The following is a 230,686-nucleotide window of genomic DNA, read 5'->3' as shown; positions in this document are numbered from 1 at the left end:
TGATGATGGCAATCCTTCTTTGGATAAGATCTCCTTTGTCAGTGAATTATGTCTAGTGCTATTCATGCTGTATATGGGTGAGCCGATTGGGTATGCTGATGAAAAAAATGGACAGCTCATTCATGATATTTGTCCGATTAAGGGGAAAGAAAGCGGTTTGGAAAACTCTGGATCGAAAGTCTTTTTTACTTATCATACTGAAGACGCTATACATCCTTACAGACCTGATCACCTTGCTTTATATTGCTTACGATCAGACCATAAAAACGAAGCACAAACAGAAACTGCTTCTATAGTTAATGCTTTAGAATTACTGCCAAGTTCAGTAGTATTAACATTAAGAGAGCCTCTGTATAAATTAAGCCCGCCTGCTTCATTTAATTCGGATGACTTATCAAAGATCATACCCGTGCTTTCAGGCAGCATTCAAGCACCAGAAATGGTTATACATTGTTCCTTAATGGAAGGAATAACTGAAGAAGCAAAATGGGCATTGGAATTATTAAAAGAAGCATTAAGTAAGGTTTCTATAAAAGTACCTCTCTGTCCTGGGGATCTTATTATTATCGACAACCGATTAGCAGCGCACGCTCGCTCATCTTTTACCCCACAATACGATGGGAAAGATCGTTGGCTTCAAAGAATGTTTACAGTGAATGATTTAGGCCGATCTAGTTTTAGCAGAAGCCCTGGCAGTCATGTTTGCATACCTCTAAAATATGAACTTAAACTAAAGTAAATTATAGTCGTTTTATGCAGTTAGCTTAATATAAATTTCTTAAATCATACACTTAGAATAAATTTTATCGTTTAACTAAGTGTATGGTTTATTTTAATTGTTAACCTCTAAGATATTAACAAGGAGAGAACCAGAATGAATAATAGTGAGGTTTATAAAATTGGAATTCTTGCAGGGATGGGACCAAGATCAACAGGTCCATTTTTAGAATCTGTTCTGGACTGCTGTGAAAATTTATATGGAGCAAAGTTCGATGATGATTTTCCCCACATGATAATATATTCGCTGCCAACACCTTTTCATCCTAAAAAAGCGATTGATGACAGCGAGATGTTAAAGGCATTAAAAGTCGGAATTGACTCACTAAACAATTCTAATTGTTCGATTATAGCAATACCTTGTAACGTGGTTCATTCATATTATAAAGAATTGTGCCAAATGACACGTATACCTATATTAAATATAATTGATGAAACAGTAAACGAATTAGAAAATGAAGGAAATGCAGTCGGCTTACTTGCTACAAGAGGGACTGTGGAAAGCAATTTATATCAAGAAAAACTAAAGTTAAAAGGTAAAAATGTATTTTGGAACGATGAGTATCAAACAAGAGTTGATGAATTAATTTTAAAAACTAAAACATTAGGAGTTTGTTCAAAAGTAACGGATGAATGGAAAACGATAGAAGATATTCTTTTAACAGAAGGGATAAATGAAGTAGTTTGTGCTTGTACTGATTTATTTTTTTGTACGAATCATACTAAACTCAAGATATATGATTCTTCTCAGATACTAGCGAGAAGACTAGTAGAAAGATATATAAAAGAGGGCTTGGAGAGTGGGAAGAATGAATAGTACCTTGAAAGTGGGGGTTTCGGCTATTTCTAAAAATATCTCTCCTTTTAATATTTATTCATGTGATTATGAAATATGCAGAGCTCTTTTTCCTCCATTATTTAAGATGTCCAAAGAAGGGCATTTATTGCCTAACATTATTGAACAATGGGAAATTAATGATTGTGATAATGAATACCTCCTTGTACTTAGAAAAGATATTTACTTTCACAATGGCAGAAAGGCTTTAGCTCGAGATATTGAGTTTTCTTTATGCAGAGGAATGATGAAGGGGGCAAGATCCACCTTTTCAGAATTACTATCCGATATAGAAGGTTATGAAGAGGTTAGTCAGACAAATAGATATGTTCCGAATATGTGTTCCGGCATAAAGGTTTTTGATGATTACAGACTAAAAATAAAATTGAAACATCTAAATTTGCTTTTTTTAAAATACTTTACTCGAAGTGCCTTAAGTATTGTTCCGCGAGAAGAGTTTTTAGAAAATGATCTCTGGGTGTGGAAAGACAACCCTATAGGAGTAGGGGCTTACTGCTATGAAAGCCTAAGTGAAGACTCTAAGGTTTTGACTTTAAAAAAGAATGAGGATTACTTTGAGGAAAGAATCGATTCTTTTGATAAATTACAGTTTGTGGTATATACAGACGTAAGTCAAGTTGATTTATTATCCGAAGCAGAAAATCAAACAGAAAACGAGTTTGAAATTTTGAAAAGCCCTATAAGCGTCACAATAGCTCTAGAATATTTTGTGTTACATGATGAAGATAAAATGTGGAAGGAATTAAGAGGTTTAATTAACTTAGCAATAAACAAAGAAGATCTATTATCCAGCATACCGAAATCAGAGAGATCAATATATTCGCCTGCTCATAGTTTTTTACCTGAAACTATATTAGATATGCCTGATAATGAGGAAGAATTAACAAATTTTAATTTTCAAGCTGCTAAGGAAAATTATCTTTTGAAATGGGGGTATATTCCTCAATTAAGTATCATTGTTTACAATAACTATAGTGAACACTCTCATTTGCGAGAAATGCAGAACAAGCTATATCAATTATTGAGTGCCAAAGGCTTCGACGTAGTTAAAACAGAACTTTCTTCCTTAAATGAAAGCCTTTTAGATACTCAGCAGCATATATTAGTCAGTTCCTCAAGTTTTAACTATAATGATCCGGAAGATTTATCTTTATTTTTCAGCAGTGATAAAGAAATCTATCGTGCGAATACTGAAACTCTTATTCATATTAGAGGTCTCCTCAAAGATGCGAAAAAAGAAATTAATATTAATAAGAGAAATAACATGTATAGAAAAGTAGAAGAATTAGTTATAGAAAACAGCTTAGTGTTTCCTATAGCTTTAACCTATGAATCTTATCTATTTCGTAAATCCAAAATGGATGGAAAAAGTTTTTTTGATCAATTTTATCAGCCTGCATATGAATACATAAAACCATTAACATTGGAAACGATGTAATCCTAAGGTGAACTTAACCATTGAGTTGCAAATCTGCCTTGCTTGGATTGATACAGTCACGGCGTGTGATCGGTCTCCTTATTTGCAAAACGTCTTGGGGTATTTTGAAAAGAACCGGCGTCAGCCGTTTAAAAGGTATTAAAGCGGGATATCTTGGCAGCTGCGTTTATATTGATGTCGTCATTGAAGTGCCGTCTGATCTGAATATTAAAGAGAGCCATGATATCGCAAATGAGATAGAACGCAGGATGAAAGAGGAACACGCCATCGACCATTCACACGTTCATATGGAGCCTCTTCAGCTGAAATAAAGCTTCCTTTCTAAAGGGGGCTTTTTTGCCTTTTCGGACTGAACACAATTCGCTGAAACGTTTTTTTATACTAATTATATTTTGTGGTAAAGTTAGGTTACAATAATTGAAATTTGAGAGATGACTAGGGGGAGAAGAATGGCTTATAAAGAAGAGCTGCATCCGCTGCTGGAGAAAGCCGTTGAGCATATTGAAAACATCATCATAGGAAAACGGGACATCGCCATACTCAGCCTGGCCGCCATTCTCGCAAAAGGGCATGTACTGCTGGAAGACGTGCCGGGAGTCGGAAAAACGATGATGGTCCGCGCTTTGGCCAAGCTGATCGGAGCTGACTTTAAGAGGATTCAATTCACGCCGGATCTTCTGCCGTCAGATGTGACGGGTGTCTCTATTTATAATACGAAAACGATGGAATTTGAGTACCGCCCCGGACCGATTATGGGGAACATCGTGCTGGCCGATGAAATTAACAGAACCTCGCCGAAAACGCAGTCTTCTTTGCTTGAGGCGATGGAAGAGGGAAATGTCACGATTGACGGAAAGACAATGCGGCTGGCCGAGCCGTTTTTCGTCATGGCGACACAAAACCCGGTTGAATATGAAGGAACGTATCCGCTTCCTGAAGCGCAGCTTGACCGGTTTTTATTTAAGCTGCGCATGGGCTATCCGACTGCCGAGGAGGAGCTTCGGGTTCTGTCTTTGCAGGAAGGGCGCAATCCGCTCGAAACCCTCGAGCCCGTCATTTCTAAAGAACAGTTCATCACCCTCCAGCAACAACTGGAGCAGGTGCGGGTAGATGATGGAATTAAAGCGTATATCGTCGGCATCACTCAGCATACCCGCCGGCATTCGTCCGTACATTTGGGCGTAAGTCCGCGCGGTTCGATCTCATTAATGAAAGCCGCGCAGGCGTACGCGCTGCTTCATGACCGCGATTACGTCATTCCTGATGACGTCCAGTATTTGGCTCCGTATACGCTGCCGCACAGAATGATCTTGACTGCCGATGCGAAATTTAATGATGTCACGCCGGAAGCGGTTATCGAAGACATCATGCAAACGGAAAAAGTTCCCGTTCAAAGGATGTCGGTCCGCTAATGAGAAAGAAAGTGCATTGGCTGTTATACGGCTGGAAGCTGCTTATTTTGGCCGTGCTGACGGCGGCGGTCTTTTCTTATGCCATGTTTCAGGGCGGATTTGTGAGCTGGTTTTTATTTTATGCGTTTTTGCCGTTTATCGTTTACGCCGGGCTGGTCGCCGTGTATCCGCTGCGGGCGTTTCAGGCGGCGCGTGAGATTTCTTCCGCCCGGTTAACTTCTGGTGACAGACTGTCTGTCACCATCAGGCTGACGAGGCGCCTGCCGTTCCCGCTGACATATATGGTCATTGAAGACGTGATGCCGGAAACGCTTGGCGAGAGGCGCAGTGCAAAACAGCTCGTGTTTCCGTGGTTTCAAAAGAAGCTGACGTTACAATATGAGCTGCCGCAGGCGCCGCGCGGGGAGCATCATTTCCATACGATAAGAGTGCGGACGGGAGATGTTCTCGGGCTCTTGGACAAGACGGCTTCATTTTCCGTAACGGATACGGTCTTAGTATTCCCGGCGTACGGGTCTGTTCATGATAAGCAGCAGGCTGCATCAGGCGAAGAAGGTGCGGGTGCCGGCACGCCATTTCAGGTTCACCGCTCCGCAATAGCCGCGGGCGTCAGAAATTATCAGCCGGGCGACCGGTTTTCCGCTCTCGACTGGAAAACGTCCGCGCGGCGCAATGAACTGATGACGAAGGAATTTGACCCGCTGCAGAGCACGGATATGATTTTCCTTTTGGACTGCAGGCCGTCTCCTTCATTTGAAGCCGCGGTGTCAGCCTCAGCATCCCTGCTTTACACGGCGCTTGTGAAGGGCTCTCCCGCAGGATTTATTTCATTAGGGAGCGACCGGACTGTTTTTCCCGTCCGGGAGGGAGAAGAGCATTTCAGAAATGTGCTGCGTTACCTGGCATCAGCTTCTGAATCGGAAGAAGCTGGTGCAGGCGGGCGTTTAGGAAAAGAGCTGGCGGATCCGCGTGTCCGCAAAGCTTTTATTGCCGTCGTGACGGGCAGTCTTACAGAAGATCTCCTCAAACAGGCTGAGTCCGTCCGCACTGACATGACGGTGTTTTTGGCGAAAGAAACGAATGCCGTGCTTTCGGAAAAAGAACGGAATCTCGCTCTCATCTTCGCTCAAAAGAATATCAAGGTGCAAATGATCAGGGACAAACGGGTGTCCCATGTTGTTTAGAAAGAGAGGTGGCGCGCCATGCCGCATGACGAGAACCAGGGAAGCAGGCTGAGTCTGCTGCTGTTTTATTTTCTCGCTTTTTTATTGTTGTGGGAATGGCTCAGGCCGCTGCACAATTTTACGGATACAAAGCATACCGGTTTTTTCATCGTCTTTATCGGTTTGGCATTTCTGCTGTCATTCTTCCGGATGAGGTGGTACGTCACCGTGCCGTCCTGCATTCTGTTTACGTTGATCAGTATTCACATGCTGTTTTATAAAGGATCGGTTTTTCAGCCGGAATGGCTTGCTTCTTTTTTGCGGGACGTGATGCTGAATGTCCGGCACATCGGAACCGGAAGATGGAATGATATGAACCCGTCATTCCGCACACTGCTGTTTTTTGTGCTTTTATGGCTGCTTGTGTATTTGCTGCATTATTGGGTGATCTATCAGCGGAAAATCTTATTCTTTTTTATCATGACGGTGGCGTATATTACCGTACTTGATACATTTACTCCTTATGATGCCGCATACGCCGTCATCCGGATCGTTTTTATCGGCTTTTTGATGATGGGGCTTTTGTATATGGAGCGCATCCGCTTGACAGAACACATAGCATTTAAAAAAAGATTGATTTTCAAATGGTTTCTGCCGCTGGCGCTGTTTATCTGCGCTTCCGTCGTGTTCGGTCTGGCGGCTCCGAAATCAGATCCGAATTGGCCGGACCCCGTGCCGTTTCTGAAAAAAATAACAAATCACAAAGAAGTGCCCGCCGCTGAAAGCAAAATCGGCTACGGCAATCATGATGAAACATTGGGCGGCCCTTTTCAGCAGGACGATACGCCGGTTTTTACATGGAAGGGAAAAGAGCGGTCGTACTTCCGGGTGGAAACGAAAGATACATATACGGGAAAAGGCTGGGTGGAGACCGACCAGGGCATGTCCTATAAACTGAACGGCGGCAATGTGGAAGACATATGGTTTGACCGGAGTGTGCAGACGAGACGCTATACGGCACAGGTGTCCATTGATGAAAGTTATCTTTATAATCACGTCATGTATCCGATCGGCCTCTCCAATATTAAACCGAAGCACTCGATTCAGCTTGAAATGAACGGAAACACCGAGCAAATCACGCCGATCAGTGAACAAGTGGGCAACATCCGCAATATGGGACGGTACACGGTGACTTTTCACGCGCCCGTCTTTAAGCTGAATGATCTCAGAAAAGTGAAAGTGAAACGATACCGTGAGCAGAACCAATTCAATGATCGGTATTTACAGCTTCCGGACAGCGTTCCGGAAAGAGTGAGACAGCTTGCGGACAGGCTGACGCGGGATCATCATAATATGTTTGACAAAGCGAAGGCCGTCGAGGACTATCTGGGATCTTCCGCATTTTCGTATGATACGCAGGATGTCGCCATTCCGGAGCACAATCAGGATTATGTGGATCAATTTCTGTTTGAAACGAAAAGAGGTTATTGTGATAACTTTTCATCGGCTATGGCCGTGCTGCTCCGATCTGCGGGTATTCCCGCCCGCTGGGTGAAGGGTTATACATCCGGCGAGTATAAAGGCGCAGGCGACCATAACGGCCAGATTTATGAAGTCACAAACAACAACGCCCATTCGTGGGTTGAAGTGTATTTTCCCGATCAGGGCTGGGTGACGTTTGAGCCGACGAAAGGCTTCACCAATCCGACGGAGTTTACGTCAGAGCAGAATCAAGCAGCGGGAAAAGACAGCGGGGGCTCAGCGGGGAATTCGGATACACCGTCTGACAAGCAGCGTCAGGAAACAAAGCCTGAAAAAGAAGAAGCACCGAAAAAGCGGGAGCACAGTGCGGCACCGCATCCTGTGATCCGCAACAAAACCGCGGCACAGCTGTGGCCGTATGCAGCCGTCATCATCGTGATTTCAGCCGCGGCGGTGCTCGCCTGGCTGCTCCGCGCGCGCTGGATTCCGTACGCTGCAGCAGCCAGACTGAAGCGGCGCACGGATGAAGACGTCTTTTTCGACGCATATGCCGCGCTGCTCCGCCAGCTGAAACGAAAAGGATTCAGCAGAGGAGACGGAGAAACGCTGCGCGATTTTGCCGCGAGGATTGACGAGGCATACGGTACAAACGACATGTCCGAGCTGACGCTGCGCTATGAGCGGGCCTTATACCGCAGGGATAATGCCGCGGAGCTTTGGAATGAATCAGGACAGTTGTGGGAAAATATAATTAAAACAAGATAGTCTTGACCGCATATCGTCCTGTTGTTAGAATAAATGAATGTTAAATGGGAGCCCGGGAGCGTTAAAAAGCCGGGCTTCCGTACAAGTCTTGCGCGACAGAGGGCTGAACGTTTGTCCTCCGTTTTTTCTGTGTCAAAAACTTAGAGGAGATTAGGTGACAACCATGACGAAGTTAGTGAATGAAATGATTCTTGTTCTTGATTTCGGCAGTCAGTATAACCAGCTGATTACCCGCCGGATCCGTGAATTTGGCGTATATAGCGAGCTGCATCCCCATACGTTGACAGCTGAGGAAATCAAAGAAATGAATCCAAAAGGAATTATCCTTTCAGGCGGACCGAACAGTGTATATGATGAAGGATCTTTCCGCTGTGACGAAAAAATCTTTGAACTCGATATTCCTGTATTAGGCATCTGCTACGGCATGCAGCTGATGACTCATTATCTCGGAGGAAAAGTCGAGGCGGCAAGCCAGCGCGAATACGGAAAAGCGAACATTCAGATTCAAGGAACTCCTGACTTGTTCAAAGATCTTCCGGAAGAACAGGTTGTGTGGATGAGCCACGGCGATTTGGTTGTAGAAGTTCCTGAAGGCTTCACTGTTGACGCAACAAGCCATCACTGTCCGAATTCAGCGATGAGCAAAGCGGACAAGAATTGGTACGGCGTTCAGTTCCACCCGGAAGTGCGCCACTCTGAATACGGCAATGATCTTCTGAAAAACTTTGTCTTCGGCGTTTGTGATTGTGAAGGCAAATGGTCAATGGAAAACTTTATCGAAATCGAAATGCAAAAAATCCGCGAAACAGTCGGAGACAAGCAGGTTCTTTGCGCGCTAAGCGGCGGCGTTGATTCCTCTGTTGTGGCTGCTTTGATTCATAAAGCGATCGGCGACCAGCTGACTTGTATTTTCGTCGATCACGGCCTGCTTCGTAAAGGCGAAGCGGAAGGCGTCATGAAAACGTTCAGCGAAGGCTTTAATATGAATGTCATTAAAGTTGATGCGAAAGACAGATTCTTAAACAAGCTGAAAGGTGTTTCTGATCCTGAGCAAAAACGCAAAATCATCGGCAACGAATTCATTTACGTGTTTGATGATGAAGCGGACAAGCTTAAAGGCATCGATTACCTTGCGCAAGGAACGCTTTACACGGATATTATCGAGAGCGGTACTGCAACGGCGCAAACGATCAAATCTCACCACAATGTCGGCGGACTTCCTGAAGATATGCAGTTTGAACTGATCGAGCCGTTAAACACGCTCTTCAAAGATGAAGTGCGCGCGCTTGGCACAGAGCTCGGCCTTCCGGATGATATCGTATGGCGTCAGCCGTTCCCTGGCCCTGGCCTTGGCATCCGCGTACTTGGCGAAGTAACGGAAGAAAAACTTGAAATCGTTCGTGAATCAGACGCGATTCTGCGTGAAGAAGTGGCAAACCACGGCCTAGAGCGCGACATCTGGCAGTACTTCACGGTTCTTCCTGACATCCGCAGCGTCGGCGTCATGGGAGATGCGAGAACGTATGATTACACAATCGGTATCCGTGCCGTAACATCAATCGACGGCATGACATCTGACTGGGCGCGTATCCCTTGGGATGTGCTTGAAGTGATTTCAACACGGATCGTCAACGAAGTGAAACACATCAACCGCGTCGTGTATGACATTACGAGCAAGCCGCCTGCAACGATTGAGTGGGAATAGTCAAAAGAAGCTTAGAATCCTTGGTTTATAAGGGTTCTAAGCTCTTTTTTTCTTTTATAGCAACAATTGACCCAATATTATTAATTGAACCGTGAATTTTAAAAACTCTCTTGGAACAAGTATTCCTTAATGAGATAATAATTAATGTTGTTTTAGAATAAGGTTTGTTCAAATTAAGCAAATTAAAGGAACCTCCTTATTCAAATACAACCATTTCACCGACATCTGTAAATCCAAATCGCTTATAGATATTTTTTCCATCATCTGAAGCCTGTAATACCACTGGTTTTTGTTTATCCTTTGTTTGATTTAGAAGAAATTGAAACATTTCACTGCCAATTCCTTTACCTCTAAATGTTTCTTTTGTCATCACATCATAAATACCATAGCTATCTTTGGTTTCTATTAATAAACCAGTAGTTACAGGCATTTCATCTATGCATCCAATAAACATTTGAACTTCTGAACCTAATTTTACTTGTGAAAACCTATTAAAATAACTTTCTAATGCATCTTTTTCTGGTGTTCCCTCAAATAAGCTCATGAATACGTCTATATATTTTAAAAGTTCTTCATCATTTTTCACAGCAGTAATCATAAGCTGATGGGAAATTCTTTGCCCGGCATTAAGAGTATTTTCAAGTTTCATCATTACATTACGTTCCGCTTCTTTTAGATCATATTCTTGTATAAGTTTAGTCCAATCCTCAGTTAAATACTGAGCATCAATCCAAATACTAAAGGGATATTTTTTATATGAAAAATTATCGATTCCATGTCTGATCTTAACTGTATTTTTGATATTTGGAGATTTCGGCAATATTACATTGAATGTATCAGTAGGAATTTTTGTATTTGCTATGATGAAATCTTCTTCCTTTGTAAGCTCTCCGCTAACTGTATGAGTAAATGATTTTAATTTTTCTTCCAAATTGTTTATGACTAATTGTTGATTTGTAATCATGTTTTTGCACCTTTCAATTTGATTTAGTGCGCTTTTTTTATTATAAGGTCAACTAAAACACTAAAAATACAGTGTTCACAGTATTTCCCCCCTCCCATAATATTCAGAACACGGGGGGAGCAATATTTTTATGGTAACTTCTAAATGAAGGAACTGCAAACACCCCAAAAGGCTTGATATTCAATAAATTAATTCTTATAATGTTTAGAAAGCATTGAGTGGGAATAAATCAATAAAAAAACGCCTCTTTTTAAAAAAGAGGCGTTTTTTTTTATCTTTTTGAAACCGTTTTGCCCTGATTCATATCTAACAGCATAGGAGGTGGATAAGGTGAAGGAAGAACGATTGATCAAAAAGGCGAAAAAAGGTGATGCCTCAGCCTTTGAAAAACTGATCACAACCCATCAGGATACTTTATATAAAACAGCTTATCTCTATTTGCATCACAAAGAAGATACGCTGGATGCAGTACAGGAAACGGCTTACAAGGCTTTTCTTCATATCGCGCAGCTGAAGGAGCCGAAATATTTTAAAACGTGGCTGATCCGGATTTTGCTTCATACGATTTTTGCAATGAGGAAAAAGAACGGAGACGTTATCCCGTTTGAGCCGCAACATGATACACGCGCGGAGAATAAGAACATTGAAGAATACATAGATCTTCGGAATGCCCTGGAAACGCTTGACGAACATATACAGCTGACCATTCAGCTTTATTATTTTCAAGACTTCTCGATTGCCATGATCGCTGAACAGACCGGTATGGCGGAAGGCACTGTAAAAACGCATCTCCACAGGGCGAGAAAAGCATTGAAGCAGGAGCTGGAAAAGGAGGATAAACAAATATGGAAAAGCATCAAATGAAGCAATTGTATCAGGACATTGACGTGCCGAAAGCTGAATTGAAAAACGTGATACATAGCGCCGCTGTCCGTGCCGGAAAAGAAGGCGCCGTCAGACGGAGATGGGGACGAAAAGTGATAAACAGCCTCGCGGTTGCTGCTGCTTTGTTTATTCTGTATCTGTCCTCAGGCTTGTTCATGCCCTCCGTTAATACGGCTATGGGAAACATCCCTGTTGCCGGGCAGATTTACAGGGTATTTCAGGATAAGGCAGGTTCTGCGCTGTTTAAAAGCAATTTGGTGACAAAACTGAACGAGAAAGCGGAATCGCGCGGGATTACGGTTACAGTGAAAAGTGTGTATTACGACAGCGGACAGCTCGTTTACAATTTTACCGTTGACAATTTGAAATCTGATGAGGAGGATATTCCTTTTGAAGTCGATTATAAAGACAGCCGGAATATATTATCTTTGGATTATGACAGTCAGGGCATGAAAAAAATGAAAGACGGGCAGTACGGGGGGCAGCTTCGCTTGTTCACAGACGGTTCAAAGCTGAAAGACGGTGATAAGCTTCCGCTTGTCATTACAAAAATCAAGGACATCCCCGGAAACTGGCGCTTTACACTCCCGATTAAAAAACAAAAGTCCGTTTCTCTTGAAGGAACGAAAGCTGTGAATGTAAACGGGTTATACCGCTTTTTCGATATCCGGGCGGAAAACGGAACGATGGGATCGGCTCTCCTGTATTCAGTCGACTTTCAAGATGCAGCTAAAAATGATGCCATCTCGATTGACGAAGCAACGGATGATGCAGGAAACCATTATGAAATGACGTTGGCGGCTATTGAACTTGGCAGCAGGAAGAACCTTCCCGGCGGAGGGAAAAGAGTACGCGGCCAAACTCAATTCAGCAAACCGATAGACCCGAAAGCGAAAACACTTTTCATAACGGGTGATGTAAAATCAGAATCAGAGCCTGGAGAAATCGTCCCTCTGAAAACAAAACTGCCCGCCAGCTATGAAACGAAACATCATCATGTCGGTATCACCATCAAAAAGATTAAACAGCAAGTCAGACGGGTAATTGTCGATTATCAATTCAGCGGAATTAATCTAAGCAAGGCGGATGAAGATCAGCTGATGAATATCGGTGAGACTATCGGTCTCGGCAATACGAAAAAAATGAAAACATGGCCATCGATTAATGAGTATGAAAAAGGCTATTATCTGAAAGGGAATAAGGCGAAAGTCACGAATCTTAAAACGGGTGAAATGGAATCCGTTTTTGAATTAGATGATTCATCCGATAAAGAATATTCATTGCGCGATTTCTCATTCGAATCATACGCTTTGTATGTCAATCAAACGGCCATGAACATTTTAGCAGGTGACGGCAAGATTACATTCTCGGTGCCGGTGCGGACTGCGGATGGGAAATGATGTCAGGAAGGCGGCTTTTGCCGTCTTCCATTATTGGTCAATTGACGAATAAACTAATTTTTTTAAACAAGATTGTTCGTTTTTTTATTGAGTTTTCAAAATTGAATTGATACAATAGACTCAGAAATCAAATATGCAGATATCGTATAATGGCGGGGATATGGCCCGCAAGTTTCTACCAAGCTACCGTAAATGGCTTGACTACGGATCAATCTCAATCGTTTGATATAAATAATCCATTCTTATTTATTCAGACTGAACGTATGTAGTCAAGCGTCCCAAATGTATTTGGGGCGTTTTTTATTTGGCGGATAACGGGCAGAATAAATGGGAGAGAATGAAGGAGGCAATTGGCTTGAAGCAATTTTTTCAGTTTGATGAGCTGGGGACAAGCTATCGTAATGAAATCATCGGCGGTTTAACGACCTTTTTGTCAATGGCGTACATTCTGTTCGTCAATCCGCTCACATTGTCTTTAAACGGTGTGAAAGGATTTCCGGAAGCATTAAAAATTGATCAGGGCGCGGTGTTCACCGCTACAGCTCTTGCATCTGCGGCCGGGTGTATTTTAATGGGGCTCATTGCAAAGTATCCGATCGCGATTGCGCCGGGTATGGGATTAAACGCGTTTTTTGCTTTCTCTGTCGTCCTCGGCATGGGGATTTCATGGCAGGCTGCGCTTTCCGGTGTCTTGATTTCCGGAATTATCTTCGTAGCGCTTTCGCTGACGGGATTGCGGGAAAAAATCATTAATGCGATTCCGCCTGAGCTGAAATTGGCGGTCGGCGCGGGTATCGGTTTATTCATTACATTTGTCGGTTTGCAGGGTTCGGGCATTATTGAAGCGAACTCATCGACTTTGGTATCTATCGGCAATATTCACAGCGGGCCTGTGCTGCTGACGGTTTTCGGTGTTATTGTGACGGTCATTCTGATGGTGCTTCGCGTAAACGGCGGCGTATTTATCGGAATGCTTCTGACGGCGGTTGCCGGTATGATCTGCGGGCTGATTCCGGTTCCGACACACATTGTCGGCAGCGTGCCGAGTCTTGCGCCGACTTTCGGACAGGCGTGGATGCACCTTCCGGATATCTTTTCCGTACAAATGCTGATTGTCATTTTAACTTTCCTGTTCGTCGGATTTTTCGATACGGCAGGTACGCTGGTAGCTGTAGCGACACAGGCAGGACTGATGAAGGAAAACAAACTTCCGCGCGCGGGAAGAGCGCTTTTGGCAGATTCAACTTCAATCGTTATCGGAGCCGTGCTTGGTACGTCTACAACGACTTCTTATGTTGAATCAAGCTCAGGCGTTGCGGCGGGAGCGCGCTCCGGGTTCGCTGCTGTTGTCACGGGCATCCTCTTTTTGCTGGCGATGTTTTTCTCGCCGCTTCTGTCAGTTGTCACCACGAATGTGACGGCTCCGGCTTTAATTATCGTCGGCGCGCTGATGGTGGCGCCGCTCGGTAAGATCGCCTGGGATAAATTTGAGGTGGCTGTGCCGGCATTTTTAACGATGATTATGATGCCGCTGACGTACAGCATTGCGACGGGGATTGCGATCGGTTTTATTTTCTACCCGATTACAATGATCTGCAAAGGAAAAGGAAAAAGCGTCCACCCGATTATGTACGGGCTGTTCGTCATCTTTATCCTGTATTTCATCTTCTTGAAATAACGGAAAAACCGGCTGAGGACAGCCGGTTTTTTGTTTTTGTCCTATTCCGTAAAACCAATACATAATATAAAACGTCATGTGGGTGTCCGGGTGAAGAAAACCGCTTGACTGATGAAGGACGCTTCGGTACCTTATATAAGTGTTTTATTTTCTTGCTTAACAAATTCCGCCGTATTTTTTTGATAGGAGTTGCTGACATGACGGAAGAAAGAAAAGAAACGTTGGAAGAAGAAAAACAGCATCAGGGAACTGATGAAGAACCGCTCTCGAGAATGTCCAGAAAAGCGGGACGTTATCAAAAGCAAAAGAAGAAAGAAAAGGAACGGCGCCCGGCTCCGGCTTTTACGGAAAAACTCGCTTCTGTATGGGCCGCGGTCAAACGTTATTGCCGTTTCGCATTGCGCATTTTGACATCACCGGTGAAGGTCGTTGGAGAAGACGGCTTTTCCCGCTTTAAATATGCTCTTATTTCAATGCTTGTATTCAGTATTTTTTTCTCAATCGGAAATTGGTTTCAGCTGAGGGCGAGCCAGCAGAGACCGCTCGGATACGGGGAACGGCATCACACGTTTTTTGACGGCTTTACCGTCGTTCTCGTGTATTCGCTCGTCTTTTTTGCCGCTGCGGCCGGCGCGGTCTGGCTTGTATCACGCTATCTGCTGAAACAGAAAATTACGATGCGGGATGCGGCCGCGGGAGTCGGTTCACTTCTTGTTCCGGCTGTCGTCTGCTCTATCGTGTGGATGATTTTCGCGATATTGAATCTGCCGGTTATCACCGTGGTGTTTACGGCGCTGACCTTATTTCTGGCTGCATCGGCGATGGTTCAGTTTGTGCAGATTCTGTACAAATCGGCTGAGAATCCTGCCGTCGACGTGATGTACTGTATTTCTGCGGCGGTCATCATCATGCTCGTCTTTACGGCTGTGACATGGCCGCTTATTTCAGAGTACTTTACTGCCTCGCTGATCCCTTTATAAGTCGAAATTTGTCTTTCACAATGTTTACAAATATTTCTAATGAAGCGTGTTGTTTTGAAAAGCCGTCCGATATATGATGGGAGCAACAGAAATTGGAAAGCGGCATTAATCTTTATGATTCGGAAAGGATGATGAGGATGGCCCCGTTGTTGCGAGAAGCCATTAATCGGAAAAAACAGCATCTGAGGACCGAGCTGATCCGCTCAGGGTTATACCAAAACCACGTTCAGGAACTGTCCGGATACACGCTGAGCGAGCTTGAAAAGGAATATGAAGCGGTCAAACGATTGAAGAAAGCTGAGCTTCACTGAAAAGAGTTTGAAAGTCTGCCGTGGGGCGGGCTTTTTTTTCTTTTGAAAATGATCAAAAGAGGGTAAACTATCCTTAATTGAAAGATTGGCTTTTCAAAGTCAGAGGAGGGGGAATCAATGATGCAGACGATTTTATCCAACAGTATAGGTATGGTTCTCATTATTCTCATCATTAATATTATATATGTCTCTTTCTTTACGATCAGGATGATCCTTACATTAAAGGGGCAGCGCTATTTCGCAGCAGGCATCAGTACGGTTGAAATCCTTGTGTATGTGACCGGCTTGAGTCTCGTGCTCGGCAATCTGAATCAGATTCAAAACGTCATTGCCTACGCGCTCGGCTACGGCCTCGGCGTCATAGTGGGAATGAAAATTGAAGAAAAACTGGCGCTCGGCTACATAACAGTCAACGTCATTACGAAAGAGCTTGATCTGGACCTGCCGAAACAGCTTCGGGAAAAAGGATACGGAGTCACAAGCTGGGTCGCGGGCGGCCTTGAAGGGGACCGGACCGCCATGCAGATTCTGACGCCGCGCAAATATGAGCTTCAGCTGTATGATACGATTAAAACGCTCGATGAAAAAGCGTTTATCATCGCTTTTGAGCCGAAAGCGATCCACGGCGGATTCTGGGTGAAAGCAGTGAAGAAGAGGAGAATTAAGGAATGACAAAGCCAAAGAAGAAACGGTTTGAAGTAACGGGACATGAAACGATCGACACCATTCTTACTTTAATGAAGGAAGAGGGCTATATGCCCGTCCGGCGGATGGAAGAGCCGATCTTTACAGAAAAGAAAGAAAATGGATCAATTCAAGTTGTTCCTTGCGGGAAAAAAATCGTATTTGAAGGGAAATTGATCTAAACACGAACATTAAAAGAAAGAATTTTTATATCGTTCGATAATGTCGTTGACATTATCCAAGTCCGTTGTTAAGATAAACATGAAATCAAAACACGACCTCATATAATCTTGGGAATATGGCCCATAAGTTTCTACCCGGCTGCCGTAAACGGCCGGACTATGCAGGAAAGTGATAAACAGCTGACATGGATATCGCAGAAGCGAACGACTGACGATACGCGCGCCATGCCCGGTTTGTATTGCTTCCTCATAGTTGCAATATAAGCCGGGCTTTTTTTTTCTGAAAAACAAAGCATGAGAAGGTGGGAACAGAATGCAGCCGCTAGCAGGAATCATCATGGGAAGCACCTCCGATTGGGAGACAATGAAACATGCATGCGACATACTTGACGAACTTCACATTCCTTATGAAAAACAGGTAGTATCCGCGCATCGGACGCCTGATTTGATGTTTGAATATGCAGAAAGCGCAAGAGACAGAGGCTTAAAAGTCATTATTGCCGGAGCCGGGGGAGCGGCGCATCTGCCGGGAATGACGGCGGCCAAAACGACGCTGCCGGTGATCGGCGTACCGGTTCAGACGAAATCGCTTAACGGGCTTGATTCTCTTCTGTCTATCGTACAGATGCCCGGCGGCGTGCCGGTCGCGACGACGGCGATCGGGAAAGCGGGCGCAGTGAACGCGGGTCTGTTAGCCGCGCAAATTTTGTCGGCATTTGACGGTGATATTGCGGATAAACTAGAGGCGAGAAGAAATGCGACAAAACAAACGGTGCTGGAAAGCAGTGATCAGCTTGTCTGATAAAAAAACGATTTTTCCCGGCGCTGTCATCGGTATTATCGGAGGCGGACAGCTCGGAAAAATGATGGCTGTCGCCGCAAAACAGATGGGCTATAAAGTCGCAGTCGTCGATCCCGTGAAAGACTCGCCATGCGGACAGATCGCCGATATTGAGATTACCGCCCAGTATAATGACCGTGAAGCGATTCAAAAATTGGCCGGAGTCAGCGATATCATTACGTACGAATTTGAAAATATCGATTACGAGGCGCTCAACTGGCTCAAAGAACATGCATACCTTCCCCAAGGAAGCGAGCTGCTGCTTATCACCCAAAACAGGGAAACGGAAAAAAAGGCGATCCAGTCAGCCGGATGTCAGGTCGCCCCTTATCGGATCGTAAACAGCAGACGGGAGCTTGAGGAAGCCGTTCAGTCATTGGGGCTTCCGGCAGTGCTGAAAACATGCCGCGGCGGATATGACGGCAAAGGCCAATTTGTCATTAAGGAAGAAGGACAGACAGATGAAGCGGCCGCGCTGCTGGAAAACGGCACGTGCATACTGGAAAGCTGGGTGTCATTCCGGATGGAGCTTTCCGTTATCGTGACAAGATCGGTGCACGGAGAGATTTCAACCTTTCCGGCTGCTGAAAATATCCACAAAAATAATATTCTGTTCCAAAGCATCGTGCCCGCGAGAGCGGAGGAAACGATTCAAAAGCGGGCAGAGGCGCTTGCCGTTCAGCTCGCGGAGAAATTGGAGCTTGTCGGGCCGCTTGCGGTGGAAATGTTCGTCACAGAAGACGGAGACCTTTTGATCAATGAACTGGCGCCGCGTCCTCACAATTCGGGGCATTATACGCTCGACCTTTGTGAAACGAGCCAGTTCGAACAGCACATCAGAGCGGTCTGCGGACTTCCTCTCGGCCGAACCGATCTGCTCAAACCGGGAATGATGGTGAATCTTCTCGGTGATGAAGTGAAGCTGGCGGAGGAGCATACGGAGCTTTTAAAAGAAGCCAAACTGTATTTGTACGGAAAACATGAGATTAAAAAAGGCCGCAAAATGGGGCATATAACGTTTTTGCGGGAGCCTGATGAAAAATGGATTCAGGACATCACAAACATATGGATGAAAAGAGACGGGGGACGAGCATAATGATCGAACGTTATTCAAGACCTGAAATGTCCGCGATCTGGACGGACGAAAACAGATACCAGGCATGGCTGGAAGTCGAGATTTTAGCCTGTGAAGCCTGGGCTGAGCTTGGCGTCATTCCGAAAGAAGATGTTAAAGTCATGCGCGAAAACGCGTCTTTCGACATTAACCGCATTTTGGAAATCGAGCAGGATACCCGCCATGACGTCGTGGCATTCACCCGCGCGGTTTCAGAATCATTAGGCGAAGAAAGAAAATGGGTTCACTACGGCCTGACGTCAACAGATGTCGTGGATACCGCTCTTTCCTATCTATTAAAACAGGCGAATGAGATTTTGCTCAAGGACATTGAGAGATTTGTTGACATTATAAAAGAAAAAGCGAAAGAACATAAATACACGGTCATGATGGGCCGCACGCACGGCGTACACGCGGAACCGACGACATTCGGTCTGAAGCTCGCGCTTTGGCACGAAGAAATGAAACGCAACCTTGAACGTTTCAAGCAGGCAAAAGAAGGGATCGAAGTCGGGAAGCTTTCCGGCGCGGTCGGCACGTATGCAAATATTGATCCGTTCGTAGAGCAGTATGTCTGTGAAAAACTCGGCCTGAAAGCGGCGCCGATTTCCACTCAGACATTGCAGCGGGACCGTCATGCGGATTATATGGCGGCACTGGCTTTGATTGCGACGAGCATTGAAAAATTCGCAGTGGAAATCCGCGGTCTTCAAAAGAGTGAAACACGTGAAGTGGAAGAGTTTTTTGCAAAAGGACAAAAAGGTTCATCGGCTATGCCTCATAAACGGAATCCGATCGGGTCGGAAAATATGACGGGCATGGCGCGTGTGATCCGCGGGTACATGCTGACGGCATACGAAAATGTTCCGTTATGGCATGAGCGTGACATTTCTCATTCATCGGCTGAACGCATCATTCTTCCTGACGCGACAATCGCGCTGAATTACATGCTGAACCGTTTCAGCAATATCGTCAAAAACTTAACGGTATTCCCGGAAAATATGAAACGCAACATGGACCGTACACTCGGTTTAATCTATTCTCAGCGCGTGCTGCTCGCTTTAATCGACACGGGTCTGCCTCGTGAAGAAGCATATGACACGGTTCAGCCGAAGGCGATGGAAGCGTGGGAAAAACAAGTGCCGTTCCGCCAGCTTGTCGAAGCGGAGGAAAAAATCACCTCCCGTCTTACACCGGAACAGATTGCTGATTGCTTTGACTACAATTATCATTTGAAAAACGTCGACTTGATCTTTGAGCGTTTAGGTTTATAGAAGAAGCCAGCCGGAGGCGGCTTCTTTAGCCGCCATAGATTGAATATTCCCAAGATTCGGGTTAGGAGGCCTTCCGTGAATATTAAGAACAATAATCTTCTTTATGAAGGAAAAGCGAAACGAATTTATCAAACAGAAGACGAACAGATTCTCCGCGTGGTCTACAAGGATTCCGCAACAGCCTTTAACGGTGAGAAGAAAGCGGAGATCAGCGGAAAGGGCCGTCTGAACAATGAAATTTCAAGCCTGATTTTCAAACATCTGCATGCTAAAGGAATTGACAATCACTTTGTAGAGCGCCTTTCAGAATCAGAGCAGCTTATCAAAAAGGTAAGCATCATTCCAATTGAAGTCGTGGTCAGAAACTTTGCCGCCGGAAGCATGTCGAAACGCCTCGGCATCCCGGAAGGAACTAAGCTTCCGCAGCCGATTATCGAATTTTACTATAAAGACGACGCACTCGGTGATCCGCTCATTACCGAAGATCATATCTGGCTCTTAAAAGCGGCGGTTCCTGAGCAGGTCGAAACGATCAAATCAATTACAAATCAAGTGAATCCAGAACTTCAGCATATTTTTGAAGACTGCGGTGTCAGATTAATAGATTTTAAGCTGGAATTCGGCTTAGACGCAGAGGGACGGGTGCTTTTAGCAGATGAAATCTCTCCTGACACGTGCCGTCTGTGGGATAAAGACACGAACGAAAAGCTTGATAAAGATTTGTTCAGACAGAACCTGGGAAGCTTAACCGACGGATATGAAGAGATTTTCAAAAGACTGGGAGGCATTTCATAATGTATAAAGTGAAAGTTTATGTCAGCTTAAAAGAAAGTGTGCTCGATCCTCAAGGAAGCGCGGTGCAGCATGCATTGCACAGCATGACCTACAATGAAGTGCAGGATGTGCGAATCGGAAAATACATGGAGCTGACGATCGAAAAATCTGACCGTGATCTTGACGCGCTCGTGAAAGAAATGTGTGAGAAGCTCCTAGCCAATACAGTCATTGAAGACTACCGATATGAAGTTGAGGAGGTTGTCGCACAGTGAAATTTGCGGTGATTGTGTTACCCGGCTCCAACTGTGATATTGATATGTTCCACGCCGTGAAGGACGAACTCGGCGAAGAAGTCGAGTATGTCTGGCACGAGGAAACAAGCCTTGACGGATTTGACGGCGTGCTCATCCCCGGCGGCTTCTCTTACGGCGATTACCTGAGATGCGGCGCCATCGCCAGATTCGCAAACATCATGCCGGCGGTGAAAAAAGCGGCTGCTGAAGGCAAACCGGTTCTCGGCGTCTGCAACGGATTCCAGATTTTGCAGGAGCTCGGACTTCTGCCCGGCGCCATGAGACGCAACAAAGATTTAAAATTCATCTGCCGCCCGGTTGAATTAATCGTGCAGAACGGCGAAACAATGTTCACATCTTCTTATAAAGAGGGACAATCGATTACGATTCCGGTTGCCCACGGCGAAGGCAATTTCTACTGTGATGACGAAACGCTTGAAAGATTAAAAGAAAACAATCAAATCGCCTTCAAATATGGCAGCGATATTAACGGAAGCGTAAGCGGCATTGCCGGCGTCGTGAATGAGAAAGGCAACGTATTAGGCATGATGCCTCACCCGGAGCGTGCGGTCGATGAACTGCTCGGCAGCGCAGACGGTCTTGCATTGTTCCAGTCTATTGTGAAAAATTGGAGGGAAACTCATGTCGCTACTGCTTGAACCAAGTAAAGAACAAATAAAAGAAGAGAAACTCTATCAGCAAATGGGTGTCAGTGATGACGAGTTCGCACTCATTGAATCGATTATCGGAAGATTGCCGAACTATACGGAAATCGGGATTTTTTCCGTGATGTGGTCAGAGCACTGCAGCTATAAAAACTCAAAACCGGTTTTACGCAAATTCCCGACTAGCGGCGAACGCGTGCTGCAGGGTCCCGGAGAAGGCGCGGGAATCGTTGACATCGGTGACAATCAGGCGGTCGTGTTCAAAATTGAATCGCATAACCACCCGTCAGCGCTTGAGCCATACCAAGGTGCTGCGACGGGAGTGGGCGGCATCATCCGTGACGTTTTCTCAATGGGCGCCCGTCCGATAGCTGTATTAAACTCTCTTCGATTTGGTGAACTCACTTCACCTCGAGTGAAGTACTTGTTTGAAGAAGTAGTGGCGGGAATCGCGGGATACGGAAACTGTATCGGCATTCCGACCGTCGGAGGAGAAGTGCAGTTTGACGCAAGCTATGAGGGCAACCCGCTTGTCAATGCAATGTGCGTCGGCTTAATCGATCATAAGGATATTAAAAAAGGCCAGGCGAAAGGTGTCGGCAACACGGTCATGTACGTCGGCGCTAAGACGGGGCGCGACGGCATCCACGGCGCTACTTTCGCATCAGAAGAAATGTCTGATTCGTCTGAGGAAAAACGTTCCGCGGTGCAGGTCGGCGATCCTTTCATGGAAAAACTTCTCTTGGAAGCCTGCCTTGAAGTCATCCAATGCGACGCGTTAGTCGGCATTCAGGATATGGGGGCGGCCGGCCTGACAAGTTCAAGTGCGGAAATGGCAAGCAAAGCCGGCTCCGGCATTGAAATGAACCTTGATCTCATTCCGCAGCGGGAAACGGGTATGACCGCTTACGAAATGATGCTTTCCGAGTCTCAGGAACGCATGCTTCTCGTCATTGAACGCGGACGGGAACAGGAAATTGTCGATATTTTTAACAAATATGATCTTGAAGCGGTTTCTGTGGGTCATGTTACGGATGATAAAATGCTCCGCCTCCGACATAACGGAGAGGTTGTATGCGAACTTCCGGTCGACGCGCTGGCGGAAGAAGCGCCTGTGTACCACAAGCCGTCAGCGGAACCCGCGTACTACCGCGAGTTTCAGGAAACGGAAGTTCCCGCGCCTGAAGTGAAAGATGCGACAGAGACGCTTTTTGCCCTGCTGCAGCAGCCGACAATCGCCAGCAAAGAGTGGGTGTACGATCAATATGACTACATGGTGCGCACAAACACGGTGGTCGCTCCGGGATCTGATGCGGGAGTGCTCAGAATCCGCGGCACAAAAAAAGCGCTGGCGATGACGACGGATTGCAACGCCCGCTATTTATATCTTGATCCAGAAGAAGGCGGAAAAATCGCCGTTGCCGAAGCGGCGCGCAACATCATTTGCTCAGGTGCAGAACCGCTTGCGGTCACAGACAACCTTAACTTCGGAAATCCGGAGAAACCGGAAATCTTCTGGCAAATCGAAAAAGCGGCTGACGGCATCAGCGAGGCGTGCAATGTGCTTAGCACTCCGGTCATCGGCGGTAACGTATCACTTTATAATGAATCGAACGGAACAGCCATCTATCCGACGCCTGTTATCGGCATGGTCGGCTTAATTGAAGATACAGCTCATATTACGACACAGCATGTCAAAGCGGCCGGAGACTTGATTTACGTCATCGGTGAAACGAAGCCTGAGTATGCAGGCAGTGAACTTCAGAAAATGACCGAAGGAAAAATCTATGGCCGAGCGCCTGAAATTGATCTGGACGTTGAAAAAGCCCGCCAAACATCACTTCTTAACGCCATTAAACAAGGTCTGATCCAATCCGCGCATGACGTGTCAGAAGGCGGCTTGGGCGTGGCGATAGCTGAAATCGTCATGACGACGGAACACCTTGGCGCGAACGTGACTGTAGAAGGGGAAGCGGCGTTATTATTCTCTGAGTCTCAATCCCGCTTTGTCGTTTCCGTAAAGAAAGAAAACAAGGCGGCGTTTGAAGCGGCTGCGGCAGATGCCGTTCATATCGGTGAAGTTACAGGAGACGGACAGCTGACGATCCGAAGTCAAGAAGGACAACAATTGGTTCACGCGCAAACGAAAGAACTTGAGCGCGCGTGGAAAGGAGCTATTCCATGCTTGCTGAAATCAAAGGCCTGAATGAAGAATGCGGTGTGTTTGGCATCTGGGGTCACGAAGAGGCTCCGCAGATTACGTATTACGGTCTGCACAGTCTGCAGCACAGAGGACAGGAAGGCGCCGGCATCGTGGCGACCGACGGTGAAAAACTGACGGCGCATAAAGGGCAGGGGCTTATTACCGAGGTTTTTCAAAACGGCGAACTGAGCAAAGTGAAGGGAAAAGGCGCGATCGGCCACGTCCGCTATGCGACGGCCGGCGGAGGCGGATATGAAAATGTCCAGCCGCTTCTGTTCCATTCGCAAAACAACGGCAGCCTCGCCCTCGCCCATAACGGCAACTTGGTCAACGCTACACAATTGAAGCAGCAGCTTGAAAACCAAGGGAGCATTTTCCAAACCTCTTCGGACACAGAGGTTTTGGCTCACTTGATCAAAAGAAGCGGCCACTTCACGCTGAAGGATCAAATAAAAAACGCGCTTTCCATGCTGAAAGGCGCCTACGCCTTTTTAATCATGACAGAAACAGAGATGATTGTAGCGCTTGACCCGAACGGACTCAGACCGCTCTCGCTCGGCATGCTCGGCGACGCTTACGTCGTGGCATCAGAAACATGCGCATTCGATGTGGTCGGCGCGACATACCTCCGCGAGGTAGAGCCGGGCGAAATGCTGATCATCAATGATGAAGGCATGAAATCAGAGCGTTTCTCCATGAATATCAATCGTTCCATCTGCAGCATGGAGTACATTTATTTCTCAAGACCTGACAGCAATATCGACGGCATTAACGTGCACAGCGCCCGGAAAAACCTCGGGAAAATGCTTGCTCAGGAGTCCGCGGTTGAAGCGGATGTCGTCACAGGCGTGCCTGATTCCAGTATTTCTGCTGCCATCGGCTATGCCGAGGCAACGGGCATTCCGTACGAACTCGGTCTCATTAAAAACCGTTATGTCGGCAGAACGTTTATCCAGCCGTCACAGGCTCTCCGTGAGCAAGGCGTGAGAATGAAGCTGTCGGCCGTACGCGGTGTTGTTGAAGGAAAACGGGTCGTCATGGTTGATGATTCTATCGTGCGCGGAACGACAAGCCGCCGGATTGTTACAATGCTCAGAGAAGCGGGAGCGACAGAGGTGCACGTCAAGATCAGTTCACCGCCGATCGCCCATCCGTGCTTCTACGGCATTGACACATCAACCCATGAGGAGCTGATCGCTTCCTCCCATTCCGTGGAAGAAATCCGCCAGATCATCGGTGCCGACACGCTGTCTTTCTTAAGTGTAGACGGATTGTTAAAAGGAGTCGGCCGAAAATTTGAAGACACCAATTGCGGACAATGCCTCGCTTGTTTTACAGGCAAATATCCGACGGAAATTTATCAGGATACAGTGCTTCCTCACGTAAAAGAAGCGGTGCTGACAAAATAAAATTTGAAAATGATATAAAGGCAGCGCGAGTTCAGGCTGCCTTTCTCTTTCTGCCTTTAAGGAGAAACGAATTAACAAGGAGTGATAGGGATGTCTGATGCTTATAAAAATGCCGGAGTCGACATCGAAGCCGGATATGAAGCCGTCAAACGAATGAAAAAACACGTGGAGCGCACGAAAAGGCTCGGCGTTATGGGAAGCTTGGGCGGTTTTGGCGGAATGTTTGATCTGTCAGAGCTCCCGTATCAAAAGCCTGTTTTAATTTCAGGAACAGACGGTGTCGGCACCAAGCTGAAACTCGCATTTTCAATGGATAAGCATGATACGATCGGCGTCGATGCGGTCGCGATGTGTGTAAACGATGTGCTCGCCCAAGGAGCGGAGCCGCTGTTTTTCCTTGATTATTTGGCAGTCGGCAAGGCCGATCCGGTGAAAATTGAGCAGATCGTTCAAGGTGTGGCAGACGGCTGCGAGCAGTCAGGATCAGCGCTTATCGGCGGTGAGACGGCGGAAATGCCGGGGCTGTATACAGCTGATGAATACGATATTGCCGGATTTTCAGTCGGTGTCGCGGAAAAAGACAAAATCGTCACCGGTGAACATATCGAAGAAGGGCATCTCTTAATCGGACTTTCCTCAAGCGGCCTTCACAGCAACGGTTTTTCCCTTGTGAGAAAAGTGCTTCTTGATGATGGCGGGCTTGATTTGGATACTGTCTATGAACCATTTGCGCGGCCTCTCGGAGAAGAATTGCTGGAACCGACAAGAATATATGTGAAACCGGTGCTTGAGGCGGTGAAAAGCGGTAAGGTGGACGGCATGGCGCATGTGACAGGCGGAGGATTCATCGAGAACATCCCGCGGATGCTGCCGGACGGATTGAGCGCGGAAATTGATCACGGATCATGGCCGATCCCGCCGATTTTTCCGTTTTTACAGGAGCACGGCAAGCTGAAAGAAGAAGACATGTTCAATGTCTTTAACATGGGCATCGGTTTTGTCCTTGCCGTTAAAGAAGAGGACCTGACAGATGTTATCGAAACGCTTGAAGCTCAAGGAGAAAAGGCTTATTTGATCGGACGGGTTAAACGCGGCGAAGGCATTTCTTTCGGCGGTGCAGCTCTTTCATGAAAAAATTTGCGGTATTTGCTTCAGGAAACGGATCGAACTTTGAGGCCATTGCCAAACGTATGAAAGAAGAGAAGTGGGACGCGGAGCTCTCCCTTCTCGTGACGGATAAGCCCCAGGCAAAGGCTGCGGAAAGGGCGGAGGCTTTACATATCCCGTCATTCGCCTTTGAGCCGTCAGCTTTTGCAAACAAGGCTGCCTTTGAACGGGCCATTATTGAACAGCTTCGTCTGCACGGAGCGGAACTAATCGTTCTCGCCGGCTATATGAGACTGATCGGAAATACGCTTCTTGAAGCTTACGGGGGCCGCATTGTTAATATACATCCTTCGCTTCTGCCGGCATTTCCGGGAATTGACGCTGTCGGACAGGCGTATCGGGCCGGTGTGAAAGTGGCCGGCATTACCGTTCATTACGTCGACGAAGGCATGGACACCGGACCGATTATCGCGCAAAAAGCATTCGAGATACAGGAAAACGATACGCTTGAAGATATAGAACATACGATACACGAGCTTGAGCACAAATGGTATCCAAGCGTTGTGAAACAGCTGCTGGGACTAAATAACAGAGGTGAAAAGGCATGACAATCAAACGCGCACTAATCAGTGTTTCTGATAAAACAAATCTCGTACCTTTCGTAAAGGAACTGACAGAGCTCGGCGTCGAAGTCATTTCGACCGGAGGAACAAAAAAACTTCTCCAGGAAAACGGTGTGGATGTCATCGGCATTTCGGAAGTGACCGGATTTCCTGAAATCATGGACGGACGGTTAAAAACGCTCCATCCTAATATTCACGGCGGACTGCTTGCCGTAAGAGACAATGAAGAGCATATGGCGCAGATCAATGAGCACGGCATTGCCCCCATTGATCTTGTGGTCGTCAACCTTTATCCGTTTAAAGAAACGATTTCAAAAGAAGACGTAACATATGATGAAGCGATAGAAAACATTGATATCGGAGGCCCCGGCATGCTGCGCGCCGCATCGAAAAACCATCAGGATGTGACGGTCATCACAGATCCGGCCGATTACAGCTCCGTGCTCAATGAGATCAAAGAACACGGCGGCGTTTCGCTTAAAAGAAAACGCGAGCTTGCGGCCAAAGTATTCCGCCACACCGCGGCATACGACGCATTAATCGCTGATTACTTAACACGCGAGGCTGGTGAGAAAGACCCAGAGCAATTCACCGTTACATTTGAAAAAAAACAATCGCTCCGCTACGGCGAAAATCCTCACCAAGAGGCTGTTTTCTATCAAAGCGCACTGCCTGTCTCCGGTTCCATCGCGGCGGCAAAACAGCTTCACGGCAAAGAGCTTTCTTACAATAATATTAAGGACGCGGATGCGGCCGTTCAAATCGTCCGGGAGTTTGCAGAACCCGCGGCTGTTGCCGTTAAACATATGAACCCGTGCGGAGTCGGTACGGGAGCTTCAATTGAGGAAGCATTCAATAAAGCGTATGAAGCTGATAAAACGTCCATTTTCGGCGGCATCATCGCGCTGAACCGTGAAGTTGATCAGGCAACGGCTGAAGCTCTTCACGGCATCTTTTTAGAAATCATTATCGCCCCTTCTTTCAGTGAAGAAGCGCTGAACGTGCTGACGGTGAAGAAAAACCTTCGTCTGCTCACGCTTGATGTGAATGCATCAGGAAAGAAAGAAAAACAGCTGACTTCCGTACAGGGCGGCCTTTTGATTCAAGATTTAGACGTGCACGGATTTGATGACGCCGACATCAGCATTCCGACAAAAAGAGAGCCGAACGAGCAGGAGTGGGAAGATCTGAAGCTCGCCTGGAAAGTCGTTAAACATGTGAAATCCAACGCAATCGTTCTTGCAAAAGACCATATGACGGTCGGTGTGGGCGCAGGACAGATGAATCGCGTCGGTTCAGCCAAAATCGCCATTGAGCAGGCCGGAGAAAAAGCAAAAGGCAGCGCGCTCGGTTCAGACGCGTTTTTCCCGATGCCGGATACAGTCGAAGAAGCCGCAAAAGCGGGCGTCACAGCAATTATCCAGCCCGGCGGATCGGTCCGCGACGAAGATTCAATTAAAAAAGCGGATGAATACGGCATCGCCATGGTATTCACCGGCATCAGACATTTCAAACATTAAGGGGAGGAACGAAGCGTGAATGTATTGATTATCGGTAAAGGCGGCAGAGAGCACACACTGGCTTGGAAAGCGGCGCAAAGCCCGCTTGTTGACACGGTGTACGCCGCGCCCGGAAATGACGGTATGGCGGATTGCGCAACGCTGGTCAGCATCGAAGAAAGCGATCATGCCGCACTCATCGCCTTTGCGAAAGAACATCATGTCGGCCTGACGATTATCGGCCCCGAAGTTCCTCTGATCGAAGGGATAGCGGATGAGTTTGAAAAAGCCGGACTGCTTGTTTTCGGACCGTCCGAAAAAGCGGCAATCATTGAGGGAAGCAAACAGTTTGCCAAGGATTTAATGAAAAAATACAGCATTCCGACGGCGGAGTATGAGACATTTACTTCATTTGAAGAGGCGAAAGCTTATGTGCGGCAAAAAGGCGCGCCGATTGTCATTAAAGCTGACGGGCTTGCGGCCGGAAAAGGTGTAACGGTCGCGATGACGGAAGAAGAAGCGATTGAATGCCTGCACGATTTTCTTGAGGATGAGAAATTCGGCGAGGCGAGCGCATCTGTTGTCATTGAAGAGTTCCTCGCCGGCGAAGAATTTTCCTTAATGGCGTTTGTGAAGGGGGAGACCGTCTATCCGATGGTGATCGCCCAAGACCATAAGCGCGCCTTCGACGGAGACAAAGGGCCGAACACGGGCGGAATGGGCGCCTATTCACCGGTGCCGCACATTTCCGATGATATCGTCAAAAGCGCCGTCGAAACGATTGTGAAGCCGGCGGCAAAAGCAATGGTGAAGGAGGGACGCTCCTTCACGGGCGTGCTGTACGCGGGGCTGATTCTGACGGAAAACGGATCAAAAGTCATTGAATTCAACGCGCGCTTCGGAGATCCGGAAACACAGGTCGTCGTGCCGAGAATGGAATCAGACCTTATTCAGGTGCTTTTGGATCTGCTGCATGAGAAAGATGTTGACCTAAGATGGAAGGATACGGCCGCCGTCAGCGTTGTGCTGGCTTCTGAGGGCTATCCTGAAAGCTATGCGAAAGGCACACCGATCGGCGGTTTGACGGCCGCTGAAGACGGGATCGCCGTTTTTCATGCCGGAACGAAAAAAGCCGGCGGCCAATTTGTCACAAACGGCGGCCGGGTCGCCAATGTCACAGCATTTGCTGAAACATTTGAAGCGGCGAGGGATAAAGTGTACAGCGCCGTTTCAGGGCTGACAAAACCCGGACTGTTTTACAGAAGCGACATCGGCGCCCGTGCGCTGAAAGCTTCGCAGCGATAAAGAGGGAAACCCGCGTCATATAAGACGCGGGTTTTCTTCTGAAAGGACGACTAAGGTTGTCGATTTACTGTGAGAGATGATTCTTCTCGGAATAACAAGCCGTTGCGGCTTGTTATTTTTCTTGCTGATGGCTGTCATCCTGATTCATTCCGGCCTGGAACATATATGTCACCGGACAGAAGCGGAGGATGCCGGACGCCGCTTTCATCGCGCCCATCATCATACAGAAGAGATGCATCTTGCACCAAGGTTTCCTCGTATATTTCGCTGACGCAGCAGATAAAATGGTGAGGCCGCAAGTGATGCGCATAACGGCGTTCAATAAACTGATATTCGGTTTCATCATTTCAGCTCCCTTAGAAAAAGTTTTTTCATTCATCTTCAATAATTTGTAACGTTTCAGCCGTGCGATAATTGTGCGGATGTGATACGATGGGTCTAATATAAGCGAAGGAGAGTATGTGAATGTCCGAACGTACCTTTAACTGGAAAAATAAAGACATCAGATCACAGGCGGATGTTGTAGACTCAAAGCTGCTTCCAACGCTGCTTTTACGAGATGCTCTCGTATTAAATCCTTTTTTAAAACAATGGCTGAAAAAGAACGTCTGGATTTACGGAGACCGAATCGTATATGTTGGTGATGAGATTCCTGATGCAGCAGAGCACATTCATACCATAAATTGTGAAGGAAAATACATTGTGCCAGGTTACATTGAACCGCATACACATCCTTTTCAAATATATAATCCCCAAACGCTCGCCGAATATGTGTCTCAATTCGGAACAACGACGTTTGTTAATGATAACTTGTTTTTTCTTTTGAACAGCGGTAAAAAGAAAGCGCTTACTATATTAGAGGAACTGAAAAAACAGCCGGTGCAATATTTCTGGTGGTCCAGATACGACCTGCAGACAGAAGTGCTGAATGAGGATCAGCTGCTTTCTTATGATGTCCGTAAACAATGGATTGAGCACCCGGATGTCATTCAAGGCGGAGAATTGACCGGGTGGCCGCGCCTGATGGATGGCGATGACTTAATGCTTCATTGCATGCAGGCGACGAAAAAACTGCGCAAGCGGATTGAAGGGCATTTTCCCGGCGCTTCTGAGAAAACATTGACGAAGATGAAACTGTTCGGAGCTGATTCCGACCACGAGGCCATGAATGGTGACGAGGTGATGAGACGGCTTGAATTGGGCTACTATGTTTCACTCAGACATTCATCCATCCGCCCTGATTTGAGAACGATATTGCAGGATCTCCATCAAAAAGGCTTCCGGCATTATGATCATTTCTTTTACACGACGGATGGGGCGGCGCCGCATTTTTATAAAGGCGGCATGACGAATGAATTGATCAAAATCGCTTTGGAGGAAGGGGTTCCGGCGATTGACGCCTACAATATGGCGTCTTTTAATATCGCGAAGTATTATCAGATGGATGACTTTCTCGGTGTGGTCGGTCCGGGACGGCTTGCCTCATTGAACATTCTCGACGACCCGATGAATCCGGACCCGGTCACGGTGATCTCCAAAGGCATCCTGCTGAAAGAAGACGGCCGAAATATGAAGGCGTTTACAAAAACGGATTGGAAAAGAGGCGGTCTTGTCCCTCTTGAGCTTTCATATGATATGACGATGGATGATTTACAGTTTTCAATGCCGATGGGTGTGAAAATGCGCAACGCGGTCATTATGGAGCCGTATATGATTGCGATTGATAATTCTGTTGACCAGCTTTCTTTTGATCATGATGAAAGTTACCTCACGCTTCTCGATAAGCATGGAAAATGGCGGGTCAATACAATGCTGAAAGGTTTTTCCGAGCGGGTGCAGGGCTTTGTCAGTTCTTACACGACAACCGGAGATATTATCGCTGCCGGAAAGAATAAGGAAGATATCCTGCTTGCTTTCTCACGGATGAAAGAAATCGGCGGCGGAATCGTGCTTGCCGAAAACGGGAAGATTCTTCATGAAATTCCCCTTGCCTTGAACGGTTCTGCATCTGCGGAGAGTTTTGAAGACGTGCTTGAAAAAGAGCAAAAGCTGAGGACCTTGCTTGAGGAGCGGGGCTACCGATTCTGCGATCCGATCTATACGCTGCTCTTTTTGCAGAGCACACATCTGCCTTATATTCGCATTACGCCGAGAGGAATATTCGACGTGATGAAAAAAACTGTACTCTTTCCATCGATAATGCGTTAAAATATAAAAGCAGGGAGCCGACATATGAAAAGATGGAAAACCGTTTGTATGCTTTGTTTTGCGTTTTTGCTGCTTGCCGCCTGCCGGCAGAATGATGCCGATCAGGTGAAGCCGAAAGAGGCGGAAGCTCCTTTAACGGGGTTAAAAACTGAGCGGAAGCTTGCAGAACGCCGTCCGATTGCAGTTATAGTGAACAATCATCCGAAGGCGAGGCCCCAATCCGGGCTGTCAAAGGCGGATGTTGTCATCGAAGCGCTCGCGGAAGGCAGGATTACGCGGTTTCTCGCGATTTTTCAGAGTGAGATGCCGGAAACGGTCGGGCCTGTGCGGAGCGCGAGGGAATACTTTGTCACCCTCAGCAGCGGGTTTAACAGCATATTTATCCATCATGGCTGGAGTCCCGGCGCTAAAAAGCAGCTGGAGTCCGGTGCTTACGATTATATAAACGGTTTGGATTTTGACGGAAGCCTGTTTTGGCGGGCCGATTTCAGCAAGCCGCCCCACAATTCCTACACGTCTTATGACAATATCAGAAAGGCGGCGGAACAAAAAGGATACAAGCTGAACGGAAAAACAAAACCGCTTCCATTTCAGACATCAGAAGCAAAACCAGGAAACGAAACCTACAATATTCGGATAGATTATGGAACACAAAACGTTACAAATCTTGTCGAATACGATTATGATAAAAAAGCTGATACTTATACAAGAAGCTCTGATGGTGTGAAAGCGACAGACCGGGAGACCGGAAAGCCTTTAGCCATGCGCAACATTTTTATTGTTGAAGCCGGCCATCGCATGACAGACAAAGATGGAAGGCGGGCCATCGATATTCAATCAGGAGGGAAAGGCCTCCTGCTTCAGCACGGCGATGTTATTGAGTCAGACTGGGAATACAAAGACGGCCGTATTCTGCCCGTTAAAGGCGGTGAGATTCTTCCGTTTGTGCCGGGAAAGACATGGATTAATATCGTTCCTGATCTCGATGCAGCTTCCATTAGTAAAGGAGAAGGTGTTTGACGATGCAAATCGATAAATTACGCGGAAAAGAACTGGACCAGTTATTTTTATCTATTTTATCGCTGAAAGATCTGGAGGAATGCTATCGTTTCTTTGACGATCTTTGTACGATTAATGAAATTCAATCGCTGGCGCAGCGTTTGGAAGTGGCAAGAATGCTCCGCGAAGGAAATACGTATCACAAAATTGAAAGCGAAACGGGTGCTTCCACAGCGACGATTTCCCGAGTGAAGCGCTGCTTAAATTACGGAAATGACGCCTATGAAATGGCGCTTGACCGTGTAAACAAAGGGGAATCTTCCTCAGCAACGTAAAAAACCGACCTGCCGGTGACGGCAGGCGGTTTTTTTATGCGTGCTGATCCATAAGACCGGGAAGTTCTCTCAGGCTTCCGTCTTTCTCCCGGTATACGATGTGTTCAGCTGAGAAATGAATCGGCGAGCTGATGCCCGCCGCCGCGGCAAGGTGAAACAGCCCTTCACGCAAGGAAAGCACGTAGTTGCAGACGCGGTGCTGTTTGTCTTCGATACTGAGCGCGCGCTGAAGTTTTGGATCGGTTGTCGCCACTCCGACAGGACAATGATTGGTGTGGCATACTTGAGCACGGATACAGCCGACTGAAAACATCATTCCCCGGGCAATATTGACAAAATCCGCGCCTAGCGCGAGGGCGACGGCAATCTTATCCGGAGTGAGCAGCTTTCCGGATGCGAAAATTTTCAGCTTATCCCTTATACCGTATGTCTTCAAAAGGCCGTCAACAAGGGGGAGGCCGGTCAGAATCGGCAGGCCGACGGAATCCGCCAGCTCATGGAAAGAAGCCCCGGTCCCCCCTTCACTGCCGTCAATCGTAATAAAGTCGGGATGTTTGCCTGATGAACTCATGCAGGAAATAAGATCTTCAAGGTCTTTGCGGCTGCCGGGGACAATTTTAATGCCGACCGGTTTTTCACCTACAGTCCTTAATTTCTCAATGAAATCAAGCATGTCCGGTACATTTGAAAATTCGTTGAAGCGGTTGGGACTGTCAATGGATTGTCCGGGCTGCACATTCCTGATGGCGGCAATTTCTTCGGTCACCTTTGAGCCGTCAATATGCCCGCCTCTTGCTTTCGCCCCTTGCGCAAGCTTTAATTCAAAGGCTTTAATCTGCTCGAGACGGCTTTTTTTCTTAAATTCTTCCCAGGAAAATTCTCCTTCTTCGGTGCGGACGCCGAACAGCCCCGGGCCGATTTGGCAGATAATATCCGCGCCGCCTTTCAGGTGATACTCTGACAGGCCGCCTTCGCCTGTATTCATCCATGTGCCTCCGGCTTGGTGCAGCCCTTTTGACAGGGCGGTAATTGCCCGGTCGCCAAGTGAGCCGTAGCTCATCGCTGATTGTCCGATTAATCCTTTTACATAAAACGGCTTCTTGCATGTGTCACGGCCGATTACTTGCACATCGTCCGGATGCAGGTAATAAGGGTCTGCTTTCGCTTTTTCACGGTGCTCGCTGCGCTTCAGCAGATTGTCTTTGTCAATCTTGTATACCATCGTCTCGATCTTCGGCGTCTGATCTGTGCGCAGTTCCTCCCTTTGTTTCGGGAAGAGGGCGTTACGGATATAATAGCCCGGCTGATCGAAATCCCGTTCCGATCCGAAGCCCATCATTCTGCTTTTATACTTTCCCGACATGACTGTCTGTTCATATTCTCTCCGGGAAAACGGTTGTTCTTCGTTATCATTGCTGAACAAATACTGCCGCAGCTCAGGCCCGATTTTTTCAAATATATAACGCAGCTTTCCCGTTACGGGATAATTGCGCAGCACTGAATGCTCTTCCTGCTTTTCGTCTCTTATGTATATCCAAAGAAACAATGCGGCGGGAACTAAAATAATCAAAATCAATATACAAATCAGTACGATAATGGCTTGTTCCATTGAAATCAGACTCCTTGCCTTTTTTCTCTTTGACATTCCACATTTTGTCTTTTTTGAAACATAGGCGTATCCCAGCAGGCGGAGCGCAATCTTTTTTTGTGAATCAGGTGAATGACGTCTTTTTCCGTTTTTCCGGGCCAAATGAATTTGTTATAATGTTTAAATGGCAAGAAACGAATGGAGGAACGAAAACGCATGTACGATGTTAACGAGTGGAAGCACGTTTTTAAACTCGATCCGAATAAAGATTTACCGGATGAACAGCTGGAACGGCTTTGTGAATCAGGGACTGACGCCATTGTGATCGGAGGAAGCGACAATGTCACCGAGGACAATGTGCTGAGGCTGATGTCAAAGGTGCGGCGGTTTTTAGTGCCGTGCGTACTTGAGGTGTCAACGATTGATTCCATTGTGCCCGGGTTTGATCTTTATTTCATTCCGAGTGTGCTTAACAGCAAAAATGCGGACTGGATTGTCGGCATGCACCACCAGGCGATGAAAGAATACGGCGAGCTCATGTCAATGGAGGAAATCGTGACCGAGGGCTATTGCATCGTCAACCCTGATTGTAAGGCGGCCGCTTTGACGGAGGCGGATACACATATAGAAACAGAAGATATTCTCGCCTATGCGCGGGTCGCGGAGAATTTGCTTCATCTCCCGATTTTTTATCTGGAGTACAGCGGGATGCTGGCGGACATAGAAACAGTAGAGAAAACGAAGGCTGTGCTGGACAAGTCCGTCCTGTTTTACGGCGGCGGCATTAAAGACGCGGAAACGGCGGAACGGTTCAGCCGTCATGCCGATGTCATCGTTGTGGGAAATGCAGTATATGAGGATTTTGATCAGGCGCTCAAAACGGTGGCGGCTGTAAAGACAAAGTAGCCAAGCGGACGAATTTGATTTATGATAGAACATATGTTTGATAGGCGGTGAACGGATATGAATTACATTAGCAATCAATTATTAAGCGGATTAAATCCCGTTCAGCAGGAAGCGGTCAAGACGACGGACGGTCCGCTGCTTCTGATGGCAGGTGCGGGAAGCGGAAAAACACGGGTGCTGACGCACAGAATCGCGTACTTAATGGCGGAAAAACACGTGGCGCCGTGGAACATTCTGGCGATTACATTTACAAATAAAGCCGCCAGAGAAATGAAGGAGCGGGTGGAGAGCATTCTCGGCCCAGGCGCGGATGAAATCTGGATATCCACCTTCCACAGCATGTGCGTGCGGATTCTGCGCAGGGACATTGACAGAATCGGCATCAACCGAAACTTCTCCATTCTTGATACGGCTGATCAGCTTTCCGTTATTAAAGGGATTCTGAAAGAGCGGAATATTGACCCGAAAAAGTTTGATCCGAGAAGTATTTTAGGCTCGATCAGCAGCGCAAAAAACGAGCTGATCGAACCTGAGGAATTCGCAAAAACGGCCGGCGGCTACTACGATCAGGTCACGAGTGACGTGTATACCGATTATCAGAAAAAACTGCTGAAAAACCAATCGCTCGATTTTGATGATTTAATCATGACGACGATCAAGCTTTTCGAGCGTGTGCCGGAAGTGCTTGAGTTTTATCAGCGCAAATTCCAGTACATTCACGTAGACGAGTATCAGGATACGAACAGAGCGCAATACCTGCTTGTTAAGCAGCTTGCGGCCCGTCTTGAAAATATCTGCGTCGTCGGTGACTCCGACCAGTCCATTTACAGATGGCGCGGGGCGGATATCGCAAATATCCTTTCCTTTGAAAAAGATTATCCAAGCGCAAACGTGATTCTGCTCGAACAAAACTACCGCTCAACAAAGCGGATTCTGCAGGCGGCCAACGAAGTGATCAAAAACAACTCAAACCGCAAGCCGAAAAATCTTTGGACGGAGAATGACGAAGGCGTCAAGCTTGCTTATTACAGCGGCGACAATGAATTCGGCGAAGGCCAATTCGTCGCGGGCAAAATTTATGAGCTGAACAGCTCAGGCCGGCGGAAGCTTTCCGATATCGCGATTTTATACCGGACAAACGCCCAGTCGCGCGTTATCGAGGAAACCCTTTTAAAAGCCGGTCTGAACTACAATATCGTCGGCGGAACCAAGTTCTACGACAGAAAAGAAATTAAAGACATTCTCGCGTATCTGCGCCTTGTGTCAAACCCGGACGATGACATCAGTTTTACACGGATCGTCAATGTGCCGAAACGGGGCGTCGGCGCCACTTCGCTTGAAAAAATCGCTTCATACGCGGCGATGAACGGCATGTCAATGTTCCAGGCGATCAAACAGATTGATTTCATCGGCGTCAGCGCGAAAGCGGCAAACGCGCTTGACGGCTTTGGCGCGATGATTGAAAATCTGACCAATATGCAGGATTACCTGTCCATTACGGAACTCACGGAAGAAATTCTCGATAAAACGGAATACAGAGAAATGCTGAAGGCTGAAAAGTCTATTGAGGCCCAGAGCCGTCTTGAAAATATCGACGAGTTTCTTTCTGTCACGAAAAACTTCGAACAAAAAAGCGAAGATAAGTCTCTCGTCGCGTTTCTGACCGATCTGGCGCTGATTGCGGATATTGACCAGCTCGACCAGAAGGAAGAGGAAACGGGCGGAAAGGATGCCGTCACGTTAATGACGCTGCACGCCGCTAAGGGGCTTGAATTTCCTGTCGTGTTCTTAATGGGCATGGAGGAAGGCGTATTCCCGCACAGCCGCTCCCTGATGGAAGAAGCCGAGATGGAAGAAGAGCGCAGGCTCGCATATGTAGGCATTACGAGGGCGGAAGAAGAACTGTACTTAACGAATGCCAAAATGCGCACCTTGTTCGGGCGCACCAATATGAATCCGGAATCCCGCTTTATCAGGGAAATACCTGGCGATTTATTGGAGAACCTAAATGAGAAGAAAACCCCGCGCATGCAGCCGGGAAGAAAAATGCAGCCGAAACGCGGACCCGTATCCCGTCCTGTTTCCTACGCGAACAAAACAGGCGGCGACTCCCTCAGCTGGGCGGTCGGCGATAAAGCGGGCCATAAAAAATGGGGCACCGGAACGGTTGTCAGCGTAAAAGGAGAAGGCGAGAGCACCGAGCTTGATATCGCATTCCCGAGCCCAGTCGGCGTGAAGCGTCTGCTTGCCGCTTTTGCGCCGATTGAAAAGCAGTAACCTGAAGAGGAAAGGAAGAACATGATGGACAAAGAAACAGCGAAACACCGGGCAGAAGAATTGCGCCGCACCATCGATCAGTACAGTTATGAATACTACACCCTAGATGAACCGAGCGTGCCGGATTCCGAGTACGACAGACTGATGCAGGAGCTGATTGCCATAGAGGAAGAGCACCCGGAGCTCAGAACGCCTGATTCGCCCACACAGCGGGTCGGGGGAGCGGTGCTTGAATCTTTTCAAAAGGTGCAGCACGGCACGCCGATGCTCAGTCTCGGCAACGCATTTAACGATGACGATCTTCGCGATTTTGACCGCCGCGTCCGTCAGGCTGTCGGCGACGGCGTCGCTTACAATGTGGAGCTGAAAATAGACGGTCTTGCTGTTTCTCTCCGTTATGAAGACGGCTATTTCGTCAGAGGCGCGACAAGAGGAGACGGAACGACGGGCGAAGATATTACGGAAAACTTAAAAACGATCCGAAACATTCCGCTGAAAATGAAACGGAACCTCTCCATAGAAGTGCGCGGAGAGGCGTACATGCCGAAACAGTCATTCGAAGCACTCAACGAAGAACGGCTGAAACATGAAGAAGAGCCGTTTGCCAATCCCCGGAATGCGGCTGCGGGCTCACTCCGGCAGCTCGATCCGAAAATTGCAGCGAAACGAAATCTTGACATTTTCGTCTACAGTATAGCGGAGCTTGACGAAATGGGTGTGGAAACACAGAGTCAAGGCCTGGATTTTCTGGATGAGCTCGGTTTTAAAACAAACCAGGAACGGAAAAAATGCGCCACGATAGATGAAGTGATTGAAATGATCGAAGAGCTGCAGGCGAAGCGGGCCGATCTCCCGTATGAAATTGACGGAATCGTCATCAAGGTGGATTCGCTCGATCAGCAGGAAGAGCTCGGGTATACGGCAAAAAGCCCGCGCTGGGCGATTGCTTATAAATTCCCGGCAGAAGAAGTCGTGACAAAACTGCTCGATATCGAACTGAATGTCGGAAGAACGGGCGTCATTACGCCGACTGCCGTCCTGGAACCGGTAAAAGTAGCGGGGACGACGGTCTCAAGAGCATCCCTTCATAATGAAGATTTAATTAAAGAGAAGGATATCCGCATTCTCGATAAAGTGGTCGTCAAAAAAGCGGGCGATATCATCCCTGAGGTCGTCAATGTCTTAGTTGAACAGCGGACCGGAGAAGAAAAAGAATTCAATATGCCGACCAGCTGCCCTGAGTGCGGAAGCGAGCTTGTCCGCATTGAAGGGGAAGTCGCGCTGCGCTGCATCAATCCGGAATGTCCGGCGCAGATCAGAGAAGGCCTGATTCACTTTGTCTCACGCAACGCGATGAATATTGACGGACTCGGAGAACGTGTCATCACACAGCTTTTCCGTGAACATCTCGTCCGTAATGTCGCTGATTTGTATAAGCTGACAAAAGAACAGGTCATCCGGCTTGAGCGGATGGGGGAAAAATCAACTGACAATCTGATCAGCTCCATCCAAAAGTCGAAAGAGAATTCGCTGGAACGGCTGCTGTTCGGTCTCGGCATCCGTTTTATCGGCTCAAAAGCGGCCAAAACACTGGCCATGCATTTTGAAAGCCTGGAAAATCTGAAACAAGCCACAGAGGAAGAGCTGCTTGCAGTAGACGAAATCGGTGAAAAGATGGCTGATGCCGTCATCACCTACTTCCGAAAAGAAGAAATGCTTGAGCTTTTGAATGAACTGGAAGAGCTCGGTGTGAACACACTCTATAAAGGCCCGAAAAAAGTAAAAGCGGAGGACAGCGACTCTTATTTTGCCGGAAAAACCATCGTGTTAACCGGAAAGCTTGAAGAGCTGTCCAGAAATGAAGCCAAAGCGCAGATCGAAGCGCTCGGCGGAAAGCTGACGGGATCTGTCAGCAAAAAAACAGACTTGGTGATCGCCGGAGAAGCAGCCGGAAGCAAGCTGGAAAAAGCGCAGGAATTAAACATTGAAGTATGGAATGAAGCACAGCTATTGGGAGAGCTAAAGAAATAAGAGGAGTGTTTTCTATTGAAAAAGATGTTGGCATTGGCGGCGACGGCGACCGCGGCAGTATTGATGCTGTCAGCCTGTTCGCCGAGTTTCGGAGGAAAAAAAGAGGAAGAGATCACGCAGAAAACTGCAAAGTCTTCTGAAAAAGCGATCATACCGAAATATAATATCTCTGATTCCTACTATAAGATGGTGCTTCCGTTTAAGGCCGGAAAAGCGCGCGGCCTGACCGCGGACCGGCTGAATACGAGGCTGGACATCGATGAATTCGAGACGGGGCTGATGCGGCTCGCCCAAGACACGTTCCCGACGGATGATTATTTGTATCAGGAAGGCCAGTATTTAGATGAGGATACGGTACTCAGCTGGCTTGACCGCAAAAAAGAAGGCAGTGATCTGAAAAAGGCGAAAAAGGCAGACGCCAATTTCCAGAATCTCGGCTTAAACCCGGTGCTGCCAAGTTCGGGATCAGCAAAAGAGAAAAACGAAAACAGCCCGATTTACTTAGCGTCTATGCTTGAACAAGATTACTTAGTAAGAAAAGATAAAAACTCCATCCAGCTTGGCGGTGTCATGATCGGTCTCGCTCTCAACTCTGTTTACTATTACCGCGAAAAAACCGGTGATCCGCAGCAGGAAGTAGAGCTCAGCGACAAAACGATCCGCAGCCACGGGGAAGAAATCGCCCAGGAAGTCGTTAACCGTCTCCGGAAAATGGATAACCTGAAAAATGTGCCGATTACCGTCGCCCTTTATAAACAAGCACCGAAAACATCAATCGTACCGGGAAATTACATTGCAAAAACAGAAGTCAAAGCCGGCTCATCCACCATTTCAAACTGGGATGATGTCAAAGAAAAATACGTGTTCTATCCGGCGGATACAGATACGGCAAAGAAATACCCTGACGATTCCGAAGTGTTTAAACGCTTCAAAAACGCGATCGACAGCTACTTCCCGAACTACACCGGAGTAGTCGGAACGGCGATGTACGAAAATGATGAAATGAGAAAAATGAAAATAGAAATCCCGATGCAATTTTACGGAAAAAGCGAAGTCATCGCCTTTACCCAATACTTAACGGGTGAGCTTATGGATTATTATTCAAAAGGCTCAGTCGATGTTGAAATCAATATCACCTCGTCAGACGGCCAGGAAGCGCTGATCGTCCGAAATGCGGGTGACAAAGAACCGACCGTCCATATTTACGATTAATTAAGATGCCCTTGTTCATTTCTTTATGAGCAAGGGTTTTTCTTGTATATATCGTTGGTGAGAGCAGTGACGTATGTTAAGATATTTGTATAAATAAGGATTAACAGGAAAAACTTTTTTGTTTATAGGCGGATGTTACTAATCTGTTAGGAACAAAAAGAAGGGCGGGATGTTGATGAATGACTAATGCTGAGTACACATATCACTGCCAAAAGATATGAAGAGGGTGAATCAGCATGCATAAAGATATTAAAGCGGTTTTTGAGGAAGATAAGGTGCTCGCTAAAGCCGGTGAAATATACGGCTTTACCAAGTTTCAATTTATCGCAGACGCAGAGAACTACGTATATGAAATTGTGAAAGATAACGAACCTTATATTTTAAAAATTACGCATACGATCCGCAGAACACCGGAATATATTCTGGGAGAAATGGAATGGCTTCATCATCTCACAAAGGGAGGGCTTTCAGCAGCAAAACCGATTCCTTCATTAAATGGCAGAGATGTCGAAGAAGTGCCGGATGGAAAAGGCGGAGCGTTTTTATTAAGAGTCTACGAAAAAGCGCCGGGCCATAAAGTAGATGAATCAGACTGGAACGGAACTCTGTTTTATGAGCTTGGCAAGTATACGGGGAACATGCATCGGCTGACGAAAAGCTACCGTCCGAGCGACCCGAAATATAAAAGGCAGGAATGGGACGAAGAGGAGCAGCTGAAGCTGAGAAAATACGTGCCCGCAGATCAGCATCTTGTATTCGAGCGGGCGGATGCTTTAATGGAGGAACTGCGGAAATTGCCGAAGAACCCGGAAAGCTACGGTTTGGTGCACGCCGATTTGCATCATGGCAATTTCAACTGGGACAACGGAAAAATTACTGCCTTTGATTTTGATGATATCGGCTACAATTGGTTTGTGAATGATATCAGTATTTTACTGTACAACATGTTGTGGTATCCGGTCATCCCGTATGAAGACAAGGCCGCGTTTACTGGTGAATTCATGACACACTTTATGAAAGGCTACAGGGAAGAAAATGACCTTGATCCCGCCTGGCTTGAAAAAATCCCGGATTTCCTCCGGCTGCGCCATATGCTGATCTACGGATTATTGCATCAGGCGTTTGACCTAGACTCACTCGGAGATGAAGAGCTTGAGATGCTGAAAGGCTTCAGACGCGATATTGAAAACGAAACACCGATTACTGAATATCATTTTTCTGCATTCGTATAAATAGAAAAACGCCGGCTGACATCAGTCCGGCGTTTTTTTATAACGTATCGCATTTCACTCCGACGACACCCTGAATTTCTTTAATATCATAATACACGTCCGTGGTGTAGCGGTTTTTATGAACGCTGATTTTTACTTCCATAATCGGAAATTCCTTTTCATGCAGATCATCTATCCGGACGGAGTGAATGCGGAGCTGTTTGCTTTTCATTTCCTTTAAAATCTCGGTCATTTTGTCTTTGTCGGAAAGAGACATCCTCACGCGGATATCTTTCTCCTTCAAGCGGTTGGGGCCGACTTTTCTGATCAGCCACGGAAGAAACTCGACGCTGATCAGGATAAACAAGAGGCTTGCGAACGCCTCCTTATAAAAGCCGGCGCCTGTAGCCAGACCCAGTCCGGCTGCACCCCAGATGATAGCCGATGTCGTCAGGCCGGAAATGACGTCATTGCTTTTACGCAGAATCACGCCCGCACCGATAAAGCCGACGCCGGAAATGATTTGGGCGGGGAGACGGAGCGGATCCATCATGATACGGTAATATTTCGGAAAATGATAGGCCGCATTAATGCTGACGATCGTCAGCATACAGGAGCTGACGGCGATGACGATACAGGTTTTCAGTCCGAGCGGTTTATTTTTCAGCTCGCGCTCAAGACCGATGATCATCCCGATCAGCGTGGCAATGCCCAGTTTTAATAAAATGTCCGGATCGATAGGCCAGCTCAATTTGCACAGCACCTCCGCAGTTTTTCTTATAGTAAATTGATATGATTTTCTCACAGTATTTATAGCAGGACAAGTGCGGAAGAAAAAAGCCGTCAGGGATAAAATCTGACGGCTTTTTGTCTATTTCTTCTTTTTCAAAAGAGTTTCCATCCGGCTGAAAAGCTGATAAGAAGCATCGGCCGGTTTTTTGGTCAGCAGGCTGACGGCAATACCGGCAATCAGACTGAGGAAGAACCCCGGAATGATTTCGTATATGCCTGTTGAAGCGGCAAGCCCCGTCGTAATCCAGATTAGAACGGCCGCAGCTCCGGTAATCATCGCCGCAAGCGCTCCCCATTCATTCATCCGTTTCCAGTACAGACTGAGAAGGAGCGCCGGACCGATGGCCGAACCGAAGCCTGCCCACGCATATCCGACCAGATCAAGAATGGTGCTGTTCGGATTCATGGAAAGCAGGATGGCAATTACGGCCACGATTAATACTGACAGGCGTCCGGTCATGACCAATTCTTTATCGCTCGCTTCCCGTCTGAAAAAGGCGCGGTATAAATCTTCCGTAATGGCGCTTGCCGTTACGAGAAGCTGTGAGGAGATGGAACTCATAATCGCCGCTAAAATTGCAGACAGCAGGAAGCCCGTAATCAGCGGATGGAACAAGATTTTAGAAAAAATAATGAAAATCGTTTCCGGATCTTTTACGGAGACCCCGAAGTGATGAGAATACGCAACCCCGATAATCCCGGTAAGCAGTGAACCGACAACTGAAATAACCATCCAGCTCATCCCGATTCTGCGGGCGGGTTTTAAATCTTTCACTTCTTTAATCGCCATAAATCGTACGATGATATGAGGCTGGCCGTAATAGCCGAGTCCCCATGCCAAGTAAGAAATAATGCTAATGACGCTCGCGCCTTTAAAGATATCCAATAGTTTCGGGTTAACGGCGTTGATCGAATCAATCGTCGTTGAAACGCTCCCGAGCTGGGTAAAAGCAACGATCGGCACAAGCACTAATGCCGCAAACATGATCGCTCCCTGTACGAAGTCAGTCAGACTGACAGCAAGGAAACCGCCAAACAGCGTGTAAAGCACAACAACACCGGCCGTTAAAAACAAACCGAATTTGTAGTCGGCGCCGAATGCCGATTCAAATAACCTGCCTCCGGATACCATTCCGGACGATGTGTACAGTGTGAAAAAGATCATAATAATCACGGCGGAAACAATTTTCAGCAATGATGACGAATGGCGGAACCGTTTATCGAAGAAATCGGGAATCGTAATCGCATCATCCGCAACTTCCGTATAGGCGCGCAGCCTCGGAGCAAGCAGCAGATAATTTGAATATGCGCCGATCGTCAAACCGAGCGCCAGCCATAAGGTCGATAATCCCGTTGCGAACATTGCGCCGGGAACCCCCATCAGCATCCATGCGCTCATGTCCGCCGCACCTGCGGACAGCGCCGTTACGAACGGGCCGAGTCCTCTTCCGCCCAGCATGTAATCATTAATATTCGTTGTCTTTCTGAATGCGTACCAGCCGATTAACAGCATGGCAGCAAAGTAAATGCCAAGAGATATAATTAATTCAATACTCACGTTTCTGGACCCTCTCTTCTTTTAAGTAAATGTTGCATCACCTCTGCAGATTAGTAGTGCCGGACTTTTGCGCCGGCGGCAAGCCTTTTAGTCATCATGACATGCCGAGTGCATGATTTTGTGCAGGCTATGGTTACTAAACCTAACAAAGTATCCCCGATCAATCAACTCTCGAAACCTGGCCCATTCAAGGAAAAAATCCCCGGCAACATAGAACAGCTTAAAGATGAAAACGCTACCAATAAATTATAAAAGTAAAAATTTTCTGACATATAATTCGTTTCTCTTTCTCTCCGATTTAGGATAAAATAGAGAGGGTTTCATCATGCCTCAGGAGGCGGCGTTTTGTTGCTTTAGAGGGCTCGTTTTTGATATGATCTGTATTATATGACGAAACGGAGAATTATGCGGAGGTGGATCTTATGTCACGAATTTCTATAGAAGAAGTAAAACATGTCGCTCATTTGGCGAGACTTGCCATTACGGATGAAGAAGCTGAAATGTTCACAGAACAGCTTGACAGCATCATCTCGTTTGCCGAGGAGCTTAATGAAGTGGACACGGATAACGTGGAACCGACAACACACGTACTGAAAATGAAAAACGTAATGAGAGAAGATGAAGCGGGTAAAGGCCTTCCGGTCGAGGATGTCATGAAGAATGCTCCCGATCATAAAGACGGCTATGTCCGTGTGCCATCTATTCTGGATTAAAGGAGGGAGACAGTATGTCATTATTTGATCACAAAATCACAGAACTGAAACAAATGATACATAATAAAGACATCAAGATTTCCGATCTTGTTGACGAATCTTACAAACGGATCGCATCCGTGGATGATAAGGTGCAGGCATTTTTACAGCTTGATGAAGAAAGAGCCCGCGCTTACGCGAAAGAGCTTGACGAAGCGGTTGACGGCCGGTCTGAACACGGTCTTCTTTTCGGAATGCCGATCGGCGTCAAAGACAACATCGTGACAAAAGGGCTTCGCACAACATGCTCAAGCAAAATCCTCGAAAACTTCGATCCGATTTACGATGCGACGGTAGTGGAGCGCCTTCAGGCCGCTGAAGCCGTCACGATCGGAAAGCTGAATATGGACGAGTTCGCGATGGGTTCTTCTACTGAAAACTCTGCGTACAAAGCGACGAAAAACCCTTGGAATCTTGATACGGTTCCCGGCGGATCAAGCGGCGGTTCCGCAGCTGCGGTTGCAGCCGGCGAAGTGCCGTTTTCACTCGGATCTGATACGGGCGGCTCCATCCGTCAGCCGGCTTCTTTCTGCGGCGTCGTCGGATTAAAGCCTACATACGGACGCGTGTCGCGTTACGGTTTGGTCGCTTTTGCGTCTTCATTAGACCAGATCGGACCGATCACAAGAAACGTAGAAGATAACGCATTCCTGCTTCAGGCGATTTCAGGCGCGGACAAAATGGACTCTACGAGCGCCAATGTCGAAGTGCCGGACTTTCTTTCTTCATTAACGGGCGACATTAAAGGCTTAAAAATCGCCGTGCCGAAAGAATACCTCGGGGAAGGCGTCGGCAAAGAAGCGAAAGAATCGGTTTTAGCCGCTTTAAAAGTGCTTGAAGACCTTGGAGCGACATGGGAAGAAGTATCTCTGCCGCACAGCAAATACGCGCTTGCGACGTATTATCTGCTGTCATCTTCCGAAGCGTCTGCGAACCTTGCGCGCTTTGACGGCATCCGCTACGGATACCGCTCAGACAATGCGGACAACCTGATCGACCTTTATAAACAGACACGCTCAGAAGGCTTCGGCAACGAAGTGAAGCGCCGCATCATGCTCGGCACCTTCGCGCTCAGCTCAGGCTACTATGACGCGTATTACAAAAAAGCGCAAAAAGTGCGCACGCTCATTAAAAAAGATTTTGAAGACGTCTTTGAGAAATACGATGTCATCGTCGGACCGACAACGCCGACACCAGCTTTCAAAATCGGCGAAAAAACCAGCGATCCGCTCACAATGTACGCCAACGATATTTTAACGATTCCTGTCAACCTCGCGGGTGTGCCGGGAATCAGCGTGCCGTGCGGATTTGCGGACGGACTGCCGCTCGGACTGCAAATCATCGGAAAGCACTTCGATGAAGGCACTGTATACCGTGTCGCTCATGCTTTTGAGCAGGCAACAGATCATCATAAAGCGAAACCTGAACTGTAAGGGGTGAAATGAAGTGAACTTTGAAACGGTAATCGGACTTGAAGTCCATGTGGAATTAAAAACAAAATCTAAAATTTTCTCAAGCTCACCGACGCCATTCGGAGCGGAAGCGAATACCCAAACGAGCGTCATTGACCTTGGGTATCCCGGCGTGCTGCCCGTTTTAAACAAAGAAGCGGTCGAATTCGCGATGAAAGCCGCAATGGCTTTGAACTGCGAAATCGCAACGGATACGAAGTTTGACCGGAAAAACTATTTCTACCCGGACAACCCGAAGGCATATCAAATTTCTCAATTTGACAAGCCGATCGGCGAAAACGGCTGGATCGAAATCGAAGTCGGCGGAAAAACGAAAAAAATCGGTATTACCCGTCTTCACCTTGAAGAAGATGCGGGAAAACTGACGCATACGGGCGACGGCTATTCCCTCGTTGACTTCAACCGCCAGGGCACGCCGCTTGTCGAGATTGTATCTGAGCCGGATATCCGCACACCGGAGGAAGCTTACGCATATCTCGAAAAGCTGAAATCAATTATCCAATACACAGGCGTGTCTGACTGTAAAATGGAAGAAGGTTCACTGCGCTGTGACGCCAACATTTCCCTCCGTCCGATCGGCCAGGAGAAATTCGGCACAAAAACGGAGCTGAAAAACCTGAACTCCTTCGCATTCGTGCAAAAAGGCCTTGAGCATGAAGAAAAACGCCAGGAGCAGGTGCTTCTGTCAGGCGGCGTCATTCAGCAGGAGACGCGCCGCTACGATGAAGCGACGAAAAAAACCATTTTGATGCGTATCAAAGAAGGTTCGGATGACTATCGTTATTTCCCAGAGCCTGACCTTGTCGAGCTCTACATTGATGACGAATGGAAAGAACGCGTAAGAGCAACCATTCCTGAACTTCCGGATGAGCGCCGCAAACGTTATATCGAAGAGCTCGGCCTGCCGGCTTATGACGCAATGGTTCTGACGCTGACGAAAGAAATGGCTGATTTCTTCGAAGAAACGGTCAATAAAGGCGCAGAAGCCAAGCAGGCATCCAACTGGCTGATGGGTGAAGTGTCAGCTTACCTGAACGCCGAACAAAAAGAGCTTGAGGATGTCGCACTGACTCCTGAAGGCCTTGCCGGCATGATTAAGCTGATTGAAAAAGGGACTATTTCTTCTAAAATCGCGAAGAAAGTCTTCAAAGAATTAATTGAAAAAGGCGGAGACGCTGAAAAAATCGTCAAGGAAAAAGGCCTCGTGCAGATTTCTGACGAAAGCGTGCTTCTGAAGCTGGTGACAGATGCGCTTGACAGCAACCCGCAGTCAATTGAAGACTTCAAAAACGGAAAAGACCGCGCGATCGGCTTCCTTGTCGGGCAGATTATGAAAGCCTCAAAAGGACAGGCCAACCCGCCGATGGTCAACAAAATTTTACTTGAAGAAATCAAAAAACGATAAAAAAAGCAGCCGCCTGTAAGGGCGCTGCTGACACGGAGACCGGTATGCGCCGGTCTCTTTTTTTATAAGCTGAAATAGGTTTCAATGGAAGCACGCAGCGTTTCAATCTGTTTATTTCCGCTGCCTGCCAAATTGGACAGCATTCCTTTAATAATCGGTTTGCGCGGCTCTTCCTTTGCGCTTTCCTCTTCAATGACTTCCAGCGAAACGAGAACGTCCTCAGGCAGCCCCTGCTGAGCTTTTGCCATTTGAATATCCGCGAGCAGTCTCTTTCTGTCCGCCGCGGGCTGAGTGAAAATATCCTCAGGCAAAAGCGGATCGGGATTGTCTTTTATCAGTCCGGTAATCAGATCATCGATCCTGGCGATCAGAAAGGGGGCCACGTTTTCCGTCCGGAATGCGGTATTTTCATTGAAAATCAAGAAATGGATATAAGAACTCACAATCCCTTGGGCCATAACGGATGCGTCCGCTAAAAACGGTATGACGGCATCTCCGTAAACGGACAGCAAAGCATCCCGGTACAGCATGTTAAATTGAATATTCGCCTCATGAAAGTATTGTTTTACCTTTTGATTTTCTGGGATGACCTTTTCGCTCAGCAAGAGAATGATAAAGTCCTTATGCTCCATAAATTCCTGGAATTGATATGCGATTTGTTTTTGGAATACGTCCTTAGGCGGTTTATGCAGATGTTCTGTTTTGATCTTCTTTATTTCTTCCATAGACATGCCGATGTAATACTCACATGCGGACAGCAAAAGGTCTTCTTTTGATTTGAAATGGAGATAGAAGGCGCCTTTTGAAATTCCGCACTCGCCGGCGATTTCCTGAATCGTTGTTGAAGAAAATCCTTTTTTAGCAAATAAATGGATGCCTGTTTTTATGATTTTCTCTTTTTTTTCGTTCATGACGTGCTTCCCCTTAATCCTTGAAAAATTTAGAAAAATTTACTGCCTTATTGGTTGACGATGTTGAGTTATACCGTTTAGTATTATATAGAATGACCAGTCAGTCAATAAAAAATAACGGAGGACATGATGAACCACATTATTAACTTTGTACTGAAGAACAAATTCGCAGTTTGGCTGATGACGATTATCGTTACTGTAGCAGGGCTGTATGCCGGTCTGAATATGAAACAGGAATCCATACCGGACGTCAACATGCCTTATCTCTCAGTAAATACGACTTATCCCGGAGCTGCTCCGAGTCAAGTTGCGGATGACGTAACGAAACCAATTGAGCAGGCGGTGCAGAATTTAGAAGGAGTGAGCGTCGTATCGTCCACATCCTCTGAAAACGTCTCATCGGTTACGATTGAATATGATTACAGCAAGGATATGGACAAGGCGAAAACTGAAGTCGCTGAAGCGCTGGACAGTGTCAGCCTTCCTGACGACGCGAAAAAACCTGACATTTCCCGTTACAGTCTCAACTCTTTCCCGATTTTGACGCTCAGTGTGACAAGCGGCAAAAGCTCGCTTGAAGATCTGACCAAAAATGTGGAAAACACTCTCGTTCCTAAGCTCAAAGGCATCCAGGGCGTTGCGTCCGTGCAAGTTTCCGGACAGCAGGAAGAGCAGGTGGAATTCTCTTTCAAAGACAAAAAAATGAAAGAGTACGGACTTGATGAAGATACCGTCAAGAAAGTGATCCAAGGCTCTGACGTCAATACGCCGCTTGGATTGTACACGTTCGGCAACAAAGAAAAATCAGTTGTCGTTAACGGAAATATTACGTCAATTAAAGATCTGAAAGATATGAGAATCCCGGTCACATCTTCTTCTGCCGCTCAAGGTCAAGCGGGCGGAGCTGGTGCGGCATCTGCGGCGGACGCTCAGGCTACGCAGCAGGCACAGCAAAGCGCATCAGCAGGGGTGCCGACAGTCAAGCTTTCTGACATTGCCGACATTAAAGATGTGAAAAAAGCAGAATCCATTTCCCGCACGAACGGAAAGGACAGCATCGGAATTAATATCGTAAAGGCCAATGACGCCAACACGGTGGAAGTGGCCGATGCGATTAAAGATGAACTGAATCAATACAAAAAAGACCACAAAGGGTTCAAGTACAGCTCGACTCTTGATATGGCAAAGCCGATTACAGAGTCAGTGGAGACGATGTTAAGCAAAGCGATTTTCGGCGCGATTTTTGCGGTCGTGATTATTCTCTTATTCTTAAGAGATATTAAATCAACGATGATTTCTATCGTTTCCATCCCGCTGTCACTGCTGATTGCGCTTCTGGTGCTGAATCAGCTCGATGTCACATTGAACATTATGACACTCGGCGCGATGACGGTCGCTATCGGACGGGTAGTCGATGATTCCATTGTCGTTATCGAAAACATTTACCGCCGCATGAGGCTGAAAGATGAGCCTTTACGCGGGAAGCAATTGGTGCGTGAAGCGACAAAAGAAATGTTTAAACCGATCATGTCATCAACGATCGTAACCATTGCCGTATTCCTGCCGCTTGCCATGGTCGGCGGACAGATCGGCGAACTGTTTATGCCGTTTGCCTTAACAATCGTTTTCGCGCTTGCCGCATCATTGTTGATTTCCATCACACTGGTGCCGATGCTTGCGCACAGTTTGTTCAAAAAATCGCTCACAGGCGCGCCTGTTAAAGCGAAAGAGCATAAGCCGGGCAGATTGGCCAATTTCTATAAAAAAGTGCTGAATTGGTCATTAAGCCATAAATGGATTACATCTATTATCGCGGTTCTGATGCTTGCCGGCAGTTTGTTCCTCGTACCTCTGATCGGCGCGAGCTACCTGCCTGCGCAAGCGGACAAAACAATGCAGCTCACATACACGCCTGAACCGGGTGAAACGAAAAGCGAAGCTGAAAAAGCTGCGCAAAAAGCGGAAGACATGCTGCTTAAACGCAAACATGTCGATACCGTCCAGTATTCATTAGGCTCGCAAAGCCCGCTCGGCGGAAGCTCAAACGGGGCATTGTTCTACGTGAAATACGAGGATGACACGCCTGATTTTGACAAAGAAAAAGACAATGTCTTAAAAGAAGTCAAAAAAACATCCAGCCGCGGCGAATGGAAATCACAAAATTTCAGCTCGTCAGGCAACAACAACGAATTAACGTACTATGTGTACGGAGATTCAGAGTCTGATATTAAAGGCACGGTCAAAGACATCGAAGGCATCATGAAAAAGCAGAAGGATCTGAAAGACGTCAACTCAGGCCTTTCCAGCACATATGATGAGTACACGTTCACCGCTGACCAGGAGAAGCTCAGCAAGCTGGGCCTGACGGCTTCGCAAATCTCCCAAGCCTTGATGCCGCAAACGTCACAGTCTCCTTTGACAACGGTGAAAAAAGACGGCAAAGAGCTTGACGTAAACATCAAAACAGAAAAAGACCAGTATAAGAGTGTAAAAGAATTAGAGGATAAAACCATCACATCGCCTGCAGGCCAAGAAGTAAAAATCGGCGATGTGGCGAAAGTGAAAAACGGCACGACATCTGATACCATTTCCAGACGCGACGGCAAAGTGTACGCTGATGTAACGGCAACCGTCACTTCTGACAACATTACGAAGGTGTCATCAGCCGTTCAAAAGAAAGTAGACAAACTGGATAAGCCGGACAATGTATCCATTGATACCGGCGGTGTATCAGCCGATATTGCTGATTCCTTTACGAAACTCGGTTTAGCGATGCTTGCCGCAATCGCCATCGTATACCTCGTGCTTGTGATTACGTTCGGCGGAGCATTAGCGCCGTTTGCGATTCTGTTCTCGCTTCCGTTTACAATCATCGGCGCATTAGCCGGACTGTATGTATCCGGAGAGACGATCAGTCTGAACGCCATGATCGGTATGCTGATGCTGATCGGAATCGTCGTTACAAACGCGATTGTCTTAATTGACCGCGTCATTCATAAAGAAGCGGAAGGCTTATCGACGAGAGAAGCGCTCCTTGAAGCCGGCTCTACGAGATTGCGTCCGATTCTGATGACGGCGATCGCGACAATCGGCGCCCTGCTTCCATTGGCATTGGGCTTCGAAGGCGGAAGCCAGGTCATTTCTAAAGGACTCGGTGTCACCGTTATCGGCGGTTTAATCAGTTCGACTCTGCTTACCCTTCTGATTGTGCCGATCGTATATGAAGTATTGGCGAAATTCCGTAAGAAAAAACCAGGAACAGAAGAAGAGTAAGACAGCGGGCCTTGGCTCCTTAAAAGGAGCCGGGGCCTTTTTTCTGGCAATTCCTGTACATATTGTTGCGATTTTCTCAAGTCATAGTATAATTAAAGGTTGTTAGTGTTAATAATGGATCGGATACTCTTAAGTAGGATGATGAGATAATGAAACGTGCACGCATAATATACAATCCGACTTCAGGACGGGAGCTTTTTAAGAAAAATCTTGCCCAGGTCCTGCAAAAATTTGAACAAGCCGGTTATGAAACCTCCACCCATGCCACCACATGCGCGGGGGATGCCACTCACGCCGCAACAGAAGCCGCTTTGCGGGAGTTTGACCTGATTATCGCAGCCGGCGGAGACGGAACGATTAATGAAGTCGTCAATGGCCTTGCGCCGTTAGACAAACGCCCGACACTCGGCATCATTCCGGTCGGCACGACAAATGACTTCGCCAGAGCGCTGGGCATTCCGAGAGAGAGTATACTGAATGCCGCTGATACCGTCATTAACGGCGCAGCCCGCCCGATCGACATCGGTCAGGTGAACGGTCAGTACTTCATCAACATCGCCGGCGGAGGCCGTCTGACGGAGCTGACGTATGATGTGCCGAGCAAACTGAAAACGATGCTCGGCCAGCTTGCTTATTATTTAAAGGGAATGGAAATGCTGCCTTCACTTCGACCGACAGAAGTCGAGATTGAATATGACGGCAAGCTGTTTCAAGGCGAAATTATGCTGTTTTTAGTGACGCTGACCAACTCGGTCGGCGGATTCGAGAAGCTGGCCCCTGATTCCAGCCTGAATGACGGCATGTTTGATTTAATTATTTTGAAAAAAGCCAATCTCGCGGAGTTTATCAGAGTCGCGAGCATGGCGCTCAGAGGCGATCATATTAACGATCAGCACATTATTTACACAAAAGCGAACCGTGTAAAAGTCAATGTATCAGAAAAGATGCAGCTGAACCTGGACGGCGAATACGGCGGCATGCTGCCGGGAGAATTCGTGAATCTGTACCGGCATATTCACGTCATCATGCCGAAGGAGAAAGCGGAACAGCTGGATGATTAATACGCGGACAAAATCCTAAAACAGTATTCGTTTTAGGATTTTGTCATCTTTTCAGCGTGATCGGAAACCTTTGAAGGCCTGAATTTGAAGGTTTGCCAGCACGCTGAAACTAGGCTTTTGGCCGAGTTTTCTTTCGCTTAAAACTAGAGGTGATTATAGATGAAAATGAAACCCCCGATAGAAAAAAATGAATACTATGACGTGACATTTGAGGATTTGACGCACGAAGGAGCGGGCGTCGCAAAGGTTGAGGGCTTCCCGATCTTCGTGCCGAACGCCCTGCCTGAGGAAAAAGCGCAAATCAAAGTGACACGCGTCAAAAAAGGCTTCGCTTTCGGCCGCTTAATCGGGCTGAAGGAAGAAAGCCCGCACAGAACGGATGCCCCGTGCCCGATCTACAAGCAATGCGGCGGCTGCCAGCTCCAGCACATGACCTATGAAGGCCAGCTCTTGTTTAAACAGAAACAAGTCAAAGACGTCTTAGAACGGATCGGCAAGCTGGATCTCTCTAAAGTCACCGTGCACCCGACGCTCGGCATGGAAGACCCGTGGAACTACAGAAACAAAGCACAGGTGCCTGTCGGTGAAAGAGAAGGCGGACTCGTCGCCGGATTTTATCAGCAAAGAAGCCATGACATCATCGACATGAGCGCCTGCCTGATTCAGCAATCCAAAAACGACGAAGCCGTCCAAGCCGTCAAAGACATCTGCGCAGCATACGGCGTCAAAGCCTACAACGAAGAACGCCACAAAGGCTGGCTCCGCCATATCATGGTCAGATACGGCGTCGTCACGGGCGAAATGATGATCGTCTTCATCACAAGAACAAACGACTTCCCGCACAAAGCGAAGATCATCGAAGACATTACGGCGCAATTCCCGCACGTTAAATCAATCGTGCAAAACATCAACCCAAATAAAACAAACGTGATCTTTGGGGACGAAACCAACGTCATCTGGGGCGAAGAATACATCTACGACCTCATCGGAGACGTCAAATTCGCCATCTCCGCCAGATCGTTCTATCAGGTTAATCCAGAGCAAACGAAAGTGCTCTACGACAAAGCGCTTGAGTACGCGGAGCTGCAAGGGGAAGAAACCGTCATCGACGCCTACTGCGGCATCGGAACGATTTCTCTCTTCTTGGCGAAGCAGGCGAAAAAAGTGTACGGCGTCGAAATCGTGCCGGAAGCCATCGAGGATGCAAAACGCAACGCTGAGCTGAACGGCATCACAAACGCAGAATTCGCAGTCGGTGAAGCAGAAACCGTCATTCCGAAGTGGTACGAAGAAGGCATCACGGCAGATACGCTAGTCGTCGACCCGCCAAGAAAAGGCTGCGACGAAGCGCTGTTGCGCACAATCATCGACATGAAACCGAAGCAGGTGGTGTACGTGTCCTGCAATCCAGGAACGCTTGCAAGAGACCTGCGGGTGCTTGAGGATGGCGGATATCAGACGCTCGAAGTGCAGCCTGTGGATATGTTTCCCCATACGAATCATGTGGAGTGTGTGGCTGTGCTGGAATTAATTAAATAAGGAAGCAGGTGGGTTCGAGAATCGAATAAAAAAATTCTCGAACTTCATCTGCTTTTATTTCAAGAATTAACTCAAGAAAGCGATGAAGTATTTCTTGAGTTAATTCTTGAAATTCCATAAAAGCATCTAACTGTTGTTTAATTTCATTGATATTGGTTTCAAGAGAAGACTTCAATTGCTCGGTTTTAGAATTGATAATGTACGTGTGGTTATTGATATCGATGACACTCCATCATAATCTGCTTTGGATATTTTTTCGTCAATAAACAAATTGAGTGACTTCTTTTTCTGTTGAGTAGATTGTTTTCAAGGATATGCAAAATTTCCTGATTGTCCAAATTGATGCTAGATGTTTTAAGTCATTTAGAATGACTTGTAGTGATCACAACTGATTTCTAATATTAATATTTAAGAGTAGAAATAGGCACTATTTCGCTCAGGATTGATGATGTGTGTAGTAACACAATTTGAATACATAAATTTTTCTCTATTATTCTTTAATAATCTAAATAGTTAGTATAATAAGCGGATTTTTTCAAGAAGTCAGAATGTTTGTATCGTTTGACCTCTCATCAGATAAAGGGGTTTTGTGCCCCACCCCTTTACTTTATAGGGAGATTCCATAAAATTTGGATGCTTACTAAGAAAAAGAAACATATAGTAGCAAATGAGAGGGAGATTTCTATATGGTATTACTTTTTTTTGTGCAAACTCCTATAATAGTAGGTAATGATATCTATTTTGATGAATCAGTGAATAGTAGGTCGTCAATAGGTGATATGAGAGAAAAAATGCTCAGTTATTACAATGAGATAAGCATCCTAAAAACTTCTCAAATTATCTCAATCTAGCTATACATGAAAAGTAGATTCGAAAAAAATTATTAAATGAGGTATATAACATGATTAACTTCCAAGATAAAGTAAGCTTCATTTGGTCAATTGCTGAGATTTTACGTGGACCATATAAGCCGGAAGACTACGGTGAAATTATATTGCCATTAGCTGTATTACGTCGTTTTGACTGCGTATTAGAAAGTACAAAAGAAGAAGTGTTAGCGAAAGCAGAGCAGTATCCAAATATGACATATGAAGCACGTGAGCAGATTTTAAATCGTGTTTCTAAGCAAAACTTCCACAACATAAGTAAATATGACTTTAACAAGCTATTAACAGACGCTGATAATATCGCTGATAACTTACGTGACTATATAAATGGTTTCTCAAAAGTGGCTCGTGATATCATGGAGCACTTCGACTTCGATCGCCAAATCGATAAACTTGATCAAAATGACTTATTATACTTAACGATTAAACGCTTTAGTAAAATTGATTTACATCCAGAAACAGTTTCAAACATTGAGATGGGTTATGTATTTGAGGAACTAATTCGTCGGTTCAATGAGTATGCAGAAGCAGGGGACCATTACACGCCGCGTGAAGTTATTCGTTTAATGACACATTTATTATTCTTACATGATGATGCAAGCATATTAACGAAGCCAGGTTTAACACAAACATTGTATGACTGTGCAGCTGGTACAGGTGGTATGGGTTCAGTTGCGCAAGAATATTTACTTAATCAAAATCCAACAGCCCATTTAGAATTTTTTGGTCAGGAAATTAACCCTGAATCCTATGCCATTTGTAAGGCAGACTTACTTATTAAAGGTGAAGATGCACGTAATATCCGTTTAGGGAATACGTTATCAAACGATCAATTCCCACACGATACATTCGATTACTTAATTTCAAATCCACCGTACGGAGTGGACTGGAAATCATATGAAAAGGCGATTAAAAACGAACATGAGAAACAAGGTTTTGATGGCCGTTTCGGACCTGGTACGCCTCGTACAAGTGACGGGCAGCTATTATTCCTCATGCACTTAATATCAAAAATGAAGCCAGTCACAGCAGAAAATCCACAAGGCTCTCGTTTAGCCATTATTATGAATGGTTCGCCGTTATTTACAGGTGATGCAGGTTCTGGTGAAAGCGAAATTCGTAAGTATGTGCTTGAAAACGATTTAGTAGAAGGTATTGTGGCATTGCCGAACGATCTTTTCTACAACACAGGCATTGCAACGTACATTTGGATTTTAACGAACAATAAAGCACCTCTTTATAAAGGGAAAGTACGGTTAGTCAATGCTGTAGACTTTTCGAAAAAAATGAAAAAGTCGATGGGGAGCAAGCGTAACGAAATTACGGAAGAGCAAATTAATGAGATTGTTCGTTTATACGGTGATGCACAGTCAAATGAGTACGTGAAGGTTTTTGAGAATGAAGCCTTTGGCTATGCGAAAATTACAGTAGAACGTCCGTTACGTTTAAACTTCCAAGTAAATGAAGAGCGCTTGGCACGTGTAGTAGAGCAAAAAGGCTTTATGAACTTAGCAACATCTAAGAAAAAAGGTGATGCAGGTCACTTTGAAATTGAAGAGGGTAAGAAGCTGCAAACGCAAATTTTATATGTTCTACGCACGTTAGAAAGCGATACAGAATATAAAAATCGTGACGAGTTCACGAAAATAGTAAAAGACGCATTGAAGCAAGCGGGCATTACTATCGGAGCACCTGTATTAAAAGCAATTTTAGCTGGTCTATCTGAAAAAGATGAAACAGCCGATGTATGTATGAAAAATAAAACAGACATCGAACCGGATACGGATTTACGTGATACTGAAAATGTACCTTTAAAAGAGAACATTCATGACTACTTTGCACGTGAAGTGTTACCACATGTACCAGATGCATGGATTGATGAATCAAAAACAAAAATCGGCTATGAAATTCCATTTACCCGTCAGTTCTACAAATACACGGCATTACGCAGCTCAGCAGAAATTATGGACGAGATTCGTACATTAGAAGCGGAGATTGCTGAGCAGTTGAAGAGGGTGATGGAATGAAACCTTTATTTGAATTAGAGAAAACGCCAATTAATATTGATTGGAAGGTATTAAAAATAAAGCGAGTATTAGATACGCCTATTACTGATGGACCCCATGAAACACCAGAACTCTTGGATGAAGGTATCCCTTTCTTATCAGCAGAGTCTGTAAAAAATGGAAAGTTAGATTTTAATTTTAAGCGAGGATATATTTCTCAAGAAGACCATGAAAAATATATAAAGAAGTGTAAGCCACAACGAGATGATATTTTTATGATTAAGTCGGGTGCTACTACTGGTAACGTAGCTATGGTTGAAACTGAGGAAGAGTTTAGTATTTGGTCTCCACTTGCATTAATTAGAGCGGATAAAAAGAAAATACTCCCGAAATATTTATATTATTTCATTGGTTCAGTTGCATTTAGAGAACAAGTAGAAATTAGTTGGAGCTTTGGTACACAGCAAAATATAGGAATGAAGGTAATTGAGAATTTATTTATTTCAGTACCACCTATACATTTTCAAGAAAAGCTAGTTCAGTATATGGAAAGCAAAGTAGTGCAGATTGATAAACTAATTGAGATGAAGGAAAAAAAAATTAGTTTACTTGAACAACAACGCCAATCAATCATCACAGAAGCTGTTACAAAAGGTTTGAATCCGAATGTGAAAATGAAAGATTCAGGGGTTGAATGGGTTGGTGAGATTCCTGAGCATTGGGAAGTTACAAAAATTAAGTACACTACTTATGTAAAAGGACGAATAGGGTGGCAAGGTTTAAAGTCGGATGAATTTATTGATGAAGGTCCTTTTTTAGTAACAGGGACAGACTTTACACAGGGATTTGTAAATTGGGATACATGTTATCATATTAGTGAAGAACGATATAATGAAGCGCCTCCTATTCAATTACAGGAAAATGATTTATTGATAACCAAAGACGGTACTATTGGTAAATTGGCTATTGTGAAAGAAATGCCATATAAAGCAATCTTGAACAGCGGTGTGTTCGTTACAAGACCTTTCCATAATAAATATTTATCTAAATATATGTATTGGCTATTAAGTTCAACTATTTTTGATAAATATATTAAATTTATGGAAACTGGTTCAACAATTAAACATTTATACCAAGAAACATTTGTTAATTTTTCTTACCCAATACCATCAATAGTTGAACAAACCGAAATATTAAATTACTTAGATATTAAAATTGGTGAAATAGATAGTATTAAATCAAATCTAGTGAAGCAAATTGAAAAATTAAAAGAATACCGCCAATCCCTTATCTACGAAGCAGTAACAGGGAAAATCGACGTACGTGATATGGAACTTGATGAAGTGAGGTGAATGGTAATGGCGATCGATACTACAGAAACAGGTTTTGAGACAAATATTGAATTAGCGTTAATCACTAGTGGCTATAAAAAGCGTGTGCTAGAAGGAGAGGGAAGTGCATCTTTTAAGCAGCATGCGATTGATGTTGAGGAGCTATTTGCATTTTTAGAAGATACGCAGGAAAAGCGGATGCGTACGTTAGAGAAATCGTATGGTCCTTCTTATAAGGAAGAAGTTTTAAAACGTATTAAAGCCCAGTTGTATAAACAAGGTTTGGTCGAATGTTTGCGTAAAGGCATCAAAGACCGTGGTATAACATTGCAGCTTGCGTATAATAAGCCACCTACGGATATGAATAAAACATTAAATGAGCAGTATAGGAAAAACCGCTTTAATGTTGCTCGCCAAGTGTATTACAGTGATAAGCATAATAATAGCTTAGATATGGTCCTGTTTTTAAACGGTTTGCCGCTTGTTGTGATGGAGCTGAAAAATCCATTAACAAATCAAACAGTTGAAGATGCGATGAAGCAATTAAAGATGGACCGTGATCCACGTGAGCAGCTGTTCAAATTTAATGAGCGTGTAGCTGTCTACTTTGCAGTTGACTCAGATGAAGTATTTATGACAACAAAGCTTGATAAAGGCAAAACATACTTCCTACCCTTTAACAAAGGCAATAATGGTGGGAAAGGTAATCCGTTGACTTACGGAGATAATTATCGTACGCATTATTTATGGGAAGAAATTTTAGCCCCAGATAGCTTGCTTGACATTTTATACCGCTTCATCTTTATTAAGAAAGACGACATTAAAGATTCAAACGGTGAAACAATAGGCGAGCGTCAAATGCTCATTTTCCCCCGTTTCCATCAGCTTGATGTTGTACGTAAGTTAGAAGCAGATGCTGCACAAAAGCTTGTCGGTCATAATTATTTAATCCAGCACTCTGCGGGATCGGGTAAGACGAACTCGATTTCGTGGCTTGCACACCGTTTAGCGAAGCTACATAACGAGGACAATGAATCAATTTTTAGTAGTGTAATCGTAATTACCGATCGCCGAGTATTAGATAAGCAATTGCAAGATGCAGTATATCAGCTGGAGCATAAAGCAGGGATGGTAGAGCCGATTGATAAAGATTCAGAGCAATTAGCACGTGCCATAAATAATGAGACACGTATTATTATTACGACGCTTCAAAAGTTCCCATTCATTTTAGAGAAAGTAGCGGGCTTAGAGCGTAAAAAGTATGCGGTCATTATTGATGAGGCGCACTCATCCCAGGGTGGTAAAGCTTCAACTGCATTAACCAATGTGTTATCAGATAAAACGTTAGAAGCAGCTTATGAGGAAGATCGTATTGCGGAAGAAAACTTAGGTGATGTGGACGAAAAGATCGTTGAAGCCATCATGAAAAGTGGTAAACAAGATAACGTATCTTTCTTTGCGTTTACGGCGACACCAAAGCCAAAGACATTAGAGAAGTTCGGTACAATTGGCATAGATGGCAAGCCGGCTGCATTCCATCAATACACAATGCGCCAAGCGATTGAAGAAGGCTTTATTTTAGACGTACTTGAAAATTATACGACCTATAAAACGTTCTGGAAAATTGCAAAGACAGTTGAAGATGATCCAGAGGTATCAAAAAAACAAGCTACTAAAAAGCTAGCACAATACGTGTCACTACATCCACATAGCATCGCACAAAAAACAGAAATTATTATCGATCATTATCGCAATTTCGTACAGCGCAAAATTGGCGGCCGTGCAAAGGCAATGGTTGTTACAGCAAGCCGTTTACACGCAGTACGTTACAAAATGGCTTTCGATAAGTATATTAATGAAATGGGCTACGATGATTTAAAAACAGTAGTTGCTTTCTCCGGTACTGTGAAAGATGGTGAGATTCATTATACTGAGTCAGAAATGAATAAGTTCTCTGAAAAAGAGCTACCTGAAAAATTTAATTCTGATGAATACAAAGTGCTACTTGTTGCAGAGAAATATCAAACTGGATTTGATGAACCACTGTTGCACACAATGTATGTAGATAAGCCATTAAGCGGTATTAAGGCAGTGCAAACACTATCTCGTTTAAATCGCACATGCCCTGGTAAGGACGATACATTTGTTTTGGATTTTGTAAATGATCCAGAAGATATAAAAGCGTCTTTCCAGCCTTATTATGAATCGACAAGTCTAACAAAAATTTCTGATCCGAATATCCTTTATGATATGCAGGCCGAGCTAGAGCCATATCAAGTATTTACTGAGGAAGAGGTGCAAAAGGTAAATGAGCTTGAAGTAACGGGTGGTGTGAAGAAGTCTACGAAGGCGCAAGCCGAGTTAAATGCGCTTCTCGATAAAGGTGTGGAGCGTTTTAAAAAACTTTCGGGAGAAGAACAATTCGCATTTAAACAAGTGGCTACGAAATTTACACGTACTTATGGCTTTGTGCTACAAGTTGTAACATTTATTGATTTAGATCTACACAAGCAATATATTTACCTGACGTACTTGTTACGTAAATTGCCACGGGGTCGAGGAGATAAGGACGTTTACTTGGCGGATGATGTAGCACTTGAATACTACCGCAATCAAAAAGTATTTGAAGGCAGCATTGAGCTTGAGAAAACGGGCGGCTACGACCTAGATCCTCAGGAACATGGTGCTGGGGGGGCGGCTGAAGATGAGAAGGTTCGTTTATCGAGCGTGTTAGAAAAGTTAAATGACCGCTTTGGCACGCAATTCACAGAAACAGATTTCCTTTCTCGTGAGCAAGTTAAAGAGGATATGTTAAATGACGAAGACATTCGCCAAAAAGCAAAAAATAACACAAAAGAAAATTTTAAATTCGCCTTTGAAAAATCCTTTATGGATTTCGTTATTGACCGCATGAGCAGCAATCAAGAGTTCTTTATAAAGATTTTAGAGAACGACGAGTTTAAGGCTTATATTATGGAAGATATGATGAATGAAGTTTATGGAAAAGTGAATGGTTAGCTTTTTAGTTTGGACGGAGTTATGATTTTAATCTTTTAAGGTTAGTCTTGGCTCCGTTACTTATATTATTTACAAAAAGGAAGTTTTTTAATAACGCATTATTACGATCCTAATAAGGTAGATATTTCGTCTATTACTATTGATGATAGGCAAAATATTATACCAGGTGTAAATTTAAGATATAGCTTATCAATTCCTTTTAAAAATCGAATGGAAGGTATTACTGTAACAGTAATATTAATGAATCCATCGGAAGCTGATTCAAATATTCCAGATAGAACTGTAAATAAATTAATTGATTTTTTCTATTGTTATGCCCATGAGAAAATTCAAGTGAAAAAACTTTACGTAGGAAATGTTATACCTATCTATGCTCCAAATCCAGCAGACACCTCAACAAAATTGAAAAGTATTCACGGTGCAAATCTATTAAATCATGTTCAAAAGAATAATATTAATACAGTTAGATCAATGATAAATGTTTCAAATATAGTTGTCCTTGCATGGGGGAAACCAAATGTGGGAACTGTACACAACCTTTATTACTATTCTCAAGTATATAAAATCATAGAGGTAATTTCAAATACTGATAAAGATACTTTTGTATTTAATATGGGAAATACAAACACAATCTTAACAGAACATGGCGACCCGAGACATGCTGGACGGTCAGCAACTTTAATTGATTTAATCAAAATAGATATTAATGAATTATTGGGGTTAGTGTGAAGGAGGGGAATTCGTGGATACAATCGAAAAGATTTTAGTATCAAAAATAGCCCAGCAGAGAAGGGCTGAGCTATTAAATAGATTATACTTCTTCCGAATTGAGATAGCATTCCAAGAACTCCCTGTTTTTCTTACCGGTAGGAACCAAACCTAAGTGTTTATATTCCCAAACAACTTGACGTTGAGTACTGCTTAATTCTGATGCAATAACATCTTCATAATCATAGTCAATTCGAAATTTTCCAGTATGCTCTGCTTGAGTATAAGGTTAGTCCACACATCTGAGTTATTCGCTTTCCATTCATCCCTTAGTTCATAAAATAAATCTTGTAGCTCGATTAACAAGTCATCATAAATATTTTTTGCATTAAAGAAAAAGTATAATTTTCTAGAGTCAGCTAAAATCTCTGCGTATAGAGAAACTTTATTCCATTATGCAGGAATCAGTTCATAAATTTGTTCCGCTAGCTCTCGATATAATTTACTACTCTTTTATTTTTCAATCTCTTTTAATCTCGCGATTTTATCATCTCTATCCCATTTGAGAGTTGCTATATCAGTTTAATGGTTTGATAGACTACTCATCTTTATAGTTTAGAACAATTCTTGCGACTTGCTCCGCTGTGTAATTTTCATTGCTCCAGAATATTAAATCGCTTGGTGCCGGATGAGGTACATTTTTCTCTAATAAAGCAAGATATTCACTGACTTTCTCATCATCTAATGTTGGATTCATTACTTCCTTTACAAGAGAGATTAATTCTTCTTTTGTCAGATTATCCATTTTTATACTCCCTTTAGAGAATAATTCGTTTATGACATTTGGATATTTTCTTATTTAATACAGCATTATCATGTTCTTATAAAAATTAAATTGGATTTTCAGGATATTCATCTAAATATTTTTTTATTAATTTTTGTAATGATGGATCCTTAGGTTCTTCCCCTAAATATTTAAATTTCCAGATGATAAGCTGATCACTGAAACTATAATCTGTCTTAAACCAATCTGTATAATCAAAGTTGACAGTTAATTTTCCTGATCTTTCTAGGCTAAGAGTGAAAGAATAAAATAATTCTTGGTCATGATCTTTGAAAACATCTCTCATTTTGCTTAGTTTAAATAATTCCATCTCATACTGATTGAATTCATTTTCGTCAATATCAAATTCAAACGGAATTTCAAGACTGTACTTAAAATGATTAGGTTCATTTTGAGAATTGTAAAAAAAGTAAGTGCCTCCGCCTGTCTCTGAAATCTGAGCATAGAACAAAAATTTCTCCCATGGTTCTGGTATCATTTGGTTAACGGTTTCAGCTATGCTTCTATATAATGCATTTAATTAATTTTCCAACAAGAATCAGCCTCCAGCATTATAATTGGTAATTTATAAGGATCATTTATATCAAAAAACCCCCAAATAAAGGAGGGGGTTTTTAATTTTGAGAATTTAGGTACTGCTCTAAAAAGGATTTTAAAGGTTTACTCTTAGGATAAATTCCTACATTTTTATAAGTCCAGATTGTTTGTCTTTGAGAGAGGGTATATGGAGATTGAATAACGTCTTCATAATTATAATCTATCGAAAATTCTCCGCTTATCCCCAGATTAAGTGTTAGATTAGTCCATATATCTTGATTGTTTTCTTTAAATTCATCTCGTAATTCCTCGAATAAGTCATGCAAGTCAAATAGTAGCTCCTCATAAATCAACTCACTGACATGATAGTGTTCAGGGATATTATGAGAATATATAAAATCTTCACTATGTGGAGTATTGAAATAAAAGAAAACCTCAGATGAATCGTCGAGAATTTCAGCATAAAGAATAACTTTTTTCCATTCTGCTGGAATCATTTCATTAATTTGTTCTGCTATTTTTTGATATAATAAATCCATTTTTTGAGTCTCCATAAAATCATCTCCAGAAACAAAAATAGCCCAGTAGAGAAGAGCTATTTTTGTTTTGTAGATTCCAATACCAATAGACGGTGGGGGTACTGCCCATTGGTGTAAATTATATGAGAACTTTAAAATTTCACCCTTAGAGTCCTAATTGGACAAAACATCTTGATTGTTATTGAAGGTTACGGGCTATAGTGGGATTACTCTTCTTTATAGTTTAGAGCAATCTCCACAATTTGCTCAGCTGTGTATTCTTCATCGCTCCAAAAAATTAAATCACTTGGTGCAGGATGAGGGACATTTTCTTCTAATAAATCGATGTATTTACCAATTACCTCATCTTCTAATTCAGGATTCATAATTTTTTTCACCAATGAGACTAATTCTTCTTTTGACATTTTATTCAAGGATAATTCTTCCTTTCTACATTTAATTTTTACTTCCTTTTTTTCCGAAATGATAAGCCGGATCTAGTATCTCTTGATGCATTTTGGGAGAAGTAATAATTAGGTTATCTAAATTATACACATCCCCACCTTTATCAATAGGTTGTTTATGGTGTAAAATATATGACTTATGTTTACCGTAATGCTCTTTTTTAGGCGCGATAGGGGAATTCCCGTTTTTCATTCTTGCTATGTTATTTTTATTAAATTCATTTGCATATTCAGTGTTTGCTATTGATTTCCAGAATTCTTTTCTGAACTCATCAAATGATTTGAACTCCTTCCCAAGGAGCTGTTTACGTACTTCTTGAGGTATAACCCCTAATTTACCATTATTGTACATTAGTCTTTCTTGAAGCTGAAGCCCTCTGCTTGGAATTGCTTTACCAGTTGCAACACCTGGAATGTTTCTTTTGGTGAACAGAATGCTGGATTCTTTAGTTTCTTCTATAATTTTCTTTAACAAAGGAGTATTCTTCACATTGTGAGTATTTTCAATATCCTGTGCTATTCCGGCAAGCGCGGGTTCATACTTATTTTTCGAAACGGAATTGATATAATCCTTTCCTTTTTCAATCCCGGTTTTTACATGTTTTGCAGCCGCTTTTTCTCCGGCTTCCAAGACGTTATCCACTTTGGCGGCGCCTGTTTTCGCGAGCTTGCTTGTTACTTTTACAGCTGAGCCGGAACCTTTTAGTCCGACGATACTCCCGATGGCGTAGGTGATGTAGTGTGATCTTGAATACGCATCCCCGTTAACCATTTTATCATTCCATGAATCCGCCAGGTTTGTCCATATGATTTTTGCGTAGGAGGGTGTGTTCAATACAGCCGATATGGTTTTAGCGACTTTTTGTTCATCAGAGAGATGGTAAAAATCCCATGCGCCGACAGCCAGGTCTTTGACGCCTGTTATGGTGTCTTTCCCGACATCATAAATGCCGACGCCTATTCCTTTGACGATATCCCAAGCCGTTTCGCCGACTTCTTCCAGCTGTTTTGCTTGTTCAAGCTGCATCACATATTGCACCTGAGCGGGTTCAAGGTTTTCATAGCCGATTTTCTTCGCGATTTCCAAATGCTCATCCGGATCGGTGACACCATCTGCCAGCTTTTTCTTCAGATCCTTGATTTCCCGCTCTTTCGCCTCTTCCTTTTTAATCGTCAAATAAGTATCTGAATGTCTTGCAATCTCGCCTTTTTTCTTATGGATGTCGCTTTCTCGGTATGCCTTGGCGTTGTAGTGAAGCGGCGTGGCGCTTTTTCCTTTGCCTGTGGCGTTTTGGAGCTGCTGGAAGTCGGCTTGAATGAACTGTTCGTTCGCTTCGGTTTCTGCGTATTCTTTCGTTAGATCGTGATCAAGTTTGCCGAGTTTATGTATCGTTTCGCTTCTTTTTTTGTCAGTTGAAGAGAGCTTCTGATCCGTGTTTTCGGTTGAAAACAGATCAAGCGAGATGATGTCTTCGATCTCTCCGAGGATGGAGCGCATGTCTTTTTTCTGCTCCTTCATAATCGCCTTTGATTTACTGAGGGCGTGGGTGAGTTCGTGCTCCAGAAATGATTCTTCTACATGTGAATTGGAAAGTCCGGCATCTTCGACCTTGCCGGGAAGGCTTGTGAGAAATGCGATTTTCATATCGATCAGATCAAGCCAACTGTTTGTGACGCCGGCGTGGTCCTCGAAAAAAGCTTTAATGTTGTCTGCGCCCCGGCCGGAGAAATCATTGTCACCAAGATCAGCCATGCCTTGAAACGCTTTTTTCAGATTGACCATCTGACCGCGCAGTTTTTTATATTCACCCGCGCGCTGTTTGGCAGCGGCAAGCAGGCTGTTTGCTTCGAAAACTTTCATGACCATATCCTTTCTTTTGTTCGATATCAAAATTTTACCACGCGAATCGGGATATACAGTGTAGGAAATAGGTAATAAGAATAAAATGAATCTTTCGGCTTGCGACTTCCTTCCTGTATGAAGGGAGGCTTTTTATGTTCTGTACAATAACCCTCAAATTCGGCTTAGTGCGCCGCGGTGATTTTAAGCATGCCTGTTTTTTCTAATGTCTTACACTCGAAACAACCCAATCGCTGAGGTATAATAGAAACAGAGTATTTAATCATACAGATTCAATTCGTGAAAGAGAGTGGAACAAAATGGGCCGTAAGTGGAACAATATTAAAGAAAAGAAAGCATCAAAGGACGCAAATACGAGCCGGATTTACGCGAAGTTCGGCCGTGAGATTTATGTGGCGGCAAAACAGGGCGAGCCTGATCCGGAATCGAACCAGGCGTTAAAAGTGGTGCTTGAGCGCGCGAAGACGTACAGTGTGCCGAAAAACATTATTGAGCGTGCGATTGAAAAGGCGAAAGGCGGCGCGGAGGAGAACTTTGACGAGCTGCGTTACGAAGGTTTCGGGCCGAACGGTTCAATGATCATCGTGGATGCGTTAACGAATAATGTAAACCGCACGGCGCCTGAAGTTCGTGCCGCATTCGGGAAAAACGGAGGAAATATGGGTGTGAGCGGGTCTGTCGCTTACATGTTCGATGCGACTGCCGTTATCGGCGTTGAAGGCAAGACGGCGGATGAAGCGCTGGAATTGCTGATGGAAGCTGACGTGGACGTGCGCGATATCTTAGAAGAGGATGACAGTGTTATCGTGTATGCTGAGCCTGATCAATTCCATGCCGTACAAGAGGCATTCAAAAATGCCGGTGTTGAAGAGTTCACAGTTGCGGAGCTGACGATGCTTGCGCAAAATGAAATCGAGCTTCCCGAAGATGCGAAAGCTCAATTTGAAAAGCTGATCGATGTGCTGGAAGATTTGGAAGACGTACAGCAGGTTTATCACAATGTAGATTTAGGCGAATAAAGACAAAAAGGCCGGGGCGGCATAAGTTCCGGCCTTTTTATTTTGCTTATGCGGCCGGCCTGTATCGTATTTCTCCGTAAGCAATTATTGATTATTTCGCCAAAACTGGGCGGATGCCCATACGTTTCCTTCCGCATGTCATAAACTGGACTGTAACCTATGTGAAGGAGCGATAAATCATGGATGAAAGAAGACCGATTTACGGCGGCGGCTTTGGCGGCGGCTATGGAGGGTTTGGAGGCTACGGCGGCTACCCGGGATACGGTTTTGGCGGCTACGGAGGCTACGGCGGCTTCGGAGGATATCCGGGATACGGTTTCGGCGGAGGCTACGGCTACCCGGGATACGGTTTTGGCGGTTACGGCGGCTATGGCGGCTATGGAGGGTTTGGAGGCTACCCGGGATACGGTTTTGGCGGCTATGGCGGAGGCTACGGCGGCTACCCGTTCCATCATCATCATCATCGGGACAGTCAATATATCTGACCATTCGGGAAAAAGCACTCTTGGACAGCAAGAGTGTTTTTTTGTGACCGTTTCTAAGCGCCGGGCTTTTTTCATTTCTTGCGGGGCATAAATGCCGTTACGGGTTCATACCTATTAAGGTCATGTGTTTAGGAAAGGAGGATCGTAATGAAAGAAAATCAGCCGTTTACACCGGTTAAATCTTATAAGCCCTTCCACAGCCGGTTTGATCCCTGCCCGCCGATCGGGAGAAAATACTACAGAACGCCGCCGCATCTTTATATGCGGTTTCAGCCGTATCACTTGGAGCAGTTTTCTCCGATGGAGGCATTGAGAAAAGGGACCCTTTGGAAGGATCTTTACGATTTCTATGATAATCCTTATCGGGGGGGAATCGAATATGGCGAAAAAGATTGATGATGAATACTATCGGCTGCTGGAGCAAATCCAGGCGGCGGACTTTGTCTTGGTGGAGCTGACGCTTTATCTGGATACGCATCCCCATGACCGTCTCGCGCTTCAGCAGTTTCATGAATATTCCCGGTACTCAAGGCAGCTGAGAAAACGGTTTGAACCTGAGTACGGACCGCTTCTGCAATTTGGCGTGAGTCAGGTTGGCTCGCAGTGGGATTGGGGCCGCGGTCCTTGGCCGTGGCAAGTATAAGGAGGGATCTGTAAATGTGGGTATATGAAAAAAAGCTGCAGTATCCGGTTAAAGTGAGCACATGCAACCCGATGCTGGCTAAGTTTTTGATTGAACAATACGGCGGGGCTGACGGCGAATTAGCCGCCGCGCTCCGGTATTTAAACCAGCGCTACACGATTCCTGATAAGGTGATCGGCCTGCTGACAGATATCGGCACGGAGGAGTTTGCCCATTTGGAAATGATTGCGACGATGATTTATAAGCTGACAAAAGATGCGACCCCGCAGCAGCTGCGTGATGCAGGGCTCAGCGACCATTACGTCAACCATGACAGCGCGCTGTTTTATCATAATGCGGCCGGAGTTCCGTTCACGGCGTCTTACATACAGGCAAAGGGAGACCCGATCGCTGATTTATATGAAGATATCGCTGCTGAAGAGAAGGCGAGAGCGACGTATCAATGGATTATTGATATTTCCGATGATCCTGACCTGAATGATTCACTCCGTTTTCTGCGTGAGCGTGAAATCGTTCACTCCATGCGTTTCAGGGAAGCGGTTGAGATTTTAAAAGAAGAACGTGATAAGAAGAAAATTTTTTAAACGGCCCTCAAACATGACGGCTGTTTTTTTCCTTTCTGCGTTTGGTCTATAATGAAGGTGTCGAATATTCTGATTACGGGAGGATTTTATGACACCATTTACGATTACGGAAGAGACGGCGGGAGCCTTCCGGGTCACCCTTGCCCGGAAGGATGATACAAAAGAGGTTATGGAGCTGCTCGTGTCAGCGGCGGAATGGCTTCGGGATAAAGGGTCAAACCAGTGGAGCGGGCTTTTGCAAGGAGAAGATACCCACAATATGCGGGAGGCAATCGCCAAAGGACATGTTTTTCTATTCAGGCAGAAAGCTGAGCTGGCCGGTGTCGTCATGCTGCTCCCCGAAGCAAGCGAGTGGGACAGACGTCTATGGGGCAATGAGGGACATGGAGAATCCGTATATCTGCATCGGCTAGCGATTAACAGGCGGTATGCAGGCGCGGGACTCGGCCGGACGATCATGACTTGGGCGGAGACGGGGGTGTCTTGTCCGGGAAAAACAAAAATCCGGCTCGATTGCGTGTCTGATAACAAGGCGCTTCAGTCGTTTTACAGCGGGATGGGATACGAATCAAAAGGATTTGCATCAGGTTATCATTTGTTTGAAAAAGAGATGAGCAAATAAAAAGCTCCTCATGACGGAGGTGCAAGAGACATGGGATATTTTTATCTGATCTGTCTGGCCGCGTTTTGTCTTAATTTTGCCGTATCGGCTGTTCTCCGTAAAAAATGGCCGAAAAAGATGTGGCCTGAATGCCTTTTGGCGGTACTGGGCCTTGCTGCATTCGGTACGGTTGTTTACAGCATTTTCGGTATCGGCGGCTGGGAAGGGATGGGCCTGGGCCTTGCTGCGATGTTTGCAGGTTTCGGAGCGGCCGTCGGTTATGTCGCTGAGACGTGCGTTCGGGTCGTGAAATCGAATCAAAAACATTAAACTGAGAAACGCGGCTTCGGCTGCGTTTTTTGTGTTTTCGGCCGCTGTATAGAAAACAGGCGGATGTCCATAATGGTAATGACTTTTAAGAAGAAGGTGCAGATATGGGACATTTATTTACAGTGGCTTGGGAATTAGTATGCGGTTTGGGTATTTTATTTGTGATTTTAAAATTGCTCGGAAAAACTCAATTCTCACAGATTACGCCATTTGATTTTATTTCGGCGCTTATCCTCGGCGAATTGGTCGGAAATGCGGTGTATGATAAAGGCGTCAGGATCGTTGAAATCATTTTTGCTTCTCTGTTATGGGGGATTTTAATCTATTTCATCGAACTGATTACGCAGAAAGTGAAAAGCTCCAGAAAGCTGTTGGAAGGCGAGCCGAACATTATCATCCATAAAGGAAAACTGAAATATGATGTGCTGAAAAAGAATAAATTGGACATTAATCAGCTGCAGAGCCTTCTCAGACAGGCGAACTGCTTTTCCATACAGGAAGCGGAATATGCGATTTTAGAAACAAACGGGATGGTCAGCGTCCTGCCGAAATTTCCGTACGACACGACGAAAAACGGCGACATGCAAATAAAACCGAAGCAGGTCTCTTTACCGGTCACACTGATTATTGACGGTGAAGTGCTGTATGAAAATCTGAAAGAAGCCGGGGTGGAAGAAGAACAGCTGATGCAAGACCTGAAAAAGCAAAACATCAAAAAAACGGAGGACGTGTTGTATGCGGAATGGAAGCCCGATAAACCGCTGTTTGTCCTGCCGTATGAGGAGAAAAAATAAAAAGAGCTTTGCCCTGGGGCAAACGCTCTTTATTATTTTAGCTCAGTTAAATATTTAATACATATCCGGTATACGTTATAATAAGAACAAACATTCGCAGGGATTCAAAATGAGCAAAACGTTTAGCCATTTATTAAAACATATAGATTAAGAAAGAGTGTTTAATCGATAAAAAGCTATGTTGAACCTTCCTTAACTGCGGAATTGGCTACGCTTTTTTATTAGAGACACAACGGTATTATCAGTCCTTAAACAAATGGATTTTGAGCAATTTGACGGTATTTTCTGTTTATGCAAGAAGGCAATGGATTACGCAGTATGAAAAATAAGGAGTACAAAGCAGTGAATGAATTTTATAAGGCGTTATCATATGTAAATAAAATTTTTTATGAACCCAATCACCTAACTATAAACGCTATTCGAGAAGAAGCTCAAAATTCAGGCTATGGGGCTGGGGTGTTTCAACTAAATTCAAAATCAGTTCGATTTAGAGTCGCAAAAATAACACCTAACAAGATAGGACAGTTTGTTGCTTTTTGGGAAAAAGATGGAGAGAATAAAAACCAAGCCTTTTCATATGAAAAGGCTGCTGATTTATTGGTTATCAATACTTTTACCAGTAATAATCATTTTGGACAATTCGTTATTCCAAAGGAAGTCCTTGTAAAACGTAATATCCTTAAAACAGACACTGCAAAAGGAAAAATGGCAATTAGAGTTTACCCTAGTTGGGAAAATCCCACTAGCAAACAAGCTATCGAAACACAAAAATGGCAGTCTGCATATTTTGTGGGGATGAACAATAAAGATAGTTTTCCAGTACAAGAGCTGTTGAAGCTATATTCTAACTAAAGTTGGATAGCCCTGAGCCGGCTGGTTGTGAAGTTTAACACTTCAACTAATAGGTGTGTGAGTGGAAGAAGAACGGGGAACCTCAACAAATGAAGTTCCCCTAATTTTTATACAGAAATCAATCTTTAGTTTTTCCGTGTACGCCTGTTTTAACGGCTTTGACATGATACATACCGACGTCCGTCCCAAGCATGTAATCAGGTTTCGGCTTGCCTTGGTTTGCTTTGTGGGCCGCGATGTGATCTTCGCTTTTTTCCCATTGCTTCCAATGGTCTTCTGACTCCCAGCGGATTAACACGACGACTTCTTCATCGCCGCGGCGGACTTTTTTCTCCAGGACTGTTACATCAATCAAGCCTTCCTGCTTTTCGATCACGCCTTCTGAGCTGAAGCGTTCGATCACTTTATCGGCATGTCCTTCTTTTACGGTCATTTTTCTGATTTGCACGAACATTGGCATCTCTCCAATCATTTTCAAGCTTTATTTTAAATGAAAATGATTCTCAAAGTCAATTGGGATGACTGATTACGATTTGAGGAGAAAGACATGGCCTTCCTCGTCTTTAAATTGCACGAAGCTGCCCCACTCCATTTGTTTCGGTTCATCTATAAATGTGACGCCGTTTTTTTTCATCTGTTCGTACGCGGCAAAGACATCTTCGCATTCAAATACGATTGAAGCTTTCATATGCTCGGCCCCTTTCATCATCGCTTTCGGATAGATAACCAAATGAGTCTCGGCTCCTTTTGGCGCTACTTCAAGCCAGAAGGCATTCGGGCCCATCGGATGTTCGGCGACGGTTTCAAATCCCGCTTTTTCCGTCCAGAATGTTTTCGCTTTTTGCTGATCATCAGTGTATACGGCGACTGTCGCGATTTTTTTGATCATCTTACTGACCTCCTGTTTCATTTCTTTTATAGTGTGTCCTGCAGGCGAAAAAAGCAACCGAAAGCTTTAATGTGCCGGCTTTTTTTTATTTCTCTAGTACGATCGGCAATTCCGATTTATAATTTAGACAAAAGTACATATTCTTGAAAGAGGAGACGGCAGTGAACAAAGACCAATTACTTCATGATTATATTATTACACATTCGGCCGAGCTGACGGAAAAATGGCTCAAGCTGAGACGGAAGCTGAGAGGGCATTTTTATTCTGCGGATCAATTAAGTGAGGAAATGAAACAGCTGCTGATCGAGCAGCATACCTTTACGAACACGGCCGTCGCAAGCGCTTTTTTGGAAGACCCGGCTGTTTTTCAGCATAACAAAGAAAAATGGGCCGCACAGGTAGCGAAAAGCAGAGTGGAGCAGGACGCGCAGGTTCATGAGGTCGTTGAAGCGATCGGCAATTCAAGAACCGTCTTTTGGGATGCGGTCACCCGTTTTATAGATGAGCATCAGGATATCGTAACAAAAGAGGATGTCCGCCGCTGGAATCACCTTGTTAACAGCTCATTTGATCAGCTGATGACGGATTTTACTGAACAGTATCAGACATTAATGATCGCGAGGCTGTCATCTCAGCAGGAGCTTATTTCTGAATTGAGCTGTCCGGTTATTTTGATCGCGGATACGATCGGCACTCTGCCGCTCATCGGCGCGATTGATACGAGACGGGCGCGCGTGATATTGGAGACGGTGCCGGAAAACTGTGTCGCCAAACGGATCACAAACCTTGTGATTGATCTGTCCGGTGTGCCCATTGTCGATACGATGGTGGCGCAGCAATTGTACATGCTGTCGAAAACGTTATTTCTCCTCGGCATCAGAACCGTGTTTTCCGGCATTCGGCCTGATGTGGCACAGACTTCTATCCAATTGGGACTTGATTTTTCAGCGTATCAAACCTACGGCTCTCTGGAACAGGCGCTCGCCAGCATGGGTGTCACATGTACGATCGAGGAAACAAAAGCATAGAAAAAAAGTGCTCCGGCCAGAGGCGGGGCGCTTTTTTTGTCAGCGGGAAACAATTACGATTATCCGGTCAATTGAAGGCATATTATGTTCCTTTTTTAAAAAGGAGATCATATGCCTTTTTTTATGCAGAGAAAGAGAAAAGAAATCATATCCAAAAATCGTGTAAATGTTATTGATTTTTGGAGGGAAACATAATAGTATAATTATATATTTCTTATCAGAATAGTATGAATTAAAAATCATTGTCTTAAGATGAACGGCCAGACATAAAGGGGGAGCATGATGACGTCCAAAGGAAACGTAGATCCGCATGTGGTTGAAAAGATTATCAGTGCGCTGGAAACGATCGATTTCGGGACTGTTCAGATTACGGTTCATAATTCCCAAGTGACACAAATTGATAAGGTGGAGAAATATCGATTTTCCCTGAAGAGCAAAGAAGCAAAACAGCAATCTTAAAAAACGGCCAATGACAGGAGGCGGTACATATGAAGCATTCAACTGTTCCTTTCCGGGAGAGCCGGTATCTGCACCTGCCCGAAGTGCGCTTTCTGCATTGGTGCACGAAGCAATACGGCATAAATAAAGGTGTGCTGAATACAATTGACGGCTGGTTTTATGATGCGGGCATCATTCCCGTTCCCGTCAGGCGCCTTTATGTGCTGGCGTTTCTCGATTATGCGAAAACGCCGGGACAGAAGGGGAATATCCGATTCGGGCACGGCGGATTGACGAAAAAACTGTATGATTTCATGAATATGCAGGAGTGTGCAGCAAAACGCCAGGCCTGATATCCTTAAAATCTTCTTAAAATCATGCAAATTTCTCCCATTTTATTTATAATAGACCTATCACGATCATTTTTTGGGAGGACTTTTGACATGCAAACTGCTGCTTATGAGAGCAAACAATCTATTATGCAGCGCATTATAACGGTATTTGTGTTTACGCTGTTAGTTGCGACAATCGGTCTGTATACCGGCCAGTTCATTCCGCCGGCATTGATGCTGCCGCTTTCGATCTTAGAGGTCGTCATGATCTTCGCGGCGTTTTGGCTGCGCCGAAAAAAAGCCGTCGGATATGCGTTTGTGTTTTCATTCGCTTTTATTTCCGGAATGACGCTGTTTCCGATTATCAGCCATTATGCGTCCGCAGCGGGCGCCTATGTCGTATTGGAGGCATTCGGCTCTTCGTTTGTGATTTTTGCGGTGCTCGGCACGATCGGCGCTAAGACGAAAAAGGACTTGTCGTTTTTATGGTCCTTCTTGCTTGTCGCTGTTATCGCGCTTCTCGCGGTGGGGATCTTTAATATTTTCAGCCCGCTGAATTCCGCCGCTATGATGGCGTATTCCGTCATCGGAACGATTGTGTTTTCAATGTACATCTTATACGACCTGAACCAGATCAAACACCGTGACATCACGGCGGATCTGATTCCTTTGATGGCATTGACGCTTTATATCGACTTTATCAACCTGTTTATCAACCTGCTTCGGTTTTTCGGGATTTTAAACAGTGATGATTAACCGCGCGAAAAAGGCGCCCTGCTAAAGGGGCGCCTTTTATGTTCTGCCGCCGGAAAACAGCAGAATCTTATCAAATAATACTTCAAGCATTTTTGTGAAGGCCGCTTTTTCTTCAGCGGTGAAGTTTTCCATGACACCTGAAATTTTAGAAAAGTGGCTGGGGAGGAACAGCATCAGCTTTTCTTTTCCTTCCGTTGTGAGCTCGATGCTGATTTTTCGTCTGTCGCCGGTATGCCGGCTGCGGTTTACAAAGCCGTCCCGTGCGAGTCCGTCGATCAATCCGGTGATGGTCGCTTTGGTGACGTTGGATTTTTTTGCCAGCTCCGTCGGACTCAGGCTGCGGCCAGGTGCGTCAAACAGAAACATTAAAATTTTGAATTTGCCTTCTGACAATCCGTGACTTGAGAAATAATGCTCCATGACATGATTCATTTTTTTCGCCATATCAAATAAAGTCAAAAATGTTTTCAATGAGTCAGCATCCATATCGGCGTAAATCTCAGCGTGTCCGGCAATCTGCGAGTAATCCGGCAAATCTCTCAATTCCATTTTTGTAAGCCTCCGTACATTTTTGTGATTCAAAGTATAAGCTTGCCGGGTTCAAAAGGCAACTTATAAAGATTGACAGTTTTTCAGCCTATATAGTAAGGTGGCTAATAGTTAATGGGTGGTAAATATATAGAGAAGGCGGTATCGTGATGAACCATGAAGTGAAGAAGATCATCATAGCGGGCGGAGGGATCGGCGGCTTGTCCGCAGCGATTTCTCTCGGGAGAGCGGGTTTTGAAGTGACCCTTTGCGAGGCGGCGTCCGACATGCGAAAAAGCGGAGCGGGCATTCTCCAGCCTCAAAATGCGCTGCGGGTGCTGAGGGAAATCGGTGTGTATGAAGAATGCTGCCAACACGGCTTTCAAACGGAATGGCTGAAGCAGCATGATGAAAACGGAACGCTGCTGTTTAAAGTAAGTGAGGCGTTTTTAGATGATTCATTGCCTGGGAGGAATAATATACTTCGGCAAGCCTTAAATGATGTCCTCAGAAAGCATGCTGAAGCGGCGGGGGTTACGATTCTGCTGGGGAAAAGAGTCGTATCTTACGAAGAAACAGCAGATGAAATAACGGTGCATTTCGCAGACGGAACCGCGCTGACGGCTGACATTCTCGCCGGTTTTGACGGCATCCGCTCTGCTGTCCGTGATCAAATGCTGCAAAGGGAAGTGGAAACGGAGTATCTCGGCATGGGGGCGCACAGATTTTACATCTCTTTTCCCGAGCCGATATTTCATGATTCGACATTGATGTTTAAAAAAGGGCAGACGCAGGTCGGGGTCGTGCCGCTGTCCGAAAAAACAGGATACGTATTTATTATCCGTCCGTATGACGCTGACTTCAGGGATGACGAGGACACGCGTTTTGAACGGGTGAAAGACTTGCTGCGCGGATTTCCGGGAGTGAAGTTTGTGACAGAAAATATGTCAAAGGAATATCCCGTTTTGTTTCATAAGGTTGAGCAGATGGCGGTCAAAGAGCCGTGGCACAGAGGCCGCGTCGTTCTCGGCGGGGATGCCGTCCATGCAGGAGCGCCGACATTGGCGCAGGGCGCGGCGATGGCGATTGAAGACGCGATCGTGCTTAGTGAAGAACTGCAAAAGCACAAAAACCATGAAACTGCATGCCAAGCATACTTCGAACGACGGGCGGAGCGGGCTTTACGGGTGCAGAATCTCTCATCTGAAATCGTCCGCCGCGAGATAAAGGGAACGCCCGGCATCCAAGACATCATCGGTGAATGCTATCGGTTGCTCAAAGAGCCTTATTAAATAAAGAAAGTCCAGAACATGGCGTCTGGACTTTTGTCAGTCTTGTTCAGATTTATTCCGTATCCGCTCAATCACCTCATGCAGCCCCTCAGGCCTGTGAAACTCCACCGGCGAACTGCCTTTTTCAAACGAGATCGTCTCCGCCTCAATGAGCGCGACATAGCGCCCGTTTACTTTTGCGAGATGGATGGTTTCGCCGAAATCGGCCAGCAATCCTTTAATCTCTGTTTCTCCGACTTTCATTTTCAGCTCGGCTTCCGGCGTATGTTCAATGATCTGGGCAGATGCCTCGATGACTTGATGGGTGTCGAGGCGTTCCTGAATTTCCCGCTTTTCACTCGCTTCCCAAATTTCAATGTCATGCTCAAACTGCTGAAGCTCTTCGCTGTTTTCTTCAAAGGTTTCATACACGTGCTCCTGCACCATATTCATGACTTGGTTTTTCATGATTTCCGGCATCGATTCGCCGTATTCGACAAATTTGAGAAAGTCCTCAAAATAACGGGCATGCGAGGCTTGGTGGATTTTCAGCTCGTGCTCTTCCGTCATGCCTTCTTCCGGCATATACGGATATTGAATGCTTTTCATGTTTTTTGTCGTGATGGCCATTTCGACCTTTTTAATGAGAGATGAGGCGTCTGAAATCCGGGCGACCTTCGGCTCGAAATCGCATTTCATCATAAAGACGAACTTGTCCTCAAAATATTTACGCGGCACAGCCGATGCCACGATAAAAACACCGCCGCGAACGGCGCTCGTGTCCAGATAAGTGCGGACGAACTGCTCGCTTGCTTCGATAAATGCATCCTTCGTATCCGCAAGTCTGGCACGGTTGAAAAGGTTGTAATTCGGATTTGAATCAAGCTCATGACCCGGCTCCGTGATAAAATGGCCGATTTTTGTGGGGACCTGCTCGGATTGCGGATGCCGTTCGGCTTTCCGTTTGACGATTTTCTTCAATTCCCCGTCAAGGAAATCCTTCAGCTCGCTTTCTTCAAATTCTTCCGTATCAAGCGTCTGGAAATGTTTGAACTGTTTGTTTGCCTGTTCGTCTTTTCCTTCCACTTGAATGACATAAAACGATAAAAACTTGATTTCAAAATCCATATATGAACTCACCTTATTTCTGTATTTGACAAGCCTCTCCAGTATAGAAAAAACCGTTAATGATCGTCAATGAGGATTGCCCGCCCTGGCGGATAATCGGCGGGTGAAAAGGGCACTGTAGTTGGAAGAAACGCATTCCGTTTAAGAAAGGGTGTTATTCATGAAGGAAACAAGTCCGATTCCGCAGCCGAAGACGTTCGGCCCGCTCGGAAATCTTCCTTTGCTTGATAAAGACAAGCCCACCATGTCGCTTCTCAAACTGGCAAATGAGCAGGGGCCTATTTTTCAGCTGCATACGCCGGCGGGTACGATTATCGTCGTGTCCGGCCATGAACTGGTGAAAGAGGTTTGTGATGAAGAGCGGTTCGATAAAAGCATTGAAGGGGCTTTGGAGAAAGTCCGCGCGTTTGCCGGTGACGGGCTGTTTACAAGCTGGACGCATGAGCCCAACTGGCGAAAGGCACATAATATTCTGATGCCGACCTTCAGCCAGCGCGCGATGAAAGATTATCATGCGATGATGACGGATATCGCGGTGCAGCTGATTCAAAAATGGGCAAGGCTGAACCCGGATGAGGCCGTTGATGTGCCTGCCGATATGACCCGGCTGACGCTCGATACGATCGGGCTGTGCGGTTTTAACTATCGGTTTAACAGTTATTACAGGGAAACGCCTCACCCGTTTATCAACAGCATGGTGCGCGCCCTTGATGAAGCGATGCACCAAATGCAGCGCCTTGATGTTCAGGATAAGCTCATGATCAGGACGAAGCGCCAATTTCATCACGACATTCAGGCGATGTTTTCGTTAGTAGACAGTATTATCGCAGAGCGTAAGTCAGACGGCGGCCGGGATGAAAAGGATCTGCTGGCCAGAATGCTGAATGAGGAAGACCCGGAAACAGGCGAAAAACTAGACGATGAAAATATCCGCTTTCAAATCATCACGTTTTTAATTGCCGGCCATGAAACGACAAGCGGCCTGCTTTCCTTTGCCATCTACTTTCTGCTGAAGCATCCCCGTGTTTTGGAAAAAGCCTATGAGGAAGCCGATCGGGTATTGACCGATCCCGTTCCTTCATATAAACAAGTGCTGGATCTTACTTATATCCGGATGATTTTGCAGGAGTCATTGCGCCTATGGCCGACCGCGCCTGCGTTCAGTCTTTATGCGAAAGAGGATACGGTGATCGGCGGGAAATATCCGATCACGGCAAAAGACAGAATTTCCGTCTTAATTCCTCAGCTTCACCGTGATAAAGAGGCGTGGGGTGACAATGCGGAGGAATTTTATCCGGAGCGGTTTGAACATCCGGATCAAGTGCCCCACCATGCGTACAAGCCGTTCGGAAACGGTCAGAGGGCGTGTATCGGTATGCAGTTCGCCCTGCACGAAGCAACTCTTGTTCTGGGTATGATTCTTCAGCATTTTACCTTTACAGACCACACCGATTATGAGTTGGATATTAAACAAACATTAACGCTCAAGCCCGACGATTTTCATATTCGGGTGCGGCCGCGAAACAAAGAAGCCGTTTCGGCTGCTCTCCCGGCGGCTGAAAAAGCGGCAGAAGGCGTCAAAAAAGAAAAACAGGAGACAAAAGGCGCTTCCATTATCGGACTTGATAACCGTCCGCTTCTGATTCTGTACGGCTCAGATACGAGAACTGCAGAAGGCGTGGCGCGGGAGCTTGCCGATACTGCCGGGATGCACGGCGTCCGTACTGAAACAGCGCCCTTGAATGACCGGATCGGAAAACTGCCGAAAGAAGGAGCGCTCTTGATCATTACATCCTCTTATAACGGAAAGCCTCCGAGCAACGCGGGGCAATTCGTGCAATGGCTTGAAGAAGTCAAACCCGGGGAACTGAAAGGCGTCCGATATGCCGTCTTCGGCTGCGGTGACCATAACTGGGCGGCGACATATCAGGCCGTTCCGAGACTGATTGATGAAAAACTTGCCGAAAAAGGGGCGGAACGCTTTTCTGCCCGCGGCGAAGGAGATGTCAGCGGCGATTTTGAAGGACAGCTTGATGAATGGAAAAAAAGGATGTGGGCGGACGCCATGAAAGCGTTCGATCTCAAGCTGAATGAAAATGCCGAAAAAGAGCGAAGTACGCTGGGCCTTCAATTTGTGAGCGGGCTTGGCGGCTCCCCTTTGGCACAGACGTATGAAGCGGTTTACGCCTCCGTTGCGGAAAACAGGGAGCTTCAGGCGCCGGAAAGCGGCCGGAGCACAAGGCATATTGAAATCATTCTGCCGAAAGAGGCTGCTTACAATGAGGGGGATCATCTCGGCGTTCTGCCTGTAAACAGCAAAGAGCAGGTCGGCCGTGTTCTCCGCCGGTATAATCTGAACGGGAACGATCAAGTGCTGCTGACGGCCAGCGGACAGAGCGCGGCTCATCTCCCGCTCGATCGGCCGGTCAGGCTGCACGATCTTCTGAGCAGCTGTGTCGAATTGCAGGAAGCGGCATCAAGGGCGCAAATCCGGGAAATGGCTGCTTATACGGTCTGCCCGCCGCACAAACGGGAATTGGAAGATTTACTCGGAGAGGGCGTCTATCAGGAGCAAATCTTAACATTGCGCGTCTCAATGCTCGATCTCCTTGAAAAATATGAAGCGTGTGAACTGCCGTTTGAGCGATTTCTGGAGCTTTTGCGTCCGCTGAAGCCGCGTTATTATTCGATTTCCAGCTCACCGCGGAAACATCCCGGGCAGGCTTCAATTACCGTCGGCGTCGTTCGCGGCCCCGCCCGGAGCGGTTTGGGGGAGTATCGCGGAGTCGCTTCGAATTATTTGGCGGAACGCAGCCCTGAGGATGGTATCGTGATATTTGTCCGCACTCCGGAAACAAGGTTCCGGCTGCCCGAAGACCCGGGAAAACCGATTATTATGGTCGGTCCCGGCACAGGAGTCGCCCCCTTCCGCGGATTTCTGCAGGCACGCGCGGCGTTAAAAGGAGAAGGGAAAGAGCTGGGGGAAGCTCATCTGTATTTCGGATGCAGAAACGATTATGATTTTATTTACCGTGATGAGCTTGAAGGTTATGAAAAAGACGGAGTCGTGACGCTTCATACGGCGTTTTCACGCAAAGAAGGCGTGCCGAAAACGTATGTGCAGCACGTCATGACGGAAGATGCCGAAGCTTTAATTTCGATCCTTGACCGGGGAGGGCATCTATACGTATGCGGCGACGGAAGCAAAATGGCGCCTGATGTAGAGGCAGCACTGCAAAAAGCGTATCAGTCGGTTCACGAAACAGATGCACGGCAAGCGCAAGAATGGATTTTGGATCTCCAAGCAAAGGGCATTTACGCAAAAGATGTCTGGGCCGGCATTTGACCGATTTGATGAAAAGGACTGGATGACTCCAGTCTTTTTTCCTTCAAGATAATGAATTGCTTTCCAATCCTTTGTTGTGAGATCTTATAACAAGGTAAGGATGCCTCACAGTGATGGAAGGATATCAGCGCCAAGAGTCCCATCTACTGTTTAAAATTAAATAGTTGCGCCTATTTCGGGTGAAACACCTTTACAAATTTATGGAATTAGAATATACTCTGTTTCACAAAGTACTTTGTGAAAAGAGGAGCCTGTCTTATGTCAAATCAGAATTTTCGTGAATCAGAGATAGCTGAAAACTTATCTCATATCAAAGTCTTGACGAACTACAAGACTGAGTACTCAAGGCAAACCAGTCCATATTTCATTATTTGGGGCTGCATATGGATTATTGCGTATTCCGTTTCTTTATTTAAGGTACTTTCTGTAGTACTTGCTTGTGTCTGGTTAATACTGGCAGTATTAGGGTGGATACTGACTTTGAAGACATATCTTAAGCAGAAACAATTTGATCCCATGCCCACTTTCTTAAAGAATCAATTAAAATATGCATGGATTGGATTCATATTAGTGGTATGCATTTTTGTTTTTCTGATTTTAATGGGGTTATTGCCGCGAACAGGAGAATTTCTATCGTTTTTGATTGTTTTAATGGTGTCTATTATGTACATATTTTTAGGCATCGTGTTAACAAAAGAGATTTTTGTTATGGGATTTTGGCTGAGCATACTCGGTATGCTTACATTCTGCTTATTTCCTGATGCAATGAATATTGTTTTTGCATTTATTGGCGGAGGCAGCCTATTACTTACAGGAATGATTTTGAAAAGAAAAGGGCAAGGAAATGAGTAATGTTAACAATATCAATGATTTAATACATGCAAAAGTACGGTTGGGAATTATGAGTTTACTGATGACTTATGATAAATGTGATTTTACTTTCCTGAAAAAGTCATTAGACATCACAGATGGTAATTTAGGTTCGCATCTGAAAAAGTTAGAGGATGCAGCTTATATAGAACTAACCAAGAAGTTCGTATCCAAAAAGCCAAAGACTATTGTTCAGATTACAAAAGAAGGGAAAGCAGCCTACAAGGAGTACATTAATACAATTGAATCCATATTTAAAATAAATAACAGTGGGGGAATGGTGTAAATGCTGCAAGTTGAACATATAAGTAAGCGCTATGGCACGACTCTGGCTTTGGACAATGTGGCTTTAACAATTCCGAAAGGAGTCTGCTATGGACTTGTTGGACCGAACGGATCCGGTAAATCCACCTTAATTAAGATCATCTCGCGCATCATCCGGGAATATGACGGTAAGATTGAATTTGTCGGCAATGAAAATGGCAGACTGGGTTATGTTCCGCAGGATATCAGCCTTGAAGAAAAATTAACTGCAAAGACCAATATGGAGTTTTTCGGAAAGGTGCACGGGCTGAATGGCTTAAAACTAAAGCAAACAACAAAAAAACTGTTAGAAGATATCGGGTTGTTAGAAAGGGCAAATGACGTTGTGGAGAACTTTTCTGGAGGAATGAAGCGCCGTTTAAATATCGGGTGTGCATTAATGCACGATCCAGACTTAATTATTCTAGATGAGCCGACGGTAGGCGTGGATCCGCAATCACGCCGCTACATTTTTAAAATCGTAAATCGACTCAAAAAAGCCGGTAAAACCATTATTTATGTGAGTCATTACATGGAAGAGATTGAAACTCTTTGTGACTATGTAGCTTTTATTGACAGAGGGCAAATTATCGATGAAGGAGAAATAAATGAACTGCTTAAACGACATGAAGAATCATCTATTATGTTTAACTCCTCGTTGTCTCATGAATTAATAAAGAGCCATGGTTTTGAGTTTTCAGTCGTTAATTCAGGGCTGATAATAAAAACCAAAGAACCTTTAGAAACCATGGAGCGCTTAATTAGGATCAGTAAGGAAAACAATATTGTGCCTCATCAGTTGTTTTTATATAAGCCAAAATTAGAAGATGTATTCTTTAAACTTACCGGCACTGATTTGCGTGATGAAGAATAAAGGGGGAATTTATAATGTTACCGCTCGCTCAAATTGAAACGATAAAACAGTTAAAGGATAAGTCTCTGTTTTTTTGGACGATCATATTACCTATTGTGTCCATCATATTGCTGATTGAGCTATTTACGACAGACAGTACAAACAAAACTTTAGTAGCTTCACAATCTGTAACCGGTATGAGCGTATTCTTTTCTACATTCATTATTATCTCCATCGTTATAAGTTTTGTAAAGGATCGGGAAAAAGGAATTGTATCAAGACTAGCAAGCACTCCTTTAAAGCCTTATAACTTCTTCTTAGGAAAAAGTATCCCTTTTTTAGTCATAACTTTTATGCAAATTCTTCTCCTTTCTGTTCTAGGAATATTTCTGTATGGTATTGAAATTAATAATTTTCTGGCGTATCTGTGGGTTGTTGTGTTGATATCTTTACTGGTTACATCCTGGGGAGTTGCTATTTCGGTCTTTGCCAAGACTGAAAATACAGGTTTGGTCATGACTAATGTTATTGCATTAGGTACTGCTGTTGTTTGTGGTTTATGGACCCCTTACGAACAATTACCAAGCTACCTTCAAACCATTGGAATGCTCTTTCCGCAGTACTGGGCGCATCAGGGGTTAATTCAATCGGTCTCGACGATATCGGGAGGAGAAAGTCTAATATGGGTGACATTTGTTGTACTGGGCTATACAATACTAGGATTTATAGTTTCTCTAATTGGATACAGATATTACATTAAAATGGCGAGAAATTAGACCGCTGAAGAATTGGGACATTAAAACGCAGTTGGGACCAAAAGGAGAGTGGGAAATGATTAGTGAAACTCTAAAACTGTATGTCGAGACTCAATTTAAAAAGTACGAAAGAAATTCGTTACTGAGCAGAAAAAAAACGGAGCTTTTAACTAAGATTCATGATAGAAGTATTAGCCTAGAAGCAGAGGGTATGACAAGGCTGGATATTGAGAAGTTGCTTATACGCGAAATAGAATCCAAAAGCTTGGCGGTCGATACCAGTGACCTAAATATAGATAAATCCAATGTATTAAAACTCAAGAAAAAGGTGTTTATAAATAAGAATTTACAAAAAACAGAAGATTTTGAGCCAGTAAATGCCGAGTACTATCTTAGTGACTTTAAAAGTGCACTCCTTCAGAATATCAATGTTGAACACTCTGTCTTCAAAAACTGCTACTTCAAGAAATTCTCATGTAAAGACTCCGCCATCATAGAATCGACATTCAACAAAAGTGATCTTAGCCAGTCGAAATATGACACATGTAAACTTGAACATATTCTTTATACGGGTTGTCACCTGCCAAAAGTCAGTTTTACAGACACCTCCATCCTGCATACCTTCTTTAAGAGCTGTTACCTAAAGAAAGTAACCTTTACGAACTGTAATCTAATTAATATTCGATTTGAATCTTGTGATATTGCAAATGTTGAAATTACAGGAGGTAAAATGGATAAAACAACATACCGTGTACTGCAAGAAGAGGGGACTTCATTACATTCAGTAGAATTAATTTGAATTTCAATGATAAAGAAGCATAGACCAATAAGAATTATCTTATTGGTCTATTTGTCTTAGAGGTTAGAACGTAGATGAACTAGAGATGATTGTGGTACAAGTACAGCGTGCAGCCATTGGCTCGAATAGATGTTGACCTTCTCCGTGTACACTTGCGATAAGAGCGGTTGGCACTTTGATTTGAGTCATAATTTTTACCTCCTCCATATTTATCGACAAAGAATTCATCGATATGTACCATATTGTGATTTATATGGACAATATTGTCAACCTAAATATGGAATTTTTTTGTGACATAGATAATGAATTTATAATGAGCAGAATGGTTTAAGTTTAAGAAGCTTAATTAATATAAATTTAGTTAAAATTGTAAATTAATAATTCTGAATTTTATATTTGATCAGAAAGATAGTATGTGTTTTAATAGGGTTATGGGAATAAATACTATTTTATTTAAGTGGAACAACCCAACTTGTTAGGAAAAAGGAAATGTTGTTTGAAGTTAAAGCCCAGTCAGATCAGGCGAATTGCATAGGCTGATCAGGATTTTAGGGAGGAGTCTTTAATAGGGAATGTCAAAATTCGGAAGGGGATTGGAGCTTTGTCTGTTGGACAAAAGGGATTCTGTCCAGCTGCTTAGATTTACTCAGGGCTTTTTGAACCCTGTAATGATTCTGGTATTACCTATGCAATCTTCAGAAGCTTCTTCAGATAGTATTACAAAAATCAAAAATTGATTTAATAATATTTCTGTGTATTCGTAACTCGCTGTATTATTTTGTCATAGAGAGATGACCAGGCAGACTCTGGGGATCTAGTAGGAGGAAGTAATACGTATTATCTTATTTGTTTTTCTCAGGATACCATCCTTTGTTTATTTTTCAAGAAATCTCAAACTGTATTATTATGGTATTTAACTTCTGATCCTAACTAACTTAATCTTTTATGCTGATATTTTTATTTGTTGCTGCCTGTCTCAACTGCTATTGTTCAACCCACTTTTTGTTAAGGCATTTGTTTCATGGGAATTATCAAAACTTCAACTTCCATATTAAGGTTTAATTTGATTATGTTTACTTTTATGCTTATCTTTCTGATGACAAATTATGAAGTAAATCGAGTGGGATTATTGATTAGGAGGTATTGGACGTGAAAATTCACTACATGGGAGTCAGGGAACCCCTGAAAAAAATATTGGAGGATAAGGCGGCTGAGCTCTATGATTATCCATTGCAAATTATAGATTTAGGTGGATCAATAAAGTACGAAAGGGATTCTTTCATTAACTCTTTTGATTTGGATGCCGAAACAATCATACTTTCAAACCGGAGATATAATTTGAATGATGAATTAGGTTACGTGGAGACAGAGTTACTACAAAAATATAAAAAAAGTATTTTATACAGAACATCTCCTTTGGATATCGGAATCGAGTTGTATAGAGGATGGGCAGCAGCCACAGGAATACTGCTCACTGCTTTTTCACCGATAGGCGTAAATTGGATTTCCACTCAAGATGTTGCGTCTGCATGCTTAATCTCAAAAAAAGAGGTAAATGTTCGCGCAGGGAAAGCCTTTGACCTAACCGGAGCGGAAGTTATTAGTATGGAAAGACTCAAAGATATATTTGAACAAGATTTAGCGATGCAGATAGATTTACAATGTAAAAATAAAGAAGAAGCGATCAGTATGCTGATGCAAAACAACATGCCATTAGATTTAATAGAATGGTTGGTAGACTATCAGATACAATCTTCCGATGACCGACTAGAACCATCTACTAATATTCTGGAACAGATAATTGGGCATCCGCCAAATGCAGCTCAATTATTTGAACATAAACAAATTAATTAAGGAGGAATATACATGTCTCAACAAACTCAATCCATTCAAACGGCTGTAAGGTTCAAATTAGCTCCCCATATTACGTTGGGAGAATTGGAAGGAAGCCTGTTAAGCTTTAAAGCACAATCCATTACAAAAGTTGATGGAGAAGGAATTGTTGAATTCTTTGAGGCAATTTCAGAATATCTTGTATGTGAAAATGGAGTCTCAATTGAAGAGCTGCACCAAAGGTTCAATCTCGAGAAAGATCAGTTAAGAAACGTCTTCGATTTCCTGGTGACGAATGGATTGTGTATACAATCAACTTCTAATTTTGACATGACTGCTTTTCTGGCATTTGAGAGGGCAGGAGGACAAGTGGAAGTCAACCAGATCTTACATAGATTAAAGACAAGCATAGTGGAAGTAGTAGCAAGTAAGAAAAATAACCTAGCAAGAACCCTTGCTAATAGCTTGCAAGAAACGGGGTTAAATATAGCATGTAAAGAAAAATTAGATAATGAGAAGCCTTCGATACGTATTGCTGTAGCAGCTTCGCATTTGGACCCGCTGCTAGAGCAAGTAAATGATCAGTCATTAGAAGATCATGTCCCTTGGTTATGTGTTATTCCATACGATGGTCAGACAGCTTGGATTGGTCCATTTTTCATCCCGCACAAGTCTGCATGTCTCCATTGTTATAACCTGCGTAAGTCAGCAAACTTTTCAGATGAGGTATTTCGTTCAGAATTGTTGAAGGTCAAGCCAGTCAACGTTGCGAAACAACCGGTATATAATCATCCAGTTAATTTGGTACAGGCAGGAATAGCGAATAATCTTGTCACAGAGTGGATTACACTAAGAGATTATGCACCAAGCGCTGTTCCGGGTGGTTTTTTAACTGTCAATTTGGATGACAGAGGAGTTTCAGTTGATAATCATCGTGTATATAGAGTACCGAGATGCCAAAAGTGTTCTCCTGCCGCTGACACAGGGTTTCCTCAAGTATGGTATCACGGTGAGGTGGCCAGATAATTATGGTAAGTAAATGGACTACATTAGAAGATTCATGGAAAGTCCTTGATAGTTTGGCTGATCCATACGTAGGTATAGTGAGAAGAGAGTATCGGAAATTACGCGATGTGGATGACGTTTGGGGACACTCGTACGGTGCTCACGGTACGGACAGTGAAATTTTATTCGGAATCCCTTCTAATTCTTATAATGGAGGCGGATCGGATAATCCAGCTGCGGCAAGACTAGCTGCTATTGGGGAAACAGTGGAAAGATATAGTGCAGCATATCTGCCGTTGGATTCCGATGTTGTATGTTTTGGATCACAAAAGGAATTAGAGAGGGAGAATAAACGGTTAATTGGATATAAAGATTGGGAATTGTACGCTCCAACTCAATTCAATGATCCTATATTTCCTCATGAAGTTTGGAACGAAAATACCAAGTTGTGGTGGAGAAAAGGGACATATGCTAAAACAAATGAGGAAGTATGGACTCCGGGGCAACTAACCCATATCGCCAATCATACGGAATGGCCTGGGGACACTAATATAGGTCATGCTACGAGTAATGGTCTTGCTTGTGGAATTACCTTTGAAGAAGCAGCCATATCTGGTTTGTTTGAAACAGTTGAAAGGGATGCTTTTATGCTTACATGGTATAACAGGCTGAGCTTACCTCAGATTGATGTGAATTCTTCTCCGAGATTAAAACGTTTTTATGAAAGATATATTAAACCTACATCATTGCAACTGAATTTAGTTGATATGTCTGTATTTTCAGGCATTCCTTCTGTGCTGGCAGTTGTCAGAAACCCACATACAGATTTAGCCCCTTTTGCAATTGGAGCTGCCTCCTCTTATTCAATAGAAAGAGCTTGTGAAAAGGCAGCAATTGAAGGAATGTATACAAGAACTTGGGTCAAGACCGAACAACGTTTAGGCAACGCATTAGTGAATGCAGATTTTAATAAGGATATCAACAGTTTTGAGGATCATATCAAGCTTTACGCAGGAACTGATATCGTCAAGGAAGCCGATTTCCTTACAAGCAACAGTACTTTAGTTGATGTTAACCAATTTGAGTCATTCGATGATAGTTCACCTGATGTTCTTTGGAATAATTTAAATGATCACTTGTATGAAAAAGGTTTTAAAGTAGCTACATTTGACTTAACAAGTCCTGATATAAAAGCTGCCGGAGCTTATGTGGTAAAGTCCATCATTCCAGGGTTTAAACCTATAGATGTCCTTTACAGAGGAAGAATGTTGGGTGGAGAACGTATATTACGACATTCTTACGATTTAGGGTTAGTACCAGAGCCGTTTACAATCGAAACACTTAATCCAGTACCTCATCCATTCCCATAAATATTAAAGTGAAAGGGGTTGACGAAATGAAAGAGATTGAAAGGCATGCCACTAATTTGGTTGATGTAGTCTATGGCAATGAAAAACTAAGATTTGATGATCCTTCTGAGAACTGGTTTGAGGCTTCGAAAGTTTATCGAAACTCCATGGCGTGGGACGCGCCAGGGGTAGCAGGTCTAATGAGATCTGCAACATTACAGAAGATCGCTACTCATGCAGGTAAAAGGTTTGATGACTTGCCATTAATTACATTACCTTCCCCGTTGAAGACAAGTGTATCACTAGATGAAGTTATTCAAAGTAGGAGAAGTATCGAACAGTTTAACGGTAATGACATAACATTAGCACAGCTTTCTACCATTTTACAGGGTAGTTATGGATTAATTGAGCGTCCTGAGGGTCCTAGACGCCCTATTCCTTCTGGCGGAGCCCTTTATCCGTTGGATCTGTATGTTGTTAGCAATAAGGTGGCTTCTTTGGAGAAAGGTATATATCACTTTGATCCTTATAGAAAGGGTCTCGTTCATCTAGGGAAATATTCTGAAGAGGATTTTGGAAGAATAATGTTACAAGAAGATGCTGTAAAGGACTTTTCTTTCGCTGTAGTCATTTCGGCTAGCTTTTGGAGATCAAGATTTAAATATGGTCATCGTTCGTATCGATTTATATTTATTGAAGCAGGTCATCTGATGCAGAATATGATTTTATTGGCCACTGCCCAAAATATTCACAGCCGTCCATACGGAGGGTTTATAGATGATGAGCTCATGGACCTTATTGGTGGCCATAATGGAGTAGACGATGCTCCTATATATACTTTAGTTGCAGGAACATGATGGAGTTTAGGGCTTGCATCTTTATAGGGATCCTGATTCATTTGATGGGTCCCTATGTTTCAAAGCTAACAGTTATGTATCAAATCAGGCATAGAACTAAGGAAAATAAACTGACTCGTCTTATAACACCGCAGCGCAGTTATGATATTATCACCGTTTTTGGTGGAATTATGTGTTGCAGCATCTTCTTATTAGATGATAACTTTTTTTTAATACACAGCAATAATGCGTACTGTGTTTTATTATTTAGTGGCTTAGGTTTCTTTTTTCCTTATGTTATCTGGAAGGGGAAAAACAAATCTGTTGTATTTGTTAAAAGAAAAGTAAATAAACTTGATACATTGATTTTCCTGCCCTTATGCGCGGTTTCAGAGGAATTAATATGGAGAATTTGTATTCCTTTTCTATTTAAACTACACTTCTTTGATTCTGTATTATTGTGTACGTGTATTAGCTCGATAGGATTTTTACTGCTCCATATTCCCCTTGGTGGTGTAAAGTCAGCCCCCTATATGACTGTATTTACTGTAATAGCTGTAATAGCTGCACAATTTGATTTTTTATCAGCAGCTGCATTCCATATTGTGCATAATTTAACTATCCAGTGTTTTCGTCCTGTCAGCAAAAAGAAAATAAATACATCTTCGCCGACAATGTCTCAAGCAGAGTGGTAAACTCTTTGGAGGTGTCGCAGTTATATGGAAATTGAAACAATTATCAGAGAGTCAGAAGCCAACAGAATTCAAGCACAAACATGGTTTTCTCATCCTGAGAAAAGTAAAGTGAGCTTTCAGTATGATGAGAGGGAAACCTCATCCATTAGAAGTATTTCAATTGAGACATTTCTGTCGTTTTACTCCAGTAATTTTAATAGAGAGCCGTATTCTATATTAGATATTGGTTGCGGACAGGGGCAAGTAATTAAATATTTGAACAATCGGTTTCAAGAGATCGAACTGACAGGTATTGATTCCTCTGTCCAAGCAATTTCTTCAGCAAAAAACCTCGGTATTAATGCAGATTTTATATGTTCAAATGCAGAAAATATTATGCAATATGTGTCTAAGAAGTATGACATCATATTCATACATCTATGTTTTGGACTCTTTAAGAATCCTCTTGCTGTTGTAAATACACTCATCCATCTATTATCAGATCAATCATGTATTTATATTGTAGACTTGGATAGAAGGAGTTTGGGAGAGGGCCTTAACACAGCTCAGTCTCGTGAGGAAGAAGCCTATTTAAAAGATCAGTATCGCGCTTCTTTAACATTAGAAGAATTTAAACAGCTGCTGCGTGTTGTGACCAAAGAACAAAATGGGGTGTCATTTCATGTGGGTAATTCCTTTATTGGCGGGTTTGATGAAACCAGTTCGCAATTTTTTTCACTAATTAGAAACAAAAATTTGCAAGACGCGTTAAGGACCGGTGGTGGAGAACAGTTTAAGCAGTCACAAATGCCAGCTCTGCTGCATGGGTGGATTATAAAAAACAAAAGGTATACGTGAAGAAAGCATTTTTGTATAACGTCAGGATCTCGGGAATAATTTGACGGCGCAAGGACTGTAAACATTCAGTCCTTTTTTGCATCGGCGGAAAAAAATATTCAAGTTTTTCAATCCCTTTGCATACAATAACTTCAGCCCGCCTGTCGGGCGGCTGCCTTTGATATTCATTTTTCGTTTTTAAGTAGTTTGTGTTATTCTTATATTTGGTATCTCCTAGTTTCAGACCGGGTCTGAAACGGTGCCTTTTAATGCCAGAAAAAAATGTGAAACGAAGAACGGATATCCTGCGTCTAATGGCTGGCGGGATAAGATGTTCAATGGGCATGACACGAATGATAAATATATCGTTTATTAAAATGGTGTGTTTATGGGGCTGTGTGATGCTTTCGTTTTGCTCGGAAAGCAGGAATTGAAGCAAAAAGTAAGAATACAGATTTAAAGTGTTTAGGAAAGTAGAGGTTGCCATGAAGAAATTATTTTCTTACAGACTTAGTTTTTTTGTACTGGCTATTATTTTGTTTTGGGCCAAAACGTATTTAGCCTATCATGCTGAATTCAACCTTGGGGTGAAGGGGCCGACGCAGCAGTTTCTGCTAGTGATCAATCCGTTCTCAAGCGCCATTTTCTTTTTAGGACTGGCATTGTTTGCGAAAGGCCGCAAATCAGCGATTATCATGGTGATTATTGATTTCATCATGACGTTTATTTTGTATGCGAATATCCTATTCTATCGATTCTTCGATGATTTCTTGACATTCCCTAACTTAAAGCAATCCGGTAATGTCGGAAATATGGGAGACGGCATCTTCAGCATTATGTCCGGCCATGATATTTTGTACTTTGTTGACATTATTATTTTAATCGCACTTCTGGTGTGGAGACGTGAGCTGAAGGAATTCAAGCTGAAAAAACGGTATACGTCTTTAATTATCGTGACGGGTATTGTTTTGTTCTTTGTTAACTTGGCGATTGCCGAAGAGGACCGCCCGGAGCTGCTGACAAGAACGTTTGACCGCAATTACATTGTAAAATACTTAGGTCTTTATAATTACACGATTTATGACGGCGTGCAGACGGCGCAGACGGAAACGCAGCGGGCATATGCAAGCAGCGATGACCTGACGAGCGTTGAGAACTACACATCGTCGCATTATGCGAAGCCGAACGCCGAGTATTTCGGCAAGGCCAAAGGCAAAAATATCATTAAGATTCACTTGGAAAGTTTCCAATCGTTTTTAATCAACTACAAACTTGACGGAAAAGAAGTCACGCCGTTCCTGAATAAACTCGCCCGCGGCGGTGAGGACATGACGTACTTTGATAACTTTTTCCACCAAACAGGCCAAGGTAAAACATCTGACGCCGAGCTGATGATGGATAACAGCCTGTTCGGACTGCCTGAAGGGTCAGCCTTCGTGACAAAAGGGGAAAACACGTATCAATCGCTTCCTGCCATCCTTGACCAAAGTGAAGGCTATACAAGCGCCGTTTTACACGGTGACTACAAATCATTCTGGAACCGTGATCAGATTTACAAACATATCGGCTATGACAAATTCTTTGATGCCAGCACATACGATATGTCTGATGACAACCTTGTCAATATGGGACTGAAGGATAAACCGTTCTTCAAAGAATCCATTCCGAAGCTTAAATCGCTGAAACAGCCGTTCTATGCGCATTTGCTCACGCTGACGAACCATTATCCGTTTACGCTTGATGAAAAAGACGCAACGATCGAAAAAGCGAAAACGGGCGATGCGACTGTAGATGACTATTTCCAGACGGCGCGTTATCTTGACGAAGCGCTTGAACAGTTCTTTAAAGATCTGAAGTCATCCGGTTTATATGACAACTCGGTGATTATGATTTACGGAGACCACTACGGAATCTCTGAAAACCATAACCGCGCGATGAAAGAAATTCTCGGCAAAGAAATTACGCCTTATCAAAACGCGCAGAACCAGCGTGTGCCGCTTATGCTTCACATCCCTGGCAAAAAAGGCGGAGTGAACCATACATTCGGCGGTGAAATGGATGTTGTGCCGACGATCCTTCATTTGGAAGGCATCGATTCTAAGAAATATATTAATTTCGGTACCGATCTCTTCTCGAAAGACCATGATGATACGGTGACGTTCCGTAACGGAGACTACGTCACGCCGAAATATACTTCTATCTCCAATGTCGTATACGATACGAAGACAGGAAAAGAACTGAAAGGCAATCAGGAAACGAAAAACCTGAAAGCCAGAGTCACAGAGCAGCTGAAGCTGTCTGACAGCGTGATGTACAAAGACCTGCTCAGATTCCACAAATTGAGCGACTTTATGCCGGTTGATCCGTCTAAATATCATTACGGCAAAGAAAAGCTTAATGAGGATAATAAATAATAGAAAGAGCCTTACGGATGGTTTTCCGTGAGGCTCTTTTTTTGTGTGTATCTTCACCAATCTGAAAAAAGAGAGAGCTTTCGGTCACAAAGGGCGCCAATCTCTCATATCTTAGAGTAGATTTTGAAACCGGTGATAGAGAATCGGACAAATTATCCGGTTGGTTTCTCTTGTACGGGCGGTTTCGAATCCAATATTCACAGAGAAGAGGGGTAGAGATGAAAGCAGTCATTCTCTGCGGCGGAAAAGGAACGAGAATGAGCGAAATCACCAATGAACGTCCCAAACCGCTCGCCATGATAGGCGGAAAACCGATTCTATGGCATATTATGAAACTCTATCAATACTATGGCGTGAACGAATTTATCCTGCTTCTTGGTTTCAAAGGAGAGATGATTAAGGAATATTTCTTAGATTATGACTGGAAGAATCACAGTATGACGCTTGACAGCTCTACCGGAGAAGTGCGGATATTGGGAAAATCCGAGCCGTGGAAAATCACTTTTTTAGACACGGGGGAACACACGCAGACAGCGGGGCGGCTTTTACAGGCAAAGGACATCATCGGTGATGAAACCTTTCTCATGACATACGGAGACGGACTGGCCAACATCAACCTGTTTCATCTGATCAGCTATCATCAATCAAAAGGGGCTGCGGCAACCGTCACCGGTATTGAAAAGACCTCGCAATTCGGGACGCTGACGGTCGAAGACGGCATGGCGAAAAGCTTTTCTGAAAAAACCTCGAGTGACGGCATCATCAACGGCGGATTCTTCGTGCTCAGCCCGAAGGTATTTGATTATCTGCCGAAAGACAGCGATGTCATGTTTGAAGAAGAACCGCTGAAGGAGCTGGCGAAGGACGGCGAATTGGCGGTATATCGGCATTACGGTTTCTGGACGGCGATCGATACGTATAAAAACCTGTTGGAAATCAACAAGATGTGGGATCAAGGACAACATGTATGGAAGGTATGGTGATCAAGTTTGAGTTTCTGGAAAAATAAAAATGTGTTTGTGACGGGATGTACAGGTCTTTTAGGAAGCTGCTTGGTAAAGGAACTGATCGATCAGGGGGCCAATGTGACAGGACTTGTCCGTGACACTGTGCCCAAATCTAATCTGTATCAGGGAGAACAAGTGAAGCAAATGAATATCGTGCAGGGCGCTCTTGAAGATCTGGATGTGATTGAGCGGGCGCTGGGCGAATATGAAATCGACACGGTCTTTCATTTAGCAGCGCAGGCGATCGTCGGCGTCGCAAACCGCAATCCGATTTCCACATTTGAAGCCAATATTCTCGGCACATGGAACATCCTTGAAGCGTGCCGCCGGCATCCGCTCATCAAGCGGGTGATCGTCGCCTCCAGTGATAAAGCATACGGCGACCAGCCGGCACTGCCGTATGATGAAAACATGCCTCTTCAGGGCAAACATCCGTATGATGTGTCAAAAAGCTGTGCCGATCTGATAAGCCACACATATTTTAATACGTACGGCCTTCCGGTTTGTATTACGCGCTGCGGCAACTTGTACGGCGGCGGGGATTTGAATTTCAACCGGATTATCCCGCAGACGATTCAGCTCGTGCTGAACGGTGAAGCGCCGGAAATCCGCAGCGACGGCACATTTATCCGTGATTATTTTTACATTGAGGATGCGGTCGAGGCGTACCTTTTGCTGGCGGAAAAGATGGAGGAGCTCAATCTTGCGGGAGAAGCGTTCAACTTCAGCAATGAGATTCAGCTGACGGTGCTGGAACTTGTAGAAAAAATTCTTAAGGCCATGGACAGTGACTTGAAGCCGAAGGTGCTCAACCAGGGGAGCCACGAAATCAAGCATCAATATTTGTCGGCGGAAAAGGCGAGAAAGCTTCTGAACTGGACACCCGCGCATACCATTGATGAAGGGTTGGAAAAAACGATCGAATGGTATAAAGCCTTTTTTCAAAAGTAACAGAAACAGAGGTGATAAAGACGTGACAAGCGCATATTGCACAGTTTTATCAAAAGGAAGGCTGTATCAGGCCATCGCTTTATTCGGCTCATTGAAAGAGGTTCAGGCGGACGCCCCCATTTTTACTTTGTGTATGGATCAAGACACCTATGACGTGCTTCAGGCAATGCATCCGGATAATGTCACCCTGATTCCGGTGTCTGCACTGGAAAATGAGGAGCTCCTTGAATTGAAGCGGACGAGAGACCAGAGCGAATACTGCTGGACGGTGAAGCCGGTATTTCTCGAATTCGTGCTGGACGGACATCCGGACTTAGAGCGTGTCACGTACATTGATGCCGATTTGTTTTTTTTCGCTGATCCGCGCCCGATTTTTGAAAATCAGCCGGATTGTTCGGTGCTTCTGTCACGGGGCGATATCGTCATCCCCTCATTTAAAAAACAGGAAATTGACATGCTGCAGCGCCTTTTAGGCCGGTATAATTCCGGTTTTCTCAGCTTCAAAAACGACCGGGCCGGCACAGATTGTCTCAGATGGTGGAAAGAACGCTGCCTTGAAGAATGCAAAAATGCGCCGGGGGAAGGAAAATTCGGAGATCAGGGCTACTTGGATTACATGTCTGATCTATTCCCGAATGTGTGTGACATCACAACGCCCGGTGTGAATATCGGCCATTGGAATTACGGCCGGCACACATTTTCATGGAAGGACGGGCGTCTTGTGCTCGAAGACGGGAGTCCGCTGATTTTCTATCATTTCAGCGGATACCGGATCATCACAGCCGGCGACATTCGGCAGATTCACGAGAAGACCCGGACCGACCTGCCGTTTGTCCATCAGCTTTACAAAGACATTCTGAAGCAGGTGATCGGGACGGTCAGCGCCGTCTGCCCGGAGTTCAGCGGCTTCGCATCTGAGGATGATAACAAATAAATGATTATATACAGGAAGTGAACAAAAGTGAAGGCAAGCGTCATAGTTCCCGCATATAATTCCAGGGAGCGGCTTTATAACAGCCTGCTGTCCCTGAATGAACAGGAATGCACAGAGCCGTTCGAAGTGATTGTGGCTGACAATGGTTCGGAAGACGGAACCTTATCCATGCTCGAATCATTCAGCGCGAATTTTCCGCTGATTTTTGTGAGAATTAAAGAAAACAGAGGAATCGCTTACGGCCGGAATCAGGCGGTCCGCAATGCCAGAGGCGATATTTTGATTTTCCATGACAGTGACATGCTTGCCGAAAAGGATTTGGTGGCAAAGCATATCAAGGCTCATGAGAACCGGGACGATCTTGTCGTATGCGGTATGTTCTGGAAGCGACTGTACAGCTTTTATTATGACCGTTTTGAAAAAGAGCACAAGGAAAAGCTCGCCGAACTGTATGAAGAGCTGCCGGGCGATAAAGAGCCGCTTCTTGATGAAAGTGCCATCAGAGACGGAAGCTTTCTCGCCCAATGCTTTGACTTAGATACCGATTTTATCCGTGTGCTGAAAAGCATTTTGGAAAAATACGGAGACGACTTGAAAGGCTACCGTCTGCCGTGGCGATTTTTCATTACGAACAATTCATCAGTCAAACGGCAGCACGTGGCAGATCTCGGTCTGTTTGATGAGGGCATTGTCAGATACGGTTTTGAAGATTATGATCTCGGCATCAGGCTTCACCAGTCGGGCTTGTCGTTTCAGCTGCGGCGCGATATCATGAGCGTCCATCAGGAGCATCCGAGCAACTGTGCTTCCGTTGATGACATCAGGGCGAATATCGCGTACATGTGCGACAAGTACAATGACATCCATTCGCTTGACGTGCACCTCGCGTTTAACGGCCCGTTTGACGCGGAGTTAACCAACAGCATTATGGCAGACATTGAAGTGCTGCTTGATTATGAGAAATATGAAAGCCTGCTGTACATCTTTCTTGAGCTGATGCACGCAGTTAAAGACCGCAACCTCGATCCGGACTGGAGGACGAAAAGCCCGCGTATCACGGCGAACAGTTTTCATCTGCCGGAGGCCCAAAAGCTTTTGTCAAAAGCGGAAAAAAAGCTGGGCGTTACGCACTTTGCAAGAGCGTTCAAAGCGCTGTTTGCTGATTTACTGCATGTGGATCTTAAATAAATTGGATGTGATATGGTGAGTAAATATCATTTTTCAACCATTGTTTCAAGAACGCATATCTTTAAACTGATGCCGATGATTCATTCTCTCCATGAGCATTGCCGTGATTTTCATCTGTATGTGCTGTGTGTCGACAAGAAGGCGTATGAACTGCTTCAGCAGGTGCCGTGGGAGCATGTCACGGCGGTTCAGCTCCATGAAATGGAAGATCCGGAGCTGCTTGAAGCAAAGGGCGGGCGGACGTTTCATGAATATTGCTGGACGCTGAAGCCGGCATTTCTGTTTCATGTGATGACGGAGTATGATGAAGCCGAATATTTTGCCCATTTGGACACCGATCTCTTTTTCTTCTCAGATGCGGGCGAGCTGTTTGCGGAAAAGCCGGATGCTTCTCTTTTCCTGACGGATCACCGCAATTCAGAACGGTTTGCGTCTTATTACAAGCTGACCGGGCAGTACAACACCGGGTTTGTCGGCGCGCGGAATACCGAGGAGGCGTATCGGGCGGTCTGGCAGTGGAGACAGGATTGCATCTCCTATTGTACGGTGGAGATGAATGAAGAAAAAAAGACATACGGTGACCAAAGGTATGTTGAAAAGTGGCCCGCGCAGTTTGAGCACGTCCATGTCACGGAGTCGATCGGCGCGAATGCCGCGCTGTGGAATATTGAGCAATACGAAGTCAGCCAGCGTGACGGGGCTGTATATGTCAATGACACCCCGCTGATTTTTTATCATTTTTCAGGCTTTACGCTCGTCACGGAGAACGAATTCAATCTCTGCTGGTACTATCACATTGATGACGAGGCGACAGTCAATATGATTTACGTGCCGTACATCAAAAACATAAAAAAATGGATTGATGAAATTCAAAAGGCGTTTCCCGATTTCAGAGACGGGTTTATTCCGAGATATGCGGTTCCTGACACTCATTTTTATACGGTTGAAACATAAAATCCCTGCCGAAAAGGCAGGGATTTTTCTATGAATGCCATTCTTTTAATGTTTTGTCGCTCGGCAGGACAAACGCGAGCAGTCCTAAAACGGGCAGAAAGGCGACGGCTGTCATGGTCGGCGTCAATCCCGCGGAATCAATGAGGGCGCCGAGCGCAACGGCTCCGATCGCGCCCATTCCGAAGGCGAGCCCGACCGTAAGCCCTGACATCGTGCCGATTTTACCCGGGACGAGCTCCTGCGCGTAGACAACGGTCACAGAAAAGCTGGACATCAGGACAACGCCGATCAGCGCCAGTACGCCATAGGCGATGACAGGCCCCGCAAACGGAAGGAAAATCGTCAAGGGAGCAGATGCCATCATTGATACGATAATGACGTTCCGCTTTCCGAAACGGTCTGCCAGCGGCCCGCCGAGAAACGTTCCGACAGCCCCGAAGAATAAAAAGACGAAGATGTAGCTCTGTGCCTGCTGAATGCTGACATGATAGGCATTCATCGCATAGAACGTATAAAAGTTGCCGATCGCGCTCACATACCAGGAACGCGCGAAAATCAGGAAGATAATCATGATAAGGGCAAGAATAATCGGCTTTGTAATCACGGTCTCCACAGCGGCAGCCGGTGATTTTTTACTTGCGGCGCGCAAATGAATCAGGCGGCCTTTATACCATTTGGCGATATAAATGAGAAACAGCACAGCAATTGCGGCGACAAGCGTAAACCAGACAGAGCCGAATTGACCGAGCGGAACGAGAATCAGCGCGGTAATCAGGGGCGCCATCGCCTGGCCGGTATTTCCGCCGACTTGGTAAATCGATTGCGCCAAGCCGCGCTTTTCGCCGGCGGCCATGTAAGCGACACGCGATCCTTCAGGATGAAAGACGGCGGAGCCAAGGCCGATAAAAAATACGCAGCATAAAATCGTCAGAAAAGACGGGGCGAACGCGAGCCCTAAAATGCCGAGCATGCTTGCGGTGAGTCCGAGCGGCAGGGCATACGGCATCGGGCGTTTATCCGTATACCAGCCGATGACGGGCTGCATTACGGAAGACACCATATTCAGCGTAAAGGCGATCATTCCGAGCTGTGTAAAGGTAAGACTCATGGAACGTTCCAAAATAGGAAACATCGCCGGAATCACCGCTTGCAGTGAATCGTTCAGCAAATGACAAATCCCGATAATCAATAAAATGGAATACATGGTTGCATCGGGACGATGGACAGGTTTTTCTTTCATCGGTGCGGCAATTGCCAAAGTGATTCTCCTCCTTTTATGTAAGCAAAGCATACACCATATTATTCATAAGGTGAATGAATGATCAAGAGCAAAAAAGGCTCTTCTTTCTCAAATCGAAAAAAGAGCCTCCCTTTTTATTTGTTTAATAAACTGTGTTTTCGCGAATAAACCATATAAACGACGATCCCGGCGGCGATCCAGATGACAAAGGAAAGCCATGTCACGCCGGGCAGGCTGCTTGCGAGATAGAGGCATAAGCATGCGCTGATGATCGGCACAAAAGGAACGAAAGGAACACGGAAGGAAGATTTGATCTCCGGATGTTTCTTTCTTAAAACGATGACGGCGATCGCGATGACCGTAAAGGCCGCCAAGGTTCCCATGTTGACGAGATGCGCCAAGGTTCCCAGATCAATCAAACCGGCGATCCCGGCGGCAACGATCCCCGTCACCCAGGTGTTTTGAAACGGTGTTTTAAAACGCGGATGCACCTTGGAAAATACGCGGGGCAAAAGACCGTCTCTGCTCATCGCAAATGTGAGACGCACCTGAGCGTACAGCAGAGCAAGCATGACTGTTGTAATCCCGATAATCGCGCCGACGGAAATAATGCCCGCGATTTTGTTCTGGCCGACAAATTGGAGCGCGAATGATACCGGATCTCCGACATTTAATTTAGTGTACGAAAGCATTCCCGTCAGAACGAGCGACACGGTAATGTAAAGGATGGTGCAGATGGCGAGCGCGCCGATAATCCCGATCGGCATTGATTTCTGCGGGTTCTTCACTTCTTCCGATGCGTTTGACACGGCATCAAATCCGAGATACGCGAAGAAAACGGTCGCGGCGCTCGTGATGACGCCTTTCATTCCGAACGGCATAAACGGCGACCAGTTTTCCGGTTTCACGTAGCCGAATCCGACGACGATAAACAGCAAAATGATCGCAATTTTCATCAAAACAATGACATTATTAAAGCGGGTGCTTTCTTTCACGCCTCTTGAAACAATCGCGGTAATCACCAAAATAATAATAACGGCCGGCAGATTGAGCACAGCGCCCGCTTTGCTCCCGGGTGCGGCGGTCAGCGCCTCCGGAAGATGCATCCCGAAGCCCGCAAGAAGCGACTGGAAATACGATGACCAGCCGGTTGCGACGGCGGAGAGCGCAATGACATATTCAAGCATTAAGTCCCATCCGATTAAAAACGCGAGGCATTCTCCGAGAGTGACATAGGAGTACGTATATACGCTGCCTGAAATCGGAATGGATGAAGAAAATTCCGCATAACAAAACGCTGCGAGCGCGCAGGCAAGGCCCGCGAGCACAAACGACAGAATCAAAGCCGGTCCTGCCCCTGTTGCGGCCACGGTCCCGGTAATCACAAAAATCCCCGTGCCGACAACACAGCCGATTCCGAGTAAAACCAAGTCAAAAGCGCTTAACGAGCGGGCCAGACCGGCCTGTTTGCTCTGGGCCTTTAAGTCGGCGATCGGCTTTTTCCGAAATAATAAAGACATATGAGTCCTCCTGAAAATTCATAATATTCATATCATTATATACACTGACGTTTGTATTATATTGTCGAAATTTCGCACAGTCAATTAAAGAATTTTCCACTTTAAAAGGAAAAAGCTCAAAAGCGTCGATGTGCGGAAGGAACAGTAATTTTATTGTGAAATAGTTCAATTTTCTCACGTTAAGACCGATACAAAAAATGACTCATCAACTATTTTCAAGTTTCGGTGAAAGGGAGATGTTTACATGTTTCAATATGAAGAACTAAATAAGCAGTTTATCGGCGGCCGATGGAGGGATGGGAGCAGCCGGAACGTATTGGAAAACAGAAATCCTTATACTCAGAAAGTCATCACCTCATTCCGAAAAGCGACGCCTGATGACGTGGATGCGGCGTATCGCGCCGCAGCTCTTGCGAAACAAGAATGGGACAAAGTCAATCCTTTTAAAAAGCGGGCCATTTTGGAAAAAGCCGTATCTTTCATCGAAGAGCACGAAGAAGCGATCATTTACTTAATCATGGAGGAGCTTGGCGGAACAAGGCTGAAGGCTGAGTTTGAAATCGGACTTGTCAAAAATATGATAAAAGAAGCCGCAACATTTCCGGTGCGGATGGAAGGGAAAATTCTCCCGTCCACGATTGACGGAAAAGAAAACAGGCTGTACAGAATACCAGCCGGCGTCGTCGGTGTCATCAGCCCGTTTAATTTCCCGTTTTTCCTTTCGGTGAAATCAGTTGCGCCGGCACTCGGAGCGGGCAACGGCGTTGTGCTGAAGCCTCATGAAGAAACACCGATCTGCGGCGGAACACTGATTGCGAAGATTTTTGAAGCGGCCGGCGTACCGGACGGGCTGCTGAATGTCATCGTGACGGATATCGGGGAGATCGGCGACAGTTTTGTTGAGCATCCCGTGCCGCGGATTATCTCATTTACGGGTTCAACCGGAGTGGGCAGCTATATCGGACAGCTTGCGGTCAAGCACTTTAAAAAACCGCTCTTGGAGCTTGGCGGAAACAGCGCGCTGATCGTGCTTGAGGACGCTGATCTCGAATACGCCGTCAATGCCGCCGTATTCAGCCGGTTTACGCATCAGGGCCAGATCTGCATGTCGGCGAACCGCGTGCTCGTTCACACATCTGTATATGACAAATTCACAGAGCTTTACGAAGCGAAAGTGTCATCGCTGAAAGTCGGCGATCCGATGGACCCTGATACGGTGATCGGGCCTTTAATCAATGAGAAACAGGTGGAAGGTCTGAAACGGTCCGTTGAAAAAGCGATAGAAGAGGGAGCGGTTCCGGTGCTTTCCGGCCGATTCAGCAAAACGGTAGCTGAACCCGTCATCTTAAAAGATGTAAAGCCTGAGATGAGTATCGCAAAAGAGGAACTGTTCGGTCCGGCCGTCTGCATTATGCCGTTTGAAACGGAGGATGAAGCGGTAAGCATCGCAAACGCGACACCGTTCGGTTTAAGCGGAGCCGTGCATACGGCAAACGTTGAGCGCGGCGTTGAGTTTGCTAAGCGGATCGAAACCGGCATGATTCACGTCAACGATACGACCATTAATGATGAACCGAATGTCGCGTTCGGCGGCGAGAAGCAATCAGGTCTCGGCAGGCTGAACGGCGAATGGAGCCTGGAAGAATTCACTACGCTGAAATGGATTTCGGTTCAGCATGAAAAACGGCAATTCCCATATTAAGAAGGAGTGAAAGAAATGAGTATACAGACGGAACAGCAAACGCACAGCCTGCTTGACGCTTTTGTCAAAGTTGCGCCTTTTTTAAACAGCCTGATCCAAGATGACATCACCATCGGGATTTATGATACAGAAAAATTAATCGTGAATATTCCGGCTAAAACGTTTTCTCTTAACGTAAAGCCGGGAGACCCGCTCCAAAAAGGGGACATCATTACAGACGCGATACGCATGAATCAGAAGAAGACAAGCATGGTGCCGAAAGAGCTGTTCGGATTTCCGCTGATCGCCAGAGCGATTCCGCTTCACAATGAAAACGGAAAAGTCATCGGCGGCGTCGGTCTCGGCACGAGCCTTGAAAAATCAGCCAAGCTTCATGATGTCGCTGAAAGCCTGTCCGCCGTCGTGGAACAGACCGCTTCAGCCATCGCGGATATTTCAGAATCCATCAGCGGCTTTTCAGCACAGATGACCGGGATTTCCGCTCAGGCGAAACAAGTCAGTGAAAGCGCGGGAGAAATTGCCGACATTTCCGTCACTGTCAAGGGCATCTCAGATCAAAGCAATCTGCTCGGTTTGAATGCGGCCATTGAAGCCGCGAGAGCTGGAGAATCCGGCAAGGGCTTTTCCGTGGTGGCGGATGAGATCCGCAAACTTGCCACTCATTCAAAAGACAACGTCGGACAAATTGACCAGATTACGAAAAAAATCCACAGCCTGCTGAAAGGGCTGGAGGACTCTATTGAATCCATCAACCAGAACACAGACGGCCAAGCGGCGGCGGTTGAACAAATTTCTGCCACGATGCAGGAGATTTCAGGAAGCGCCCAGCATTTAGCGAAAATGGCTGAAAACGTGCTCGGGGATTCATAAAAAAGGGGAGCTTACGGGCTCCTTTTTTGTTTTCGTTTATCAATCGGAAACTGCACTTACACGTTTGATCCGTCATGCTCAGGGGTACACATACGAATACATCACCAATGATAAAGGAGAGTTTTGTATGTCTGATGCAAATCTGCACAACCCGCTGACGAAATATGATCATGATGAATTTCCAAAACAATATCAAGAACCGCCCGGTTTGCAGAAAGAGATGAAGCCTGTGCCGGACTGCGGCGAAACAAGCTATAAAGGAGCAGGCAAGCTGAAGGGAAGAAAAGCCCTCGTCACCGGCGGCGATTCGGGGATCGGACGGGCTGCTGCGATTGCTTATGCCCGGGAAGGGGCGGATGTGGCCATTAACTATCTGCCTGAGGAACAGCCGGATGCCGAAGAAGTGAAAGCATTAATTGAAAAAGAAGGAAGAAAAGCCGTTCTCCTCCCCGGAGATTTAAGCGATGAAGCGTTTTGCGGAGAATTGGCGGAAAAAGCGTATCAAGAGCTTGGCGGTCTTGACACGCTCGCTCTTGTCGCCGGCAAACAGCAGGCAGTGGATGATATCAGCGATCTTGCCACAGAACAAATCTATCAAACATTCGAAGTTAATGTTTTCTCACTGTATTGGCTCGTCAAAGCGGCGCTTCCGTATCTGCCGGAAGGCGCGTCTATTATCACCACAACTTCTGTCGAAGGGTACAATCCAAGTCCGATGCTGTTGGATTATGCCGCGACAAAACATGCCATTATCGGCTTTACCGTTGGCTTAGGAAAGCAGCTGGCGAATAAAGGAATCAGAGTCAACTCTGTAGCGCCGGGGCCGATCTGGACGCCGCTTCAGATTTCCGGAGGACAGCCCGGTGAAAACATTCCGAAATTCGGCAAGGAAACACCGGCCGTGCCATTACAGCGTGCCGGCCAGCCCGCGGAGCTTGCAGGGATTTATGTCTTTTTGGCATCAGAAGAATCGAGCTATGTGACATCCCAGATCTACAGTGTCAGCGGAGGTATTCCGACGGCGTAATGAATAAGGAGCTGCCCTCTTACAGGGGGCAGCTCTTTTTTCGATGTTATGTGCCGAGCACGTTTTGATTATACAGTACGCTCGGATGTGACGGGTGATAGGAGGCGGCTTTGTCGTTATGAATCTTCGCTTTTTCTCTGTCGCCGAGCTGCCAGTGGCAGACGCAGAGCTGCAGATGAGGATACCAGGTGGAATATTCGAGCTGGGTAAAGCCTGAATCGCTGTATGTGGCGGATAGGGCGAGCTCATACCAAAACACGCCCTGCCGGTATTGCCGTTTCTCCGTAAAATAGTCGCCGAGCCTGCAGCAAAACTCCGGCCGCGGACAATCAATCAAAAATGATTTTAAGAGCGACGTCATGGCGGCCTCTTCATGGCCGACCGCCCTGTAGCAATCGAATAGGTATTGGCACGTTCTGATCTCGTCTTCGATCCAGCACTGTTTAGTGGAAAGAAAATGGTGATAATACGTAATGGCGCGCTGATACTGGCCGTGATCCTTTAATTCATTCGCGAAATAAAATAAATCGCGCGGTGTCATCGTTTCACTGTTTTCCGCCATTTTCTCGTAAATCCTCAGGTTGCGGTCTGAGGGAGGCGAGTGCTTTTTCTCGGATTTGCGGTGTGTGACGGCGATATCGGTTTCTATAATGTTTCCGTATACTTCCAGATACTCATGCACGGCTCCGATCCAGCGGAACCCTTTTTCCCGCTTGACGAGACGGTTGCGGCGGTATCTGAAGCTGACCTCTCCCCGATCATCAAAGCCGACGTGATAATACATGGATACCGCGTCCACCTCTTTTGAAAGCGACGCCTTCAGTTCAATCAGCTTTTCACGATCCTTTTCCGTCAGCAAATCGTCGGCGTCCAGCCACAGAATATATTCCATTTCCGCTTTCGAAAACGCAAAATTACGGGCGGCCGCAAAGTGATCGATCCATTCAAAATCATAAATCTTATCCGTATAACGGGCCGCGATTTCTTTCGTCCGGTCGGTCGACCCCGTATCAGCAATCACAATTTCATCCGCAATGTCTTTGACGGAATCAAGACAGCCCGCAAGCACTTCCTCTTCATTTTTCACGATAACGCATAAACTGATGCTGATCATGTCATCACCTCTTCACCTCCAGTGTATAAAAGGAGAGGCGGAAACATTCTTCGGACAAAATGATCGCTTCCAAGAAATTTGTCTGCCCTTTTACTAGTTTTATTCCAACGCCTGATTTAAAATGAACACATGAACTTACGTGAGGATTGATAGGAACCATGAGCATCATAAAAGCGGAAAATCTTTATAAAACATACGGAGAAAAGACATTATTCGACCATATCTCCTTTCATATTGAAGAGAATGAAAGAATCGGTTTAATCGGCCCGAACGGAACGGGGAAGTCCACGCTTCTGAAAACCATTGCCGGCCTTGAATCAACGGAGGAAGGCGAGATGACGGCTTCAGGAAACGTGCATATTGAGTTTTTGCATCAGGATCCCGATCTTCCTGCCGGACAAACCGTCCTTGAGCATATTTATTCCGGTGACTCAGCCGTTATGAGAACGATGCGGGAGTACGAAAAAGCGCTTCAGGAGCTGAATGAAGAGCCGGAAAATGAACAGCGCCAAAAGCACCTGCTTGATGCGCAGGCGAGAATGGATGCGAATGATGCGTGGGAAGCGAATACATTAGCCAAAACGGTTTTAACCAAGCTCGGTGTCACCGACTTGATGAAGGATGTCAGCGAGCTGTCCGGCGGCCAGAAAAAGCGCGTCGCGATTGCGAAAAACGTCATCCAGCCGGCTGACCTGCTTATTTTGGATGAACCGACAAACCATTTGGACAATGAAACGATTGAATGGCTGGAAGGCTACTTATCGCAATATCCCGGCGCCGTCATGCTTGTCACGCACGACAGGTATTTTCTGAACAGGGTGACGAACAGAATTTACGAGCTTGAGAGAGGCAGCCTTTATACGTATAAGGGAAACTATGAAGTATTCCTGGAAAAACGGGCCGAACGGGAAGCGCTGGCAGAGCAGAAAGAAACGAAACGTCAAAACCTCCTGCGCCGCGAATTGGCGTGGCTCAGAAGAGGGGCGAAAGCACGCTCGACGAAACAAAAAGCGAGAGTGGACAGAGCGGAGGCGCTCAAGGAGCAAAAAGGGCCGGCAGTCTCCGGATCGCTCGATTTCGCGATCGGTTCCCACCGTCTCGGAAAACAGGTGATAGAAGCGGAAAACGTCACCCTCACCTACGGCGGCCAAGCGCTGATCAGCCAATTTAACGAGCTTGTTATCCCGGGTGAAAGAATCGGCATCATCGGGCCGAACGGAATCGGGAAAACGACACTTTTAAACAGCCTCGCCGGCAGAATTCAGCCAGACAGCGGCCGCATCACCATCGGGCAGACGGTCAGGATCGGGTACTACACCCAGGACCACAGCGAAATGAACGGCGATATGAAAGTCATTGACTATATAAAAGAGACGGCTGAAATCGTCAAGACGGCGGAAGGTGATGTCATCACCGCGGAACAAATGCTTGAGCGCTTTCTGTTCCCGCGCCCGATGCAGCAGACATATATCAGAAAGCTGTCAGGCGGGGAAAAGCGCCGTCTGTACTTGCTGAATGTACTGATGCAGGAGCCGAATGTGCTGTTTTTAGATGAGCCGACCAATGATCTGGACACAGAAACATTAAGCGTGCTCGAAGATTATATCGAACAGTTTCCGGGCGTTGTCATTACCGTATCCCATGACCGCTATTTCCTTGACCGTGTCGTGGACCGCCTGATCGTATTTGAAGGACAAGGCGTCATTTCGCGTTTCCAAGGTTCGTACAGTGAATACATGGAATACGCAAAAGCGAAGAAGATTGCGGTAAAACAGCCGGCCGAAGAGAAAAAGGCGGAAGAAGAGCCGAAGAAAAAGCGCAAAAAGCTTTCGTACAAGGATCAGATCGAATGGGACGGCATCGAAGATAAAATCGCCGGCCTTGAAGAAAAGCATCAGCGTCTGGAAGCGGAAATCGCTGAAGCGGGAAGTGATTTCGGAAAGATTCAAGAACTGATGGCCGAACAGGCAAAAACGGCTGAAGAGCTTGAAGCGGCGATGGAGCGCTGGACCGAATTGTCACTGATGATCGAAGAACTTGAGAATTAAAAAAAGCCGGTACGGCCCAAAGAAAATGGCGGGTCATACCGGCTTTTTTTGTCATGAACAGATGCCCATTATGCGGTATGGATGTTTATCCAGTGAAAATTTCTTTTCAAAACTTCACGTTTACGTTAAGGTTCAAAAGGTGTATAATAGAAACAGAAACGACAAGAGGGGGATTCACCTTGGAATGGATGAAGATTGATCAAGTTGCCAAACGAAGCGGATTGACAAAACGAACCATTCGTTTTTACGAGGAGATTGGTTTGATTCCTGCTCCTAAACGGACAGAAGGCGGCGTCCGGCTTTACTCTGAAGATGATATGGAGGAGCTTGAAAAAGTCATCAGCACTAAAGAAGTGCTCGGTTTTTCCCTTCAGGAGCTTCAGCAGTTTATGGAGATGAGCCGTCAGCTGGAATTAAACAAAGAGGGGTACTTGTTGTCACTGGATCCGAAGGAACGGAAAGCAAAGCTGGAAGAGCTTCAGCACGCATTGAACCACCAGCTTGAGATGATTGATGAGAAGATCAGCACATTTCTGCACTTTAAAGAGCGCCTTAACGGAATGAAAGAAAAAGCTGACCGCGCCATTCAATCAATCGAATGATTTTGCTGTAAACGCTATGAAGATAGCGTTTCTTTTAATGGATTAAATAGGAGGTCTGATCAAATGGATACATCATCACAACAGAAAACAGGTTTATTCAGCCAGCCGAAAGCCGTTTGGGCGGTTGCGTTTGCCTGTGTGATTTCCTTTATGGGAATCGGACTCGTCGACCCGATACTTCCGGCGATTGCCGCACAATTACATGCTTCACCTAGTGAAGTATCTCTGCTATTTACAAGTTATTTGCTCGTTACCGGTTTTATGATGTTTTTCTCCGGCGCGATTTCCAGCCGGATCGGCGCCAAATGGACGCTGCTTCTCGGACTTATTTTTATCATCGTGTTTGCCGCCCTTGGCGGAAGCTCAAGTTCAATCGCTCAGCTTGTCGGCTATCGCGGCGGCTGGGGGCTTGGGAATGCTCTCTTTATTTCAACCGCGCTTGCTGTCATTGTCGGGGTATCTGTCGGCGGCAGCGCCAAAGCCATTATTTTGTATGAGGCCGCGCTCGGCTTGGGGATTTCCGTCGGGCCGCTTGCAGGCGGAGAGCTTGGCAGCATTTCATGGCGCGCTCCGTTCTTCGGAGTGTCTGTCCTGATGTTTATAGCGCTTTGCGCGATTTCACTCATGCTGCCGAAGCTGCCGAAACCGGCAAAACGCGTCGGTGTGTTTGATGCGATGAAGGCGCTCAAATATAAAGGCCTTTTAACGATGGCCGTATCGGCATTCTTATACAACTTTGGATTTTTTATTTTGCTTGCTTATTCTCCGTTCGTTCTGGATTTAGATGAACACGGTCTTGGATACGTCTTCTTCGGCTGGGGGTTATTGCTGGCAATTACGTCAGTCTTTACGGCTCCGCTCGTGCACAAAGCGCTGGGAACAGTGCGTTCGCTCGTCGTTCTCTTTATCGCCTTTGCGGTCATTCTCATCGTCATGGGGATTTGGACTGACCATCAGACGTTGATCATTACATGTATCGTTGTCGCCGGTGCCGTGCTCGGTATGGTGAATACGATCATGACAACCGCTGTGATGGGTTCTGCGCCGGTTGAACGTTCAATCGCGTCTTCAGCCTACAGCTCAGTCCGCTTTATCGGCGGTGCGCTCGCTCCGTGGATTGCGGGAATGCTGTCAGAACACTTCACCGCAAGCACGCCATATACAGTTGGCGGGCTCGTCGTTTTTGTCGGCATGCTTGTCCTTCTCATGGGACGCAAACATCTCGCCGGAATAAAAGCCGGACATTAAGAAAAAAAGGAACTTCCGCACAGGCGGGAGTTCCTTTTTGTGTTTACAGCACTTTCGTCGTCCAAGACTCGCAGTTCCATGTTTCTGTCGCGATATCCATGTAGAACTCCGGTTCGTGGGAAATGAGCAGAATGGAGCCTTTGTATTCTTTCAGTGCGCGTTTCAGCTCTTCTTTCGCATCGACATCCAGGTGGTTTGTCGGCTCGTCAAGCACGAGCAGGTTTGTTTCTGAATTGATCAGCTTGCACAGTCTGACCTTTGCTTTTTCTCCTCCGCTTAATACGGAGACGCGGCTTTCAATGTGTTTAGTGGTCAGGCCGCATTTGGCGAGGGCGGCGCGGATTTCGTACTGGGTAAAGGAAGGAAATTCGCTCCACACTTCTTCGATGCACGTATTGTTATTGGTTTCTTTTACTTCCTGCTCGAAATAGCCCGTGTATTGATGTTCGCCGCGCTCCACCGTGCCTTCCAGCGGCTGAATTTCACCGAGCAGGCTTTTTAACAGCGTCGTTTTCCCGATGCCGTTCGCGCCGTACAGGGCGACTTTTTGTCCGCGTTCCATTCTGAGGTTGAGCGGACGTGACAGCGGGGTATCGTAGCCGATGACTAAGTCCTTCGTTTCAAAAATCAACTTGCCTGACGTTCTCGCCGGCTTGAAATGGAATTCCGGTTTCGGTTTTTCAGCCGCCAGTTCAATCATATCCATCTTATCGAGTTTCTTTTGGCGGGACATCGCCATATTTCTCGTGCTGACCCGCGCTTTGTTGCGGGCGACGAAATCTTTCAGCTCAGCGACTTCCTGCTGCTGCTTTTTGTAGGCCGCTTCGAGCTGCTGTTTTTTCACTTCGTATACTTCCATAAACTGATGGTAGTCGCCGACATAACGCGTTAGCTCTTGATTTTCCACATGATAAATCAAATTGATCACGCTGTTTAAAAACGGAATGTCGTGAGAAATTAAGATGAACGCATTTTCATATTCCTGCAAATAGCGTTTCAGCCATTCAATATGCTGCTCATCAAGGTAGTTCGTCGGTTCGTCCAACAGGAGGATTTCCGGTTTTTCCAAAAGCAGCTTGGCGAGCAGCACTTTCGTCCGCTGTCCGCCGCTTAAGTCAGTGACGTCGCGGTCAAGGCCGACATCCTGCAGGCCGAGGCCGCGGGCGATTTCTTCAACTTTGCTGTCAATCACGTAGAAATCATTATTTGTCAGGGCGTCCTGAATGACACCGACATTTTCAAGCAGCTGCTCAAGCTCATCAGGGTCCGCTTCGCCCATTTTATTGTAAATCTCATTCATTTCTTCTTCCATCGCAAATAAGTAATGGAACGCATCTTTCAGCACGTCGCGGATCGTTTTGCCTTTTTCAAGCACGGTATGCTGATCGAGATAGCCGACGCGCACGTTTTTCGCCCATTCAACCTTTCCCTCATCAGGCTCAAGCTTTCCGGTAATAATATTCATAAACGTTGATTTACCTTCGCCGTTAGCTCCGATTAAGCCGACGTGCTCCCCTTTTAAAAGACGGAACGATACATTGTTAAAAAGCGCACGGTCACCGAAGCCGTGGCTTAAATCTTTTACGGATAAAATACTCATCATTACACCTCTATCGTTATCAGACACGCTTTTTTATCATGTGTCTTTCTCATTAATGATTATAAAGGAGGAGACCGTTTGTTAAAAGGCTTGGAAGGAAAAAGAAAATTGCGTTTGCCGCGTGCATTTGAGATACTATGGAGTAGATTTTAAGAATTGAGGAGAACGACATGACCCAAACATGGCCATTTTTACAGCATACACAACCATTTATCGCCGAAAACTGGAGAGCGTCAGGCTTTCAGAAGCCGACCGACATTCAGGAAAAAGCCGCTCAGGTGATCATGGAAGGGAAGGACGTCATCGCCGAATCCCCGACGGGAACGGGAAAAACATTGGCGTATACGCTTCCGGTTCTGGAGCGGATCAATCCGGAGCAAAAACATCCGCAAGTGATTATTTTAGCGCCGTCCCGCGAGCTTGTGATGCAGATTTTTCAGGTGATTCAGGATTGGACAAAAGGCTCCGATCTTCGCGCCTTGTCTTTGATCGGCGGAGCAAACGTGAAAAAGCAGGTGGAAAAGCTCAAAAATAAACCGCATATCATTGCAGGCACACCGGGCAGGGTGCTCGAATTGATTCAGGCGAAAAAGCTGAAAATGCATGAAGTCAAGACGATCGTTCTTGATGAAGCGGATCAGCTTGTGACAAAGGAACACCGCGAAACAATGAAAAAAATCATTAAAACGACGCTGAAAGACCGCCAGCTTTTAAGCTTTTCTGCTACGCTGCAGCCGGAGACAGAAGAGGTGCTGAAGGGCATTGCACAAGAACCGGCCGTTTTGAAAGTGGAGCGGAATACGGCGGAAAAAGCGCGCGTCACGCATCAATATCTCGTCTGCGATCAGCGGGATAAAGTGAAGCTATTGCAAAAGCTGTCACGGCTGAACGGCATGCAGGCGCTCGTGTTCGTCAGAGATATCGGAAATTTAAGCGTCTATGCGGAAAAACTCGCCTATCATCACGTGGATCTCGGCATCCTGCACGGAGAAGCGAAAAAAATGGAGCGGGCAAAGATATTATCAGCGTTTGAACGGGGAGAATTTCCGCTGCTTCTGGCGACTGACATAGCAGCGCGCGGACTTGATATCGACGATCTTCCGTACGTCATTCACGCAGACATCCCAAATGCAGACGGGTACATTCACAGATCAGGCCGGACGGGGCGGGCCGGTAAAGAAGGAACGGTACTCAGCCTTGTCACGCCGATGGAAGAATCCAAACTGAAAAAAATGGCCAAATCACTCGGAATTGAGCTGAAAGAGGCCGTTTATTCAGGCGGAAAATTATCTGAGAAATAAGAAACGGAGGGCGGGAAGCCCTTCGTTTTTTGTTGTAAAATAATAGAAAAGGTTCGCGCGGGGGATGGGAAGATGGTTTCAATAGACAGATTTCAAATATTGAAGGAACGTGAGCTGAAAATACTTGAGCACTGGTTTAAAAACGATAATATCAGACGGAGAATGGATGCGATGCTGCCATTAGATGCGTGGTATGCACGATTGAATGAAGATGAAGACGATACTGTCTTTATGGCATATGACGGGCAGCTGCCGGCTGGCATAGTCTCTATAGAGTTTGTGGAGGAACGGGCGTATATCGGATTGATCGTCAATCCTTTGTACCAGCTTCAAGGGTACGGAAAACGGATATTGCAAAAACTCCTGACTGACCCTGGGTTTACCAGTGTGCGGGAATGGGCGGCAAGCATCGAAAAAGACAATCAAATGAGTTTAGCCTGCTTTCAAGCAGCGGGATTCACTTTGGAAGATACGGAGCCGGATGAAGACGGCTTCCTGACTTTGATTCTTCGCAGCTGATCCGAAAAAGCAGAAAAGGAGGGAACAAAGCCCTCCTTTTTTTCATCATCATGTTAACTTGGATCACTGACTTTGATGATCTGTTTGCCTTTGTTTTCTCCTTTAAACAAACCGAGGAACGCGTCAGGAATATGGCTGAATCCTTCCGTAATCGTTTCTTCATAATGAAGCTTCCCGTCTTTGAGCCATTCAGCCAATTGTTTCGCGCCTTCGGAAAAGCGGTCAGCATAATCACCGACGATGAACCCTTGCATCAGCGCTTTTGTTTTGATCAGTTTCGGCTGTACGCGGGGGCCCATGTCTTCCTCTTCACTTTCGGTATTGTATGAAGAGATCGCTCCGCATACCGGAATGCGGGCGAATTCATTCAGCAGGTTTATCACCGCATCTGAAATCGGTCCGCCGACATTGTCAAAATAGACATCGACGCCGTCAGGGCATGCCTGTTCAAGCGCTTTTTGAATATCATCCGCCGTTTTGTAATTAATGGCTTCATCAAATTGAAGCTCCTCTTTCAGATACGCGATTTTTTCGTCAGAACCGGCGATGCCGACAACCCGCGCGCCTTTGATTTTGGCAATCTGCCCGACCGTTGAGCCGACGGCGCCCGCAGCCCCTGAAACGACGACGGTTTCGCCTTTTTTCGGACGGCCGATATCAAGCAGCCCGAAGTAAGCGGTCAGTCCGGTCATCCCTAAAATGCCGAGATACGCCGAGGCGGGTGCGATATCCGTGTCCAGTTTGCGGAGGGCGGACTCATTCACTGCTGAGTATTCCTGCCATGAGAGATTCCCGATCACGATATCGCCTTTTTTCAGCTTATTGCCGTCTGTGAGAACCTCGGCAATCACTCCGCCTGTTATGGCTTCATCTAAAGCGAACGGCTCGACATATGATTTTGTATCCTGCATTCGTCCGCGCATGTACGGATCAACGGACACATAATTTGTTTTTACAAGCACTTCACCGTCTTGCGGCTCGGGAACGGCAATCGTTTCAAAGCGGAAATCGTCATGGACGGGAACGCCTTTAGGGCGTCTCGCTAATTGAATCTGCTGCTGATTTTTCGGCATGATGCATCCTCCTTCAACATGAGTGTTTGTTTCAAATGTAACACGAACCATTTCCCGAATACAAAATCAAACCGTCCGCCGGCAACAAAAAAAAGAAGGGCACGGGCCCCTCATTTAATAGAACAACCGGAACATCTCCGTGTTTTTCTCATGTTCCAAATATTCATAGGCATTTGTTTTAGAAGAATGAAGCATGTCGGCGGTAATGACGGGCTGAAGCGCGGTCAGATAAGTACCCAGCGTATTCTCAATTTCTTTCGGCAGAACGGATTCGATATCACCGATATTGATAATAATAGAGAAAACGTAATCGATATTAATATGAAAGGTATCTTCAGCAAAGGCCGTAAGCTCTTTTATTCCGTCCGGGCAGCGGGTATGCCGGCGGAATACCTGTTTCACTAAATCACTGACAACCCAAGCGTTAAATCGCTGTTCCGGTGAAAAATAATGAATAGGAACCACCTCCCTGCGTGATCGGCTCTTGAAAATTTTTATTTTTCTGATAAAAGTAGCTTCTCCTACTGTAACATGTCCCGGAAGAAAATATCCACCGACAATCTGCCCGATTTTTCACTGAACGCTCTTTCTTTTGTTTGGCACTTGGTGAAGCGGGTAAATACACAATATACAAAAACAAAAGGGAGGACTTATCAATGAAACCGGTAGTAAGAGAGTATACAAACGATCAAAAACTGATGCAGGACGTAAAAGAGCTTCAGCAAATGGGTGTCGCAAAAGAAGATGTATACGTGCTTTCTCATGATGACGACAGAACGGAACGACTGGCCGACAATACGGATGTCAATACCATCGGAGCAAAAGAAACGGGCATTAAACACGCGGTCGGCAATATGTTTAATAAAAAGGGCGACGAGCTCCGCAACAAAATTCACGAAATCGGCTTTTCAGAAGAGGAAGCATCACAATTTGAAAAGCGCTTAGATGAAGGAAAAGTTCTTCTGTTTGTCACGGATAACGAAAAAGTAAAATCATGGGCGTAAGCCGATCAGGTCCCAAGGGATTTCGGTCCCTTGGGATTTTTTTGCGGATTCCGCAATAAAACCGAAAGACACAATCAGTACATTTTCGGTGCTGTTTCTTAATTGATTTGATACAATTCGTTTGTAATAAATTGGAATATCAAATCAGGAGGAGCACCATTTATGAAAAAAATGTTACTGATGCTGGCGGTTTGTTTATGGATGATTCCTGCGGGTGTCCATGCCGCTGACCTTGGCCGGCAGACGTTAGGAGCAAATGACGGCTGGGGAGCCGCTTCCGGCGGGACAACCGGCGGCGCGAAAGCCTCTTCATCGAATGTATACACCGTATCAAACAGACAGCAGCTCGTTTCTGCATTAGGTGGAAGCGCCAACAGCACGCCGAAGATTATTTACATACAAGGCACAATCAATATGAATACCGACGACCGCAATAAAACGCTCGGCTTTCATGATTATAAAGATCCGGCATATGATCTCAACGCCTATTTGAAGGCGTACGACCCGGATAAATGGGGGAAAAAAGCACCGTCAGGCACCCAGGAAGACGCCAGACAGCGATCCCAAAAAAAACAGAAAGCGCGGATCGTGATTGATATCCCCTCAAACACAACGATCATCGGGTCAGGCTCAAACGCCAAAGTGACAGGCGGAAATTTTAATATCAAGAACGGCGTCGACAACGTCATCATCCGCAACATCGAATTTCAAGACGCTTACGACTATTTTCCGCAATGGGACCCGACTGACGGCAGCAGCGGCAACTGGAACTCGGAATATGACAATATCACCATTAACGGCGCGACGCACATCTGGATCGACCATTGCACCTTTAATGACGGATCGAATCCCGACAGCGGTTTTCCCTACTATTACGGGAGAAAATATCAGCACCATGACGGCCAGACGGATATAGCCAACGGGGCGAATTATATTACATTATCTTATAATAAATATCATGACCATGATAAAGGCTCCGTCATCGGAAACAGCGACAGCAAGACGTCGGATGAAGGAAAACTGAAGGTGACCCTTCACCATAACTATTACCAGAACATCGTCCAGCGCGCCCCGCGGGTCCGGTACGGGCAGGTTCATATTTATAATAATTTTTACGCAGGCTCGAAAAGCGCCGCGTACCCGTTCAGTTATGCATGGGGCGCAGGACATGCGTCAAAAATATATGCGCAGAATAATGTTTTTGAGGTGCCGGGCCTGGCTGCCGATAAGGTCATCAGCGTCTTCAGCGGCGGAAAAGCGCTTCATGAAGAGGGCACTCTTTTAAACGGCGCTGCCATTAACGCGTCAGCCGCCAACGGATTAAGTCAGTCTGTCGGCTGGACACCGGCATTGCACGGCTCTATCGGCTCATCCGCAAATGTAAAACCGGATGTTATATCTAAAGCCGGTTCGGGTACGTTAAAATAAGAAACACAAAGGAATATTTTCCTTTGTGTTTTTTAATTAACAAAAACGTTTATTAACTTAGTTAAGTAGTAAAATGGGATGGGGGATGGAAGACAACAAAATAGGAGGAGACCTGTAATGGCTTCAGAAAAAGACGCAAAAAAACAGCAGGCGGTAAAAATCATTCCTTTGCTTATTACTGTTGCTGTGGGATTAATCATTTGGTTTATTCCCGCGCCGTCCGGACTTGAACCTAAAGCATGGCATTTGTTCGCTATTTTTGTCGCAACAATTATCGGCTTTATCTCCAAGCCCTTGCCAATGGGCGCAATTGCAATTTTTGCATTGGCAGTCACCGCGTTAACGGGAACGCTTTCTATTGAAAATACGTTAAGCGGATTTGGAAACAAGACAATCTGGCTGATTGTCATCGCCTTTTTTATTTCCCGGGGATTTATCAAAACCGGGCTCGGCGCCAGGATTTCTTACGTATTCGTACAACGGTTCGGGAAGAAAACACTCGGCCTTTCTTATTCACTGCTTTTCAGTGATTTAATTTTATCACCTGCCATTCCGAGTAACACGGCACGGGCGGGCGGCATTATTTTTCCTATTATCAGATCATTATCCGAAACTTTCGGATCAACGCCGGCAGACGGAACAGAGCGGAAAATCGGCGCTTTCTTATTAAAGACCGGTTTCCAAGGAAACTTGATTACGTCTGCGATGTTTTTGACGGCAATGGCGGCGAACCCGCTGATCGCCAAGCTGGCCCATGATGTCGCAGGGGTGGACATCACATGGACAAGCTGGGCAATCGCGGCCATTGTCCCGGGATTGGCGAGCTTAATCATTACACCGCTCGTCATTTATAAACTGTATCCGCCGGAAATTAAAGAAACACCGGATGCGGCTAAAATCGCAACGGAAAAATTGAAAGAAATGGGTCCGTTTAAAAAATCCGAGCTCTCCATGGTCATCGTCTTTTTATTGGTGCTTGCGCTGTGGATTTTCGGAGGAAGCTTAAATATCGACGCAACGACGACGGCCCTGATCGGATTATCCGTTTTGCTTTTGTCACAGGTATTAACATGGGAGGACATCAAAAAGGAACAAGGTGCGTGGGATACACTGACTTGGTTCGCGGCGCTTGTGATGCTGGCGAATTTCCTGAATGAACTCGGCATGGTGTCTTGGTTCAGTAATATGATGAAATCCTCTGTTTCCGGTTTTTCATGGATTGTGGCATTTATGATTCTGATCGTTGTGTATTATTACACCCATTACTTCTTTGCGAGCGCAACCGCGCATATCAGCGCCATGTATGCGGCATTTCTCGCCGTCATTGTGGCGGCAGGCGCTCCGCCGCTATTGGCGGCGCTCAGCCTGGCGTTTTTCAGCAACCTTTTCGGTTCGACGACGCATTACGGCTCAGGAGCGGCTCCGGTCTTTTTTGGAGCGGGCTATATTTCGCAAAGCAAATGGTGGTCCATCGGTTTTATCCTGTCAATCGTCCATATTGTGACATGGCTTGTGATCGGCGGATTATGGTGGAAAGTATTAGGTTTATGGTAGAAGAAAAAAGGCAGACTCAGGTCTGCCTTTTTTTGTTTTGATAAGAGGCGGGAAGGCCCTGCACATGATGGCTTCAGCGTGAATACAATATAGCCGGGGTGATAATATGAGCAGCGGCCGTAATCAATACATGATATTGAAACAGAAACCTTACAAATATATGAGCAGACATATGAAACGCTGGTATGAACAATTACTATACGATCATGAAAAAACGGAAATAGTGACGGAAAAACAGTTTCCGTCTTTAGATGAAAATCGATCTGCCCTGTGCGTGCCCCAGATGCGGGGTCCCGAAGGCAAAAGAGGCCCCGCCGGCTCCCGCGGTCCGCAAGGGGAAGCAGGTCCGCCCGGTCCGCCTGGTCCCCCGGGGCCTGAGGGTCCGCCCGGTGCGGTTCCGGTTGTAGCTTTTCAAAATACAATAGAACAAATGACGATTCCGTTAGAAGGAACACCGATAAATGTATTAAGCACGGTGGTAGATGCGCCGACAGATCAATTGGTAAAAACGGATGCCGTCATACAAGTAAATGTGGAATTAGATCTGCTCGCTTCTAATTTTTCATTAGACTTAGCTGTCGATCTCCAAAGAAATGGGATATCTATTCAAACACTAAGACAAGAGCTGAACCTCTTTTCTTCAGGCGGGCAAATCTTGGGGATTCCTTTTACGTACATCGAGGAAATGACAGCGGGAGAAACAGCTGCGTATCAGCTCTTTTTATCTGTACTGTCTTCGAATCATGTCACGCAAGTCACAGCGGCAAACCGTTCCCTCATTGCAACGGGATTCCCCATTCAAGGATCGGACTAAGGTGATGAATAGAAATCACCTTTTTTATTTAGGTTGTCAAAAGACAGCCCGTATTAATATGCTGTCTTAAAATGTAAGGTTATCCGCAACAGAAAGGAGAGGGAAAAAGCTTGAATGAATAATCCGATTATAAATGGGAGCTTTGAAACCGGCACATTAGAGGGTTGGAGTTCGGCAAATACCCAGATTAACAGTTTGTTTGCACATTCAGGGAGATATTCTGCACAATTTATTGGAACTCAGCCATATGCTTACCTCAGTCAAATCATCCCCATCTCAGCTCAGTCACTGACTCTATTCGTATCACTGGCAACGCTCGGAAATGAGCCAAGTCCCCAGGTAACCCTCCAGATCATATATGTCAGCGCAGCAGGTGAACAAATCAGTTCCGTTCAAGAAAATATCACACCCGGAAATTTGCCGAACGTACTCTTTCATACATGGTCTGAAATCTATAAAACAAGTACTGTGCCTTCTGGCGCGGCCTCTGCTGTCATTGTATTAAGTAAAGTTTCTTCCGGCACGGTTTTAATAGACGATGTTTCATTGGCGCAAACCGGGGGTGACCCTGGCGTTACAGGCCCTACAGGAGCAACAGGGGTAACCGGATCAACCGGAGCGACTGGAATCACAGGGTCAACAGGAGCAACTGGAGTAACCGGAGTAACGGGAGCTACTGGAGCAACGGGTGCAACCGGATCAACCGGAGCGACTGGAATCACAGGGTCAACCGGTCCAACTGGAGTAACAGGAACAACAGGATCAACAGGTCCAACGGGTGCAAGAGGATCAACCGGAGCGACTGGGATCACAGGGTCAACCGGTCCAACTGGTATAACAGGAGCAACAGGATCAACAGGTCCAACGGGTGCAACCGGATCAACCGGATCGACTGGGATCACAGGGTCAACCGGTCCAACTGGAGTAACAGGAACAACCGGATCAACAGGTCCAACGGGTGCAACCGGATCAACCGGATCGACTGGAATCACCGGGTCAACAGGTCCAACTGGAGTAACCGGATCAACAGGATCAACAGGTCCAACGGGTGCAAGAGGATCAACCGGAGCGACTGGAATCACCGGGTCAACCGGTCCAACTGGAGTAACAGGAACAACAGGAGTAACAGGTCCAACGGGTGCAACCGGCTCAACCGGATCGACTGGGATCACAGGGTCAACCGGTCCAACTGGAGTAACAGGAGTAACGGGAGCGACAGGAGCAACGGGTGCAAGAGGATCAACCGGAGCGACTGGAATCACAGGGTCAACAGGAGCAACAGGAGTAACAGGAACAACAGGATCAACAGGATCAACAGGTCCAACGGGTGCAACCGGATCAACAGGAGCGACTGGAATCACCGGGTCAACCGGTCTAACTGGAGTAACCGGATCAACAGGAGCAACAGGTCCAACGGGTGCAACCGGTCCAACTGGCGTAACCGGATCAACAGGAACAACCGGAGCGACCGGCTCAACCGGGGCAACTGGCGTAACCGGCTCAACTGGCGTAACCGGCTCAACTGGAGAAACTGGCCCAACGGGTCCAACCGGGTCAACAGGCCCAACCGGGTCAACTGGAGCAACAGGAGCAACAGGAGTAACCGGAGCGACTGGAGAAACTGGCCCAACGGGTCCAATCGGAACAACAGGAGTAACTGGAGTAACTGGAGAAACCGGCCCAACGGGTCCAACAGGAGTAACTGGTGTAACCGGCTCAACTGGAGAAACTGGTTCAACCGGAGTGACTGGAGCAACAGGAGCAACAGGAGCAACAGGAGCAACAGGAGCGACCGGAGTAACTGGAGAAACCGGTCCAACAGGAGCAACAGGAGTAACTGGAGAAACGGGACCAACAGGAGCAACAGGAGCAACAGGAGTAACTGGTCCAACAGGAGCAACGGGAGTAACTGGTCCAACAGGAGCAACGGGAGTAACTGGTCCAACAGGAGCAACAGGAGTAACTGGTGTAACCGGCTCAACTGGAGAAACTGGTTCAACCGGAGTGACAGGAGAAACTGGCCCAACGGGTCCAACCGGGTCAACAGGCCCAACAGGAGCAACAGGAGCAACAGGAGTAACGGGCTCAACCGGAGCAACTGGTGTAACTGGTTCAACCGGGGCAACTGGAGCAACAGGAGTAACAGGATCAACCGGCTCAACTGGAGAAACTGGCCCAACGGGTGTAACCGGAGCGACTGGAGAAACGGGACCAACAGGACCAACAGGAGCAACAGGTGTAACCGGAGTGACTGGAGAAACCGGCCCAACGGGTGCAACCGGAGCAACGGGAGTAACTGGTCCAACTGGAGAAACAGGAGCAACAGGAGTAACTGGTGTAACCGGCTCAACTGGAGCAACGGGAGTAACAGGAGTAACAGGAGTAACCGGAGCGACAGGAGAAACGGGACCAACAGGAGTAACCGGAGCAACCGGGGCAACTGGAGAAACAGGATCAACAGGAGTAACCGGAGTAACTGGTGTAACCGGAGCGACTGGAGAAACGGGACCAACAGGACCAACCGGAGTGACTGGATCAACAGGAGTAACAGGTCCAACCGGAGCAACTGGTGTAACCGGCTCAACCGGATCAACCGGGGCAACTGGTGTAACCGGCCCAACCGGAGCAACCGGGGCAACTGGTGTAACCGGCCCAACCGGAGCAACAGGAGCAACAGGAGTAACCGGAGTAACAGGAGTAACTGGTGAAACGGGTTCAACTGGAGAAACCGGAGCGACCGGAGTAACTGGAGAAACCGGTCCAACCGGAGTAACTGGAGAAACGGGGACAACAGGAGCAACCGGCTCAACTGGAGAAACTGGTTCAACCGGAGTGACTGGAGAAACGGGCCCAACGGGTCCAACTGGAGAAACAGGTCCAACCGGAGCAACCGGAGCAACCGGAGCAACCGGAGCAACCGGAGCAACAGGAGTAACCGGAGCGACTGGAGAAACGGGCCCAACCGGAGCGACTGGAGAAACGGGCCCAACCGGAGCGACTGGAGAAACGGGAGCAACAGGAGCAACAGGAGCAACAGGCTCAACCGGGGCAACAGGAGCAACAGGAGTAACTGGTTCAACAGGAGCAACGGGAGTAACTGGTCCAACAGGAGCAACAGGAGTAACAGGTGTAACCGGCTCAACTGGAGAAACTGGTTCAACCGGAGTGACAGGAGAAACTGGCCCAACGGGAGCCACCGGCTCAACCGGCTCAACCGGGGCAACAGGAGCGACCGGAGCAACCGGGGCAACTGGCGTAACCGGCTCAACAGGAGCAACCGGCTCAACCGGAGTGACTGGAGAAGCCGGCCCAACGGGCGTAACCGGAGCAACAGGAGTAACTGGAGAAACGGGACCAACAGGAACAACAGGAACAACAGGCTCAACCGGAGTGACAGGAGTAACTGGTCCAACAGGAGCAACGGGAGTAACTGGTCCAACAGGAGCAACAGGAGCAACAGGAGTAACTGGAGAAACCGGCCCAACGGGTGTAACCGGAGCGACAGGAGAAACGGGATCAACAGGAGTAACTGGTATAACCGGAGCGACTGGAGAAACGGGACCAACAGGACCAACAGGAGTAACCGGAGTAACTGGAGCAACAGGAGAAACAGGATCAACCGGGGCAACAGGATCAACAGGAGTAACTGGTGTAACCGGAGCGACTGGAGAAACGGGTCCAACCGGATCAACAGGAGTAACCGGTTCAACAGGATCAACAGGAGTAACTGGTGTAACCGGAGTGACTGGAGAAACGGGATCAACAGGAGTAACTGGTGTAACCGGAGCGACTGGAGAAACGGGACCAACAGGAGCAACCGGAGTAACAGGAGTAACTGGAGAAACAGGAGCGACCGGAGTAACTGGAGAAACCGGACCAACGGGTGCAACCGGAGTAACAGGAGTAACTGGTGAAACGGGTCCAACCGGAGTAACAGGAGTAACAGGTCCAACCGGAGCAACTGGTGTAACCGGCTCAACAGGCTCAACCGGAGCAACCGGGGCAACTGGTGTAACCGGCCCAACCGGATCAACCGGGGCAACTGGTGTAACCGGCCCAACCGGATCAACAGGAGTAACCGGAGCAACAGGAGTAACCGGAGTAACAGGAGTAACTGGAGAAACGGGTTCAACTGGAGAAACCGGAGCGACCGGAGTAACTGGAGAAACCGGTCCAACCGGAGTAACTGGAGAAACGGGGACAACAGGAGCAACAGGAGTAACTGGAGCAACAGGAGTAACTGGAGCAACAGGAGTAACTGGAGCAACAGGAGTAACTGGAGCAACAGGAGTAACTGGAGCAACAGGAGTAACTGGAGCAACAGGAGCAACCGGGGAAACAGGAGCGACAGGAGAAACGGGATCAACCGGGGCAACAGGATCAACAGGAGCAACAGGAGCAACAGGATCAACAGGAGCAACAGGCTCAACCGGGGCAACAGGAGCAACAGGCTCAACCGGGGCAACAGGAGCAACAGGAGCAACAGGAGTAACTGGAGAAACGGGACCAACAGGAGCAACAGGAGCGACCGGAGTAACTGGAGAAACGGGACCAACAGGAGCAACCGGGGCAACAGGCTCAACAGGAGCAACAGGCTCAACCGGCTCAACTGGTCCAACAGGCTCAACTGGAGAAATTGGCCCAACGGGTCCAACCGGATCAACCGGGGCAACTGGCGTAACCGGATCAACGGGAGTAACAGGAGCAACAGGAGCAACAGGATCAACCGGATCAACCGGAGTAACAGGAGCGACAGGAGAAACTGGCCCAACCGGAGTGACTGGAGAAACTGGCCCAACGGGTCCAACCGGATCAACAGGAGTAACCGGAGTAACTGGAGCAACAGGAGCAACCGGATCAACAGGAGTAACTGGTGTAACCGGAGCGACTGGAGAAACGGGATCAACAGGAGTAACTGGTGTAACCGGAGCGACTGGAGAAACGGGAGCAACAGGATCAACAGGAGTAACTGGTCCAACTGGAGAAACAGGCTCAACCGGAGTGACTGGAGAAACCGGACCAACGGGTGCAACAGGAGCAACAGGAGTAACTGGAGAAACGGGACCAACAGGACCAACCGGGGTAACAGGAGTAACTGGAGCAACAGGAGTAACTGGTGAAACGGGTTCAACTGGAGAAACCGGATCAACCGGAGAAACTGGTTCAACCGGAGTGACTGGAGAAACTGGCCCAACGGGTCCAACCGGAACAACCGGCCTAACGGGTGCAACCGGAGCAACAGGAGTAACTGGTGTAACCGGAGCGACAGGAGAAACCGGACCAACGGGTGCAACAGGATCAACAGGAGTAACTGGTGAAACGGGTGCAACCGGAGTAACCGGAGCGACTGGAGAAACGGGACCAACAGGACCAACCGGAGTAACCGGTGTAACTGGAGCAACCGGCCCAACGGGTGCAACCGGAGTAGCTGGAGAAACAGGAGCAACCGGGGAAACAGGAGCAACAGGAGCGACCGGAGTAACAGGCCCAACCGGCTCAACAGGAGAAACCGGCCCAACCGGAGTAACTGGAGTGACAGGAGAAACCGGCCCAACCGGAGTAACTGGAGTAACTGGAGCAACCGGATCGACTGGAGAAACGGGACCAACAGGTCCAACCGGAGCAACAGGAGAAACGGGCCCAACCGGAGTAACTGGAGTGACAGGAGAAACCGGCCCAACAGGAGTAACTGGAGTGACTGGAGCAACCGGAGTAACAGGCTCAACCGGAGAAACGGGCCCAACAGGAGCAACTGGTGTAACAGGCTCAACCGGAGAAACCGGCCCGACAGGAGTAACTGGAGAAACCGGCCCGACAGGAGCAACCGGAGCAACCGGAGCAACCGGGGCAACTGGAGCAACCGGAGCGACCGGAGTAACAGGAGAAACCGGCCCAACCGGAGCAACCGGGGCGACAGGAGAAACCGGCCCAACAGGAGAAACAGGAGTAACCGGCCCAACGGGTGCAACCGGAGTAACAGGAGTAACTGGTCCAACCGGAGCAACCGGAGCAACCGGGGCAACTGGAGAAACAGGAGCGACCGGAGTAACAGGAGAAACCGGCCCAACCGGAGCAATCGGGGCAACCGGATCAACCGGGGCGACAGGAGAAACCGGCCCAACAGGAGAAACAGGAGTAACCGGATCGACTGGAGAAACGGGACCAACAGGTCCAACAGGAGCAACAGGAGCAACAGGAGCAACAGGAGCAACAGGAGTAACAGGAGTAACCGGAGTAACCGGAGCGACTGGAGAAACGGGAGCAACCGGATCAACCGGAGCAACAGGAGCAACAGGAGTAACTGGTGAAACAGGAGCAACAGGAGCAACCGGGGAAACAGGAGCGACAGGAGAAACGGGATCAACAGGAGTAACTGGTGTAACCGGATCAACAGGAGCAACAGGAGTAACCGGAGCAACAGGAGCGACTGGAGAAACGGGAGCAACCGGAGAAACAGGATCAACAGGAGTAACTGGTGTAACCGGAGCGACTGGAGAAACGGGATCAACAGGAGTAACTGGTGTAACCGGAGCGACTGGAGAAACGGGACCAACAGGACCAACAGGAGTAACCGGAGTAACAGGAGCAACCGGCCCAACTGGTCCAACCGGAGTAACTGGAGAAACAGGATCAACAGGAGTAACTGGTGTAACCGGAGCGACCGGAGTAACTGGAGCAACCGGCCCAACGGGTGCAACCGGAGTAACAGGAGTAACTGGTCCAACCGGAGCGACAGGAGTAACCGGATCAACCGGCTCAACTGGTCCAACCGGCTCAACCGGAGTGACTGGAGCAACCGGCCCAACGGGTGCAACCGGAGCGACAGGAGTAACCGGATCAACCGGCCCAACGGGTGCAACCGGATCAACAGGAGTAACTGGTCCAACCGGAGCGACAGGAGTAACCGGCTCAACCGGAGTGACTGGATCAACCGGCCCAACTGGTCCAACCGGAGCGACAGGAGTAACCGGCTCAACCGGCCCAACTGGTCCAACCGGATCAACAGGAGTAACTGGTGTAACTGGAGCAACCGGGTCAACCGGAGCCACAGGCAGTACACCAACCTTGCTCTTCACAAGAACTAATGGGCCGCTCACTGTTTTTCCGCCGTTAAATACTGAAGTTCCCGTTGCTACGCTGGCAATCCCAGTTAATGCTTTGCAGAATGTAAAGCTGGATTATGCACTCAGTGTCGCGTTAACAACTGCAGCAAATTCAAACTTTGTTTTTGAAGTGAGATTATATAGGGGAGCAGCGCAAATTCATACAAGAACTCTGTCGCGAACTAGTCCAACCGCAGCTACGGATAGTTTTTCGATTACTGACACAACAGTGGATACTGCGCCGACCGCAGGAACAAACACTTACCAGCTCAGGGTTATTTTCACAACTGCTAATAATTTAACGACAGCAACTGCTCTGAATATCGATTTTAACAGCATTGTTTTTCCGACATCATAATGAAAAGACCTGACTGATATTTTAAAGATGAAAGACCTGACTGATATACGGTTAGGTCCTTTTTTTCTGTAAATTAATCCTTTAAATGGGGTTTTGAAACACAGTTGTATTCTGAAAATATTGTAAGAAGAGATAGTGTAGTGAGAAAAGGAGATACATGGTATAACAGATACGAGTCTTGGGGTGGCTGCTGTGGGTATTGTTATGAGGCTGTCATTGCCAGAATAAATGAACGGGGTTGACTGAGCAACAGGGCTAACCGGAGCAGGCGCGATCAATTTTTGTTACATAAATCCTCAAAAGTGAAAATATGCCTATCATCCTTTTTGGAAATCGGCAAGAGAAAAATATCACGAAAATTCTTAAAAATAAAAAATAAGGATATAAAAAGTGGTATGATTTTAGGAGGAAAGGACGGCTGGTGCTGTGTTGGAAGAGAAACGGTTTTATGTCTCTCTGCAAATGAAAATTGCCGGATTAATTACGGCTTTATTAATACTTGTCATCGGAACGCTCACCGTTATATTTGCCTTTCAGCAATTAAAGGAAGGCCAGAAGCAGGCGGAACAGCTGGCGGTGCAGACGGCAAAAACCATATCATACATGCCGCCTGTAAAAGAGGCATTCCGGCTTGCGGATCAAAATGCTTTTAAAAAGTTAGACGTCATTGAACAAATGAAAGAACAGGCAGGTGCGCACGCCGTCTACATTACCGATCAAAAAGGGCGTGCCGTGTTTCATTCGGATCGCAGCAGCATTCCGAAAGACAATCAAAATCTGAAAAACAAAGCCGTCATGTTCGGCGGAGCTCCGGTTTCTGACGGAATGAAGGCCGTCCGGGGAAGCGCACCGGTTATTCTGGAGGAAAAAAATCATAACGAAGTCGTCGGAACGGTGACAGTCGAGTTTCTGCAAGATGAGATAGAAAAAGATATGAAAGCGCATTTGCGGCACTTAAGCTATTTTGCATGTTTGGTGTTCCTTATCGGCATCGGGGGAGCGGCGGCGCTCGCAAAAAGCATCCGTAAAGATACACTCGGCCTTGAACCGCATGAAATTGCGGCGCTGTACCGGGAGCGAAATGCGATGCTCCTTGCGATTAAAGAAGGGATTATCGCCGTAAACAAAGAAGGCGCGGTGACCATGATGAATTTGTCTGCGGCTGATATGCTGCATCTTCCGGAACCGATGATCGGAAGGCATATAAAAGAAATCATGCCGGGCGCAAGGCTCATGCCCGTTTTTGCAGGCGGAGAATTACCGCCGAATGTGGAGGTGCGAGCCGGGGATAAAGTGTTTATCTTAAACGTAAAAGAGATGAGACAGGCCGGGCAAGTATACGGAGCGGTCATAAGCTTCCGCGAAAAAACGGAGCTCAAGAAGCTGATTAACGAGCTGACTGAAATAAAAAAATACTCGGAAGATCTCCGTGCGCAAACGCATGAATTCTCGAATAAGCTTTACGCGATACTCGGTCTGTTAGAACTGGGAGAATACGATGAAGCTATTGAACTGATTAAAGAAGAGTACGCCATCCAGAATGAACAGCACGAAATCCTCTTTCAAAACATTCATTCACAGCGGGTTCAGGCCATACTATTAGGAAAAATGGGAAAGGCATCTGAGAAGAAAGTGAAGCTTTCAATAGATGAAAACAGCTTTTTAGAATCGCTGCCGGCGCATGTGGGCTCATCCCAGCTCATTACAATCATCGGAAATCTTATTGATAACGCTTTCGAAGCCGTCGCCGAAAAAGAGAAAAAAGAGGTATCCTTTTTTATGACCGATATCGGAAGGGATATTGTCATAGAAGTGGCGGACTCGGGAGACGGGGTGCCTCAGGAAAAAACAGAAACGATATTTGAAAAGGGATACTCTTCAAAGGGGACAAGGAGAGGATACGGCTTAGCCAATCTGAAGGAAGCCGTCAGTGAATTGCAGGGATGGATAGAGATTTCACAGCAAAAGAGCGGCGGTGCCGTATTTACGGTGTTTATACCGAAAGAAAGGCCAAAGGGGGAATCAGTGTGATTAATATCGCGATTGCAGAGGACGACTTTCGAATCGCGCAAATCCATGAAAAATTCATCGAACATCTTGATGGATTCAATGTCATCGGCAAAGCAATCAATGCCAAAGACACCATATCGCTGCTTGAGAACCGGCAGCCTGATCTGCTGCTTTTGGATATTTATATGCCGGATGAGCTGGGGACAGATTTGTTGCCGCTCATCCGCTGCCGTTTTCCTTCTGTTGATATCATCATTATTACGGCTTCTGCCGAAACAAGATTGCTGCAGGAAGCGCTCAGATCAGGCGTTTCCCACTATGTCATAAAGCCGGTTTCGGCACATAAATTTACAGAAGTGCTTTTGCAGTACCGTGAAAAAAGAGATTGGCTGCACTCACAGCCGGAGCTGAGCCAGTCCGTCATCGATATGTTTTTCGGAAGCGGCCAGAAAGAACAAAAACAGCTCAATGATCTGCCCAAAGGCATTAATTCTATTACACTTCAAAAAATCAAAAACGCGCTCAGGACTGCCGAAAAAGGGATGACGGCTGAAGAACTGGGTGAAAAAATGGGGGCCTCCAGAACAACGGCGCGGCGCTACGCCGAGTTTCTCGTTTCTCAGGAAGAAGCGCTCGCTGAATTAGAGTACGGCATTATCGGCAGGCCGGAACGGAAATATTATTTAGCACATGAATAAGGGATGGGAGAAATGAAGCGGTTGGGAGTGCTCCTTGTTTTGCTGGCGGCGCTGGTTTCATTTGACGGACGGCAGATGGCGGGCATCCGCTCAGCCGGAGGACCGATTGAAATCGTCGTACCCGCAGCGCCTCAAGGGGGCTGGGATGTAACGGCAAAAGCTTTGCAATCGGTAATAGAGCGGAAGCATATATTAGACCGGCCCGTAAAGATTATCTATAAGCCCGGCGGAGGCGGAGACAGCGGCTGGAAATATGTAAACGAACGCAAAACGGATGTCATCAGTATGAATTCAAGCCTGCTGTTAAGCAATGAAATTTTAGGACAAAGCCGGCTGAAGGCAGATGATTTTACGCCTTTGGCCATTATTGCAAAAGAGTGGCAGACTGTCGCTCTTCCGAAAGATTCAAAGATAAAAAGCGGAAAGCAGCTGCTCGGCGATATTAAAACACATCCGGGCGGCATAAAGATCGGATTTGCGCCAGGTCTCGGAAATGATGACCAGCTCTCCTTTGCGAGAGCCGCGGAAATGGCGGGAATTTCGCCGTTTGATATCCGCTTTTTTCAATACGGGAGCAGCAATGAAGTCATTGAAGCTCTTATCAATCATGATATAGATGCCGCCTCGATGACCATTTCAGAAGCGAGAGATACCTATCAAAAAGGGAAAATCACATTAGCGGCCGTTACTTCTGACAAAAGGCTTTCGGGCTTCAGCGATGTCCCGACATGGAAAGAACAGGGGGTGCCGTTTGTCTTTGCCCACTGGAGAGGCATCATGGGACCGAAAGACATGACCGAAGGCGAGATCGCTTATTGGGATCAGGCTTTGAAACAGATTACCTCATCTGCTGAGTGGAAACAAATGATGAAAAAACAGGATTGGGAGAACTTTTATAAAAACAGCAGCGGCGCAAAACACTTTTTAGAAGAGCAGACCGAGTTTTATAAAGAAATGATGAGCAGCGAAAAATAAAGATTCCGCAGACATGCGGAATCCTTTTTATTTATAAATGAACAAAATGAACGAAAAGGTTATAAAAAATTAAAAATCTTTAAAATCCAAAATATTTACTTCAATATGCAATTCTCATAATATAGCAAAAAGGCGGATGAAGGGGAATCGGGCCTTCAAAATGTAAGCGTATTCATAATAAGGGGGACATACTGTGTTAGCAATCTTAGGCTTTCTTATGATGGTTGTTTTTATGGTGCTGATTATGACAAAACGGCTTTCGGTGTTAACGGCGCTCGTATTGACGCCGATCGTATTTGCGCTGATTGCCGGCTTTTCATTTAACCGGGTCGGCGGGATGATGATCTCCGGTATTGAACAGGTGGCGCCGATTGCAGTCATGATTATGTTTGCGATTCTTTATTTCGGCATTATGATTGATACCGGTTTATTCGATCCGATGGTTGCGCGTATTTTAAAGCTGGTCAAAGGCGATCCGCTCAAAATTGTTGTCGGAACAGCCGTGCTGACCATGCTTGTCGCGCTGGACGGAGACGGTTCGACGACGTATATGATTACGACTAGCGCAATGCTGCCTTTATATATTATGCTCGGAATCCGTCCGATTATTTTAGCGGGAATCGCCGGGGTCGGCATGGGGATTATGAACACGATCCCATGGGGCGGCGCGACGCCGCGTGCGGCGAGCGCCCTCGGCGTGGACCCGGCGGAGCTGACGGGACCGATGCTGCCTGTCATTGCGAGCGGCATGGTGTGTATGATTGCGGTCGCTTATGTACTCGGAAGGATGGAAAGGAAACGGCTCGGGGTGATCGAATTAAAGCAGCCGTCCCATACAAATGAAACGGCTGCGGCTGTGGAAGATGAATGGAAGCGGCCGAAACTGTGGTGGTTCAATTTACTTTTAACGCTTTCTTTAGTCGGGTTTTTAGTATCAGGAAAAGTGAATTTAACCGTGCTGTTCATCATCGCGTTTTGTATCGCGCTGATTGTCAATTATCCGAAGCTTAACGATCAAAGGGAGCGCATTTCAGCCCATTCGAGCAATGTGCTTGCGATCGGGTCGATGATTTTTGCCGCAGGCGTGTTTACCGGAATTTTAACGGGGACGAAGATGGTTGATGAAATGGCCATATCTCTCGTTTCGCTTATTCCGGAGCAGCTCGGGGGATTTATTCCGGCGATTGTTGCCTTAACGAGCGGTATTTTTACATTTCTGATGCCCAATGACGCCTATTTTTACGGCGTGCTGCCCATTTTGTCCGAAACCGCCGTGGCGTATGGTGTTGATAAGATGGAAATCGCCCGCGCTTCGATTATCGGCCAGCCGATTCATATGTTAAGTCCGCTCGTGCCGTCGACGCATTTATTAGTCGGGCTTGCCGGGGTAACCATTGATGAGCATCAGAAATTTGCGATGAAATGGGCGGTTCTCGCCGTTATCGTCATGACTGCCTTTGCACTCCTTATCGGCGCGATCACGATTTTTTAACATAAAACAGCCTGTTCGTTGCACACTAAAGGCATCAGAGGAGGTGCCATGATGAGTGATCCGTTTATGCCGCTTTTTTCGGTTAAAAGCGGCGTCGGTTTTAAATCGGCGGACGGCGTTTACGGACTGACCGTGCAGATTGCGAATGTTTACTTTATCGAAAATCCCTCAGTTCCGGGGGAAATCATTCTTGTTGACGCGGGAATGCCGCAATCGGCGGAAATGATTACAGATGAAATGAAACGCCGGTTCGGGCAGGGGTATCAGCTGAAGGCCGTCATTTTGACGCACGGCCATTTTGACCATGTCGGTGCGATGGAAGAGCTGCTTAAGCATTGGGATGTACCGGTTTATATTCATGAACAGGAGCTCCCGTACGTCACGGGAAAAGCGGATTATCCGCCTGCCAGGCCGGATGCGAAAAAAGGGCTTGTCGCAAAGCTGTCACCGCTGTTTCCCCGCCATACGATCCGCATTCCGTCCGTTCAGGCGCTGCCTTCAGACGGCGCCGTTCCATTGCTTGAAGATTGGAAATGGATTCATACGCCCGGCCACACCCCCGGCCATATTTCATTATTCCGGGAGAAAGACCGCGTTTTGATTGCCGGTGATGCCGTGATCACTGTTGAGCAGGAATCCCTTGCGGACGTTGTCATTCAAAAGCAAGAGCTTCACGGGCCGCCCGCCTATTTCACAGCGGATACGCAGACTGCGGCAGCATCCGTTCAAAAACTTGCCGAACTGGAGCCGGAAGCGCTTTTGACGGGTCACGGGATTCCGATGTCAGGAAAAAACTACCGTGATGATTTGCTTACACTGGCTGAAAAACTGCATTCCGTTTTGTGAAACACCTGCGAAAATCACAGGTGTTTTTTCTTTGCACTTTCCAGTATGAGACAAAAAAACCATTGTGTTCACCCTTAAAAACGATACAATGGGAAGCAGATGTAAATTGAAGGAGAGAGTTTTTTGAAACATACGGAATTACTCTGGGATGAGGCGAAGGATTTTATTGAGGTCTGCTATCAGGAACTCGGCATGGAATCGCAAATCAATGCGCGTCTTCACTCGATAAAAGATGAGATAGATCGGACGGGCAGTTATGTCCATACGGCGGAAGAGCTTGAACACGGGGCAAAAATGGCATGGCGCAACAGCAACCGCTGTATCGGGCGTCTGTTCTGGCAATCGCTGAACGTCATTGACCGGCGCGGCGTGAATACAAAAGAAGAGGTGCGCGACGCTTTATTTGAACATATCGAAATCGCGACGAACGACGGAAAAATTAAACCGACAATTACGATTTTCCCTCCTGAGAAGAATGGGGAGAAACAGGTCGAAATCTGGAATCATCAGCTCATCCGCTATGCGGGATATGAGACTGAAAAAGGAAGAATCGGCGATCCGGCATCGTATGAGCTGACGGCTGTCTGCGAAAAACTCGGCTGGCGCGGAAAGCGGACCGATTTTGATATTTTGCCGCTGCTGTTCCGGATGAAAGGGGACGAGCAGCCCGTTTGGTACGACCTGCCTCAGGCTCTCGTGAAAGAGGTGCCGATCTCTCATCCTGATATAGAAGAGTTTGCCGATTTGAATATCAAATGGTACGGGGTTCCGATTATCGCCGATATGAGGCTTGAAATCGGCGGACTGTCGTACAACGCGGCGCCTTTTAACGGCTGGTATATGGGAACCGAAATCGGCGCAAGGAATCTTGCTGATGAGAAACGGTATGATCTGCTCAGAAAAATCGCGTCGGCCATAGGGATTTCATCCAGCCTGAATACCGACCTGTGGAAAGATCAGGTGCTTGTAGAACTGAATAAGGCAGTGCTCTATTCATACAAAAAACACGGTGTCAGCATTGTCGATCATCATACGGCGGCAAATCAGTTTAAGCGCTTTGAAGAGCAGGAACAAGACACGGGCAGAAAGCTGACGGGAGACTGGACCTGGCTGATTCCGCCGATCTCGCCGGCTTCCACCCACATTTTCCATAAATCATACGACAATACGATTGTGAAGCCGAATTATTTTTATCAGGACAAGCCTTATCAATAACTGATGGAAAAGGTGCGGTACCCTTTCAAATGGCGTGATTCTTCGATGGTTACGCCTGTTACATTTGAGAAGGGGCTGCCTTTTCTGACGGCTTCGGCAAAGTGTTTTAACGACTCTTCAGGGCCTTCGGCAAGGATTTCAACCCGGCCGTCATCGCGGTTTTTGACCCAGCCGGTAATCTTATGTCTGTCTGCTTCCATCTGGACGAAGTAGCGAAAACCGACGCCTTGAACCCGGCCGTCTGCAAACATATGATATTGAAGCATGGAAAAACCACCTTTTTCCTACTATGATAAAGGATAAATATAATATTTCGCAAAGGATGTGAACGGGATGACGCAAGACTATTCTGTCTTATCTATCAATCTCGGAATGCCGGCAATTCATGAATTTGCCGGCAGACAAATCAATTCCGGCATCGTCAAGCGGCCTGCGGATTCTCCCGTCATGCTGTATAAAACCCATTTTGCGGGGGACGGACAAGCCGATCTGAAGAATCACGGCGGCCCTGATAAAGCGGTGTGCGTGTATCCAGCCGAGCATTATTCATATTGGGAAACAACGCTTGCGAGAAAACTGCCCGCGGCAGCGTTCGGAGAGAATGTAACAGTCAAAGGGCTGGCCGAACAGGACGTATGGCTCGGAGACGTGTTTCAGCTGGGCGAAGCCGTCGTGCAAGTAAGCCAGCCGCGCCAGCCCTGCGTCAAACTCGCCCTCAAATACGGCATCAAAGATATGGTGCTCCGTGTACAGCAGACGGGATTTACCGGCTTTTATTTCAGGGTGATTGAAGAAGGATATGTCGATCCGCATCCGGTCCTGAAGCGTTTGTCGAGAGGCAAAGAAAGCATTTCCGTCTGGTATGCGAATGAAGTGAAATACCATGATTCAGGCAATCTGCCGGCCATTGAAGAAGTGCTGCGGGAAGAAGCGCTGTCAGAAAGCTGGAGGGAGTCCTTCCTTAAAAAAAGAGACAGGCTCTTGAATGTATAGAAAAAAAGCCGTGCTGCACTGACAGCACGGCTGATTGACGTTATGCTTGTTTCTTTGTTTCCAGCAGATTGGCAAGGAAATACTTTTTGAAGCTTTGAAGCTTTCTTCCTTCATAGTGGGTAATTCCTTTTTTCTTTAATTCTTCTACATACCAGCCTTTACTGCCATAATGCATGTCAGAAAACTCCTTTCTCCGTTCTCCCGCAGGGGAGAGTTTCTTCAGTTTTTGCCAAACTTTTGGCATTGTAACATCTATAAAAAGACGCTGAAAAGGGGGAAAGCAAAAACTGAGCCTTTCGATTCAGAGATGTAAAGCTTTCTTACATATATATGTAAAGGGCGGTCTTTTCATGCTTAATGGCCGGTTAATTTTAACAGCACCGTGCCGAGTGTCATAATTCCGAATACGACGCCGAAATAAATCAGCATCCCCTTCTTTTTCTTCACCCCGTAAACGGTAAGAATGATGCTTTCAATAAAGAAAATAAACCCGAAGATAATAAACCACATGTTGAAAAATGGCTCCTTTCACAGACATATGTCCAGTGTAGCACATCTCTTGTCACGAAACATAAAAAGCCGGGCACTGTATCAGTGTCCGGCAAGTTTGACGAGAAGCTGGGCCAAATGCTGTTTTTCATTGTCATCCGCAATATCCCACAGCTCTTGTAAAAGTTTTTCTTCCGCATTGCGGGGCTCCTCGTGCTTGGCGAGATAGTCCCCGAGGATGGCGGCGCTTTTGATGATTTTGCTGTCATCCAGGCCTAGTTTCTTTCCGGCGGAAATTTTCTGGTGAAGGTACGCTTTAAATTCCTCGAAATCCTCTAAAATCTGCTGTTTCGTAACGCCGTGCATGGCGTGTATTTCGTTTTCGATTTTGATTTTTTCTTTATCTTTTTTCATGCGTCTCCCTCCTTCGGGTTAGTTGTTGTATACCTGTTTGGAAGGGAGATGAAACATTACAATGCCGTTAAAATAATCGGTTTGTCTTTTGTGATGACGATGGTGTGCTCCACTTGGGCGACAAGGCTTTTATCCGGTGTTTTATATGTCCAGCCGTCTCCCGCTTCAACAATGGTTTCAGCCTTCGTGGAAATAAACGGCTCAAGCGCGATCACGGTGCCGTTTTTAAACAGCGCGTTATCAAACGGATCGTAGTAATTCATGATGTGGTTCGGCGCTTCATGGAGGTTTCTGCCGATTCCGTGGCCCGTCAGCGTTTTAATGACGGTAAATCCGTTGGAGCGGGCTTCATGGTAGACGGCTCTGCCGATCTGATTTTGGCGTTTTCCGGCTTTTGCCTGATCCAGTCCCTTTTGAAACGCGGATTGTGCGCAGTTGCAAAGCTTTTGCAGACGTTCATCGCCTTCTCCGAGCACGAATGAAATTCCCGTATCGGAATAAAAACCGCCGAACTCCGCCGAAATATCGATATTTACAAGATCCCCGGCTTTTAAGATTTTAGAGGCGCTCGGAATGCCGTGAGCGACTTCGTCATTTACGCTGATGCATGTCACGCCGGGGAAATCGTATTCCTTCTCCGGAGCGGAAGCGGCTCCGTGTTCGTCAAGCACCGCCTTTCCGATCAGGTCAAGATCTTTCGTGCTCATGCCGGGCTCTGCCTTTTTCTTCATTTCTTCACGCGCCAGGGCGACGATTCTGCCGATTTTTTTAAGACCTTCTAATTCTTGATCGTTCGTTACAATCATTGTCATTCCCGCTTTCTATGTTTAATCATCTGATTCAAGCTTACCACAACTGCTTTATAAATAGAAAACCAACAAGCCTTATGTGCATAAATGAAGGGAAAATTGGTATAGATCACTAGATAACTTATGTGATATATTTAAGAAAAAAGAAGGGGGATGGGTAAAATGCTTCAATTTTTGCAAAAACTCGGAAAATCCTTTATGCTTCCGATTGCCGTTCTGCCCGCCGTGGGTATTATTTTGGCCATCGGCAGAGAGGATTTATTAAATATTCCGTTCATTTATGCGGCGGGGACAGCGGTATTTGATCATTTGCCGCTGATTTTTGCGATCGGAATCGCGATCGGGATCTCAAAAGACAGCAATGGGGCCGCCGCTCTGTCGGGAGCAATTTCCTATATTATGCTGGACGCGGCTGTAAAATCGATCAATTCGACAAATAATATGGCCGTTTTCGGAGGGATTATCGCGGGGTTAATTGCGGGATACACGTATAATCGCTTTAAGGATACGAAGCTGCCTGAATATCTCGGATTTTTTAGCGGACGCAGGCTCGTTCCGATTGTAACAGCGCTGATTACCATTATTTTGGCCGGGATTTTTGGCTTTGTGTGGCCGCCGATTCAGTCGGTGATTACGTCATTCGGGGAATGGATGATCGGGCTCGGAGGCATCGGCGCCGGGATTTACGGGATTTTTAACCGGCTTTTGATTCCATTCGGTCTTCATCACGTGCTGAATAATATTTTTTGGTTCCAGTTTGGCGATTTTCACGGAAAAACGGGAGATCTGGCCCGCTTCTTTGCGAAGGATCCGACGGCCGGGACTTATATGACGGGATTCTTTCCGATTATGATGTTCGGGCTTCCGGCCGCTTGTCTGGCAATGATTGCCGCAGCTAAGCCAAGCAAGCGCAAAGCGACGGCCGGAATGATGATCGGCCTTGCGCTGACGGCATTTATTACCGGAATTACAGAACCGATTGAATTTGCATTTATGTTTTTATCACCGCTTCTGTACGGAGTTCATGCTTTATTAACCGGGTTCTCTTTATTTATCGTCAATATTCTCGGCATCAGGTCAGGCTTTTCGTTCTCAGCGGGGGCGATAGATTATATTCTCAGCTACGGTATTGCGGAAAAACCGCTTTTGCTGCTCGTTGTCGGGCTTTGTTATGCGGTGATCTATTTTGTTGTCTTCTACGTGCTCATCAAATCGTTAAACTTGAAGACGCCGGGACGGGAAGACGATGAGGAAGAGGAAGAAGTGCTTAGTGAGGATACGGCCGGTTCGGTTGAAGAACATGCCATGCTCAAAGGGCTCGGCGGCAGACAAAATCTCGAAACGATTGACCACTGTGCGACCCGCCTCAGACTGACCGTTCAGGATACATCCCTGATTAATGAGACGGCACTTAAAAAAGCGGGAGCAAAAGGGGTTATCAAAACGGGGAATCAAACGGCGCAGGTCATTATCGGGCCGAACGTCGAATTTGTCGCAGAAGAGCTGAGAGAGGCCGTCCGCCATGACGGTCAGAAGTAGACCGAAGCCCGGATCATCTATGTGATCCGGGTTTTTTTGAACATATATCAAGTTTCACATAATGGACAAAAAACAACGTTTCCTCCTGTGGTAAGATTCATGTAGAACAAGTATGGAGATGATGTAAGGTGACGTGGATTGCAGTTGTTTCAATTGTTGTCATAAGCCTGATTAAGATTGTGCTGACATGCCTTCCTACCGGAGCGGTGGAATGGATTCTCCGAAAATTTGAAACCCATTCGAAGCTCAGTGACGCGTCCGCTGCCGTATCCCTCGGCGGAAAACGTCTGGAAGGCGAAGACAAACGCCGGGTGATTGATGATTTTAACGAAGCCGTATTTATCGAACGGCATTATATATACCCAGGTGATGAAGAGCGGTATCTTCATCCGCAGAATGGAGCCGACCCGCTTGTCATTAAGACGAGAAAAGGGAAAAAAGATGTGACGGTGTTTGTATACAGCTACGAAGATCATGTAGATGTCGTCAAACAGCAGAAAAAGAAAGTCGTCGCTTATTCGGTTCTTTCCGACAGCCTGCAAAAGCGCTCTATGGCCGCTGCCGGGAGCTGAACATAAAAAAGCCAGATCATTGATATGATCTGGCTTTTGTTTATTCTTTTTGATCATCTGCTGAAGAATCTTCACGCTTTGTATAATCGATTTTTGAAGGATCCACTTTCTTGAAGCCTTTCGGCTGGTAGAAGCGAAGCAGATCTCCGTTGATGATCTTATCAGACATTTCAAGCTCAGTCTTGACGAGTGAGTCTTCTTTTTTGTCGACTTCTGAATCATCTAAAAGTCTTCCGGTTTTCGTATCGTAATACTTGCCGGATACTTTCGTGTAGTTCGGTGAGATGAAGTCGCCGTTACGGAACGGAATCACTTCTCTGTGCTCTTTCGATAAGATATCTGAACCGGACATGAGATAATCTTTCGTATCGACGCCGAGCAGATGGAGAACGGTCGGCGCGACATCGACATCGCCGGCAAATTTATGGTTGCGGCCGCCTTTCACGCCAGGAGCGTGGATAAAGAGCGGAACCCGCTGAAGCTGGGCATTGTCGTATTCATTGATCTCATCTTTGCCAAGCACTTTCGCCATCGCTTTATTATGGTTTTCAGAGATGCCGTAGTGGTCTCCGTACATCACAATAATCGATTTATCATACAGGCCGTCTTTTTTCAGGTCATTAAAGAACTGTTCGATTGATTCATCCAGATAGTTCGCGGACTGGAAGTAGTTATTGACGACCGAATCGCCAAAGTCTCCCGCCGGGAAGTCCGTGTCTTCTTTATCCATCCCGAACGGGAAGTGGTTTGACAGCGTAATGAACTTCGTATAGAACGGCTGCGGCAGGCTCTTTAAGAGCGGCATGGATTCTTTGAAATACGGTTTGTCTTTCATGCCGTAGTTTTTCGTATTCTCTTCGCTCATGTCATAATAAGCAGAATCGAAAAACTTATCGATGCCTTCTGCTTTGTACATTTCGTTACGGTTCCAGAAAGTCTGCGTATTTCCGTGGAAAGCGGCAGACGTGTAGTTTTTGCCTTTTAAAATCGCAGGAACGGACTGCAGCGTGTTTTGCGCTTTATTGACGAAAACCGAACCTTGCGAGAGCGGGTACAGAGAGTTCTCCATCATAAATTCCGCATCTGATGTTTTACCTTGTCCCGTTTGGTGGAAAAAGTTATCAAAGTAGAATGTTTGATTGTCATGCGCCAGTTTGTTTAAAAACGGCGTCACTTCCTTGCCGTTAATTTTGTAATCAATGATGAAGGACTGCAGAGACTCTAATGAGACGTAGATGACGTTTTTTCCTTCGGCTTTTCCGAAGTAGACATTGTTCGGCACGTCATAGTTGGCCTTCATATAGTTTTCCACATCCGTTACATCGCTTGAATCGGCAAGCGCGCGCTGGCTGTTTGACTTCACATTCTGCACGGCATCGTAAATCGTAAAGTTGTACGTGCCCAAGTATTTCACCAGATAGTTACGGTCAAATGAGCGTGTCAAAAGCTCAGGACGGTCGGTTTCCGCTACGGCGAGGTTGATCAGGAACATAAGCACGGCGGAAGCCAAAACGATTCTGAATGATTTCTTCGCCGGTTTTTCAGCCGGTTTTTTCATCTTAAGGGCCAAAATAATCAAAATGACGGTATCCAGGAAGTAGAAGGCGTCTGTCCATCTCATTAATGAGAACGCGCTGTCTCCGAGCTGGCCGCCGTTTGTTTTTGCCTGCATCATGACCGGGATGGTAATGAAATCATTAAAGAATCTATAATAGACGATGTTTGCATAAAGCAAAAAAGACAATAAAAAATGAATCACAATAATGGCTGTCTGCTGTAATTTTTTCTTGAAAAGAAGTCCAAATCCAAGAAAGAACAGGCCGGAGCTCAGCGGATTCACAAAAAGCAATATTTTCTGGATCGTGTTGTCTATGCCGAGGTTAAAGTTTAAAATATAAGCAGCATATGTTTTCACCCACAATAACACGACCGCTATCAAGAAGAAGGCAAGTCCTCTTTCTTTTATAAATGTTTTCATTGTTACACTCCTTTTTTCCGATCACGGTTTACACGGAACGATAGAAAAAACGAACGTAATCAATATACCATGAAACCAGCAAATAGAAAAGGTGGAAAAGGCTCATCGGAAAAAGGGCGAAAAACGCTGTCGCAACGGCGGTTTATCTGATGAATGCCGCCTAAGAAAAATCCGAATGGAACAAAATGGGATCAGGATTTTTGTATGGATATGATCCGGTCTAATTGAAAAAAGGAGGTAACAAGTGATGGATATTGCCCATATCGTGGCTGAAGATAAAATCAAGCGCGCCATTAAGGATGGAGAATTCGCCGGCATCAAAGGTATGGGAAAGCCCCTGCCGAAAGACGATGCCGCACATCTTCCGGAGTCGCTCAGAATGGGCTACCGCATGTTGAAAAATGCCGGGATCGCCGAGGATGAGGGCGCGCTGAAGAAAGAGCTGATGACGCTCGATTATTTGATCGCCAAGTGCCGCAATGAAACGGAGCTGGATCACCTGCGGAACAAACGGACGGAAAAACAAGTCAGACTCGACAAGCTGACGGAGGAGAGAGACATGTTCTCAGAACCCGCATCTTCTCATTATAAGGAGAAAGTGTACAGACGGCTGAACCGTCCGTAAACCGGTTCCTTATATTTTCTGCTGAAAAGGAATGTACTCCATAAGGCGCGGATAGGAAATGTGGAGCAGGCCGTTCATGCACTGCGCCTGCAGCAGATGGGGCTCAGCCGGTTCAGGAAGTTCAATCGTCTCATCAATTTCTCCGTAATATCGGTTTTGGCAGATCCCCATGTCCTTTGGAAAAAGGGGCGTGATGTTTCCTTTTATATGCAGCCGCGTTCTTGACACCAGCCTCAATGTCAATTCTTCTTCGTAAACGCCGGGCATTTCCACAATGACAAATGTGTGCTGTTCATCCTGATAGATATCATAAACCAAGGTGTTTTTTTGTAAGGAGAAAAATTCTTCGGGAGATTTCCGTTTCAGGACATTGGTCCAAAAGTCGCTGGGCTTGTGCTCGTTCGTAATCTCAAGCCACTTTCTCATTTTTTCGATATCCACTTCAGCAAACCCCCCTTATATTTGATTTGCGATCGGCATTGACGGGTTGGCGATCTGATCCTGGTCGCTCACATCAGGGTCAAGATGGCCCGAATTCAAACATCCGGCGGCCGGTGAAAAGTCTCCTAAAGAAAAGTTCGCGCCGACAAATTTGCTGTTGGCGGTGTGGCTGTTTTGTACGGTCTGACCGATATCGACGTTTCCGTTTTGGGTGGCTCCGTTTACTTTTATATTGACGACGTTAATTTGGTAAGGCATTCATAAAAACCCCTTTAATCTATAATGGGCGGCACCGGTGTAATATTTGCGGTATCTGCGGTTCCGATGGCTGTCTGGTCGTTTACATCAGGATCATTTAACAAGTTCTCCATCATCGATTCTATAGGTGACGTATCGCCGAATGAAGAGTTCAGTCCTTGTGATTTGTTGTTTGTGGTGGGACTGTTGTATGCCGCTTCCCCAATCGTAATAGATCCGTTGCCAGAAATACTGTTAATCTTCAGATAGTACAGGTTGATAACAGTGGATGGCATCTCTTCACACCTCTTTAACTTAGTTGTACAGTACTGTATGCTTTTTGCGCTCCTGTTGTGAATTTCGCCCGGATTCAGCCATATGGCAGTCGTGAAAAACCATGTGTTTTTGGAGGACACCAGCTTCTTTCATAACGGAAAGCCGGCACCAGCTCGATACATTCCGTTTCGTCGGCTTTGCGAGAAGAGAAAAATAAAAACGGACTGCCGCGGCAGCCCGTTTTTTGTCAGTATCAAAATGAATACTATCCAACAAAAATGTGCGTACTGGTACTTTCAAAAATAATGGCTACAATAGTACATAACGAGATAAAAAGGAGAGATCATGATGTCAGATAAAAAACAGCAGATCATCGAAGCGTATCAATTCAGACACGCCACAAAGGAATTTGATCCTGAGAAAAAAATTTCAGAAAGCGATTTTGAATTCATTTTAGAAACGGGAAGACTGTCCCCAAGCTCACTCGGTTTGGAGCCTTGGAAATTTGTCGTCGTTCAAAACCCGGAGCTTCGGGAAAAACTCCGCGAGTTCACATGGGGCGCGCAAAAGCAGCTGCCGACTGCAAGCCACTTCGTACTTCTGCTTGCCCGGACGGCAAAGGATATCCGTTTTGACGCCGATTATGTCAAAAACCACTTGAAGGAAGTCAAAAAAATGCCGGAAGATATGTATGAAGGCTATATCAGCAAAACAGAAGATTTCCAGAAAAATGATTTCAATCTGCTTGAATCAGATCGAGCGCTGTTTGACTGGGCTTCAAAACAGACATACATCGCACTTGGCAATATGATGACAGCCGCGGCGCAGATCGGAATCGACTCCTGCCCTGTAGAAGGCTTCAACTACAAAGAAATTCACCGGATTCTTGAAGAAGAAGGGCTTCTGGAAAACGGAAGTTTCGACATCTCTGTCATGGCCGCATTCGGTTACCGTGTCAGAGAACCGCGTCCGAAAACAAGATCTGCCGCAAAAGACGTTGTAAAGTGGGTATAAGATCAATAAAAAAAGCTGCCGGGATTTTCCCGGCAGCTTTTAACGTTTCGTCTGTTTCGCTAAAAAACAGGCGGTGATCCAGGACGTAACGGGAATGATGATGCCGATCCCGACGCCGGCGCAAAGAATGGTGACGGCTTCCGCGCTGAAGACTTTTGAGTTCACTATTTTTTCAGCAGAGTATGATAAGTCTTTAAACCAGATAATTAAAGCCAAATAGCTGCCGAAAAAAGCAAAGAATAACGTATTCGTATTCGTTCCTAAAATATCTCTCCCGATGCTTAAACCGAATTTGTACAGATCTTTTCGGCTCATGGACGGGTTATAGCTGTAAATCTCTCTCATCGGTGATGTAATGGAGATCGCGACATCGGTAATTGCTCCTATCGTGCCCATAATGATCATAGCCGCGGTAACCTTCACAAAATCCACCCCGACAAAAAGTGTGAATATGCCGATATCACCCAGTTCTTCTTCACCAAACCCTTGAATCGAAGTCTGTTTCGTGACGGCCAGAATAAAAAACAGCATCAATACGATCGTCAGCATGGCAGAAATAAAGGCGGTTACGGTTTTGACGTTTCCCCCGTTAATATAAAAAAGTGTAATACTGCAAATCGCGGCGGAAGAGAGCAATGTTAAAACAATCGGATTGATGTGCGGGTCTGTCATTAAAATGATGGTGAGAAAGAGAACGCCGAAATTTAAAAATAGCGCAATAAAAGACCTCGCTCCCTTTTTACCGCCGATGAGAACCATCAATAGAAATAAAATCGCCGCAAGAATTACGATGACATTCATGAGCTTGCCTTCTTTCGTTTAATAAAAAAGACAGAAGCATACAGACTGGCGGGGATGGTTAATACAATTCCGATTCCCCCGGCCAATGCTCTGGCTATTTCCAAGGAAATGTTCATAGAAAGAGTGAATCCTATCGGGGAATCATTTTTCAAATACAAAAGCATCATCGGTATAGAGCCGCTGATATAAGCAAAAAACAGAATGTTGGTCATCGTCCCCATGATGTCTTTACCGATCTCCATTCCGGAACGTTTGAGTGCTTGTAATGAGATACTCTTGTTTTCTTCATATAATCCAAAGACAGATGACGTCATGGTAATGGCCACATCCATGACCGCTCCCAGTGATCCGATAAATACCCCGGCCATGAACACCGTGTGATAAGGGCGGGTTAAATACTGCATTTCTTCATATCTGAGACCTTTTTCTCCGGTTGCCGCCATCACTAAATACGTAATGAGCAGGGAGATAAAAGTGCCTGCGAGCGTCGCGGCTATGGCGGCATATGTTTTCGCGTGAAAACCGCTGACAAGCAGCAATGAAATGACAGTAAAGATGAGAATACAGATACCGCAGATGAAAATCAGCCCGATATTCGGGTGCTTTCGGTATAAATCTAATGCATAAGACAATAAAACAGCGTTAAACATCAGGCTGATGATCGAAAAGAAGCCTTGTTTTTTGCCGACGATCAATAGGGTGAATATGAAAATCCAAGCGATCAGCAAAAGCTGTTTATCCCGTTTTTTATCTATAATGCTTCCGGATATATCCTTACTTGATGGTTTCCCTTTATCAATTGACACGAATACTTCATCGCCGGGCTGATACTTTTGATCATTCGCTCCGGATGAGGAATACTGATTGGACAAATGAATGAGCTTTCCTTTTTGACTGCCGTTTTCAAGTTTGGCTGTAATCGTCTGACTGAAAATCTTATCTTTGTTTTTGTGCATGTCCTGCACATCAGACTGGTGTTCCAATGCTGTTTTCGTCACTTTGGCAATCGGGCGCTCATAAAAAGAAGCGTTGTAATTGACGAAAATGAGCGAGCTGATACAGCAAAGCGCTGTTATCACGTAAAACAGCTTTATTTTGTAAGTCATGCTGTTTCGTTTGTTTTTTGTTATTTTCAAAAAAAGTCCTCCAAACAGGCCTCGCCGTGAAGTGTCAGGCTATGCAGCTGCTGCATAAATAACGCTCATATTTTATCATTCGGCCGTACCGCTATCGATTCAGAAGGCGGACCGAGAAAAGCTCCCCTGACATCAGATCAGGAGAGCTTTTAGGAGAACCGCCTGAGAAAAGCAGCCGTTTTATGCTTCGTTCACTTTTTTTGCTTTTCTTCTTTGATACAGATACAGTGCCGTTCCGAGCGCGCTGATGAGAAACCCGGCAAGGAGGATGGAATACATCGCTGTGGCTGTATCAGGAAGCAGGCCGCCCGGCGATACTCCGTCCTGCGCTTGGCCGGATGAAGGGTTTTGGCCGTTTGGCTGCTTTCCGGAGCCGTGATCTCCGCTTGTCGGCGGCGAGCTCTTCGTGTTTGCGTTTAATATCGCGTATTCACTGAAATGATTGGTATAGCCCGTGACGAGATCGTGTGAAACCGATCCGTTGTCTGTTTTTGTATAGGCGTTCTTTTTCCGGTCTATGTGATAAATGCCCGGCTGTTTCGCCTTTTTCGTATTCTCAATGCGCATGGTAAGCTTTACAGGCGCTTTGAATGTTTTGATGTCTTTGTTTTTCTGCTTCATTGTAAAGTCGTATACGTTTGAAAGCGCGCCGCTAACTTTCTTTTTCGGCGTCACGCCGAACCGTGTCTCATCAGCTGCAGCGTTTGCCATCGGCATTTTCATGCTGAACTTGTCATGCAGGATCGTAAGGGAAGAATCAGATGTTCTGTCCTTTAACAGGCCGATCTGTTTTTTGGTTACGCTGAGATCAATCGGCTTTTTGGCGCCGTCATTCTTGTCGTAGTATACGATCGGTGTATTGGCGTTTTTGGCATAGACCGCAAATGCGCTGTCATCTTCAAGCGTCCACGAGCCGTTTTTTTGCTTCGTCGGCAGGTACACTTCTTGCGCGCGGCCGTCAACTTTCGGTTCCACCGCTTTTCCCGCTTTTTCAAGCTGCTCGATAAAGACCTCATAGTCGACAAAGCCAAGGTCTTCTTTATGGGATGCTTCGTTAAAGACGGAATATCCGTCTCCGCCTTCACCGACAAAGTTACTGGTGGCGACTCTGTATGTTTTCTTATCAGAAATCGGCTTTACGCTGCCGTCATCCTGCACGGCCGCAGCTTGAAGAACGCGGTGTCCCGGCTTTTTATTCAGTGTAAACGTGTATGTTAAACCGGCAACTTGAGGGAAGGCACCCCCTTGAGCCTCAATTCCGCTTAACCCTTGTTCCAGAGCTTGTTTGATCTGTTTTCCGGTTAAATCCGCGACGTAAAGCGTGTTGCCGAATGGCATCACATTCAGCACATCGCCGAGTGTGATGTCGCCTTTATCAATGCCCGCGCGGATGCCGCCCCCGTTTGTGATCGCGATCTGGGCGCCGGCGGCTTCCTTCGCTTTTTGCAGCATGCCGTCCGCGATGAAGTTTCCGAGATTGGTTTCTTTAGAGCGGACATGCTCGCGCCGGCCGTCAAGCGCAACTTTCGTGGAGCCGACTTTTTCATTTTTGACGGAGATGAGCTCTTTTTTAAACGGATCAAGCTCTGTTTTCAGATCCGGGTCTTCTTTCGTCTGCTCATTCACCGGCAGCGCTTGAAGAGAGGATTGTTCCGGAAGAACGACCCCGTTTTTGTCAAATGCGACATCCACCCGGCCTAAATATTCGCCGTATTCTTTTGCCTGGGCAACGATGGTCGGCTCTTCGTTTTTGACAATCTCCATTTTATCTACAAGCGTATGCGTATGTCCGCCGACGATTAAGTCGATGCCTTTTACTTTTTTGGCGAGATCGAGATCACGCTGATGCCCGATATGGGTCAGGGCGACAATTTTATTGACATGTTCTTTGTTCTGTATTTCTTTTACCGTATCTTGTGCGGATTGGAAGGCATCATTAAAGACAATGCTTTTACCCGGGCTTGATGTGACGGACGTATCTTCTGTCGTTAAGCCGAATACGGCGACTTTTTCTCCGTTTACATCAAGCAGAATGTATGGATAGATGCCTGCTTTTTTCTTTTTCCCTGCCGTAAAGGTGTCTGCTTTTTTCATGAATGGTCTGAGTTTTGACTCTTTGGACACATCGACATTTGAGCTGACAAGCGGGAAGTCAGGCGCTTGGAAATTGTATTTTCCGGACGGGTCAGCTGCGCTTCCGTTCCCGCTCAGGAAGCTGGCGAGAGCACCTGGGCCTTTATCGAACTCATGATTTCCGAAGGTCATTGCGTCGTAGCCCATGCTGTTCATCAATTTTAAATCAGCCAGCCCCTGCCACTTTGTGAAATAAAGATCGCCTGAGAAAACGTCTCCCGCATCAAGCAAAATGCTGCGGTCGGTTTCGCTTCTGATTTCTTTGATTTTCGTCATCCGCCTCGCCGCGTTATCAAGATGGGCGTGCGTGTCGTTTGTATGCATAACGGTGAGCTTCCATGCGTCATCTTTCGGCGGATCTGTGCCCGGTTCATCATCTTTGAACTGGAGCTTGTACTGTCCATAGCCGGCGTTTTGTGATTTTCCGATATAGGCGACGTCATCTGCGCGGTCGGCAAACGGCTTTGCGGCCAAGGAGGATTCAAATGTCAGGTTCGTCCCTTTGACCGGAAGGATGGACCAGTTATGATCAGCCTGCGGATTAATTGTTTTCTGCTGGATGATGTAATCCATTAAGACCTGCCTGTTTTCATCGGCTGATGAGTATACGATTTTATCATTGCTTAAGTGAGGAAATCCTCCGCCTCCTGAAGCGCGGTAATTATTTGTGACAATCAGAAATTCCTGCTTGGCGCTGACGGGTTTTCCTTTATAAGAAAGGTTGACGATCCGGCTTGCATCGGGATGAATGACTGTTCCGTTTTCGTTGTATTTCGCCGGTTTTGTGACATCGACCTGATAGGTGACGCCGTCAATGACATCAAAATTGTATGAGCGGTAGGCGTCATTTAAAAGCGCTTGGCTGCCGCCTTTTGCCTGATCGATCTGATTAAATTGCCCTGCGGACATTTCAAGCCAGTCTTTCACTTCGCTGCCGTTCAGCTTGACGATCTGAACCGTGTTGTCATACAGGTATAAATCGCCGATATTTTTGATGGCGAGGTCACCTGCGGAAATGTTTGTATAGTAGTTTGAACCGTTCCGCCCGCCGGCTTTAAACGGAGCGCCCGCCGAGAGGATTGGCAGATCTTTATATTCCGTATCTTTCATCTTATTTTCGGCGTACCATTTTTGCGCATCCGTCACGATTTGAATGGACGGATCATCTTTGACTTGGGCGAAAAAACTGTTGATATCGGCTTTTGTCTGGCCGACGGGTTCTCTGATGTATTGCAGTGTGCTTTCATGCGCTTTTTTGACGGTATTGACGACGGTTTCGTTTTCCGAAGTCACATTGCCGGCAATCGGCTCGATCCTGCCTTTCCCATCTTCCACATGCCATGCGCCGTCTGTTTTTGCAAGCCGGAGGTCGATGACGCCCGCATATTTGCCCCAGCTGCTTGACATGACAACGGGGATGCCGTTAATCGTGCCTTTATCGACGTCGAATTGATCAGCGCCTTTGTATTCAGCATCAGGGAACAGACCGTGCTGATGGCCTGATACGATCGCGTCAATTCCGCTGACTTTCGTTGCCAGATCAAAAACGGCATTTTCCGCACGGGAGGACTGTGCTTTTTTTTCGATGCCGCTGTGGGCGAGGGCGATGACGATATCGGCACCTTCAGCTTTCATTTTCGGAACGGTTTTCTTCGCGGATTCCACAATGTCCTCGACTTGAACGCGTCCTTCAAGATTTTTTTTATCCCACGTCATGATTTGGGGAGGGACAAAGCCGATGTAGCCGACTTTTAGCTGGTGTTTTCCGCCGTTTTCATCCGTGACGGTTTTGTCTTTTATGACATAAGGCGTATAGCGGTTTTCACCGCTCAATGTTTTCACATTGGCGTTGACGATCGGATAATCAGCGCCTTTCATCGTCCCGTCCAGAAAATCCAGCCCGTAATTAAATTCATGATTGCCGAGTGTTCCTGCGTCATAGTGCAGACTATTCATCACTTCAATAATCGGATGGGTCTTTGCGCCTGAAATGATATCGTTTTTCTGATATTTTACAGCGTATTCTCCGAGGGGATTTCCTTGAATCAGGTCTCCGTTATCGACAAGCAGCGTATTCGGATTTTCGCTTCTGTGTTTCGCAATGAGCTGAGCCGTTCGGGCCAGCCCGAATTCCGTTGTCGGTTTGTCGCTGTAGTAATCGTAGTCCATCATATTGGCGTGAACGTCAGTTGTCGCTAAAATGCTGAGATTCACACTGGAGGATTTGTTTTCTTCTGCTTTAATGGGTGTTATTGGGAGGATTAGACTAAGTATCATAACTAGGGGCAGCAGAATACGGAGAGTCTTATTGACGCTGCATCGTCTTTTCTGTATTCTCACCTGTTCTCCACCTTTCAACAAATTTTGTCATGCAGTACCATTGTAAGAATATTTTGTGAAAGTTTATATAGATTTCATGATGATTCTTGTAAAAAGAAGAAAAATGAGGATAATGACCTATGTAAAACGAATGGGCGGTAAATGAGTCTTTTATGTTTGATGTTAGTGTGGCTGGGGTACATGGATTTATGTAGACTTCATCAAGCAGGAGGTAGTAACTATGGGTAAAAAAATTGCAGTTGTATTAACGGATTATTTTGAGGACGTCGAATATACGGAACCTGCAAAAGCTTTTAAAGATGCGGGTCATGAATTAACAGTGATTGAACAGGAAAAAGGAAAAACAGTCAAAGGCAAACAAGGGGAAGCGGAAGTGAAAGTGGATGCGTCCATCGATGATGTGAATCCGAAAGACTTTGACGCATTGCTGATCCCGGGCGGATTCTCACCTGACATGCTGCGTGCGGATGACCGTTTCGTCCAATTTGCCAAAGCATTTATGGATGATAAAAAACCGGTTTTCGCCATCTGTCACGGCCCTCAGCTTCTCATCAACGCGAAAGCATTGGACGGGCGCAAAGCGACAGGGTTTACATCCATCCGTATTGACATGGAAAACGCGGGCGCAAATGTGGTGGATGAAGAAGTCGTCGTCTGCCAGAACCAGCTGGTCACAAGCCGCACACCGGATGACATTCCGGCATTCAACCGCGAATCATTAAAACTGCTTGCATAATAAAAAGCGGAGCGCCGTATCAGGCGTTCCGCTTTTTTTGTGAAGATTCACGAATGACCAGCTCAGGCGCCAGAATAATGCGCTGTTTTTGGTGCTGGGAATTGGTGATTTTATGATGCAGCAATTGAGCCGCTTCTTTTCCCGACTGCCGGGGAAAAGAAGCAACGGTTGTAAGCGGGGGATAAGAAATTTCAGCTTCCGGCACGTTATCAAAGCCGACAATGTCAATATCTTCGCCCGGGATGAGTCCTGCTTTTCTGATCCCTTGCATGACGCCGAACGCGACCAAATCACTGAAACAGAAAATCGCGGCCGGGCGCTCAGGCCGGCGGAGCAGCTCCATCACTGCCTCATAGCCTGCCTCGCGGGTCGGCGCGCTGTCAATCACAAATTCATTTTTCACTTCAAGATCCGCTTCACGGAGCGCTTTTTGAAAACCTTTCATCCGTTTCGTCCATGTTGATGAGTGCTTCACGCCGCCCAGAAACGCAATCTCCTGGTGCCCTTTCTCAATGAGGTGGCGCACTGCCTTATAGGTGCCTTCCTCATAGTCAGCTCCGACAAAATCACAGTCCGCATCGGCAATCTCCCTGACGGCGAGCACGACCGGAATATCAAGCTGCTCAAGGCGGGAAAGGGTTTCCTCGGCTGCGCCTGAAACCGGGCATAAAATCAATCCGCCGACCCTGTGTTCCAGCATGGTCGAGATCAGCTGCTCCTGCTTGGCGACGGAATCAAATGTCGTGCCTAAGAGCACTGTTAATCCGACTTCCTCGAGTGTATTCTGCACGCCGATCAGAAACTCTGAGAAAAACGTATTGGAAATGTCAGTGATAATCAACCCTACCGTTGTGGACGTCTGTGATCGTAAATTCGCTGCGACCCGATCATATACGTACCCAAGTTCCCGCATGGATTGAAGCACTTTCTCACGGGTCGCTTCGGAAATACGCGGATTATTGCGGACGATTAATGAGGCGGTGGATGTTGAGACGCCGGCATGCTCAGCGACCTGCTGCAATGTCACCCGGCGTTTTTTTTGCTGTTTCATACGTCGCATTCCTCACTTGGTTATTATTCGTTACCTCCATTATAAGCGTTTTGGCGCGTGAGAAGAAAGAGAGAGGGGGAGAAAAAGATAAAGCGCCGGAAGACGGATTGTCCTTCGGCGCTTCTGTCACAATAGATTATTCAAACATCTGCTCTTTAATATACTGAACCGGCATTTCACGGCCTGTCCAATATTCAAACGCCATGGCGCCCTGCCAAAGCATCATGCCGAGGCCGTTAATGGTCTGGCAGCCGGCCGCTTGAGCCTGTTCAAGCAATTTCGACGTAACGGGGTTGTAAACGACGTCTGTCACAATCAAATCCGGACGGAGCATGGATGTGTCTTCAATGACGCTTAAGCCTTCAAGCGGTTTCATGCCGACACCCGTTCCGTTTGTGAAAATATCGCTTGAAGCGATTTCAGCACGCAGCGCATCTTGATCTTCGAGCGGGAAAAGATTCGCTTTACAAGAAGAGCCCTTCATTTCTTCATTGATGATGCGGACATTCTCTTCCGCTTTTTCGAAAAACGCGTCATTGCGGGCGAAAATTGAGATTTCGCCGAGGCCTTCCAATGCGGATTGAATCGCAATCGGAGTAGCGGCTCCGCCGGAACCGACCAGCGTCATTTTTTTGCCTGTGATGTCGATGCCGTGTTCTTTTAGGTTGCGGACGTATCCCATACCGTCAGTGGAGTGTCCGATCAATTTTCCGTTCTCATTCACCACTGTATTCACCGCACCGGTGAATTTCGCTGAATCCGCGAGTTCATCGAGGTAAGGGAGAATGTTCATCTTGTTCGGCATCGAGACATTGAAGCCTCTGACGTTTAAGGCGCGCATTCCCGTCACCACATCTTCAAGCTGTTCATTGCCGACTTCAAATGCGAGGTAAGCGTAGTTCAGCCCTAATTTTTTAAACGCCAGGTTGTGCATCGTCGGAGATAAAGAGTGTCCGATCGGTGTCGCGAATAATCCGATAAGCTGAGTTTTTCCGTTAATCCGTCCTAAATCTTTCTTCATGATGTATTCCTCCGTTAGTCCATTCATTTGTTTTTCATTCCGCTTGAGGGAAGAAAAACGCTGATTACATATTTTTATTTAAAATGCTGAGTACACTTCGCAATTCAGCAACGGGAATCTGTCCGGGCGCAGATGCTTCTTTGCCCGCGCCGAACGTACACGCCGAGCCGAAGACTTCCCCGGCCAGCCGGCTGATCAGGCCCGTTCCCGCCATTGACATCGTGATGATCGGCCGGTCCGCGTATTGTGTTTTCATCGTATGTGTGGCATCCAATAAGACGAAAACATCTTCAGTGCTTTGCGGCATCACCGCGATTTTCGGAATGTGCGCGCCGTACGCCTGCATTTTCCGCAGCCGGGAGATGATTTCTTCTTTTTTTGGTGTCTGATGAAAATCATGATTGGACATGACGACATATACGCCATTGTCTTCAGCAGTTTTCACAATTGATTTGACTTCCGCTTCTCCCGTAAACAATTCAACGTCTACAAGGTCAATGTGTGTTGTTTCGATTACGGTTTTAAGCAATTCAATGTAAAGGCGGACGTCAAGAACTTTATTTCCGCCTTCTTTATGGGTTCTGAATGTAAAAAGCAGCGGTGTTGCGCCTGCAGCTTTCCGCACCTTTTCAAGCATGCCTTTTACGGCGTCCGGGCTCTCAACGTGCTCATATACATCCGCCCGCCACTCAATGATATCCGGGTTAAGCCTGTTGACGGCTTCAATTTCTTCAAGGAGTTCTTTCTCTCGGGCTGCCATCAGCGGCACAATGATCTTCGGAAGTCCTTCGCCGATGACCGTGTTTCTGATTGTAATAGATTGCATGATATGTTCTCTCCCTTTAAAAAATAGTCAGGCTCTCATCACTTGCTTAAAACGGATACCGATAAACAATGCGAGGAGGGCGCTGACGGCCGCAATTCCGATATCAAGCAGAAAAACAGGGGTCAGGCCGGCCGTTTTGGATATCGCTCCCGTTATAAGCGGAATGACAATAAAAGATAAGCTTGATGCTATATTAACAAAAGATGTGATGGTTCCTTTATTTTTAGGGAATAAAACAGCCATAACCGTCATCGCCAATTGCAGAATGCCCGCAGTTGAAAGTCCGATGACGAAGGAACTGATGACCGATACGGCCGGCTGCTGAATGAAAATCAGAGCAAGCAGCGCGATTGCCGCGATCACCGGGTACAGCACCATTACCGTAATCGGCTGAATCACTCTGTTTAACAGCACAGCCAGCAATAACACGGACACAAGCGCCCCGATGCTGTAATAGCTCAACAATTTGACGGCCTGCACTTCGGGCATACCCAAAACGGATTGACCGAACTTAGGAAGCCATACTTGAACGAGCATAAACAGCGCCGTTGATGAAAAGCCTAACAAAATAATGGCAAGGCCTTCGCGCCATATCGACGGCTGTGATCTGAACGTGTCATCAGACGGAGAAGCATCCGTCCGGCCGCCGTCATCTTTTTGCTTATGATTCGGAAACGGAACTTTCAACAGGAAAAAGCCGTTCAGGAAGAAAATGATGCCGGGCACGAAAAACGTCCACCCGTAAAACAAATGCCTGTCCGCAATAAATGCGATAAAAAACGGAAGCACCGTCGCGCCGATGGATACAAACGCTTTGATTAACACGGTTGCAGAGCTTGCGTTTTTCGGAAATCCTTCAATAAGCGCCGGATATGTGCCGGAATCCAAAAATGAATTGGCGATCCCTGCGAAAATAGCGAAGATAAACGCTTCCGTATAGTTTGTCGAAAGCGGAATTCCGATTAAGAAAATCAGATACAGAAATGCGCCCGCCACGATAAACGGCCGTCTCCCGAATGTATCCGAGAGCTTTCCGGCAAACAGAAGCGAGATCAGCTTCCCGATCCCGATGGCGGAGACCAAATAGCTGACCCCGGCTGCGGATGTATGAAGCTGTTTTGATAATGCTTCCATATTCGATGCGATAATAATATTGATCATGCCCAGCAGGAAATAGTTGATATAAAGACCCGCTGCCATTTTGGTGTATATGTTTTTCATGATGACATCCCCTAATGCGGTTATTAAAGTTAAATTATTTTTTAAATTGATAAACGCACATAACCATTCCCCTTTATTGAACCACTGCCTTTCTTTAAAAACTGGTTTGATAAAACGGCTGCAGGTATACTTGATTAACACTGATAAGACAGCAAGTATATCGTTCTACTAAATAAAAACAAATTAGCGGACCGCTCATTTAGTATATCGTTATACCAAGTTCACAGTTACTATACGCCTTCTTTTTAATTGTGTCAAACCGATGAACTTTTATTTTTTATTTTTTTAAATCAAAAAAGCCCCGCCGTTTTTTGGCGGGGCTGACACGGGTTTATTTTCTGAGAGAGGCGAGCTCCTCAGCAATGGCCTGCATTTCACTCGGGCTGAATGATGCTTTTTTCATGACCATTTGATGAAGATATGTAAGATCTTCTATTTTTTCATCACTGAAATCTTCCGCTCTGATGACGCCGACATTGAGCATGTTGAGCTTCTGCGAAATGTCTTCAATCATTTTGTTTAACGTTTCTGTTTGTTGGCTCGGCAAATTCATGCATCCTTTCATGACCGTTTTCGTACCCTTTATTCTAACAGAATTCATTTAGAATAAAAGCTTATTTCCACAGCCGCAGAAAAATTGCTAAGATGATGTTAAGGTTTTTGATCCTCAAAATGCGGGGAAAGAATAGGGAGGTTATCGATATGATACATGTGCTGTTTGTCTGTCTGGGAAATATTTGCCGTTCGCCTATGGCAGAGGCGGTATTTTCTGATATGGTGAAGAAAAACGGGCTGAACGGGCAGATTAACATTGATTCAGCGGGAATCGGCGCCTGGCATGCGGGAAATCCGCCGCATGAGGGAACGGAGCAGATCCTTAAAGAGAAAGGGATCAGCACAAGCGGTATCACGGCGAGACAGGTCCGTGAGTCTGATCTGACCGATTTTGATTACGTCATTGCGATGGATGCTGAAAATATCGGGCATCTGCGCAGCATGGCCGGTTATAAAAAAGCGGCGCCGCGTATCGCAAGGCTGCTTGATTATGTACCGGAGTCGGATCTTGCGGACGTGCCTGATCCGTATTATACCGGGAATTTCAGCGAAGTGTACGCTCTGATCGAGTCCGGGTGCCGTCATTTGCTGGAGACAATAAAGAAAGACCATCATTTATAAGGGGGATTGACCGATGAAGCAGACACGCATCATGGCAAAAGCGATTCTGATCGGCGCTGCCGCCGGCGGAGCACTTTCTTTATTACATAAGCCGACAAGAGAGGCATGTTTCCGGAACATGGACGCGTGCAGGCGGCGTGCGGCATTTTACCGGAATAATCCCGAAGCCTTGAAACAGGAGGCTTCTGCAAAACTGGATCAAGTGAAAAGCATCGCCAATACCGTATCGGACGATCTGAGTTTTTTAAACGGACAGATCACCAAGCTGAAGCAGACGACGCCGCAGGTCATTGACCTGTTAAAAGAGACGAAGGAGCATTTTTCGAAAAACGATCATTGAGGTGGGATGTCATGAGTTTTATAAAGGAGCTGTTTGCAAGATTTTCTCTGCATGAAGGACAAAGTAAATCGGCGGAGCTGGCGTATTTTTTTCTTCTGTCATTGTTTCCGTTAATGATTTTCATGCTGACGCTCACCGCCTATCTTCCCATATCGGCAGAAGACGTGCTCGGCGCAGTCGATCAATACGCGCCCGACAGCGCAATGTCCATGGTAAAATCCATTACGGAGCAAACGCTGAACAAACGCAGCGGCGGACTTTTGTCATTCGGGATTATCGCCGTCATCTGGTCGGCTTCTAACGGTATGAACGCGATTGTCAGAGCATTTAACCATGCCTACGAAGTCGAGGAAAACCGCTCATTTATCATCATTCGCCTGACCTCAATTTTTTTAACCATCGCGATGGTGGTTACGATTTTAATCGCACTGCTTCTGCCGGTGTTCGGCAGAGAAATCGGAATGCTGGCCGCGGATTTTATCGGCGCCTCCGGCCTATTTTTGCAGGTGTGGTCGGTTGTCCGCTGGGGTATCAGTCCGCTTATCCTTTTAATCGTCTTTACCGCGCTTTACATTTTCGCGCCGAATAAAAAGCTTTCCCTCCGTTTTGTGCTGCCGGGAGCCGTATTTGCGGCAGCCGGCTGGATTATCGTCAGTATGCTGTTCTCATTTTACGTCGGCACCTTTGCCAACTACAGCGCCACATACGGGAGCATCGGGGGAATTATCGTCCTTATGATCTGGTTTTACCTTACGGGAACCCTGCTGATTTTAGGAGGAGAAATCAACGCGCTTTTACATAAACGTAAAAAGCTTCCTGATGAAAATCCGTATCGCGGGAGCAAGCTATAGAGGAACGGATGACGTTCAAGCTGAAAAACGGAGGGGAATCGGCTATGACCAAGCATACGAAAAAAGGCGGAAGCCATAATAAACAAAACTCAAAAAACGGCCCGAAGAATAAAACAAGCGGAAGCGCCAACGGGCAGAACGGATACCACTAGAAAGAAGCCGCCTGGCCTAAATCAGGCGGCTTTTTATGAGGCGGGAAAAGAATGGGATTCGGATGCGGCGCTGTGCTTTGTTTTCCCGAAGACGAGCGCAAGCCAAATACAGACCAGAATCACTGTAATAAAGTAAAACAAATTGGCGCTTTCAAACCGCTGCATATACCAGCCGCCCGCCACCGGCCCGATCATGCTGCCGAGGCTGAACGAAATCCCGCAGAGCAGATTGCCCGCCGGAAGAAGATGGGACGGCAGCAAGTCGCTCATATAGCTGATGCCGAGGGAAAACATACTGCCGACCGCCATCCCTGCCATGAAAAAGCAGCCGCCGATGACAGAAGGCGACGGAAACAATCCGGCCGTCAAAAAGCAAAGGGCACCCGTTAATAAGATGACGAGCAGGACACGTTTTCTCCCGAATCGATCGCTTAATAAACCGAGAGGGAACTGGAATACAATACCTCCGATGGCGAAAGCGGGCAATATCAGCGCGACGGCATCAACGGATATGCCTAAGCGCAGGGCGTACACGGGAAAACTCCCGTTCAGCGCCGTTTCTAAAAAACCGTAGCCGAAAGCCGGGAGAAAAGCGACCCAGCCGAAAAGAAGGGCGCGGTAAAACCGTTTTGCGCTGTTGTCCCCGGATGTTTCATCCGGACCTTGCGCCGGGTACTCGTTACGTAAGGCAAACACAAACAGCCAGGCGGCAAGACTGATACAGCCGGATACGATAAACGGAAGGGACGGACTTGTTTTCACAAGAGGGACCATGAACGGGCCGACAGCGAATCCAAGCCCGAAGGACAGTCCGTACAGCGAAATGTTTCTTCCTCTGTTTTGGGGCGTTGACTTGGAAGTCACCCACGTTTGGGTGGAAAAATGCAGCATATGATCCCCGATTCCGATCAGCAGCCGAAGAAAAAACCATAACCATATGGATTGAAGCCAAATAAAACTGAATAAGCTGATGATGACAAGAAATCCGCCCGCGACCATCAGAGGTTTGAATCCGAGCTTTCTCAGCGGCGCTTCCATAAATGGCGACGCAAGAAGCACGCCGATATACAGGCCGGTTGCGTGCAGGCCGTTTATAGCGGCTGATTCTCCGTTCGTTTCAAAAATGACGGAAATCACCGGCAAAAGCATGCCTTGGGAAAAACCGGAGATGGAAACAAGCAGAACCAAAATAAAGAAGTGCAGTCGTGACATCGCGTATTTTCTCCTTCTTCAGTATCTTTCTTGATCGTACACGGATTTTCCGCGTCCGGCAACCTGAAAATGCCAATTCGGGCTGACTCGGAAGTGTAATTGAGGGAGTTTTTGAGAAGGATAAAAAAAGACTCATTCGAAAAAGGAGCCAGGCAGATATGAATCGGATTTTTTTCTTTACGGCTGCGGCGGGAGTGCCGCTTTCAGTCATCGGCGGCCTGATGCACTGGCCGTCAGCGGTTTTGTTTATTATTTATTGCTTGACGATTATTGCGCTTGCAAGTTATATGGGGAGAGCGACTGAATCTCTTGCCATTATCGCGGGACCGCGGATCGGCGGTCTGCTGAATGCCACGTTCGGCAATGCGGTAGAGCTGATTATATCGCTATTTGCCTTAAAGGAAGGGCTGACGGGCATCGTGCTTGCTTCACTGACCGGTTCGGTGCTCGGCAACCTTCTGCTTGTCGCGGGATTGTCGTTTTTTATCGGCGGTTTGAAATACAAGCGGCAGGAATTCAATATTCATGATGCCCGCCATAATTCAGGCCTGCTGATATTTGCCATTATCGTAGCTTTTGTCATTCCCGAAGTGTTTTCCATGGATATGGGGGAAAAAAGCAAACTTGATTTGAGTGTCGGCATCAGCATCATCATGATCCTTTTATACGTGGCGGCTCTTTACTTCAAGCTCGTCACCCACCGCGGCGTTTATCAGCCGAACCAGCCGGAGGCCAAGGAAGAAGAGGAGCAGCCTGAGTGGTCGGGGAAAAGGGCGACAGCCGTCTTATTTATCGCAACCATTATTGTCGCCTACATATCTGAAAACCTTGTTCATACGTTTCATGCGGTGGCTGAACAGTTCGGCTGGAGCGAATTGTTTATCGGGGTGATTATCGTCGCAATCGTCGGAAATGCCGCAGAGCATGCGTCGGCGATTATTATGGCGTACAAAGACAAGATGGATGTCGCCGTTGAAATCGCGGTCGGTTCGACTTTGCAGATCGCCATGTTTGTAGCCCCGGTTCTTGTGATCTGTTCCATCTTTTTCCCGGTGAATATGCCGCTGGTATTCACATTGCCTGAGCTTGTCGCGATGATATCATCCGTCCTTTTGATGACGATGATTTCAAATGACGGTGATTCGAACTGGTTTGAGGGGGCTACTCTCCTTGCCGCTTATGTCATCATGGCGATCGGATTTTTCCTGCTTTAACCTGTAAAAAATGCGGATAACAACGATTACGGAGGAAAAGACTAAAGGAAAATGCTATAGAAAGAGTGATATGATGAAAAAGCTGTTTCATGCCACATTGATTCTGCTGTTATCCTTTAGTTTTTTTGCAGCGCCGTCTGCCGGTGCAAAGAAACCGTTTAAGGTTCCCAACTCTGTCGTCAGCATTTCCAAGGAAAATACGTATCCGAATGCTTCACAGGACCAGCCGATGCTTCAGCCGAGCAAACTGGCAAAGGAATTGTTAGATACATCAGAGATCAACATCGAAAATCCGCATCTGATAAAGATGCTGAATGAATCCTCGGTTTCCGGTTCACCGCTTGCCATCGGATACCGGGCGACAATATTTCTCGGGAAATGGGCGCTCGGTTATCAATCGAACGAAACGGTCGCCAACTGGGAATATAAAAAAATCAACACGAACAGAGCGGATAACCGGGGCGGGCAGCAAGCCGCCGAAATCTCATACGCCCAAGAACAGCAATACAAAATCAAAGGCGGGCTCACAGCGAAAGTGCCGAACGCAGAAGACGTGAAAAGCATGATGATGCAAAAAGCGATGAAGAAAACAAAACTGCCGCTCGCGTTTGAAACGGTCATCGGCGCCGGGACAAAACGCGATCAGATTTATAAAATTTCTCCGCAGCGGCTCGGCTACCTGCACGCCTATGCCCCGGCCGTTAATGAGAAAGGAAAAGTAACATACGGCGAAGTGTATTTGGTGCTGAAAGGCAGCAAGCGGAAACTTGTCGTCAAAAATGTGACCTCGCAAGGAATCGGCGCTTGGATTCCGGTGCAGGATCATGTCACATTCGGTTTTCAAATGACAGCGCAGCCGAGATAAATAAAAAAAGCTGATTCCGATTGGGAATCAGCTTTTTTGTGTATGATTCATTTCCTCAAGCAATTGCACATTGTTGTTGTACAGTTCCCGGGCAAGAACGCGTCTCACCGCAAGGCTCGCCGAGAAGTATTCTGTGTCTTGAACCATGCCTTTGACGGTAAATTCAATGCCTCTCGTCAATTTGTTCAGGCTCATGATTCCATGCACTTGAAACGGTTCCGCAGCATTGAGAAATTCATCCCGCTTCAGTGAATCGCGAAGTTCATCATTGAGCATGTCACAGGCTTTTTCTAAGACGGCGTATACCCGCTCAGGATCTTCCTTGTAACTGATCACGACAGACTCGGTAATCCTCATAAAATCAATGTTATAGTTTTGAAGCTGTCTCACCTCACCATTTGAAATGGTAAGCAGCTTGCCGGAGAACTCACGGATCTGCATGGAACGGAGTCCGATTTCTTCGACTGTGCCGTTGAACAGATTATTAATCGTCACGTAATCGCCTTTATGCAGCTGGCGTTCGTATATTAAAAAGACACCGGCCAAAATGTCCTTGATTAAAGACTGGGCGCCGAAACCGATGACGATACCGGCAACGCCCGCCCCGGCTAAAATTCTGCCGAAATCATGAACGAATAAAGAAATGACGTAAAAGATAAATCCGATCGTCGCCGTATACTGGGTGATGGATCGGACGAGGCTCTCAATCGTTTTCCCTTTCCGTTCCTCCAAGAAATCTGTGCGTTTAAATAACACCTGTACAAAGCGGTTGATCAGAAAGACACCGGCGTAAAGCACGAGAGCGACGATGATGATCTCAACCACTTTGCTTTTCAAAATATCCGTAATTGTCGTTTCCATCTTCTGTTATCCTCTGGCTTTTCGTAATGAAAAATCTGTCTCCTGATAATAACTGTTTTTGACAAGGACGTTCGGTCCGAGGCATCGGACGTTTGTACAGCGGCAGTTCAGCTCTTTGCTCAGCTTCGTCTGTCTCCACTTGTCATACGCTTCAGGAAGGCTGTCAGTTTTAATATTGCCGAGCGGCGGTGTATCACCGAAATCCGTGACAATGATATTTCCGTCAAAGATGTTGACATTCAGGCGGGAGCGGCCGTCAGGATCGTTTCGCACCGTAACGTTTTTCGCTTCCCGCAGGCGGCGGAGGAGCTTCTGATCTTCTTCATCAGGGCTGCATGCGTAAAACGGGAGCGTGCCGAACAGCATCCATGTTTCTTCATCGCGAATATCGAGCAGATGATGAATGGCCTGTCTCATGTCCTTCAGGCTGAGTGATTCAAGCGCGCTGGCGAAATCACTCGGATACATCGGATGGACTTCGTGGCGCTGGCATTTCATTTCTTCCGTAATCTGCCGGTGAATATGTTCAATATGCGGAAGCGTGCGTTTATTCAGCATCGTTTCCGCTGAAACCATTACACCCGCTTCAACCAGCGTACGGCTGTTTTCAATCATTTTGTCAAAATAGCGCGCCCGCTGTTCAAATGTCGGTTTTTTCTCCATCATCGCGAATCCGATGTCGGCAAAGTCCTCGACCGTTCCCCAGTTGTGGGAAATGTGAAGGACGTCCAAATAAGGAATAATCCGTTCGTATCGGCCGATATCAAGCGTCAGGTTTGAATTGATCTGTGTGCGCACGCCGCGTTCATGCGCATATTTCAAAAGCGGGACGACATATTCCTTTACCGATTTCAGCGAAAGCATCGGTTCGCCGCCCGTAATACTGATCGAGCGTAACAGCGGAATTTCTTCAAGCCGCTTTAATAAAAGGTCAATCGGCAGCGCATTCGGATCTTTCGGCTGAAGCGTGTACCCGACCGCGCAGTGCTCGCATCTCATATTGCACAAGGTCGTCGTTGTAAATTCAACGTTCGTCAGTTTCATATCTCCATACTGGTCGACATCCATGTACGCTTCCCAAGGATCGTACTCCGGTGTGATCGGACGCAGTGCTGTGTTTTGTGTCATGACTATCTAACTCCTTTATAAATGGGCATACTAACGTCTGCCAAGTGTTAATTTTAGACCTGATCTGCCAAGATCGCAAGTAGCGGAACCATTGAAAAACGGCAAAAAATACGCTACCATTATAAAAAATGAATGGAGTGGAAATATGGGGAATGCAGTAAACAGCAAAGATCAGCAGCTCGATTACTTAAAGAACAGACTCGATATGTTTATGAATGTCATTGATTCATTAGACCCTGAATCAACGGACGTTGAAGATATAGACCGGCTCATCGGCATGCTTGATGATCTGGAAGCAAAATACGAACGCTTCAAAAAGGATTGGGAATAAACCCCGGCAGCCCGCCGGGGTTTTTCTCTTTCCATAATGCGGCTGTATAAAAGGGGTGAGCCTACTGCAAAATAAGGAAAAATGCAGAAGGAGTGCTGGGCATGAAATGGTTTTGTTCAATTTGCTTCATGGCTGTCCTACTTGCGGGAGGCATAAACAGTGCAGAGGCCGTGCCGAATGAACGGATAAACTGGGGATTTAAACGCAGCGTCAATCATCAGCCGCCGGATGCCGGCAGACAGCTGGACAATCTTGTCAAAAAATACGATGCCTTTTATTTAGGCAATACGAAAGAAAAGACCATTTACTTAACGTTTGATAACGGATACGAAAATGGGTATACCCCGAAAGTGCTTGATGTTTTAAAAAAACATCATGTCACAGGCACTTTTTTTGTCACAGGCCATTTTGTGAAAGAGCAGCCTGATTTGATTAAACGGATGTCAAAGGAAGGCCATATTATCGGCAATCATTCTTTTCATCATCCTGATCTGACGACAAAAACGGGCGATCAGATTCAAGATGAACTCGATTCCGTCACGGAAGCTGTTTACAACATTACCGGAAAGCGTGACAATTTGTATCTCCGTCCGCCGCGCGGCGTGTTCAGCGAATATGTCCTGAAAGAAACGAAGCGCCTCGGCTACCAAACCGTTTTCTGGTCCGTCGCATTTGTCGATTGGAAGGTTAACGAGCAGAAAGGGAAAAAATACGCCTATGATCACATGATAAAACAGGCGCATCCCGGCGCGATCTACCTTCTCCACACTGTTTCAAAGGACAATTCAGAAGCTTTGGACGATGCGATTACCGATTTGAAAAAAGAAGGATACACGTTTAAAAGCATTGATGATCTAATGTTTGAGAAAGAAATGAAGCTGCCGTCTTTGTAACGGGGAGCGCCTCTCCATATTGATGGAGGCGTCAAAGCCCTTATGCAAATAAACATCACTGAGATGAAACCTGCTCCCAGTTAAAGGGGGCAGGTTTTTTGCCGGAATGCTTATATGAATTAAGAGATAGTTAAGAAATAGTTAATCCCCAGTTAAAAACGCATTCCTATACTATTGTACATAAGCATTAGGAAAGTAGGTCTGGATCAATGCAGGAAATAATTAAAACGACGAATTTAACAAAAGTTTATGGAAAACAAAAGTCAGTTGATAACCTCAACATAACAGTTAATGAAGGTGATATTTACGGGTTCCTTGGGAGGAATGGGGCAGGTAAAACAACGACTATAAGAATGCTGCTGGGGCTGATAAAGCCTACTCATGGAAAGATTGAGATATTCGGTGAGGATTTACATGCGAATAAGAAAGACATTCTAAAAAGAATTGGTTCAATTGTAGAAGTACCTGGATTCTATGGAAACCTCACTGCTAAAGAAAACCTTGAAATAAATGCCAGGATCGTTGGAATTCACAAAAAAAATGCAATTGAAGAAGCATTAGAAATTGTGGGATTAGAGAATGAAACTAAAAAGCTTGTAGGCAAATACTCTTTAGGAATGAAGCAAAGACTTGGCATCGCCCGATCTCTTCTTCACTATCCGGAATTACTAATATTAGATGAACCGACGAATGGTTTAGATCCGATTGGTATTAAAGAGATGAGAAGGCTCATTAAAACATTAGCTGAAGAAAGAAAAATTACTCTGCTGATATCAAGCCATATCCTGTCTGAGATTGAACAATTAGTTGATCATTTGGGAATTATTCACGAGGGAAAACTGTTAGAGGAAACTGAATTTGATAATCTCCGGAAGAAAAATCGAAAGTTTCTTGAGTTTCAAGTTTCGAATGATGACAAAGCTTCAATGCTTTTAGAGAAACATTTTCAAATCTTTGACTACGAAGTACATGGTGACGGGATTATCCGCATTTTCTCGCATATTGGACAACAGGGAGCGATTAATAAATTACTTGTTCAGAACGATATTGAGGTGCTTAAAATTTTGATGAGTGAAGACCGTCTGGAGGATTATTTCACAAAATTGGTTGGGGGTGGAACCATTGGTTAATCTGTTATACGCAGAGTTACTAAAACTCAGAAGGTCTGCGATGCTTCTAATAAGTACGATAGGAGCTTCGGTCGTCCCATTTATGGTTGTCGTTGCATCCTACGTACAAATAAAGACTGAGAATCCCGTTGCTGTCATAAAATTCCATGAACTTTTCAGCAACGCTAACTTATATACAGTCTTGGTAGTGGGGGTTCCGCTGTATGGAGTTGTTGCCGCTTATATTTTTAACAGGGAATATATGGATGATACACTGAAAAACCTTTTAACCATACCTGTTTCCAGAATAAATCTTATTCTCAGCAAATTACTGCTGCTATTTATCTGGATATTCTTTTTAACTTTAGTCGCGTGGGGGCTTACTTTATTACTAGGTGTGATCTTGCAATTCCCGGGTCTCAGCCAATCACTCATACTCAAATCATTTTTGCACTTTGTAATGGGGGGAATTTTACTATTTGTTTTATCAACACCTATTGTTCTGATCACAGTTGTTCTAAAGAATTACGTACCCACCATTATTTTTACAATCCTAATTACTTTGATAAATATTATGACAGCTAACTCAGAACACAGAGGATTGTTCCCATGGGCAGCGGCCGGAGATATTTCAATGAATACGCTTCTCTCTACTTATCCTCCGGAATACTCTTATTTGGGAATTGCTTTAGTCTCAATAGTAGGATTTGTTTCCTTAATAATCTATTTTAACAAGGTGGATATACATTAATTTTTGTAAATGTTTCAAGTGAAAAGCAGATTGTTTGCGGTTCGCACAAATCACTTACATATGTAAATGAGATTTTTAAATAGGAGGATAATATAAATGTCTTTATCAGAGCAGAATATTGCCGCTTTTCGTGCTGTAAACGATTTAGGTAAAGAATTTCCATTTCTAAACTCAGCAATGGTCATACTTGCTGAATATGCAGTGTTTATTTTAGCACTCGTTATGCTTGTTTTCTGGTTTACCCGAAATGACAAAAACAGGATGATGGTCATACAGGCGGGAGTGGCATTCATTATAGCAGAGATGATTGGGAAAATTGCCGGTCAACTCTATTCCAATAATCAGCCATTTGCAGTTCTTTCAAATGTTAATAAACTGGTAGATCATGCGGTGGATAATTCATTTCCAAGCGATCACACCATCCTATTCTTTTCTATCTCATTTTCTTTTTGGCTTGTATATAAAAAAACAGGTTGGATATGGATCATACTTGCACTTAGTGTAGCTGTTTCACGCATATGGGTAGGTGTACACTATCCTTTCGATGTTGCTGCAGGAGCTCTTTTTGGAATTATATCAGCTGTGTTATCGTATTGGATTTTACCAAGGCTTGCATTGACTAAAAAAGTTCTAACTATTTATGAAAAGGGCGAAGGGTATATTTTACCTCGAAAAGAGAGGTCTAAAGATTTTTAGGCAGACTAAAAACACCTGTATGAACTAGGTGTTTTTGTTTGTTCGAACACAAAGAACTGGGAAGAATGAAAAACTGATATTGATTATTAATCTACAGGCAATGTTTTAGCATATATACTTACTGCTTCCAGGGGAAATTAAAACATAATAGAAACTGATCTTGTTGGAGTTAGGGCTCACTCTTTAAATATCATGATGTTTGTGTCAAAGTTATATTTGGAAGCTGAGCGTTACAATGTTCATAAGCCGACAATTTGAATACACCTGTGTTTATATAAAATACTGAAAATTGGCTAAAAGACCATGTGATATATTGTAAACACCCACTGTTACTTACATAAATACAAAAAATATGAAGGCAGGTGTCATGAAGTGAAAGAAATTCGTGTCCTTATCGCTGATGATGAAAAAGTGATCAGAGATTTATTAAAAAAATATATTGAACGAGAACTTTATTTAGTGGATGTCGCAAGGGATGGGGAGGAAGCGTTGGCATTATTTGAACAAAATACTTATAACCTAATCATATTGGATCTCATGATGCCAAAAATTGATGGAATTGAAGTATGCAGAAAACTAAGAGAAAAAACCAATGTGCCAATACTAATGCTTACTGCAAAGGATCATGAAGCTGACAAAATTGTAGGGCTGAGTATAGGGGCTGATGATTATATTACAAAACCTTTTAGCGTAAATGAGGTTGTGGCCAGAATTAAGGCTTTGATGAGAAGGTTTTTCATTTTGGGAAGCGACAGCGGAACAGAAGAAAAGCCGTTGCTGAAATTTAAAGGTCTGTCGATTGATGTGAAAAGATATATTGTATGTATCTCAGGTAAAGAAATAGCATTAACCGCAAAAGAGCTGGAGCTGCTGAAATTTATGGCCTCCAATCCAGAACAGGTATTTACGAAGGCTCAGTTATTTCGGAATGTTTGGGGCAATCATTACGGCAATCATTACTTAGAAGATGATAATACCGTAATGGTTCACATAAGAAAGCTAAGAAAAAAAATAGAAAAAGACCCATCTAATCCTCAATTTATACAAACAGTTTGGGGAATAGGATACAAATTTGCAGGTGAGAAAGATGAGTCATAAAATCACATATCTTATGATTCTGCAGATTACACTGATTTGCACCAATTTTCTATATGACTGGCACAGCCAAGAGCTTAACACTTTTAAACTTGTTATCTTTGGTCTGCTGATCGGTTTGTCTGTAATCCTTATTGCAAATTACTGCAGATTCAGCAATGATCTCATTCAAGTGATCCATGCGGTTAAGCGTACATTAAATGGAAACTTAACGACAAGAATATTTGCAAATGGAACGCCAATATTTAATGAAATGGTTTTTTCAATAAACGAATTGGTAGAGAAGTTAGAGAAAATACAGGTTGAAACGATTCAAACGCATGCAGCCAGAAAAAGTCTGTTATCAAGCATATCACACGATATTCGTACACCGCTTACATCGATTATAGGGTATTTAGATGCGTTGAAAGATGATATTGCAGCCTCGGAAGAAGAAAAGAAGGAATACTTGAACATTGTTTCAAAGAAGTCGAATAACTTAAAGCAGTTAATTGATGAAATATTTAACATGGCTAAACTGGATGCAGATGAAATGCCGCTGCAGCCGGATATTATTGATTTTTCTGAAATAACCAGAGAGTTATTGATTGAATACTTGCCGGAGATAAAGAGAAGTGAATTAGAGCTTAAAATAAATATCCCGGAAAGAAAGTGTCTTATTATGGCGGATCGTCTAAGTATCGTTAGAATTATTGAGAATATCTTGAAGAATGCCATCCTTTACGGAAAAGAAGGAAAGGTTCTAGGCATAGAACTTAAAGAGAATGACAAAGAATTTGAACTGCTGATCTGGGATAGGGGCCCAGGGATACCAAAGACAGAATCAGAGAAGGTATTTGAGAGGATGTACAGGGGAGACCAGTCCAGAAGCTCAGGACACTCGGGAAGCGGTTTAGGACTCTCAATTGCCAAAGCGTTAATTGAGAAAAATCAAGGAAGAGTATGGGTTGACAGCACCCCATATATAAAAACAACATTCGGCATTGCGTTTGGCAAAATAAAGTTGACACGGACATGAATTGAATATTACAAAGAGGAATAAGCAAGGCGGTTTTTGGCTGTCAAACAGACGCTTAGAAGCCAAGAAACCAATGTGTACGGAACACATTGGTTTCATTTTTTCCTAAACGGGAGGGGTTTTTACTGTTTATTTGATACATTTAATCAAAGCGGCCCAATCCAGATCCCCGAAGCCTTGTTCGATCCCGCTTTCAAAATGGCTCTTGGCCAGCTCGGCAAGAGGGAGTTTGGCGGAAACCTGTTCCGCGGCGGTGAGCGCCAGATTGGTATCCTTCAGCCCTAAAGACATTTTGAAGCCGGCCGGCTCAAATGCCTGCTCAGCCATAATGGTACCGTAATTTTGATAGACAGGAGAGCCAAAGAGCGCGCTGGCGATTTCTAAAAATTGTTTCCGTTCTAAACCGTACTTCTCCATCATTAAGAATGATTCTGATAGCGCCTCCAGCATAGAAACGAGCAAGAAATTGATGCTGATTTTCGCAGCATTGGCGGTCTTTGTTTCTTCACCGACGTCAAATATCTGCTGGCTCAGGCTTTTTAGCAAAGGCTCGGCCTTTTTCTTTGCTTCTGCCGGTCCGGCTGTGATGATGCGAAGCTCGGCCTTCTCAGCAGCATCGGGCCGGCCGAGGACGGGAGCGGCGATAAAGGATTGGCCTCTGCCCGAATGTGCAGCGGAAAGCTGTTCTGACAGCGCCGTACTGATGGTGCTCATTGAAATATGAATGCCGTTTTCAGATAACCCGGCAATAATGCCGCAAGCTCCGAACGTCACGCCTGTTACGGCTTCATCGTCTGACAGCATTGAAAGCACAATGTCCGCATGTTCAGCTGCCTGGCGGGGCGTTTCGGCATATTCAGCCCCTTTTTCCAGCAGATCAGCCGCTTTTTCCTTCGTCCGGTTATATACAGTCAGACTGTATCCGGCTTTCATGATATTTTCGGCGATGGGGTGTCCCATGTTGCCGAGTCCCGCGATGGCGATCTTCATTTGACAGTCCCTCCAATGTAATGTTTTCCGCTATTATACATGCAAAATGTTTATTGTGCTGTGTACAGGCTTGCCACTTTCAGTTCTGGGTCTGATGACCAGCCGGAATCTGATGCGGCTTTCCCCTTATGAAATCCGGTAAACCGCGTCTTGATGATTGTTTTTGAACGGGGCTTTACAGTGAACGTTTTTGATTTGAATGTGACGCCTTTTATGTCCTCAGATAAGTCCGGCGTGACAGAAATGGCTTGTTCCCCTTTTCCGTAGTGATTGACATAAAGCGTACAGCTCATGCTCGCTCTTTTTCCCTCAATGAAATGGCTGCATTCGCTGCGGTGCTTCAAATATTCGACAGCCTCTTTTTCGGGCGCGAATTGTTTTAAGGAAAAAGCGGCATATTCGGTGGCGGGGCTGATACCGGAAGCGGCCCCCATACTGAGAAAGATCAAAAACAGCCCTGCCGCGGGAAGCGTCCGCCTGAACGCGGCGGCACACCAGATTAACGCCGCAAAGTAAAGGACGACCCCGGGAATGACGGAGATATGGGCTCCGTCTTCAGACCAAGGAGAAAAGCCGAGCGATTCAAAGATGTAATCAGACATCGTACAGCCGTTATACAGCGGGGCAATGGACATGACACAAAAAAGCAGGAGGACAGAAGAAATGGTTTTGTGAGAAAGCATGATAACGGCGCACACCTCTTTACGTTTTTTTCCAACATATCATGTTTTCTCAAAAAAAAGAACAGCCTGCAGCCGTTCTTACTTGAAAATATTAAACCAGCCTTTGCGGGCGAACCAAAACAGCATGGCGGCCACAAGAACGGCCATGACGCCCAAAACGATAAAATATCCGTATTTCCAGTGAAGCTCAGGCATGTTATCAAAATTCATACCGTACACCCCCGCGATGAACGTCAGCGGTATAAAGATGGTCGAGACGATGGTTAACGTCATCATAATGGCGTTCATCCGGTTTGAATTCAGCGTTACGTAACTGTCCCGCAGATCTGACGTCATATCACGGTTTGACTCGATCAGCTCAGCCAGTTTTAACAGGTGGTCATAAATATCGCTGAAATAAGCCTTCGTTTCACGGCTTTCTTTTACATGGTCAAGGCTCAAAATCCGGTACATTAAATCGCGCATCGGAATGATCGTCCGTCTCAGGTTCAAAAGATCAGTCCGCAATTCAAATACTTCATTCATTAAAGTGCCGTAAGATTTATGTGTTCTGCTGTCTTCAATCTCATTCAGCCGGTCTTCAATTTTGTACAGCACAGGGAAATATTCATCGACAAGCTGATCCATAATCATATAAGTGATATGTCCGGGCCCTTTTTTGGCTAATCCCGGAGAAGCGAAAAACCGTTCTCTCACCCTTGAGACACCGGGCGATTCGTGCAAATGGAAGCTGACGATGAAACGGTCGGACTGAAAGATGTCCACCTCTTCCATTTCCAGTGTGTCCGGGTTTAAAGCGTGGAGCACATAAAAACGGTAGCCGTCATAGTGGTCGATTTTCGGCCGCTGCATGTGCTGAAAGCAATCCTCGATCGCAAGCGGATGAAAATGAAAATAATCCCGCAGCAGCTCGGTTTCATCATTCTCGGCGCCGAAAAAATCAACCCAGTACCATGCAATGTCCGGTTGTTCTGTACGTGATAGGGGGATATTATCTAATATCTCATTATGTGTTGTGATTGCGGTTATATGTATCATAAACAACCCTCCGCCTGCCATTATATCATGCGGCGTTATGAAGAAAAGTATACGAATTGCCGCCGGGCCGCTTCATGATATACTTGGACAAAAAGGGGTGGAGCATATGTGGGAGGAAACGGTTTCGGTCACGCCGCCGTATCATTTTGATAAAGTGCTTGAAAGGCTGTCACTCGATCCGCTGAATGCGGTCGATCTTAAAGCAAGATCAATCAAAGTGCCGCTCAGAACACGGGACAGCAAACTGTCCATCATCACGGTTCAAGCGGAAGGCACCGCCGCAGACCCGGTTTTTCTCGTCAGCGGAGAAAATGACCGCGAGGAGATGATTGAACGGATCAAACGCATTTTTCAGTGGGCGCAGCCGCTTCAGCCGGTGCTTGATCATTTCTCAAAAACAAATCTGTCGGCGCTTTTTGAGGAGCATGCGGGAACCCCGCTCGTCTTAGAATATGACGTCTACAACTGTCTTATGAAATGCATCATCCACCAGCAGCTCAACCTGTCCTTCGCTTTTACGTTAACGGAACGGTTCGTCCATGCCTTCGGTGAACAAAAAGACGGCGTCTGGTGCTATCCCGAACCGAAAACGATTGCGGCGCTTGATTATCAGGACTTGCGGGAGCTCCAGTTCAGTATGAGAAAAGCGGAATATGCGATTGACATTTCACGGATGATTGCAGACGGGGCGCTCAATCTGGCGGAACTTTCCCATCTATCGGATGAAGACATTATGAAAAAGCTGATCACCATCAGAGGCATCGGGTCGTGGACCGTCCAAAACGTCCTCATGTTCGGCCTCGGCCGCCCGAATCTGTTTCCTTTGGCGGACATCGGCCTGCAAAACGCCGTCAAACGCCGCTTCGCCCTTGAGGATAAACCGTCAAAAGACGTGATGCTCCAGGTAAGCAGCGAATGGGCGCCTTATTTAAGCTATGCGTCCTTATATTTGTGGAGAAGTATTGAATGAAAACCGCTTTGATCATTTTTTGGAAACTTCCAATGAAAAACATGAAGGAACCGCCGGCTGCATGTTATACTGAAAAGATGTGGTATTTCAAATCAGCCGTTTTCCCATGAGGAAGGCTTTATATAGAAACGGAGAGAAAAAAACGTGAATCAACATCAAAAAAAGGCGCCTGCCGAATTGAAAATCGGACAGACATTTCCGCTGACCATTAAACGTCTCGGCATTAATGGAGAGGGCGTCGGTTACTTTAAGAAAAAGGTTGTCTTCGTTCCCGGCGCTCTGCCCGGCGAAGAAGTCGTTGCCGAAGCGACAAATGTGCAGCCGAAATTTTCAGAAGCACGCATCAAAAAAATCCGCAAACAGTCTGAACACCGCGTCACACCGCCATGTCCGGTCTATGACCAGTGCGGCGGCTGTCAGCTTCAGCATCTGGCATACACCCAGCAGCTTCGCGAAAAACGCGATATCGTCATTCAGTCTTTGGAACGTCATACGAGATTCAATGCCGAAGAAATGAACATTAAAGAAACGATCGGAATGGACAACCCGTGGAATTACCGGAACAAAAGCCAGTTCCAAGTCGGACGCTCGCAAAGCGGCAGCATCATTGCCGGCCTATACGGACTTGACTCCCATACCATTGTTCCGATCAAGGAATGCATTGTCCAGCATCCGGCGACAAACAAAACAACGGGTATCGTCCGCCGCATTTTAGAAAAACACAACGTATCTGTTTATAATGAACGGACCAAAAAAGGCGATGTCCGCACGATCGTGACGAGAGTCGGTTTTGAAACAGGCGAAGTGCAGGTCGTGCTTGTCACTGCGAAGGAGACACTGCCGAATAAAGACGAAATTGTCAAAGCCATTCAAAACCGTCTGCCGGAAGTGAAATCGATTATTCAAAACATCAACGGCGCACGCACATCCGTCATTTTCGGTGACAAAACAAAAGCGCTGGCCGGAAGCCATGCCATTCAAGAAGTGCTTGGCGACGTGTCATTTGAACTGAGCGCCCGTGCCTTCTTTCAGCTTAACCCTGAGCAGACGGTCAAGCTGTATGACGAAGTGAAAAAAGCGGCGCAGCTGACCGGAACAGAGAAAGTCGTTGACGCGTATTGCGGCGTCGGTACGATCGGCATGTGGGTCTCAAGCGGTGCAAAAGAGATCCGCGGCATGGACGTCATTAAAGAATCAATTGATGATGCGAAGAAGAACGCTAAAAAACACGGCATCAAAAACGCGGCATATGTCACAGGAACAGCCGAACACTGGCTCCCGAAATGGACGAAAGAAGGTTTCCGTCCTGACGTGGTCATCGTCGACCCGCCGAGAACCGGCTGTGACAGAACATTTTTAGACACCATCAAAAAAGTAAAACCGAAACGCTTCGTCTACGTATCCTGCAATCCTTCCACACTGGCCAAAGACTTGCAGGCACTGTCGAAAGACTATCGCGTCGAATATATTCAGCCTGTGGATATGTTTCCGCAGACGGCTCATGTGGAAGCTGTGGCGAAGCTTGTGTTGAAATCGTCTCACTAAAATTAAACAATTTCTCATCAGATCTGGATTTCGGCAGAATGAACATTGCCGATTTCCGGGTTTTTTTATGTGCGGATTATTATTTTAACTGACGAAAAGAGTTGAAAAAATGTGAGATAAGCGAATGAAAACAGCTAATGTCGAGCATAAAAGTATGGGAATAGGGTTCGGCAGGAAAAGTACATAGTAAGAGGGAAGAGATTTTACTACTCCGAACGTGCCGGCATTAACTCTATCCAGTTATTAGCAGCCAATAATAAAAATTGATCGTTTCTTAAAAAAGACTAAAAAAGAATGGTTATAAACAGTTAAAACTCTAACACTTATCGTTCGATGATAATCATTGAAGGTTGGAATTAAAACAGTTCACATACAGACTTATGAAAGTGGTGAGAAAAGAAGTTGGCACATCTGCTGCTTCATAATATAATGATTTTAGATGGACACTTAGTAAAAAAATGCAGAAAAGGAAACTGGTTAAATGGATAAAGTAAACAAAAAACGACCGTTATATAAAAGAAGTTGGTTTCTCACGGTTTTGGCTTTTTTAGTTTCACAGCTTTATTTTAACTTTGTAGAATTAACGGGATGGGGTCCTAAGTATAGAGAAATGAATGGATTCCCAGCAAACATAGTTGAACGGGATTTCTTTCAAAAATATCTTTCATTCTATGATAATCCATGGTTTAATATTGTCACTGTTTTCTTGGGGGTTTACACTGTTATACAAATCATCACAGGTATAAAAAAGGATATTCGAAAAGTAGACTGCGGAACTTAGTCAGCAGTCTATTTTATTGGTTTTGGATCAGGATTACCAAATCGAAACCTTATCCAAACATATATAGATGATTTCTGGCGACGCCTTATAAATGTAATTATTTTTTTATGCAGATATTTTGTTTATAAGTAATAACTTTAAAACTAAAACGTTATAAAGATATTGACATATGGCCAATTATTTTGCATTGGTAATAGGGAGAACTCATATGATATTCTATTTAGGCTGGAATTCTTTTTATCCAAAAAGTTCATAAGTAAGGCCGCTACGAAAGATGAAGGTCAGCGCTAATATTATTAAACGACAATATAAATAAGGTGCAGTTAATCATCACACTTTTTCTCTTAGAACCTATTAAAGGTTAAGGAGTTGACTGAGTTGATCAGAAATGAACGATATGAGGATAACTATAGCGATAGTCTATTATGTTAACTCAAATTCTGCTTCAGTTTGCTTTTTCACTTTTTCACGTGTAAAAAGTGAAATGTTCAAAATTTACTATCGTTTGATAAGAAATGCTTTCGCGTGCTATAAGTGTAAAAGGAAAGCATGGTCAGTTTTTTAATAAATGATGCAGCCGTATTCCCTAATGAAAGGATATGAATTTGTTATGATAGATAATTTCTGGCGTGAATTGCCGCGGCCATTTTTTGTACTGGCGCCAATGGAAGATGTGACGGATGTCGTATTTCGCCATGTTGTGAGTGAAGCTGGCAGGCCGGATGTGTTTTTCACAGAGTTTACAAACTCAGAAAGCTATTGTCACCCGGATGGGAAGGATAGTGTGCGCGGCCGTTTGACTTTCACAGAGGATGAACAGCCGATGGTAGCCCACATATGGGGAGATAAGCCTGAAAACTTTCGCCAAATGAGTATTGGGATGGCGGAATTAGGGTTTAAAGGGCTGGATATCAATATGGGCTGTCCTGTGCCTAATGTGGCGGGGAACGGAAAGGGAAGCGGCCTGATCTGCCGTCCTGAAGTTGCAGCCGAATTAATACAAGCAGCAAAAGCGGGAGGACTGCCGGTAAGTGTGAAGACCAGACTTGGCTACACAGATGTAGACGAATGGCGCGGCTGGCTGACACACGTATTGAAACAGGATATTGCTAACCTTTCCATTCATCTGCGCACCAGAGCGGAAATGAGTAAAGTAGATGCGCATTGGGAGCTCATCCCGGAAATCAAGAAACTTCGTGACGAGATAGCGCCAGATACCCTTTTGACGATCAACGGGGATATTCCTGACCGGGAAACCGGGTTAAAGCTTGCCGAACAATACGGTGTTGACGGGATTATGATTGGACGAGGCATTTTTACAAATCCGTTCGCCTTTGAAAAGGAGCCGAAAGAGCATAGCAGTAAGGAATTGCTTGATCTTTTGAGACTGCATCTGGATCTTCATGATGAATATTCAAAAGAAGAAGCTAGAGCATACAAACCGCTCCCTCGCTTTTTCAAGATTTATCTCCGCGGATTCCGGGGAGCCAGTGAATTAAGAAATCAATGCATGAATACAAAGTCAACAGATGAAGTGCGTGCATTGCTCGATGACTTTGAGAGAAAGTATCTTGATGGGATGGAGCAAGAGTGACATAAACAATTCCTCATCCGGCCCGGATTTCAGTATGAATTCCGGGTCTTTTTGTGTGCAGCCTTTCCACCGCCTGCACCCTGATTACAGAAAGCAGATCTATGTCCCGTTCCCCTGACGTTTTATCATGCGTAAATCAGCAGATAATGGTACATTGATATGAGAAACTGCATAAAGGGGGAGAGAAAAATGAAACGACTGTGCATTATCCCCTGCGGCAAGAAAAAAATCTGGGACATCAATCCGGATACAGGGCCGGTAAAGGCGGAGGACGCCTATCTCAGCCCGTTTCATCAGGCATGCGAGCGATACGCGAAAGCTTTTTTCGATGAGTGGGTGATTTTGTCGGCAAAGCACGGATTTCTTCGTCCGGATGATATGGTTCCCGGAAATTACGATGTCACTTTTGGAACCGGTCATCCGGAGATCATGGCAGCGGAGGAGCTGCAGCGCCAATTTTGTGAAAAAGGCTTTTCTGACACCGTTGAAATTGTCATGCTTGGCGGGAAAAAATACCGAAGCGTCCTAAACGCCGTCATCGGAGAGCATCAGCATGTCAGCTGGCCACTGTCATCGTACAAAGGCATTGGCTACATGCTTCAAGCGCTGAATAAGGCTCTAGAAGAAAAGCATGAACTGTAACAGCCATTCAGACAAGCAGTGCAGAAGTATGAAGCTGTTAAAAGATTTCCGAGGAAATAAATACGTCGATCATTGTCAAAGACCGGGTGATGTCCGGTCTTTTTTGTATGCCTGAAAACGAGACAAATGGATATAGATCGAGACAAAATGAGACACCTGTACCAAACTGTCTCACAGTATAAAATAAAAACATTGATTTTACGGGCTTTAAAAGCTGGCACACTTCTTGCATTTATAAATATGAACCCTAAATAGAAGGAGGCGCACAAAAAATGGAATTGTTAAAACGAGAAGGCTTGTCATTAACTGAGGAGAAAGCGCTGTGGATGTACCAAAAGATGCTGGAAATCAGGGGCTTTGAAGACAAAGTCCATGAACTGTTCGCGCAGGGAGTGCTTCCAGGATTCGTCCATTTGTATGCCGGTGAGGAAGCGGTAGCTGCAGGGGTGTGCGCTCATTTGAATGACGGAGACAGCATTACGAGCACACACAGGGGACATGGCCATTGTATCGCCAAAGGCTGTGATCTGGATGGTATGATGGCGGAAATATTCGGGAAAGCGACCGGACTGTGTAAAGGCAAGGGCGGTTCTATGCACATTGCGGATCTGGATAAAGGCATGCTCGGCGCAAACGGAATTGTAGGCGGAGGATTTACGCTTGCCTGCGGATCAGCGCTGACGGCTAAATATAAAGGGACTAATAATGTAAGCGTTTGCTTCTTTGGGGACGGCGCAAACAACCAAGGCACGTTTCATGAGGGGCTCAATCTGGCGGCTGTATGGAATCTTCCTGTCGTGTTTATCGCGGAAAACAACGGCTACGGAGAAGCGACGCCGTTTTCGTACGCGTCGGCCTGTGATTCTATTGCCGACAGAGCGGCGGCTTACCGGATGCCCGGCGTAACTGTGGACGGAAAAGACGTGCTGGCCGTTTATGAAGCCGCAGAAGAAGCGGTCACGCGGGCGAGAAACGGCGGAGGGCCGTCATTAATTGAATGTATGACTTACAGAAATTACGGCCACTTCGAAGGAGACGCCCAGACGTATAAGCCGAAAGAGGAAAAGGCGGATCACTTAGACCGTGATGCAATCAGCGCTTTTAAAGCATATCTGCTTCAAGAAAAGACGGCGGAACAAAAGCTCGCCGATATTGAAAACAATGTGAAACAAGCGGTTGAAAAAGCGGTTTCTTTCAGTGAGAAAAGCCCGTATCCGAGCGAATCTGAGCTTCTGACTGATGTGTATGTGAGCTATTAAAAAAGGGGGAATGTTGAAATGGCAAGAATCGTGAGCATGTCCGATGCAATCAATGAAGCGATGAGACTTGCGATGCAAAGAGATGAAAATGTGCTGTTAATCGGTGAAGATGTGGCCGGAGGCGCGGATGTCGACCATTTGCAGAATGATGAAGCGTGGGGCGGCGTGCTTGGTGTGACGAAGGGGCTTGTTCAGGAATTCGGGAGAAGCAGGGTGCTTGATACGCCGATTTCTGAAGCGGGCTACATGGGAGCGGCCATGGCTGCGGCCTCTACCGGACTCAGACCGATTGCCGAGCTGATGTTCAATGACTTTATCGGAACCTGCTTTGATCAGGTGCTTAATCAGGGGGCAAAATTCCGCTATATGTTCGGCGGGAAAGCCCAGGTGCCGATTACAGTGCGTACGACTTACGGAGCGGGTTTCAGAGCGGCCGCCCAGCATTCTCAAGCCATGTATGCTCTGTTTACAAGCATTCCCGGCCTGAAAACCGTCGTCCCTTCAAATCCGTATGATGCAAAAGGACTTCTTCTGGCTGCGATTGAGGACAATGATCCGGTGTTCTTTTTTGAAGACAAAACGTCCTACAGCATGACAGGCGAGGTGCCTGAAGGATATTATACGATCCCGCTCGGCAAAGCCGATATTAAACGCCAAGGCGGCGATGTGACACTTTTTGCAGTCGGCAAGCAGGTGAATACGGCGCTGGAAGCCGCGGAAGAGCTGTCGAAAAAAGGGATCGAAGCAGAGGTGCTTGACCCCCGCAGTCTGTCACCGCTTGATGAAGAGGCTATCCTTGCGTCACTTGAAAAAACAAACAGGCTGATCATTATTGATGAAGCCAATCCGCGCTGCAGCATTGCGACAGACATCGCGGCGCTTGCTGCAGATAAAGGCTTTGACCTGCTGGACGCACCGATAAAACGAATCACGGCTCCGCATACGCCTGTTCCGTTTTCACCGGTCTTAGAAGATATTTATCTTCCGGCGCCGGCCCGTATTGTAAATGAGACGCTTGAGCTTTTAGGAGAACCTTTGGCGTATTAAAGGAGGGATAAAGAATGGCTGTAAAAGTAGTGATGCCGAAGCTTGGAATGGCGATGAAAAAAGGTGAAGTATCCGTCTGGAATAAAAAAGTCGGCGACCCGGTTGAAAAGGGAGAAAGCATCGCCAGCATCAACTCTGAAAAAATAGAAATGGACATTGAAGCGCCTGAAAGCGGCACGCTTCTTCATATTAAAGTCAAAGAGGGAGAGGGGGTCCCGCCGGGAACGGCCATCTGTTATATCGGGGAAAACGGCGAAGAAGTGCGGGAAAAAGAGACACCGGCGCCTGAAAATGAAGGGAAACCGCAAGCTGAACCTGAACATATTCCCGCTCCCAAAGCCGGGCAAAAGCGTAAACACCGCGTGAAAATATCTCCCGTTGCCCGAAAAATGGCCGAGAAAGCCGGATTGAAAGTTGATACGCTGAACGGGACGGGTCCCGGAGGCCGAATTGTAAAAGCTGACGTCATTAAGGCCATGAAGACGGAAGCTGAACCGCAGTCTTCGGTTCAGACGGCACAGCCGGAGGGAAAACCGGCTTCAGCGATGAGAAAAGTGATTGCAGACCGAATGCACAAAAGCCTGCAAAACAGCGCCCAGCTGACGCTGACCATGAAAGCCGACATTACAGAGCTGTTGAAATGGCAGCGGCAGCTCGCTGACAGTGCGAAAAAGCGGAGCGGTGTTAAACTGACGGTCACACATTTCGTATCCCGGGCCGCGGTGCTTGCGCTGAAACAGCATCCTGAGCTGAACAGCTCTTATCAAGAGGAGCGGATCATCACCCATCCATATGTCCACCTCGGGATGGCGGTTTCTCTTGAAAACGGCCTCGTCGTGCCGGTGATCCGGGATGCGGAAAAGCTTTCATTCCTTGAGCTTGCGGATCACATCAGCACATCTGCACGGCGGGCGCGGGAAGGCAATGCTTCCGGCGATGACCTTCGCGGATCGACATTTTCTATTACAAATCTCGGGGGTTACGGAATTGAGCATTTCACCCCGATCCTAAACCCGCCTGAAGCCGGTATTCTTGGGGTGGGCGCAAGCTATGAAACGCCGGCGTTCAAAGGAGATGAGCTTGTCAAAAGCACCATCCTGCCGCTGAGCCTTACTTTTGATCACAGAGTATGTGACGGCGCCCCGGCCGCGGACTTCCTGAAAACGGTCAAAACATTGCTTGAAGAGCCTGCCGGATTGATTTTATAGAGAGAGGTGAAGAAATGAAACTAGCCATTATCGGCGGCGGGCCGGCCGGATATGCAGCAGCCGTGACTGCCGCGCGGAGGGGAGCAGAAGTCGTCCTGATAGACAAAGGACCGCTCGGGGGTACGTGTCTCAATGAAGGGTGCATCCCGACAAAGTCGCTTTTGGAAAGCGCAAATGTGCTTGATAAAATCAGGCACGCAGATACATTCGGCATCGAACTCCCGCAAAACATTACACTCAATTGGGCCCGCATGCAGGGGCGCAAACGGCAAATCGTCAGCCAGCTCGTGCAGGGAATTCAATACTTAATGAAAGCAAATCAGATTAAAGTCATCCGCGGGACTGCTTCATTTCTCACAGATCAGACGCTGCTGATTGAAGAAGAAGAAGGTGCAAAAGACATTCTGGAAGCGGACCGGATATTGATTGCATCCGGATCTGAACCGGCGGAGCTGCCGTTTGCCCCTTTTGACGGCAATTGGGTGATCGACAGCAAAGATGCGCTTTCTTTGCAGCACATTCCTTCTTCTCTTCTCATTATCGGAGGAGGTGTAATCGGCTGCGAGTTTGCATCTTTATTCAGCCGGTTTAAAACGAAAGTAACGGTGATTGAATCGGCTGACAGGCTGCTCCCGGCAGAAGACGGAGAAATCGCGGCCGCTTTTGAAGACTCTTTAAGAGAGAGCGGGGTTGATATTCAGACGAAAGCCGCCCTACAGCGGATTGACAGAGAAAGGAAAACTGCTGTGTGGACACAAGACGGCAAAGAAATTGAGGCCCGGGCTGATCACATTCTGGTTGCAATCGGCAGAAAACCGCGTTTGCAAAAGCTGAACATGGAGCAGGCAGGCATCCTGTATTCTCCGCGCGGCATTGAAGTCAATGACCATATGCAGACAAATGTGCCGCATATATATGCATGCGGCGACGCGGCCGGAGGAATGCAGCTGGCGCATGCCGCTATTCATGAAGGCATCACCGCCGCTTCGCATGCCACGGGAAAGGACAGCAAAGTCGATATGCGGGCGGTGCCCCGCTGCATTTATACATCGCCGGAAATGGCAGCTGTCGGACTGACGGAAACGCAGGCGAGAGAGAAATACGGAGACGTGAAAATCGGAGAATGCTCATTTTCCGCTAACGGAAAAGCGTTAATTAAACATCAGCACGGCGGCAAAATGAAAATCATTGCCGAACCGGAATTCGGAGAAATCGTCGGCGTGTCAATGATCGGACCGGACGTAACAGAATTGATCGGCCAGGCGGTCATGCTGATGAACGGTGAAATGACGGCGGATATGTCAGAGCACTTGATCGCCGCTCATCCGACTCTTTCGGAAACACTTCAGGAAGCTCTGCTGAATGTCACCGGACTTGCGGTGCATTCCGTGTAGCCGGGATACCCTTTCTCAGACTGAGAAGGGGTATTTTTTATTGAAAGCGCTTTACTTTTCCCCTACAATATATGAAAAGATGGTCTGAACAGGGGGGAGCGGATACGATGAATGTCATTCGGAATGATTTTAAAACCTGGAAGCGCTTTGTGAAAGAAGGCGTGCTTGATGAATCCCGTATTCAGAAGCGGATCGCAGCCTCATGGCACCGCTGCAAAAAAGCCGACGTCAACCCTTATCTGGAAAAGGGGCCGAAGGTAATGCCGGCAGATCATATAGAAAGGCAGGCCGAAAAGCATGCGTTATTTTTGGCGGCCTCGTCGCCGCACGCAGAAAAAATGAAGACGGCGATGCGGGAAATGGAAATGATGGTTCTCCTGATTGATGCCGACGGCGTTGTCCATTCAGTTAACGGCCACCCGCGCACCATTCATGAAGCGAACCGCATCAATTTCTTAAAGGGCGCCTGCTGGACGGAGACGGCGGTCGGCACGAATGCGATCGGGACGGCCCTTTATACGAATGAGCCGGTCATGATACACGGCTCTGAACATTATTCGCTCGCTTCCCATCAGTGGAGCTGTTCCGCCGCTCCGATCCGTTATGAAGACGGGCGGCTGGCCGGTGTCATTGATATTTCCTGCCCTGCCGCCCGCGCTCAGCCATTTATGCTCGGAATTGCTTCCTCCATCGCTTATACGGCGGAACGGGAGCTCGCCTTAAAGATGAAGATGACAGAACTTGATATGATCGGAAAATTTGAGGAACTCACCAAGTCTCATGAACCGATCGTGCTTTGCAATGAGATCAATCGGATTATCGCCGCAAGCCGCCCCGTTCAGCATTTAACCGGGCAAATGCTGCGCGAGCTTGAGGAACAGGGCTTTCAGATCAAGCGGGCGAAACGGGAGGAGAACGGCTTCACATGCTTTTATGTAACCGAACGAGAAGAAAAGCCGTCTTTTATATTTCATGGCGCGGCAGGCGAAAGCCCGTCATCCCGACATATGCTGCAGCAGCTGGAGCTTGTCGCCCGAACGGACGCAACCGTCTGTCTGACCGGAGAAACCGGTACGGGAAAGGAGGTTGCCGCCCGGGCGATTCATAACACAAGCTCCCGAAAAAACGGCCCGTTTATCGCAGTGAACTGCGGAGCGGTCCCCGAGAAGCTGATTGAAAGCGAACTGTTCGGCTACACGGAAGGCGCCTTCACCGGAGCCAAACGGAAAGGACAGATCGGCGCATTGCAAAAAGCCGATAAAGGCACACTTTTCCTCGATGAAATCGGAGAAATATCACACTCCATGCAGGTCGCTCTGTTACGCGTGCTGCAGGAACGGAAGGTCACTCCGATCGGCGGGACGAAAGAAATTCCCGTTGACATCAGAATCATCACCGCCGCCCACACTGATCTGAGACGGCTTGTCGAAAGCAAAAAGCTGAGAGAGGATTTATTTTACCGGCTTCACGTCTGTCCGATCCATCTCCCGCCATTAAGAGAACGCACTGAAGACATTCCCGGCCTCTTCTTTGAATTTCAGCGGAACTGCGGCTGGTCGGGAGAGCTTCCTGATGATTTTTTAGACATCTTAAAGAACCGCAAATGGCCGGGGAATATCAGAGAATTGTTTAATGTGTTTGAACGTCTGTCCGTCATGTTCCCGGACGGAAGACTGTCAGGGCGCCCTCTCCCATCTCTGCTTGAAGCGTCAGGCCTCACAGAAGAGTCTCAGTCTTTTAGCCAAGAAGAAGCGCCCCCTGTTTCCATCCGGGAGCACATTCAGAAAAACATCATCGTAAACGCGCTTGAATCGGCAAAGGGAAATGTCACGCTGGCCGCCAAAATGGCGGGAATTCCGCGGAGCACGTTTTACAAACGCCTCAAAAAATTCAAACTCACCGCCGGACAATTGTAAGAAACAAGCATACTTCTCTTGGCTGCCGGACACGTTATGTGTGAGGCCCAAAGGAGGTTTGAGACGTGAACACACAGCGTGCGAAAGACATTGCTGAATCCGCTGCCATGGCGTATGTGACATATGAAGGCGTCCCGATTTATATTCAGCATGTCAACGAGGACAAGGAAACGGCCAGGATTTTTCCGATCGGAAATCCTCAATTTGAGCAGGAAGTGCAGCTTTCTGATTTACAAGAGCATTTTTGAGACACAGGTCTGCTGATCACAGCAGGCCTTTTTTGTTCCTGTGAGAACTTTCCCGCTTTTTGAGAAAAATAACTAAAAATGATTAAATGATCTAACTCCCACAAACCCGGTACAGAGAAGCCATTCTCATGATATAAATAAAATGTAAACGTTATCAGAGGAGGGCTTCACATGACAGACAAATCATTCTCAATCGTTATTGCAGGCGGCGGCAGCACATTTACCCCCGGAATTGTATTAATGCTTTTGAATCACCTGGAAGAGTTTCCGATCAGAAAGCTGAAACTTTATGACAATGATAAAGAAAGGCAGGAGCGGATTGCGGGTGCGTGTGAGGTATTCATAAAAGAAAAAGCGCCGGACATTGAATTTTTGGCGACTGATGACCCGGAGACGGCTTTTACGGATGTTGATTTCGTCATGGCGCATATCCGCGTCGGGAAATATGCGATGCGCGCGCTGGATGAACAAATCCCGCTGAAGTACGGTGTCGTCGGGCAGGAAACATGCGGGCCGGGCGGAATTGCATACGGCATGCGGTCTATCGGCGGCGTTCTGGAAATCCTTGATTATATGGAAACGTACTCGCCTGACGCATGGATGCTGAATTACTCCAATCCTGCGGCGATTGTGGCCGAAGCGACAAGGCGCCTCAGACCGAATTCAAAAATATTGAACATCTGCGACATGCCGGTCGGAATTGAGGATCGCATGGCGAACATTCTCGGATTATCCTCAAGAAAAGAAATGAAGGTCCGTTATTACGGCTTGAACCACTTTGGCTGGTGGACGTCCATCACGGATCGAGAGGGCAATGATTTAATGCCGAAGCTGAAAGAGCATGTCCGTGAATACGGCTACGTTCCGAAGACGGAGGCTGAACAGACCGAAGCAAGCTGGAATGACACCTTCAAAAAAGCGCGCGACGTTCAGGCGGCCGATCCGGATACGCTTCCGAACACATATCTGCAATATTACTTATTCCCTGATGATATGGTGAAAAAATCAAATCCGAATCATACGAGAGCCAACGAAGTCATGGAAGGGCGCGAAGCTTTCATTTTCAGCCAATGCGATATGATTACGCGCGAGCAGTCATCGGAAAACAGTGAAATTACAATTGACGACCATGCTTCCTATATCGTCGATCTTGCCCGGGCCATCGCTTACAATACCGGGGAGAGAATGCTGTTAATCGTTGAAAATAACGGCGCGATCGCAAACTTTGATCCGTCAGCCATGGTTGAGATTCCTTGTCTCGTAGGTTCAAACGGACCGGAACCGCTCTCCGTCGGGAATATTCCGCAATTTCAAAAAGGCCTGATGGAACAGCAGGTATCTGTCGAAAAACTGACGGCTGAAGCATGGGAAGAGCGGTCATTTCAAAAGCTGTGGCAGGCGCTGATCCTGTCAAAAACAGTGCCGAATGCCCGTGTGGCAAGACTGATTCTTGAAGATCTGATGGAGGCTAATAAGGATTACTGGCCAGAGCTTGATGTAAGTCCGTCTCATATTTCCTGATGACAATCTTCCCCGTTTTCTTCATCTGTTATTCTATATAATAGAAAGAAAACGGGGGGATTTTGGGATGAGTCTTGAAGAACTGGTTAATCAGCATTACGCGAAATTAAATGACAACGATTTTTATATTTTAAAATATATATTGAACAATAAGCATACGTGCTACCATCTCGGTATCAATGACATGGCGAAAGCCTGCAATGTCTCTCGGTCTTCGATCCTGCGGCTCGCCCAAAAGCTCGGCTTCAGCGGCTACAGTGAATTCCGGGTTTTTCTGAAATGGGAGGATCAGCCTGAAGAAGGCGAGAATATGACATTTGAAAAGCTGCTGGATGATATTGAAGCCAACGTAAAATACGTAAAGTCAAAAGATATGACGGAGATCTGCCGGCTGATAGATGAAGCAAAACGGATTTTCGTTTACGGATCGGGCACGGCTCAAAGGGTGTGCGCCCGCGAGCTGCAGCGGATGTTTGTATCCCGGCGGAAGTATTTGATTTTAATACAGGACATCACAGAGTTTGATATCATGTGTGATGATTTTACGGTTGATGACGTATTCATCATTATTTCTTTATCCGGGGAAACACCCGAATTAATTCCGCAGGCAAGGACCTTGTCCGCAAAGGGAGTTCCGTTCATTTCAATCACCAATCTGAAAAACAACGTACTGGCGCAGACGACGCCGTATAATCTTTATGCGACCAGCAAGCCGGTAACGTTAAGCGATAAAACGGAAATTGTCGCATTTGCCCCGTTTTTTCTGGTGGGCGAAGCGTTATTCCGTGCATATGTTGATTATAAAGAGCTTGAAAATTTTGATAAATAGCGGGAGGTCACGTGAAATGATGCAAAAAGTCCAGCGCTTCGGCAGCGCGATGTTTGTGCCTGTTTTGTTATTTGCATTTTCCGGTATTATTGTCGGTCTGAGTACGCTCTTTAAAAATAAAACGCTGATGGGGCCGCTGGCTGATCCTGACGGGCTTTGGTATCAATGCTGGTATGTCATTGAACAGGGCGGCTGGACCGTCTTTAATCAAATGCCGCTCCTGTTTGCGATCGGCATCCCTGTCGCCTTAGCGAAAAAAGCGCAGGCGCGGGCTTGTTTGGAAGCGCTTACAGTTTATCTTACATTCAATTACTTTATCAATGCGATTCTGACGGTTTGGGGCGGGGCTTTTCATGTCGATATGAATCAGGAAGTTGGCGGAACGAGCGGGCTGACGATGATCGCCGGGATCAAAACGCTTGATACGAATATTATCGGCGCCATCTTTATTTCATCTATTGTCGTTTACTTGCACAATCGCTATTTTGATAAAAAACTGCCGGATTTCCTGGGGATTTTCCAAGGATCTTCGTACATCGTCATTATTTCTTTTTTCATTATGATACCGATTTCACTTGCGGTGGCCTACGTATGGCCGATGGTTCAGTCTGGAATCGGATCGCTGCAAAGCTTTCTCGTTTCTTCCGGGGCGGTCGGCGTGTGGATTTACACGTTCCTGGAGCGGATTTTAATTCCGACGGGTCTGCATCATTTTATTTACTCACCGTTTGTTTACGGGCCGGCTGTAGCTGAAGGCGGTATCGTCACCTATTGGGCCCAGCATCTCGGAGAATACTCCCAAAGCGTCAAACCGCTGAAAGAATTGTTCCCGCAGGGGGGCTTCGCGCTTCACGGCAACTCGAAAATCTTCGGCATTCCGGGAATCGCGCTCGCCTTTTACGCTACGGCTTCAAAGGAAAAGAAAAAAATCGTCGCCGGCCTTTTGATCCCGGTCACCTTGACGTCCATTGTCGCCGGTATTACGGAGCCGATTGAATTTACATTCCTTTTTATCTCGCCGTTTTTATTTGCGGTTCATGCTTTGCTTGCCGCTTCCATGGCGACCGTCATGTATATGGCCGGCGTCGTCGGAAATATGGGCGGCGGTTTGATTGAAGCGGCGACCTTGAACTGGATCCCGCTGGCGCCAAGCCACGGTTTGACGTATGTATACCAGATCATCATCGGCTTGTGCTTTACCGCCATTTACTTTTTCGTCTTCCGCTTCCTCATTCTCAAATTCAACATCGCCACCCCGGGCAGAGAGAAAGAGGAAGGAAAGGAAACAAAGCTTTATTCGAAAAAGGAGTACAGAGAACGGAAGCAGGCTTCAAAAGAAACAGCGGCGGCAGACGAAACACAACGGGATACAGCCGCTTTGTATATTGAAGCGCTGGGCGGAAAGGACAATATTACGGAGGTCACCAATTGCGCCACCCGTCTCCGCGTCACTGTCGCTGATGAATCAAAGGTCAAAAGTGATGCCGATTTCAGAGAGCTGGGAGCCCACGGCGTCGTCAGAAAAGGCAAGGCGCTTCAGGTCATTGTCGGATTAAGCGTTCCGCAAATGCGGGAGCGCATTGAACAGCAATTGGATCAATAAGGTCAAAACCTTCCCTTTCAGGGAAGGTTTATCTTTGTCACAGATTATTGAAAAAACGGCACACCAAATTTCTTTATTCATTTGCCGGAAAGGCATAAAATAATAATACTGAACAAAGAATTTGGAGGCTTACACATGTCAAAGGCTTTATCATATGTAAAACCGTATTCTCTGTTGGCGGGAATCGCTCTGTTTTTCATGCTCATCGAGCTTGCGGTAGAGCTGATACAGCCCCTGCTGATCGGGAAAATCATCGACGAAGGAATTTTAAAGCAGGAGCTCGGAACGGTCTGGCTGTGGGGCGGCGTGATGATCGGACTGACCGTTGTTTCATTTGCATCGGGCATTTTAAATTCGTTCTACTCCGCCCACATCAGCCAAAGCTATGCGTATGATACGCGAAAAGGGCTATTTCAAAAAATCCAGTCCTTCTCCTATTCGACGTTTGCGCAATTCTCATCCACATCGTTTATCACCCGGCTGACAAACGATGTGACGCAGGTCCAAAATATGCTTTTTATGAGTCTCCGGTTTATGCTTCGGGCGCCGTTAATGATCGCGGGCGGCATTATTCTCTCGCTGACCGTTAATGCGAAACTCGGTTTTTTTCTGCTGATCACGGTGCCGATTTTGCTTTTGTTTTTACTGTGGGTGCTGAAAAGAGGCGGCGCGTTGTTTCGATCTGTGCAAAAGCGGCTTGACCAGGTCAATACGATCATGCAGGAAAACCTGACGGCGATCAAACTGATTAAAGCGCTTCTCCGTGCAAACCACGAAGTGAAACGTTTTTTGAAATCGAATACGAAGCTGATGGAAAAAACAGTATCCGCATTTCGTCTCGTGGAAGCGGCGATGCCGATCTTAATGCTGCTGATGAACAGCTGCATTTTGTTTATCTTATGGTTCGGCGCCAAAAGCATTGATCAGGGCGGGGCGCAGGTCGGAGATATCGTTTCCGTGATTAACTATGCGACGCGGATTACAGGCGCGCTTTCCGTCCTGCCATTTCTCATTATGGTATTTTCCCGGGCGAAAGCTTCCGGCGAAAGAATCGGCGAGGTGCTGGAAACAGAAGGCGGCGAGGGAACGGGACATGACCCGGCACAAGCGCTTGCAGGCGAAATTGAGTTTCGCGAAGTGTCCTTCCGCTATCCGGACATGGAAAAAGACGCGCTGCATCACGTTTCCTTTTCTGCCAGCCCGAAAGAAACGGTTGCCATTATGGGCGCGACAGGCTCAGGAAAATCAACGCTCTTTCAGCTGATTCCGCGCCTGTACACGGCTGATTCAGGCAGTATTTTCATAGACGGAAAACCGATCGGTGAATTCTCCGCTCACGGGCTGCGCAGGGAAATCGGCTATGTTCCGCAGGAAGTGCTCCTGTTTTCGGGCACAATCCGTGAAAATATCGCCTGGGGGCGGGAGGATGCTTCACTAGATGAAGTAATGGAAGCAGCCAAAGACGCGCAAATCCATGAAACGATTATGAAGCTGTCAAACGGATACGACACGGTGCTGGGACAGCGGGGCGTCAATTTGTCAGGCGGGCAGAAGCAGCGCATTTCCATCGCGCGCGCTTTTATCAGAAAGCCGTCCCTCCTGCTGTTAGACGACAGTACGAGCGCGCTGGATCTTCAGACGGAAGCCAAGCTTTTAAAAGCGATCAGATCCTATGAATGCACGACACTGATTATCACGCAAAAAATAACGACCGCGATGAAGGCTGACACCATCTTATTGCTTGAAGACGGCGAACTGCTGGCAAAAGGCACGCACCAAGAGCTGATGGCAGAGTCTCATCTGTACCGGCAGATTTATGAATCCCAATTCGGAAAGGAGGGAGCTGACAGTGGAGAAAGACATTCGTAAACCTTTCCGTTATCCGAAAATACCGCTCAAATCGAGTGAAGGCGGCAGAAAACGAGCGAAAGCAAAAGATGCAAAAGGCACGCTGCGCAGAATCTGGTCGTATGTAGCAGAGAAAAAAGGGCTATTGACTCTTGTGATCATCATGGTAGTCATAAGCGCCATATTCGGCCTCCTCGGACCGTTCGTCATCGGAAAGGCGATTGATCATTTCATCGTCGGACGGACGACGGACGGATTGGCGGGGGTGCTGTTCATACTGTTTGGAATTTACCTCGTGCAATCGTTGTCCTTATGGTTTCAAAACTATTGGATGATCAATATCTCGCAAAGCACCGTGTTTAAAATGCGGAGCGAGCTGTTTACCCATCTGCATGAGCTGCCGATTCCGTTTTTTGATAAACAGCGGCTCGGCGACTTGATGAGCCGGGTCACCAATGATATTGAAAATGTCAGCTCCACTTTAAATACATCCGTCATTCAGGTGCTGTCGAGCGTCATTACATTCGTCGGCACAATCGCCGTGATGCTGTACATGAGCCCGCTTTTAACATTGATTACGCTTTTGATCATTCCGATCATGTTTTTAAGCATCAAATGGATCACCAACCGGACGGGACTCTTGTTTAAGCAGCAGCAGAAAAACCTCGGCGAGCTGAACGGTTTTATTGAAGAGTCGGTATCAGGAGCGAAGGTCATTAAAGCCTACTCAAGAGAAGACCGCGTCATGGAGCAATTTTTAGAAAAAAACGCGGCGTTAAAATCATCGGGATTTTGGGCGCAGACCATTTCGGGATTCATTCCGAAAGTCATGAACTCTTTAAACAATTTAAGCTTTACGATTATAGCGGCGGTCGGCGGGCTGTTTGCATTGAAAGGGTGGATCTCAATCGGTTCCATTGTCGTATTCGCCGAATACTCGCGGCAGTTCACCCGCCCTTTGAATGATTTAGCCAATCAGTTCAATACGATGTTATCGGCAATCGCCGGGGCTGAACGGGTGTTTGACGTGCTTGATGAAAAAGAGGAGCGGGAAGATGAAGAGCATGCGGCGCACCAGCCGATCAAAACGGGTGACATTGAATTCCGTGATGTCTCCTTCGGCTATCAGGAAGACAGCCTGATCTTAAAACATCTGTCCTTCAGCGTTCCGAAAGGACAGTCAATCGCCTTCGTCGGTCCGACCGGAGCGGGTAAAACAACCGTTACGAGCTTGATCGCCCGTTTTTACGAGCCGAATGAAGGAAAAATCCTCATTGACGGAACGGACATCAAAAAACTGACAAGATCCAGTCTGAGAAAAAACATGGGGTTTGTTCTGCAGGATTCATTTCTCTTCCAGGGCACTATCAGGGAGAATATCCGCTACGGCCGGCTGGATGCTTCTGACAAAGAGGTGGAGGAAGCCGCAAAAGCCGCCAATGCCCACGGATTCATCGAACGGCTCCCGAAAGGCTACGATACCGTTCTTACCCAAAACGGCGCGGGCATCAGCCAAGGACAGAAGCAGCTCATTTCCATTGCGAGAGCTGTGCTAGCGGACCCGGTTCTGCTCATTTTGGATGAAGCGACGAGCAACATTGATACAGTGACCGAAGTGAAAATACAAGAAGCGCTCGGCCGTTTAATGGCAGGCAGAACGAGCGTCATTATTGCCCACAGGCTGAACACGATTCAAAAAGCCGACCAGATTCTTGTGCTGAAAGACGGCGAAATGGCTGAAAAAGGAACCCATGCCGAACTTCTCAGCCAGAATGGTTTTTACCAAGAATTATATGAAAGCCAGTTCCGGGAATCGTAAATAGGGACAAAGACCTCCGACAGAGTGCGGAGGTCTTTTTTTTATGAGGATAAATAGTACTTTTCAGTTATTTTCGTTAAATGTAACGAAATTACTTGACGTAAATAAGTTATGTATATATACTAGCTTACATAAAGTAAGTGATAATAATTTTCAAGGAGGATTTTATGAATAAATCATTCGAAACAGGAACACTGCTTTTAAGGGTTGTAACAGGTATTATCTTTTTTGTACACGGTTTATCTAAGTTCCAAGGATTAGAAGGCACCACACAATTTTTCCAAAGCATCGGGCTTCCGGCGTTTATGGTCTATGTTATCGCAACGATTGAGCTTGTCGGCGGGGTTCTGATCTTTTTCGGTCTGGCGACGCGCATAATCGGCGTTCTGTTTGCCCTCACATTAGTCGGCGCCATCTTTACGGCGAAGCTTTCCTCACCATTTATGGGCGGATCGGAATTTGATTTCATCTTACTGGTGGCATCTATTCACTTAGCGCTTTCAGGAAGCCGTCTGCTTTCATTGGACCAGCTCCTTTTCAAATCAAAAAAGGGAGAAACTTTTTCAGCATAAGAAAGAAGGCGTTCAAATGACCGGCATTCATCAAGATACAGCAATCGGTTATGTCAAATTGACTATCAAAAATTTGGAACGGTCGCTCGACTTTTACCAAAATGTGATCGGCTTTCAAGTCATCTCGCAAACCGATCGTTCCGCAGAACTGTCAGCAGACGGAAAACGCGTCCTGCTGATGCTTGAAGAAAATCCAAGCGCCGTCATTCTCCCGGAGCGGTCTGTCACCGGCTTGTACCATTTTGCGATACTTCTGCCTGACCGGAAAGAACTCGGCATCGCATTGGCCCGGCTGATTGAAAACGGCATCGCACTCGGTCAGGGGGATCACGCGGTCAGTGAAGCTCTTTACCTGTCTGATCCGGACGGAAACGGCATTGAAATATACGCCGATCGTCCCCGCAGCACGTGGCAGCGCGATGCAGAGGGCAATTACGTCATGCAAACGGCGCCCGTCGATGTGAACGGGCTTTTGAAAGAAGCCGGAGCTGAACGGAAAAGCCGCCTCCCGGAAGGAACCGTAATCGGTCACATCCATCTGCATGTGACGGATTTACAGGAAGCTAAAGCTTTTTACACCGATATCCTCGGTTTTGACATTGTCGGCAATTACGCCGCCATGTCCGCCCTGTTTGTTTCAGCGGGAGGGTATCACCATCACATCGGCCTGAATATATGGGCCGGAACACATGCGCCGCCGAAACCGGGAAACGCAAGCGGACTGGATTATTACACCATCGTGCTTCCGCATCAAAAAGAGCTGTCACGAGTGACAAAAGCGCTGACCGATGCCGGCTTTGAGATTGAAGAAAAAGAAGCGGGCATATTCGTCAAAGACCCTGTGTCAGGGGCGGATATCGCATTTACATTGTAAGAAAGAAACCTTGCCGTTCACCGGCAAGGTTTTTTATTTTTCTGAAGTGTTCTCGAAAGAGAGCGAAAATCACAGTGACGCGCAAAAATGGCGCCTGAAGCCCGCCATCGCCGGCCCGCGCTCAGGGCCTCCGCTGAATTGAAAATTGTGTACATTCGGCAGATCAGGGAGCCATAAGCCGCATCCAGTCAGAAGATGCGGCTTTTCATACACTATTTACAATTTTGTGAAAAATAACCGGTATGAATTGAACTTCCTTATTCTTCCTGATATGATAAGCCGAAAAAGGAGAACCTGAACTGATGAATTCTAATGCAGCACAGACGGAACAGCCGATGAAGCATAACGGAAACCGGGTGACGGTCAAGGACTTTATCATCCTTGCCAAACCGGGGATTATCATCTCGAATTCACTCGCCGCATTGGGCGGATTTTGGATCGCATGGCTTCAGTCGGAAAGGACGGGCGGAGGGCCCGGTATATTTGCCGCCATGGCGGTTGCCATGATCGGAACGGCGTTAGTCATGGCGTCAAGCACTGTTTTTAATAACTTCTTTGACCGCGGCATGGACGCAAAGATGGCGCGAACCCGCACCCGCGCCAGCGTCACGGGGAAAATACCGCCGCCAGTCATGATCCTGTATGGCATCTGTCTCGGCGCATGCGGATTCATCATGCTTGCTTCGCTTAATGTACTGACCGCCGTTCTTGGCCTGCTTGCATTTTTGCTGTATGCCGTCGTTTATACGCTTTGGTTTAAAAGACAATCCGTCTGGAGTACATTTGTCGGCAGCTTTCCGGGAGCCGCTCCGCCCTTAATCGGTTATTGCGCGCTGGCCGGGTTTATTGATATGCCCGCGATTTTGTTATATGCGATTATGTTTTTGTGGCAGCCGCCGCATTTTTGGGCGATCGGGATCAGGCGAAAGGAAGAGTATCGTGCCGCCGGTATTCCGCTTTTGCCGATTGTAAAAGGCAACCGCGTCACAAAAATGAAAATGCTGCGTTACATCGCCGTTCTGACTGCGGTTTCGCTGCTCGTTCCTTTCTATATAGATGTCAGCCCGCTTTATACCGCGTCCGCTCTTCTGCTCGGAGTCATCTGGCTGTACCGGAGCGTCAAAGGTTTTCAGGCGGCGGATGACACGCAATGGTCGAAGGGGATGTTTTTGTATTCAATTGTATATTTCAGCCTGCTTTTTCTTATTTTAATGGCTGATTCGTTGATCACGGCGGTTCTCAGAACGTAAACAGGCGGCTTATAGATACAAAGCCGCCCGTTTTTTTGTTTATGCTTTTTTGATGAGAGCCAAAATATCTTCAAGCCAGGAAATGTAATTGCGTTCCCGCTCAAGCGCTTTTGTCAGCACGAGATAATGGCCGAAATCCGGAGACGAAAATGAATCCGCATCCTCGGACGATGTCATCAGTTCGTGATAACTGTTTTCCAAGTCGGACAATTTTTCCTTCCGCTTTACGAGCTGATCGGTGAATAGCTCATCCGCTTCCTCCCGGGTCAAAGCTGAGATGAAATAAGCCTTCAGCATAAATTCATCCTTCACCGTTTCCGGAATCGGATCTTTTTTCGTCAGCCAGGCGGCAAGCTCCCGTTCTCCATTGCCGGTCAGCGTGTACATTTTTTTCTCAAGCTTCGTTCCTTGAATCGCAGTGCGGAACGTAATAAACCCCTCAGCCGTCAGTTTTTTCAATTCCGGATAAATCTGGCTGTGCTTTGCGCTCCAGAACTGGCCGAGCTCTTCTTTAAAATAGCTCGATATATCATATCCGCTCAATTCGCCTTTTCTTAAAAGCCCTAAAATCGCGTACTTTAAAATTCTCATGTTGTCCTCCAAGCCCATTCATTTGACAGCTAGTATACCACACGGCTGCGAAAAAACGCAGAAATGCCGGATGCGGAAATCCTGATCATAGAAAGACTTCGGGAGTGGATTTTGGTTTCAGCCGCATACAGATTTGAAACCCCTTTCATCATGTCTTTGCCTTATTCATAAGACATCATGATATAATAATTGTAAAAATTAAGAAATACTGGGAGGTACATATGAAGACGGTGATTGTGTATGCAGACCCGGATGAGAACAGCTTCAATGCGGCTATCGTAAAATATGTCGCCATGGCTTTGAAGGACAGCGGCAAAAGCTATACTGTCATTGACTTATACGCTGATCAATTTGATCCCGTGCTGAAGGCCGGAGATGAAAAAAAGCGGGCGGATATGAAACGGGACGCTGAAACGAAGAGATATCGGAAACTGATGAAAGAAGCGGATCATCTCATTTTCATCTACCCGCTGTGGTGGGGAGGCGTTCCGGCGATTATGAAAGGCTTTTTTGACAAAGTGCTTGTCGCCGGAGAAGCCTACACATTTGAAAACGGCCGTGTAAAAGGCCTGCTGCGGGCAGAGACGGCACAGGTGTTTTATACGGCGGACTCCCCGAACAGGCACTTAAAGTGGTTCCGGAAAAACGCGGACTGGATTACGCTGAAAAAAGGAATTCTGCAATTTTGCGGCATTCAAAAAGCCGAACGGAACTTTATGTCCTCAGTTAAAACGAGCACACCCGAGCTGCGGGAAAAGCGGCTGCGTCAGGCATACGTCAAAGTCCGCCGCGCTTGTGAAAAAGGAGCGGCCGCATGCAGATAAAAGAAATTTTCGTGATCCGCTGCCTGTCCTGCTTAAGTGTCGTTCTGCTGCACGTGGTGTCAATGGTGCTGATGATTCAGGAAGAGTCCTTAGCAAGCGCCGCCCGTACGGTTGATGCATTCCGGACTTTGCTGATGTTCAGCACGCCGGCGTTTATCTTTATCTCGGAATTTCTGCTTGCCAGGTCCTATCCGGAAGGCGTCCCTGCAGGATTCTTAAAGAAAAGGGGAAAAGTCATTTTCGTGCCGTTTCTGTTTATCGCCGCGGTGGATGCCATCTTAATGAAAAGTGTCGCAGAAGAGGGAGCCGGTTTCATTTCAGTGTTCGGTAAATTTTTAGAAAATGTCTTTTTAGGAAACTTCATCGGGTACTTCATTCTTGTGATCTTTCAATTTTACATTCTCCATATGCTGCTGCACCGCTGGCTGAACAACACATCTCCCGTGTGGGTGCTGTCTGTTTCGTTTATCATCAATGCCGTCTATCTGGCCTATTTTTCAATCGTTCGTCCGCCTGCTTCATCGGGGCTTGATTCTATTTTTCCGTTCTTTTGGGTTCCGTTTCCGGGCTGGCTGTTTTATTTCTGTCTGGCATTTTATTGCGGAAAGGAATACCGGCGTTTTTTAGCGCTCATCAATCAGTACCGTTATGCGGTTTACTTCAGTGCGGCCGTATCGGCCATATTGATTGTGGCCGTTTCATATACCAGCGGCGGGTCCATTTCTTCTAAACGTCCGGATATTATGATTTACGCGGTCAGTATGATCTTTCTGTGTTTTCATCTGTTTTCAAAGCTCAAAAAAGTGCCCGCGATTGTGATGATGATCAGCAACTATTCGTTTTCAATCTATCTGCTGCACTCCTACTTTTTAATCAGCGGATACCTCCTGGAAGGCTATTTGCGGTCAATGCCTTTGCCGGCTGCCATCCTTCTGTTATTTTTGATCTGCACGCTCGGTCCCATTTTCATATCTTGGGGGTGCAACCATTTCAGATACGGATACTTGTTTGTCGGGAAAGTGTATCAGCCGAAGCAGATTAAAAGAAATACGGCGGCGCATCAAGGCCGCACAGTCTGAAAAAAAGGCGGCGTTTCAGCCGCCTTTTGATGCGGGTCCGCTTTATCTGGCACGAGGACGGATAGTTGTACATTCTGCATACAAAGCCCCCCGGGCAAGCCGACAGCGAATGCCAGGTAAGCAGTATCGGGCAGCCTATCTCTAATTTTAATAGCGCGTTCACTGGCTGAAGACCCCCGCCTGCGTCCGTTTTGACCGGATGCATTTATGACAAAATAACGCCATCGATTTTCTCCCTTGTGAAGACCGATATATTGTATACTTATAGGAAATACTTTCAAAAAAAGTGAAAAAGAGAAAAACGGAGAGCTTGGATGAACGACTAAAAAGGAGCGGGGACATTATGAATGACTGTGTCAAAACATTCGGAGAACTTCCGGCCGAACTTTATTTCTCTGCGGGAGGAAAAGGAAGCATTCTCTCTAAAATGTATCAAAGCGGGTATCCTGTGCCTGAAGGATTTGTGATTTTGCCGTCAGCCTTTCAGGACGGACAGCTCCGCCATCAGGCGAGAGAGGCTATTGATCAATATGTGAATTCCATCCGCAGCCGCCATGCATCTGCGTTGTTTGCCGTACGCTCATCTGCGCTGAGCGAGGATTCCGCTCAGGCTTCCTTTGCCGGAGAATTCGATACGGTGTTGAATGTCAAAACAGATCAAGACATGTCCGGGGCGATTGATGAAGTCCGCCGATCGGCACAGTCAGAAAGGGTAAAAGCGTACAGCGCCGTTCAGGGAATGGAAGATGAGCATGAAATCGCAATCGTCATCCAGCTGATGATACCGTCTGAGATATCCGGAGTGCTGTTTACCGCAGATCCGATTACGGGGAGCAGGCGGGAGATGACAGGCAATTACGTCTACGGTCTCGGGGAGCAGCTCGTTTCCGGGGAAGCCGATGCCTATTCTTTTAAACTGGCACGGCCCAAGAAAAAATATGACGGCCCCGGGGAATTTCGTAAATATGCGTCAAAGCTCTATAAACTGGCGAAAAAGCTGGAAAAAGATCTTGGAGGGCCGCAGGATATTGAATGGGCCGCCGCGGGCGGGACATTGTATATTCTTCAATCCCGCCCGATTACGACCTTACAAGCCGGAAATCTGGAAACCTATGAATGGAATGATTCTTTCAGCGGTGATTTTTTATGGACAAACACAAATATAGGAGAAGCGATTCCCGATGTGATGACGCCGCTGACATGGTCGCTCCTCCGGAATCTGGATGAAGAGTCGGGCATTATTCCGGGCTATTATGTCTGGTCCGGCAATATTTGCGGAAGAGCCTATAACAATATGAGCCAGCCTCTTTCCGTTCTCGCCGCTTTCGGTCTGAATCCGAAAGGCGGTAAAATAGGAAAAATGATGAGCGATACATTGGGAGAAATCCCGGCGGAAATGAAGATTCCTTTATATCCGTTCTCAAAGTATGAACTTTTGAAGATCATCTCGAAAAAACTGAAACCGTATCTGTCGAAAATGAAGCACGCAAAAAAAAACATGTCCTCCTACTTGGACGAATCGCCGGAGTGGTGCCGGCATATTGAGGAAAAGCTGAAACGTGCCGAAACGGAGCGGGCATTATTAGCGATATGGAACAATGAGATCTATCCGTATTTGTGCAATGCGTGGTTTGCGTTAATATCCGGCGGGCGTGATTCTGCGCAATCCTCTTCGTCGTTAACCTCTCAATTAACAAAACTCGCAGGCATAGAAGATGCGAATCTCCTGCTTTCCAATCTGAGGGGAAAAGGCGGACTGGCCAGCCTGGAGCCGATTATCGGCATTGATCAAGTCATGAAAGGCCGTATGAGCGAGGAAGAATATCTCAGGAACCAAGGCCATCGAGGCCCGCATGAATACGAACTTTCCATACCGCATCCGGGAGAAAATCGGGATTGGCTGACGAAGCAGATCAAAGAACACAAGGAGTCGGGTATTGATGCCGAACAATTGCTTTTGAAACAGCAGCGGGCGCATGAACAGGCCTTCCGAAGATTTGAAGAAAAGTTTCCTCATAAGGTCAAATGGCTCAAAGCCAAAATGGAAAAAGCGTCAGATTACGCGAATATTAGAGAAACAACCAGATCCGAATTTGTCAGGGTGTACCGGACAGCCAGAGCATTCGCGCTCAGAGCGGCGGAAATGACCGGCATGAAGGACGATATTTTCTTTTTGTATCTGCATGAAATAACCGATCTGCTCGCGGGGAAAGAGCCGGCGGTTGCGTCGATTCAAGCGAGAAAGCAAAACTATGAAACTTATAAAAAACTGCCGCCGTTCCCATCCGTTATTAACGGAAGATTCAATCCGTTTAAATGGGCCGAGGATCCTGACAGAAGAGCGGATTATTACGATGCTTTTATGCCTGCGGAAACTGATGATGCGTATACTTTAAAAGGTTTCGCGGGAGCGGCCGGGAGAGTGGAGGGCATTGTCCGTGTCCTTGATGTCCCGGAAGACGGGGATTCTTTTGCGGCGGGGGAAATTTTAGTGACTTCGACAACCAATGTAGGCTGGACCCCGCTTTTTCCAAGAGCGGCCGCTATCATAACGGACGTCGGCGCCCCTTTGTCCCACGCGGCGATCGTCGCCCGGGAACTGGGGATTCCTGCTGTTGTCGGGTGCGGAAATGCAACGTCAAAACTGAAAACGGGGGACAGGGTGGCCGTTGACGGCGGGCAAGGCATCGTCCAGCTGGAACCTCGGCAGACTCCGGTCACTTCTGAAGAGGAAAATGGTAAACTGATAGAATAAAATCATGAGAAAGGAGCCGCACATGAAAAAAGCAATCATTAACGGGGAACAAATCAGAAGTATGAGCGACCTGCACCAGACATTGAAAAAGGAGCTTGCCCTTCCTGAATACTACGGTGAAAACCTTGACGCTTTATGGGATTGTCTGACCGGCTGGGTCGAGTACCCCCTCGTTTTAGAATGGAGACAGTTTGAACAAAGCAAGCAGCTTACAGAAAATGGCGCAGAGAGTGTGCTTCAGGTCTTTCGTGAAGCGAAAGCGGAAGGCTGCGACATCACCATCATACTTTCATAATACGATCAACGGGAGAGAGACAAAAATGGAAAAACAAACCCTCAGCTATCCGATTGGAGAATATCAGCCGGCTGAATCGATTTCGGCCGGACAGAAACAAGAATGGATCAATGCGCTGGAACACGCTCCGGCCAAACTGAAACAAGCTGTCAGAGCGATGTCGGACAATCAGCTCGATACGCCGTACCGCAAAGGGGGATGGACTGTCCGTCAAGTGGTTCACCATCTGGCGGACAGCCATATGAACGGCTATACCCGGTTTAAATTGGCTTTAACAGAAGATGAACCGGAAATCCGTCCCTATGATGAAAAAGGCTGGGCCGATCTTCATGATTCCAAAACGGCCGCTTGCAGGGATGCGCTTGAGCTGTTAACAATCCTGCACAGAAGATGGGCCGCTCTTTTGCGCTCCATGACGGAAGCCCAATACAAACGGAGATACTTCCATCCTGTATCCAAAGAGACGGTTACGCTGGAACAAGCGCTCGGATTATATGTCTGGCATTCTGAACATCATATCGCCCATATTACTGAGCTTTGCCGGCGGATGGACTGGCGTTTGTCTTAGAGGATGCCGGCTTCCGGAAAAACGCCAAAACAGCCGCAGACACAATCGTGCATAACGAAATGACGGCGGCTGCCGTATAAAGGTGATGATAGCCGCTGGCAATGCCCGCTTCAATCGCATCAGAAACCGCTTTTTTGACGGCGGGAACGGGGATTCGGCTTACCTGTTCCTGCAACGAAGAAAGCCCGCCGCTGATATCGGGCAATTGCGCCTGATCAGCGGGAACGCCGCTTTTTGCTAAACGGGTTTTGATGTCATCTCCGATCCGGCCAAAGCCGGCTGTAATGAAGCCGGCATATAAGGCCGGGGCGAGCGTCAGCCCGACCTGCCTCACGAGGGAAAGCGTGCCGAGCGCCGTCCCTTTGTTTTGGCCCGCCGTTTCTGATACAAGCACATTCAGCGGAGCTCCGAGCAGAAATCCGAAACCGATCCCCGCAATGACACTCGCCGTGACAAATTCCCATTTATCCGTCACCCATAACGGAAACAGGCTGAAGCCGGCAAATGCGATAGCGCCTGATACAACAGCAGAGAAGACCGGCCCTTTCTTATCCGTGACCGCCCCGCCGAGCCATGCTCCGATGCCGGACGCCAACGCGAGCGGCGTCATCCAATAACCCGCTTTCTCCGCCGATACGTGCAAATACTGCTCCGCGTAAGAAGGAATAAAAATGACCGCAGCAAGCAGCCCGCCCGATAAAAACCCGATGACGAGCGTCCATTGAAACACTTTATTTTGCAGCAGCGAGTAGGCGAGAATCGGATCGCCCCCGCGGTTTTCAACCCGCTTTTCAACCTTAAGCAGCGCCCAAAAGAGAAATGCAGCCCCCAGAAGATATCCGTACACCTTCACGTCCATGATGCTTTCTGAAAGCTTTGCCCCGTCGAGGTTCGTGATACCGATCATGCAAGATAAGATTGCCAGAGACAGCATCAGCGTGCCGGCAAGATCAAGCTTTTTCGCCTCAGGCTCTTTCGTTTCAGCGATAAACAAACCGCCGCACACAACCAAAGCGGCGGCTATCGGCAGATTAATCAAAAACAGCCAATGCCACGACCCGGTTATATCAAGCAAAAAACTCCCGATATTCGGTCCGAGGACGGCCGCTATACCGTTCATCGCCCCTAAAAGCCCGAGAGCTTTTCCCTGTTTTTCTTTCGGAAGAACAGCCAGCACATGTGAGCTGCCGATAATAAAAATTCCTCCGCCGCCAAAGGCTTGAATGAGCCGCGCCGCCAAAAACATCGGGAAGCTCTGACTGAGTGCGACAAGCAAAGAGCCAAGACCGAACAGTCCGACTTCAATCATAAACAGTTTTTTCCGTCCATAGCGGTCCGACAGCTTGCCGACAATCGGCACACTGACACTGAGTCCCAATGTGTAAAGGGTCACGCCCCACGATCCCCATGAAGGAGAAATATCAAAAGAGCTGTTAATCGTCGTCAGAGCAGCGGAAATAATTCCGTTGTCCAGCGCCGCCATGAACACACCGATCGTAAAAAGGGTGATGGCCCAGCTCTGGTTTTTTCCTGTTTGCACTCGTCCCGGCATACTGATCAATCCTTTCATTTTAATTCACTTAAAATATATTATTCACTTTGAATGAATTAAATGTCAAATAAAAAAAGGCCGCCGATACGGCAGGCCTTTTTCATCTCTATGCCTGTTTGGAGGATTCCAGCGCTTTTGCCAAAATGGCGAGCCCTTGATTAACCGTTTGTTTTTCTTCAGCAGTCAGCGTTTCCAATGATCGCTTCAATTTTACATGTCCTTTTTGATAAAGGCTGCGGAAAATGTTTTTCGCGTTTTCCGTTAATTGAACGACGACTGAACGGCGGTCTTCTTCTGACGGGGCGCGTGTAACGAAACTCGATTTTTCCAACCGGTCAAGCAGCCCCGTGGTATTTGAAAGGGAAGCACCCATTTTTTCTGCAATTTCACTCACCTTCAGCGTCCCATGGTTGTTCAGAAGCATCAGCACCTTCATTTGCGGCATGCTCATATCAAGCTTCATCCATTCTGACACATCGCCGAGTCCAGCCGACGTCATCACTTTCATGTACAGCACCCAAATATCCCGTTCCTCAGGAGAAAAAATATCGCCGCCCAAGACCGTTGTATCATGCAGGTTATAATCCATCGTCTCACTTCCTCATTCATACTCCTTCATACCATATTACTGATTTTCATCTGAGAAAGAAAGTTGCAGACGAGTTTTGTTTGAATGTGAGGTGGTAGTGTATAATATGTTGGAGATTATTGGGGGAATTTATAATAAATAAGCTATTTTATGATGATTGGAGAGAACATTGCTGACTAAAAAGAATGCCTTATCGATATTAAAAGTATTATTTCCTATTGCAGTTTTGCTTTTAGTCATTTATCAGTCGAAGAAGGAATTGACAGATCTTTCTTTTAAACGCACGCTGTACATTATTAACGGGATTGAGCGGTACGATTTATTTATCCTCGTTCTGCTCGGCCTCCTTGCCGTCAGTGTGATGTCCTTTTATGACTTTGTGCTGAAACGGGCGTTGCGGCTCAACATTCCGAATTGGAAAGTGTTCAGGGTTTCCTTTATCGCCAATTCCTTTAACAATGTCCTTGGATTCGGGGGTCTGGCGGGCGTCGGACTGCGGACGATGCTGTACAAAGAGCATACGAACGACGTAAAACGACTTGTCGCAGGCATTGCCTGGCTTACTTCTTCAGCGCTGCTCGGGCTGTCGGTCTTCAGTATTCTGACTGTCGCCCGGGTGCTGCCGGTGGGCGAAATCACAGGTGAGAAGCCGTGGCTGTGGGCTGTCATCGCCGGCGTGGCGCTTATTGTGCCGGTGGCCTTAATCGCCGCTTGGATCAACAATAAAAAAGCTCGAACGGAAGATGGTGAAGCAAAACTGAGGCATCCGATTTTTTCTTATATCGGAGCTTCGTTTGCCGAATGGTTTGCGGCGGCCGTCGTTATGTATTATTCACTGCATGTCATGGGGATTCACGCAGATGTCCGCCATGTATTCGGTGTATTCGCGATAGCCGCTATCGGGGGAATCATCAGCCTTGTGCCGGGCGGATTAGGCTCGTTTGACCTCCTGTTTCTGCTCGGCATGCAGAATATGGGTTTTCCGCAGGAGGCGGTCGTGACATCCATTGTCATCTACCGGATTGTGTATTCATTTATTCCGTTTGTGTTCGGGCTGTTCTTTGCGGCCGGCGACTTAACGGAAAACACGCTGAAACGGCTGGAATCAAATCCGAAGATGGCGCCTGCCGTAGAAACGACGAACGTGCTTCTCGTATTGCAGCGCGGGATCTTAATCAGAGTGCTTTACGGTTCGCTGTCGCTTTTGGTTTTCGTGTCGGGAGTGGTCGTGCTTGCGTCCGTCGCATTGCCGATCGACAGGGAGACGGTCATTCCGCATATTCCGCGCCCGGCGCTCCTTGCGTTTAACGCGTTATCGCTTAGTGCGGCCTTGATTCTATTAATCCTGCCGATTGAATTATACAAACGGACGAAACGCTCTTATTCAATGGCGGTCGCCGCGCTGGTCGGCGGTTTTGTGTTCAGTTTCTTAAAAGGAATGAACATCAGTGCAATCTTTATTCTGCCTGTCGTCATCGTCGTGCTTGTACTGCTGAAGCGGCAGTTTATCAGGGAACAGGCATCGTATACACTCGGCCAGATGATTTTTGCGGCCGCTCTGTTTATTATCGCCTTGTTTAACTATAATCTCATTGCCGGTTTTATTTGGGATAAAATGAATCGGCTGCTGCGCCACGATTACTTCGTCCATAATAATTCGCACATTACATATGCGACGATGACGGCCATTATTGTCGTGCCTCTGTTTTTCCTTTTGTTTACGGTCTTTTATCATAAAAGATTGAAGCCGATCGGGGAAGAGGCCGATCCTGAACGGCTGAAGACCTTTTTGGCAGAACAAGGCGGAAATGCGCTCAGCCATCTCGGCTTTCTCGGGGATAAGCGGTTTTATTTCTCAAGCGACGGCAAAGCGCTTTTATTGTTCGGCCAGATTTCGAGAAGACTTGTCGTGCTCGGTGATCCGTCAGGGCAGAAAGACTCTTTTCCGCTGGTGATCGAGGAATTTCTGAACGAAGCGCATAAGCAGGGACTGAGTGTCATGTTTTATCAGATTGAACGTGAAGACATGGCGCTGTACCACGACTTCGGCTATAACTTCTTCAAGCTTGGAGAAGAAGCTCTCGTGGATATGGAGGCATTTACGCTGTCAGGAAAGAAAAAAGCGGGGCTGCGGGCGATTAACAACAAATTTGACCGCGAAGGCTACACATTTCATGTCGGGGAGCCGCCGTTTTCTTCCGAGTTTATGGCCAAGCTGAAAGACATTTCGGACGAATGGCTCGGACCGAAAAAAGAGAAAGGCTTTTCTCTCGGTTTCTTCGATCGGGACTATTTGGAACAGGCCCCGGTTGCTTACGTGAAAGACACAGAAGGGGAGATCATCGCTTTTGCCAACCTTATGCCGATGTACCAGGAAGGCGAAATATCAGTCGACTTGATGCGTTATCGGAAAAACGCGCCGAACGGTATTATGGACGCGCTTTTCATCCGTCTGTTTCTCTGGGCGCAGGAAAAAGGCTATACCACTTTTAATATGGGGATGGCGCCGTTGTCAAACGTAGGAACGGCCTTTACATCTTTCTGGTCGGAAAGAATCGCAGCCGTCATCTTCAACAACGTCCGGTATATGTACAGCTTCAGCGGGCTGCGGGCCTTTAAAGAAAAATACAAACCGGAATGGCGCGGGAAATACTTGGCATACCGCAAAAACAGATCACTGTCTGTCACGATGTTTCTCGTCACCCGCCTGATCGGAAAAACAAAAAAAAGACGCCGTTAAAAGGCGTCTTTTTTTTCCTTTAATGTAATTAACTAAAAATTCTAATTTTCTTTTGTTATACTGAATAACATATCATAAGACGAAAGGAAGACTGATGAATGAAACAGGCAGTTGTATTTAAATATGAAGCGTTTACCGATATTCCTGATCTGGGAAATCCCGCTGGAATCGTCTTTAACGGGGATGATTATTCAGATGAAGAGATGCAGATGATCGCCGAAATGGCAGGGTACAATGAAACCTCATTTCTCTGTAAAAGCGGAGAAGCCGATCTGCGCATCCGCTATTTTACACCCGGCCATGAAATGAATTTATGCGGACATGCTACAGTTGCCTCTCTTTACGCATTAATTGAAAAAGGAAGGCTTCACGCTGATCAGACGTATCGGATTGAGACAAAAGCCGGCATTCTTCCTGTAAAAGCCGCTGAACGAAACGGGCGGGTATACATCACGCTTGAACAGGCTCCCCCGCAATTTCTGCCGTTTACGGGAGACAAAGAACAGCTTGCGGCTTCGCTCGGGATAACGGCTGAGGATTTCCACGGCGAGCTTCCGATTGTTTACGGATCAACGGGGATCTGGACATTGATTGTTCCGCTGAAATCACTGGAAGCATCACGGAATATGGTGCCGGACAACACGCAATTTCCCGCTGTATTGCAAGATCTTCCGAAAGCGAGCGTCCATCCTTTTTCTCTGGAAACCGTTCATCAGGAAAGCGATCTGCACGGACGCCATTTTTCTTCTCCTTTTTCCGGAACGACCGAAGACCCCGTCACGGGAACCGCTTCAGGCGTCATGGCGGCCTATATGCGGCAATACGGGGGCTCTGAAGCCGAATGCCTCACGATTGAACAAGGTCAGGAAATAGGGAAAGACGGAAAAGTGGAAATCAGGATCACGGAGGAAGGCGGCAAGGTGAAAATCGAGATGACAGGAACGGCCGTGTATGCCGAATCAATTCATCTTCAGCTTCCGTAACGGTTTACAAAAGCCGGTTCTATCCGTTATATTATAAATGATAATCATTTTCAATTGAATAGGAAGGTGAATCGGCATGCCGAAAACCGAACAATTACAGCAAAACGAGAGTCTTAAACATACGATCAGAAACAGAAGATCCATCCGGTCATTTAAACCGGAAACCGTTCCTTCTGAAGTCATATTAGATATGCTCGAAACGGCCGTTTACGCACCGAACCACAGACTGACGGAGCCATGGCGTTTTATCTACGCGGCAAGCGAAGCGGGAAAAGAAAAGCTTGCGGACAGCTACGTTTCATTTTTCAAAAAAATAAAAGATGATTTCAACGAGGAAAAAGAGCGGAACATGAGAAAAAATCTCAGTGCCGTTCCGGGATTTTTGTTGGTCGTCTTAAAAGAAGATGAAAATGAATTTACGCGAAATGATGATTTTGCGGCGCTGAGCGGCATGATTCAAAACCTTCAGCTTCTCGCACATGAAAACGGCATCGGCATGGTTTGGAAAAGTGGCCGCATTATGTATGACAAACAGGTGCATCGAGACTTCGGCCTTGCAGACAATGAGCGCTTCGCCGCCATCATCCAAACGGGCTATCCGGATGAACAGCCTAAGGCGAAAGAACGGACGCCGGCAAAAACCCTGTTTACCGAACTGTAAAAAAATCCCCGTCCTCAAGAAGAGGCGGGGATTTTGTATTAGCGGGTTTTGCTTTTTGCTCTGTTGTCAGCAGCTTTCATCCGCGCCTGCGCTTCGCGGTCAGCGGAATCAGCAAGCTCGCTTGAATATTCCTCATATGTGCCGTCTGTTTCACGTTTCAAAGCAGCCGGAACTTGAGGAAGTTTTTGTTTGTTTTTATCACGGTTTTTGTGAGTATGATTTCTGCCCATAACAATCGCCCCCTGAAAAAAGTGATATCAAACAAACATAGTATCTGCCCGGTCCCGATCTTTATTCGTTTATTTCCGTTTGGCTGCTCTTTCCGCTTTTTTGAATTCACCGGAATAAAGGACTTCCTGCATTTTTTTGAGATTGGCTCCCTGTTGATGTTTTTCGCGCTTCTTTTCCATAAAAGAAGACCCTCCTTCAAAACAGAATACCAATAGGATTGGCTTTTATTTCCGTTTTTATGCAGATAAGAGATCCTTTAAAGCCAAATCAAGTTCTTCATACGTAAATTGAAAACCGGACGTCAGCGCCTGTTTAGGCAGGGCGCGCTGGCCTTTTACGATCAGCAGGCTCATCTCTCCCAATGCTTTCTCCAGAAAAACTTCCGGTACGGGAATCCAGTGGGGGCGGTGCAGGACGCTTGCGATCGTCTTTCCGAATTGCTTCATTTCAACGGGGTTCGGCGATGTCACATTCATCGGGCCGGATAAGTCATCATGCTCCGCCGCATACGCGATGAGTTCCGCGGCGTCATCGACATGAACCCATGACAGCCATTGCCGTCCCGAGCCGACGGTGCCGCCCGCTAACAGCTTATAAGGGAGAACCATGAGCGGCATGGCGCCTTTTTCACCGAGCATCACGCCGAATCTGGCATATACCGTCCGAATGCCGAGCGCTTCAATTTTCTGGCCTTCACGCTCCCACATATGAGCCGTATGACTGAGAAAGTCTTCATTTGACGTATCGGACTGCTCGGTGAACGTTTTCTCTGTGCTCGTGCCGTAAATGCCGACGGCGCTTGCCTGAATGAGAGCCCGCGGTTTTTGAGGCTGCTGCTTCATAATCCGTCTGACTTCTCTCGTCGCTTTTATTCTGCTTGAGATGATTTGTTCCTTCGTTGTGTCCGTCCAGCGGTCAAAGATGGATTTGCCGGCGAGGTTCACCCATACATCAATAGGGGGAAGCTCGCGCTCAGGCGCCGCGTTTTCGGCCAGCCATTGAACATATGTCACATTTTTTTGTTCGGTTTCTCTCTGTTTTCTTGATAAAATATAGACATGATGTCCCCGGCGGGTAAACACATCTGTCAGATGCCGGCCGAGAAAACCCGTGCCGCCTGTCATCGCGATATTCATATCCATCTCTCCTTACACGTTGATACATATACTGTACCTCATTTGCCAAAAAGAAAAACGCCTGAACATCGGGCGGGAAAGGAGACCGGGATGCCGTTTATTACAAAAATATCGACCCAAAAGAAAAACACCGAGCGCTTCAACATCTTTCTTGATGAGAAATATGCATTCAGCGTCGACGCCGACGTACTTGTGCGTTTTGACCTGAAAAAAGGGAAAGAACTGGACGAGCTTGACATTCTTGAAATCCAGCACGGCGATGAAGTGAAAAAAGCCTTTAACCGCGCCGTAGATTTTTTATCATACCGGATGCGCTCTGAAAAAGAAGTCCGGGACCATCTGAAGAAAAAAGAAACACCTGAGATGGTCATTCCTGAAGTCATCCATAAACTGTACGATTACCGCTACTTAAATGACAAAGAATTTGCCGAAGCCTATGCAAGCACCCACAAAAAAACAAACGGCAAAGGCCCTGACGTCCTGTTCCGCGAGCTGAAAGCGAAAGGAATAGACGACGATACCATCAAGGAGACGCTCAGTGCGTTTACATTTGATGAGCAGATACAAGAAGCGCTGAAACATATCGGGAAAATCCTGAAAAAAGACAAAAAGCTGTCCACAAAAGAGATCAGACAGCGGGCGCAGATGCAGCTTCAGCGAAAAGGTTTTCCATTCGACGTCATCAACGCCGCCCTGGAGCAGACGGAGTATGAGAATGATGACGAAGCTGAGATGGAAGCCCTGAAGATTCATGGGGAAAAGGCGATCAGGAAATACCGCTATGACGGCAGCTATGAAAGCGGAATGAAGGTCAAACAGTACTTATTCAGAAAAGGATTCTCGATTGACGATATTGAACAATTTTTGCAGGAAGAGGAGTAAACCGAAATGGACAAACGATACAGTCAAATGACGCCTCATGAACTACAGACAGAAATTGCGGGATTGACGGAAAAAGCGAGAAAAGCGGAACAGATGGGCATTGTAAATGAACTGGCCGTGCTTGAACGGAAAATCACGATGGCCAAAGCCTACATGCTGGAGCCGGAAGACTTTCAGCCCGGCGCAGTGTATCAGCTAGAAGGTTCTGATGACACATTCAGCATTGATTACATCAACGGCGTATTCGCCTGGGGGCACAGATCTTCGTCGCCTGACTGGGAAGAGGCGCTGCCGATTTCTGTTTTGAAAGAAAAAAGTTAACAAAAGAGGCCGGCTCCGGCCTCTTTTTCTTTTGAACACATTCGTTTCAACCTTTCAGTAAAAAATGATTGAATTCAATTTCGATATCTTTTAAGATGAAATTCGTTGTTTTTTATTAAAAAGGAGGCAATTCGCGTTGAATATCAAAATGAAACAGCCATCAGTGAAATTAATGATATTTGTTTTAATGATTTGCACGTTTTCCATCGGGTATACGGAATATGCTGTCATGGGTATTTTGACGTCGATTGCCGATGACTTTCATATACATGTGGCCTCAGCGGGCATGCTTGTTACGGCGTACGCGGCAAGCGTCTGCCTGACGGGCCCGATCGTAACCATTGTCGCGGTTAAGCTCCCAAGAAAGCCGGTGCTGCTTGGGTTGATGGGAATTTTCGTCCTTGCCAACCTGATGAGCGTCTTTGCGCCAAATTTCGCTGTACTGGCGATTTCCAGAATTTTATCCGCATCCATTCACGGAGCCTTTTTTGCGATCGCAATGGTGTTTGCGAGTGAAATGGTGCCGCCTGAAAAACGGTCCGCCGCCGCTGCATCGATGAACGGAGGATTAACCGTGGCGCTGATGCTCGGCGTTCCGTTCGGCTCTTATTTAGGGGATGCCCTTAATTGGCGTGCCGTCTTTTTCATTATTTCTGTTTTAGGCCTGATCGGACTGATCGGTCTGATGCTGGTCGTACCGAATCAAAAACCGAAAGTGATTCCGATGCTCATGAATGAATGGAGTGTCTTTAAGCATAAGCAAGTGATTTTTTCCTTTGCGATCACCATTCTCGGCTACTCAGGCGTTTTTATCGCTTACACGTTTATCGAGCCGATTTTAAGAGATTCAGCTGGATTCGGCACGGTCGGCATCACAGGCGCGTTATTTGCCTACGGTCTCGGCGGAGTGGCGGGGAATTTCTTCGCAGGGAAAGTGCCGATCAAACTGCTGACACGCACAATGATCGGCGTGATGATCGGCTTGATCGGGGTCATGGCGATTTTCCCTTATATCGCTGTTTTTCCCGCTGCAGCCGTTTCGGCGACATTTTTATTCGGTGCATGTGCGTTCGGCACGCCGCCGCTTTTACAGACAAAGGTTATTTCTTCCTCTGAAAACGGCACGACGATCGCCGCTGCGGTGAGCGTTTCCGCCTTTAACCTGGCAAACGCGCTCGGCGCCTGGATCGGCGGTTTGATTCTCGGCGGAACGGGATCTTACTCATGGCTGTTTGCCGGCGGTGCGCTGATGACCGCTCTCGGCCTTGTGCTGTCCACGTTCGCTCATCTGTCTGAGAAGAAGGACGTCTATGAATACCAAATGCATAAAGGATAACAAAAAGCTTGCAGCGGATATTCCGTCTGCAAGCTTTTTCAGTTTTCATCACGGTGAGCCGTCAGCGAGAGTAACGGGCAGCGGTTTCTTACTGACATATTATGGTATTTGTTTGACGTTAATGTCCTTTGCAAAAAAGAGACCGGATCATTTCCGGTCTCTTTACGGTGTGTTTATCGTCTGCCTGAAGCTCTCATGCGCTCTTGCGGGTGCGAATTAATTGAACCGTCCGCCCGTTTAGAAGCGTAGTCATCCTTTGCCCGCGGTTCGCCTTCAAACTTATTATTGTTCTGATTAGGAAATCCTTTTGCTTTGTTCCGGACCATTTGTTTTCCCCCTCGGCCAATATCAAAAGGTTGCGCCTTCTGGACTGAAGACGTAAAGTTAGTATATGCCTGTGACAAGCTGCGTAAAAGCAGCAGGTTTTCCCAAGGAAAGGAGACAGAGACATGAATACATATATCGACAAACTGACGAATTTGCTGCTTGAGAAAAATGATATGCTCAGCTATTTGCAAGCACGTACTTGGGTGGAGCTTTTATGGGGAGATTTCGAAGCGACTTACGCAAAAGCCGGCCGCCCGTATCAAGGAGAGCAAATGACAGAACGCGTCGTCAAGGAATGGATTGAATCGTACGGCAGCAAGCTTCATATGTTCCAAAGCATGCGGGAAGACGTTTCTCATTATTTGGATCAAAGCAGGGGACTCCTGCATTAACATAATAGTGCGTTCCGCCGGATATCTTCCGGCGGTTTTTTCTTTTTATAAAAGAAATAGGAAAATCATGTTTGATGACCCGCAAAGTGTGGAATTGTGTAATAACTTAATAAAATAGCGGGGAGGAACCACAATGAACATGAAAAAAGGGTTAACCGCAATTATTCCGGCCGCAGGACTTTGCTTATTTTTAGCCGCAGGCACCGTTTTTTTTGATCCGGCAGCGAATGCCGCAGCAGTTCAGCAGACAAAAATAGACACCGCAGCAGATACATATATCGTGAAAGCAGGAGAACTTAACGTCCGTAAAGAACCAAATAAACAAGGGCGGATTGTCGGCACGCTCCGTTCAGAAGATGCCGTAAAGGTTAAACAGCTTGAAGGGGCAGATTGGGCTGAGATTAACTACAAAGGTCAGAAAGCCTATATCTCCACTCATTTTCTGATGAAGCAGCCGATGAAGGCAGTGACCGCGAAACAAACCGCTTTTTATACGCCGACTTTGGAAACCGGCAAAAAAAGCTCCGTGAAAGCGGGGGAAACCGTCAATGTGCTCGGCTGGGGATTCAGCCATGACGGAGGATTTGACCGTAAATGGGCGTACGTCACATACGGCGGGAAAGCAGGTTATGTGAAGACGGCCGACTTAGTTCAAAAATAAAGATTCAGGCAGGCGGATGAGCCTGCTTTTTTTCTGAAACTTTCCGCCTTTCCTTTCGTATGAAATGAAAAGGAGAGTGACGGATATGATAATGGTAATCGGCGGCCTTCTGATGGCTGCAGCCGGCATTTTAGTCACACTTTTCCCGCCGAAGTCAATTAACAGCCTGTACGGATATCGGACAAAACGCTCAATGGCGGATGAATCCCAGTGGAGAGAAGGCAACCGTTTCAGTGCGGTCCTCATGATTCTGTTCGGCCTTCTGACGGCTGCGGCCGGATTTGCGGGCAGCCTGCTCATTCCGCTCACTCAGCCGTACAGCCTGATCGTCCAAGCCGTATGTTTGATTGCGATCAGCGCGCTGATCATAGCCTTAACAGAAAGAAGATTAAAACAAAAGGGGAGGAGAACCGATTGAATGACATCACTTTTCACATGATCGAAACAAACGGAGTGACGCTGCACACGGCTTCAGCGGGTCCGAAAGACGGCCCTTTGGCGGTGCTGCTGCACGGGTTTCCGGAATTTTGGTACGGCTGGAAGAGTCAGATCAAACCGCTTGCGGATGCCGGATACCATGTTGTCGTGCCCGATCAGCGCGGCTATAATCTCAGTGATAAACCGGAGGGCATCGAAAACTATACCATTGATAAACTCAGGGATGACATTATCGGGCTGATCACTCACTTTACAGATGACAAGGCCGTCGTCATCGGTCACGATTGGGGAGGAGCTGTAGCCTGGCACTTGGCATCCACGCGGCCGCAATACGTTGAAAAATTAATCACGGTCAATATCCCGCATCCGGCGGTTATGCGGAAGGTCACACCGTTCTACCCGCCGCAATGGAAGAAAAGCTCTTATATCGCGTTCTTTCAGCTCGCGGAAAAACCTGAACGGAGATTATCTGAAGATGATTACCGCGTATTGGATCACGCCATCGGCTTATCCGAACGCCCGGCGCTTTTTTCACGGGAAGATGTCGACAGCTACAAAGAAGCGTGGGGCAGAAAAGGAGCCCTCACGGCTATGCTGAACTGGTACCGGGCAATCAGATGCGGCGGTTTAGGCCTTGCCGTTCCGCTTAAAATGCCTGTTCCATACCGATTAATATGGGGCGTCAATGACCGCGCGCTGAGCAAAAAGCTCGCTTCGGAAACAAAACGGATGATTCCAAACGGCGACTTAATCTTCATAGACGATGCCTCGCATTGGGTCATTCACGAAAAACCGCGCATCGTCAGCCATTTGATTCATGAATACCTTCAGCAATAAAGTCTGTCCCGCGTACAGACTTTTTCTTTTTTTTCTCATATCTGCCGAAAAACATGACAAAATAAAAATATATAACCATATGCAGAAAAATTTTTCTTTCCCTGTAACGAAAAAAGGGTTTAAACGACTTTAAAAAAAGGAAAAGCCTTACTGAAGTTTTGCGGACTATTCCACTAAGGCCGTATTAAAAAAAGAATAATACAAAGAAGGTGCCTTCATGAAACAAAGGTTAATCTCAATTATTATTCCGTCTTACAATGAAGGAAACAACGTCAAGCTCATCCATGAATCTTTAAAAAAAGAGTTTCAAACGATTCATTATGACTATGAAATTTTCTACATCAATGACGGAAGCGCGGATGACACCCTTCAGCAGATTAAGGAACTGGCCGCCAGAAACCATCGCGTCAAATACATATCTTTTTCCCGCAACTTCGGGAAAGAAGCGGCCATTTTGGCGGGATTTGAACACGTGCAGGGAGAAGCGGTAATCGTGATGGACGCTGACCTGCAGCACCCGACGCATCTGCTGAAAGACTTCATTCAAGGCTATGAAGAAGGGTATGACCAAGTCATTGCGCAGCGCAACCGAAAAGGGGACAGCCCCGTGCGTTCCGTGCTTTCTTCCCTGTATTATAAATTTATTAACAAAGCCGTCGAAGTGGATCTGCGTGACGGAGTCGGGGATTTCCGCCTGCTGAGCCGGCAGGCTGTTGATGCCCTTTTGAAGCTGAGTGAAGGGAACCGCTTCTCAAAAGGGCTGTTCTGCTGGATCGGGTTTGACCAGAAAATCGTGTTTTATGAAAATGTCGAAAGGCAGAACGGCAAGTCCAAATGGTCATTCAGCAATCTGTTCAACTACGGAATGGACGGCGTCGTCTCCTTTAACAACAAACCGCTGAGGGTTTGCTTTTTCACCGGTATTCTGATATTGCTTCTGTCGATGGTTTATATTGTAACGACCTTTATTCATATTCTGACACATGGCGTGTCCGTTCCCGGATACTTCACCATTATTTCCGCCGTGCTGTTTTTAGGAGGCATCCAGCTTTTGAGTCTCGGCATCATCGGCGAGTATATCGGCCGGATTTACTATGAAACGAAAAAACGCCCGCACTATTTAATTAAAGAAGCGAATATTACGTACGGAGAACAAAATGAAACGAATTATACAAAAAAGCGCAAGTGGAACCATTAAACAGCCGCCGCTGTGCGCAGGGTCTGGAGACGTTGTATGAAAAAAAATAAATGGATCTTGCCGGCAGCCTGTGTGCTGGCTGCGGCAGCCGCTCATATTTTTTTCTTAAAGGAGTGGTCGGCAGGCCGCTATATGACGGGGTCTGGAGACGGGATCGCCCAAATGGCGGTCTTCAAAAAGCTGCTGTTTGACCAATATATGAACGGCCGGCTGTTTTACAGCTATTCGTTCGGAATGGGCGGGGGAGTGTACAGTCAGCTCGGCTATTATTTCTCTACTTCTTTTCTCTTTCTGTTTATCTCCGCCGCTGTCCGCATCCCGCAGCTTATGCAGCTGTCGGGTGAGGCGGATGCGCTTTTTTGGGCTCAAGCCTCCGTTTTTATCAGCATCGCCAAGCAGAGTTTCGTCATATTCACGGCAGCCTGTGTGTTCCGTTATTTCGTCAAACGGACAGTGCCTGCTTTTGTCGGCGCCGTGTTGTACGGGGTCTCGATTATCTACTTCCGGCATGAGGTGTATTGGGACTTTTTCACTGACAGTATGGTGTGGCTGCCGCTGCTCGTGCTCGGCGCGGAAAAAATCATCACAGAAAAAAAGCCGGCGTGGTTTATCTTCGCCTGTGCGCTGACATTGATCAACAACTTTTATTTCGCGTATATTAACCTGATTTTCATCGGTATTTACATCTTATTCAGATGGATCATTCATCTTGAAGAGAATGAAGCCAAAAAGCTCACTCAATGCAGAATGTTTATTCTGTCAGGCCTGCTCGGCTTCGGCATAAGCGCAGTCTCCTTTATCCCTGTCGTATACGGATATCTTCATAATCTGCGGCCGCCGTATTCAGAGCAGATTGCATGGCTTGATTTTTCCGACAACATTTTATTTTCAAGCCGGATAATTATTCTGCCGGCGGTTTTTTTGCTTTTTCTATTTACATTTTCTTTATATAAAAACCGGCTGTTCCGGCTGTTCGCGGGAATCAGTCTGCTGTACATTCTGTTTCACTTCAGTCCGTTTGCGGCAAGTGCCTTTAACGGTTTTTCAGCTCCGCAAAACAGGTTTGAATACGTCTTGTGCTTCACGATTGCCGGAACAGTCGCAGCAGGGCTTTCTAAGCTTTCAGACATCAGCATGAAGAGTATGCTGATATCCGCCGTACTCGCCGTTCTGCTCTATTGGAGCCAGGTGAGACGGTTCAGTCTGGATATTTCTGATCAGGCCAACTTGCCTATCCTGCTCCTTCTGGGGCTGACCATTGCCGCTTTCCTTGCAGCAAAGACAAGACTGAAAGGCGCGGTGCCCGCCGTCTATGCCGTCATTCTCTTGACGGCGGTGCTGACGGCTAATACATATGAAAAATATGCGTTATCAGAAGGCGGGAAGATTTATACGGTATCTCATACCTTTATGACGGGTCCTGATTATAAGGGCAAAGAACAAACAGAGCTTATTCAGCGTCTGAAAGAAAAAGATCCGGATCCCTTTGCCCGTTTAGATTGGATGAACGGAGTATTTAATAACACTCCGATCATTTACGGGTTCAACGGATTCAGCGTATACTCAAGCATCCTGAACCGCAATCTGCTGTCCTTTTACTGGAACGACCTCCAGATTGATATGGGCAGAGAAAGCGTCAGCCGCTATGCGACATTAGGAAACAGGGCTAATTTATACAGCCTGCTTTACGGAAAATATTATATGACGGAAAAAACAAACGAGGCCGGCGTCCCTTACGGATTCAAGAAAATCATGGAGTCATCCCGCTATGCGGTTTATCAAAATCAATATGTGCTCCCGTTCGTCCGGACAGCCGATCGCGTATATAACGAGGGCGACCTGAAAAAAGCGCCCGCCCTTGCCAGGGAGCGGGCGATGCTTGATGGAATCATCACGGAATCGAGCACAGTAAAAACGAAAAAAACCCCAAAAGCGAAAAATATGATCCGTCAGGCCAAGGTAACGGCCGACCATGCGGATTATCAAGACGGCATCCTGACGGTAAACGAAGACGGCGGCGGCCTGATCATTACACCGCACGGCGCTGAGGCTGGCGGCGGAGATTATTATGTCAGCTTTTATTTATTGAACAAAGCGAAGGACCAGGGATTTACATTAAAAGTGAACGATTACACGACAACGAGAAAATCGAATCAATCCATTTATAAAACAGGTGTAAATGATCTCACCGTCAGAGTGCCGAAAACAAAAAACATTCAAATCCAGCTGCCGAAAGGAACGTATCAGCTCGACAGACTGGCGCTTTACGAAGAACGGTACGGAACACTGAAAAATGCATACCGAAAAGCGGAAAAAGAACCGCCGGCCGATCTCAGCTGGCGCGGAAATACGCTTCATATCTTGTATGAAAACAAAACAGGCGCGCCGTATATCATGCTTCCGATTCCATATGAAAAAGGATGGGAACTGAAGATAAACGGCAGACAAGAACAGATTGAAAAAGCGGATTATTCCTTTATCGGATTTAAAGCGCAAAAAGGAAAAAATGATATTCAATTAACATATTACCCGCCGTTTTTTAAACCGGCTGCCGCTCTATCGGTTATCAGCCTCGTCTTTGCCGCCATATATGTGAGAAGACAAAAAAAGCCCGGCTCTTAAACAGAGCCGAGCTTTAATTTTTTCTGCAGTTTTTCCTCGCTGAAAATCCAGCCCGTGTAAGAAGAAAGAGGCTCTAAATCATGACCAAGGTGGACGATGGCGACAAAGGGGTAGTGCCCTTTGCTTCGGTAGCGCAAATCAATAAAGCGCACCTCATAATGATCTTTAAAGGTATCGACCTCCCACCTGTAAACGGGCGAAAACGATAGAAAGGCTGCAATATTTTCATCCTGTTTCGCGGCCTTCATCACATCGGTTTCCGGAACGGGCACGCGGTTGAATGTATCCAATATCACCACATGGCCGTCAAGGCTTCTGCCGACATAAAAGGCATGCGCCGTCGTTACGGCGATTCGCCACTGCCTGAATTTCATTGTCGGCGAAATAATGATGGTTTCAATTTCTTCTTCAATCATCTCACGCAGCCGCCGCTTAATCCGCAGCTGCATCAAAAACCGGACGGCGTAATATCCCGCGAGAATGATATACAGCGTCAAAAATGTCACGCCCGGATGGCCTCCGATATACCACACGGCAATCGCGGCCAAATGGCTGATGAAAATAAACGGGTCAAAGGTATTGATGAGACCGAGAGCGACCCATTTTTTCGAAAACGGGCGGAGGGCCTGCGTTCCGTACGCGTTAAAAATGTCGACAAACACATGCAGAACGACAGCCAGAAGCGTCCACAGCCACAAGTGCAGAAAGTTCGCTTCCGGGTAAAACATAAACAGAATGCCCGGAATCAGAATGGACCAAAATAAAACGGCGGGAATGGAGTGCGTGAACCCTCTATGATTTCGAATATAAACGGCATTATTTTTCAGCTTCAATATGGTATCAATATCAGGTGCCTGAGAGCCGGCAAGAGCGGCGATCATAACTGCCTGAGACATGGGGGTATGCATGCCGACGGCAGGATCGAGAGTTGCGATTCCGCCAAGCGCGATGCCCATGACAACGTGAGTGCCAGTATCCATTGGTGACCTCCTAGCAGGCGTTATACATCAGTCGCCCGCATATTTCGCATTATAAGATATTCCCCATTTTCTGTTTGCCCAATCATGGCGTTTATCCGCCGTTCTCATATGTTTCCGCTTTTTCTTTATCACTATTTAATGTAACATATTATCGTAACGTGCCCTTAGTTTACACCAAAATACAGTGTCAAGAAAAGCGGGACCCGAAACATCTGAGGAGAAGATATGAACGCACTTGAAGAAAAATTGAAACAAAAAGATATAGACGCATTTCGTGAGGATTTAATTACATGGTTCGAAAGAGAACAGAGAATTCTGCCGTGGAGAGAAAATCAGGACCCGTATCGGGTGTGGGTGTCAGAGGTTATGCTGCAGCAGACGCGCGTAGATACCGTCATCCCTTATTTTCAACGGTTTCTTGAGCAATTTCCGACCGTCTCGGCGCTCGCTGAAGCCGATGAGGAAAAAGTTCTCAAAGCCTGGGAAGGGTTAGGCTATTACTCCCGTGTGAGAAATCTGCAAAGCGCCGTAAAAGAAGTGCACGAGCGGTACGGGGGAGTCGTTCCTGACGGGGAAAAGGAATTCGGCGGACTGAAAGGTGTCGGCCCTTATACAAAAGGCGCCGTGCTCAGCATTGCATATAACAAGCCGGTTCCGGCCGTAGACGGCAATGTGATGCGTGTCATGTCGAGAATTCTTTCCATATGGGACGATATCGCAAAGCCGAAAACGAGAACCATTTTCGAACAGGCGGTATCCGCATTCATTTCTCATGAAAAACCATCTGAATTCAACCAGGGTTTAATGGAGCTCGGTGCGATCATCTGCACCCCGAAATCGCCGTCCTGTCTGCTGTGCCCCGTGCAAAAGCACTGTTCGGCATTTGCGGAAGGGACAGAGCGGGAGCTGCCTGTCAAAAGCAAAAAGAAAAAACCCGGGGTGAAAACAATGGCGGCCGTTGTGCTGACAGACGACCAGGACAATGTCTATATTCATAAACGGCCGCCAAAAGGACTGCTCGCCAATCTGTGGGAGTTTCCGAACACCGAAACCCAAAAAGGAATCAAAACCGAAAGAGAGCAGCTTGAAGCCTTTTTAGAAAAAGAGATGGGAACAACCGCTGAAATCGGGGAGCTGGAAGGCATCGTTGAGCATGTTTTTACTCATCTCGTCTGGAATATTTCGGTCTTTTTCGGTAAAGTAAAACAAGTGTCGGATACATCAGAATTAATACGGGTCACAAAAGAGGAACTCGAGGAATATGCTTTTCCCGTTTCCCATCAAAAGATTTGGAAAATGGCGGACGAAAGCGGCCGCCGGTAAAAAGCGTCAGTCATAGCTGACGCGCGTGCCGTGGCTGTAATCCGCCTCATTCCGTTTCAGTCCGCCGCGGGCTTCGATTTCCTGAATCAGTTCCCGGTATTTGGACTGGCCTTCCTCGTTTAAATACGGCATAATTTGCTGGAAGGCATGGTGGAAATAGGCGAGCTCTGAATCTTTCCAATCTTGTTTGGGCATCATGGCCAATTCGCCCATATCACGTCCGACATACATATAAAAAGACCCCTTTCAATGAATATTGCTTTTATTGTTTGTTGAATGAAAAGAACTATACGCAGCAAGGAGCTGAGGAAAAATGGAACAAAATAAATGCGCACTGATCACGGGAAGCAGCCGGGGCGTCGGAAAAGCGGCAGCCATCAGACTCGCGGAAAAAGGCTACAACATCGTCATCAATTACGCCCGCAGTAAAAAAGCGGCACTAGAAACCGCCGAAGAAATTGAGAAACTCGGCGTTAAAACGCTCGTCATTAAAGCCAATGTCGGCCAGCCGGCAAAAATTAAAGACATGTTCCGCCAGATCGACGAAACATTCGGCAGACTGGACGTATTCGTCAATAACGCGGCTTCAGGCGTGCTGAGACCGGTTATGGAACTCGAAGAAACACATTGGGACTGGACGATGAATATCAACGCGAAAGCATTGCTTTTCTGCGCTCAGGAAGCGGCAAAGCTGATGGAGAAAAACGGAGGCGGCCACATCGTCAGCATCAGTTCGCTCGGCAGCATCCGCTATCTTGAGAACTATACGACGGTCGGTGTCTCAAAAGCCGCTTTAGAAGCGTTAACCCGTTACCTGGCGGTTGAGCTTTCTCCGAAAAACATCATCGTAAACGCGGTTTCCGGCGGAGCGATTGATACGGACGCGCTGAAGCATTTCCCTAACAGAGACGAATTGCTCGACGATGCCCGCCAAAATACGCCGGCCGGCAGAATGGTCGAAATTAAAGATATGATCGATACGGTGGAGTTTTTAGTTTCTTCAAAAGCGGACATGATCCGCGGCCAGACCATCATTATCGACGGCGGACGCTCTCTGCTCGTATAAGTTTTTAAAAAACATGAATAGCCTTAACACCTCCTGCACATTCTAAAGTGCGTGGAGGTGATAACAATGGCAAACTCAAAATACAGCAAAACAGACGTTCAGCAGGTGAAAAAACAAAATCAGCAATCAGCTTCCGGTCAAGGTCAATACGGCACTGAATTCGGCAGTGAAACTGATGCGCAGCAGGTAAGAAAGCAAAACCAATCTGCTGAACAAAACAAACAGCAAAACAGCTAATCACTGAAACAAAAAAGCACTTCATCCTCGGATGGAAGTGCTTTTTTCTTTTCTCAAAACGACAAAACTTGTGATTCCTCTACAGAATGAGTCAAAGGGTTTTCCGGCTGAAAATCGAAATGGTAAGGAGTATCAACCTAAAAGCCTAAGGAGGAACCCGATGTCAGAGTTTGAAAAGCTTGTAAGTGAACAGATGAAGATCATGGATCAGCTTCTCGAGCTGCAGTCAGAACTCGACCGCTGCCGGCAGGTGGAGGCGGAACTCATCAGTCTGGAAAGAGATGCGAAGCTGGACAATGTACAGGACGAAATTGCGACAAAGCGAAAAGATCTGGCCGGCATACAGGAGTTATTCCAAAGGCAGACAGAGCAAGTCATCCAGTCTTATCGCAACACGGAAAAGCCGTCTTCCTATGTGCAGAAATGAATGTGCCATTCCGGAAGCGGAGTGGTTCTTTTATTTTCATTTTTTAATTCGTAACGGTATAATAGTGAAAAGACTTGTCGGAAAGCAATTGCGGCTGCATTGACTGCAGGGCTTTACAGAAAGTAGGGGAGAAATATGGGATATCCCAAGGAAGGAGAAACCATTCAAATTCACAGCTATAAGCATAACGGGCTGCTTCATCGAATTTGGAATGAAACGACGATTTTAAAAAGTACGGAATTGTGTATCATCGGAGCTAACGACCGGACAATGGTGACCGAATCCGACGGACGGACGTGGGTGACGAGAGAACCGGCGATCTGCTACTTTCATGCCCGTCAGTGGTTTAACGTTATTGGAATGCTGAGAGATGATGGGGTTCACTATTATTGCAACATCAGCTCGCCGTTCGCTTATGACGGGGAGGCCATCAAATATATTGATTACGATTTGGATGTCAAGGTGTTTCCGGATATGACGTATAACATTCTTGACGAAGATGAATACGATGATCACCGCAAATCAATGAATTACCCTAAAGAGATCGACAGCATTCTGAAGGAGTATCTGAATACGCTGCTGCACTGGATTCATCAGCGGAAAGGACCGTTTGCTCCGGAATTTGTTGATATGTGGTATGAACGGTATCTGCGCTATACAAAATAAAGAATATAATAAAAACCTGTTGGGGTGTCAACAGGTTTTTCACATGGGCTCACACGCCTTAAAGAGAGAGGGGGATAAAGTGTGGGCGTAATCAGACGCTATATGCAATTTGTAAAACCTTATAAAAAACAAATCTTTATCACAGTGTGTATCGGTATTATAAAGTTCTCCATCCCGCTGGCTCTCCCGCTTCTGTTAAAATACGTAGTCGATGACATTATTCAAGGGAGCGGCACGGCAAGCGCTAAAACGTCATCACTATTCACGATTATGGGCATCATGTTCGTGCTGTTTTTAGTTCTGCGTCCGCCGGTAGAATATTATCGGCAATATTTCGCGCAATGGACGGGCAGCCGGGTGCTCTACGATATCAGAGGAGTATTGTTTGACCATATTCAAAAATTGAGCCTGCGGTTTTATGCCAATACGAGAACAGGCGAAGTCATTTCCCGGGTGATAAATGATGTCGAACAGACAAAAGACTTTGTCATAACCGGACTGATGAATATCTGGCTTGATATGATGACGGTGCTGATCGTCATCTGTATTATGTTCACACTAGATATCAAGCTGACACTGATATCTGTCATTTTATTTCCGTTATACGGAATTTCAGTGAAATACTTTTACGGCCGTCTCCGAAAACTGACACGCGAGCGTTCTCAGGCTCTCGCTCAGGTGCAGGGCCATTTGCACGAAAGAGTTCAAGGGATGCCCGTTATCAGAAGCTTCGCCATTGAAAATTATGAACAAGCCAATTTTGATGAAAAAAACGGACATTTTCTGGACAAAGCGATCCGTCATACGAATTGGAACGCCAAAACATTTGCGGTCGTAAACACCATTACGGATTTAGCGCCGCTGCTCGTTATCGCGTTTGCGGGCTATTTTGTCATAAACGGTCCGCTGACAGTAGGAACAATGGTTGCGTTCGTCGGTTACATTGACAGAATGTACAATCCGGTCAGAAGATTGATCAACTCATCGACGACGCTGACCCAGTCGATTGCTTCAATGGACCGCATATTTGAATTTATCGACGAGCCGTATGAATTGACTGATAAACCGAATGCTGTCAAAGCTGACGGCATTAAAGGCGAGGTTGAATTCCGAAATGTCTCGTTCTCCTACGAAGAAGGAAAAGAAAAGATCTTGCGGGACGTTTCCTTAAAGGTGACAAAAGGGGAGACCGTTGCGCTTGTCGGGATGAGCGGCGGCGGAAAATCTACGCTTGTCAGCCTCATACCGCGTTTTTATGATGTGTCCGGCGGCAGCCTGCTGATTGACGGCACAGATATTCGCGATTATGAAGCGAGAAGCCTCCGCAATCAAGTCGGAATGGTGCTTCAAGATACATTTCTGTTCAGTGAGACGATTCGTGAAAATATCGCCATCGGTAAACCGGGAGCGTCTCTGGATGAGGTGGTTGCGGCTGCGAAAGCGGCAAATGCCCATGAATTTATTATGGGCTTCCCCGAAGGCTATGAGACCAAAGTAGGTGAGCGGGGCGTCAAATTGTCAGGCGGGCAGAAGCAGCGGATTTCGATCGCGCGTGTATTCTTGAAAAATCCGCCGCTGCTGATTTTGGATGAAGCGACATCGGCTCTTGATCTTGAAAGTGAACACTACATTCAGGAAGCGATGGACAAGCTTGCGAAAAACCGGACGACATTTATCGTCGCCCACAGGCTGTCCACGATTACGCATGCGGATAAAATTGTCGTCATGGAAAACGGCTCCGTCATTGAAACCGGCACGCATGAAGAATTAATGGCGCGGGACGGCCAGTACAGACATTTATTTACGATCCAGAATTTAAATTGACCGAAAAACTTATGCCGACCGAATGGGCGGCATAAGTTTTTTTATACAAAAAAACCCGGTTCTTCTTAGCACCGGGTTACTCATCATCGTCTGTTTCTAATTCGCTGTCTTTCGGGTGGTATGTCTGAAAACTCGTAATCAGTGTATCAAGATGTTCCAGCTGCTCGCGGTATTCCGCAACCGCAGCCATAATGCTGAGCATATTGTAATCAAGCAGTTCATCCTCGCAGTTCTGCTGATTTTTCAAGAAAGACTTCGTCAAAAGCTGTTTATATCTTATGCTTTCTTCAGCATCGTCATCATGCGGCTTAATCTTGCCGACAGTCCGCATCAAAATTCTTTCGTGCCAATGAAGCAGATAATCAATTTCTTCTGTCAGCGTCTCCTGAAATTCCTCCGGCATATGATAAATCTCGTTTTCATAGCGATGCAGCTTTTTCAGCGTATCAAGCGCCCGGTTAGCCGTAATAATCGCTTGTCTGAATAAAACAAGCTTGCGCGACTTTACATACGTCGTCTTTTTAAAGTAGCTTCTCTCTTCTTTATAAAGAAGATACGTATGGTCAAGCTTCATCATCTTTTCCTTCAGCTTCTCAATATCTTCTTTCAATATCGAGTGCTCCGTCGACTGGCGCATGGTCAGTCTGATCCATTTCATGATCTCATCGGTGTATTCAACCGTATGATGAGTCAGTTTCGTTTCGTATTTCGGCGGAAGAAACACAAGGTTCACAATAAAGGAAGACAGCACGCCTAAAATAACAGTGCTTGTTCGAATCAGAGCGAACGTCAGGAAGCTGTTTCCCGGTGTTTCCAAAATCGCGATAACCGTAACGAGCGCAATCGAAATGGTGTGTTCAATTTTCAGTTTTAACATAATCGTGATGACAATGACTGCGGTCAATCCGATCATAATCGGACTCGGTCCGAAAATCAGTCCGAATACCGTAGCGATGACAGCGCCGATGATATTTGCCTGCACCTGATCAATAATGATAAGAAAAGACCTGTAAATAGAGGGCTGTATGGCAAATATAGCTGCAATCCCGGCAAAGATCGGCGACGGAAGTCCGATCCAAGATGCTAAGTAGAGGGCGAGCGTAATCGCAATCCCTGTTTTAAAAATGCGGGCACCAAGTTTCATTGGTTTGTGCGTGCATTCCTTTCTCTAATAAATTATGTGCCGAACGAACGGCTGACACTTACATTTCCCTGTCGGTTTATTTGCTAAACAATAAAGTAATATACAGGGATCATACCAATTATTCAAGGTCTTTTTTTGAAAAAACCATTATCTCACAAATCGGACAAAAGAAAAAGCGGAAGCCCCGGGCTTCCGCTTGTTTCAACAGTTATTTTTTCATATGTCTGAACGCATCTTCGACCGCTTTTAAAGTGGCGTCGATATCTTCTTCAGTATGTGCGGTTGTGATAAACCAAGCTTCATACTTCGACGGGGCGAGATTGATCCCGCGTTCAAGCATTAGCTTGAAGAACTTGGCAAATGCTTCTCCGTCCGTATTTTCCGCCTGCTCATAATTGACGATCTTTTCATCGCTGAAGTAAACCGTAAGCGCGCCTTTTAAACGGTTGACGGTAATGGTAATGCCATGTGTCTCCGCATGGGCGAGAATGCCTTGCTCAAGTCTTGCGCCGAGCTGATCAAGCCGCTCATAAACGCCTTCTTCCTTCAGCACTTCCAGACAGGCGATACCTGATAAGATGGATGCGGGATTTCCGGCCATCGTGCCGGCTTGATATGCCGGACCGAGCGGAGCAACCTGCTCCATGATCTCTTTTTTGCCTCCGTAAGCGCCGATCGGCAACCCGCCTCCGATGATTTTTCCGAGCGCCGTTAAATCAGGCTTTACTTGGAGAAGATTCTGCGCGCCTCCGTACATAAAACGGAACGCCGTGATCACTTCATCATAAATGACGAGCGCGCCCGCTTTATGGGTCAATTCATTGACCTGTTCCAAAAAGCCTTCTTTAGGTTCAACGATGCCGAAATTGCCGACAATCGGCTCGACAAGAACCGCTGCAATTTCTGAACCCCATTTGTCCAATGCGGCTTTGTAACTGTCAATGTCATTGAAAGGAACGGTAATCACTTCTTTGGCGATGCTTTTCGGCACACCGGCGGAATCGGGGGTGCCGAGCGTAGACGGACCTGAACCCGCAGCGACAAGCACGAGATCAGAATGGCCGTGATAGCAGCCTGCGAATTTAATGATTTTTGTCCGGCCTGTATAAGCGCGTGCAACCCGGATCGTTGTCATCACAGCTTCAGTACCCGAGTTTACGAACCGCACTTTATCAAGTGAAGGAATGGCCTCCTTCAGCATTTTGGCGAAAGTGACCTCATGCTTAGTCGGCGTTCCGTACAGTACGCCGTTTTCAGCGGCTTTTTTAATCGCTTCTGTAATATGCGGGTGGGCATGTCCGGTAATAATCGGACCGTAAGCCGCTAAATAATCAATATACTGATTCCCGTCTACATCCCAGAAATAAGCGCCATTTGCTTTTTCCATCGCAACTGGTGAACCGCCGCCCACTGCTTTGTAGGATCTGGACGGACTGTTCACGCCTCCCACGATATGCTCTAACGCTTCCTTATGAAGTTCAACTGATTTTGTATACAAAAAATGACCCTCCTAATATCTCCTTACATCATATTCTATTGTAGCATGCTTCAATGCGAGTACAACGGTTCATGCTTCCAGAAAAGAGCGGGGGATAACGGTTGTAATCTTAACGCGAATTGGATACGCTTAATAAAAAACCCGGAGGTATAAGAAATGACGATTGAAATCGGACAAGCAGCACCGGATATGAAATTAGTGAACGACAGCGGAGAAAAAGTATCATTAACAGATTTTAAAGGGAAGTACGTCGTGCTCTATTTTTATCCGAAAGACATGACACCCGGATGCACGACGGAAGCATGCGATTTCCGTGATCAGCACGAAAGTTTCGCGGGACTTGATGCGGTTATCATCGGAGTAAGCCCTGACAGCCGTGACAAACATGAAAAATTCAAGCAGAAACACGATCTTCCTTTCCAGCTCCTCGTCGATGATGAGCACAAACTGGCGGAAGCTTTTGATGTGTGGAAGCTGAAGAAGAATTTTGGGAAAGAATATATGGGTATCGAACGCTCCACCTTTCTGTTAGACAAAGAAGGCCGTCTCGTGAAGGAATGGAGAAAGGTAAAAGTGAAAGATCATGTTGCGGAAGCGCTTCGTGAATTAGAACAAATTGCGTCTAATTAATGGACAAATGCTGAACTCACGGGGTTTTCGTCAGATTGCATTTGACAGGAGACCGGAAAAAGATGTACACTAATTATAAACATTATAAAGTAAGAATCTTTTTTAGAAGAGAGGTGCATGACGGATGGCTGCACATGAATTAAAAGAAGCCTTAGACACGTTGAAGGATACGGGAGTCCGGATTACTCCTCAACGTCATGCCATTCTGGAATATCTCGTGGACTCTATGGCTCATCCGACAGCGGACGATATATATAAAGCCTTGGAAGGGAAATTCCCTAATATGAGTGTTGCGACAGTTTATAACAATTTGCGTGTATTCCGGGAAGCGGGGCTTGTAAAGGAGCTTACGTACGGAGATGCGTCCAGCAGATTTGACTTTGTCACCTCTGACCATTATCACGCCATTTGTGAAAACTGCGGAAAAATCGTGGACTTCCATTATCCTGGCCTTGACGAAGTGGAACAGCTTGCGGCTCACGTAACGGGGTTTAAGGTAAGCCACCATCGTTTGGAGATTTACGGCGTCTGCCAAGAATGCTCCAAAAAAGAAAACCATTAAACGAAGCTGACCGCTTTGATACGGTCAGCTTTGTTTATTTCACACTGTTTTTTCTGTTATAAGACTCATCGAACGCTTTGCCTTCCAAACCTTTATCCAATGTAAGCGGCTCTCTGCAATGCATGCACATATCCACTCTGCCCAGAATCTTCGTTTCTTTCTCGCAGGCGGGGCACATCACCCGGACCGCTTTTGTGGACAGCATGCCGATCCAAAAATAAACGGCGGTGCTGAGCCCGATCGACAGCAGGCCGAGAATCATAAACAAGCTGGCAAGCAAAACAGACTGCTTAAAGAACAGCCCGATGTACATAATGATAAACCCAACGAAAACCAAACTTAACGCAAACGTTCTGATCTTATTAATTTTGCTTGAGTATTTCGCCATGTCCATCCCCCTCTGGTTTAACTATAGCACAAATCAGATGGCATATTCTTCATGTTTTCGTAAGAAAAGGGAAGAATAGATATGGCAGCTGAAAGGAAATTTGTTATAATAGTTCAATGTGTTTAGAAAAAAGGACTTTCATGTTTTATCATAGAAATCTAGAAACAAAAGCTTGTGAAACAATCGCATTGGAGGAATCGTAATGGACAATCTTCTCCGTCCAATTTACCAAGAAAGAGCAAGTCATCCCGATACGCTGGCCGTCCTTATGATTGAGAGAAGGAGCAAAGCATCATCCATCACGGATAACTTTGATGCGGTCATGCTTGTCATTGTCAAACAGGCTGAAGAGCCTCTTTTTATAAAGCATTATGAATTTGAACACAAAACCGCTTCCTTACATATTGTAACGGATGCTCTGCTCCAGGAATGGATTCTGCTGGGGACAAATAGAAGAGTTATAGATTGGATCATAAACGGCAAGGTGCTGTTTGACCGCAATGAATATATATCTGAACTCAATGACCGGCTCAGCACTTTTCCTTTCGCCGAGCGGAAATTAAAGATCGGAATGGAATACGGCAAGCTGATCAGAAGGTTTGTAGAAGGAAAAGCGTTTTTTGAAGCTGATCATTTTCTGGATGCATATTATGCGGTCGTGCATGCTCTTCACCACTTGGCCCGCATAGAAGTGATTGACCGGGGGTTTTATCCTGAAACGACTGTCTGGAATCAGGTCCGCCATATTGAGCCGCAGGTATATAAGTTATATTCCGAACTTGTCGAGAGTCACGAAAGTTTGGAGAAAAGACTCGAATTATTATTCTTAGCAAATGATTTTCTCATCCATTCAAAAGCTGAAATCGGTTCTGCGCATCTTTTTCAAGTTATGAGTGAAAAAGAAATGTGGCAGTTTGGAGAATTGCTTCAGCATCCTGAGCTGGCGCCTTTCACCCAAGATCTCGGTGTCATGCTTGATTACCTGACGGAAAAAGGTTTTATTGAAGTATCTCAAATAGAGACAAAAGGACAGGAAGTATATCATCGAGGATATTCTTTCAAAAAAAGTGTTGACGCTGAATTATAGGCGTGTTATATTATTAAACGTCGCTGATGCGCTTCGACAAAAAGCACACAGCGGCGGAGAAATAAAAACAAAAAAACATTTGACAGCAACTTGCTGAAATGTTATACTAAGAAAGTCGCCTCAAGATGAGGTTGAAGATGATCTTTGAAAACTAAACAAGACAAAACGTACCTGTTAATTCAAAGTTTTAAATAAATCGCACAGCGATGTGCGTAGTCAGTCAAACTAAGGTCTGCACGATGTAGATCACACAGACGTTACTGCAGGATGCAGTGAGCTTAGTCTGTGATCCATTTATCGGAGAGTTTGATCCTGGCTCAGGACGAACGCTGGCGGCGTGCCTAATACATGCAAGTCGAGCGGACAGATGGGAGCTTGCTCCCTGATGTTAGCGGCGGACGGGTGAGTAACACGTGGG

General features: G+C 46.4%; 212 protein-coding genes, 1 rRNA gene, 6 pseudogenes and 2 riboswitches (1 of these 221 cut by a window edge). Of the genes and pseudogenes, 161 read left to right on the top strand and 58 right to left on the bottom strand.

Annotation, left to right across the window (positions count from 1 at the left end):
• The 8 genes and pseudogenes from ACH32G_RS15605 to guaA form a co-directional block, all read left to right on the top strand.
• Nucleotides 1–739, top strand: the 3' portion of a protein-coding gene (locus ACH32G_RS15605) for a TauD/TfdA family dioxygenase (RefSeq protein WP_327816213.1). 287 nt of this gene lie to the left of the window's left edge; 739 of the gene's 1,026 nt are visible here — the last part of the coding sequence; the start codon falls outside the window, past its left edge; the stop codon is at nt 737–739.
• A gap of 135 nt (nt 740–874) precedes the next feature.
• On the top strand, nt 875–1,594 hold the full coding sequence (locus tag ACH32G_RS15600; protein WP_448814549.1) for an aspartate/glutamate racemase family protein: 720 nt from the start codon (nt 875–877) through the stop codon (nt 1,592–1,594).
• Entirely contained in the window at nt 1,587–3,071 is a 1,485-nt protein-coding gene (locus tag ACH32G_RS15595) for an ABC transporter substrate-binding protein (RefSeq protein WP_448814565.1), read from the top strand. Before ACH32G_RS15600 ends, ACH32G_RS15595 begins: the two co-directional genes overlap by 8 nt.
• A 19-nt stretch (nt 3,072–3,090) precedes the next feature.
• Nucleotides 3,091–3,382, top strand: a pseudogene (locus ACH32G_RS15590) (cation transporter dimerization domain-containing protein); the annotation flags it as partial.
• A 138-nt stretch (nt 3,383–3,520) separates the two neighbouring features.
• Nucleotides 3,521–4,483, top strand: a complete 963-nt coding sequence (locus ACH32G_RS15585; protein ID WP_269773914.1) for an AAA family ATPase — start codon at nt 3,521–3,523, stop codon at nt 4,481–4,483.
• On the top strand, nt 4,483–5,667 hold the full coding sequence (locus ACH32G_RS15580) for a DUF58 domain-containing protein (protein WP_448814548.1): 1,185 nt from the start codon (nt 4,483–4,485) through the stop codon (nt 5,665–5,667). Before ACH32G_RS15585 ends, ACH32G_RS15580 begins: the two co-directional genes overlap by 1 nt.
• Nucleotides 5,668–5,685: 18 nt before the next feature.
• Nucleotides 5,686–7,893 (top strand): DUF4129 domain-containing transglutaminase family protein, encoded by a 2,208-nt coding sequence (locus ACH32G_RS15575; protein ID WP_448814547.1) that lies wholly within the window; start codon nt 5,686–5,688, stop codon nt 7,891–7,893.
• 163 nt (nt 7,894–8,056) lie between these two features.
• The gene (guaA, locus tag ACH32G_RS15570) at nt 8,057–9,598 is read left to right on the top strand and encodes a glutamine-hydrolyzing GMP synthase (protein WP_007408887.1); all 1,542 of its coding nucleotides are present in this window, start codon (nt 8,057–8,059) and stop codon (nt 9,596–9,598) included.
• A 196-nt stretch (nt 9,599–9,794) separates the two neighbouring features.
• Here guaA and ACH32G_RS15565 read toward each other — a convergent pair whose 3' ends face one another.
• Nucleotides 9,795–10,562 carry a GNAT family N-acetyltransferase gene (locus ACH32G_RS15565; RefSeq protein ID WP_049628018.1) on the bottom strand — a complete coding sequence of 256 codons (768 nt, stop codon included), beginning with the start codon at nt 10,560–10,562 and terminating at the stop codon, nt 9,795–9,797.
• Between the two features lie 330 nt (nt 10,563–10,892).
• Here ACH32G_RS15565 and ACH32G_RS15560 point away from each other — a divergent pair, with 330 nt between their 5' ends.
• The 19 genes from ACH32G_RS15560 (at nt 10,893) to purD (ending at nt 29,792) form a co-directional block, all read left to right on the top strand.
• The gene (locus tag ACH32G_RS15560; protein ID WP_047476366.1) at nt 10,893–11,426 is read left to right on the top strand and encodes a sigma-70 family RNA polymerase sigma factor; all 534 of its coding nucleotides are present in this window, start codon (nt 10,893–10,895) and stop codon (nt 11,424–11,426) included.
• Entirely contained in the window at nt 11,408–12,847 is a 1,440-nt protein-coding gene (locus ACH32G_RS15555; RefSeq protein ID WP_448814546.1) for a DUF4179 domain-containing protein, read from the top strand. Before ACH32G_RS15560 ends, ACH32G_RS15555 begins: the two co-directional genes overlap by 19 nt.
• A 122-nt stretch (nt 12,848–12,969) precedes the next feature.
• Nucleotides 12,970–13,071, top strand: a riboswitch (purine riboswitch).
• Nucleotides 13,072–13,202: 131 nt separating this feature from the next.
• Nucleotides 13,203–14,525, top strand: a complete 1,323-nt coding sequence (locus tag ACH32G_RS15550) for an NCS2 family permease (RefSeq protein WP_003155780.1) — start codon at nt 13,203–13,205, stop codon at nt 14,523–14,525.
• Nucleotides 14,526–14,722: 197 nt separating this feature from the next.
• Entirely contained in the window at nt 14,723–15,505 is a 783-nt protein-coding gene (locus tag ACH32G_RS15545; protein ID WP_045926631.1) for a hypothetical protein, read from the top strand.
• A gap of 137 nt (nt 15,506–15,642) precedes the next feature.
• A complete protein-coding gene (locus ACH32G_RS15540; RefSeq protein ID WP_188154839.1) occupies nt 15,643–15,816 on the top strand; it encodes a Fur-regulated basic protein FbpA in 174 nt (57 codons plus the stop codon).
• A 117-nt stretch (nt 15,817–15,933) separates the two neighbouring features.
• On the top strand, nt 15,934–16,488 hold the full coding sequence (locus ACH32G_RS15535) for a DUF2179 domain-containing protein (RefSeq protein WP_016937019.1): 555 nt from the start codon (nt 15,934–15,936) through the stop codon (nt 16,486–16,488).
• Nucleotides 16,485–16,682, top strand: coding sequence for an NETI motif-containing protein (locus ACH32G_RS15530; RefSeq protein WP_327816207.1), 198 nt, complete (start codon nt 16,485–16,487; stop codon nt 16,680–16,682). Before ACH32G_RS15535 ends, ACH32G_RS15530 begins: the two co-directional genes overlap by 4 nt.
• Before the next feature lie 78 nt (nt 16,683–16,760).
• Nucleotides 16,761–16,862, top strand: a riboswitch (purine riboswitch).
• Between the two features lie 133 nt (nt 16,863–16,995).
• Entirely contained in the window at nt 16,996–17,484 is a 489-nt protein-coding gene (purE, locus tag ACH32G_RS15525) for a 5-(carboxyamino)imidazole ribonucleotide mutase (RefSeq protein WP_003155768.1), read from the top strand.
• Nucleotides 17,438–18,619, top strand: a complete 1,182-nt coding sequence (purK, locus tag ACH32G_RS15520; RefSeq protein ID WP_448814545.1) for a 5-(carboxyamino)imidazole ribonucleotide synthase — start codon at nt 17,438–17,440, stop codon at nt 18,617–18,619. The genes purE and purK overlap by 47 nt, the downstream gene beginning before the upstream one ends.
• Entirely contained in the window at nt 18,619–19,911 is a 1,293-nt protein-coding gene (purB, locus tag ACH32G_RS15515; RefSeq protein ID WP_007408896.1) for an adenylosuccinate lyase, read from the top strand. The genes purK and purB overlap by 1 nt, the downstream gene beginning before the upstream one ends.
• A gap of 75 nt (nt 19,912–19,986) precedes the next feature.
• Nucleotides 19,987–20,706, top strand: coding sequence for a phosphoribosylaminoimidazolesuccinocarboxamide synthase (purC, locus tag ACH32G_RS15510; RefSeq protein WP_045926634.1), 720 nt, complete (start codon nt 19,987–19,989; stop codon nt 20,704–20,706).
• Nucleotides 20,706–20,960, top strand: coding sequence for a phosphoribosylformylglycinamidine synthase subunit PurS (gene purS / locus ACH32G_RS15505; protein ID WP_003155758.1), 255 nt, complete (start codon nt 20,706–20,708; stop codon nt 20,958–20,960). The genes purC and purS overlap by 1 nt, the downstream gene beginning before the upstream one ends.
• Nucleotides 20,957–21,640 carry a phosphoribosylformylglycinamidine synthase subunit PurQ gene (gene purQ, locus ACH32G_RS15500; RefSeq protein ID WP_448814544.1) on the top strand — a complete coding sequence of 228 codons (684 nt, stop codon included), beginning with the start codon at nt 20,957–20,959 and terminating at the stop codon, nt 21,638–21,640. The genes purS and purQ overlap by 4 nt, the downstream gene beginning before the upstream one ends.
• Complete coding sequence (purL, locus tag ACH32G_RS15495; RefSeq protein ID WP_016937014.1) at nt 21,624–23,852, top strand: phosphoribosylformylglycinamidine synthase subunit PurL; 2,229 nt, start codon at nt 21,624–21,626, stop codon at nt 23,850–23,852. Before purQ ends, purL begins: the two co-directional genes overlap by 17 nt.
• On the top strand, nt 23,828–25,258 hold the full coding sequence (purF, locus tag ACH32G_RS15490) for an amidophosphoribosyltransferase (protein ID WP_448814543.1): 1,431 nt from the start codon (nt 23,828–23,830) through the stop codon (nt 25,256–25,258). Before purL ends, purF begins: the two co-directional genes overlap by 25 nt.
• A gap of 90 nt (nt 25,259–25,348) precedes the next feature.
• On the top strand, nt 25,349–26,389 hold the full coding sequence (gene purM / locus ACH32G_RS15485; protein ID WP_448814542.1) for a phosphoribosylformylglycinamidine cyclo-ligase: 1,041 nt from the start codon (nt 25,349–25,351) through the stop codon (nt 26,387–26,389).
• A complete protein-coding gene (purN, locus tag ACH32G_RS15480; RefSeq protein WP_448814541.1) occupies nt 26,386–26,973 on the top strand; it encodes a phosphoribosylglycinamide formyltransferase in 588 nt (195 codons plus the stop codon). Before purM ends, purN begins: the two co-directional genes overlap by 4 nt.
• Nucleotides 26,970–28,508, top strand: coding sequence for a bifunctional phosphoribosylaminoimidazolecarboxamide formyltransferase/IMP cyclohydrolase (gene purH, locus ACH32G_RS15475; protein WP_448814540.1), 1,539 nt, complete (start codon nt 26,970–26,972; stop codon nt 28,506–28,508). Before purN ends, purH begins: the two co-directional genes overlap by 4 nt.
• Nucleotides 28,509–28,523: 15 nt before the next feature.
• On the top strand, nt 28,524–29,792 hold the full coding sequence (purD, locus tag ACH32G_RS15470; RefSeq protein WP_264819795.1) for a phosphoribosylamine--glycine ligase: 1,269 nt from the start codon (nt 28,524–28,526) through the stop codon (nt 29,790–29,792).
• Nucleotides 29,793–29,904: 112 nt separating this feature from the next.
• Here the strand turns inward: purD and ACH32G_RS15465 are convergent, their stop codons facing one another.
• Nucleotides 29,905–30,135: a YgaP family membrane protein gene (locus ACH32G_RS15465; protein WP_003155749.1), complete on the bottom strand. Its 231-nt coding sequence runs from the start codon at nt 30,133–30,135 to the stop codon at nt 29,905–29,907.
• A gap of 122 nt (nt 30,136–30,257) precedes the next feature.
• Here ACH32G_RS15465 and ACH32G_RS15460 point away from each other — a divergent pair, with 122 nt between their 5' ends.
• Genes ACH32G_RS15460 through ACH32G_RS15450 form a run of 3 tightly spaced genes read left to right on the top strand, consistent with a single transcriptional unit; the run spans nt 30,258 to nt 33,334 of the window.
• Nucleotides 30,258–32,000 (top strand): adenine deaminase, encoded by a 1,743-nt coding sequence (locus ACH32G_RS15460; protein ID WP_045926638.1) that lies wholly within the window; start codon nt 30,258–30,260, stop codon nt 31,998–32,000.
• Nucleotides 32,001–32,024: 24 nt separating this feature from the next.
• A complete protein-coding gene (locus ACH32G_RS15455) occupies nt 32,025–33,020 on the top strand; it encodes a DUF3048 domain-containing protein (RefSeq protein ID WP_064778045.1) in 996 nt (331 codons plus the stop codon).
• Nucleotides 33,021–33,022: 2 nt separating this feature from the next.
• A complete protein-coding gene (locus tag ACH32G_RS15450; RefSeq protein WP_003155745.1) occupies nt 33,023–33,334 on the top strand; it encodes a YerC/YecD family TrpR-related protein in 312 nt (103 codons plus the stop codon).
• Between the two features lie 34 nt (nt 33,335–33,368).
• Here the strand turns inward: ACH32G_RS15450 and ACH32G_RS15445 are convergent, their stop codons facing one another.
• On the bottom strand, nt 33,369–34,943 hold the full coding sequence (locus ACH32G_RS15445) for an FMN-binding glutamate synthase family protein (protein ID WP_224988961.1): 1,575 nt from the start codon (nt 34,941–34,943) through the stop codon (nt 33,369–33,371).
• Between the two features lie 195 nt (nt 34,944–35,138).
• Here ACH32G_RS15445 and ACH32G_RS15440 point away from each other — a divergent pair, with 195 nt between their 5' ends.
• From ACH32G_RS15440 to ACH32G_RS15420, 5 genes are all read left to right on the top strand, one after another.
• Nucleotides 35,139–35,828, top strand: a complete 690-nt coding sequence (locus tag ACH32G_RS15440; RefSeq protein ID WP_045926641.1) for a heptaprenylglyceryl phosphate synthase — start codon at nt 35,139–35,141, stop codon at nt 35,826–35,828.
• Nucleotides 35,829–35,885: 57 nt separating this feature from the next.
• Complete coding sequence (pcrA, locus tag ACH32G_RS15435) at nt 35,886–38,105, top strand: DNA helicase PcrA (protein WP_448814539.1); 2,220 nt, start codon at nt 35,886–35,888, stop codon at nt 38,103–38,105.
• A gap of 24 nt (nt 38,106–38,129) precedes the next feature.
• A complete protein-coding gene (ligA, locus tag ACH32G_RS15430) occupies nt 38,130–40,136 on the top strand; it encodes an NAD-dependent DNA ligase LigA (protein ID WP_095241974.1) in 2,007 nt (668 codons plus the stop codon).
• Between the two features lie 15 nt (nt 40,137–40,151).
• Entirely contained in the window at nt 40,152–41,348 is a 1,197-nt protein-coding gene (locus tag ACH32G_RS15425) for a CamS family sex pheromone protein (RefSeq protein WP_016937002.1), read from the top strand.
• 236 nt (nt 41,349–41,584) lie between these two features.
• On the top strand, nt 41,585–42,580 hold the full coding sequence (locus ACH32G_RS15420; RefSeq protein WP_045926644.1) for a phosphotransferase enzyme family protein: 996 nt from the start codon (nt 41,585–41,587) through the stop codon (nt 42,578–42,580).
• Nucleotides 42,581–42,617: 37 nt separating this feature from the next.
• On the opposite strand, the gene ACH32G_RS15415 is transcribed toward ACH32G_RS15420, so the two are convergent.
• Together ACH32G_RS15415 and putP are read right to left on the bottom strand one after the other, a co-directional pair.
• Nucleotides 42,618–43,310, bottom strand: coding sequence for an MgtC/SapB family protein (locus ACH32G_RS15415; RefSeq protein ID WP_016937000.1), 693 nt, complete (start codon nt 43,308–43,310; stop codon nt 42,618–42,620).
• 120 nt (nt 43,311–43,430) lie between these two features.
• Nucleotides 43,431–44,909, bottom strand: a complete 1,479-nt coding sequence (gene putP, locus ACH32G_RS15410) for a sodium/proline symporter PutP (protein ID WP_016936999.1) — start codon at nt 44,907–44,909, stop codon at nt 43,431–43,433.
• Nucleotides 44,910–45,331: 422 nt separating this feature from the next.
• Between putP and gatC the strand changes: the two genes are divergently transcribed.
• The 3 genes from gatC to gatB are packed head-to-tail and all read left to right on the top strand — an operon-like array spanning nt 45,332 to nt 48,538.
• On the top strand, nt 45,332–45,622 hold the full coding sequence (gene gatC, locus ACH32G_RS15405; protein ID WP_003155732.1) for an Asp-tRNA(Asn)/Glu-tRNA(Gln) amidotransferase subunit GatC: 291 nt from the start codon (nt 45,332–45,334) through the stop codon (nt 45,620–45,622).
• 14 nt (nt 45,623–45,636) lie between these two features.
• Nucleotides 45,637–47,094, top strand: a complete 1,458-nt coding sequence (gene gatA / locus ACH32G_RS15400; RefSeq protein WP_016936998.1) for an Asp-tRNA(Asn)/Glu-tRNA(Gln) amidotransferase subunit GatA — start codon at nt 45,637–45,639, stop codon at nt 47,092–47,094.
• A 13-nt stretch (nt 47,095–47,107) separates the two neighbouring features.
• On the top strand, nt 47,108–48,538 hold the full coding sequence (gene gatB, locus ACH32G_RS15395) for an Asp-tRNA(Asn)/Glu-tRNA(Gln) amidotransferase subunit GatB (protein WP_016936997.1): 1,431 nt from the start codon (nt 47,108–47,110) through the stop codon (nt 48,536–48,538).
• Between the two features lie 62 nt (nt 48,539–48,600).
• Here the strand turns inward: gatB and ACH32G_RS15390 are convergent, their stop codons facing one another.
• Complete coding sequence (locus ACH32G_RS15390) at nt 48,601–49,449, bottom strand: TetR/AcrR family transcriptional regulator (RefSeq protein ID WP_016936996.1); 849 nt, start codon at nt 49,447–49,449, stop codon at nt 48,601–48,603.
• A 129-nt stretch (nt 49,450–49,578) separates the two neighbouring features.
• Here ACH32G_RS15390 and ACH32G_RS15385 point away from each other — a divergent pair, with 129 nt between their 5' ends.
• The 7 genes from ACH32G_RS15385 (at nt 49,579) to ACH32G_RS15355 (ending at nt 63,293) form a co-directional block, all read left to right on the top strand.
• Entirely contained in the window at nt 49,579–52,722 is a 3,144-nt protein-coding gene (locus ACH32G_RS15385) for an efflux RND transporter permease subunit (protein ID WP_448814538.1), read from the top strand.
• 149 nt (nt 52,723–52,871) lie between these two features.
• Nucleotides 52,872–53,783 (top strand): diacylglycerol kinase, encoded by a 912-nt coding sequence (locus tag ACH32G_RS15380; RefSeq protein ID WP_045926649.1) that lies wholly within the window; start codon nt 52,872–52,874, stop codon nt 53,781–53,783.
• A gap of 159 nt (nt 53,784–53,942) precedes the next feature.
• A complete protein-coding gene (rlmD, locus tag ACH32G_RS15375; RefSeq protein ID WP_448814537.1) occupies nt 53,943–55,322 on the top strand; it encodes a 23S rRNA (uracil(1939)-C(5))-methyltransferase RlmD in 1,380 nt (459 codons plus the stop codon).
• A 901-nt stretch (nt 55,323–56,223) separates the two neighbouring features.
• Nucleotides 56,224–58,236: a type I restriction-modification system subunit M gene (locus tag ACH32G_RS15370; RefSeq protein WP_414831465.1), complete on the top strand. Its 2,013-nt coding sequence runs from the start codon at nt 56,224–56,226 to the stop codon at nt 58,234–58,236.
• Nucleotides 58,233–59,567 (top strand): restriction endonuclease subunit S, encoded by a 1,335-nt coding sequence (locus ACH32G_RS15365; RefSeq protein ID WP_049628041.1) that lies wholly within the window; start codon nt 58,233–58,235, stop codon nt 59,565–59,567. The genes ACH32G_RS15370 and ACH32G_RS15365 overlap by 4 nt, the downstream gene beginning before the upstream one ends.
• 6 nt (nt 59,568–59,573) lie before the next feature.
• Nucleotides 59,574–62,564 (top strand): type I restriction endonuclease subunit R, encoded by a 2,991-nt coding sequence (locus ACH32G_RS15360; protein ID WP_342007450.1) that lies wholly within the window; start codon nt 59,574–59,576, stop codon nt 62,562–62,564.
• A 90-nt stretch (nt 62,565–62,654) separates the two neighbouring features.
• Nucleotides 62,655–63,293, top strand: a complete 639-nt coding sequence (locus ACH32G_RS15355) for a DUF1643 domain-containing protein (protein ID WP_414831478.1) — start codon at nt 62,655–62,657, stop codon at nt 63,291–63,293.
• An 82-nt stretch (nt 63,294–63,375) separates the two neighbouring features.
• Here ACH32G_RS15355 and ACH32G_RS15350 read toward each other — a convergent pair.
• The 6 genes and pseudogenes from ACH32G_RS15350 to ACH32G_RS15325 all read right to left on the bottom strand — a co-directional run bounded on the left by ACH32G_RS15350 (nt 63,376) and on the right by ACH32G_RS15325 (nt 67,496).
• Nucleotides 63,376–63,749 (bottom strand): annotated as a pseudogene (locus ACH32G_RS15350) (immunity protein YezG family protein).
• A 121-nt stretch (nt 63,750–63,870) separates the two neighbouring features.
• Entirely contained in the window at nt 63,871–64,077 is a 207-nt protein-coding gene (locus ACH32G_RS15345) for a bacteriocin immunity protein (RefSeq protein WP_448814536.1), read from the bottom strand.
• Nucleotides 64,078–64,162: 85 nt separating this feature from the next.
• A pseudogene (locus ACH32G_RS15340) lies at nt 64,163–64,636 on the bottom strand (immunity protein YezG family protein); the annotation flags it as partial.
• Nucleotides 64,637–64,730: 94 nt separating this feature from the next.
• Nucleotides 64,731–65,207, bottom strand: a complete 477-nt coding sequence (locus ACH32G_RS15335) for an antitoxin YezG family protein (protein ID WP_049628042.1) — start codon at nt 65,205–65,207, stop codon at nt 64,731–64,733.
• Nucleotides 65,208–65,398: 191 nt separating this feature from the next.
• Complete coding sequence (locus tag ACH32G_RS15330) at nt 65,399–65,605, bottom strand: bacteriocin immunity protein (RefSeq protein ID WP_014417133.1); 207 nt, start codon at nt 65,603–65,605, stop codon at nt 65,399–65,401.
• A gap of 22 nt (nt 65,606–65,627) precedes the next feature.
• The gene (locus ACH32G_RS15325) at nt 65,628–67,496 is read right to left on the bottom strand and encodes a T7SS effector LXG polymorphic toxin (RefSeq protein ID WP_448814535.1); all 1,869 of its coding nucleotides are present in this window, start codon (nt 67,494–67,496) and stop codon (nt 65,628–65,630) included.
• Nucleotides 67,497–67,795: 299 nt separating this feature from the next.
• On the opposite strand from ACH32G_RS15325, the gene ACH32G_RS15320 reads away from it, so the two are divergent.
• The 9 genes from ACH32G_RS15320 to ACH32G_RS15280 all read left to right on the top strand — a co-directional run bounded on the left by ACH32G_RS15320 (nt 67,796) and on the right by ACH32G_RS15280 (nt 72,804).
• Nucleotides 67,796–68,515 (top strand): YebC/PmpR family DNA-binding transcriptional regulator, encoded by a 720-nt coding sequence (locus tag ACH32G_RS15320; protein ID WP_014469866.1) that lies wholly within the window; start codon nt 67,796–67,798, stop codon nt 68,513–68,515.
• Nucleotides 68,516–68,694: 179 nt separating this feature from the next.
• Entirely contained in the window at nt 68,695–69,000 is a 306-nt protein-coding gene (locus ACH32G_RS15315) for a spore coat protein (RefSeq protein ID WP_099743867.1), read from the top strand.
• A gap of 147 nt (nt 69,001–69,147) precedes the next feature.
• The gene (cotJA, locus tag ACH32G_RS15310; RefSeq protein ID WP_003155704.1) at nt 69,148–69,396 is read left to right on the top strand and encodes a spore coat-associated protein CotJA; all 249 of its coding nucleotides are present in this window, start codon (nt 69,148–69,150) and stop codon (nt 69,394–69,396) included.
• Nucleotides 69,380–69,643 carry a spore coat protein CotJB gene (cotJB, locus tag ACH32G_RS15305; RefSeq protein WP_448814534.1) on the top strand — a complete coding sequence of 88 codons (264 nt, stop codon included), beginning with the start codon at nt 69,380–69,382 and terminating at the stop codon, nt 69,641–69,643. Before cotJA ends, cotJB begins: the two co-directional genes overlap by 17 nt.
• 14 nt (nt 69,644–69,657) lie before the next feature.
• Entirely contained in the window at nt 69,658–70,227 is a 570-nt protein-coding gene (gene cotJC, locus ACH32G_RS15300; protein ID WP_013351314.1) for a spore coat protein CotJC, read from the top strand.
• Between the two features lie 88 nt (nt 70,228–70,315).
• On the top strand, nt 70,316–70,849 hold the full coding sequence (locus ACH32G_RS15295; protein ID WP_448814533.1) for a GNAT family N-acetyltransferase: 534 nt from the start codon (nt 70,316–70,318) through the stop codon (nt 70,847–70,849).
• Nucleotides 70,850–70,879: 30 nt separating this feature from the next.
• Nucleotides 70,880–71,158 carry a YesK-like family protein gene (locus tag ACH32G_RS15290; protein WP_099744460.1) on the top strand — a complete coding sequence of 93 codons (279 nt, stop codon included), beginning with the start codon at nt 70,880–70,882 and terminating at the stop codon, nt 71,156–71,158.
• A 104-nt stretch (nt 71,159–71,262) separates the two neighbouring features.
• Nucleotides 71,263–71,952: a YetF domain-containing protein gene (locus ACH32G_RS15285; RefSeq protein WP_448814532.1), complete on the top strand. Its 690-nt coding sequence runs from the start codon at nt 71,263–71,265 to the stop codon at nt 71,950–71,952.
• A 342-nt stretch (nt 71,953–72,294) separates the two neighbouring features.
• Entirely contained in the window at nt 72,295–72,804 is a 510-nt protein-coding gene (locus tag ACH32G_RS15280) for a MepB family protein (protein ID WP_448814531.1), read from the top strand.
• Between the two features lie 118 nt (nt 72,805–72,922).
• Here ACH32G_RS15280 and hmoA read toward each other — a convergent pair whose 3' ends face one another.
• Together hmoA and ACH32G_RS15270 are read right to left on the bottom strand one after the other, a co-directional pair.
• Nucleotides 72,923–73,258, bottom strand: coding sequence for a heme-degrading oxygenase HmoA (gene hmoA, locus ACH32G_RS15275; protein WP_047476417.1), 336 nt, complete (start codon nt 73,256–73,258; stop codon nt 72,923–72,925).
• A 72-nt stretch (nt 73,259–73,330) separates the two neighbouring features.
• Entirely contained in the window at nt 73,331–73,693 is a 363-nt protein-coding gene (locus ACH32G_RS15270) for a VOC family protein (protein ID WP_016936946.1), read from the bottom strand.
• 161 nt (nt 73,694–73,854) lie between these two features.
• On the opposite strand from ACH32G_RS15270, the gene ACH32G_RS15265 reads away from it, so the two are divergent.
• The 4 genes from ACH32G_RS15265 to ACH32G_RS15250 all read left to right on the top strand — a co-directional run bounded on the left by ACH32G_RS15265 (nt 73,855) and on the right by ACH32G_RS15250 (nt 76,247).
• Complete coding sequence (locus ACH32G_RS15265) at nt 73,855–74,721, top strand: STAS domain-containing protein (protein ID WP_047476418.1); 867 nt, start codon at nt 73,855–73,857, stop codon at nt 74,719–74,721.
• Between the two features lie 282 nt (nt 74,722–75,003).
• Nucleotides 75,004–75,180 carry a YezD family protein gene (locus ACH32G_RS15260; protein ID WP_016936952.1) on the top strand — a complete coding sequence of 59 codons (177 nt, stop codon included), beginning with the start codon at nt 75,004–75,006 and terminating at the stop codon, nt 75,178–75,180.
• 29 nt (nt 75,181–75,209) lie between these two features.
• The gene (locus tag ACH32G_RS15255) at nt 75,210–75,512 is read left to right on the top strand and encodes a hypothetical protein (RefSeq protein WP_049628053.1); all 303 of its coding nucleotides are present in this window, start codon (nt 75,210–75,212) and stop codon (nt 75,510–75,512) included.
• Nucleotides 75,513–75,602: 90 nt separating this feature from the next.
• On the top strand, nt 75,603–76,247 hold the full coding sequence (locus tag ACH32G_RS15250; protein WP_016936954.1) for a Bax inhibitor-1/YccA family protein: 645 nt from the start codon (nt 75,603–75,605) through the stop codon (nt 76,245–76,247).
• 36 nt (nt 76,248–76,283) lie between these two features.
• Here the strand turns inward: ACH32G_RS15250 and ACH32G_RS15245 are convergent, their stop codons facing one another.
• Nucleotides 76,284–76,796, bottom strand: coding sequence for a MarR family winged helix-turn-helix transcriptional regulator (locus tag ACH32G_RS15245; RefSeq protein ID WP_366971633.1), 513 nt, complete (start codon nt 76,794–76,796; stop codon nt 76,284–76,286).
• A gap of 149 nt (nt 76,797–76,945) precedes the next feature.
• Between ACH32G_RS15245 and ACH32G_RS15240 the strand changes: the two genes are divergently transcribed.
• A complete protein-coding gene (locus ACH32G_RS15240; protein WP_448814530.1) occupies nt 76,946–78,067 on the top strand; it encodes an FAD-dependent oxidoreductase in 1,122 nt (373 codons plus the stop codon).
• Between the two features lie 36 nt (nt 78,068–78,103).
• On the opposite strand, the gene ACH32G_RS15235 is transcribed toward ACH32G_RS15240, so the two are convergent.
• A complete protein-coding gene (locus ACH32G_RS15235; RefSeq protein ID WP_099744466.1) occupies nt 78,104–79,174 on the bottom strand; it encodes a DUF3900 domain-containing protein in 1,071 nt (356 codons plus the stop codon).
• 160 nt (nt 79,175–79,334) lie between these two features.
• Here ACH32G_RS15235 and ACH32G_RS15230 point away from each other — a divergent pair, with 160 nt between their 5' ends.
• The 6 genes from ACH32G_RS15230 to ACH32G_RS15205 all read left to right on the top strand — a co-directional run bounded on the left by ACH32G_RS15230 (nt 79,335) and on the right by ACH32G_RS15205 (nt 86,100).
• A complete protein-coding gene (locus ACH32G_RS15230; RefSeq protein ID WP_448814529.1) occupies nt 79,335–82,520 on the top strand; it encodes a bifunctional cytochrome P450/NADPH--P450 reductase in 3,186 nt (1,061 codons plus the stop codon).
• A gap of 258 nt (nt 82,521–82,778) precedes the next feature.
• A complete protein-coding gene (locus ACH32G_RS15225) occupies nt 82,779–83,372 on the top strand; it encodes a hypothetical protein (RefSeq protein ID WP_049628058.1) in 594 nt (197 codons plus the stop codon).
• A complete protein-coding gene (locus tag ACH32G_RS15220; protein WP_326351672.1) occupies nt 83,365–83,676 on the top strand; it encodes a winged helix-turn-helix domain-containing protein in 312 nt (103 codons plus the stop codon). Before ACH32G_RS15225 ends, ACH32G_RS15220 begins: the two co-directional genes overlap by 8 nt.
• A complete protein-coding gene (locus ACH32G_RS15215) occupies nt 83,677–84,567 on the top strand; it encodes an ABC transporter ATP-binding protein (protein WP_448814528.1) in 891 nt (296 codons plus the stop codon). It begins immediately after the preceding gene.
• A 14-nt stretch (nt 84,568–84,581) separates the two neighbouring features.
• Nucleotides 84,582–85,322, top strand: coding sequence for an ABC transporter permease (locus ACH32G_RS15210; protein WP_049628061.1), 741 nt, complete (start codon nt 84,582–84,584; stop codon nt 85,320–85,322).
• Nucleotides 85,285–86,100 carry a pentapeptide repeat-containing protein gene (locus ACH32G_RS15205; protein WP_231595051.1) on the top strand — a complete coding sequence of 272 codons (816 nt, stop codon included), beginning with the start codon at nt 85,285–85,287 and terminating at the stop codon, nt 86,098–86,100. The genes ACH32G_RS15210 and ACH32G_RS15205 overlap by 38 nt, the downstream gene beginning before the upstream one ends.
• Nucleotides 86,101–86,163: 63 nt before the next feature.
• On the opposite strand, the gene pznA is transcribed toward ACH32G_RS15205, so the two are convergent.
• Nucleotides 86,164–86,289 carry a TOMM peptide plantazolicin gene (gene pznA / locus ACH32G_RS15200; RefSeq protein ID WP_157662605.1) on the bottom strand — a complete coding sequence of 42 codons (126 nt, stop codon included), beginning with the start codon at nt 86,287–86,289 and terminating at the stop codon, nt 86,164–86,166.
• 960 nt (nt 86,290–87,249) lie between these two features.
• Between pznA and ACH32G_RS15195 the strand changes: the two genes are divergently transcribed.
• The 12 genes from ACH32G_RS15195 (at nt 87,250) to ACH32G_RS15140 (ending at nt 100,082) form a co-directional block, all read left to right on the top strand.
• The gene (locus ACH32G_RS15195; RefSeq protein WP_414831511.1) at nt 87,250–87,954 is read left to right on the top strand and encodes a hypothetical protein; all 705 of its coding nucleotides are present in this window, start codon (nt 87,250–87,252) and stop codon (nt 87,952–87,954) included.
• A 12-nt stretch (nt 87,955–87,966) separates the two neighbouring features.
• The gene (locus ACH32G_RS15190; protein ID WP_448814527.1) at nt 87,967–88,959 is read left to right on the top strand and encodes a TOMM precursor leader peptide-binding protein; all 993 of its coding nucleotides are present in this window, start codon (nt 87,967–87,969) and stop codon (nt 88,957–88,959) included.
• A 2-nt stretch (nt 88,960–88,961) separates the two neighbouring features.
• Nucleotides 88,962–90,308 (top strand): YcaO-like family protein, encoded by a 1,347-nt coding sequence (locus tag ACH32G_RS15185; protein ID WP_448814526.1) that lies wholly within the window; start codon nt 88,962–88,964, stop codon nt 90,306–90,308.
• A 26-nt stretch (nt 90,309–90,334) separates the two neighbouring features.
• Nucleotides 90,335–91,144, top strand: coding sequence for a SagB/ThcOx family dehydrogenase (locus tag ACH32G_RS15180; protein WP_448814525.1), 810 nt, complete (start codon nt 90,335–90,337; stop codon nt 91,142–91,144).
• Nucleotides 91,144–91,818 (top strand): CPBP family glutamic-type intramembrane protease, encoded by a 675-nt coding sequence (locus tag ACH32G_RS15175; protein WP_414831507.1) that lies wholly within the window; start codon nt 91,144–91,146, stop codon nt 91,816–91,818. The genes ACH32G_RS15180 and ACH32G_RS15175 overlap by 1 nt, the downstream gene beginning before the upstream one ends.
• A 24-nt stretch (nt 91,819–91,842) precedes the next feature.
• Nucleotides 91,843–92,655 (top strand): class I SAM-dependent methyltransferase, encoded by an 813-nt coding sequence (locus ACH32G_RS15170; RefSeq protein WP_448814524.1) that lies wholly within the window; start codon nt 91,843–91,845, stop codon nt 92,653–92,655.
• 464 nt (nt 92,656–93,119) lie between these two features.
• Nucleotides 93,120–95,048 (top strand): LTA synthase family protein, encoded by a 1,929-nt coding sequence (locus ACH32G_RS15165; RefSeq protein ID WP_448814523.1) that lies wholly within the window; start codon nt 93,120–93,122, stop codon nt 95,046–95,048.
• A gap of 218 nt (nt 95,049–95,266) precedes the next feature.
• Nucleotides 95,267–96,031, top strand: coding sequence for a glucose-1-phosphate cytidylyltransferase (gene rfbF, locus ACH32G_RS15160; RefSeq protein ID WP_045927123.1), 765 nt, complete (start codon nt 95,267–95,269; stop codon nt 96,029–96,031).
• Nucleotides 96,032–96,037: 6 nt separating this feature from the next.
• Nucleotides 96,038–97,006: a GDP-mannose 4,6-dehydratase gene (locus tag ACH32G_RS15155; RefSeq protein WP_045927122.1), complete on the top strand. Its 969-nt coding sequence runs from the start codon at nt 96,038–96,040 to the stop codon at nt 97,004–97,006.
• Nucleotides 97,007–97,028: 22 nt separating this feature from the next.
• Entirely contained in the window at nt 97,029–97,940 is a 912-nt protein-coding gene (locus ACH32G_RS15150) for a putative nucleotide-diphospho-sugar transferase (RefSeq protein ID WP_342007459.1), read from the top strand.
• A gap of 27 nt (nt 97,941–97,967) precedes the next feature.
• Complete coding sequence (locus ACH32G_RS15145; RefSeq protein WP_049628071.1) at nt 97,968–99,128, top strand: glycosyltransferase family 2 protein; 1,161 nt, start codon at nt 97,968–97,970, stop codon at nt 99,126–99,128.
• A gap of 15 nt (nt 99,129–99,143) precedes the next feature.
• Nucleotides 99,144–100,082 carry a putative nucleotide-diphospho-sugar transferase gene (locus ACH32G_RS15140; protein WP_198698500.1) on the top strand — a complete coding sequence of 313 codons (939 nt, stop codon included), beginning with the start codon at nt 99,144–99,146 and terminating at the stop codon, nt 100,080–100,082.
• A gap of 28 nt (nt 100,083–100,110) precedes the next feature.
• On the opposite strand, the gene ACH32G_RS15135 is transcribed toward ACH32G_RS15140, so the two are convergent.
• Nucleotides 100,111–101,340 (bottom strand): MFS transporter, encoded by a 1,230-nt coding sequence (locus tag ACH32G_RS15135; RefSeq protein WP_448814522.1) that lies wholly within the window; start codon nt 101,338–101,340, stop codon nt 100,111–100,113.
• Nucleotides 101,341–101,456: 116 nt separating this feature from the next.
• Nucleotides 101,457–102,842: an amino acid permease gene (locus tag ACH32G_RS15130; RefSeq protein WP_064778016.1), complete on the bottom strand. Its 1,386-nt coding sequence runs from the start codon at nt 102,840–102,842 to the stop codon at nt 101,457–101,459.
• Between the two features lie 244 nt (nt 102,843–103,086).
• Between ACH32G_RS15130 and ACH32G_RS15125 the strand changes: the two genes are divergently transcribed.
• The 3 genes from ACH32G_RS15125 to ACH32G_RS15115 all read left to right on the top strand — a co-directional run bounded on the left by ACH32G_RS15125 (nt 103,087) and on the right by ACH32G_RS15115 (nt 106,441).
• Complete coding sequence (locus ACH32G_RS15125) at nt 103,087–104,544, top strand: aldehyde dehydrogenase family protein (RefSeq protein WP_366971629.1); 1,458 nt, start codon at nt 103,087–103,089, stop codon at nt 104,542–104,544.
• Nucleotides 104,545–104,559: 15 nt separating this feature from the next.
• Nucleotides 104,560–105,414: a methyl-accepting chemotaxis protein gene (locus ACH32G_RS15120; protein ID WP_448814521.1), complete on the top strand. Its 855-nt coding sequence runs from the start codon at nt 104,560–104,562 to the stop codon at nt 105,412–105,414.
• 127 nt (nt 105,415–105,541) lie between these two features.
• Nucleotides 105,542–106,441, top strand: coding sequence for an SDR family oxidoreductase (locus tag ACH32G_RS15115; RefSeq protein ID WP_032858503.1), 900 nt, complete (start codon nt 105,542–105,544; stop codon nt 106,439–106,441).
• 46 nt (nt 106,442–106,487) lie between these two features.
• On the opposite strand, the gene ACH32G_RS15110 is transcribed toward ACH32G_RS15115, so the two are convergent.
• Nucleotides 106,488–107,555 carry a tetratricopeptide repeat-containing glycosyltransferase family 2 protein gene (locus ACH32G_RS15110; RefSeq protein WP_198698524.1) on the bottom strand — a complete coding sequence of 356 codons (1,068 nt, stop codon included), beginning with the start codon at nt 107,553–107,555 and terminating at the stop codon, nt 106,488–106,490.
• Between the two features lie 158 nt (nt 107,556–107,713).
• On the opposite strand from ACH32G_RS15110, the gene ACH32G_RS15105 reads away from it, so the two are divergent.
• From ACH32G_RS15105 to ACH32G_RS15095, 3 genes are all read left to right on the top strand, one after another.
• A complete protein-coding gene (locus ACH32G_RS15105; RefSeq protein ID WP_188154818.1) occupies nt 107,714–109,603 on the top strand; it encodes an ABC-F family ATP-binding cassette domain-containing protein in 1,890 nt (629 codons plus the stop codon).
• Between the two features lie 179 nt (nt 109,604–109,782).
• A complete protein-coding gene (locus tag ACH32G_RS15100) occupies nt 109,783–110,205 on the top strand; it encodes a MerR family transcriptional regulator (protein ID WP_049628076.1) in 423 nt (140 codons plus the stop codon).
• 63 nt (nt 110,206–110,268) lie between these two features.
• Nucleotides 110,269–111,453, top strand: a complete 1,185-nt coding sequence (locus ACH32G_RS15095) for an MFS transporter (protein WP_016936972.1) — start codon at nt 110,269–110,271, stop codon at nt 111,451–111,453.
• 43 nt (nt 111,454–111,496) lie between these two features.
• Here the strand turns inward: ACH32G_RS15095 and ACH32G_RS15090 are convergent, their stop codons facing one another.
• The gene (locus ACH32G_RS15090; RefSeq protein WP_045927113.1) at nt 111,497–113,053 is read right to left on the bottom strand and encodes an ABC-F family ATP-binding cassette domain-containing protein; all 1,557 of its coding nucleotides are present in this window, start codon (nt 113,051–113,053) and stop codon (nt 111,497–111,499) included.
• Nucleotides 113,054–113,223: 170 nt separating this feature from the next.
• Between ACH32G_RS15090 and ACH32G_RS15085 the strand changes: the two genes are divergently transcribed.
• Both ACH32G_RS15085 and ACH32G_RS15080 read left to right on the top strand, forming a co-directional pair.
• Nucleotides 113,224–114,354, top strand: coding sequence for a DEAD/DEAH box helicase (locus ACH32G_RS15085; RefSeq protein WP_095242008.1), 1,131 nt, complete (start codon nt 113,224–113,226; stop codon nt 114,352–114,354).
• Between the two features lie 72 nt (nt 114,355–114,426).
• Nucleotides 114,427–114,873 carry a GNAT family N-acetyltransferase gene (locus ACH32G_RS15080; RefSeq protein ID WP_188154817.1) on the top strand — a complete coding sequence of 149 codons (447 nt, stop codon included), beginning with the start codon at nt 114,427–114,429 and terminating at the stop codon, nt 114,871–114,873.
• 53 nt (nt 114,874–114,926) lie between these two features.
• Here the strand turns inward: ACH32G_RS15080 and ACH32G_RS15075 are convergent, their stop codons facing one another.
• Together ACH32G_RS15075 and ACH32G_RS15070 are read right to left on the bottom strand one after the other, a co-directional pair.
• Entirely contained in the window at nt 114,927–115,946 is a 1,020-nt protein-coding gene (locus tag ACH32G_RS15075; protein WP_095242010.1) for an NADP-dependent oxidoreductase, read from the bottom strand.
• Nucleotides 115,947–116,060: 114 nt separating this feature from the next.
• Nucleotides 116,061–116,411: a DUF3212 family protein gene (locus tag ACH32G_RS15070; RefSeq protein ID WP_064778009.1), complete on the bottom strand. Its 351-nt coding sequence runs from the start codon at nt 116,409–116,411 to the stop codon at nt 116,061–116,063.
• Nucleotides 116,412–116,602: 191 nt separating this feature from the next.
• Between ACH32G_RS15070 and ACH32G_RS15065 the strand changes: the two genes are divergently transcribed.
• The 11 genes from ACH32G_RS15065 to nosA all read left to right on the top strand — a co-directional run bounded on the left by ACH32G_RS15065 (nt 116,603) and on the right by nosA (nt 135,443).
• Nucleotides 116,603–116,950 (top strand): general stress protein, encoded by a 348-nt coding sequence (locus ACH32G_RS15065; RefSeq protein WP_016936978.1) that lies wholly within the window; start codon nt 116,603–116,605, stop codon nt 116,948–116,950.
• A 162-nt stretch (nt 116,951–117,112) separates the two neighbouring features.
• Complete coding sequence (locus tag ACH32G_RS15060) at nt 117,113–118,378, top strand: pectate lyase family protein (RefSeq protein WP_045927109.1); 1,266 nt, start codon at nt 117,113–117,115, stop codon at nt 118,376–118,378.
• Nucleotides 118,379–118,495: 117 nt separating this feature from the next.
• Nucleotides 118,496–119,932: an anion permease gene (locus ACH32G_RS15055; RefSeq protein ID WP_007408966.1), complete on the top strand. Its 1,437-nt coding sequence runs from the start codon at nt 118,496–118,498 to the stop codon at nt 119,930–119,932.
• Nucleotides 119,933–120,038: 106 nt separating this feature from the next.
• Nucleotides 120,039–120,746, top strand: coding sequence for a hypothetical protein (locus ACH32G_RS15050; RefSeq protein ID WP_448814520.1), 708 nt, complete (start codon nt 120,039–120,041; stop codon nt 120,744–120,746).
• Between the two features lie 114 nt (nt 120,747–120,860).
• Nucleotides 120,861–128,207 carry an NTTRR-F1 domain gene (locus tag ACH32G_RS15045; protein ID WP_448814564.1) on the top strand — a complete coding sequence of 2,449 codons (7,347 nt, stop codon included), beginning with the start codon at nt 120,861–120,863 and terminating at the stop codon, nt 128,205–128,207.
• A gap of 426 nt (nt 128,208–128,633) precedes the next feature.
• Nucleotides 128,634–130,238 carry a sensor histidine kinase gene (locus ACH32G_RS15040; protein ID WP_049628085.1) on the top strand — a complete coding sequence of 535 codons (1,605 nt, stop codon included), beginning with the start codon at nt 128,634–128,636 and terminating at the stop codon, nt 130,236–130,238.
• Nucleotides 130,235–130,915, top strand: a complete 681-nt coding sequence (locus ACH32G_RS15035) for a response regulator (RefSeq protein ID WP_016936789.1) — start codon at nt 130,235–130,237, stop codon at nt 130,913–130,915. Before ACH32G_RS15040 ends, ACH32G_RS15035 begins: the two co-directional genes overlap by 4 nt.
• Before the next feature lie 12 nt (nt 130,916–130,927).
• Entirely contained in the window at nt 130,928–131,890 is a 963-nt protein-coding gene (locus ACH32G_RS15030; RefSeq protein ID WP_448814519.1) for a tripartite tricarboxylate transporter substrate binding protein, read from the top strand.
• Between the two features lie 193 nt (nt 131,891–132,083).
• Nucleotides 132,084–133,382 carry a citrate:proton symporter gene (locus tag ACH32G_RS15025; protein ID WP_448814518.1) on the top strand — a complete coding sequence of 433 codons (1,299 nt, stop codon included), beginning with the start codon at nt 132,084–132,086 and terminating at the stop codon, nt 133,380–133,382.
• Nucleotides 133,383–133,433: 51 nt separating this feature from the next.
• Nucleotides 133,434–134,228: an MBL fold metallo-hydrolase gene (locus ACH32G_RS15020; RefSeq protein ID WP_448814517.1), complete on the top strand. Its 795-nt coding sequence runs from the start codon at nt 133,434–133,436 to the stop codon at nt 134,226–134,228.
• A 123-nt stretch (nt 134,229–134,351) separates the two neighbouring features.
• Nucleotides 134,352–135,443, top strand: coding sequence for a nitric oxide synthase (gene nosA / locus ACH32G_RS15015; protein ID WP_448814516.1), 1,092 nt, complete (start codon nt 134,352–134,354; stop codon nt 135,441–135,443).
• On the opposite strand, the gene ACH32G_RS15010 is transcribed toward nosA, so the two are convergent.
• Nucleotides 135,437–135,709 carry an acylphosphatase gene (locus ACH32G_RS15010; protein ID WP_016936784.1) on the bottom strand — a complete coding sequence of 91 codons (273 nt, stop codon included), beginning with the start codon at nt 135,707–135,709 and terminating at the stop codon, nt 135,437–135,439. The genes nosA and ACH32G_RS15010 overlap by 7 nt on opposite strands.
• A gap of 67 nt (nt 135,710–135,776) precedes the next feature.
• On the opposite strand from ACH32G_RS15010, the gene ACH32G_RS15005 reads away from it, so the two are divergent.
• A complete protein-coding gene (locus tag ACH32G_RS15005; RefSeq protein WP_016936783.1) occupies nt 135,777–136,436 on the top strand; it encodes an MOSC domain-containing protein in 660 nt (219 codons plus the stop codon).
• A 40-nt stretch (nt 136,437–136,476) separates the two neighbouring features.
• On the opposite strand, the gene ACH32G_RS15000 is transcribed toward ACH32G_RS15005, so the two are convergent.
• The 4 genes from ACH32G_RS15000 to map all read right to left on the bottom strand — a co-directional run bounded on the left by ACH32G_RS15000 (nt 136,477) and on the right by map (nt 138,145).
• Nucleotides 136,477–136,611, bottom strand: coding sequence for a YflJ family protein (locus tag ACH32G_RS15000; RefSeq protein ID WP_003155609.1), 135 nt, complete (start codon nt 136,609–136,611; stop codon nt 136,477–136,479).
• A 179-nt stretch (nt 136,612–136,790) separates the two neighbouring features.
• Nucleotides 136,791–136,946 (bottom strand): hypothetical protein, encoded by a 156-nt coding sequence (locus ACH32G_RS14995; protein WP_003155608.1) that lies wholly within the window; start codon nt 136,944–136,946, stop codon nt 136,791–136,793.
• 81 nt (nt 136,947–137,027) lie between these two features.
• Nucleotides 137,028–137,339 carry a DUF3243 domain-containing protein gene (locus ACH32G_RS14990; RefSeq protein ID WP_003155607.1) on the bottom strand — a complete coding sequence of 104 codons (312 nt, stop codon included), beginning with the start codon at nt 137,337–137,339 and terminating at the stop codon, nt 137,028–137,030.
• A 56-nt stretch (nt 137,340–137,395) separates the two neighbouring features.
• A complete protein-coding gene (gene map / locus ACH32G_RS14985) occupies nt 137,396–138,145 on the bottom strand; it encodes a type I methionyl aminopeptidase (RefSeq protein WP_064778125.1) in 750 nt (249 codons plus the stop codon).
• Nucleotides 138,146–138,310: 165 nt separating this feature from the next.
• Here map and nagE point away from each other — a divergent pair, with 165 nt between their 5' ends.
• On the top strand, nt 138,311–139,687 hold the full coding sequence (gene nagE / locus ACH32G_RS14980; RefSeq protein ID WP_366971624.1) for an N-acetylglucosamine-specific PTS transporter subunit IIBC: 1,377 nt from the start codon (nt 138,311–138,313) through the stop codon (nt 139,685–139,687).
• A gap of 128 nt (nt 139,688–139,815) precedes the next feature.
• Nucleotides 139,816–140,259, top strand: a complete 444-nt coding sequence (locus ACH32G_RS14975; RefSeq protein WP_007408492.1) for a YfmQ family protein — start codon at nt 139,816–139,818, stop codon at nt 140,257–140,259.
• Nucleotides 140,260–140,299: 40 nt separating this feature from the next.
• On the opposite strand, the gene ACH32G_RS14970 is transcribed toward ACH32G_RS14975, so the two are convergent.
• Entirely contained in the window at nt 140,300–142,237 is a 1,938-nt protein-coding gene (locus ACH32G_RS14970; RefSeq protein WP_264819824.1) for an LTA synthase family protein, read from the bottom strand.
• A gap of 247 nt (nt 142,238–142,484) precedes the next feature.
• Here ACH32G_RS14970 and ACH32G_RS14965 point away from each other — a divergent pair, with 247 nt between their 5' ends.
• The gene (locus ACH32G_RS14965; RefSeq protein ID WP_016936778.1) at nt 142,485–142,862 is read left to right on the top strand and encodes a DnaJ family domain-containing protein; all 378 of its coding nucleotides are present in this window, start codon (nt 142,485–142,487) and stop codon (nt 142,860–142,862) included.
• 9 nt (nt 142,863–142,871) lie between these two features.
• Here the strand turns inward: ACH32G_RS14965 and ACH32G_RS14960 are convergent, their stop codons facing one another.
• The 3 genes from ACH32G_RS14960 to ACH32G_RS14950 are packed head-to-tail and all read right to left on the bottom strand — an operon-like array spanning nt 142,872 to nt 143,836.
• Nucleotides 142,872–143,303: an Hsp20/alpha crystallin family protein gene (locus ACH32G_RS14960; RefSeq protein ID WP_016936777.1), complete on the bottom strand. Its 432-nt coding sequence runs from the start codon at nt 143,301–143,303 to the stop codon at nt 142,872–142,874.
• Nucleotides 143,304–143,318: 15 nt separating this feature from the next.
• Nucleotides 143,319–143,561, bottom strand: a complete 243-nt coding sequence (locus tag ACH32G_RS14955; protein ID WP_003155595.1) for a spore germination protein — start codon at nt 143,559–143,561, stop codon at nt 143,319–143,321.
• Between the two features lie 14 nt (nt 143,562–143,575).
• Nucleotides 143,576–143,836 (bottom strand): spore germination protein, encoded by a 261-nt coding sequence (locus ACH32G_RS14950; protein ID WP_007408496.1) that lies wholly within the window; start codon nt 143,834–143,836, stop codon nt 143,576–143,578.
• 70 nt (nt 143,837–143,906) lie between these two features.
• Between ACH32G_RS14950 and ACH32G_RS14945 the strand changes: the two are divergent.
• Nucleotides 143,907–144,033 (top strand): annotated as a pseudogene (locus ACH32G_RS14945) (trehalose operon repressor); the annotation flags it as partial.
• A gap of 131 nt (nt 144,034–144,164) precedes the next feature.
• Entirely contained in the window at nt 144,165–144,830 is a 666-nt protein-coding gene (locus ACH32G_RS14940) for an NAD(P)H-dependent oxidoreductase (RefSeq protein ID WP_016936776.1), read from the top strand.
• A 39-nt stretch (nt 144,831–144,869) separates the two neighbouring features.
• Here ACH32G_RS14940 and ACH32G_RS14935 read toward each other — a convergent pair whose 3' ends face one another.
• The 3 genes from ACH32G_RS14935 to ACH32G_RS14925 form a co-directional block, all read right to left on the bottom strand.
• Nucleotides 144,870–145,631: a YibE/F family protein gene (locus ACH32G_RS14935; RefSeq protein ID WP_047476487.1), complete on the bottom strand. Its 762-nt coding sequence runs from the start codon at nt 145,629–145,631 to the stop codon at nt 144,870–144,872.
• Nucleotides 145,628–146,767 carry a YibE/F family protein gene (locus ACH32G_RS14930; protein ID WP_448814515.1) on the bottom strand — a complete coding sequence of 380 codons (1,140 nt, stop codon included), beginning with the start codon at nt 146,765–146,767 and terminating at the stop codon, nt 145,628–145,630. The genes ACH32G_RS14935 and ACH32G_RS14930 overlap by 4 nt, the downstream gene beginning before the upstream one ends.
• 180 nt (nt 146,768–146,947) lie before the next feature.
• The gene (locus ACH32G_RS14925; RefSeq protein WP_448814514.1) at nt 146,948–151,240 is read right to left on the bottom strand and encodes a multifunctional 2',3'-cyclic-nucleotide 2'-phosphodiesterase/3'-nucleotidase/5'-nucleotidase; all 4,293 of its coding nucleotides are present in this window, start codon (nt 151,238–151,240) and stop codon (nt 146,948–146,950) included.
• A 220-nt stretch (nt 151,241–151,460) separates the two neighbouring features.
• On the opposite strand from ACH32G_RS14925, the gene ACH32G_RS14920 reads away from it, so the two are divergent.
• A complete protein-coding gene (locus ACH32G_RS14920) occupies nt 151,461–151,976 on the top strand; it encodes a type 1 glutamine amidotransferase domain-containing protein (protein ID WP_003155578.1) in 516 nt (171 codons plus the stop codon).
• A gap of 19 nt (nt 151,977–151,995) precedes the next feature.
• Here ACH32G_RS14920 and ACH32G_RS14915 read toward each other — a convergent pair whose 3' ends face one another.
• The 5 genes from ACH32G_RS14915 to ACH32G_RS14895 form a co-directional block, all read right to left on the bottom strand.
• The gene (locus ACH32G_RS14915) at nt 151,996–153,027 is read right to left on the bottom strand and encodes a LacI family DNA-binding transcriptional regulator (protein ID WP_448814513.1); all 1,032 of its coding nucleotides are present in this window, start codon (nt 153,025–153,027) and stop codon (nt 151,996–151,998) included.
• A 136-nt stretch (nt 153,028–153,163) separates the two neighbouring features.
• Nucleotides 153,164–154,048, bottom strand: a complete 885-nt coding sequence (locus ACH32G_RS14910) for a shikimate dehydrogenase (RefSeq protein ID WP_016936770.1) — start codon at nt 154,046–154,048, stop codon at nt 153,164–153,166.
• A gap of 64 nt (nt 154,049–154,112) precedes the next feature.
• Nucleotides 154,113–154,874, bottom strand: a complete 762-nt coding sequence (aroD, locus tag ACH32G_RS14905) for a type I 3-dehydroquinate dehydratase (RefSeq protein ID WP_448814512.1) — start codon at nt 154,872–154,874, stop codon at nt 154,113–154,115.
• A gap of 27 nt (nt 154,875–154,901) precedes the next feature.
• Nucleotides 154,902–156,095, bottom strand: coding sequence for an MFS transporter (locus tag ACH32G_RS14900; protein ID WP_448814511.1), 1,194 nt, complete (start codon nt 156,093–156,095; stop codon nt 154,902–154,904).
• Nucleotides 156,096–156,426: 331 nt separating this feature from the next.
• The gene (locus ACH32G_RS14895; protein ID WP_003155571.1) at nt 156,427–156,642 is read right to left on the bottom strand and encodes a DUF1128 domain-containing protein; all 216 of its coding nucleotides are present in this window, start codon (nt 156,640–156,642) and stop codon (nt 156,427–156,429) included.
• A 155-nt stretch (nt 156,643–156,797) separates the two neighbouring features.
• On the opposite strand from ACH32G_RS14895, the gene ACH32G_RS14890 reads away from it, so the two are divergent.
• Genes ACH32G_RS14890 through ACH32G_RS14880 form a run of 3 tightly spaced genes read left to right on the top strand, consistent with a single transcriptional unit; the run spans nt 156,798 to nt 158,462 of the window.
• The gene (locus tag ACH32G_RS14890; RefSeq protein WP_016936767.1) at nt 156,798–157,271 is read left to right on the top strand and encodes a low molecular weight protein-tyrosine-phosphatase; all 474 of its coding nucleotides are present in this window, start codon (nt 156,798–156,800) and stop codon (nt 157,269–157,271) included.
• Between the two features lie 13 nt (nt 157,272–157,284).
• Nucleotides 157,285–157,611 (top strand): hypothetical protein, encoded by a 327-nt coding sequence (locus ACH32G_RS14885; protein WP_016936766.1) that lies wholly within the window; start codon nt 157,285–157,287, stop codon nt 157,609–157,611.
• Between the two features lie 11 nt (nt 157,612–157,622).
• Entirely contained in the window at nt 157,623–158,462 is an 840-nt protein-coding gene (locus ACH32G_RS14880; RefSeq protein ID WP_033574984.1) for a YihY family inner membrane protein, read from the top strand.
• A gap of 185 nt (nt 158,463–158,647) precedes the next feature.
• Here ACH32G_RS14880 and ACH32G_RS14875 read toward each other — a convergent pair whose 3' ends face one another.
• Nucleotides 158,648–159,826, bottom strand: a complete 1,179-nt coding sequence (locus ACH32G_RS14875; RefSeq protein WP_016936763.1) for an MFS transporter — start codon at nt 159,824–159,826, stop codon at nt 158,648–158,650.
• A 134-nt stretch (nt 159,827–159,960) separates the two neighbouring features.
• On the opposite strand from ACH32G_RS14875, the gene cax reads away from it, so the two are divergent.
• Both cax and ACH32G_RS14865 read left to right on the top strand, forming a co-directional pair.
• Nucleotides 159,961–161,040 (top strand): calcium/proton exchanger, encoded by a 1,080-nt coding sequence (cax, locus tag ACH32G_RS14870; protein WP_255034265.1) that lies wholly within the window; start codon nt 159,961–159,963, stop codon nt 161,038–161,040.
• Between the two features lie 70 nt (nt 161,041–161,110).
• The gene (locus tag ACH32G_RS14865) at nt 161,111–161,905 is read left to right on the top strand and encodes a YfkD famly protein (protein ID WP_095242108.1); all 795 of its coding nucleotides are present in this window, start codon (nt 161,111–161,113) and stop codon (nt 161,903–161,905) included.
• 27 nt (nt 161,906–161,932) lie between these two features.
• On the opposite strand, the gene ACH32G_RS14860 is transcribed toward ACH32G_RS14865, so the two are convergent.
• Nucleotides 161,933–162,766, bottom strand: a complete 834-nt coding sequence (locus tag ACH32G_RS14860) for a mechanosensitive ion channel family protein (protein WP_016936760.1) — start codon at nt 162,764–162,766, stop codon at nt 161,933–161,935.
• A gap of 6 nt (nt 162,767–162,772) precedes the next feature.
• Entirely contained in the window at nt 162,773–163,894 is a 1,122-nt protein-coding gene (yfkAB, locus tag ACH32G_RS14855) for a radical SAM/CxCxxxxC motif protein YfkAB (RefSeq protein WP_016936759.1), read from the bottom strand.
• Between the two features lie 145 nt (nt 163,895–164,039).
• On the opposite strand from yfkAB, the gene ACH32G_RS14850 reads away from it, so the two are divergent.
• From ACH32G_RS14850 to ACH32G_RS14820, 7 genes are all read left to right on the top strand, one after another.
• Nucleotides 164,040–164,225 carry an SE1561 family protein gene (locus ACH32G_RS14850; RefSeq protein ID WP_003155558.1) on the top strand — a complete coding sequence of 62 codons (186 nt, stop codon included), beginning with the start codon at nt 164,040–164,042 and terminating at the stop codon, nt 164,223–164,225.
• Nucleotides 164,226–164,326: 101 nt separating this feature from the next.
• Complete coding sequence (pdaA, locus tag ACH32G_RS14845; RefSeq protein ID WP_326352458.1) at nt 164,327–165,118, top strand: delta-lactam-biosynthetic de-N-acetylase; 792 nt, start codon at nt 164,327–164,329, stop codon at nt 165,116–165,118.
• 209 nt (nt 165,119–165,327) lie between these two features.
• Nucleotides 165,328–166,248: an ABC transporter ATP-binding protein gene (locus ACH32G_RS14840; protein ID WP_448814510.1), complete on the top strand. Its 921-nt coding sequence runs from the start codon at nt 165,328–165,330 to the stop codon at nt 166,246–166,248.
• A complete protein-coding gene (locus ACH32G_RS14835; protein WP_448814509.1) occupies nt 166,241–166,978 on the top strand; it encodes an ABC transporter permease in 738 nt (245 codons plus the stop codon). Before ACH32G_RS14840 ends, ACH32G_RS14835 begins: the two co-directional genes overlap by 8 nt.
• Nucleotides 166,979–167,074: 96 nt before the next feature.
• The gene (locus ACH32G_RS14830) at nt 167,075–167,674 is read left to right on the top strand and encodes an undecaprenyl-diphosphatase (protein WP_448814508.1); all 600 of its coding nucleotides are present in this window, start codon (nt 167,075–167,077) and stop codon (nt 167,672–167,674) included.
• 372 nt (nt 167,675–168,046) lie between these two features.
• Nucleotides 168,047–168,772, top strand: a complete 726-nt coding sequence (locus ACH32G_RS14825) for a response regulator transcription factor (protein ID WP_448814507.1) — start codon at nt 168,047–168,049, stop codon at nt 168,770–168,772.
• The gene (locus ACH32G_RS14820; RefSeq protein ID WP_448814506.1) at nt 168,762–169,787 is read left to right on the top strand and encodes a sensor histidine kinase; all 1,026 of its coding nucleotides are present in this window, start codon (nt 168,762–168,764) and stop codon (nt 169,785–169,787) included. The genes ACH32G_RS14825 and ACH32G_RS14820 overlap by 11 nt, the downstream gene beginning before the upstream one ends.
• A 129-nt stretch (nt 169,788–169,916) precedes the next feature.
• Here the strand turns inward: ACH32G_RS14820 and ACH32G_RS14815 are convergent, their stop codons facing one another.
• The 3 genes from ACH32G_RS14815 to corA form a co-directional block, all read right to left on the bottom strand.
• Nucleotides 169,917–170,777 carry an NAD(P)-dependent oxidoreductase gene (locus ACH32G_RS14815; protein WP_448814505.1) on the bottom strand — a complete coding sequence of 287 codons (861 nt, stop codon included), beginning with the start codon at nt 170,775–170,777 and terminating at the stop codon, nt 169,917–169,919.
• 50 nt (nt 170,778–170,827) lie between these two features.
• Complete coding sequence (locus tag ACH32G_RS14810) at nt 170,828–171,475, bottom strand: hypothetical protein (RefSeq protein ID WP_448814504.1); 648 nt, start codon at nt 171,473–171,475, stop codon at nt 170,828–170,830.
• Nucleotides 171,476–171,538: 63 nt separating this feature from the next.
• A complete protein-coding gene (corA, locus tag ACH32G_RS14805; RefSeq protein ID WP_016936755.1) occupies nt 171,539–172,498 on the bottom strand; it encodes a magnesium/cobalt transporter CorA in 960 nt (319 codons plus the stop codon).
• Nucleotides 172,499–172,604: 106 nt separating this feature from the next.
• On the opposite strand from corA, the gene ACH32G_RS14800 reads away from it, so the two are divergent.
• The 19 genes and pseudogenes from ACH32G_RS14800 to cyoE all read left to right on the top strand — a co-directional run bounded on the left by ACH32G_RS14800 (nt 172,605) and on the right by cyoE (nt 195,418).
• Nucleotides 172,605–173,468 carry a DNA-3-methyladenine glycosylase family protein gene (locus tag ACH32G_RS14800; protein ID WP_448814563.1) on the top strand — a complete coding sequence of 288 codons (864 nt, stop codon included), beginning with the start codon at nt 172,605–172,607 and terminating at the stop codon, nt 173,466–173,468.
• Between the two features lie 144 nt (nt 173,469–173,612).
• A complete protein-coding gene (gene rlmD / locus ACH32G_RS14795; RefSeq protein ID WP_448814503.1) occupies nt 173,613–175,013 on the top strand; it encodes a 23S rRNA (uracil(1939)-C(5))-methyltransferase RlmD in 1,401 nt (466 codons plus the stop codon).
• A 481-nt stretch (nt 175,014–175,494) separates the two neighbouring features.
• Nucleotides 175,495–175,794, top strand: a complete 300-nt coding sequence (locus tag ACH32G_RS14790; RefSeq protein ID WP_326352450.1) for a YfzA family protein — start codon at nt 175,495–175,497, stop codon at nt 175,792–175,794.
• A gap of 610 nt (nt 175,795–176,404) precedes the next feature.
• Nucleotides 176,405–177,388: a tRNA dihydrouridine synthase gene (locus ACH32G_RS14785; RefSeq protein ID WP_060965068.1), complete on the top strand. Its 984-nt coding sequence runs from the start codon at nt 176,405–176,407 to the stop codon at nt 177,386–177,388.
• 189 nt (nt 177,389–177,577) lie between these two features.
• Nucleotides 177,578–178,030, top strand: a complete 453-nt coding sequence (locus tag ACH32G_RS14780) for a DUF6884 domain-containing protein (protein WP_095242114.1) — start codon at nt 177,578–177,580, stop codon at nt 178,028–178,030.
• Nucleotides 178,031–178,302: 272 nt separating this feature from the next.
• Nucleotides 178,303–179,323: pseudogene (locus ACH32G_RS14775) on the top strand (thiamine pyrophosphate-dependent dehydrogenase E1 component subunit alpha).
• Nucleotides 179,308–180,336: an alpha-ketoacid dehydrogenase subunit beta gene (locus ACH32G_RS14770; RefSeq protein ID WP_016936747.1), complete on the top strand. Its 1,029-nt coding sequence runs from the start codon at nt 179,308–179,310 to the stop codon at nt 180,334–180,336. Before ACH32G_RS14775 ends, ACH32G_RS14770 begins: the two are co-directional and overlap by 16 nt.
• A 14-nt stretch (nt 180,337–180,350) precedes the next feature.
• Nucleotides 180,351–181,544 (top strand): dihydrolipoamide acetyltransferase family protein, encoded by a 1,194-nt coding sequence (locus ACH32G_RS14765; RefSeq protein ID WP_448814502.1) that lies wholly within the window; start codon nt 180,351–180,353, stop codon nt 181,542–181,544.
• A 14-nt stretch (nt 181,545–181,558) separates the two neighbouring features.
• Nucleotides 181,559–182,938 carry a dihydrolipoyl dehydrogenase gene (gene lpdA / locus ACH32G_RS14760; protein WP_448814501.1) on the top strand — a complete coding sequence of 460 codons (1,380 nt, stop codon included), beginning with the start codon at nt 181,559–181,561 and terminating at the stop codon, nt 182,936–182,938.
• A gap of 107 nt (nt 182,939–183,045) precedes the next feature.
• Entirely contained in the window at nt 183,046–184,854 is a 1,809-nt protein-coding gene (locus ACH32G_RS14755; protein WP_448814500.1) for a sigma-54-dependent Fis family transcriptional regulator, read from the top strand.
• Between the two features lie 65 nt (nt 184,855–184,919).
• Nucleotides 184,920–185,102, top strand: coding sequence for a small acid-soluble spore protein H (locus ACH32G_RS14750; protein ID WP_016936743.1), 183 nt, complete (start codon nt 184,920–184,922; stop codon nt 185,100–185,102).
• A 171-nt stretch (nt 185,103–185,273) separates the two neighbouring features.
• Nucleotides 185,274–186,623 carry a maltose-6'-phosphate glucosidase gene (gene glvA / locus ACH32G_RS14745; RefSeq protein WP_060963313.1) on the top strand — a complete coding sequence of 450 codons (1,350 nt, stop codon included), beginning with the start codon at nt 185,274–185,276 and terminating at the stop codon, nt 186,621–186,623.
• 67 nt (nt 186,624–186,690) lie between these two features.
• Nucleotides 186,691–187,452, top strand: a complete 762-nt coding sequence (locus ACH32G_RS14740) for a MurR/RpiR family transcriptional regulator (RefSeq protein ID WP_188154868.1) — start codon at nt 186,691–186,693, stop codon at nt 187,450–187,452.
• Between the two features lie 16 nt (nt 187,453–187,468).
• Nucleotides 187,469–189,055, top strand: coding sequence for an alpha-glucoside-specific PTS transporter subunit IIBC (locus ACH32G_RS14735; protein WP_448814499.1), 1,587 nt, complete (start codon nt 187,469–187,471; stop codon nt 189,053–189,055).
• 135 nt (nt 189,056–189,190) lie between these two features.
• Nucleotides 189,191–190,924, top strand: coding sequence for an ABC transporter ATP-binding protein (locus tag ACH32G_RS14730; RefSeq protein WP_448814498.1), 1,734 nt, complete (start codon nt 189,191–189,193; stop codon nt 190,922–190,924).
• Nucleotides 190,905–192,722: an ABC transporter ATP-binding protein gene (locus tag ACH32G_RS14725; protein WP_064778755.1), complete on the top strand. Its 1,818-nt coding sequence runs from the start codon at nt 190,905–190,907 to the stop codon at nt 192,720–192,722. The genes ACH32G_RS14730 and ACH32G_RS14725 overlap by 20 nt, the downstream gene beginning before the upstream one ends.
• A gap of 167 nt (nt 192,723–192,889) precedes the next feature.
• The gene (locus ACH32G_RS14720) at nt 192,890–193,294 is read left to right on the top strand and encodes a DoxX family protein (protein ID WP_014304646.1); all 405 of its coding nucleotides are present in this window, start codon (nt 192,890–192,892) and stop codon (nt 193,292–193,294) included.
• A 16-nt stretch (nt 193,295–193,310) separates the two neighbouring features.
• Nucleotides 193,311–194,168 carry a VOC family protein gene (locus ACH32G_RS14715; protein ID WP_047476537.1) on the top strand — a complete coding sequence of 286 codons (858 nt, stop codon included), beginning with the start codon at nt 193,311–193,313 and terminating at the stop codon, nt 194,166–194,168.
• 302 nt (nt 194,169–194,470) lie between these two features.
• On the top strand, nt 194,471–195,418 hold the full coding sequence (gene cyoE / locus ACH32G_RS14710) for a heme o synthase (protein WP_448814497.1): 948 nt from the start codon (nt 194,471–194,473) through the stop codon (nt 195,416–195,418).
• Between the two features lie 39 nt (nt 195,419–195,457).
• On the opposite strand, the gene ACH32G_RS14705 is transcribed toward cyoE, so the two are convergent.
• Nucleotides 195,458–196,009 (bottom strand): PadR family transcriptional regulator, encoded by a 552-nt coding sequence (locus ACH32G_RS14705; RefSeq protein ID WP_016936735.1) that lies wholly within the window; start codon nt 196,007–196,009, stop codon nt 195,458–195,460.
• Between the two features lie 221 nt (nt 196,010–196,230).
• On the opposite strand from ACH32G_RS14705, the gene ACH32G_RS14700 reads away from it, so the two are divergent.
• The 5 genes from ACH32G_RS14700 to ACH32G_RS14680 all read left to right on the top strand — a co-directional run bounded on the left by ACH32G_RS14700 (nt 196,231) and on the right by ACH32G_RS14680 (nt 201,530).
• Nucleotides 196,231–196,833 (top strand): NAD(P)H-dependent oxidoreductase, encoded by a 603-nt coding sequence (locus ACH32G_RS14700; protein ID WP_448814496.1) that lies wholly within the window; start codon nt 196,231–196,233, stop codon nt 196,831–196,833.
• Nucleotides 196,824–197,912: an acyltransferase family protein gene (locus tag ACH32G_RS14695; protein ID WP_064778750.1), complete on the top strand. Its 1,089-nt coding sequence runs from the start codon at nt 196,824–196,826 to the stop codon at nt 197,910–197,912. Before ACH32G_RS14700 ends, ACH32G_RS14695 begins: the two co-directional genes overlap by 10 nt.
• Nucleotides 197,913–198,255: 343 nt before the next feature.
• Nucleotides 198,256–200,667, top strand: a complete 2,412-nt coding sequence (locus ACH32G_RS14690) for a PEP/pyruvate-binding domain-containing protein (RefSeq protein WP_448814495.1) — start codon at nt 198,256–198,258, stop codon at nt 200,665–200,667.
• Nucleotides 200,668–200,689: 22 nt separating this feature from the next.
• A complete protein-coding gene (locus ACH32G_RS14685; RefSeq protein ID WP_016936729.1) occupies nt 200,690–200,962 on the top strand; it encodes a ribonuclease inhibitor Barstar in 273 nt (90 codons plus the stop codon).
• 25 nt (nt 200,963–200,987) lie between these two features.
• On the top strand, nt 200,988–201,530 hold the full coding sequence (locus tag ACH32G_RS14680; RefSeq protein ID WP_448814494.1) for a YfiT family bacillithiol transferase: 543 nt from the start codon (nt 200,988–200,990) through the stop codon (nt 201,528–201,530).
• Here the strand turns inward: ACH32G_RS14680 and ACH32G_RS14675 are convergent.
• Together ACH32G_RS14675 and ACH32G_RS14670 are read right to left on the bottom strand one after the other, a co-directional pair.
• Complete coding sequence (locus ACH32G_RS14675; protein ID WP_448814493.1) at nt 201,490–203,082, bottom strand: MFS transporter; 1,593 nt, start codon at nt 203,080–203,082, stop codon at nt 201,490–201,492. The two genes, ACH32G_RS14680 and ACH32G_RS14675, sit on opposite strands and share 41 nt — an antisense overlap.
• A gap of 106 nt (nt 203,083–203,188) precedes the next feature.
• Nucleotides 203,189–203,671, bottom strand: a complete 483-nt coding sequence (locus tag ACH32G_RS14670; RefSeq protein ID WP_016936726.1) for a MarR family transcriptional regulator — start codon at nt 203,669–203,671, stop codon at nt 203,189–203,191.
• A 169-nt stretch (nt 203,672–203,840) separates the two neighbouring features.
• On the opposite strand from ACH32G_RS14670, the gene mprF reads away from it, so the two are divergent.
• The 3 genes from mprF (at nt 203,841) to ACH32G_RS14655 (ending at nt 208,055) form a co-directional block, all read left to right on the top strand.
• Nucleotides 203,841–206,411, top strand: a complete 2,571-nt coding sequence (gene mprF, locus ACH32G_RS14665) for a bifunctional lysylphosphatidylglycerol flippase/synthetase MprF (RefSeq protein ID WP_045925454.1) — start codon at nt 203,841–203,843, stop codon at nt 206,409–206,411.
• A gap of 98 nt (nt 206,412–206,509) precedes the next feature.
• Complete coding sequence (locus tag ACH32G_RS14660; RefSeq protein ID WP_448814492.1) at nt 206,510–207,394, top strand: PhzF family phenazine biosynthesis isomerase; 885 nt, start codon at nt 206,510–206,512, stop codon at nt 207,392–207,394.
• A gap of 76 nt (nt 207,395–207,470) precedes the next feature.
• Nucleotides 207,471–208,055, top strand: a complete 585-nt coding sequence (locus ACH32G_RS14655) for a nitroreductase family protein (protein ID WP_448814491.1) — start codon at nt 207,471–207,473, stop codon at nt 208,053–208,055.
• 38 nt (nt 208,056–208,093) lie between these two features.
• Here ACH32G_RS14655 and ACH32G_RS14650 read toward each other — a convergent pair whose 3' ends face one another.
• The 3 genes from ACH32G_RS14650 to ACH32G_RS14640 form a co-directional block, all read right to left on the bottom strand.
• Complete coding sequence (locus ACH32G_RS14650) at nt 208,094–208,285, bottom strand: YfhD family protein (protein ID WP_016936722.1); 192 nt, start codon at nt 208,283–208,285, stop codon at nt 208,094–208,096.
• Between the two features lie 69 nt (nt 208,286–208,354).
• Nucleotides 208,355–208,465, bottom strand: coding sequence for a YfhE family protein (locus ACH32G_RS14645; RefSeq protein WP_003155504.1), 111 nt, complete (start codon nt 208,463–208,465; stop codon nt 208,355–208,357).
• A gap of 57 nt (nt 208,466–208,522) precedes the next feature.
• A complete protein-coding gene (locus ACH32G_RS14640) occupies nt 208,523–209,422 on the bottom strand; it encodes a TIGR01777 family oxidoreductase (RefSeq protein WP_448814490.1) in 900 nt (299 codons plus the stop codon).
• A 90-nt stretch (nt 209,423–209,512) separates the two neighbouring features.
• Between ACH32G_RS14640 and recX the strand changes: the two genes are divergently transcribed.
• The 3 genes from recX (at nt 209,513) to ACH32G_RS14625 (ending at nt 211,961) form a co-directional block, all read left to right on the top strand.
• On the top strand, nt 209,513–210,304 hold the full coding sequence (gene recX / locus ACH32G_RS14635) for a recombination regulator RecX (protein WP_016936720.1): 792 nt from the start codon (nt 209,513–209,515) through the stop codon (nt 210,302–210,304).
• 6 nt (nt 210,305–210,310) lie between these two features.
• Complete coding sequence (locus tag ACH32G_RS14630) at nt 210,311–210,625, top strand: YfhH family protein (RefSeq protein WP_448814489.1); 315 nt, start codon at nt 210,311–210,313, stop codon at nt 210,623–210,625.
• 142 nt (nt 210,626–210,767) lie between these two features.
• Nucleotides 210,768–211,961: an MFS transporter gene (locus ACH32G_RS14625; RefSeq protein WP_448814562.1), complete on the top strand. Its 1,194-nt coding sequence runs from the start codon at nt 210,768–210,770 to the stop codon at nt 211,959–211,961.
• A gap of 173 nt (nt 211,962–212,134) precedes the next feature.
• Here ACH32G_RS14625 and ACH32G_RS14620 read toward each other — a convergent pair whose 3' ends face one another.
• On the bottom strand, nt 212,135–212,287 hold the full coding sequence (locus tag ACH32G_RS14620; protein ID WP_003155495.1) for a small, acid-soluble spore protein K: 153 nt from the start codon (nt 212,285–212,287) through the stop codon (nt 212,135–212,137).
• A gap of 123 nt (nt 212,288–212,410) precedes the next feature.
• Here ACH32G_RS14620 and ACH32G_RS14615 point away from each other — a divergent pair, with 123 nt between their 5' ends.
• The 6 genes from ACH32G_RS14615 to ACH32G_RS14590 all read left to right on the top strand — a co-directional run bounded on the left by ACH32G_RS14615 (nt 212,411) and on the right by ACH32G_RS14590 (nt 218,436).
• Entirely contained in the window at nt 212,411–212,680 is a 270-nt protein-coding gene (locus ACH32G_RS14615) for a YfhJ family protein (RefSeq protein WP_016936717.1), read from the top strand.
• Between the two features lie 133 nt (nt 212,681–212,813).
• Nucleotides 212,814–213,341, top strand: a complete 528-nt coding sequence (locus tag ACH32G_RS14610) for an SH3 domain-containing protein (protein WP_016936716.1) — start codon at nt 212,814–212,816, stop codon at nt 213,339–213,341.
• A gap of 85 nt (nt 213,342–213,426) precedes the next feature.
• Entirely contained in the window at nt 213,427–213,759 is a 333-nt protein-coding gene (locus tag ACH32G_RS14605; protein ID WP_016936715.1) for an SdpI family protein, read from the top strand.
• Nucleotides 213,756–214,616 (top strand): alpha/beta fold hydrolase, encoded by an 861-nt coding sequence (locus ACH32G_RS14600; RefSeq protein ID WP_448814488.1) that lies wholly within the window; start codon nt 213,756–213,758, stop codon nt 214,614–214,616. Before ACH32G_RS14605 ends, ACH32G_RS14600 begins: the two co-directional genes overlap by 4 nt.
• 217 nt (nt 214,617–214,833) lie before the next feature.
• Nucleotides 214,834–215,814 (top strand): glycosyltransferase family 2 protein, encoded by a 981-nt coding sequence (locus ACH32G_RS14595; protein ID WP_016936713.1) that lies wholly within the window; start codon nt 214,834–214,836, stop codon nt 215,812–215,814.
• A gap of 36 nt (nt 215,815–215,850) precedes the next feature.
• On the top strand, nt 215,851–218,436 hold the full coding sequence (locus tag ACH32G_RS14590) for a YfhO family protein (RefSeq protein WP_448814487.1): 2,586 nt from the start codon (nt 215,851–215,853) through the stop codon (nt 218,434–218,436).
• On the opposite strand, the gene ACH32G_RS14585 is transcribed toward ACH32G_RS14590, so the two are convergent.
• Entirely contained in the window at nt 218,433–219,416 is a 984-nt protein-coding gene (locus ACH32G_RS14585) for a metal-dependent hydrolase (protein ID WP_047476559.1), read from the bottom strand. The two genes, ACH32G_RS14590 and ACH32G_RS14585, sit on opposite strands and share 4 nt — an antisense overlap.
• Before the next feature lie 225 nt (nt 219,417–219,641).
• On the opposite strand from ACH32G_RS14585, the gene mutY reads away from it, so the two are divergent.
• Nucleotides 219,642–220,739 carry an A/G-specific adenine glycosylase gene (mutY, locus tag ACH32G_RS14580; RefSeq protein WP_047476561.1) on the top strand — a complete coding sequence of 366 codons (1,098 nt, stop codon included), beginning with the start codon at nt 219,642–219,644 and terminating at the stop codon, nt 220,737–220,739.
• A 6-nt stretch (nt 220,740–220,745) separates the two neighbouring features.
• Here the strand turns inward: mutY and ACH32G_RS14575 are convergent, their stop codons facing one another.
• Nucleotides 220,746–220,970, bottom strand: coding sequence for a hypothetical protein (locus ACH32G_RS14575; RefSeq protein WP_016936709.1), 225 nt, complete (start codon nt 220,968–220,970; stop codon nt 220,746–220,748).
• A gap of 82 nt (nt 220,971–221,052) precedes the next feature.
• Between ACH32G_RS14575 and fabL the strand changes: the two genes are divergently transcribed.
• The 5 genes and pseudogenes from fabL to ACH32G_RS14550 all read left to right on the top strand — a co-directional run bounded on the left by fabL (nt 221,053) and on the right by ACH32G_RS14550 (nt 224,959).
• Complete coding sequence (fabL, locus tag ACH32G_RS14570) at nt 221,053–221,805, top strand: enoyl-[acyl-carrier-protein] reductase FabL (protein WP_045925463.1); 753 nt, start codon at nt 221,053–221,055, stop codon at nt 221,803–221,805.
• A gap of 84 nt (nt 221,806–221,889) precedes the next feature.
• Nucleotides 221,890–222,042: pseudogene (locus tag ACH32G_RS14565) on the top strand (gamma-type small acid-soluble spore protein); the annotation flags it as partial.
• A 160-nt stretch (nt 222,043–222,202) separates the two neighbouring features.
• A complete protein-coding gene (locus ACH32G_RS14560; protein ID WP_448814486.1) occupies nt 222,203–222,469 on the top strand; it encodes a YgaB family protein in 267 nt (88 codons plus the stop codon).
• Nucleotides 222,470–222,604: 135 nt separating this feature from the next.
• Nucleotides 222,605–223,135, top strand: a complete 531-nt coding sequence (gene ntdP / locus ACH32G_RS14555) for a nucleoside tri-diphosphate phosphatase (protein WP_003155475.1) — start codon at nt 222,605–222,607, stop codon at nt 223,133–223,135.
• A gap of 81 nt (nt 223,136–223,216) precedes the next feature.
• Nucleotides 223,217–224,959, top strand: a complete 1,743-nt coding sequence (locus tag ACH32G_RS14550; protein WP_049628142.1) for an ABC transporter ATP-binding protein — start codon at nt 223,217–223,219, stop codon at nt 224,957–224,959.
• A gap of 76 nt (nt 224,960–225,035) precedes the next feature.
• On the opposite strand, the gene ACH32G_RS14545 is transcribed toward ACH32G_RS14550, so the two are convergent.
• Nucleotides 225,036–226,103 (bottom strand): aromatic acid exporter family protein, encoded by a 1,068-nt coding sequence (locus ACH32G_RS14545; protein WP_016936706.1) that lies wholly within the window; start codon nt 226,101–226,103, stop codon nt 225,036–225,038.
• Between the two features lie 208 nt (nt 226,104–226,311).
• Entirely contained in the window at nt 226,312–227,601 is a 1,290-nt protein-coding gene (locus ACH32G_RS14540) for a glutamate-1-semialdehyde 2,1-aminomutase (RefSeq protein WP_448814485.1), read from the bottom strand.
• A 156-nt stretch (nt 227,602–227,757) separates the two neighbouring features.
• On the opposite strand from ACH32G_RS14540, the gene bcp reads away from it, so the two are divergent.
• Complete coding sequence (gene bcp, locus ACH32G_RS14535; RefSeq protein ID WP_016936704.1) at nt 227,758–228,231, top strand: thioredoxin-dependent thiol peroxidase; 474 nt, start codon at nt 227,758–227,760, stop codon at nt 228,229–228,231.
• A gap of 124 nt (nt 228,232–228,355) precedes the next feature.
• A complete protein-coding gene (gene perR, locus ACH32G_RS14530) occupies nt 228,356–228,793 on the top strand; it encodes a peroxide-responsive transcriptional repressor PerR (RefSeq protein ID WP_013351502.1) in 438 nt (145 codons plus the stop codon).
• Nucleotides 228,794–228,827: 34 nt separating this feature from the next.
• Here perR and ACH32G_RS14525 read toward each other — a convergent pair whose 3' ends face one another.
• Complete coding sequence (locus ACH32G_RS14525; protein WP_007408568.1) at nt 228,828–229,181, bottom strand: YgzB family protein; 354 nt, start codon at nt 229,179–229,181, stop codon at nt 228,828–228,830.
• Nucleotides 229,182–229,383: 202 nt separating this feature from the next.
• Between ACH32G_RS14525 and ACH32G_RS14520 the strand changes: the two genes are divergently transcribed.
• Both ACH32G_RS14520 and ACH32G_RS14515 read left to right on the top strand, forming a co-directional pair.
• Complete coding sequence (locus ACH32G_RS14520; protein ID WP_016936703.1) at nt 229,384–230,268, top strand: nucleotidyltransferase-like protein; 885 nt, start codon at nt 229,384–229,386, stop codon at nt 230,266–230,268.
• Between the two features lie 294 nt (nt 230,269–230,562).
• Nucleotides 230,563–230,686, top strand: a 16S ribosomal RNA gene (locus ACH32G_RS14515); the annotation flags it as partial.

This window comes from Bacillus sp. CIS52 (assembly GCF_053545315.1).
This window is presented reverse-complemented; position numbering and strand designations above follow the sequence as displayed.

Bases quoted from the DNA above. Each gene is read 5' to 3' on its own strand.
- ACH32G_RS14900 (WP_448814511.1), bottom strand. From the start codon at position 156,095: ATGAAAAACATATACACCAAAATGGCAGCGGGTCTTTATATCAACTAT.
- bcp (WP_016936704.1), top strand. From the start codon at position 227,758: ATGACGATTGAAATCGGACAAGCAGCACCGGATATGAAATTAGTGAAC.
- pdaA (WP_326352458.1), top strand. From the start codon at position 164,327: ATGAAATGGTTTTGTTCAATTTGCTTCATGGCTGTCCTACTTGCGGGA.
- pznA (WP_157662605.1), bottom strand. From the start codon at position 86,289: ATGACTCAAATCAAAGTGCCAACCGCTCTTATCGCAAGTGTACACGGA.
- gatA (WP_016936998.1), top strand. From the start codon at position 45,637: ATGTCATTATTTGATCACAAAATCACAGAACTGAAACAAATGATACAT.
- ACH32G_RS15535 (WP_016937019.1), top strand. From the start codon at position 15,934: ATGATGCAGACGATTTTATCCAACAGTATAGGTATGGTTCTCATTATT.
- purE (WP_003155768.1), top strand. From the start codon at position 16,996: ATGCAGCCGCTAGCAGGAATCATCATGGGAAGCACCTCCGATTGGGAG.
- ACH32G_RS14590 (WP_448814487.1), top strand. From the start codon at position 215,851: ATGAAAAAAAATAAATGGATCTTGCCGGCAGCCTGTGTGCTGGCTGCG.
- ACH32G_RS15285 (WP_448814532.1), top strand. From the start codon at position 71,263: ATGGGACATTTATTTACAGTGGCTTGGGAATTAGTATGCGGTTTGGGT.
- ACH32G_RS14790 (WP_326352450.1), top strand. From the start codon at position 175,495: ATGGATAAAGTAAACAAAAAACGACCGTTATATAAAAGAAGTTGGTTT.
- ACH32G_RS15455 (WP_064778045.1), top strand. From the start codon at position 32,025: ATGAAAAGATGGAAAACCGTTTGTATGCTTTGTTTTGCGTTTTTGCTG.
- ACH32G_RS14940 (WP_016936776.1), top strand. From the start codon at position 144,165: ATGTCAGATAAAAAACAGCAGATCATCGAAGCGTATCAATTCAGACAC.
- ligA (WP_095241974.1), top strand. From the start codon at position 38,130: ATGGACAAAGAAACAGCGAAACACCGGGCAGAAGAATTGCGCCGCACC.
- ACH32G_RS14700 (WP_448814496.1), top strand. From the start codon at position 196,231: ATGAAGACGGTGATTGTGTATGCAGACCCGGATGAGAACAGCTTCAAT.
- ACH32G_RS15050 (WP_448814520.1), top strand. From the start codon at position 120,039: ATGAGCAGCGGCCGTAATCAATACATGATATTGAAACAGAAACCTTAC.
- ACH32G_RS15010 (WP_016936784.1), bottom strand. From the start codon at position 135,709: ATGCTTCAATATCATATGTTTGCAGACGGCCGGGTTCAAGGCGTCGGT.
- ACH32G_RS15090 (WP_045927113.1), bottom strand. From the start codon at position 113,053: ATGAGTATTTTATCCGTAAAAGATTTAAGCCACGGCTTCGGTGACCGT.
- ACH32G_RS14955 (WP_003155595.1), bottom strand. From the start codon at position 143,561: ATGCCTTACCAAATTAACGTCGTCAATATAAAAGTAAACGGAGCCACC.
- purM (WP_448814542.1), top strand. From the start codon at position 25,349: ATGTCTGATGCTTATAAAAATGCCGGAGTCGACATCGAAGCCGGATAT.
- ACH32G_RS15555 (WP_448814546.1), top strand. From the start codon at position 11,408: ATGGAAAAGCATCAAATGAAGCAATTGTATCAGGACATTGACGTGCCG.
- ACH32G_RS15315 (WP_099743867.1), top strand. From the start codon at position 68,695: ATGGATGAAAGAAGACCGATTTACGGCGGCGGCTTTGGCGGCGGCTAT.
- ACH32G_RS14815 (WP_448814505.1), bottom strand. From the start codon at position 170,777: ATGAAGATCGCCATCGCGGGACTCGGCAACATGGGACACCCCATCGCC.
- ACH32G_RS14645 (WP_003155504.1), bottom strand. From the start codon at position 208,465: ATGGAAAAGAAGCGCGAAAAACATCAACAGGGAGCCAATCTCAAAAAA.
- ACH32G_RS14685 (WP_016936729.1), top strand. From the start codon at position 200,690: ATGAAAAAAGCAATCATTAACGGGGAACAAATCAGAAGTATGAGCGAC.
- ACH32G_RS14765 (WP_448814502.1), top strand. From the start codon at position 180,351: ATGGCTGTAAAAGTAGTGATGCCGAAGCTTGGAATGGCGATGAAAAAA.
- ACH32G_RS15065 (WP_016936978.1), top strand. From the start codon at position 116,603: ATGAAACCGGTAGTAAGAGAGTATACAAACGATCAAAAACTGATGCAG.
- ACH32G_RS15585 (WP_269773914.1), top strand. From the start codon at position 3,521: ATGGCTTATAAAGAAGAGCTGCATCCGCTGCTGGAGAAAGCCGTTGAG.
- ACH32G_RS15465 (WP_003155749.1), bottom strand. From the start codon at position 30,135: ATGAAACCGAATATCAGTTTATTGAACGCCGTTATGCGCATCACTTGC.
- ACH32G_RS14850 (WP_003155558.1), top strand. From the start codon at position 164,040: ATGGGGAATGCAGTAAACAGCAAAGATCAGCAGCTCGATTACTTAAAG.
- ACH32G_RS14695 (WP_064778750.1), top strand. From the start codon at position 196,824: ATGCAGATAAAAGAAATTTTCGTGATCCGCTGCCTGTCCTGCTTAAGT.
- ACH32G_RS14890 (WP_016936767.1), top strand. From the start codon at position 156,798: ATGATACATGTGCTGTTTGTCTGTCTGGGAAATATTTGCCGTTCGCCT.
- ACH32G_RS15170 (WP_448814524.1), top strand. From the start codon at position 91,843: ATGGAAATTGAAACAATTATCAGAGAGTCAGAAGCCAACAGAATTCAA.
- yfkAB (WP_016936759.1), bottom strand. From the start codon at position 163,894: ATGACACAAAACACAGCACTGCGTCCGATCACACCGGAGTACGATCCT.
- ACH32G_RS15130 (WP_064778016.1), bottom strand. From the start codon at position 102,842: ATGTCTTTATTATTTCGGAAAAAGCCGATCGCCGACTTAAAGGCCCAG.
- aroD (WP_448814512.1), bottom strand. From the start codon at position 154,874: ATGCAATCTATTACAATCAGAAACACGGTCATCGGCGAAGGACTTCCG.
- mutY (WP_047476561.1), top strand. From the start codon at position 219,642: ATGAACGCACTTGAAGAAAAATTGAAACAAAAAGATATAGACGCATTT.
- ACH32G_RS14840 (WP_448814510.1), top strand. From the start codon at position 165,328: ATGCAGGAAATAATTAAAACGACGAATTTAACAAAAGTTTATGGAAAA.
- ACH32G_RS15255 (WP_049628053.1), top strand. From the start codon at position 75,210: ATGAAGCATTCAACTGTTCCTTTCCGGGAGAGCCGGTATCTGCACCTG.
- ACH32G_RS14525 (WP_007408568.1), bottom strand. From the start codon at position 229,181: ATGGCGAAATACTCAAGCAAAATTAATAAGATCAGAACGTTTGCGTTA.
- ACH32G_RS14620 (WP_003155495.1), bottom strand. From the start codon at position 212,287: ATGGTCCGGAACAAAGCAAAAGGATTTCCTAATCAGAACAATAATAAG.
- ACH32G_RS14730 (WP_448814498.1), top strand. From the start codon at position 189,191: ATGTCAAAGGCTTTATCATATGTAAAACCGTATTCTCTGTTGGCGGGA.
- ACH32G_RS15180 (WP_448814525.1), top strand. From the start codon at position 90,335: ATGAAAGAGATTGAAAGGCATGCCACTAATTTGGTTGATGTAGTCTAT.
- ACH32G_RS14655 (WP_448814491.1), top strand. From the start codon at position 207,471: ATGCCGAAAACCGAACAATTACAGCAAAACGAGAGTCTTAAACATACG.
- ACH32G_RS14640 (WP_448814490.1), bottom strand. From the start codon at position 209,422: ATGAATATCGCGATGACAGGCGGCACGGGTTTTCTCGGCCGGCATCTG.
- ACH32G_RS15250 (WP_016936954.1), top strand. From the start codon at position 75,603: ATGCAAACTGCTGCTTATGAGAGCAAACAATCTATTATGCAGCGCATT.
- ACH32G_RS15235 (WP_099744466.1), bottom strand. From the start codon at position 79,174: ATGGATTTTGAAATCAAGTTTTTATCGTTTTATGTCATTCAAGTGGAA.
- ACH32G_RS14830 (WP_448814508.1), top strand. From the start codon at position 167,075: ATGTCTTTATCAGAGCAGAATATTGCCGCTTTTCGTGCTGTAAACGAT.
- ACH32G_RS14720 (WP_014304646.1), top strand. From the start codon at position 192,890: ATGAATAAATCATTCGAAACAGGAACACTGCTTTTAAGGGTTGTAACA.
- ACH32G_RS15110 (WP_198698524.1), bottom strand. From the start codon at position 107,555: ATGATCAGCATCAGTTTATGCGTTATCGTGAAAAATGAAGAGGAAGTG.
- ACH32G_RS15450 (WP_003155745.1), top strand. From the start codon at position 33,023: ATGCAAATCGATAAATTACGCGGAAAAGAACTGGACCAGTTATTTTTA.
- ACH32G_RS15595 (WP_448814565.1), top strand. From the start codon at position 1,587: ATGAATAGTACCTTGAAAGTGGGGGTTTCGGCTATTTCTAAAAATATC.
- ACH32G_RS15240 (WP_448814530.1), top strand. From the start codon at position 76,946: ATGAACCATGAAGTGAAGAAGATCATCATAGCGGGCGGAGGGATCGGC.
- ACH32G_RS15540 (WP_188154839.1), top strand. From the start codon at position 15,643: ATGGCCCCGTTGTTGCGAGAAGCCATTAATCGGAAAAAACAGCATCTG.
- ACH32G_RS14610 (WP_016936716.1), top strand. From the start codon at position 212,814: ATGAACATGAAAAAAGGGTTAACCGCAATTATTCCGGCCGCAGGACTT.
- ACH32G_RS14820 (WP_448814506.1), top strand. From the start codon at position 168,762: ATGAGTCATAAAATCACATATCTTATGATTCTGCAGATTACACTGATT.
- ACH32G_RS14800 (WP_448814563.1), top strand. From the start codon at position 172,605: ATGTGGGAGGAAACGGTTTCGGTCACGCCGCCGTATCATTTTGATAAA.
- hmoA (WP_047476417.1), bottom strand. From the start codon at position 73,258: ATGTTCGTGCAAATCAGAAAAATGACCGTAAAAGAAGGACATGCCGAT.
- ACH32G_RS14860 (WP_016936760.1), bottom strand. From the start codon at position 162,766: ATGGAAACGACAATTACGGATATTTTGAAAAGCAAAGTGGTTGAGATC.
- ACH32G_RS15270 (WP_016936946.1), bottom strand. From the start codon at position 73,693: ATGATCAAAAAAATCGCGACAGTCGCCGTATACACTGATGATCAGCAA.
- ACH32G_RS15225 (WP_049628058.1), top strand. From the start codon at position 82,779: ATGTCAAATCAGAATTTTCGTGAATCAGAGATAGCTGAAAACTTATCT.
- recX (WP_016936720.1), top strand. From the start codon at position 209,513: ATGCCGTTTATTACAAAAATATCGACCCAAAAGAAAAACACCGAGCGC.
- ACH32G_RS15295 (WP_448814533.1), top strand. From the start codon at position 70,316: ATGACACCATTTACGATTACGGAAGAGACGGCGGGAGCCTTCCGGGTC.
- ACH32G_RS14990 (WP_003155607.1), bottom strand. From the start codon at position 137,339: ATGAAAAAAGATAAAGAAAAAATCAAAATCGAAAACGAAATACACGCC.
- ACH32G_RS15055 (WP_007408966.1), top strand. From the start codon at position 118,496: ATGGCTTCAGAAAAAGACGCAAAAAAACAGCAGGCGGTAAAAATCATT.
- ACH32G_RS14740 (WP_188154868.1), top strand. From the start codon at position 186,691: ATGAGTCTTGAAGAACTGGTTAATCAGCATTACGCGAAATTAAATGAC.
- ACH32G_RS14520 (WP_016936703.1), top strand. From the start codon at position 229,384: ATGGACAATCTTCTCCGTCCAATTTACCAAGAAAGAGCAAGTCATCCC.
- ACH32G_RS14575 (WP_016936709.1), bottom strand. From the start codon at position 220,970: ATGTATGTCGGACGTGATATGGGCGAATTGGCCATGATGCCCAAACAA.
- ACH32G_RS15000 (WP_003155609.1), bottom strand. From the start codon at position 136,611: ATGCATTATGGCAGTAAAGGCTGGTATGTAGAAGAATTAAAGAAAAAA.
- purH (WP_448814540.1), top strand. From the start codon at position 26,970: ATGACAATCAAACGCGCACTAATCAGTGTTTCTGATAAAACAAATCTC.
- pcrA (WP_448814539.1), top strand. From the start codon at position 35,886: ATGAATTACATTAGCAATCAATTATTAAGCGGATTAAATCCCGTTCAG.
- ACH32G_RS15440 (WP_045926641.1), top strand. From the start codon at position 35,139: ATGTACGATGTTAACGAGTGGAAGCACGTTTTTAAACTCGATCCGAAT.
- ACH32G_RS15190 (WP_448814527.1), top strand. From the start codon at position 87,967: ATGTCTCAACAAACTCAATCCATTCAAACGGCTGTAAGGTTCAAATTA.
- ACH32G_RS15185 (WP_448814526.1), top strand. From the start codon at position 88,962: ATGGTAAGTAAATGGACTACATTAGAAGATTCATGGAAAGTCCTTGAT.
- ACH32G_RS14950 (WP_007408496.1), bottom strand. From the start codon at position 143,836: ATGCCATCCACTGTTATCAACCTGTACTATCTGAAGATTAACAGTATT.
- ACH32G_RS14965 (WP_016936778.1), top strand. From the start codon at position 142,485: ATGGATATTGCCCATATCGTGGCTGAAGATAAAATCAAGCGCGCCATT.
- ACH32G_RS15600 (WP_448814549.1), top strand. From the start codon at position 875: ATGAATAATAGTGAGGTTTATAAAATTGGAATTCTTGCAGGGATGGGA.
- rlmD (WP_448814537.1), top strand. From the start codon at position 53,943: ATGAAAATGAAACCCCCGATAGAAAAAAATGAATACTATGACGTGACA.
- ACH32G_RS14910 (WP_016936770.1), bottom strand. From the start codon at position 154,048: ATGAAGAAAGATTTAGGACGGATTAACGGAAAAACTCAGCTTATCGGA.
- ACH32G_RS15545 (WP_045926631.1), top strand. From the start codon at position 14,723: ATGACGGAAGAAAGAAAAGAAACGTTGGAAGAAGAAAAACAGCATCAG.
- guaA (WP_007408887.1), top strand. From the start codon at position 8,057: ATGACGAAGTTAGTGAATGAAATGATTCTTGTTCTTGATTTCGGCAGT.
- ACH32G_RS14545 (WP_016936706.1), bottom strand. From the start codon at position 226,103: ATGAAACTTGGTGCCCGCATTTTTAAAACAGGGATTGCGATTACGCTC.
- ACH32G_RS15575 (WP_448814547.1), top strand. From the start codon at position 5,686: ATGCCGCATGACGAGAACCAGGGAAGCAGGCTGAGTCTGCTGCTGTTT.
- ACH32G_RS14560 (WP_448814486.1), top strand. From the start codon at position 222,203: ATGTCAGAGTTTGAAAAGCTTGTAAGTGAACAGATGAAGATCATGGAT.
- ACH32G_RS15380 (WP_045926649.1), top strand. From the start codon at position 52,872: ATGAAACGTGCACGCATAATATACAATCCGACTTCAGGACGGGAGCTT.
- purS (WP_003155758.1), top strand. From the start codon at position 20,706: ATGTATAAAGTGAAAGTTTATGTCAGCTTAAAAGAAAGTGTGCTCGAT.
- ACH32G_RS15075 (WP_095242010.1), bottom strand. From the start codon at position 115,946: ATGCCGAAAAATCAGCAGCAGATTCAATTAGCGAGACGCCCTAAAGGC.
- ACH32G_RS14880 (WP_033574984.1), top strand. From the start codon at position 157,623: ATGAGTTTTATAAAGGAGCTGTTTGCAAGATTTTCTCTGCATGAAGGA.
- cotJB (WP_448814534.1), top strand. From the start codon at position 69,380: ATGGCGAAAAAGATTGATGATGAATACTATCGGCTGCTGGAGCAAATC.
- ACH32G_RS14920 (WP_003155578.1), top strand. From the start codon at position 151,461: ATGGGTAAAAAAATTGCAGTTGTATTAACGGATTATTTTGAGGACGTC.
- ACH32G_RS15165 (WP_448814523.1), top strand. From the start codon at position 93,120: ATGAAGAAATTATTTTCTTACAGACTTAGTTTTTTTGTACTGGCTATT.
- ACH32G_RS14675 (WP_448814493.1), bottom strand. From the start codon at position 203,082: ATGCCGGGACGAGTGCAAACAGGAAAAAACCAGAGCTGGGCCATCACC.
- ACH32G_RS14605 (WP_016936715.1), top strand. From the start codon at position 213,427: ATGATAATGGTAATCGGCGGCCTTCTGATGGCTGCAGCCGGCATTTTA.
- ACH32G_RS14780 (WP_095242114.1), top strand. From the start codon at position 177,578: ATGAAACGACTGTGCATTATCCCCTGCGGCAAGAAAAAAATCTGGGAC.
- nagE (WP_366971624.1), top strand. From the start codon at position 138,311: ATGCTTCAATTTTTGCAAAAACTCGGAAAATCCTTTATGCTTCCGATT.
- ACH32G_RS14705 (WP_016936735.1), bottom strand. From the start codon at position 196,009: ATGAGAATTTTAAAGTACGCGATTTTAGGGCTTTTAAGAAAAGGCGAA.
- ACH32G_RS15460 (WP_045926638.1), top strand. From the start codon at position 30,258: ATGTCCGAACGTACCTTTAACTGGAAAAATAAAGACATCAGATCACAG.
- ACH32G_RS15085 (WP_095242008.1), top strand. From the start codon at position 113,224: ATGACCCAAACATGGCCATTTTTACAGCATACACAACCATTTATCGCC.
- purL (WP_016937014.1), top strand. From the start codon at position 21,624: ATGTCGCTACTGCTTGAACCAAGTAAAGAACAAATAAAAGAAGAGAAA.
- purN (WP_448814541.1), top strand. From the start codon at position 26,386: ATGAAAAAATTTGCGGTATTTGCTTCAGGAAACGGATCGAACTTTGAG.
- ACH32G_RS14715 (WP_047476537.1), top strand. From the start codon at position 193,311: ATGACCGGCATTCATCAAGATACAGCAATCGGTTATGTCAAATTGACT.
- ACH32G_RS15060 (WP_045927109.1), top strand. From the start codon at position 117,113: ATGAAAAAAATGTTACTGATGCTGGCGGTTTGTTTATGGATGATTCCT.
- ACH32G_RS15365 (WP_049628041.1), top strand. From the start codon at position 58,233: ATGAAACCTTTATTTGAATTAGAGAAAACGCCAATTAATATTGATTGG.
- ACH32G_RS14670 (WP_016936726.1), bottom strand. From the start codon at position 203,671: ATGGATTATAACCTGCATGATACAACGGTCTTGGGCGGCGATATTTTT.
- ACH32G_RS14585 (WP_047476559.1), bottom strand. From the start codon at position 219,416: ATGGATACTGGCACTCACGTTGTCATGGGCATCGCGCTTGGCGGAATC.
- cotJC (WP_013351314.1), top strand. From the start codon at position 69,658: ATGTGGGTATATGAAAAAAAGCTGCAGTATCCGGTTAAAGTGAGCACA.
- ACH32G_RS15320 (WP_014469866.1), top strand. From the start codon at position 67,796: ATGGGCCGTAAGTGGAACAATATTAAAGAAAAGAAAGCATCAAAGGAC.
- ACH32G_RS14680 (WP_448814494.1), top strand. From the start codon at position 200,988: ATGGAAAAACAAACCCTCAGCTATCCGATTGGAGAATATCAGCCGGCT.
- ACH32G_RS15385 (WP_448814538.1), top strand. From the start codon at position 49,579: ATGAACCACATTATTAACTTTGTACTGAAGAACAAATTCGCAGTTTGG.
- ACH32G_RS15105 (WP_188154818.1), top strand. From the start codon at position 107,714: ATGAGCATCATAAAAGCGGAAAATCTTTATAAAACATACGGAGAAAAG.
- fabL (WP_045925463.1), top strand. From the start codon at position 221,053: ATGGAACAAAATAAATGCGCACTGATCACGGGAAGCAGCCGGGGCGTC.
- ACH32G_RS14735 (WP_448814499.1), top strand. From the start codon at position 187,469: ATGATGCAAAAAGTCCAGCGCTTCGGCAGCGCGATGTTTGTGCCTGTT.
- ACH32G_RS14785 (WP_060965068.1), top strand. From the start codon at position 176,405: ATGATAGATAATTTCTGGCGTGAATTGCCGCGGCCATTTTTTGTACTG.
- ACH32G_RS15445 (WP_224988961.1), bottom strand. From the start codon at position 34,943: ATGGAACAAGCCATTATCGTACTGATTTGTATATTGATTTTGATTATT.
- ntdP (WP_003155475.1), top strand. From the start codon at position 222,605: ATGGGATATCCCAAGGAAGGAGAAACCATTCAAATTCACAGCTATAAG.
- ACH32G_RS15530 (WP_327816207.1), top strand. From the start codon at position 16,485: ATGACAAAGCCAAAGAAGAAACGGTTTGAAGTAACGGGACATGAAACG.
- ACH32G_RS15345 (WP_448814536.1), bottom strand. From the start codon at position 64,077: ATGGATAATCTGACAAAAGAAGAATTAATCTCTCTTGTAAAGGAAGTA.
- ACH32G_RS15245 (WP_366971633.1), bottom strand. From the start codon at position 76,796: ATGGAATTGAGAGATTTGCCGGATTACTCGCAGATTGCCGGACACGCT.
- ACH32G_RS15095 (WP_016936972.1), top strand. From the start codon at position 110,269: ATGGATACATCATCACAACAGAAAACAGGTTTATTCAGCCAGCCGAAA.
- ACH32G_RS14770 (WP_016936747.1), top strand. From the start codon at position 179,308: ATGGCAAGAATCGTGAGCATGTCCGATGCAATCAATGAAGCGATGAGA.
- ACH32G_RS15120 (WP_448814521.1), top strand. From the start codon at position 104,560: ATGAGTATACAGACGGAACAGCAAACGCACAGCCTGCTTGACGCTTTT.
- ACH32G_RS15125 (WP_366971629.1), top strand. From the start codon at position 103,087: ATGTTTCAATATGAAGAACTAAATAAGCAGTTTATCGGCGGCCGATGG.
- ACH32G_RS14615 (WP_016936717.1), top strand. From the start codon at position 212,411: ATGAATACATATATCGACAAACTGACGAATTTGCTGCTTGAGAAAAAT.
- ACH32G_RS15045 (WP_448814564.1), top strand. From the start codon at position 120,861: ATGAATAATCCGATTATAAATGGGAGCTTTGAAACCGGCACATTAGAG.
- ACH32G_RS14875 (WP_016936763.1), bottom strand. From the start codon at position 159,826: ATGTCACGACTGCACTTCTTTATTTTGGTTCTGCTTGTTTCCATCTCC.
- ACH32G_RS15080 (WP_188154817.1), top strand. From the start codon at position 114,427: ATGGTTTCAATAGACAGATTTCAAATATTGAAGGAACGTGAGCTGAAA.
- ACH32G_RS15370 (WP_414831465.1), top strand. From the start codon at position 56,224: ATGATTAACTTCCAAGATAAAGTAAGCTTCATTTGGTCAATTGCTGAG.
- map (WP_064778125.1), bottom strand. From the start codon at position 138,145: ATGATTGTAACGAACGATCAAGAATTAGAAGGTCTTAAAAAAATCGGC.
- ACH32G_RS14630 (WP_448814489.1), top strand. From the start codon at position 210,311: ATGGACAAACGATACAGTCAAATGACGCCTCATGAACTACAGACAGAA.
- ACH32G_RS15210 (WP_049628061.1), top strand. From the start codon at position 84,582: ATGTTACCGCTCGCTCAAATTGAAACGATAAAACAGTTAAAGGATAAG.
- ACH32G_RS15260 (WP_016936952.1), top strand. From the start codon at position 75,004: ATGACGTCCAAAGGAAACGTAGATCCGCATGTGGTTGAAAAGATTATC.
- ACH32G_RS14755 (WP_448814500.1), top strand. From the start codon at position 183,046: ATGAATGTCATTCGGAATGATTTTAAAACCTGGAAGCGCTTTGTGAAA.
- ACH32G_RS14595 (WP_016936713.1), top strand. From the start codon at position 214,834: ATGAAACAAAGGTTAATCTCAATTATTATTCCGTCTTACAATGAAGGA.
- ACH32G_RS14690 (WP_448814495.1), top strand. From the start codon at position 198,256: ATGAATGACTGTGTCAAAACATTCGGAGAACTTCCGGCCGAACTTTAT.
- ACH32G_RS14650 (WP_016936722.1), bottom strand. From the start codon at position 208,285: ATGGGCAGAAATCATACTCACAAAAACCGTGATAAAAACAAACAAAAA.
- ACH32G_RS15115 (WP_032858503.1), top strand. From the start codon at position 105,542: ATGTCTGATGCAAATCTGCACAACCCGCTGACGAAATATGATCATGAT.
- rfbF (WP_045927123.1), top strand. From the start codon at position 95,267: ATGAAAGCAGTCATTCTCTGCGGCGGAAAAGGAACGAGAATGAGCGAA.
- corA (WP_016936755.1), bottom strand. From the start codon at position 172,498: ATGATACATATAACCGCAATCACAACACATAATGAGATATTAGATAAT.
- ACH32G_RS14995 (WP_003155608.1), bottom strand. From the start codon at position 136,946: ATGTGGTTTATTATCTTCGGGTTTATTTTCTTTATTGAAAGCATCATT.
- ACH32G_RS15220 (WP_326351672.1), top strand. From the start codon at position 83,365: ATGAGTAATGTTAACAATATCAATGATTTAATACATGCAAAAGTACGG.
- gatC (WP_003155732.1), top strand. From the start codon at position 45,332: ATGTCACGAATTTCTATAGAAGAAGTAAAACATGTCGCTCATTTGGCG.
- ACH32G_RS15005 (WP_016936783.1), top strand. From the start codon at position 135,777: ATGACGCAAGACTATTCTGTCTTATCTATCAATCTCGGAATGCCGGCA.
- ACH32G_RS15580 (WP_448814548.1), top strand. From the start codon at position 4,483: ATGAGAAAGAAAGTGCATTGGCTGTTATACGGCTGGAAGCTGCTTATT.
- cyoE (WP_448814497.1), top strand. From the start codon at position 194,471: ATGAATTCTAATGCAGCACAGACGGAACAGCCGATGAAGCATAACGGA.
- ACH32G_RS14865 (WP_095242108.1), top strand. From the start codon at position 161,111: ATGATGAAAAAGCTGTTTCATGCCACATTGATTCTGCTGTTATCCTTT.
- ACH32G_RS15230 (WP_448814529.1), top strand. From the start codon at position 79,335: ATGAAGGAAACAAGTCCGATTCCGCAGCCGAAGACGTTCGGCCCGCTC.
- ACH32G_RS15030 (WP_448814519.1), top strand. From the start codon at position 130,928: ATGAAGCGGTTGGGAGTGCTCCTTGTTTTGCTGGCGGCGCTGGTTTCA.
- ACH32G_RS15390 (WP_016936996.1), bottom strand. From the start codon at position 49,449: ATGAACGAAAAAAAAGAGAAAATCATAAAAACAGGCATCCATTTATTT.
- ACH32G_RS14885 (WP_016936766.1), top strand. From the start codon at position 157,285: ATGAAGCAGACACGCATCATGGCAAAAGCGATTCTGATCGGCGCTGCC.
- ACH32G_RS15325 (WP_448814535.1), bottom strand. From the start codon at position 67,496: ATGAAAGTTTTCGAAGCAAACAGCCTGCTTGCCGCTGCCAAACAGCGC.
- ACH32G_RS15420 (WP_045926644.1), top strand. From the start codon at position 41,585: ATGCATAAAGATATTAAAGCGGTTTTTGAGGAAGATAAGGTGCTCGCT.
- cotJA (WP_003155704.1), top strand. From the start codon at position 69,148: ATGAAAGAAAATCAGCCGTTTACACCGGTTAAATCTTATAAGCCCTTC.
- ACH32G_RS15565 (WP_049628018.1), bottom strand. From the start codon at position 10,562: ATGATTACAAATCAACAATTAGTCATAAACAATTTGGAAGAAAAATTA.
- ACH32G_RS14970 (WP_264819824.1), bottom strand. From the start codon at position 142,237: ATGAAAACATTTATAAAAGAAAGAGGACTTGCCTTCTTCTTGATAGCG.
- ACH32G_RS15290 (WP_099744460.1), top strand. From the start codon at position 70,880: ATGGGATATTTTTATCTGATCTGTCTGGCCGCGTTTTGTCTTAATTTT.
- perR (WP_013351502.1), top strand. From the start codon at position 228,356: ATGGCTGCACATGAATTAAAAGAAGCCTTAGACACGTTGAAGGATACG.
- ACH32G_RS15360 (WP_342007450.1), top strand. From the start codon at position 59,574: ATGGCGATCGATACTACAGAAACAGGTTTTGAGACAAATATTGAATTA.
- ACH32G_RS15175 (WP_414831507.1), top strand. From the start codon at position 91,144: ATGGAGTTTAGGGCTTGCATCTTTATAGGGATCCTGATTCATTTGATG.
- purB (WP_007408896.1), top strand. From the start codon at position 18,619: ATGATCGAACGTTATTCAAGACCTGAAATGTCCGCGATCTGGACGGAC.
- ACH32G_RS14660 (WP_448814492.1), top strand. From the start codon at position 206,510: ATGAAACAGGCAGTTGTATTTAAATATGAAGCGTTTACCGATATTCCT.
- lpdA (WP_448814501.1), top strand. From the start codon at position 181,559: ATGAAACTAGCCATTATCGGCGGCGGGCCGGCCGGATATGCAGCAGCC.
- purF (WP_448814543.1), top strand. From the start codon at position 23,828: ATGCTTGCTGAAATCAAAGGCCTGAATGAAGAATGCGGTGTGTTTGGC.
- ACH32G_RS14935 (WP_047476487.1), bottom strand. From the start codon at position 145,631: ATGAATGTCATCGTAATTCTTGCGGCGATTTTATTTCTATTGATGGTT.
- purK (WP_448814545.1), top strand. From the start codon at position 17,438: ATGCGACAAAACAAACGGTGCTGGAAAGCAGTGATCAGCTTGTCTGAT.
- ACH32G_RS15020 (WP_448814517.1), top strand. From the start codon at position 133,434: ATGAGTGATCCGTTTATGCCGCTTTTTTCGGTTAAAAGCGGCGTCGGT.
- ACH32G_RS14915 (WP_448814513.1), bottom strand. From the start codon at position 153,027: ATGAAACAGCAAAAAAAACGCCGGGTGACATTGCAGCAGGTCGCTGAG.
- ACH32G_RS15215 (WP_448814528.1), top strand. From the start codon at position 83,677: ATGCTGCAAGTTGAACATATAAGTAAGCGCTATGGCACGACTCTGGCT.
- ACH32G_RS15335 (WP_049628042.1), bottom strand. From the start codon at position 65,207: ATGGAGACTCAAAAAATGGATTTATTATATCAAAAAATAGCAGAACAA.
- glvA (WP_060963313.1), top strand. From the start codon at position 185,274: ATGACAGACAAATCATTCTCAATCGTTATTGCAGGCGGCGGCAGCACA.